This is a genomic window from Actibacterium ureilyticum (assembly GCF_002285435.1).
Lineage (GTDB): Bacteria > Pseudomonadota > Alphaproteobacteria > Rhodobacterales > Rhodobacteraceae > Actibacterium_C > Actibacterium_C ureilyticum.
The window spans coordinates 1-230,686 of record NZ_NSBT01000020.1 but is presented as its reverse complement, the minus strand read 5'-3'; the positions used below and the strand labels follow the sequence as shown (position 1 = coordinate 230,686).

Annotated in this window: 205 protein-coding genes, 1 tRNA gene and 4 pseudogenes (1 of these 210 cut by a window edge); 93 read left to right on the top strand and 117 right to left on the bottom strand. The window is 64.0% G+C overall.

Annotated elements, in window-relative coordinates:
* Positions 1 to 1,242, bottom strand: partial view of an FAD/NAD(P)-binding protein gene (locus tag CLM60_RS05780; protein WP_095588209.1) — the 5' portion only. The gene continues 390 nt to the left of window position 1, outside the view; only the first 1,242 of its 1,632 coding nucleotides appear in the window; its start codon is at positions 1,240 to 1,242; its stop codon lies beyond the left edge, outside the window.
* A 264-nt stretch (positions 1,243 to 1,506) separates the two neighbouring features.
* Between CLM60_RS05780 and CLM60_RS05775 the strand changes: the two genes are divergently transcribed.
* From CLM60_RS05775 to CLM60_RS05760, 4 genes are all read left to right on the top strand, one after another.
* Positions 1,507 to 2,319, top strand: coding sequence for an IclR family transcriptional regulator (locus CLM60_RS05775; RefSeq protein WP_095588208.1), 813 nt, complete (start codon positions 1,507 to 1,509; stop codon positions 2,317 to 2,319).
* Positions 2,320 to 2,342: 23 nt separating this feature from the next.
* Positions 2,343 to 3,653: a methanethiol oxidase gene (gene mtoX, locus CLM60_RS05770; RefSeq protein ID WP_095588207.1), complete on the top strand. Its 1,311-nt coding sequence runs from the start codon at positions 2,343 to 2,345 to the stop codon at positions 3,651 to 3,653.
* Positions 3,654 to 3,717: 64 nt separating this feature from the next.
* On the top strand, positions 3,718 to 4,419 hold the full coding sequence (locus CLM60_RS05765; RefSeq protein WP_095588206.1) for an SCO family protein: 702 nt from the start codon (positions 3,718 to 3,720) through the stop codon (positions 4,417 to 4,419).
* Entirely contained in the window at positions 4,416 to 5,612 is a 1,197-nt protein-coding gene (locus CLM60_RS05760) for a cytochrome-c peroxidase (RefSeq protein ID WP_095588205.1), read from the top strand. Before CLM60_RS05765 ends, CLM60_RS05760 begins: the two co-directional genes overlap by 4 nt.
* Before the next feature lie 2 nt (positions 5,613 to 5,614).
* Here CLM60_RS05760 and CLM60_RS05755 read toward each other — a convergent pair whose 3' ends face one another.
* The 6 genes from CLM60_RS05755 to CLM60_RS05730 all read right to left on the bottom strand — a co-directional run bounded on the left by CLM60_RS05755 (position 5,615) and on the right by CLM60_RS05730 (position 10,748).
* Entirely contained in the window at positions 5,615 to 6,574 is a 960-nt protein-coding gene (locus CLM60_RS05755) for an arginase family protein (protein WP_095588204.1), read from the bottom strand.
* Positions 6,571 to 7,383 carry an amino acid ABC transporter ATP-binding protein gene (locus CLM60_RS05750; RefSeq protein WP_095588203.1) on the bottom strand — a complete coding sequence of 271 codons (813 nt, stop codon included), beginning with the start codon at positions 7,381 to 7,383 and terminating at the stop codon, positions 6,571 to 6,573. The genes CLM60_RS05755 and CLM60_RS05750 overlap by 4 nt, the downstream gene beginning before the upstream one ends.
* Positions 7,380 to 8,093: an amino acid ABC transporter permease gene (locus CLM60_RS05745; protein ID WP_095588202.1), complete on the bottom strand. Its 714-nt coding sequence runs from the start codon at positions 8,091 to 8,093 to the stop codon at positions 7,380 to 7,382. Before CLM60_RS05745 ends, CLM60_RS05750 begins: the two co-directional genes overlap by 4 nt.
* 2 nt (positions 8,094 to 8,095) lie before the next feature.
* Complete coding sequence (locus CLM60_RS05740) at positions 8,096 to 8,758, bottom strand: amino acid ABC transporter permease (protein ID WP_095588201.1); 663 nt, start codon at positions 8,756 to 8,758, stop codon at positions 8,096 to 8,098.
* A 55-nt stretch (positions 8,759 to 8,813) separates the two neighbouring features.
* Positions 8,814 to 9,671, bottom strand: coding sequence for a transporter substrate-binding domain-containing protein (locus tag CLM60_RS05735; RefSeq protein WP_176473803.1), 858 nt, complete (start codon positions 9,669 to 9,671; stop codon positions 8,814 to 8,816).
* An 81-nt stretch (positions 9,672 to 9,752) separates the two neighbouring features.
* Entirely contained in the window at positions 9,753 to 10,748 is a 996-nt protein-coding gene (locus tag CLM60_RS05730) for an agmatinase (RefSeq protein WP_095588200.1), read from the bottom strand.
* A 175-nt stretch (positions 10,749 to 10,923) separates the two neighbouring features.
* On the opposite strand from CLM60_RS05730, the gene CLM60_RS05725 reads away from it, so the two are divergent.
* Positions 10,924 to 11,853: a LysR family transcriptional regulator gene (locus tag CLM60_RS05725; protein ID WP_095588199.1), complete on the top strand. Its 930-nt coding sequence runs from the start codon at positions 10,924 to 10,926 to the stop codon at positions 11,851 to 11,853.
* A gap of 39 nt (positions 11,854 to 11,892) precedes the next feature.
* On the opposite strand, the gene CLM60_RS05720 is transcribed toward CLM60_RS05725, so the two are convergent.
* The gene (locus CLM60_RS05720; protein WP_245848253.1) at positions 11,893 to 12,450 is read right to left on the bottom strand and encodes an NUDIX domain-containing protein; all 558 of its coding nucleotides are present in this window, start codon (positions 12,448 to 12,450) and stop codon (positions 11,893 to 11,895) included.
* A 558-nt stretch (positions 12,451 to 13,008) separates the two neighbouring features.
* On the opposite strand from CLM60_RS05720, the gene CLM60_RS05715 reads away from it, so the two are divergent.
* From CLM60_RS05715 to CLM60_RS05680, 8 genes are read left to right on the top strand one after another with little or no spacing between them, the layout of a single operon-like run.
* Positions 13,009 to 14,112 (top strand): alcohol dehydrogenase catalytic domain-containing protein, encoded by a 1,104-nt coding sequence (locus tag CLM60_RS05715; protein WP_095588198.1) that lies wholly within the window; start codon positions 13,009 to 13,011, stop codon positions 14,110 to 14,112.
* Positions 14,113 to 14,128: 16 nt separating this feature from the next.
* Complete coding sequence (locus tag CLM60_RS05710) at positions 14,129 to 15,334, top strand: MFS transporter (protein WP_095588197.1); 1,206 nt, start codon at positions 14,129 to 14,131, stop codon at positions 15,332 to 15,334.
* Positions 15,321 to 15,704 carry a cupin domain-containing protein gene (locus CLM60_RS05705; protein WP_095588196.1) on the top strand — a complete coding sequence of 128 codons (384 nt, stop codon included), beginning with the start codon at positions 15,321 to 15,323 and terminating at the stop codon, positions 15,702 to 15,704. Before CLM60_RS05710 ends, CLM60_RS05705 begins: the two co-directional genes overlap by 14 nt.
* A gap of 26 nt (positions 15,705 to 15,730) precedes the next feature.
* Entirely contained in the window at positions 15,731 to 16,918 is a 1,188-nt protein-coding gene (locus tag CLM60_RS05700; RefSeq protein ID WP_095588195.1) for a 3-dehydroquinate synthase family protein, read from the top strand.
* Positions 16,919 to 16,920: 2 nt separating this feature from the next.
* Positions 16,921 to 17,874, top strand: coding sequence for an ROK family protein (locus tag CLM60_RS05695; protein ID WP_095588194.1), 954 nt, complete (start codon positions 16,921 to 16,923; stop codon positions 17,872 to 17,874).
* Positions 17,875 to 17,883: 9 nt separating this feature from the next.
* Positions 17,884 to 19,089 (top strand): family 4 glycosyl hydrolase, encoded by a 1,206-nt coding sequence (locus tag CLM60_RS05690; RefSeq protein WP_095588193.1) that lies wholly within the window; start codon positions 17,884 to 17,886, stop codon positions 19,087 to 19,089.
* A gap of 27 nt (positions 19,090 to 19,116) precedes the next feature.
* On the top strand, positions 19,117 to 19,863 hold the full coding sequence (gene otsB / locus CLM60_RS05685; protein WP_176473802.1) for a trehalose-phosphatase: 747 nt from the start codon (positions 19,117 to 19,119) through the stop codon (positions 19,861 to 19,863).
* Entirely contained in the window at positions 19,860 to 21,260 is a 1,401-nt protein-coding gene (locus CLM60_RS05680) for an alpha,alpha-trehalose-phosphate synthase (UDP-forming) (RefSeq protein WP_095588191.1), read from the top strand. The genes otsB and CLM60_RS05680 overlap by 4 nt, the downstream gene beginning before the upstream one ends.
* A 202-nt stretch (positions 21,261 to 21,462) precedes the next feature.
* On the opposite strand, the gene CLM60_RS05675 is transcribed toward CLM60_RS05680, so the two are convergent.
* From CLM60_RS05675 to CLM60_RS05660, 4 genes are read right to left on the bottom strand one after another with little or no spacing between them, the layout of a single operon-like run.
* Positions 21,463 to 22,368: a glycosyltransferase gene (locus CLM60_RS05675; RefSeq protein WP_245848251.1), complete on the bottom strand. Its 906-nt coding sequence runs from the start codon at positions 22,366 to 22,368 to the stop codon at positions 21,463 to 21,465.
* Between the two features lie 59 nt (positions 22,369 to 22,427).
* Positions 22,428 to 23,429, bottom strand: coding sequence for a glycosyltransferase family 2 protein (locus CLM60_RS05670; protein ID WP_095588189.1), 1,002 nt, complete (start codon positions 23,427 to 23,429; stop codon positions 22,428 to 22,430).
* Positions 23,430 to 23,448: 19 nt separating this feature from the next.
* Positions 23,449 to 24,369: a glycosyltransferase family 2 protein gene (locus CLM60_RS05665; protein ID WP_095588188.1), complete on the bottom strand. Its 921-nt coding sequence runs from the start codon at positions 24,367 to 24,369 to the stop codon at positions 23,449 to 23,451.
* 3 nt (positions 24,370 to 24,372) lie between these two features.
* Entirely contained in the window at positions 24,373 to 25,608 is a 1,236-nt protein-coding gene (locus tag CLM60_RS05660) for an oligosaccharide flippase family protein (RefSeq protein ID WP_095588242.1), read from the bottom strand.
* Between the two features lie 244 nt (positions 25,609 to 25,852).
* Here CLM60_RS05660 and CLM60_RS05655 point away from each other — a divergent pair, with 244 nt between their 5' ends.
* Entirely contained in the window at positions 25,853 to 27,013 is a 1,161-nt protein-coding gene (locus tag CLM60_RS05655; RefSeq protein WP_245848250.1) for a polysaccharide biosynthesis/export family protein, read from the top strand.
* A 55-nt stretch (positions 27,014 to 27,068) separates the two neighbouring features.
* On the opposite strand, the gene CLM60_RS05650 is transcribed toward CLM60_RS05655, so the two are convergent.
* Complete coding sequence (locus tag CLM60_RS05650) at positions 27,069 to 28,460, bottom strand: sugar transferase (protein ID WP_095588186.1); 1,392 nt, start codon at positions 28,458 to 28,460, stop codon at positions 27,069 to 27,071.
* Positions 28,461 to 28,824: 364 nt separating this feature from the next.
* On the opposite strand from CLM60_RS05650, the gene CLM60_RS05645 reads away from it, so the two are divergent.
* The gene (locus tag CLM60_RS05645; RefSeq protein WP_095588185.1) at positions 28,825 to 30,261 is read left to right on the top strand and encodes a GumC family protein; all 1,437 of its coding nucleotides are present in this window, start codon (positions 28,825 to 28,827) and stop codon (positions 30,259 to 30,261) included.
* On the top strand, positions 30,258 to 31,592 hold the full coding sequence (locus CLM60_RS05640) for an O-antigen ligase domain-containing protein (protein ID WP_245848247.1): 1,335 nt from the start codon (positions 30,258 to 30,260) through the stop codon (positions 31,590 to 31,592). The genes CLM60_RS05645 and CLM60_RS05640 overlap by 4 nt, the downstream gene beginning before the upstream one ends.
* Here the strand turns inward: CLM60_RS05640 and CLM60_RS05635 are convergent.
* The 8 genes from CLM60_RS05635 to CLM60_RS05600 form a co-directional block, all read right to left on the bottom strand.
* Positions 31,548 to 32,483, bottom strand: coding sequence for a sugar-binding transcriptional regulator (locus CLM60_RS05635; RefSeq protein ID WP_095588184.1), 936 nt, complete (start codon positions 32,481 to 32,483; stop codon positions 31,548 to 31,550). The genes CLM60_RS05640 and CLM60_RS05635 overlap by 45 nt on opposite strands.
* A gap of 39 nt (positions 32,484 to 32,522) precedes the next feature.
* The gene (locus tag CLM60_RS05630; protein WP_095588183.1) at positions 32,523 to 33,527 is read right to left on the bottom strand and encodes a hypothetical protein; all 1,005 of its coding nucleotides are present in this window, start codon (positions 33,525 to 33,527) and stop codon (positions 32,523 to 32,525) included.
* Between the two features lie 3 nt (positions 33,528 to 33,530).
* Entirely contained in the window at positions 33,531 to 34,610 is a 1,080-nt protein-coding gene (locus CLM60_RS05625) for an ABC transporter ATP-binding protein (RefSeq protein WP_095588182.1), read from the bottom strand.
* A 9-nt stretch (positions 34,611 to 34,619) separates the two neighbouring features.
* Complete coding sequence (locus tag CLM60_RS05620) at positions 34,620 to 35,435, bottom strand: carbohydrate ABC transporter permease (RefSeq protein ID WP_095588181.1); 816 nt, start codon at positions 35,433 to 35,435, stop codon at positions 34,620 to 34,622.
* Positions 35,423 to 36,295 carry a carbohydrate ABC transporter permease gene (locus CLM60_RS05615; RefSeq protein ID WP_095588241.1) on the bottom strand — a complete coding sequence of 291 codons (873 nt, stop codon included), beginning with the start codon at positions 36,293 to 36,295 and terminating at the stop codon, positions 35,423 to 35,425. Before CLM60_RS05615 ends, CLM60_RS05620 begins: the two co-directional genes overlap by 13 nt.
* 67 nt (positions 36,296 to 36,362) lie before the next feature.
* Positions 36,363 to 37,634, bottom strand: coding sequence for an extracellular solute-binding protein (locus CLM60_RS05610; RefSeq protein ID WP_095588180.1), 1,272 nt, complete (start codon positions 37,632 to 37,634; stop codon positions 36,363 to 36,365).
* 21 nt (positions 37,635 to 37,655) lie between these two features.
* On the bottom strand, positions 37,656 to 39,155 hold the full coding sequence (locus CLM60_RS05605) for an FGGY-family carbohydrate kinase (protein WP_095588179.1): 1,500 nt from the start codon (positions 39,153 to 39,155) through the stop codon (positions 37,656 to 37,658).
* Complete coding sequence (locus CLM60_RS05600; protein ID WP_095588178.1) at positions 39,152 to 40,825, bottom strand: glycerol-3-phosphate dehydrogenase/oxidase; 1,674 nt, start codon at positions 40,823 to 40,825, stop codon at positions 39,152 to 39,154. The genes CLM60_RS05605 and CLM60_RS05600 overlap by 4 nt, the downstream gene beginning before the upstream one ends.
* 249 nt (positions 40,826 to 41,074) lie before the next feature.
* On the opposite strand from CLM60_RS05600, the gene CLM60_RS05595 reads away from it, so the two are divergent.
* The 5 genes from CLM60_RS05595 (at position 41,075) to CLM60_RS05575 (ending at position 44,459) form a co-directional block, all read left to right on the top strand.
* Entirely contained in the window at positions 41,075 to 41,395 is a 321-nt protein-coding gene (locus CLM60_RS05595; RefSeq protein WP_095588177.1) for a hypothetical protein, read from the top strand.
* Positions 41,396 to 41,489: 94 nt separating this feature from the next.
* Positions 41,490 to 41,921 carry a c-type cytochrome gene (locus tag CLM60_RS05590; protein WP_095588176.1) on the top strand — a complete coding sequence of 144 codons (432 nt, stop codon included), beginning with the start codon at positions 41,490 to 41,492 and terminating at the stop codon, positions 41,919 to 41,921.
* A gap of 11 nt (positions 41,922 to 41,932) precedes the next feature.
* Positions 41,933 to 42,274, top strand: a complete 342-nt coding sequence (locus tag CLM60_RS05585; RefSeq protein WP_095588175.1) for a copper resistance CopC family protein — start codon at positions 41,933 to 41,935, stop codon at positions 42,272 to 42,274.
* 2 nt (positions 42,275 to 42,276) lie between these two features.
* Positions 42,277 to 43,140 (top strand): copper resistance D family protein, encoded by an 864-nt coding sequence (locus CLM60_RS05580; RefSeq protein ID WP_095588174.1) that lies wholly within the window; start codon positions 42,277 to 42,279, stop codon positions 43,138 to 43,140.
* A gap of 8 nt (positions 43,141 to 43,148) precedes the next feature.
* Positions 43,149 to 44,459 carry a multicopper oxidase family protein gene (locus CLM60_RS05575; RefSeq protein WP_095588173.1) on the top strand — a complete coding sequence of 437 codons (1,311 nt, stop codon included), beginning with the start codon at positions 43,149 to 43,151 and terminating at the stop codon, positions 44,457 to 44,459.
* A 24-nt stretch (positions 44,460 to 44,483) separates the two neighbouring features.
* Here CLM60_RS05575 and CLM60_RS05570 read toward each other — a convergent pair whose 3' ends face one another.
* The 4 genes from CLM60_RS05570 to CLM60_RS20845 form a co-directional block, all read right to left on the bottom strand.
* Positions 44,484 to 44,822, bottom strand: a complete 339-nt coding sequence (locus CLM60_RS05570) for a copper-binding protein (protein WP_095588172.1) — start codon at positions 44,820 to 44,822, stop codon at positions 44,484 to 44,486.
* A 34-nt stretch (positions 44,823 to 44,856) separates the two neighbouring features.
* A complete protein-coding gene (locus tag CLM60_RS05565; RefSeq protein ID WP_095588171.1) occupies positions 44,857 to 48,039 on the bottom strand; it encodes an efflux RND transporter permease subunit in 3,183 nt (1,060 codons plus the stop codon).
* Positions 48,036 to 50,249, bottom strand: a complete 2,214-nt coding sequence (locus tag CLM60_RS05560; RefSeq protein WP_095588170.1) for an efflux RND transporter periplasmic adaptor subunit — start codon at positions 50,247 to 50,249, stop codon at positions 48,036 to 48,038. Before CLM60_RS05560 ends, CLM60_RS05565 begins: the two co-directional genes overlap by 4 nt.
* 114 nt (positions 50,250 to 50,363) lie before the next feature.
* A complete protein-coding gene (locus tag CLM60_RS20845; RefSeq protein WP_176473801.1) occupies positions 50,364 to 50,945 on the bottom strand; it encodes a hypothetical protein in 582 nt (193 codons plus the stop codon).
* Between the two features lie 46 nt (positions 50,946 to 50,991).
* Here CLM60_RS20845 and CLM60_RS05550 point away from each other — a divergent pair, with 46 nt between their 5' ends.
* A complete protein-coding gene (locus tag CLM60_RS05550) occupies positions 50,992 to 51,789 on the top strand; it encodes a carbon-nitrogen hydrolase family protein (RefSeq protein ID WP_176473800.1) in 798 nt (265 codons plus the stop codon).
* Here the strand turns inward: CLM60_RS05550 and CLM60_RS05545 are convergent.
* The 10 genes and pseudogenes from CLM60_RS05545 to CLM60_RS05505 form a co-directional block, all read right to left on the bottom strand.
* Positions 51,749 to 52,438, bottom strand: coding sequence for an aspartate/glutamate racemase family protein (locus CLM60_RS05545; protein ID WP_095588167.1), 690 nt, complete (start codon positions 52,436 to 52,438; stop codon positions 51,749 to 51,751). The genes CLM60_RS05550 and CLM60_RS05545 overlap by 41 nt on opposite strands.
* Before the next feature lie 2 nt (positions 52,439 to 52,440).
* On the bottom strand, positions 52,441 to 53,361 hold the full coding sequence (locus tag CLM60_RS05540) for a hypothetical protein (RefSeq protein ID WP_095588166.1): 921 nt from the start codon (positions 53,359 to 53,361) through the stop codon (positions 52,441 to 52,443).
* Positions 53,358 to 54,683: a TRAP transporter large permease gene (locus tag CLM60_RS05535; protein ID WP_245848261.1), complete on the bottom strand. Its 1,326-nt coding sequence runs from the start codon at positions 54,681 to 54,683 to the stop codon at positions 53,358 to 53,360. Before CLM60_RS05535 ends, CLM60_RS05540 begins: the two co-directional genes overlap by 4 nt.
* 144 nt (positions 54,684 to 54,827) lie before the next feature.
* Positions 54,828 to 55,265 (bottom strand): annotated as a pseudogene (locus CLM60_RS21170) (TRAP transporter small permease); the annotation flags it as partial.
* A 167-nt stretch (positions 55,266 to 55,432) separates the two neighbouring features.
* A complete protein-coding gene (locus CLM60_RS05530; RefSeq protein ID WP_342745105.1) occupies positions 55,433 to 56,524 on the bottom strand; it encodes a TRAP transporter substrate-binding protein in 1,092 nt (363 codons plus the stop codon).
* A 49-nt stretch (positions 56,525 to 56,573) separates the two neighbouring features.
* The gene (locus CLM60_RS05525; protein ID WP_095588163.1) at positions 56,574 to 58,217 is read right to left on the bottom strand and encodes a flavin monoamine oxidase family protein; all 1,644 of its coding nucleotides are present in this window, start codon (positions 58,215 to 58,217) and stop codon (positions 56,574 to 56,576) included.
* A 21-nt stretch (positions 58,218 to 58,238) separates the two neighbouring features.
* Positions 58,239 to 59,618 (bottom strand): hypothetical protein, encoded by a 1,380-nt coding sequence (locus CLM60_RS05520; protein ID WP_141246466.1) that lies wholly within the window; start codon positions 59,616 to 59,618, stop codon positions 58,239 to 58,241.
* Positions 59,619 to 59,629: 11 nt separating this feature from the next.
* Positions 59,630 to 60,862: a pyridoxal phosphate-dependent aminotransferase gene (locus CLM60_RS05515; protein ID WP_095588161.1), complete on the bottom strand. Its 1,233-nt coding sequence runs from the start codon at positions 60,860 to 60,862 to the stop codon at positions 59,630 to 59,632.
* A 7-nt stretch (positions 60,863 to 60,869) separates the two neighbouring features.
* Positions 60,870 to 61,865: a D-2-hydroxyacid dehydrogenase gene (locus CLM60_RS05510; protein WP_095588160.1), complete on the bottom strand. Its 996-nt coding sequence runs from the start codon at positions 61,863 to 61,865 to the stop codon at positions 60,870 to 60,872.
* An 86-nt stretch (positions 61,866 to 61,951) separates the two neighbouring features.
* Positions 61,952 to 63,232, bottom strand: coding sequence for an NAD(P)/FAD-dependent oxidoreductase (locus CLM60_RS05505; protein ID WP_095588159.1), 1,281 nt, complete (start codon positions 63,230 to 63,232; stop codon positions 61,952 to 61,954).
* A gap of 175 nt (positions 63,233 to 63,407) precedes the next feature.
* Between CLM60_RS05505 and CLM60_RS05500 the strand changes: the two genes are divergently transcribed.
* Both CLM60_RS05500 and CLM60_RS05495 read left to right on the top strand, forming a co-directional pair.
* Entirely contained in the window at positions 63,408 to 64,334 is a 927-nt protein-coding gene (locus CLM60_RS05500; protein ID WP_095588158.1) for a LysR substrate-binding domain-containing protein, read from the top strand.
* On the top strand, positions 64,303 to 64,725 hold the full coding sequence (locus CLM60_RS05495; protein WP_095588157.1) for a hypothetical protein: 423 nt from the start codon (positions 64,303 to 64,305) through the stop codon (positions 64,723 to 64,725). The genes CLM60_RS05500 and CLM60_RS05495 overlap by 32 nt, the downstream gene beginning before the upstream one ends.
* Here CLM60_RS05495 and CLM60_RS05490 read toward each other — a convergent pair.
* Genes CLM60_RS05490 through CLM60_RS05475 form a run of 4 tightly spaced genes read right to left on the bottom strand, consistent with a single transcriptional unit; the run spans position 64,666 to position 68,706 of the window.
* Positions 64,666 to 65,520, bottom strand: coding sequence for a sugar phosphate isomerase/epimerase family protein (locus CLM60_RS05490; RefSeq protein WP_095588156.1), 855 nt, complete (start codon positions 65,518 to 65,520; stop codon positions 64,666 to 64,668). The two genes, CLM60_RS05495 and CLM60_RS05490, sit on opposite strands and share 60 nt — an antisense overlap.
* 3 nt (positions 65,521 to 65,523) lie before the next feature.
* Entirely contained in the window at positions 65,524 to 66,141 is a 618-nt protein-coding gene (locus tag CLM60_RS05485) for an NIPSNAP family protein (RefSeq protein ID WP_095588155.1), read from the bottom strand.
* Positions 66,128 to 67,888 carry an FAD-dependent oxidoreductase gene (locus CLM60_RS05480; RefSeq protein WP_245848239.1) on the bottom strand — a complete coding sequence of 587 codons (1,761 nt, stop codon included), beginning with the start codon at positions 67,886 to 67,888 and terminating at the stop codon, positions 66,128 to 66,130. The genes CLM60_RS05485 and CLM60_RS05480 overlap by 14 nt, the downstream gene beginning before the upstream one ends.
* Complete coding sequence (locus tag CLM60_RS05475; RefSeq protein WP_095588153.1) at positions 67,885 to 68,706, bottom strand: IclR family transcriptional regulator; 822 nt, start codon at positions 68,704 to 68,706, stop codon at positions 67,885 to 67,887. The genes CLM60_RS05480 and CLM60_RS05475 overlap by 4 nt, the downstream gene beginning before the upstream one ends.
* Positions 68,707 to 68,865: 159 nt before the next feature.
* Between CLM60_RS05475 and CLM60_RS05470 the strand changes: the two genes are divergently transcribed.
* The 7 genes and pseudogenes from CLM60_RS05470 to CLM60_RS05445 all read left to right on the top strand — a co-directional run bounded on the left by CLM60_RS05470 (position 68,866) and on the right by CLM60_RS05445 (position 74,788).
* On the top strand, positions 68,866 to 70,572 hold the full coding sequence (locus CLM60_RS05470; protein WP_095588240.1) for an FAD-dependent oxidoreductase: 1,707 nt from the start codon (positions 68,866 to 68,868) through the stop codon (positions 70,570 to 70,572).
* On the top strand, positions 70,562 to 71,365 hold the full coding sequence (locus tag CLM60_RS05465; protein WP_095588152.1) for a shikimate dehydrogenase family protein: 804 nt from the start codon (positions 70,562 to 70,564) through the stop codon (positions 71,363 to 71,365). Before CLM60_RS05470 ends, CLM60_RS05465 begins: the two co-directional genes overlap by 11 nt.
* 70 nt (positions 71,366 to 71,435) lie before the next feature.
* Positions 71,436 to 71,723, top strand: a complete 288-nt coding sequence (locus CLM60_RS21375) for a hypothetical protein (RefSeq protein ID WP_342745104.1) — start codon at positions 71,436 to 71,438, stop codon at positions 71,721 to 71,723.
* Positions 71,724 to 71,759: 36 nt separating this feature from the next.
* A complete protein-coding gene (locus CLM60_RS05460; protein WP_342745103.1) occupies positions 71,760 to 72,434 on the top strand; it encodes a tripartite tricarboxylate transporter substrate binding protein in 675 nt (224 codons plus the stop codon).
* 89 nt (positions 72,435 to 72,523) lie between these two features.
* Positions 72,524 to 73,099: a tripartite tricarboxylate transporter TctB family protein gene (locus CLM60_RS05455; RefSeq protein ID WP_095588151.1), complete on the top strand. Its 576-nt coding sequence runs from the start codon at positions 72,524 to 72,526 to the stop codon at positions 73,097 to 73,099.
* Positions 73,096 to 74,154, top strand: a pseudogene (locus tag CLM60_RS05450) (tripartite tricarboxylate transporter permease); the annotation flags it as partial. The gene CLM60_RS05455 and the pseudogene CLM60_RS05450, both read left to right, overlap by 4 nt.
* A gap of 37 nt (positions 74,155 to 74,191) precedes the next feature.
* On the top strand, positions 74,192 to 74,788 hold the full coding sequence (locus tag CLM60_RS05445) for a LysR substrate-binding domain-containing protein (protein WP_245848259.1): 597 nt from the start codon (positions 74,192 to 74,194) through the stop codon (positions 74,786 to 74,788).
* A 269-nt stretch (positions 74,789 to 75,057) separates the two neighbouring features.
* On the opposite strand, the gene CLM60_RS05440 is transcribed toward CLM60_RS05445, so the two are convergent.
* Positions 75,058 to 75,133: transfer RNA gene (locus tag CLM60_RS05440), tRNA-Lys, on the bottom strand.
* A gap of 96 nt (positions 75,134 to 75,229) precedes the next feature.
* On the opposite strand from CLM60_RS05440, the gene dapF reads away from it, so the two are divergent.
* Genes dapF through CLM60_RS05415 form a run of 5 tightly spaced genes read left to right on the top strand, consistent with a single transcriptional unit; the run spans position 75,230 to position 78,865 of the window.
* Positions 75,230 to 76,048 carry a diaminopimelate epimerase gene (gene dapF / locus CLM60_RS05435; RefSeq protein WP_095588150.1) on the top strand — a complete coding sequence of 273 codons (819 nt, stop codon included), beginning with the start codon at positions 75,230 to 75,232 and terminating at the stop codon, positions 76,046 to 76,048.
* Positions 76,045 to 77,301, top strand: a complete 1,257-nt coding sequence (mtaB, locus tag CLM60_RS05430; protein WP_095588149.1) for a tRNA (N(6)-L-threonylcarbamoyladenosine(37)-C(2))-methylthiotransferase MtaB — start codon at positions 76,045 to 76,047, stop codon at positions 77,299 to 77,301. Before dapF ends, mtaB begins: the two co-directional genes overlap by 4 nt.
* Positions 77,302 to 77,316: 15 nt before the next feature.
* Entirely contained in the window at positions 77,317 to 77,925 is a 609-nt protein-coding gene (locus CLM60_RS05425; protein ID WP_095588148.1) for an FMN-binding negative transcriptional regulator, read from the top strand.
* Positions 77,926 to 77,978: 53 nt separating this feature from the next.
* On the top strand, positions 77,979 to 78,260 hold the full coding sequence (locus CLM60_RS05420; protein WP_095588147.1) for a hypothetical protein: 282 nt from the start codon (positions 77,979 to 77,981) through the stop codon (positions 78,258 to 78,260).
* Complete coding sequence (locus CLM60_RS05415) at positions 78,257 to 78,865, top strand: glutathione S-transferase (protein WP_095588146.1); 609 nt, start codon at positions 78,257 to 78,259, stop codon at positions 78,863 to 78,865. Before CLM60_RS05420 ends, CLM60_RS05415 begins: the two co-directional genes overlap by 4 nt.
* Here CLM60_RS05415 and CLM60_RS05410 read toward each other — a convergent pair whose 3' ends face one another.
* The gene (locus tag CLM60_RS05410; RefSeq protein WP_095588145.1) at positions 78,866 to 79,510 is read right to left on the bottom strand and encodes an outer membrane protein; all 645 of its coding nucleotides are present in this window, start codon (positions 79,508 to 79,510) and stop codon (positions 78,866 to 78,868) included.
* A 290-nt stretch (positions 79,511 to 79,800) separates the two neighbouring features.
* Here CLM60_RS05410 and petA point away from each other — a divergent pair, with 290 nt between their 5' ends.
* The 6 genes from petA (at position 79,801) to aroC (ending at position 86,137) form a co-directional block, all read left to right on the top strand.
* Positions 79,801 to 80,361: a ubiquinol-cytochrome c reductase iron-sulfur subunit gene (gene petA / locus CLM60_RS05405; RefSeq protein WP_095588144.1), complete on the top strand. Its 561-nt coding sequence runs from the start codon at positions 79,801 to 79,803 to the stop codon at positions 80,359 to 80,361.
* A gap of 11 nt (positions 80,362 to 80,372) precedes the next feature.
* Positions 80,373 to 81,701 carry a cytochrome b gene (locus CLM60_RS05400; protein ID WP_095588143.1) on the top strand — a complete coding sequence of 443 codons (1,329 nt, stop codon included), beginning with the start codon at positions 80,373 to 80,375 and terminating at the stop codon, positions 81,699 to 81,701.
* A 14-nt stretch (positions 81,702 to 81,715) separates the two neighbouring features.
* On the top strand, positions 81,716 to 82,510 hold the full coding sequence (locus CLM60_RS05395) for a cytochrome c1 (RefSeq protein ID WP_176473799.1): 795 nt from the start codon (positions 81,716 to 81,718) through the stop codon (positions 82,508 to 82,510).
* Between the two features lie 101 nt (positions 82,511 to 82,611).
* Positions 82,612 to 84,393 (top strand): SulP family inorganic anion transporter, encoded by a 1,782-nt coding sequence (locus CLM60_RS05390; RefSeq protein ID WP_425427205.1) that lies wholly within the window; start codon positions 82,612 to 82,614, stop codon positions 84,391 to 84,393.
* A 75-nt stretch (positions 84,394 to 84,468) separates the two neighbouring features.
* Positions 84,469 to 84,927 (top strand): c-type cytochrome, encoded by a 459-nt coding sequence (locus CLM60_RS05385; RefSeq protein ID WP_095588142.1) that lies wholly within the window; start codon positions 84,469 to 84,471, stop codon positions 84,925 to 84,927.
* A gap of 109 nt (positions 84,928 to 85,036) precedes the next feature.
* Positions 85,037 to 86,137 carry a chorismate synthase gene (gene aroC, locus CLM60_RS05380; protein WP_095588141.1) on the top strand — a complete coding sequence of 367 codons (1,101 nt, stop codon included), beginning with the start codon at positions 85,037 to 85,039 and terminating at the stop codon, positions 86,135 to 86,137.
* Here the strand turns inward: aroC and CLM60_RS05375 are convergent.
* The 5 genes from CLM60_RS05375 to CLM60_RS05355 form a co-directional block, all read right to left on the bottom strand.
* Positions 86,134 to 86,535 (bottom strand): thioredoxin family protein, encoded by a 402-nt coding sequence (locus CLM60_RS05375; RefSeq protein WP_095588140.1) that lies wholly within the window; start codon positions 86,533 to 86,535, stop codon positions 86,134 to 86,136. The two genes, aroC and CLM60_RS05375, sit on opposite strands and share 4 nt — an antisense overlap.
* A 17-nt stretch (positions 86,536 to 86,552) precedes the next feature.
* Positions 86,553 to 87,266, bottom strand: coding sequence for a cytochrome c biogenesis CcdA family protein (locus tag CLM60_RS05370; RefSeq protein ID WP_095588236.1), 714 nt, complete (start codon positions 87,264 to 87,266; stop codon positions 86,553 to 86,555).
* A 68-nt stretch (positions 87,267 to 87,334) separates the two neighbouring features.
* Positions 87,335 to 88,204, bottom strand: a complete 870-nt coding sequence (locus CLM60_RS05365; RefSeq protein WP_095588139.1) for a DMT family transporter — start codon at positions 88,202 to 88,204, stop codon at positions 87,335 to 87,337.
* Positions 88,205 to 88,352: 148 nt separating this feature from the next.
* Positions 88,353 to 88,640 (bottom strand): HU family DNA-binding protein, encoded by a 288-nt coding sequence (locus tag CLM60_RS05360; RefSeq protein ID WP_036561392.1) that lies wholly within the window; start codon positions 88,638 to 88,640, stop codon positions 88,353 to 88,355.
* Positions 88,641 to 88,770: 130 nt separating this feature from the next.
* Positions 88,771 to 90,255, bottom strand: a complete 1,485-nt coding sequence (locus CLM60_RS05355; RefSeq protein ID WP_095588138.1) for an AMP nucleosidase — start codon at positions 90,253 to 90,255, stop codon at positions 88,771 to 88,773.
* Positions 90,256 to 90,377: 122 nt separating this feature from the next.
* Between CLM60_RS05355 and CLM60_RS05350 the strand changes: the two genes are divergently transcribed.
* Positions 90,378 to 91,226: an SDR family oxidoreductase gene (locus tag CLM60_RS05350; protein WP_095588137.1), complete on the top strand. Its 849-nt coding sequence runs from the start codon at positions 90,378 to 90,380 to the stop codon at positions 91,224 to 91,226.
* Positions 91,227 to 91,285: 59 nt separating this feature from the next.
* Here the strand turns inward: CLM60_RS05350 and dxs are convergent, their stop codons facing one another.
* From dxs to CLM60_RS05320, 6 genes are read right to left on the bottom strand one after another with little or no spacing between them, the layout of a single operon-like run.
* Complete coding sequence (dxs, locus tag CLM60_RS05345; protein ID WP_095588136.1) at positions 91,286 to 93,214, bottom strand: 1-deoxy-D-xylulose-5-phosphate synthase; 1,929 nt, start codon at positions 93,212 to 93,214, stop codon at positions 91,286 to 91,288.
* 28 nt (positions 93,215 to 93,242) lie between these two features.
* Positions 93,243 to 94,151 (bottom strand): polyprenyl synthetase family protein, encoded by a 909-nt coding sequence (locus CLM60_RS05340; protein WP_176473798.1) that lies wholly within the window; start codon positions 94,149 to 94,151, stop codon positions 93,243 to 93,245.
* On the bottom strand, positions 94,151 to 94,393 hold the full coding sequence (locus CLM60_RS05335) for an exodeoxyribonuclease VII small subunit (protein WP_095588135.1): 243 nt from the start codon (positions 94,391 to 94,393) through the stop codon (positions 94,151 to 94,153). Before CLM60_RS05335 ends, CLM60_RS05340 begins: the two co-directional genes overlap by 1 nt.
* Positions 94,390 to 95,325, bottom strand: coding sequence for a histone deacetylase family protein (locus tag CLM60_RS05330; protein ID WP_095588134.1), 936 nt, complete (start codon positions 95,323 to 95,325; stop codon positions 94,390 to 94,392). The genes CLM60_RS05335 and CLM60_RS05330 overlap by 4 nt, the downstream gene beginning before the upstream one ends.
* Entirely contained in the window at positions 95,325 to 96,029 is a 705-nt protein-coding gene (locus CLM60_RS05325; RefSeq protein WP_095588133.1) for a response regulator, read from the bottom strand. The genes CLM60_RS05330 and CLM60_RS05325 overlap by 1 nt, the downstream gene beginning before the upstream one ends.
* Positions 96,026 to 96,538 (bottom strand): MarR family winged helix-turn-helix transcriptional regulator, encoded by a 513-nt coding sequence (locus CLM60_RS05320; RefSeq protein ID WP_095588234.1) that lies wholly within the window; start codon positions 96,536 to 96,538, stop codon positions 96,026 to 96,028. The genes CLM60_RS05325 and CLM60_RS05320 overlap by 4 nt, the downstream gene beginning before the upstream one ends.
* A gap of 172 nt (positions 96,539 to 96,710) precedes the next feature.
* On the opposite strand from CLM60_RS05320, the gene CLM60_RS05315 reads away from it, so the two are divergent.
* Positions 96,711 to 97,577 carry a branched-chain amino acid aminotransferase gene (locus CLM60_RS05315; protein WP_095588132.1) on the top strand — a complete coding sequence of 289 codons (867 nt, stop codon included), beginning with the start codon at positions 96,711 to 96,713 and terminating at the stop codon, positions 97,575 to 97,577.
* Between the two features lie 37 nt (positions 97,578 to 97,614).
* On the opposite strand, the gene cysG is transcribed toward CLM60_RS05315, so the two are convergent.
* From cysG to CLM60_RS05265, 10 genes are all read right to left on the bottom strand, one after another.
* Positions 97,615 to 98,997: a siroheme synthase CysG gene (gene cysG / locus CLM60_RS05310; RefSeq protein WP_095588131.1), complete on the bottom strand. Its 1,383-nt coding sequence runs from the start codon at positions 98,995 to 98,997 to the stop codon at positions 97,615 to 97,617.
* A gap of 10 nt (positions 98,998 to 99,007) precedes the next feature.
* Positions 99,008 to 101,677, bottom strand: coding sequence for a nitrate reductase (locus CLM60_RS05305; RefSeq protein ID WP_095588130.1), 2,670 nt, complete (start codon positions 101,675 to 101,677; stop codon positions 99,008 to 99,010).
* Positions 101,677 to 102,009: a nitrite reductase small subunit NirD gene (gene nirD, locus CLM60_RS05300; protein WP_095588129.1), complete on the bottom strand. Its 333-nt coding sequence runs from the start codon at positions 102,007 to 102,009 to the stop codon at positions 101,677 to 101,679. Before nirD ends, CLM60_RS05305 begins: the two co-directional genes overlap by 1 nt.
* Positions 102,006 to 104,450, bottom strand: coding sequence for a nitrite reductase large subunit NirB (nirB, locus tag CLM60_RS05295; protein ID WP_095588128.1), 2,445 nt, complete (start codon positions 104,448 to 104,450; stop codon positions 102,006 to 102,008). Before nirB ends, nirD begins: the two co-directional genes overlap by 4 nt.
* Before the next feature lie 14 nt (positions 104,451 to 104,464).
* On the bottom strand, positions 104,465 to 105,418 hold the full coding sequence (locus CLM60_RS05290) for a GAF domain-containing protein (RefSeq protein ID WP_095588127.1): 954 nt from the start codon (positions 105,416 to 105,418) through the stop codon (positions 104,465 to 104,467).
* Between the two features lie 45 nt (positions 105,419 to 105,463).
* Entirely contained in the window at positions 105,464 to 107,149 is a 1,686-nt protein-coding gene (locus CLM60_RS05285) for an ABC transporter ATP-binding protein (protein ID WP_095588126.1), read from the bottom strand.
* A 5-nt stretch (positions 107,150 to 107,154) separates the two neighbouring features.
* Positions 107,155 to 108,240, bottom strand: a complete 1,086-nt coding sequence (locus CLM60_RS05280; RefSeq protein ID WP_095588125.1) for an ABC transporter permease — start codon at positions 108,238 to 108,240, stop codon at positions 107,155 to 107,157.
* 89 nt (positions 108,241 to 108,329) lie between these two features.
* Positions 108,330 to 109,697, bottom strand: a complete 1,368-nt coding sequence (locus CLM60_RS05275; RefSeq protein WP_095588233.1) for a CmpA/NrtA family ABC transporter substrate-binding protein — start codon at positions 109,695 to 109,697, stop codon at positions 108,330 to 108,332.
* Between the two features lie 254 nt (positions 109,698 to 109,951).
* A complete protein-coding gene (locus tag CLM60_RS05270; protein WP_095588124.1) occupies positions 109,952 to 111,127 on the bottom strand; it encodes an ABC transporter substrate-binding protein in 1,176 nt (391 codons plus the stop codon).
* Positions 111,124 to 111,708 (bottom strand): ANTAR domain-containing response regulator, encoded by a 585-nt coding sequence (locus CLM60_RS05265; RefSeq protein WP_095588123.1) that lies wholly within the window; start codon positions 111,706 to 111,708, stop codon positions 111,124 to 111,126. The genes CLM60_RS05270 and CLM60_RS05265 overlap by 4 nt, the downstream gene beginning before the upstream one ends.
* 300 nt (positions 111,709 to 112,008) lie before the next feature.
* Between CLM60_RS05265 and rfbC the strand changes: the two genes are divergently transcribed.
* The 5 genes from rfbC to CLM60_RS05240 all read left to right on the top strand — a co-directional run bounded on the left by rfbC (position 112,009) and on the right by CLM60_RS05240 (position 116,263).
* Complete coding sequence (gene rfbC / locus CLM60_RS05260) at positions 112,009 to 112,569, top strand: dTDP-4-dehydrorhamnose 3,5-epimerase (protein WP_095588122.1); 561 nt, start codon at positions 112,009 to 112,011, stop codon at positions 112,567 to 112,569.
* The gene (rfbB, locus tag CLM60_RS05255) at positions 112,566 to 113,603 is read left to right on the top strand and encodes a dTDP-glucose 4,6-dehydratase (RefSeq protein ID WP_095588121.1); all 1,038 of its coding nucleotides are present in this window, start codon (positions 112,566 to 112,568) and stop codon (positions 113,601 to 113,603) included. The genes rfbC and rfbB overlap by 4 nt, the downstream gene beginning before the upstream one ends.
* Positions 113,600 to 114,454, top strand: coding sequence for a dTDP-4-dehydrorhamnose reductase (gene rfbD / locus CLM60_RS05250; RefSeq protein ID WP_095588120.1), 855 nt, complete (start codon positions 113,600 to 113,602; stop codon positions 114,452 to 114,454). Before rfbB ends, rfbD begins: the two co-directional genes overlap by 4 nt.
* Positions 114,451 to 115,326: a glucose-1-phosphate thymidylyltransferase RfbA gene (rfbA, locus tag CLM60_RS05245; RefSeq protein ID WP_095588119.1), complete on the top strand. Its 876-nt coding sequence runs from the start codon at positions 114,451 to 114,453 to the stop codon at positions 115,324 to 115,326. Before rfbD ends, rfbA begins: the two co-directional genes overlap by 4 nt.
* Before the next feature lie 64 nt (positions 115,327 to 115,390).
* Positions 115,391 to 116,263, top strand: a complete 873-nt coding sequence (locus CLM60_RS05240) for a hypothetical protein (RefSeq protein WP_095588118.1) — start codon at positions 115,391 to 115,393, stop codon at positions 116,261 to 116,263.
* Here CLM60_RS05240 and CLM60_RS21400 read toward each other — a convergent pair.
* Together CLM60_RS21400 and CLM60_RS21395 are read right to left on the bottom strand one after the other, a co-directional pair.
* A pseudogene (locus CLM60_RS21400) lies at positions 116,260 to 116,445 on the bottom strand (DapH/DapD/GlmU-related protein); the annotation flags it as partial. The gene CLM60_RS05240 and the pseudogene CLM60_RS21400 overlap by 4 nt on opposite strands.
* An 81-nt stretch (positions 116,446 to 116,526) precedes the next feature.
* Positions 116,527 to 116,742 (bottom strand): annotated as a pseudogene (locus CLM60_RS21395) (hypothetical protein); the annotation flags it as partial.
* Positions 116,743 to 117,412: 670 nt separating this feature from the next.
* Here CLM60_RS21395 and CLM60_RS05230 point away from each other — a divergent pair.
* Complete coding sequence (locus CLM60_RS05230) at positions 117,413 to 117,664, top strand: hypothetical protein (protein WP_095588116.1); 252 nt, start codon at positions 117,413 to 117,415, stop codon at positions 117,662 to 117,664.
* 22 nt (positions 117,665 to 117,686) lie between these two features.
* Here CLM60_RS05230 and CLM60_RS05225 read toward each other — a convergent pair whose 3' ends face one another.
* Together CLM60_RS05225 and CLM60_RS05220 are read right to left on the bottom strand one after the other, a co-directional pair.
* Complete coding sequence (locus CLM60_RS05225) at positions 117,687 to 118,421, bottom strand: sugar transferase (protein ID WP_176473797.1); 735 nt, start codon at positions 118,419 to 118,421, stop codon at positions 117,687 to 117,689.
* 193 nt (positions 118,422 to 118,614) lie between these two features.
* Positions 118,615 to 119,556, bottom strand: coding sequence for a glycosyltransferase family 2 protein (locus CLM60_RS05220; RefSeq protein WP_095588114.1), 942 nt, complete (start codon positions 119,554 to 119,556; stop codon positions 118,615 to 118,617).
* 60 nt (positions 119,557 to 119,616) lie between these two features.
* Here CLM60_RS05220 and CLM60_RS05215 point away from each other — a divergent pair, with 60 nt between their 5' ends.
* From CLM60_RS05215 to CLM60_RS05200, 4 genes are all read left to right on the top strand, one after another.
* On the top strand, positions 119,617 to 120,426 hold the full coding sequence (locus CLM60_RS05215; RefSeq protein ID WP_245848236.1) for a family 16 glycosylhydrolase: 810 nt from the start codon (positions 119,617 to 119,619) through the stop codon (positions 120,424 to 120,426).
* A gap of 1 nt (position 120,427) precedes the next feature.
* Complete coding sequence (locus CLM60_RS05210) at positions 120,428 to 121,405, top strand: glycosyltransferase family 2 protein (protein WP_095588112.1); 978 nt, start codon at positions 120,428 to 120,430, stop codon at positions 121,403 to 121,405.
* Positions 121,406 to 121,409: 4 nt separating this feature from the next.
* Entirely contained in the window at positions 121,410 to 122,561 is a 1,152-nt protein-coding gene (locus CLM60_RS05205; protein WP_095588111.1) for a glycosyltransferase family protein, read from the top strand.
* Between the two features lie 69 nt (positions 122,562 to 122,630).
* Positions 122,631 to 123,551: a sulfotransferase family protein gene (locus tag CLM60_RS05200; RefSeq protein WP_245848233.1), complete on the top strand. Its 921-nt coding sequence runs from the start codon at positions 122,631 to 122,633 to the stop codon at positions 123,549 to 123,551.
* A gap of 9 nt (positions 123,552 to 123,560) precedes the next feature.
* Here the strand turns inward: CLM60_RS05200 and CLM60_RS05195 are convergent, their stop codons facing one another.
* Together CLM60_RS05195 and CLM60_RS05190 are read right to left on the bottom strand one after the other, a co-directional pair.
* Positions 123,561 to 124,724, bottom strand: coding sequence for a glycosyltransferase family 4 protein (locus CLM60_RS05195; RefSeq protein WP_095588110.1), 1,164 nt, complete (start codon positions 124,722 to 124,724; stop codon positions 123,561 to 123,563).
* Complete coding sequence (locus CLM60_RS05190) at positions 124,725 to 125,429, bottom strand: class I SAM-dependent methyltransferase (RefSeq protein ID WP_095588109.1); 705 nt, start codon at positions 125,427 to 125,429, stop codon at positions 124,725 to 124,727.
* Positions 125,430 to 125,711: 282 nt separating this feature from the next.
* On the opposite strand from CLM60_RS05190, the gene CLM60_RS05185 reads away from it, so the two are divergent.
* The 3 genes from CLM60_RS05185 to CLM60_RS05175 all read left to right on the top strand — a co-directional run bounded on the left by CLM60_RS05185 (position 125,712) and on the right by CLM60_RS05175 (position 133,053).
* A complete protein-coding gene (locus CLM60_RS05185) occupies positions 125,712 to 127,130 on the top strand; it encodes an oligosaccharide flippase family protein (RefSeq protein ID WP_176473795.1) in 1,419 nt (472 codons plus the stop codon).
* A gap of 246 nt (positions 127,131 to 127,376) precedes the next feature.
* Entirely contained in the window at positions 127,377 to 131,762 is a 4,386-nt protein-coding gene (locus tag CLM60_RS05180; protein ID WP_095588107.1) for a family 16 glycosylhydrolase, read from the top strand.
* A 130-nt stretch (positions 131,763 to 131,892) separates the two neighbouring features.
* Complete coding sequence (locus CLM60_RS05175; RefSeq protein ID WP_176473793.1) at positions 131,893 to 133,053, top strand: glycosyltransferase family protein; 1,161 nt, start codon at positions 131,893 to 131,895, stop codon at positions 133,051 to 133,053.
* Between the two features lie 18 nt (positions 133,054 to 133,071).
* On the opposite strand, the gene CLM60_RS05170 is transcribed toward CLM60_RS05175, so the two are convergent.
* The 3 genes from CLM60_RS05170 to CLM60_RS05160 form a co-directional block, all read right to left on the bottom strand.
* Positions 133,072 to 134,235 (bottom strand): NAD-dependent epimerase/dehydratase family protein, encoded by a 1,164-nt coding sequence (locus tag CLM60_RS05170; protein WP_281256664.1) that lies wholly within the window; start codon positions 134,233 to 134,235, stop codon positions 133,072 to 133,074.
* Positions 134,236 to 134,404: 169 nt separating this feature from the next.
* Positions 134,405 to 135,931 (bottom strand): FAD-dependent oxidoreductase, encoded by a 1,527-nt coding sequence (locus tag CLM60_RS05165; RefSeq protein ID WP_095588104.1) that lies wholly within the window; start codon positions 135,929 to 135,931, stop codon positions 134,405 to 134,407.
* Between the two features lie 21 nt (positions 135,932 to 135,952).
* Positions 135,953 to 136,714, bottom strand: a complete 762-nt coding sequence (locus CLM60_RS05160) for a hypothetical protein (RefSeq protein ID WP_095588103.1) — start codon at positions 136,712 to 136,714, stop codon at positions 135,953 to 135,955.
* Positions 136,715 to 136,864: 150 nt separating this feature from the next.
* On the opposite strand from CLM60_RS05160, the gene CLM60_RS05155 reads away from it, so the two are divergent.
* The 5 genes from CLM60_RS05155 to CLM60_RS05140 all read left to right on the top strand — a co-directional run bounded on the left by CLM60_RS05155 (position 136,865) and on the right by CLM60_RS05140 (position 144,718).
* Entirely contained in the window at positions 136,865 to 138,115 is a 1,251-nt protein-coding gene (locus CLM60_RS05155) for an O-antigen ligase family protein (protein ID WP_176473792.1), read from the top strand.
* A 218-nt stretch (positions 138,116 to 138,333) separates the two neighbouring features.
* Positions 138,334 to 138,870, top strand: a complete 537-nt coding sequence (locus CLM60_RS20625) for a hypothetical protein (protein WP_141246465.1) — start codon at positions 138,334 to 138,336, stop codon at positions 138,868 to 138,870.
* Between the two features lie 54 nt (positions 138,871 to 138,924).
* A complete protein-coding gene (locus CLM60_RS05150; protein ID WP_095588101.1) occupies positions 138,925 to 142,623 on the top strand; it encodes a type I secretion C-terminal target domain-containing protein in 3,699 nt (1,232 codons plus the stop codon).
* 173 nt (positions 142,624 to 142,796) lie between these two features.
* Entirely contained in the window at positions 142,797 to 143,822 is a 1,026-nt protein-coding gene (locus CLM60_RS05145) for a glycosyltransferase family 2 protein (protein ID WP_245848230.1), read from the top strand.
* A complete protein-coding gene (locus CLM60_RS05140; protein WP_095588100.1) occupies positions 143,819 to 144,718 on the top strand; it encodes a glycosyltransferase family 2 protein in 900 nt (299 codons plus the stop codon). Before CLM60_RS05145 ends, CLM60_RS05140 begins: the two co-directional genes overlap by 4 nt.
* A 3-nt stretch (positions 144,719 to 144,721) precedes the next feature.
* Here the strand turns inward: CLM60_RS05140 and CLM60_RS05135 are convergent, their stop codons facing one another.
* The 5 genes from CLM60_RS05135 to CLM60_RS05115 form a co-directional block, all read right to left on the bottom strand.
* The gene (locus CLM60_RS05135; protein ID WP_095588099.1) at positions 144,722 to 147,007 is read right to left on the bottom strand and encodes a GumC family protein; all 2,286 of its coding nucleotides are present in this window, start codon (positions 147,005 to 147,007) and stop codon (positions 144,722 to 144,724) included.
* Positions 147,008 to 147,250: 243 nt separating this feature from the next.
* Positions 147,251 to 148,294 (bottom strand): acyltransferase family protein, encoded by a 1,044-nt coding sequence (locus CLM60_RS05130; protein WP_095588098.1) that lies wholly within the window; start codon positions 148,292 to 148,294, stop codon positions 147,251 to 147,253.
* The gene (locus CLM60_RS05125; protein WP_095588097.1) at positions 148,284 to 149,321 is read right to left on the bottom strand and encodes an NAD-dependent epimerase/dehydratase family protein; all 1,038 of its coding nucleotides are present in this window, start codon (positions 149,319 to 149,321) and stop codon (positions 148,284 to 148,286) included. Before CLM60_RS05125 ends, CLM60_RS05130 begins: the two co-directional genes overlap by 11 nt.
* A complete protein-coding gene (locus CLM60_RS05120) occupies positions 149,318 to 150,262 on the bottom strand; it encodes a glycosyl transferase family 2 (protein WP_095588096.1) in 945 nt (314 codons plus the stop codon). The genes CLM60_RS05125 and CLM60_RS05120 overlap by 4 nt, the downstream gene beginning before the upstream one ends.
* 107 nt (positions 150,263 to 150,369) lie before the next feature.
* Positions 150,370 to 151,272, bottom strand: coding sequence for a glycosyltransferase family 2 protein (locus CLM60_RS05115; RefSeq protein ID WP_245848227.1), 903 nt, complete (start codon positions 151,270 to 151,272; stop codon positions 150,370 to 150,372).
* Positions 151,273 to 151,560: 288 nt separating this feature from the next.
* Between CLM60_RS05115 and CLM60_RS05110 the strand changes: the two genes are divergently transcribed.
* On the top strand, positions 151,561 to 152,532 hold the full coding sequence (locus CLM60_RS05110) for a sulfotransferase family protein (protein ID WP_095588094.1): 972 nt from the start codon (positions 151,561 to 151,563) through the stop codon (positions 152,530 to 152,532).
* Between the two features lie 6 nt (positions 152,533 to 152,538).
* On the opposite strand, the gene CLM60_RS05105 is transcribed toward CLM60_RS05110, so the two are convergent.
* Positions 152,539 to 153,837, bottom strand: coding sequence for a polysaccharide biosynthesis/export family protein (locus tag CLM60_RS05105; protein ID WP_095588093.1), 1,299 nt, complete (start codon positions 153,835 to 153,837; stop codon positions 152,539 to 152,541).
* A 130-nt stretch (positions 153,838 to 153,967) separates the two neighbouring features.
* On the opposite strand from CLM60_RS05105, the gene CLM60_RS05100 reads away from it, so the two are divergent.
* Both CLM60_RS05100 and CLM60_RS05095 read left to right on the top strand, forming a co-directional pair.
* Positions 153,968 to 155,170, top strand: coding sequence for a glycosyltransferase family 2 protein (locus CLM60_RS05100; protein WP_095588092.1), 1,203 nt, complete (start codon positions 153,968 to 153,970; stop codon positions 155,168 to 155,170).
* A gap of 125 nt (positions 155,171 to 155,295) precedes the next feature.
* Complete coding sequence (locus tag CLM60_RS05095; protein ID WP_095588091.1) at positions 155,296 to 156,135, top strand: sulfotransferase family protein; 840 nt, start codon at positions 155,296 to 155,298, stop codon at positions 156,133 to 156,135.
* Between the two features lie 4 nt (positions 156,136 to 156,139).
* On the opposite strand, the gene CLM60_RS05090 is transcribed toward CLM60_RS05095, so the two are convergent.
* The 7 genes from CLM60_RS05090 to CLM60_RS05060 form a co-directional block, all read right to left on the bottom strand.
* Positions 156,140 to 157,285 (bottom strand): glycosyltransferase, encoded by a 1,146-nt coding sequence (locus CLM60_RS05090; RefSeq protein WP_095588090.1) that lies wholly within the window; start codon positions 157,283 to 157,285, stop codon positions 156,140 to 156,142.
* Positions 157,282 to 158,139 (bottom strand): sulfotransferase domain-containing protein, encoded by an 858-nt coding sequence (locus CLM60_RS05085; RefSeq protein ID WP_095588089.1) that lies wholly within the window; start codon positions 158,137 to 158,139, stop codon positions 157,282 to 157,284. Before CLM60_RS05085 ends, CLM60_RS05090 begins: the two co-directional genes overlap by 4 nt.
* Positions 158,140 to 158,310: 171 nt before the next feature.
* Positions 158,311 to 158,907 carry a helix-turn-helix transcriptional regulator gene (locus CLM60_RS05080; RefSeq protein WP_095588088.1) on the bottom strand — a complete coding sequence of 199 codons (597 nt, stop codon included), beginning with the start codon at positions 158,905 to 158,907 and terminating at the stop codon, positions 158,311 to 158,313.
* A gap of 194 nt (positions 158,908 to 159,101) precedes the next feature.
* Positions 159,102 to 160,172 carry an ABC transporter ATP-binding protein gene (locus CLM60_RS05075; RefSeq protein ID WP_095588087.1) on the bottom strand — a complete coding sequence of 357 codons (1,071 nt, stop codon included), beginning with the start codon at positions 160,170 to 160,172 and terminating at the stop codon, positions 159,102 to 159,104.
* 3 nt (positions 160,173 to 160,175) lie between these two features.
* Complete coding sequence (locus tag CLM60_RS05070; RefSeq protein ID WP_245848222.1) at positions 160,176 to 161,063, bottom strand: carbohydrate ABC transporter permease; 888 nt, start codon at positions 161,061 to 161,063, stop codon at positions 160,176 to 160,178.
* Positions 161,050 to 161,898, bottom strand: a complete 849-nt coding sequence (locus CLM60_RS05065) for a carbohydrate ABC transporter permease (protein WP_245848220.1) — start codon at positions 161,896 to 161,898, stop codon at positions 161,050 to 161,052. The genes CLM60_RS05070 and CLM60_RS05065 overlap by 14 nt, the downstream gene beginning before the upstream one ends.
* A 7-nt stretch (positions 161,899 to 161,905) precedes the next feature.
* Positions 161,906 to 163,102, bottom strand: a complete 1,197-nt coding sequence (locus tag CLM60_RS05060; protein WP_095588228.1) for an ABC transporter substrate-binding protein — start codon at positions 163,100 to 163,102, stop codon at positions 161,906 to 161,908.
* Between the two features lie 342 nt (positions 163,103 to 163,444).
* Between CLM60_RS05060 and CLM60_RS05055 the strand changes: the two genes are divergently transcribed.
* From CLM60_RS05055 to CLM60_RS05035, 5 genes are all read left to right on the top strand, one after another.
* Positions 163,445 to 164,803 carry an ABC transporter substrate-binding protein gene (locus tag CLM60_RS05055; protein ID WP_095588086.1) on the top strand — a complete coding sequence of 453 codons (1,359 nt, stop codon included), beginning with the start codon at positions 163,445 to 163,447 and terminating at the stop codon, positions 164,801 to 164,803.
* A gap of 109 nt (positions 164,804 to 164,912) precedes the next feature.
* Positions 164,913 to 166,109: a sugar ABC transporter permease gene (locus CLM60_RS05050; RefSeq protein WP_245848218.1), complete on the top strand. Its 1,197-nt coding sequence runs from the start codon at positions 164,913 to 164,915 to the stop codon at positions 166,107 to 166,109.
* Positions 166,106 to 167,326 (top strand): carbohydrate ABC transporter permease, encoded by a 1,221-nt coding sequence (locus CLM60_RS05045; RefSeq protein ID WP_095588084.1) that lies wholly within the window; start codon positions 166,106 to 166,108, stop codon positions 167,324 to 167,326. Before CLM60_RS05050 ends, CLM60_RS05045 begins: the two co-directional genes overlap by 4 nt.
* On the top strand, positions 167,323 to 168,579 hold the full coding sequence (locus CLM60_RS05040; RefSeq protein ID WP_095588083.1) for an MGH1-like glycoside hydrolase domain-containing protein: 1,257 nt from the start codon (positions 167,323 to 167,325) through the stop codon (positions 168,577 to 168,579). Before CLM60_RS05045 ends, CLM60_RS05040 begins: the two co-directional genes overlap by 4 nt.
* Complete coding sequence (locus CLM60_RS05035; protein ID WP_095588082.1) at positions 168,567 to 169,613, top strand: ABC transporter ATP-binding protein; 1,047 nt, start codon at positions 168,567 to 168,569, stop codon at positions 169,611 to 169,613. The genes CLM60_RS05040 and CLM60_RS05035 overlap by 13 nt, the downstream gene beginning before the upstream one ends.
* Before the next feature lie 21 nt (positions 169,614 to 169,634).
* Here the strand turns inward: CLM60_RS05035 and CLM60_RS05030 are convergent, their stop codons facing one another.
* Positions 169,635 to 172,646, bottom strand: coding sequence for a di-heme-cytochrome C peroxidase (locus tag CLM60_RS05030; RefSeq protein ID WP_095588081.1), 3,012 nt, complete (start codon positions 172,644 to 172,646; stop codon positions 169,635 to 169,637).
* Positions 172,647 to 172,869: 223 nt separating this feature from the next.
* On the opposite strand from CLM60_RS05030, the gene CLM60_RS05025 reads away from it, so the two are divergent.
* The 3 genes from CLM60_RS05025 (at position 172,870) to CLM60_RS05015 (ending at position 176,141) form a co-directional block, all read left to right on the top strand.
* Positions 172,870 to 173,886: an AraC family transcriptional regulator gene (locus CLM60_RS05025; protein WP_095588080.1), complete on the top strand. Its 1,017-nt coding sequence runs from the start codon at positions 172,870 to 172,872 to the stop codon at positions 173,884 to 173,886.
* A gap of 97 nt (positions 173,887 to 173,983) precedes the next feature.
* Positions 173,984 to 175,177, top strand: coding sequence for a methyl acetate hydrolase AcmB (gene acmB, locus CLM60_RS05020; protein ID WP_095588079.1), 1,194 nt, complete (start codon positions 173,984 to 173,986; stop codon positions 175,175 to 175,177).
* Positions 175,178 to 175,256: 79 nt separating this feature from the next.
* A complete protein-coding gene (locus CLM60_RS05015; protein ID WP_095588078.1) occupies positions 175,257 to 176,141 on the top strand; it encodes a helix-turn-helix domain-containing protein in 885 nt (294 codons plus the stop codon).
* A gap of 6 nt (positions 176,142 to 176,147) precedes the next feature.
* Here the strand turns inward: CLM60_RS05015 and CLM60_RS05010 are convergent, their stop codons facing one another.
* The 14 genes from CLM60_RS05010 to CLM60_RS04945 all read right to left on the bottom strand — a co-directional run bounded on the left by CLM60_RS05010 (position 176,148) and on the right by CLM60_RS04945 (position 191,238).
* The gene (locus CLM60_RS05010; protein WP_095588077.1) at positions 176,148 to 177,788 is read right to left on the bottom strand and encodes a flavin-containing monooxygenase; all 1,641 of its coding nucleotides are present in this window, start codon (positions 177,786 to 177,788) and stop codon (positions 176,148 to 176,150) included.
* A 135-nt stretch (positions 177,789 to 177,923) separates the two neighbouring features.
* Positions 177,924 to 178,979 (bottom strand): TAXI family TRAP transporter solute-binding subunit, encoded by a 1,056-nt coding sequence (locus CLM60_RS05005; RefSeq protein ID WP_245848217.1) that lies wholly within the window; start codon positions 178,977 to 178,979, stop codon positions 177,924 to 177,926.
* A gap of 35 nt (positions 178,980 to 179,014) precedes the next feature.
* On the bottom strand, positions 179,015 to 180,202 hold the full coding sequence (locus CLM60_RS05000) for a coiled-coil domain-containing protein (protein ID WP_095588076.1): 1,188 nt from the start codon (positions 180,200 to 180,202) through the stop codon (positions 179,015 to 179,017).
* Positions 180,203 to 180,471: 269 nt separating this feature from the next.
* A complete protein-coding gene (locus CLM60_RS04995) occupies positions 180,472 to 181,548 on the bottom strand; it encodes a DUF1513 domain-containing protein (protein ID WP_095588075.1) in 1,077 nt (358 codons plus the stop codon).
* Positions 181,548 to 182,540 (bottom strand): imelysin family protein, encoded by a 993-nt coding sequence (locus tag CLM60_RS04990; RefSeq protein ID WP_095588074.1) that lies wholly within the window; start codon positions 182,538 to 182,540, stop codon positions 181,548 to 181,550. Before CLM60_RS04990 ends, CLM60_RS04995 begins: the two co-directional genes overlap by 1 nt.
* Position 182,541: 1 nt before the next feature.
* Entirely contained in the window at positions 182,542 to 184,083 is a 1,542-nt protein-coding gene (locus CLM60_RS04985) for a di-heme oxidoreductase family protein (RefSeq protein WP_095588073.1), read from the bottom strand.
* The gene (gene bfr / locus CLM60_RS04980) at positions 184,043 to 184,528 is read right to left on the bottom strand and encodes a bacterioferritin (RefSeq protein WP_095588072.1); all 486 of its coding nucleotides are present in this window, start codon (positions 184,526 to 184,528) and stop codon (positions 184,043 to 184,045) included. Before bfr ends, CLM60_RS04985 begins: the two co-directional genes overlap by 41 nt.
* Positions 184,515 to 184,766, bottom strand: coding sequence for a (2Fe-2S)-binding protein (locus CLM60_RS04975; protein WP_095588071.1), 252 nt, complete (start codon positions 184,764 to 184,766; stop codon positions 184,515 to 184,517). Before CLM60_RS04975 ends, bfr begins: the two co-directional genes overlap by 14 nt.
* Before the next feature lie 20 nt (positions 184,767 to 184,786).
* Positions 184,787 to 186,058 (bottom strand): imelysin family protein, encoded by a 1,272-nt coding sequence (locus CLM60_RS04970; protein ID WP_095588070.1) that lies wholly within the window; start codon positions 186,056 to 186,058, stop codon positions 184,787 to 184,789.
* 77 nt (positions 186,059 to 186,135) lie between these two features.
* Positions 186,136 to 186,300, bottom strand: coding sequence for a hemin uptake protein HemP (gene hemP, locus CLM60_RS04965; protein ID WP_176473807.1), 165 nt, complete (start codon positions 186,298 to 186,300; stop codon positions 186,136 to 186,138).
* 266 nt (positions 186,301 to 186,566) lie between these two features.
* Positions 186,567 to 187,712 (bottom strand): iron-containing alcohol dehydrogenase, encoded by a 1,146-nt coding sequence (locus tag CLM60_RS04960; RefSeq protein WP_095588069.1) that lies wholly within the window; start codon positions 187,710 to 187,712, stop codon positions 186,567 to 186,569.
* Positions 187,709 to 189,088, bottom strand: coding sequence for an aldehyde dehydrogenase family protein (locus tag CLM60_RS04955; protein ID WP_095588068.1), 1,380 nt, complete (start codon positions 189,086 to 189,088; stop codon positions 187,709 to 187,711). The genes CLM60_RS04960 and CLM60_RS04955 overlap by 4 nt, the downstream gene beginning before the upstream one ends.
* The gene (locus tag CLM60_RS04950; protein WP_095588067.1) at positions 189,085 to 190,434 is read right to left on the bottom strand and encodes a glutamine synthetase family protein; all 1,350 of its coding nucleotides are present in this window, start codon (positions 190,432 to 190,434) and stop codon (positions 189,085 to 189,087) included. The genes CLM60_RS04955 and CLM60_RS04950 overlap by 4 nt, the downstream gene beginning before the upstream one ends.
* 30 nt (positions 190,435 to 190,464) lie before the next feature.
* Positions 190,465 to 191,238, bottom strand: coding sequence for an N-formylglutamate amidohydrolase (locus CLM60_RS04945; protein WP_095588066.1), 774 nt, complete (start codon positions 191,236 to 191,238; stop codon positions 190,465 to 190,467).
* A gap of 124 nt (positions 191,239 to 191,362) precedes the next feature.
* On the opposite strand from CLM60_RS04945, the gene CLM60_RS04940 reads away from it, so the two are divergent.
* Positions 191,363 to 192,217, top strand: coding sequence for a MurR/RpiR family transcriptional regulator (locus CLM60_RS04940; RefSeq protein WP_095588065.1), 855 nt, complete (start codon positions 191,363 to 191,365; stop codon positions 192,215 to 192,217).
* Between the two features lie 6 nt (positions 192,218 to 192,223).
* Here the strand turns inward: CLM60_RS04940 and CLM60_RS04935 are convergent, their stop codons facing one another.
* Entirely contained in the window at positions 192,224 to 193,048 is an 825-nt protein-coding gene (locus tag CLM60_RS04935) for a MurR/RpiR family transcriptional regulator (protein WP_245848215.1), read from the bottom strand.
* Between the two features lie 138 nt (positions 193,049 to 193,186).
* On the opposite strand from CLM60_RS04935, the gene CLM60_RS04930 reads away from it, so the two are divergent.
* From CLM60_RS04930 to CLM60_RS04910, 5 genes are all read left to right on the top strand, one after another.
* Complete coding sequence (locus tag CLM60_RS04930; protein WP_095588063.1) at positions 193,187 to 193,720, top strand: TRAP transporter small permease; 534 nt, start codon at positions 193,187 to 193,189, stop codon at positions 193,718 to 193,720.
* Positions 193,720 to 195,003, top strand: a complete 1,284-nt coding sequence (locus CLM60_RS04925) for a TRAP transporter large permease (protein WP_245848213.1) — start codon at positions 193,720 to 193,722, stop codon at positions 195,001 to 195,003. Before CLM60_RS04930 ends, CLM60_RS04925 begins: the two co-directional genes overlap by 1 nt.
* 39 nt (positions 195,004 to 195,042) lie before the next feature.
* Positions 195,043 to 196,080, top strand: a complete 1,038-nt coding sequence (locus CLM60_RS04920; protein ID WP_095588062.1) for a TRAP transporter substrate-binding protein — start codon at positions 195,043 to 195,045, stop codon at positions 196,078 to 196,080.
* A 72-nt stretch (positions 196,081 to 196,152) separates the two neighbouring features.
* On the top strand, positions 196,153 to 197,400 hold the full coding sequence (locus CLM60_RS04915) for a diaminopropionate ammonia-lyase (RefSeq protein ID WP_095588061.1): 1,248 nt from the start codon (positions 196,153 to 196,155) through the stop codon (positions 197,398 to 197,400).
* Between the two features lie 13 nt (positions 197,401 to 197,413).
* A complete protein-coding gene (locus tag CLM60_RS04910; protein ID WP_095588060.1) occupies positions 197,414 to 198,325 on the top strand; it encodes an N-carbamoyl-D-amino-acid hydrolase in 912 nt (303 codons plus the stop codon).
* Here CLM60_RS04910 and CLM60_RS04905 read toward each other — a convergent pair.
* From CLM60_RS04905 to CLM60_RS04890, 4 genes are all read right to left on the bottom strand, one after another.
* Complete coding sequence (locus CLM60_RS04905) at positions 198,322 to 199,287, bottom strand: endonuclease/exonuclease/phosphatase family protein (RefSeq protein WP_245848210.1); 966 nt, start codon at positions 199,285 to 199,287, stop codon at positions 198,322 to 198,324. The two genes, CLM60_RS04910 and CLM60_RS04905, sit on opposite strands and share 4 nt — an antisense overlap.
* A gap of 89 nt (positions 199,288 to 199,376) precedes the next feature.
* The gene (locus CLM60_RS04900; protein WP_245848208.1) at positions 199,377 to 200,186 is read right to left on the bottom strand and encodes a hypothetical protein; all 810 of its coding nucleotides are present in this window, start codon (positions 200,184 to 200,186) and stop codon (positions 199,377 to 199,379) included.
* Between the two features lie 281 nt (positions 200,187 to 200,467).
* Positions 200,468 to 201,073 (bottom strand): 3-isopropylmalate dehydratase small subunit, encoded by a 606-nt coding sequence (gene leuD, locus CLM60_RS04895; protein WP_095588058.1) that lies wholly within the window; start codon positions 201,071 to 201,073, stop codon positions 200,468 to 200,470.
* Between the two features lie 83 nt (positions 201,074 to 201,156).
* Positions 201,157 to 201,675, bottom strand: a complete 519-nt coding sequence (locus CLM60_RS04890) for a hypothetical protein (RefSeq protein WP_095588057.1) — start codon at positions 201,673 to 201,675, stop codon at positions 201,157 to 201,159.
* A gap of 154 nt (positions 201,676 to 201,829) precedes the next feature.
* Here CLM60_RS04890 and pncB point away from each other — a divergent pair, with 154 nt between their 5' ends.
* From pncB to CLM60_RS04870, 4 genes are all read left to right on the top strand, one after another.
* On the top strand, positions 201,830 to 203,122 hold the full coding sequence (pncB, locus tag CLM60_RS04885) for a nicotinate phosphoribosyltransferase (RefSeq protein ID WP_095588056.1): 1,293 nt from the start codon (positions 201,830 to 201,832) through the stop codon (positions 203,120 to 203,122).
* 291 nt (positions 203,123 to 203,413) lie between these two features.
* Positions 203,414 to 204,058, top strand: a complete 645-nt coding sequence (locus tag CLM60_RS04880) for an ATP-binding protein (protein WP_176473791.1) — start codon at positions 203,414 to 203,416, stop codon at positions 204,056 to 204,058.
* Entirely contained in the window at positions 204,052 to 204,339 is a 288-nt protein-coding gene (locus CLM60_RS04875; protein ID WP_141246463.1) for an STAS-like domain-containing protein, read from the top strand. The genes CLM60_RS04880 and CLM60_RS04875 overlap by 7 nt, the downstream gene beginning before the upstream one ends.
* A 170-nt stretch (positions 204,340 to 204,509) precedes the next feature.
* Positions 204,510 to 205,124, top strand: coding sequence for a pyridoxamine 5'-phosphate oxidase family protein (locus CLM60_RS04870; protein WP_095588055.1), 615 nt, complete (start codon positions 204,510 to 204,512; stop codon positions 205,122 to 205,124).
* Here the strand turns inward: CLM60_RS04870 and arfB are convergent.
* The 6 genes from arfB to CLM60_RS04840 form a co-directional block, all read right to left on the bottom strand.
* On the bottom strand, positions 205,121 to 205,543 hold the full coding sequence (gene arfB / locus CLM60_RS04865; protein ID WP_095588222.1) for an alternative ribosome rescue aminoacyl-tRNA hydrolase ArfB: 423 nt from the start codon (positions 205,541 to 205,543) through the stop codon (positions 205,121 to 205,123). The genes CLM60_RS04870 and arfB overlap by 4 nt on opposite strands.
* A 239-nt stretch (positions 205,544 to 205,782) precedes the next feature.
* A complete protein-coding gene (locus tag CLM60_RS04860; protein WP_095588054.1) occupies positions 205,783 to 206,406 on the bottom strand; it encodes a queuosine precursor transporter in 624 nt (207 codons plus the stop codon).
* A gap of 91 nt (positions 206,407 to 206,497) precedes the next feature.
* Positions 206,498 to 207,382, bottom strand: coding sequence for an esterase-like activity of phytase family protein (locus CLM60_RS04855; RefSeq protein ID WP_095588053.1), 885 nt, complete (start codon positions 207,380 to 207,382; stop codon positions 206,498 to 206,500).
* Positions 207,355 to 208,236, bottom strand: coding sequence for a penicillin-insensitive murein endopeptidase (mepA, locus tag CLM60_RS04850; RefSeq protein ID WP_095588052.1), 882 nt, complete (start codon positions 208,234 to 208,236; stop codon positions 207,355 to 207,357). Before mepA ends, CLM60_RS04855 begins: the two co-directional genes overlap by 28 nt.
* On the bottom strand, positions 208,212 to 209,672 hold the full coding sequence (locus tag CLM60_RS04845) for an MFS transporter (protein ID WP_342745102.1): 1,461 nt from the start codon (positions 209,670 to 209,672) through the stop codon (positions 208,212 to 208,214). Before CLM60_RS04845 ends, mepA begins: the two co-directional genes overlap by 25 nt.
* Complete coding sequence (locus CLM60_RS04840) at positions 209,641 to 210,171, bottom strand: acyl-CoA thioesterase (protein WP_095588221.1); 531 nt, start codon at positions 210,169 to 210,171, stop codon at positions 209,641 to 209,643. The genes CLM60_RS04845 and CLM60_RS04840 overlap by 32 nt, the downstream gene beginning before the upstream one ends.
* A 136-nt stretch (positions 210,172 to 210,307) precedes the next feature.
* Here CLM60_RS04840 and CLM60_RS04835 point away from each other — a divergent pair, with 136 nt between their 5' ends.
* Positions 210,308 to 210,595, top strand: a complete 288-nt coding sequence (locus CLM60_RS04835) for a YggT family protein (protein WP_095588050.1) — start codon at positions 210,308 to 210,310, stop codon at positions 210,593 to 210,595.
* A 67-nt stretch (positions 210,596 to 210,662) separates the two neighbouring features.
* A complete protein-coding gene (recQ, locus tag CLM60_RS04830; RefSeq protein ID WP_095588049.1) occupies positions 210,663 to 212,717 on the top strand; it encodes a DNA helicase RecQ in 2,055 nt (684 codons plus the stop codon).
* A 21-nt stretch (positions 212,718 to 212,738) separates the two neighbouring features.
* Here the strand turns inward: recQ and CLM60_RS04825 are convergent, their stop codons facing one another.
* Together CLM60_RS04825 and CLM60_RS04820 are read right to left on the bottom strand one after the other, a co-directional pair.
* Positions 212,739 to 215,291 carry a hybrid sensor histidine kinase/response regulator gene (locus CLM60_RS04825; protein ID WP_095588048.1) on the bottom strand — a complete coding sequence of 851 codons (2,553 nt, stop codon included), beginning with the start codon at positions 215,289 to 215,291 and terminating at the stop codon, positions 212,739 to 212,741.
* 87 nt (positions 215,292 to 215,378) lie between these two features.
* Complete coding sequence (locus CLM60_RS04820) at positions 215,379 to 216,557, bottom strand: acetyl-CoA C-acyltransferase family protein (protein ID WP_095588047.1); 1,179 nt, start codon at positions 216,555 to 216,557, stop codon at positions 215,379 to 215,381.
* A 138-nt stretch (positions 216,558 to 216,695) separates the two neighbouring features.
* On the opposite strand from CLM60_RS04820, the gene CLM60_RS04815 reads away from it, so the two are divergent.
* The 5 genes from CLM60_RS04815 (at position 216,696) to tdh (ending at position 222,357) form a co-directional block, all read left to right on the top strand.
* The gene (locus CLM60_RS04815; RefSeq protein ID WP_095588046.1) at positions 216,696 to 218,246 is read left to right on the top strand and encodes an FAD-dependent monooxygenase; all 1,551 of its coding nucleotides are present in this window, start codon (positions 216,696 to 216,698) and stop codon (positions 218,244 to 218,246) included.
* Positions 218,243 to 218,431 carry a DUF2783 domain-containing protein gene (locus CLM60_RS04810; RefSeq protein ID WP_095588045.1) on the top strand — a complete coding sequence of 63 codons (189 nt, stop codon included), beginning with the start codon at positions 218,243 to 218,245 and terminating at the stop codon, positions 218,429 to 218,431. The genes CLM60_RS04815 and CLM60_RS04810 overlap by 4 nt, the downstream gene beginning before the upstream one ends.
* A gap of 42 nt (positions 218,432 to 218,473) precedes the next feature.
* Entirely contained in the window at positions 218,474 to 220,054 is a 1,581-nt protein-coding gene (locus CLM60_RS04805) for a pentapeptide repeat-containing protein (RefSeq protein ID WP_095588044.1), read from the top strand.
* A gap of 78 nt (positions 220,055 to 220,132) precedes the next feature.
* On the top strand, positions 220,133 to 221,320 hold the full coding sequence (locus CLM60_RS04800; protein WP_095588043.1) for a glycine C-acetyltransferase: 1,188 nt from the start codon (positions 220,133 to 220,135) through the stop codon (positions 221,318 to 221,320).
* Positions 221,321 to 221,331: 11 nt separating this feature from the next.
* Complete coding sequence (gene tdh, locus CLM60_RS04795; RefSeq protein ID WP_176473806.1) at positions 221,332 to 222,357, top strand: L-threonine 3-dehydrogenase; 1,026 nt, start codon at positions 221,332 to 221,334, stop codon at positions 222,355 to 222,357.
* A 58-nt stretch (positions 222,358 to 222,415) separates the two neighbouring features.
* Here the strand turns inward: tdh and CLM60_RS04790 are convergent, their stop codons facing one another.
* The 3 genes from CLM60_RS04790 to CLM60_RS04780 form a co-directional block, all read right to left on the bottom strand.
* Positions 222,416 to 223,156, bottom strand: a complete 741-nt coding sequence (locus CLM60_RS04790; protein ID WP_095588041.1) for a metallophosphoesterase — start codon at positions 223,154 to 223,156, stop codon at positions 222,416 to 222,418.
* A 73-nt stretch (positions 223,157 to 223,229) separates the two neighbouring features.
* On the bottom strand, positions 223,230 to 224,825 hold the full coding sequence (gene serA / locus CLM60_RS04785) for a phosphoglycerate dehydrogenase (RefSeq protein ID WP_095588040.1): 1,596 nt from the start codon (positions 224,823 to 224,825) through the stop codon (positions 223,230 to 223,232).
* 63 nt (positions 224,826 to 224,888) lie between these two features.
* On the bottom strand, positions 224,889 to 226,031 hold the full coding sequence (locus CLM60_RS04780) for a phosphoserine transaminase (protein WP_095588039.1): 1,143 nt from the start codon (positions 226,029 to 226,031) through the stop codon (positions 224,889 to 224,891).
* A 157-nt stretch (positions 226,032 to 226,188) separates the two neighbouring features.
* On the opposite strand from CLM60_RS04780, the gene serB reads away from it, so the two are divergent.
* On the top strand, positions 226,189 to 227,064 hold the full coding sequence (gene serB / locus CLM60_RS04775) for a phosphoserine phosphatase SerB (RefSeq protein ID WP_095588038.1): 876 nt from the start codon (positions 226,189 to 226,191) through the stop codon (positions 227,062 to 227,064).
* A gap of 7 nt (positions 227,065 to 227,071) precedes the next feature.
* Here the strand turns inward: serB and CLM60_RS04770 are convergent, their stop codons facing one another.
* Positions 227,072 to 228,073, bottom strand: coding sequence for an asparaginase (locus CLM60_RS04770; protein WP_425427210.1), 1,002 nt, complete (start codon positions 228,071 to 228,073; stop codon positions 227,072 to 227,074).
* A 163-nt stretch (positions 228,074 to 228,236) separates the two neighbouring features.
* Between CLM60_RS04770 and CLM60_RS04765 the strand changes: the two genes are divergently transcribed.
* Together CLM60_RS04765 and rlmN are read left to right on the top strand one after the other, a co-directional pair.
* A complete protein-coding gene (locus tag CLM60_RS04765) occupies positions 228,237 to 228,767 on the top strand; it encodes an invasion associated locus B family protein (RefSeq protein ID WP_095588036.1) in 531 nt (176 codons plus the stop codon).
* Positions 228,768 to 228,874: 107 nt separating this feature from the next.
* Positions 228,875 to 230,056 (top strand): dual-specificity RNA methyltransferase RlmN, encoded by a 1,182-nt coding sequence (gene rlmN / locus CLM60_RS04760; protein WP_095588220.1) that lies wholly within the window; start codon positions 228,875 to 228,877, stop codon positions 230,054 to 230,056.
* Between the two features lie 115 nt (positions 230,057 to 230,171).
* Here rlmN and CLM60_RS04755 read toward each other — a convergent pair.
* Positions 230,172 to 230,686: VOC family protein (locus CLM60_RS04755; RefSeq protein ID WP_217983271.1), on the bottom strand; the 515-nt coding region annotated here is incomplete at its 5' end.

Genomic DNA, 230,686 nt, shown 5'->3' with positions numbered 1-230,686 from the left:
CGCCAGCAGATGCCGCAGCGACCCGACCGGCGCGCCATAGGAATAGCGTTTCAGCCCCTCGTCGAACGTCGCAAGCGCGCCAGCGGTTTCCGCGCCGGGGGCGTGGCTGTCGAAAACCGCGCGCAAGGTGGGCTGCCATTTCCGCCAAAGCTGCCCGATGACATAGCCCGCCGATGGCGGCGTCTGCCCCTCGGCCTCGGCCAGGTTGCCCTTGATCGCATCGACGGTCTCGCGGGTTTCCTGGCTGCCGTGATCGCTGCGTTCGGTGGCCAGCCACCCCGCGACCACGGCCTGATCCGCCGTGCCGCCCGTCGCGCCCAGGACCCGCAGGGTTGGCGCCACAAGCGCATCGGCCACGATCCGCAAGGCGGTTTCTGCGTCGGCTGACAGCGCGTCCTGCAGGGCGGCGCGGAAGGCGGCGGTTTCCGCCTCGGTCGGGTCGAACAGCGCATCGATCCGGGCATTGGCGGGTTTCGGCGCGGGGGCGTGACCGTCCAGCGAAAACGGCGCGATCAACCCCGGCTCGCGGCCCGATGGCACATAGCTGGTGCCGTCGAACCGCCCGCCCAAACCGATGGTCAGCATCCGCACGACATCCAGCGTCGACAGGCCCAGCCCCCGCACGGCGACAACCTGACCGGCCCAGCGCCCGGCCCGGTCAACCAGTGCCTTGCCGGGATAGGCCGGCATCAGGTCCAGACCCTGCGCGTTGGCGTGCGCCTGCCATTTCTGCATCTGCGGATCGTTTTCGGTCTGCGGCTGGCCCAGCGACAGCAACACATCGTCGAACGGCCCGAACGCGGCCTGATCCGCCCGCAGCCGCCATGCGCCGTCCACCTGCTGCGCCTGCGTGATCCGCAGCGGATGCAACGTGACGCTCAGCCCCTGCGGCAGGTTGTCCAGCAAGGCTTCCAGCCGGGCATGCAGATAGGCGCCCAGCCGCGCCCGGGGCGGAAACGCCTCGGCATCCGGGTAATCCGCCTGTGCCCAGGCGCCGAAATCCACAAAACCGGGAACCGGTGATGCGGGCAGGTCGATGCTGCGCAGCGGCAGGTTCAACAGGCATTCGGGCGGCTCGTCAGGGCTGAAATTCGGACCGGCCGCGGGCCAGGCCCAGGGGTCGAACACCGTGACATCGACCGCGACATCCGCGCCGTCCATATGGCGCGCCAAGGCTTCGAGCGCACCCAGACCACGCGGCCCGCATCCGACAATCGCAATCTTCCGACCTTTGGGCGCCATTCACATCCTCCTGCCAATCTATCCGCGTGCCGCGCGCTGCATATCGGACAGGAACATTGCTGCAATCGGCTTGCAAGGCATTCGAAAGTCCCGTGCGACGGGGAAAGGACACCGGGGCGCTTGTCGCCACAGCCGCGCCCGGATCCCGGGGGCCGGTGCAATGCCACGAATGCGCGCTTTCTGGGCAATACGACCAGATTTTAAGTGTTGCGTGAAAAGTGATTCTCGGATTACGGTCAAATATTCCGTATTTCGAGAAAGCCAATGCAGGAACGTCTGATCCAGTTGCTCGAAGCCATCGCCGGGGCCGCCCGGCCCGTGGGCGCGAACGAGCTGGCGCAGCTGACGAACCTGCCTACATCGACCGTCTATCGAAACCTGACATCGCTGCTGGATTGCGGGTTCATCGAGGATGTCGATGGCGGCAAGCGCTATATCCTTGGGATGCGCTTCGTGAAGATCGCGCTGACGGGCAAGGCGGATTCGCATGTCATCGCGGCGGTTGCGGGGATCATGCGCCGGCTGGTCAGCGATCTGGGCGAAACCGCCTTTCTGGCGCGGTTCCGGGGCGGGCGCGTGGACCTGATCGATACCGAAATCCCCAGCGATCCGTCGGTCCCCTATATCTATCCGGGGCTGGGGCCGCGCCCGGCGCATGCCTGCTCCTCGGCCAAGGCAATCGCGGCCTTCATCGCGCCCGAGCTGCGCGAAGAGCTGCTGGATGCCAGCCCGATGCGGTTCACCGACCGGACGATCATCGACCCCGACCTGATCCGCAAGGAGCTGAGCCAGGTGCAACGCTATGGCTATGCCACCTGCGAGGGCGAGATCGACGAGGGCGTGACCAGCGTGGCGGTGCCGGTGAATATCGACCGGCTGGGCGCGGTTTTCAGCATCGGGGTGGTCGGCCCGTCGAACCGGATCAAGCCCGCGATCCAGGGCCGCATCCTGCCGGTCCTGACCGAACAGGCCATCCGCGCCGCAGCCGCAATCCAGCATTGCACGGCGGTCGACGCCGAAAAGACCCATGCACAGACACTGGCATCGGCCAGGGAAGGAAGGCCACCAACACACTGAATTCATTCTAGGGAGGAATTGATATGAACAGACGAGAATTCGGCACGCTGACTGCGGCGGCCCTGGCGGTAGGAGGACCGTTCAAGGCATTCGCGGACGAGACATGCCAATCGCCCTATATGCCCAAGATTACCGGGCAGGAGGAGTTCGTCTATGTCTGGACGCTGGGCGTCGAGGGCATGGGCGATGAACAGGACAAGCTGGTCACGATCGACCTGCGCCCGGGATCGGACACGCGCGGGCAAGTCATAAACTCACTGTCGGTCGGTGGCCGGAACGAGGCGCATCACGGCGGCTTTTCCGCGGACCGGCGCTATTTCTGGACCGGGGGCCTGGATACCAACCGCATCTTCATCTTCGACGTGCACAGCGATCCGGCCAACCCCACCCTGCACAAGACCATCGACACCTTCGTCAAGGATTCCGGCGGTGTCGTCGGCCCGCATACATTCTTCGCGCTGCCCGGCAGCATGATGATCAGCGGACTGTCGAACGATGCCGATCATGGCGGGCGCACGGCGCTGGTGGAATACAACGATTCCGGCGATTACGTCGCGACCTATTGGATGCCCACGCAGGACGACATGCAGGGCGCGGCCGCCATCGGTGACGCGGTGGCCGATGGCTATGGCTATGACATCCGGGCGCTGATCCGCAAGAATGTGATGCTGACCTCGTCCTTCACGGGCTGGTCGAATTACATGATGGATTTCGGCCAGATGCTGCAGGATACCGAGGCGATGAAACGCTTCGGCAACACGGTGGTGCAATGGGACCTGCACACGCGCCAGCCGAAAAAGGTGTTCAACGTGCCGGGCGCGCCGCTGGAAATCCGCTTCCCCTGGGGGCCGAATGCCAACTGGGCCTATACCACCACCGCGCTGACCTCGCAGCTTTGGCTGATCTACGAGGATGAGGACGGCGAATGGCAGGCCAAGGCGGTGGCCGATATCGGCGATCCGGCGTCGATCCCGCTGCCGGTCGATATCTCCATCGCTGCCGATGACCAGACGCTTTGGATCAACTCGTTCATGGATGGCAAGACGCGGCTTTTCGATATCTCGGACCCGCACAATCCGCACCAGATCTATGAGAAGGTCATCGACCGACAGGTCAACATGGTCAGCCAAAGCTGGGACGGCAAGCGGGTCTATTTCTCAAGCTCGCTTCTGGCCAACTGGGACAAGAAGGGCGCCGATGATGTACAATATCTGCGCGCCTATAACTGGGACGGGACAGAGCTGGTCGAGGATTTCAACATCGACTTCTATGCGCTGAACCTGGGCCGCGCGCATATCATGCGTTTCGGCAGCGCGGCGCTTTACACGTCCTGAACGGGCCCATGCCCCCGGACCGGGCGACGGCCCGGGGGCGTTTCAAAACCATGGGGGGAAGATCATGCGTATCTTGCCTGTTATCGCCCTGTTGGCGGGGGTCGGGCTGTCCGGCGGGCTGGCTTGGGGCTTTCTGAAACCCGACCGCCCGGCGCCGTTTTCGTCTGTCATCCCCGCGCGGGCCGAGTTTCAGTTCGAACCGCCCGCGCCGGGCAGCTATCGGTTGAACCACATCAAGCCCGCGCCGGATGGCCGCGTGCTGGATACCGATGGCCATGCGCAAACCCTGGCCGATCTGACAAAGGGCAAGATCACGCTGGTCAGCTTCGTCTATCTGATGTGCGGCGACGTGAATGGCTGCCCGCTGGCCATGTCGACCCTGTTCGAACTGCACGATGCCAGCGCGCAATTGCCCGGGCTGAACCGTGATGTGCAGCTGATGACGATCAGCTTCGATCCCGAGCGCGACACGGTCGAGGCGATCCACGCCTTCGCCTATCCGATCCTGTCGGACACCGCCGCGCGCGATAAATTCGGCTGGCACGTGCTGACGACCGGCGGCATGGCCGACCTGCAACCCATCCTGGACGGCTATGGCCAGGTTATCGACCGAAGCACCGATCAGGACCAGATCAGCCACCTGCTGCGCCTGTACCTGGTCGACCGTTCTGGCCAGATCCGCAACGTCTATGGGCTGGGCACCATCGACCCGCGTCTGCTGATGACGGACATCGAAACCCTGCTGATGGAGGAGCGCCAGCCGTGATCCGCGCGCTTGCCCTGTCGCTGTCCGTGCTGGCGCTGGCCGTACAGGCCGCGCCCGAACAGATCGCCCCGGCGAATTGTGTGGTCGCCGAACAGGGCTGGGCCGAAGCCGCGTTGCAGCGCAGCCTGTCGGCGCCGCTGGGCCTGCCGCCGGTGCCGCACCCGGCTGACAACCCGCCCACACGCGCCAAGATCGAACTGGGCCGCAAGCTGTTCTTTGACCGGCGGCTGTCGATCAACAAGACCATGTCCTGCGCCATGTGCCACGTGCCCGAACAGGGATTCGCCAATTGGGAGCTTGCCACCGCTGTGGGCGTCGAGGGGCGCAGCGTCAACCGCAACGCCCCCACCCTGATCAATGTGGGCTACCTGTCGCCGCTTTTTCACGACGGGCGGGATGTTGCGCTGGAAACGCAATTCGTGTCCCCGATGACCGCCCGGAACGAGATGGCCAACCCCTCGATCGGGCATGTGGTCGCGTTGCTGGGGCGCCTGCCGGACTACCGCGACCTGTTTGCTGACGCCTTCGGTGCGGGGCCGTCGCTGGACCGGATCGGACAGGCGCTTGGCGCTTATCAGCGGACGCTGGTCGCTGGCGACAGCCCGTTCGACCGCTGGTATTTCGGCGGTGATGAGGCCGCGCTTGGGGCGGATGCGCAGCAGGGGTTTGCCCTGTTTACCGGCAAGGCGGGCTGTGCCGGCTGCCATACGCTGGGCGACCGCGACGCGCTTTTTACCGACCAGCTGTTCCACGACACCGGCTATGGCCGCCTGCGCGCGGCGCAGCGCGACAACCCGCCCGAAACCGTGCCGGTGCAGGTGGCCCCCGGCGTGGTGCATAACCTGGATTTCGCGCGCGTGCTGTCGGTCTCGGCCCGGCGCGATCCCGATCTGGGCCGCTATGCGGTGACCGAGGACCCCGCCGACCGCTGGACATTCCGCACCCCCGGCCTGCGCAACCTGGCGGTGACGCCGCCCTATATGCACGATGGCGGGTTTTCGACCCTGGCGCAGGTCATCGACTTCTACGACCGGGGCGGGCGGCCCCACCCGGCGCAGGACCCGGCGATCCGGCCGCTGGGGCTGGACGCCGGCGAAAAGCGCGCGCTGGAGGCGTTCCTGCTGAGCCTGACGTCAGACGGGCTGGGCTGCCTGGTCGGCGCGGCCCGCACCCAGCCGCCGGACAACCACTGACCTCAGGCCGCGTCGCTGCGCGCGGCCCACCAGGGCTGATTGCAGATATGCCCCAAAAAGCCGGTGACGATCAGCGCCCCCAGATACGAGGTCGCCCCGGTCCCGATATCCAGCGGCGGGTTCACCTCGACAAAGTCGAAGCCGACAATCCGGTGCCGTTGGGCCAGCGCCTTGAGGCTTTCCATCAGTTGCCGGAACGACAGCCCGTCGGGTTCGCCGGAAACACAGCCCGGCACGATCGACAGATCCAGCGCATCGACATCGATCGTGACATAGATATCCGACCCTTCGGGCAGCAGCGCGGCCAGCCCCGCCGGGCCCAGGCTGCGGGCCTCGGTCATGCAGATCACCCTGTGCCCCTTGGCGCGCAGCGTGTCGACATGGTCCTTGGTGGTGCGCAGGCCACGAATACCCACCTGCGTCAGCGACAGGCATGTGTCCATCTGCGTGATATAGCGGAATGCGTGGCTGTTGGTACGGTTGAGATCCTCGTCGATCTCGGCATAGTCCTGATGCGCGTCGAACTGGACCACATGTACCGGCCGGTCAAAGGCCGCAAAGACCGGATAGGTGATCGCATGATCGCCGCCCAGGATCACCGGGAACAGTCCGGCATCAAGCATCTCGCGCACCTTGGCGGTGATCAGCTCGAATGTCCGGGCCGGGTTGGCGGGGCGGATGTCGATATCGCCCAGATCGACGATATGGCCCTGTGCCAATTCGGTGCCCAGATAGGTTTCCTGAACATCGGGATCGTAAAGCGGCGCGTCCACCGGGATACGCAGCGAATGTTCTCGGATACCGCGCGGCCCGAAGCGCGAGCCCGGCAGGAACGGCGAGCCCTCGTCAAAGGGCACCCCAAGGACCCCGATGGTTGCGCTCCCGTAATCGGCCGGGTCGCTTGCGAAACGCTGGCGCAGGAAGGTCGGGATGCCGGTATAGCCGCGATTGACGATCTTCATCGCTGTCTCCTTTGGTGGGGGTTTCTGAAATCGGGATGAAACGCCTGCACGCGGTCGAAGAACTCGGCCACACGGGCGTTCTTTCGGCTGGAAATCACCGTGTTGGGATCGCCATCGGCCACGATCCGACCGTGATCCATGAACATCAACCGCGAGGCAACATCGCGCGCAAAGGCCAGCTCGTGTGTGACGACCATCATCGTCATGCCGCCATCCGCGAATTCCCGCAGCAGGCTCAGAACCTCGCCCACCAGTTCGGGATCCAGCGCCGATGTGGGCTCGTCGAACAGCATGATCTCGGGGTCCATGGCCAGTGCGCGGGCAATGGCCACGCGCTGTTTCTGACCGCCCGAGATCTCGCCCGGATAGCGGTCCGAAAGCTGCGCGATCTGCAACCGGTCCAGAAGCGCCTGCGCCTTGTCGCGGGCATCTTCGGGGCGCCGCCGGGCGACACGGATCTGCGGGCGGGTCACATTCTGTTCCACCGTCAGATGCGGCCACAGGTTCAGCGACTGATAGACCATCCCGATACGCGGTCTGATCCTGTCGATCTCGCGCCCGGACTGGCGCCGGACCAGCCCCTCGGGCGACAGGTCCTTGCCCAGATACCTGTCCCCGACCTTGACGAACCCGTCATCCGGCGGCTCCAGCCACAGCAGCGTGCGCAGCAATGTGGACTTGCCACAGCCCGACGGCCCGACCAGAGACACCACCTGTCCCTTGGGGATCGTGAAATAGACCTCGTCCAGCGCCCGGGTCTCGCCGAAGCGCCGGATCAGGTTGATCGCCTCCAACGCGGTCTGGGTCATGTCCGCCCCCCGTCCAGCAACAGGTACCTGGCAACCAGCGGGGTCATCAGGCGGTTGCGGTTGGCGCCCGCCAGCCGTCTTTCGAACAGGGCCGCGCCAAAGGCAAATGCCGCCGTGATCGCCCAATAGATCAGGGCAACCGTGATGAACACCTCGAACGGCGCAAAGGTCTCGCCCTGCACCACCAGCCCCGCAAAGGTCAGCTCGGCAACGGTGATCGTCGACAGGACCGAGCTTTCCTTGATCATGGTCATGGTGCAATTGACGACCGGCGGCACCATCGGGCCCAGGATCTGGGGAATGATGATATCGCGGGCCGCAGCCACCGGCGACATGCCGATCGCCCGGGCCGATTCCCACTGTCCCTTGGGCAGCGCCTTGACGCAGGCGCGGATGATCTCGGTGTAATAGGCGCCGGCAAACAGCGAAAGCGCGACCGTGCCGTTGACCAGCGCGGGCAGCCGCACCCCCATCGCCGGCAGGCCATAGTGGATCAGGAACAGCAGCACGATGAAGGGAGTGCCGCGCATCACCGCGACATAGGCCGCGGCCAGCCAGCGCAGTGGCGCGATGCTGGACAGGATCGCAACGGACGCGATCCCGCCGATTGTCATGCCGACCACAAAGGCAATCGCCGTGACCCGCAGGGTCATGAGCGCGCCTTCCAGGAACAGCGGCAGGTTTTCGGTAATGACGGTCGGATCAAGCATTCTCAGCGGCCTTCCCGCGCAAAGCGGCGTTCCAGAAGCAGCCCGCCAGCCGTCAGCGCAAGGTTGATGATCAGAAACATCGCGGCGGCGGCCAGAATGGGTTCGAACGGCCGGAACTTCGCCGCGCCGATCTGTTGGGACACCCGCAGCGCCTCGACCACGGTGATCACCGACAACAGCGCGGTGCCCTTCACGATGACCGTGCCCTCGTTGATCAGCATCGGGCTGATGCGCCGGAAAAGCTGTGGCAGGATGACCTTGCGCCAGATGACCCCGGGCGAAAGGCCCAGCGCGGTGGATGCCTCGATCTGGCCGCCGTCGATCTCGGGCAGCGAGCCGCGCATGATCTCGGATATGAAGAACGAGGAGTTCAGCGCAATCGCCGTGATCCCCGCAATCTCGGGCGGAAGCCGCAGGCCGGTCGCCGCAGGCAGACCGTAATAGATCAGGAAGATCTGGATCAGGATCGGCGTGCCCCGGATAAAGCTCAGGCATACCGCGATAAGCCCGTTCAGCGGCGCGATCTTCAACGAGCGTACAAGGGTCAGCGCCGTACCCCCGATCAGCGCCAGGCAAAAGGCCAGGATCGCGATCCGCAGGTTGACCATCGCCGCATCGGACACACGCGGCAGCGAGGACAGGACATAGTCGAAATCGAACTTCATGCTCTCTTCCAATGGGGGACGACAGCTCCGGCAACGGGACCGGAGCCGCTGGATGTCAGACGGCGCTTGGCGGCAGATATCCCGTGTCGGGGATTTCCATCTTGAAGCCGAACCACTTTTCCTGAAGCGCATAGAGCCGCCCGTCGTCGCGCATTTTCAGGATCACGGACGAGATGAAATCACGCAGATCGGCGTCTTCGGGGCGGGTCACCCATGCCTGGTATGTCCACTGAACGCCGGTTTCGATGGGCGCGGCGACCTCGAACACATCGGGATGCTCCTTGACCAGCACCGCCAGCGACGGCAGCGACTGGATCACCGCATCGATTTCCCCCGACGCCAGCGCCGTATAGCAATCGGTATAGGCGGTATAAAGCTTCAGCTCCTTGAAACCCGCGCCAGCCGATTTCAGCTTTTCATCGACCGCCTTCGCGATCGGCTCGGCCGAGGACGCCAACTGGGTGCCGACCAGCTTGCCCGCCAGGCCGTCTTCGGTCTCAACCGCTTCGCCCTTGCGGGTCATGATATAGGGCTGACCGTTCGCGATCGGCACGGTATAGGCGTATTTCTTGGCCCGCTCCTCGTTGATCGAGACCGTGGTGGCCACGAAATCGAAATTCCCGGCCAGCAGACCGGGCACGATGCCCTGCCACGGCAGGTCAAGCTGTTCCAGTTCGACATCAAGCTCTGCGATGACCACGTCGAGGATGTCCTTGCCGTAGCCCACGATCTGGCCGCTGTCGTCGACGAATTCAAAGGGCGGGAACGCGGCCTCGGTGCCGACGGTCACCTTGCCGGTTTCGCGGATCTTGGCCAGCGTGCCGCCGGACTGTGCCCGGGCAAGCGATGAAAGGGCGGTGCTGGCACCGGCTGCCATGGCCAGGGCCCCTAATTGGCGTCGGGTAAGTTTCATCTGGTTCTCCTTGTTGGATGTGGAAACCCCCGGACCTGCCCGTCTTGAAGCGGATTCGGTCCGGGAGGGGTGAAAGAAGCCTCAGGTCCGTTCGAAATAATCGGCCCGAACCGCGGCCCCGATCAGGTTGACCGCCAGCCGGCCGGCCAGGATCGACGTGATGTTGTTCAGGTCACGCGACGGGGTGATCTCGACGATATCCATCCCAAGAACGCGGCCCTTGGCGACAAGCCCGTGGATCAGTTTCCGGCATTGGTGGAATGTCAGCCCCCCCGGCGCCGGCCCCTCGACCCCCGGCGCTTCGGACGGGTCGATCCCGTCGGCGTCGATGGTGATGTAATACCGCCCGCCGGACGGGATCTTTTCCAGCACCGCCTCAACCCCCTGATCGTGCACTTCGAACGCAGGCACGATGGTGGCGCCGTATTCCAGCGCCGCCTCGTATTCCTCGGGGCGGCCACTGCCCTGGGCACGGATGCCGATCTGGAAGATATCCCCGAAATGGCCCATCTCGGACGCGCGGCGGATCGGGCTGGACAGACCGTCATGCACGCCGTTCACCTCGTCCCGCCAGTCGATATGCGCATCGATCTGGATCAGCGTGATCGGCCCCTGTTCGGGCGCGCAGTCCTCCAGCGCGCGGAAGATCGGGATCGGGATCCCATGATCGCCGCCAAAGGTGATCGGCATGGCACCGGCCCTGATGATCTTGCGCATCGCCGCTTCGGCCTTGCGATAATGATCCCCGCCCGGCACCGCCAGATCGAAGGGTACGTTGCCGACATCCACGGCCTTGATTGGGCGGTTGTCATAGATCGGGCCGCCGACATCGAAATCGTGACGCTCCAGATCCCGCGACACGCGATCCGTCATCCGGCGGATCGTGTCCGGCGCGGTCGACTGGTCATTGGCCAGGGCATCGGGGGTATAGGCGCTGCCGTTCGGGATACCCAGGAAAACGATATCCGCGTCCAGCGTGTCCAGATCGATACTGACCGGGGCATACAGAAAACTGCCATAGCTCGTGGCCGCTGGAAGCGTGAGTTGTTCATCCTCGATATTTGAGACCTCGTTCATACGATCGGTTCCTGCATTAGAATTCATCATGGTCGGGCTCTGGCGGCGCGTGATCGGTCATCTCGATACGCAGACCCCAGACAGCCTGCCGTGATCCCACGCTGCGTGTTTCCGCCGGTTTCAAAAAGAGCGAGATTTGCAACCGTGGTTGCGAAATCAACAACTTGGGGCATCAATGGGCGTGCGGCAGACGCGGCTGATCGGGAACCTGTCCGAGGCGGACCTGAAGAACATGCGGATTTTCCGGCGGGTTGCCGATGCGGGCGGCGTGACGGCCGCCGCCGACCTGAACGGGGCGGAAAAATCGACCTATAGCCGCGCGCTCAAGGCGCTCGAGGATCGTCTGGACGGCGCGTTGTGCGAACGTGGCCCGCACGGGTTCCACCTGACCGAATATGGGCGCCGGGTCTATTCGGCGGCGACCTCGCTCGAAGATGCGCTTGGCAATGTCCGGACCGAGATCAACGGCGCGCGCAAAAGCCTGACCGGTGCGCTCAGCCTGGGCGTTGCCGACAACATGCTGACCAACCCGGCAGCCAAGATTTCCGACGCGCTCGAGGCGTTCTTCCAGCGGGCGCCCGCGGTGTCGGTGTCACTGTCGATCTATCCGCCCGACCAGCTTGCACAGGTGCTTGCCGACCGCCGGGTCCACCTGGCCGTGATCGGCGCCAAGAACCTGGAACGCAGCATGACCGCAACCCCGTTGTTCGACGAGGAATACGCCCTTTATTGCTGTCCGCATCCCGGACAGCATCCGCCCCATATCGACACGCTCAGATCACGCGGCATCGGGGTGGTGCACCGCAATTTTTCGGGCCCCGGACCCAGCGAGGATTCCCTGCGGATCACTGCCGCCTGGAGCGTTCTGGCCAGCGGGATCGAGGCCGTCGCGACCTATATCAACACCGGCAGATGCGTGGGCTTTCTGCCACGCCACTATGTCGAAGGCATCCGCACCCGGCGCCCGTTCGTCGAGGTCCCCGGCAGCGAAAGCATGCGCCGACAGACCACATTCGTCGTCGCACAGGAAACCGCACGCACCAAATCGCATCCCATGATCCTGATGTCCGATATCCTGAAATCGGTGATGCGGGCGGAGGGGTGATTGGAATCTACGTCGTCCACCCGAGACGCGCCTCAAGGGCTAGGTTAGTTCACCGCCGGCACGCAGCGCCAAAAGGCCAAGCGCGGCAATGGTCGTCGCATCTTTGATCTGACCGTCCGATACCATATCGCAAATTTGCCCGAACGAAAAAGGCGCGGTTATCATGTCCTGCTCGGTGTCTTCGCGATCTGGTGCGCCCTCTTTCAGATCAGTCGCTAGAAACAGATGACACCCTTGGCTACAGAACCCATAGGCCCCATAGAGGTGCCCGATCCTGGTCAGGGTGGACGCGACCAGACCCGTTTCTTCTGTCAGCTCGGCTCGTGCCACGGTTTCGGCCCCGACGCCCGGTTTGGTTTCCCATGCGCCTTGTGGGAACTCCCAGAACCGCTGCCCGACGGGATAGCGGAACTGCTGAACCAGTTGGAAACGCCCATCCGCATGGCGCGGCGCGATCAGGGCATAATCTTCCTTGGCAACCACGCCATAGATACCGGGGCTTCCGTCCGGAAACCGCACGTTGTCCTCGCGGACTGTCATCCACCGGTTGCGATAGACGATTTGGCTATTCTCTTGCGTGATGCGGCCTTCTGACACCGTGATCTCCCGGAAACTACATGTTGCAAAGCTATGGTCGCACTACCGCATCAGGGCGATTCTGCTTGTGAATTTCTTACATTTTCTGCCGGTTTTACGAACAGGTCCTTTTCAGGCGCGAAAGACATTCTGGCGAAAACCTGACCTAGTTTCCTTTCCCACATGACAAACGAGCATGCCGCTGAATTCATGCTTGACCAATATCGTGGGCTGCGCGCAGGGGCGACTCCCAAGGCTATTTCCAAGAAAATAACAGACCTGGCAATTTATTGCGCATCTTTGCCAGGCCCGAAACAACCACAGAGAAAGTAAATGCCGGTCTGTTCCGGGTATATTTCGTGCCGCGGCACATTGCTTATGCAGGCAGAAATTGCGCGCAGAAAGATAACCCTGGGTTGATTTTTCCATTGGCCAATTTTGTCAGCGGTCGACACCATCATTGATGAAAGGCGCTCTGCGGTCGTTTCACCAGGCAGAAGACAAGGCCTGAAGCATATTAATATTCAAATACTTACGCAGATGCCTGCCGGTCAACGCACGTTCAACAGGTTGAGGTAAATGATGAATATTGCTGACAGTCAAATCTATCGCGGATCCAATCGCACCATGCGGGTGGTCGAATTAACGGCCCCCGGAATTCTAGCCGAAAACTTCGAGCCCATTCCTGAACCCCAGCTTGACGAGGTATTGCTGCGGACCCAGGCGATTTCGGTCTGTTCAACTGATGTGTCCTATTTTCACGGGTATCTGCACCCGGATCATTACCCGGTCATTCTGGGGCACGAATATGTGGGCGAGGTGGTCGCGGTCGGCCCCGACGCAGATCCGGACCTGATGGGCAAGCGCCTGTCCTATTTCGGTCAGACAGACTTCAAGGGGATGGCGGAGTACCGGGTTCTGCGCCCGCTATTCGCAGGCGAGACGAAATCCAGCACGTTCGAGACCAGCCGTGATTTCAAGGATGACCACTATGCCGCCGCGGTTGTGATCCCCGACGATGTCGACAGAACCGCCGCGCCATTGCTCGAGCCGATCACGGCGGTGCTGCGCGCGATCCTGAAACACCCGCCCAAGGTCGGCGACAACGCCCTTGTATTGGGGGGCGGCCCCTGCGGCGCAATCGCGGGTACGATCCTGAAAAAGGTCTTCGCCACGCGGACCGTCGGCTTGCTGGAACGCAATGCGGATCGCGCCGCCATGGCGCAGAGCCATTATGCAGACGTGGTCTATCGCGATGCCGAAGCGCTTGGCTCGGGCCGGGATCCCGGCCTGCGTTTCGACTATATCTTCGATGCCCTGCCACCGATTGTCGGCGGCGCCGAAGATGCCGACCCCCGGCGCGCGGCGTTCAAGTCGGCAACGCCCGAAGCCACCTATATCCTTTACGGCGCATCGATGGAGATGCAGAAATTCGACACCTGGCTGTTGTTGGCCAAGGGCATCAACGTCAAGGCTGGCGCCTTCGATGTGGATTACTATCCGATGAGCTACACCGCCAGCGTCCTGCGCTCGGCTCTGAACCTGCTGCAAAGCAAGATCATCGACCCCGAATGGATCATGTCCCGCCATATCCGCTTCGAAGATTTCGACGCGTTGGCCTGGACGTTCCAGAACCACGAAAAGAACCCGGATCTGAAGACAGTCATCACTTTTGACGCCTAGAAGCAGAGGTTCCAGGATGATTGTCTGCATCGGCATATTGTTTTTCATCTGGGGCGTGGTCGGCGTCATCATTGGCCCGCTGCTCCCCGAAACGACCAAAGCGTTTTCGCTTGGCTCGACACAGGCCGGGTTCATCTTCTTCACCTGGTCGGCGGGGTTCAGCCTGGGCTCGTTCGGGGCGCGCTCGCTTCTGGAACGGACGCGACCCGACCGGTTGCTGGGGCTTTTGAGCCTGGGCGCCGCCATCTGTTGCGGGTTTCTGTTCCTCAGCGGCTCGTTCCCGCAATACCTGTCCAGCTTCGCTTTATTGGGCCTAAGCGGCGGCGCGACGTTTACCGTGGCCCATACCCTGATCAGCTGGCATTTTCCCGCCCGGCGCGCCTCCGCGCTCAGCGCCCTGGACGTGGTCTTCAGCCTTGGCAATATGACCTCGCCGCTGCTTTTGGTTGCCCTCTTCTCAGCCGAGTTTTCGTGGCAAACGCCGTTCGTGATCGTTGCAATCGCCTTTTCAGCCGCAGCGACTGCGTTCTTCTTGCTGATGTGGTCGACCGGTGATGTCACGCCTCCGTCGGACACCACCCATACACAGACGCCGGCCGCGCCGCCAAACAAGATCCGAGCGTTGCTGCCGCTGATTATTCTTGGCATGTCCAGCTTTTTTCTGGGCACGGTGGAATGGGCACAGAACATCTGGTTCGTATCCTATGCCATCGAACTTGGCGTCAGCGAGGCGTTCGCGCGCATATCGCAATCGCTGTTTCTGTTCGGGATGGTCATGGCACGGCTGATCACGATCTTCGCGGGCAATTTGGTCCATCAGTCCGGCTTTCTGCGCATGCTGTTTGCGTCCACCATGGCGGGCAACCTGCTGATCGTCTTCGTGTCCACGCCCTGGGCTTTCATTCTGGGAAATGTCCTTATGGGCCTGGGCATCGGGGCGATGTTCCCGATCTTTCTGGCGCGTGCGATGGATATTGACCCGGCGCGCAGCGCCAATTTCTCGGCCATCATGATCATCTTTCTGGCGACCGGCGGTCAGGTTTCATCGGTGGTGATCGGGGCGATTTCAGATCTGTTCTCGATCCGGCAGACCTTTGTCCTCAGCACGTTCTTCTCGCTCGCGCTGGTCCTGTCCTTCGAACTCTATCGCTTCCTCACCCGGGCGCATCACTCTGCGCACCACCCGCAACCGGTCGGTACGGATAGCCATGCAGCAGAGTAGCGATCTTCTCTATCGGTTCGATCCGAGCCGGATGCCGCCGGGTGAAAGCCATGATGGCACGGGCGAGATCCTGGCAGATCGCGTACGCGCCCTACCCGCCGGATCGCATGTGAACCATGTCGACCTGGTCGTGGTCCGCCCCGGCGCCACAATCGGCCATCACCGCCACGGCCCGGACAACGAGGAATTCTATGTCGTGATCGTGGGCCGAGCCGAGATGTGGATCGAAGACCGAAAGCGGCCCGTGCACCCCGGCGATGTGATCCTGAACCCGCCGGGCGGTGCGCATGGGTTATTCAACCCGACCGACACCGATGTCTGGCTGGTGGTGATCGAGATACGCACGCCCAGTCCACCGCCAACCGCATAAAACATTGACCCGAAGGAGACTGACAAATGCCCGTTGCCAACCTTCATACCAACCCGCCCCCGCATCCCCTGAGCGGTTTTGAGATCACCCGTCTGGATACCGCCAAGGAAAACCAAACCCCGATCGTCTTTGCGTCGCTGAACGAACACATCTTGCGGCACTATGGCCCCGGCGTGGCCAGAGGCCGCGCGATTGCGATTGTCGATACCGCCTTCTGGGACAAGTGGGCGCGCCCCCTGACCACCGAGTTCGAGGCCGTCTATGAACAGGTGCACGTGTGCCCCATTGATGGCGGGGAAACCTGCAAGAATCTGGGTCAGCTCGACGCCGTTCTGTCGCTCTTCTGTGCGCTTGAACTCGACCGGCGGCAGGATTCACTTTTCGCAATTGGCGGCGGCACGGTGCTGGACCTGGTGGGGTTCGCGGCGTCGATCTATCGCCGGGGTGTGGCCGTCACCAAGATACCGACGACCCTGATGGCGCAGGTGGATGCCGCGATCGGGCTGAAGAACGCCATCATTTTCGAAGGTGCCAAGAACCTGGTCGGCAGCTTCTATCCGCCGCGCAGCGCCCTGATCGACGTGGGCTTTCTAAAAACCCTGCCGGATCGTCATTTCTCGAACGGAATTGCGGAGATCCTGAAAATCGCATTGGTTCTGGACCGGGACCTTTTCACCAGGATCGAAACCACGGTGGAACTGTCCAAGCACAGCAACAGCGACGCCAGCGAGGGGATCTTCGTGCGCGCGATCGAGCTGATGGTCGCAGAGCTGAATAAGAACCCCTATGAAAACACATTGCAGCGCGCGGTCGATTTCGGCCATTGGCTCAGCCCTTATATCGAGTTGAAAGACGGCGCCCTACTGCATGGCGAGGCCGTGGCCATCGACCTGGCCAACTCCCTGGCCATTTCGCATCGCAGGGGTCTGATCACCACGGCCGAACTGGATGCGGGCTTGCGACAACTGCTGCGCTTCGGCCTGCCCGTCTGTCACGATCTGATCACCCGCGAAACCGTGCACAAGGCCTTGCAGGGCACCGTCCAAAGCCGGGGGGGCAAACAGAACATCCCGCTTTGCACCGGGATCGGAACCCATGCTTTCTTTGACGATGTAACCGTTGACGAGGTTGTTGCCGCGAACCTTGAACTGACCAGACGCGCGGCGGCGGCGGCACCCGCCCGCAGTGGCGACCAGCAGGGCGAAGGGGGCTGATCATGACCGCATCCTTACCGATAAATCTGGGCGGCACATCGGTCAAATGGGGTATTCCCGTTCACCGGGCACCGGCGGATATGGACATCCGTTCCATGCGTTCACCGCGCTCCAGCGGCGAGTTTCAGGCGATGCTGCGCCACATAAAACAGGATTTCGGCACGACGCCCGACGCGGTTGCCATGGGCTTTCCCGGACCTGTCGGCGCGGATTGCGCCCTGACCCAGGCTTGCACACTTTGGCCGGACGAGGACCTGCGCGATTTCGATGTGATGCAAGAGATCCGCACTGTCTTCCCGCGGACCGATATTCATGTGATCAACGATGTCTCGGCCTATGGTTCGTTCCTGCTGGAGCGGGGGGAAACCGATTTCTGTGTCCTGAATATCGGGTCCGGCGTCGGGTCAAAGACTTATGCCAATGGCATTGAGATCAACGGACCGACGGCGCGTGGCGGCGAGATCGGCCATTGGCGCGATCCCGGCGTGCCTGCGGAACTGCGCTGTGACTGTGGCGAAACCGGACATATCGGGGCGATCTCGTCCGGGCGCGGCGTACAACGCTTTGCAGCTTGGCGCGCAAGGCGGGATGCAGAGGGGTTCGCGCATTCCGCACTGGGCCGGATCGCCGGTGCCCCGGCAGACATCACCACCCATGCCCTTGTCACTGCGATCAGGGGCGGCGATGCCTTTGCCCGCGACATATTATACGACGCGATGGCGCCTTTGGGCCGGGCGGCTGCGTTGCTGCACGTCGCCATCGGCTGCGAACGTTTCTATCTGGTCGGCGGATTCGCCGAGGCGCTGATGTCCGACTTGCCGCCCGCCTTGGCCGCAAGCGCGGCCGTGCATTGCTGGCAACAGCATTTCGACTGGACCAGCGCGTTCCGGGTGATCGAGGACGAAGTCCGAACATCGCTTCTGGGGCTTCAATACCACGCCAGGCGTGCAAGCTAGGGGGCGACGATGAAGCTGACGATCATCGGCGGCAGCAGCCCTTTCACCGTGAACATGTTCGCGAATGGGCGGGCAACTCGGTTCCTGCGCGGGTTCACGCAGATCACGCTTCAGGGGCGCAACGCCGAAAACCTGCGGCATGTACAGGCGGCAGTCGCGGCAGATTGCGCCACGGCGGGGATCAGGCTCCATACGGAAACGGATACCACGCGTGCGCTGATCGGCGCGGATGTGGTGTTGGTACAGGCCCGTTTCGGCGGCCTGGAACTGCGCGCCGAGATCGAACAGTGCTGCAAGGACCGTGGCCTTTTCGCAGACGAGACGTTGGGCATCGGCGGCCTTGTGACCGCGCTGCGCGTACAGGACCAGTGGCGCGCCTTGGCCGATTGCATCCACACCGCCTGTCCGTCGGCGATGATCGTGAACATGATCAACCCGCTGAGCCTGTCCTGCCAGATCCTGCATGGCGCGGGATTAAGAACCATTGGTCTGTGCGAGGGGCCGGTAACCACCGCGCGCTATCTTGCCTCCCAATTGACTGCACCCGACGAGGTGCTGGAATGGTCCTGCGCGGGTTTTAACCACCGGTCCTATATCCACGGGCTCAAAGTTGACGGCACGCCGCTGGGGTTTCGGCATCTGCGTCCGCTGCAAGTGCCCAAGAACGTGGGCGCGCCCGATCCCGAAAGCCGCGCCATCGTGTCGAAAGAGGTTGCGCAATGCCGAGATACGACCCGATGGCATTATGGGCGGGCGGGCACAGTTGCCGATATTCGTGCCAAGGCCTTGCGCGGGTTGGGAAATGGCGCGGCCGGCCTGCAGACCAGTCGCGCAACCCCCTGGTATGACGATGCGGTCCTGCCCTTTTTGGCGGCGTGGAGCGGACAGCAAGAGCTGCTGATGACGACGCTCAACACATTCGACCGCGGCCTGTTCCGCGAAACCCGGTTCGCTGTTCAGAAAACGGCGTTGGCGACAGTTGCGCAATCGGTTCCAGAACCGTCCGTCGCACGATGTATCGACCGGTTCGAAACGCACGAGAAGCTTTCGTTGGCCTGTTTGGCAAATCCGTCGGAACGCACGATAGACCAAGCCATTGCGTGCGATCCGCTGATACCCGACGCGCAAAAGGCCAACGCAGTGGGGGCCGTGCTGCAAATCGCCCGTATTTATCGCGGCAAGGAATACCGCAGGCGTTCAAAGATATCGGCTTAAGCCAGGTGCCGGAACATGGGGATCGCGATGACCAATGCCACGTATGACCATATCCGACTGGACCCGGACAAAAGCGCGCTTTTCCTGGATTTCGACGGAACGCTTGTGGACATCGCGCCCTCGCCATCGGCGATCCTTGTCCCGGCGGATCTTGTACAGATCCTGAACCGTTTGAACCGGCTGCTGTCGGGCGCGCTGGCGATTGTCACGGGGCGCAATGCCGATGATGTTCTGGGACAGATCGCCGGATTCGAGGGCGTTGTTTCCGGTTCTCACGGCGCCGAGCTGCGTTGGCCGGGCCAGGACATCGCGCTGACCGATACGCTGGATCGCGATAGTTTCGAACAGCTATCTAACCGGGTTCTTGAATTTCAGCGGGCACATCCCGCGCTGTTGGTCGAACAGAAACCGGCCAGCGTCACATTGCACTATCGCAACGCGGAAAAGCTGGAAGATACAGTCATCGCCTTTGCCAATGCGGTGGCCCGGGCATTTCCGGATTTCGAGGCAATGCGCGCCAAGAAATGTGTCGAGCTGAAGCTGCGCACCGTTAGCAAAGCGCAAGCCATCGCCGCGCTGATGCAAGCCGACCGTTTTCAGCGGCGACAGATCATATTCGCGGGCGACGACCTGACCGACGCGCGCGCCTTTCCGATGATCCGGGACAGGGGCGGCTGCGCGATCAGCGTGGGCACGATATTGGACGCGGCCAGCCATCACGCGGCCAGCCCCGCCGAATTTGTTTCATGGCTTAGAAAGCAGGTGATCACATGAACCGTCTTATCGTTATCTCGCACCGTGCGCCCGACCCGGCCGGGCTGAAGGATTCCGGAGGAATGGTCGTTGCGTTGAAAAATGCCATGCAGGTCCACAAGGGCATCTGGGTGGGCTGCGCGCCGACCACCCGGGAACCCGACCAACCCGATATCGCCCAACTGGATTTCTTCCACGGCGATGCCTTTGACATCGCCTATTACCACTTGTCCGAGGATGAACATGCCGGGTTCTATACGCGGTATTCAAACTCGGTGATCTGGCCCGCATTTCACGGCCGCCTGGACCTGATCGACCCCGAGGGGAACTCGTTCGCGACATACAACAACGTGGCACGCAAGATCGCCCAGGCACTGCGCCCGCATATTCGTCCCGATGATCTGATCTGGGTCCAGGATTATCAGCTGATCCCGGTGGCCGGTCATCTGCGCGCTTTGGGTGTGCGTAACAAGATGGGTTTTTTCTTGCATATCCCCTTCCCGGCGCGGGATGTGATCATGGCCATTCCGCACAGCCAGATCATGCTGCGCGGCTTTTGCGACTATGACCTGATCGGATTTCAATCCAAGCGCGATATCGAGAAGTTCTCGATCGCCTTGCGCAGCCTTCTGGATGTCACGCCCGACAGCAACAACAGGTTCCAACGCGGGGGACGCACCATCCAGATTGGGCATTTCCCAATTTCCATCGATGTCGAGGAATTCAGCCGGTTCGCACATCAGAATGGGAATCACTGTGTCGAAGGCGGCAGCAAAGGCATTATTGCGGTCGACAGGCTGGATTACTCGAAAGGTTTGCTGCAGCGTCTGCGCGGATTTCGTCAGTTCCTGGCTGACCACCCCGAGCATTACGGGCAGGTCACATTGACCCAGATCGCACAGCCGACACGAGAACACATCCCCGCCTATCGCAGTTTAAAAACCGAGGTGGAACAACTGGTCAGCGCGATAAACGGCCAATATGGCGGCGTTGAATGGGTGCCTGTCCACTACGTCAACAAGCGTGTGTCGCGAGAGCGCGTGGCAGGGTTGTTACGATCCGGCAAGGGGTGTCTTGTCACGCCGCTTGCCGATGGCATGAACCTGGTCGCCAAGGAATTCGTCGTAGCACAAGATCCTGCCGATCCGGGGGTTCTGATCCTGTCCATGTTCGCCGGCGCGTCAGAAGAGCTTTCGGCCGCTTTACTTGTGAACCCCTATGACACGGGGTCGATTGCAGCCGCGACGGAACGCGCCATTTCGATGCCCATCGAAGAGCGGCGCGCGCGGCATGCCGACCTTTTGAAAGCGGTGCAATCGAACTCGATTGGAGATTGGTCGCGGAATTATCTGGCCGCGCTTCAGGCGCAGGCGATCACAACCGCGCCCCAGCCGGTCGAATTCCGACCCAAGGACTGAGCCACATTTTCCAATCCGCTCTTCGAAAGGGACACTGGGGGCACCCTTTACTCAAGAAAACCGGTGCATCCATCGAGGCGAGAAATGCTGCAAATCCATCCGCCTGTCAAATCCGGTCCTGAGCAGTTTCAAGAGCGTGGCCGTCGCCACAAGCTGAACCGTGCTCCTTTCCCCGATTTTGCTTTGGAAGTTTGTGATCCGATCAGCAGAATTGGGTGCTCCAGGCGTCCAGAAATTCGGTTTCCAGCCGTTGAATGGCTTGCGGCATACGGCAACTGACAGCGTTGCGCGGCATCTGATCCAGAACATCCCGCCAACCTTCCTGGGTATCTGCTGGAACCTCGACGGCACCGCTGCTCAGATGATCCCGCAGACCATCCAGCCCGTTGACGAAAAGCGGGCGGCGCGCGGCCAGCGCCTCGATCGCGACCAACCCATAGGCCTCCCATCTGGAGGGCATCACAACGGCGTCGACCTTCCCCATCGCGGAAACCGGGTCTGGGCAGAACCCCATGAACCTGATACGCGGATCGCCGCCCGCCAAGCACTTTAGTGCCGCTCCTTCCGAGCCGGTGCCATAAAAGTGCAGCTCCAGATCCGTCCGCTCACATGCCCTGAAGGCCCTGATCATCACATCGAAACCCTTTTGCGGCTCTAACCGGCCGATCGCCCCGATCACGCGAATGGGCCCGTCGTTCACCGGCAAAGCCTGGAACGCGGAAAGATCGACGAATGACCGCACAAGGGTCAGTTTTTCGGGACGGATCGCGCCAATCCGCGCCAGCCAATCCTGCTGCGCCAGACTGACAGCCGCAACATTGTCAAACAGGCCATAGGAAAGGCGCAACAACCGATAGAACCGCTTCTTTGACGGCACGTTCAAGCGAACAAAATTCTCGGTATAGCTGTGCTCCACATGAACAATTCGCGCGCCTGGATTGCAGATCCTCAGCGCCGCCAGGCGCGGCAGGTTGCGCCAGCTGATCGACAGGTGCGAGACAATGACGTCGGCTTTCATCCGGGAAAACCCGGCGCTGCCGCCAGTGATCGCCTGCAGACGGTGATCGGCATGTTTGGCAAGCTCGGGCGAGGTGATGATGTGGTCCACAACGCGGGTCACCCCGCCCGCCGTTGTGTCGTCAATCAGATGCAGGAAAGCAGGCCGGCTCATGACGCCACCCGCGCGTTCTGCCGCCGGCTCGAGACAAGCGTCATCATCCCAAGCACGGGCTTCTCACCACACAGCCAAAGCACGTGCGCGGCGGCAAGCGTCACCGCGGACTTCAAGGGCTCTTCCCAAAGCGGACGATACGAACACGCCAACCACTCCTTCGAAAGTTTTCGGGCATGTGCTCCGTCAAGGTCAGCCACCGCGCGACGGCTGAGAAAGCGCAGCTGATATGCGCGCGCCGCCTGTGTGTGTGTGCGAAAGAAATCCGGCGCAAGCGGGGCCAGCTTTTCGACCATGCGCTCCCATGCGGCGAATTGCCGGTCGGTTGCCGATGACAGCCCCCCTGCATTGATGCGGTATTGCGTCAACAGGCCGGGAATACCCTCGAACCGCCAGCGGGTGGTCAGCGCGATCCGCAGCCAGCACTCGATATCCTCGGATTGGCGGAAACGCTCGTCAAAGTACCAGTCGCGCCCGTCCTCCTCTGGCGGGCGAAAAGCGATCTCGTCCAGCACATCACGCCGCAGCACCGCGGCAGAGCCATTCCCGACCGGGTTGCGTTTGAAGACATGCGCGGCATCGATGCCGGTCAGGCGCGGGCGCTGTGCCTGACCGGTCAGACAGCCATCGTCGTTGATGAAATCCGACCCCGAGAAACTGATGCCAACCGCCGGGTTTTCTCGCAGATGCCGGATATGTGCGGCCAGCTTACCCGGCAGCCACAGGTCATCGGCATCACAAAACCCGATAAAGTCGCCCCGCGCAGCAGCAATGCCGGTGTTGCGCGCCCCGGCCAGCCCCCGATTGGGCTGTGTGACCACACGGATATTGCCATCTTTCACAAAGCCTGCCGCGATCTCGAGCGTCCGGTCCGAAGATCCATCATTGACAATAATGACCTCGAAATCATCGAAAGTCTGCGCCTGCAAGGCGCTCAAGGTGTCTGCAAGCGTGCGTTCGACGTTGAAGGCGGGAACAATGATCGAAGCAGTGGGCATCACGGTTGTCCTTTCTCGTTCAGGCAAACAGGCGGCGGGTCAGGCGGGGCGGCATCGCCAATGCGCAAACCGCAGCGCACAGCGTGGGCAGCCCGCGCCGCAGGGGAAACACGAAGCCGCCCGGGCTGTGTAGAACACCCGCCAATGCGTATTTCAGCGCGGCGGTGCGACCCTGCCCCAAACGCAAAGCACGTCGGGCGAGGTAGCGTTTATAGGTGGCGTGCGCGACTGCGGAAGGGCGGATTCCCAAGCGCGCGGCAGACGCCAGCGCCTGACGGCGGCCATGCTCCATCGCATCAAGATCCGCCGACAGGCCATGGACGCTGAGGCGGTAATAGGTCTGCAATCGCGGCACACCGGCCACCCGCGCGCCCCCGGCCACCAGACGGATCAGCCAGTCGAGGTCCTCATTGTGTACCATCGTTTCATCGAACCCGCCCGACGCAACAAACAGGTCGCGACGCACCGCCATGTTGGACATGGTACAGACCGGGTTTTCCCCAAGCAGCGTCTGTACATCCAACAGGCCCTTTTCGACCGTGGATCGCACCGATGTATCACCGGGCCGGTCCGAGAAGAACCCGACCTCGCCAAACGCGCCATCGACATCCCCCTGGGCAAAGACCTGGGACAGCTCCGCCAGCTTCGAGGGCACCCACAAATCGTCCGCATCGCAAAAGGTAAGGAAATCGCCCCGTGCCTGTTTCATCGCACCATGGTTACGGGCCGCACTTGGCCCCTTTCGCGGGTGGGTGCAAAGCGTGATCCGGCTATCACGGGCCGCAACATCACGAATGCGCTGCTTGGTCCTGTCGGTCGAGCCATCATCAATACAGATCGCCTCCCAATCGGTGCAGGTTTGTGCCTGAAGACAGGACAGTGTGCTGTCGATCGTCCGCTCAGCGTTATAACAGGGAATGATGATGGAGAATGTCGGCATATTTCAAACCTCTCTGGGGGGCGCCTCGAAGGCCCGGAGCAGCAATGACAGCGAGGCCGCAACCATGATGACCGTGGCGACAACGGCATAGCCGGTGGCCAGGACGGTCAGACCATGCGGCGCCATCACCAGAGCATTGGCTGAAAGCGTAATCGTCAGCAGAAGGGTGACACGAAACTCCCAGCCGGCCTCGCCCGTTGCGCGCAAGAAACCCGCCGCTGCGGACCAAAGGGTCGTGGGTATTGCCACAAGGCAAAGGATCGAAACCACCTGGTCGACCCCGTGCCAGCCCGACCCGAACAGGATCGGAACATATACAGGGGCCAGAAGCGATTGCAGAAGCACAACCGGCGAGATCAGGCCAAGCGACAGCAGAACGCTCTGCCGCAGGGCAACAAGCTTGTCTTCGCTGGCACACAGATGCGGGAACAAAACGGTCGAAAACGCGGTCGAAAATGAACTTGCCAGCCCAAGTCCGGCGTTGAACGCCATGAAATACAGGCCAAGGGTTTCCGCGCCCATCAAAGCGCCGACAATCACCTTGTCGATTTGCATCCGCATCGCCTTGACCAGCTCGACCCCCAGCACCGCGCGTCCGAAGGTCACAAAGGGCCGGACCGGCGCGAACCCCTGGCGAAGGTCGCGCGCCCAGGGATGAAGCCGGCGCATCGCCACCAGCCAGAACGGCGCCATCAGCACCCGTGGCAGGATCAGTGCCAGCGGCGAGGCCCAGACGAGCACAAGCACCGCCGACATCAGGTTGGCACCCACCACCTGACCGCCAGCGATGGCAGCCGTCTGATGCAGCTTGCCCGCGCGCATGGCCAGCGCGCATTGAACCAACCCGGCGGGCATGAACAGATACTCTGCCGCCAGCAGCAGGATCAGAGCCAGCAGCATCAGATCGCCGCCCCACAGATAGATCCCCAGACCCACCAAGGCCTGAACGACGAAAAGTCCCAGACACCAGATCCAAAACAACTTGTGCGCGGTGGCACAGGTGGCGGCAAGCTGGTCTTCGCGGGCGGCAATGATCCGTTGGCCAATGCCGTTTTCAGTCAGTGATTTCAGGATGTCGGCCGCCGCCAAAGCCGCCGCCGCAACCCCGATCTGACCCAGATCAAGCGTGCGCGCCACAGCGACCACCACCAGCAGACGCGATGCCTTGCTGGCGGCTTCGGAGGCGCCATAGGCAATCAGGTTCCGGGCAAGGTGTGGCAGTTTGATCTCGAACGGCATCAGAAAGGTCCGCATTTGTTGGCTGAACGATTTCTAACGCGGAATGCGCGCCGCCGTCTTGGTCCAGCCCGGACAGTTGCCAAAGCGGAAGGACAGGCCCCTATCCGTTCGGATATACGCCCGGCCAAACACGGCACTCGCCAACTGACGCGTGATCGGCATACTATCGCTGCAACCGGAAATGTATCGAGTGAACCCGATGAGAAGGTTTCATGAAACAGGCGCTTCTTGGCTCGCACTTGCGATGCTTGCCAGCTGCGCGACCCTGGACACCCCAGAAAACCTGGAACCTGTCGCCTCTGGTCAGGGATATCAGGCCCAATACCGCGAGGTTGCGCGCAAGACATCTGCGCCCGCCTTCCTGTTGGCGGCCGAGATGAATGCCCGCAAATGTACAGCGCCGCTGGGGGGCAACAGTGGCAAGGGCGCCAATACGGTCGAGCCGCATCTGTCCGGTGCGCGACTGACGCGCAACGATCTCATCGACCTGCGCGTCGAAGAGGACGAGACCTTCAGCGGCGACTACGTGATCTCACGCGATGGGACGATCAACCTGCCCTTCCTGCCCCCGATCCGCGCTCAAGGACGTCTGGTCCGCGAGGTCGAGGCCGACATCGCCGCACAGCTTGTGTCACGGGATTTCTTTGTCGAGCGGCCCCGTGTTTCCCTGCGTGTTGCGGATTTCGCATCGGTTTCGGTCGGCGTCTCGGGCGCGGTTTTCGAACCGAAGGTCGTTGAAATCGGGGGCGTTCCGGGGGATCAGATCGACAGTCGCCGACAGGCGGCCTTGGGGGCATCGACCGAGGCACGCAACCTGTCCGCCGCCCTGCGGGCCGCAGGCGGTGTCCGGCCCGATGCGGATATCTCTGCCGTCAAGGTCCGACGCGGCGGGCGCGTTCACACGCTTGACATGCGCGGCGTTTTCGAAGGTCAGAACGCGGTCGACATCATGCTGTTGACCGGCGACGAGGTGTCCGTACAAAGCCGGGGCTGCTTTCAGGATGATCTGATGCGGCCCAGCCCGATCAGCCCGCCCGGCGTTTCGCTGTTCCTGTCAAACCTGACCCAACCGGCAGCGGGCAATGCCAGCGCGGCGGTCGGCCGCGAGGTGCGCGAGATCCCGTATGGCACACGCTATATGCAGGCGGTCATTGACACAAACTGTGTGGGCGGCGCACGGGCGACCAGCGCCGACCGCTCGGCGGTGCTGTTCTCGCGCAATCCGATAACCGGCGTTTCGGTCGTCATCGAGCGCGATATAGAGGAGCTTCTGCGCCGGGCCGACAGGGATGACTATGACCCCTATCTCCTACCGGGGGACTCGCTGGCCTGTTATGACAGCACGATTACCAATATCGGCGAGATCGGCCGCGTTCTTGGCCTGACCAGTGCCGCGATCCCCTGACGCGCCACGCGCTTCCGGGGATCTGTGATCTGCCCGACACCCAGCGCGCCGGGTATCAATAGGCGCCGCGCCCGGTCAGGACAGCGCCAAAAGTTCTCAGGATCAGCGCGAAGTCAAGCGCGACAGAGGCCCGGCGGGTATAGTCGAGATCCATCTCGACCATCTGGTCGAAACCGATATCGGCGCGACCCGACACCTGCCAGATACCGGTGATGCCAGGCTTCACGGCCAGCCGCCCGAATGCGCGAGCCGGATAATTCCGAACCTCGCTTGGCAGGGCCGGGCGCGGTCCGACGATGGACATCTCTCCCCGCAGCACGTTCAGGATCTGCGGCAACTCGTCGATCGACGCCCGGCGGATAAAACGGCCCACACGGGTGATGCGCGGGTCCTGCCGTGCCTTGAAACACACGCCGCTGCGATCCGATCTGCCCAACAGGGCCACGCGGCGTCCTTCGGCATCAGTGGTCATCGAACGGAACTTGAACATGGTGAAGGGCTTGCCATCCTTACCGACACGGGTCTGACGAAAGATCGCCGGGCCACGGCTGTCCAGCCGGATTGCCAGCGCGGTCAGTCCCATCGGCACCGCAAGCACTGCCAGCGCCGTACCGGCGACCAGAACGTCCAGCGCGCGCTTTTGGATCTTGGCCATCCCGCCCTTGCGCAACGCGGCAAGTCCCGCATGAGCCAGGAAAGTCACGTTGCCCCACAGATAGCGCTTGGCCATGCGGCGCGGCTCCATCGCCAGACGCCAGACCCATTCCATCTTGGCGCGGCGCACCGCTATTGGCGCACGCTGCACATTGCCTGCCAGAAAATCGAACAGCGCGCCTACTCCCAGTGTCAGGTCCGCGTTCAAGTCATCGGCGTTGCGATGGAGCCAAAGCTCTTGCATCGGCACCCCAAGGGCCACCAGAACGATGTCCGCGCCGCTTTGGTTGATTTCGTCGATCACCGCCTGCGTATCGGTGGATCCGCCGTATCCGTCACGCGTGCCCGCGATGCGCAAGCTGGGAATGTCCGACACCAATCGCTCTGCTGCGGCCTCTGCCGTGCCGGGGCGCCCGCCAAAGAGATATACCGACTTGCCCATCTTTGCGGCCTGCGCCAGCAGTTGCGGCACCAGATCCGTGCCGTTCAGATTTGCAGCCAGACGCTGGCCGGTCATCTTGCCTGCGATCTCGATGCCGACGCCATCCGGCAGCAGCATATCGGCAGCAGCGACGGCGCGGGCATATGCGGCATCGGCCCGCCGCATGTTGCAGCAATGGGCGTTCATGAAGAACACGCGCTTGCGTCCTGCGGTCAGCAATGAATTGATTGCACGCGCCGGACGGGCATCGGCCAAATCAAGGTCAAGCGCAGCCAGGTGACGTGTGGGAAGCGGACGGCTGGGAACTTTGACAGCCTGGCTGAAATCGGGGTCGAGATAGGCGTGTTTCATCGGGATAAGTCCTTGAGCTTGCTTCGGTTAAAATCAGGCTGTGGGACTTTGTGATTTCGCTCAATCGAGCGGACGGACAGCGCGCGGGGCCTTCGGATGAGGCCCTCGCCAAAGCGACAAGACATCCTATGCCGCCGGTGCGCGTACTATCCAAAAGGAATAAGCGGGGTATCGGATCGGGACCGGAAATTTACGCTGTGACCATCCGGCTGAGGGCAGAATCATAGCCCCGCGAAATCCGGGCCATCGCTCAACGGACTACACTTTTGCATAGGGCCTCTGTTCCGAAGAAGCTGCAGCCTCGCCATTGTCGGCGGGGCTATTTCCTGTCCGCGCGGGTATGAGAAAGACAAAGGAGACAGAGATGACCTTTGACGCCACCACAGAACCGCCCCGAAGCCCGGCCCGCCGTATTGGCCTTCGCCGGATCGTCATGGGCAGCCGTCTGAACGACTTTGGGCGCCTTCCGCGCTATTTCGCCAGCCTGATCCTTGGATCGGTTCTGATCTGGGCACCAATCAGCGGGTATCTGAAAACCGCGCCGCTCAGCTTCAAGTCGCACACATCACTGATCCTGCCCGGATCGGGTGCCTCTGCTTCGGTGAACCTCAATGGTATCGGACAGGCGTCCTCCTACGCCAATTCGGCCTTTGCCAGCAACGCGGTAAGCCCGACCGAAACCTACAAGCGGCTGTTGGGTGCCGATCGCATCCTGGAAGCGGCGGCGCGCTCTCTGAACCTTGACCGGCACCGCTTTGGCAAACCCCGCGTGAGCCTGGTCGATCAGACCGGGCTGATCCATGTCGAGGTAACTGGCGGGTCACCGGACGAGGCACGGCAAAGGGGCGAAGCGCTGATGACAGCCTTTTTCACTGAGCTCGATGCGCTCAGGTCAGATGAACAGACCACCCGCGAGGGCAGCGGGCTGGCCGCAATCGCGGAATATCGGCGTTCGGTCGCCGCCACACGGACCGAGATCGAGGCGCTGCAACGCGAAAGCGGGTTGTGGTCGGCAACCGATTACGATGCGATGACGGATGCCACCCGTGATCTGGTCAGCCGCGTGCAGGATCTGGCCGCGCAACTCAGCGAGACCACCGAAGAGGTCGCCGCGCTCGAAATCACATTGGGCATTCCCGCCGCCGCCGCTGCAGCAACTCTGAAATTGTACGCCGATGCCGAATTCATCAGCCTGACCCAAGAACTGGGTATACAGGCCGCCGCCTTGGCCGAAGCAAGGTCCAGCTTTGGCGAGGCACACCCCAAGGTCCGTCAGGCACGCCATGCCCATCAGGCCGCCATCGCCAGCGCGCGTATGCGCGCCGCGTCGGTCACAGGGCTTCGGCCGGATGCATTAAGCACGCTCGATCTGGCACCCGATGGTGCCCGCGCCGAGCTTCTGGCCCAGTTGGTCCGGCAGGACGCGGCGCGCGCCGGGGTGCAACGCCAGTACGAGACGATGCAGGCGCGCGCCGACGCCGAAACGTCAAAATTGCGACGGCTCGCCCCTCAGGCCGCACGGCTGGAAGATCTGCAGCGTGACTTTTCGGTGGCCGAGGCGGTCTTTGCCAGCGCCATCGCACGCAGCCAGTCGACCAAATCCGATGTCTATGCCTCGTACCCTTTGGTGCAGGTTCTGGAAAACCCGTCGCTGCCTGAAAAACCGTCTTCGCCCAACCGCAAGCTGGCCATTGCTGCCGGGGGCGCCGCGACTTTCATGTTGATCGTCAGCCTTCTTCTGGGTTGGGTCCGCTCGGCTCTGATTGGCCGGATCATCGCTGGGCGGGAACAGGTACGATGAAACCGCAGAACCCGGCCGAGCGGCTGTTGTATCGCGCAATGGTGCTGACCTGGCCCTTCTATGCCATCGGCGCACTTTATATCGTGGGACCCGTTCTGGCATGGACACTGGGAGGACTAGCTGCTCTGGCGCTCTATCTTGGCCCTGCGATGCGCTGTGATTTGCGCAACCAGGTTCCTGTACATCCGCTGGTGTGGCTTTGGATCGCCGGGATGACCGCGATGCTTGTCGCGCTTTGGGTCGGGCACCTGGATTGGGGGCTGGGGCTGAAGAAAACCATCAAATCGTCAATCGGCTGGGCCAAGGGCTGGGCTTTGCTGGCGCTCTTTCCGTTGATCGGTGCGGTGCTGCCGATCCGGCGCGAGGTGCTGGTGCGGGGACAGTGCGTCATCGGGCTTTGGACGCTGGTATTGGCGCCGATCCTGCTGGCCGCCCCTTATATTGGCCTGCCGGAGAGAATCTTCACCTCGCCGCTCAAGGTCGTTGGCGGACCCGGCCCCGAGTATTTCAGCGTCTATTTCTTCACTTGGGACCCCGCCAGCTGGACACCGCGTTGGCAGTTCTATGCGCCTTGGTCACCTTTTGCGGCCCTGTTGGGCGTGATCATGGTCCTGTTTGCGCTGGAAGAAAAAGACCGTCGCTGGATGGCGGCGGGCGTCATGGCGGGGGTGCTGATGATCCTGGCATCGAAATCGCGCATGGGTCTGGTGGGCCTTGCGGCCTGTACCGTGGCGCCCCGGCTGTTACCGCTGATCCTGCAAGGTTGGGCCTGGCGGCTTACTGCGGGCCTGACGGCCTCGCTTGCGGTCTTTGGAACAGCGATTTTGTCATTGGCACAGGACAGCGTGGCCGCGTTCAAGGGCGCGCGTGCCGACAGCACCCGGGTGCGCGCCACCCTGCAGCGCATCGCAGAGGAACGCTGGGTGAACGACGCTTACTGGTTTGGCCATGGCACCGTACAGCCCGGTTCGCATGCGGTCGAATATATGCCAATCGGCAGCCACCATACATGGTTCGGCCTGCTTTTCGTCAAAGGCCTGGTTGGATTTCTGGCACTGGCCATTCCGCTGTTGGTGCATATCGCAATTGTCCTGAGGGACGCCGCTACCCATTCGCGGGGCCGGCTGCCGCTGGGTGTCCTGATGACAATCGTCCTGCTGTCATTCGGCGAAAACATCGAGATCGAGGCCTATATGCTGTGGCCCGGCCTGGTTCTGCTGGGTGTTCATCTGCGCGAGCTGAACGCAGCCAAGGAACGGTCGACCGCATATGTGCCGGGATCCGCTTCAGATCAGCGCCTGGGCCAGATCGGCGTCCAGCACGACATGTGACGCGTAACCGCCGCGCAGCGCGGCGCGGGTGGGGTCGGCCTTGGCCGTGCCGCTGACCACCAGAAGACCGGACATGTCGCGCAGCAGCCCATGATCCGCGCCGATCATGCGGTCGTCGAGCGCGCCCAGAACCGGTGCGCCTTCGGCATCGATGAACCGGCCCGCGATGATGCCGACCGCGCCCTTTGCGACATAGGCCGCGATGTCATCCGGCGTGGCGATGTTGAACTGCACCACATGGGTGTCGGCCGTACAGGGGCTGAGCGAATAGATCGCCTTGCGGCAATCGTGCAGCCGCACAAGCTGTTCGGCGATGATGGGCTCGGCCCTGAGGCTGCGGGCCAGCCCCGCATCGGAACAGACCGCAGGGGCGTTCAGGTTGATGCACTGGCCCGACATCCGGCGCGCGATCTCGGTCGTGCAGCTTTCGCAGGTCGGCAACAGCGGATTGGCCAGCGATCCGATCAGCTGGCGCACCACCAGCCCGTCGACCGGCCACCACGGCATCCGTTCCGACACGAAGGACACGGTCTGCCCCCAGCTGACGCCCAGCGTATCGCCGGGCGCCACGAAATCCGGCAGGAAATGCGCCGCCGCCTCGCAGACCTGGTGCATGCTGTCCAGCGGCGTCTCGCCGTTCGGCACCACCAGCGCCGCGCGCAGGCCATAGGTCTCGCGCAGCCGGTCGGCCAGCGCGTTCACCCGGAAATGCTCGCCCGCGATCTTCACTCCGACGATCTGTCGTTCCCGCGCCAGCCGCAAATAGGTGATCACCGTGGGGCGCGACAGGCCCATCGCCTTGGCGATCTCGGCCTGGTTCAGGCCCTTGATATAGTAAAGCCAGGCCGCTTCGGCGACGGTTCTGTCCGACGGGTGGTTGGCGCGCACCATTGACCGGGCCTCCTGTGAAAACGGCGGGATTGCAGGGCGTTATACCCCAGCTTCGGCGGCGTCGAAACGCAGAACCTGGGACGTGATGCGCGAATCTTCGGACAGGCTGCGATCGGGGGTCAGCCCGGCCTGGCGCAGGTCGTCGTGATAGCCCGCGACCGCCTGGCTGGCCGTGGCCTTGCGATCCGCCACAAGCCGCATCCAGCGGATCAGCGTTGTCTGGCATTCCGCCTGATTGATCTTGCGCCCGAACAGCGCAAGCCGCGCGCCGTGGCGTTCGGATTGCGCGATCAGTTCGAACGTATCGCGATGCGTGGCCCCGGCCCCGCCCAGCACGCCCACAACCGTGGTGGGGTCGTGGCGGCAAAGCTCGGCCAGCGCCTCGGGGCCGTTATAGGCGACCTTGAGGAAGGCGGGCCGTTCGGCATGGGTCAGGCTGGCCATCAGACGAATGATATTGTCATTCACGAACGCGCCCAGATCGGCATCGGCCACGGCACCCGGGACGTTGGGATTGAACACCTCGAGGAAATGCTGCACCCCCGCCGCCTGCGCCTGGCGGCGAAACGCGGCATAGGCGTCCAGCGCGCGCAGATCGTGCTGGGTGTCGTTCACGAAGGTGATCGAATAAAGACACAGCTTGGCCGGCGCCATGTCCAGGTTCGCGCCGCGATAGGGATGGGACGGTGCCGTGTTATAGGCCGCGCCACGCACATTGCCCCAGACACAGGTGGTCTCGTTGGCGCGAAACGCGGGCTCGATGGCGGTTCCGGCAAAGACCCCCTCGTCGCGCAGCAGCTCGGCCGTGCCTGCGGCGGTCAGCATGATATCGACCACGTCCTGCGCGATGACCTTGCGAACCTGGTCAAGGAATTGCGGCCGGGTGCGCGGCCCCACCGGGCGGCCCTGCGCGTCGCGGTGCAGACCCAGGGCGGGCACGCCGCCGGTCACTTCGGTATCTTTGGCATCGGCGATCATATAGTCGCCGGTCCGATACGCCCCCGCGGCCAGGCGCGCGATCTTCTGTGCAAAACGTGTCGTCATGGTTCATACCCCTCTCAGGCTGCGACCCGTTTCGGGATCGAAGATGTGGATCTGGTCGGGGCGCAGCGCGAAATGCACGGTCTCGCCCGCGCGGACCTGCCGGAACTGCGGCGTGACAAAGGAAATCTCGGCCCCGTCGACCTGGGTGATCACCTGTCCTTCGGCGCCCATGTTTTCGACCAGAACCACGGTGCCGCCGATGGCGTTCGGTGCATCGGGCGCGGCCAGATCCATCGACGCGGGCCGCAGGCCCAGCTCGACCTTCTGGCCCGGGACCAGACCGGGGAACAGTTCGGGCGACAGCGACAGCGCGATGCTGCCGGCGCGGGCCACATGGCCGGCCTCGATCGTGGCGTCGATGAAATTCATCGCCGGCGTGCCGATGAAATCGGCGACGAAATGCGAGGCCGGACGCTCGAATATCTCGTCCGGCGTGCCCATCTGCTCGATCTCGCCATCGCGCATCAGAACGATCCGGTCGGCAATCGTCATCGCCTCGAGCTGGTCATGGGTGACGAAAATCGTCGTAGTTTTGAGTTGCAGGTGCATCTTGCGGATCTCGGTCCGCAGCTTCTCGCGCAGCTTGGCGTCCAGGTTCGAAAGCGGCTCGTCGAACAGAAATACCTTGGGCGTCTTGATCATCGCGCGCGCCATGGCGACGCGCTGTTGCTGCCCGCCCGACAGGTTCTTTGGCCGCCGGTCAAGATAGGGCGACAGCCCCAGCATATCGGCGACCTGTTCCAGCCGCGGCGCGATTTCGGACCGCGACACACCCTGTCGGCGCAACCCGAAGGTGATGTTGTCCGCCACGCTCATATGCGGATAAAGCGCATAGCTTTGAAACACCATCGCCACGCCCCGGTCGCCGGGGGGCATGTCGGTCACATCGGTTCCGCCGATCTCGATCCGGCCGCCGGTCACCTCTTCCAGCCCTGCGATCATGCGCAGCATGGTGGATTTGCCGCAGCCCGACGGGCCCAGAAAGACGACGAATTCATGGTCCGGGATGCTGAGGTCCAGCCCGTCGATCACCGGAAAGGCGCCATAGGATTTGACGATGTTGCTGCAGGTAATGTTGGCCATTGATCTGTCCTATTTCCGGCCGCTCTGGACCGACGTGTTGAGAAGGCCCATCAGCAGGCCGATAAAGACAAGCGGGGGGATCACAAGCACCACGGTCGCGGCGTTGATCACGCCCCAGGGGACCTCCTTGCCAAGCGACGTGATGGACGCGGCCACCACCGGAAGCGTGGCATTCTGCGCGGCCAGCGTCAGCGCCAGCAGCAGTTCGTTCCACACCAGCACGAAGGTGAACACGATGGCGCCGAACAGCGACGGCGCCGCCACCGGAAGAGAGAACCGCCAGAACACCTCGAACGGGGAACAGCCCTCCATCGCGGCGGCTTCCTCGATATCGCGCGGCACCCGTTCGAACGCCGGGACCGACAGCCAGATGACGGTGGAAATCGTGGTGATCAGATAGACCAGGATCAGCCCGAACAGCGTGTCATAGATCCCCAGATCCAGATAGATCACGATGAACGGGATCGCGATGGCCACCGGCGGCATGAACCGCAGCGACAGCACGAAGAACTGTACGTCATCGCCAAATCGCTGGGCGTGACGGGCCAGCGCGTGCGCCGCCGGAATGCCAAGCACCGCACCGATCAGCACCGAAACCGACACCACGACCCCCGAATGCAGCAGACCGTCACGGATCGTGGGGTTGCGCAGGATCGTCGCGAAGTTGTCCAGCGTCGGTTCGAACAGCAGTTTCGGTACCGGCGTGACGATGTCGCGCAACTCTTTGAACGCACCCAGAACGGTCCACAGGATCGGCCCCAGCGCGACCACGATCAAAAGCGCAAGCAGCCCGCGGGCCAGGGTGGCAGAGATTACGCGGCCCATTTTTTCCCCGCTTTCCAGATGACGGTAAAGGCGATGGTCGTGACGACCAGCAGCAGCAGCGACATGGCCGAGGCATAGGAAATCCGACCGCCCATGTTGATCCCCATCTGATAGGCGTACAGATCCAGCGTCTCGGTCGCCTTGCCCGGCCCGCCGCCGGTCATCACAAAGATCAGGTCGAACGACCGCAAGCTTTCCACCGCCTTCACCAGCGCCAGGCTGACCAGCGGCCCCTTGAGCATCGGCAAGGTGACATAGGCGTGGATTTCCCAGCGCCGCGCATTGTCCAGCATCGCGGCCTCGATCGGGTCGCGCGGCAGGGTTTCCATCAGCTTCAGCACGATGACCGTAAAGAACAGGCCCCATTGCCAGATATCGACCACGGCGACCGAAATCAGCGCCAGCGACGGGTCGGCCAGAAATTCGACCGGGCCGATCCCCACCAGCCCGCACAGGTAATTGATCACCCCCAGCGATGGCGAATACATGAACCGCCAGATGAACGCCGCCGCCACGCGCGGCAGCAGCACCGGCACCAGAAAGGCAAAGCAGATCACGTTGCGCCAAAGCGGCTTCTGCACGGTCTCGTAGATCAGCACCGACAACAGAACCGCCAGCCCCAGCGTACCGGTAACGGTGATCAGCTCCCACAGCGCCGAGATCTCGAGCGCGTTGAAGAACCGGCTGTCACGCAACAGGCGCAGAAAGTTATAGGCCCCCACGAATTCATATTCGGGGCTGCGAAGCGTCCGGTTCATCAGCGCGAACCAGATCGCCCCGGCGATCGACACCAGCGCCAGCGTGGCCAGGATCGAAATCGCGGGCACAAGGGCGAGCCGGACGAATATCTTGCGGGTCATGTCAAATCCTTGAAAGCTGCGCCGCACCGAACCGCCGCGCGGGGCGTTTTCGGTGCGGCGACTTCCGCTATTTCAGTTGGGCCAGGCTGTCTTCGGCAAAGAACGCGGCCTCGTCCAGCGCGCCCTGGATGTCGTCGCGCGTGCCGGAAAACACCTCTTCCAGCGCCAGGCCCAGGTTGTCGCCGATCTCGGGCCAGGCGGGGCTGGCCATGATCAACAGGCTGGTCTTCGGCCCGGTCTCCAGCAGCGCATCAATATATTCCTGCGGCACCAGCGCGGTGAACCCATCGCTTTGCAGGGTCGAAACCCGGCCGACATCCGAAGCGATGCCCGCCTCAATCCGCTTCTGTTCCATCTCTTTCGATGTGGCCCAGCCGACGAAATCGCCTGCGATGGCTTTCGTGCAATCTTCGGCCGCCCCGATTTTCGAGACCGCCCAACCATGCGCCCAGCCCGCCGAAGGCAGCGGCGCGGGCGGCGGGGCATAGCCGACCTTGCCGACGACGGACGACTTTTCAGGGTCTTCCATCCAGGGGCCGAACACGTCGCTTTCGATCAGGATGGCCACCTGGCCGCCGCGAAAGGCCTCGACCGAATCCGACCAGTTGAACGTGGCCACGCCCGGCGGAGCATAGTCCATCAGCTGGCTGTAAAGCGCGGTCGCCTCGACCCCTGCGTCGCTGTTGAACGCGGGTGCGTCACCGTCAAGCCATTCGCCGCCCTTGGCCCGGAAGAACGGCGTCCAGCGCCAGACATTCATCCCCGAGCCGCGCTGCCCACGCGCCGACCAGCCATGCGCGCCATTATCGGCACCATCGAGCGCCGCGATCGCGGCCACCATCTCGTCCAGCGTCTGTGGCACCGCGATACCCGCATCCTCCAGCAGGTCCTTGCGGTACATCATCACGTCGCCGCCCCCCACGAAGGGCGCAAAATACTGCGCGCCGTCCACCGTGGCCACGTTGCTTAGATCGGTACGGAAATCGGCGATGTCATAGGCTTCGGGCACCACATCGGCCAGCGGATAGACCCACCCCGCCGCGACATATTCGGCCAGGTTCGCCTCGTCGATATAGATCACCTGATAGGCGCCCGCGCCGGTCGACGCGTCCAGGCGCGACTTCGCGCGGCGCTCGTTCTCGCCCAGCATGGTGATCTTGACCTCGGTGTCCCATTTGTCGTTGAACTCGGCCAGATGGGCATCCAGCGCGGTGACGGCGGGCATGCCCTGGGCGATGACGTTCAACGTGTCCAGCGACCCCTTGCAGGCGTCCTGTGCATAAAGCGGCGACGCAAGTGCACAAATAGCACCGGTCAGGTAAAGTCTCTTGCGATCCATAGTTTCCTCCCTTGGATTGGTTCAGTCCCCGCGATCGGTTGCGGGCCGTGGCTCTGCCAGATCGGTCAACGCCGCATCAAGCGCGCGGAACCTGGCAAATCTTTCGTCGTAGAACGCCGCATGGGCCGGGTCGGGCGTGAACCGGCGGGCCACGCGGGTCATCTGCCCAACCGCCTGATGCAGGTCGGCATAGTCGCCCGCAGCCACGGCAGCACAGATCGCGGCGCCAAGCGCGCCAACCTCGGCTGCGTGCACGGCCTCGACCGGGCGCTGGCAGATATCGGCAAAGCTCTGGCACCAGACCGGCGATTTCGCGGCCCCGCCCGCCAGCCGGATCACCGGCGGAAAGTCCCGCCCCGCCAGCGCCACCGCGTCTTCGGCGTGCCGGCGCGCCTGAAAGGCGACACCTTCGAAGATCGCCCGCAGCATCGTCGACAGGTCGTCCGTCGCGCCCAGGTCGAAAAACCCGCCGCGCTTTGGCGCGGGCCCGAAAACATAGGGCAGGAATTGACAGCGTTGCGCCGCTATGGGCGCGTCGGCCACCAGCGCGTTGGCCTGGTCGAAATCCACGCGCCCGCCCAGCGCCTTGTCCAGATACCAGCTCAGGTTCGCCGCCGAACACGGGCTGCCCTCGGCCACAAGCCGGTTGTCCGCGCCGCCGTAAAGCATGTTCAGGATCGGATAGCTGTCGCCCGCGGTGCCCGTGGCCTCGATCGAGTTGATCGACCAGGTGCCGGCGATCATCGTGAAGACATCCGCGCCGAAGGCCCCGGCGCCCAGCGCGCAGGCCGCCACATCCATCATCGATCCCGCAACCGGCAACCCGGCGGGCAACCCCGTCAGCTCTGCGGCGCTGGCGCTGACCCGGCCCGCGACGCTGTCGCTGGGCACGATCGCAGGCAGCCTTTGGGCATGGGCGTCAAGATCCAGCATGGCCAGCGCTTCATGGGCATAGACACCCGCGTCCAGATCCATGAGACCGCCGCCGCTGGCATCGGTGGGATCGGTCAGCGCCGCGCCGGTCAGAAGGAACCGGATCGCATCCTTGCACGCCAGAACCCAGCGGGTACGTGCCATGACCTCGGGCTCGGCCCGGGCCAGATAGGCGAACATCATCACCGATTGCCCGCCCCACAACCGATGGCCGGTGATCCGCGACACGCGGTCGGCAATGCCGCTGCGCGTCAGATCGTCGACCAGCGGCTGCGCGCGATGGTCGACCGACACGATCCCGTTGCGGGTGCCCCGGCCGTCCGCATCAACCAAGAACAGACCGTTGCCGAACCCCGTGCAGGCCAGCGCAGCGATGTCATGATCCGCGCAATCGGCCACGATCTGGCGCAGCGCCGCGACGGTGCCCGCCCAGAACGGCGCCAGCGCGCGTTCGACCCGGCCATCGCCCAGATGCTGTGTTTCGACATTGGCGGCGCGGGCGGCCACCTGGTTGCCGCGCAGATCAAAGGCCACGACCTTGACCGCCGTGCCGCCCGCATCGATCGCAATGATCACCCGCTTGGTCATGCGGCCCCCTCAAGCGTGCTGGCGCGCAACCCGCCCAGACGCGGATCGCGCAGCGCGGCGTCGCATTCGGCACGGATCGCGGCCGCATCGCGCCCGGTTTCCGCCTGCAGGATCTGTGCGACATCCGCGACCGCACGCGGCGACAGCCCCGCCCCAAAGGTCAGCCGGGATCGCCGCAGCACGATATCTTCGACATGGAGCGCACCGCGACGCCGGATGGCGTGGATCACCTCGCCCCGGCTCAGATCCGGCGCATCCGCGATGGGCCGCGCGCCCGCGTCCATGCAAAATGGCGCCACATCCCGCGCCAGCGCGCCGAAGCGGTCGATCAGACGGTCTGCCAGGGCCGCGTCGATGCCTTGGGCGGTCAGCTCTGCGCGCGCAATCGCGCCCGCACCGGGATAGGTCCGGTCAACCGTCGACACCTGCCGCGCGACACCCAGCAGCGCCAGCGCACGATCCGCGGCCTCTTCGCCAAAGGCGCGAAAGGTCGTCCATTTCCCACCGACCAGCGACAGGACAGGCGCGTCCAGCCCGTCGAACCTGTCTTCCTCAAGCGCGTGATCGCGCGCCGCGCTGGTGGCCGAGCTGTCGCCCGGCCCGCGCCGCAACGGCCGAATCCCCGTGGTGACCGAAACGATATGCTGCCGCTTGACCGTGATATCGGTAAACAGCCCGTCAATCGCGGCCAGCAGATACGCGATTTCGTCACCGGAAACGGCCAGGTCGCCGGGCTCTGCGGTTTCGACCTCTGTCGTGCCGACCAGCACATTGCCGCCCACCGGCAGGGTGATGACCATCCGGCCCGTTCCGTCATCGAAATAGAACGCGCGCCCATCCATGCGCGCCAGAAGCTCCGGATGATCCAGCACCAGATGCGCGCCCTTGACCCCGCGCAGGTATTGCGTGCGCCCGCCCAGCTGCGCATTCACCGCGTCGATCCAGGCGCCCGTGGCATTGACGATCACCCGGGGGCGCAGGGTGAAGCTGGCGCCCGACACCGGATCGGTGAGCTCAAGGGCATCGCCCGCGCGTTGCCAGCGCACATGGTTCAGCGCAAAGACCTGCGGACCCTGGGCCAAAGCCTCGTCCAGCATTTCGAACACCAGCCCCTCGGGCTGCGTGATCTGCCCATCGTAATAGGACACGACCGCGCGCGTATCCGGACCCAGCCCTTTCGGAAAACCCGCCCGCCGCAGCACCGCGCGATGCGGCGGCAGCGGATGCGTGCGCCGGCCCAAGGCCTCATAGACGCGCAGCGCACCCTCCAGCGCGGCCAGCGACAGCGGCCCGCTGCGGCGCGAGATCCCCAGGAACCGGGCGACCGACCGACCAAACCCGGCCACCAGATGACGGATCGGCACGGTGATCTGCAACGGCTTCACGATATGCCCGGCATTCGCGATCAGGCGATTCCGCTCGCGCGCGGATTCCGCGACCAGCCGGAACTCGCGCCCTTCCAGATAGCGCAAGCCGCCATGCGCCATGCGGCTGGACGCGCTGCTCGCCCCGGCGCAGAAATCCCCGGTATCGATTAGCGCGCAGGACACGCCGTTCAACGCCAGTTCGCGCAAGGTCGCCACCCCGTTGACGCCACCGCCAAGGATCACGACATCGGGCTGCCCCGGCGCACCCGCCAAAGCGATGTTGTCCTCCCTGAAACGCGGCATGTGCCCCCCCCGCAATGCGTTTTGTTTGCCAGTCTTCCTTGCGCAGCAGATAAACAGCATGATTTACTTTTGTAAAGTATGTTTATCATTATTAAAATAAAGTCGTATCCGCATTCGCGCGGGGTGTCGTCAACAGCCGGACCAATGGTAAGCCGCACAGATGATCGTACGACCGCCCGCAGCGCCGTTGTCTTGCGGCGCAACCTGTTCTAGGCTTTGCGGGTGAAGGTTGTTCGCCGCATAGGTTCGATGCTGATGGTCGCGGTCCTGGCCCTTGTGCTTGGGCTTGGAACGGTGGCGCACACGATGCCGCCGGGCTGTTTCGGCGCCCCTTGCGACGACCACGCGACGGGGCCTGCGGCCCACCAGCACGCGGATGACACCACCCATCAGGGAACGGATGGCCCGTCACATGACGGCTGCAATCCCTTCATGTGTCATGTCATGGCGCTGGTCATCGCGCCGCATCACGTCGATCTGCGGCCATCCGGCATCGTGCTGGGCTGGCAGGTGGCGCATCTGTCGACCTCGCAACATCCAGACAGTCCCGACAGACCCCCCAACCGCTAGGCCGGACACCGGCGCCGTGCGCTTGCCGCACGACCGCCCGAACGGCTGCGCGCCCGGCGCGGCCATCCCTGCTACCCAAGGTTAGGACAGATCCATGACCCCCAAATTCCTGCTGCTTGGCGCGGGTGCGGTGGCGGCGATTGCCGCAATCGCCCTTTTGCGCCCCGCCCCGCCCGACGCCGCCCCGCCGCAAACCCCACCGGCGCCCGGCGCGATGGTGGCGGTCAGCCTGCCGCCGATCACCGGCGATGCCGCGATCGGCCAGCGCATCTTCGATACGGCCTGTGCCACCTGCCACGGCCCCAACGGGGCGGGCAACGAAGGCGCCGGGCCGCCGCTGATCCATGTTATCTATGAGCCCGGCCATCACGCGGACGAATCCTTTCAGCGCGCGGTTGCGATGGGGGTGCAAAGCCATCACTGGCGGTTTGGCGACATGCCCCCGGTCGGCGGGTTGACCCGTGGCGATGTGGCCATGGTGATTGCCTATATCCGCGCGATCCAGCGCGCCAACGGAATTGACTGAGGAACAAACCGATGAAGACATTTGCCATGATCGCCCTGCTAAGCGCGCTTGCCACTGGTGCATCCGCCCATTCGCGGGTCGACACCACCACCCCCGCCGATGGCGCGACGCTGGCCGCCGCCCCGGCAGAGATCGCCCTGAACTTCGCCGATGACATCCGGCTGACGCGGGTGGACCTGACCCATGCGGACCAATCGGCGGTGCAGCTGGATCTGGGGGCGCAAAAGGCATTCGGCCGCGCCTTTACCCTGCCGCTGGGGGTCGACGGGCCGGGCGCCTATCGCATCGAATGGCGCGGGCTGGGACAGGACGGCCACGCGATGCAGGGCGCGTTCAGCTTCACGGTGGAATGATCATGCCCGATCTCTGGGGCGTTGCCGCGATCCTGTCGAAGCTGCTGCTTTATGCGGGCGTCACCGGCGCGACGGGGCTGGTGATGATCCGCCTGACCTTTGCCGATCTTGTCCGGCCGCTGGCCCGCGCCATGCGGCGGCAGGCGCAGGCCCTGGCCGGGCTGGCGCTGGGGGCCGCGGCCTTGGGCTTCATGCTGCGCGGTGCGGCGCTGACCGGGGGCGCCGGCGGCATGACCGACCCCGAGATGCTGGGCCTGTTGTGGCAGACCCCGGTGGGCGACGCGCTGGCCCTGCGCGTTGCGGGCGCGGCCGTGATGATCGCCGGGCTGTGCCTGCCCCGCGCGGGGCAGTGGGTTGCGCTGGCCGGGGGGCTGCTGGCGCTGTGGTCCTTTACCCGGATCGGGCATATCCCCGAGCTGGATCAAAACGGCCTGCGCCTGTTGCTGCTGCTGCACCTGCTGGGGATCGCGTTCTGGATCGGGGCGCTTGGCCCGCTGCGCGCGCTGGCGCTGCGGGGCGCCGATCTGTCCCGCGCGGCAGAGCTGGGCCACCGGTTCGGGCGGGCGGCGGCGGTCATCGTGCCGGTGCTGATCATGGCCGGGGCGGTCATGGCCTGGCTGCTGCTGGGGGATCTGCGCGCGCTGGTGGCCACGGGGTATGGCCAGGCGCTGCTGAAGCTGGCGCTGGTCGGGGCGGTGCTGGGCCTGGCCGCCGCGAACAAGCTGCGCTTTGTTCCCGCGATGCAGGCCGGCGATGGCCGCGCCGCACGCCATCTGGCGCGCTCTATCGAGGTTGAAACCATCGTCATGGTGCTGGTGCTTGCGGCGACCGCAACGCTGACCAGCGTCATGACCCTGCCGAATTGAGGTATCCGATGCACAGACGAGATTTCCTGATCACCGCCGCCGCCGCCGCGCTGGCACCGCGCCTTGGCGCCGCGGCCACCCCGATCCAGCTGGTCGCGCAGCCCGTCCGCGCGCAGATCCTGCCAATGGACGAACCCGCGACCCCGATGCTGGGGTTCAACGGCACCACGCCCGGACCGCTACTGCGCGTGATGCAGGGGGCCGAGCTGGATCTGCGTTTCGCCAACCGGATCGACGACGGCTCAGCGGTGCATTGGCACGGGCTGCGGATCGACAACGCGATGGATGGCGTGCCGGGGCTGACCCAGGACATGGTCGCGCCGGGGGGCGACTTCACCTATCGCTTTCGCGCGCCCGATGCGGGGACCTTCTGGTACCACTCGCATAACCGGTCCTGGGAACAGGTGGCGCGCGGGCTTTACGGCCCGCTGATCGTCGACGAGCCGTCGCCGCCCGATGTGGATCACGATCTGGTCGTGATGATCGACGACTGGCGCCTGACCGAGGATGGCGCGCTGGCGGGCGGGTATGACAACATGCACGACCAGGCCCATCAGGGGCGGCTGGGCAATTTCGCCCGCGCGCTGATCACGCCCGAAACCCCCGTGCAGCAGGGCGACCGGCTGCGCCTGCGGCTGATCAATGTGGCCACCGACCGGGTGTTCCCGGTCGATCTGGACGGGATCGTGGGCCAGGTCGTCGCGCTGGATGGCATGCCGCTGGCCACGCCACAGGCGCCGACCGGGCTGGTTCTGGCCCCGGCGCAGCGGGTGGATATCATCGCCGATGTGACCGCGACCGACCGGGTGACCGTCACCTTCCCCACCCGCGACGGTCCGTACGAGCTGGGCGCGATTGCGGTCAGCGGCACCAACACCGCGCGGCAGCCGTCCGACATCCCGCTGCTGCCGCCCAACGATATCGCCACGCTCGACATGGACAGCGCGCTGTCCCTGACCCTGAGGATGGAGGGCGGTGCGATGAGCCCACGGATGATGTCACAATCGGGGATCTGGGCGTTCAACGGGCAATCGGGGATGACCGACACACCCTTTCACAGCTTCGAACGCGGCCAGACCGCGCGCATCCGGCTGGTGAACGACACGCGTTTTGCGCATGGCATCCACCTGCATGGCCACCATTTCGTCGAGCTTGACGCCGATGGCAGCCCGGGCGCGCTGCGCGACACGACGCTTGTCGATCCCGGCACCACGCGCGAGATCGCCTGCGTCTTCGACAACCCCGGCAAGTGGCTGCTCCATTGCCACATGCTGGGCCATCAGGCGGCGGGCATGAAAACCTGGGTCGCGGTCACCTGACGCGACCCGGGGGGGTTGCCGCAATCACTCCATCGGTTCAAGGCCGCTGATGGCGTACATGCCTTCGTGATCCTGACCCAGCATCATCAGAACCTTGTCGCCGGGTTCCAGCCCGTCGGGCAGGTTTGCGCCCGCCATCATTGGCAGGTCCATCGTCATCGCGGGCCAGCCGATTTCCTTGATCGGGCCATGGCTGACATTCAGGGTGCCGTCGCCGATGGCATTCAGCGTGGCTTCGGCATGGATCATGTCCTCGGCCATCGGCATGGCGGAATGGTCCATGTTGGAATGGTCCATCTGCGCCATCGCCGCGGGGGCCGCGCACAGCGCCATCAGGGTGGTGGTTGCAAGGATCTTACGCATTGGGGTGTCCTCCAGTTACATGCGTTGGGATGGGTTATTCGGCCGGGACGGGTGCCGCCCCGGCAGTCACACCGGTGTCGGACAGCGCGCGATTGGTGCGCGCCAGCGTGATCCGCTTCCAGATCACGAACAGCGCCGGAATGACGAACAGCGTCAGCAACGTGGCCGTTGCCATGCCGCCGATCATCGGGGCGGCGATGCGGCTCATGATCTCGGACCCGGTGGCGGTGCCGTACATGATGGGGATCAGCCCGGCAAAGATCGTGGCCACGGTCATCACCTTGGGCCTCACCCGCAACAGCGCGCCTTCGAAGACCGCCTGTTCGATATCGGCACGGGTCAGCGCATCGCCCCGCGCGGCCGCGTTCTTGACCCGCTTGGCCCAGGCCAGGTTCAGGTAAAGCAGCATGACGATCGCGGTTTCGACTGCCACACCGGCAAGCGCGATAAAGCCCACCAGAACGGCGACCGACAGATCGAAGCCCAGATACCAGATCAGCCAGACCCCGCCCGACAGCGCCACCGGCAGCGCAGCCAGGATCATCGCCACCTCGGTCATCCGGCGGAACGCCATGAACAGCATCAGCGTGATCGTCAGCAGCGTGGCCGGCGCCACCAGCACCAGCCGGTCGCGGACCCGTTCGATATATTCGTACTGGCCCGACCAGGCGATGGAATAGCCCGGCGGCAAGGTCAGTTCGCGCTGCACCGTGGCGCGGGCTTCGGCCACATAGCCACCCAGATCGCGCCCGGCGATGTCGATGAAGACAAACCCGGTGCGGCGGGCGTTCTCGGACCGGATCATGCCCGGCCCGTCGACCACCGAAATCTGCGTGACCGCCCCCAGCGGCACATGCGCGCCCGATGGCGTAACAACGGGCAGGTCGCGCAGCGCCTCGGGGCTGTTGCGCCAATCCTGCGGATAGCGCAGGTTGATCGGATAGCGTTCCAGCCCCTCGACGCTTTCGGAAACCTGCAGCCCGCCGATGGCGGTCTGGACCACCTGCTGGACATCCGCGACCGACAGGCCATAGCGCCCCGCCGCATTTCGATCCACGTCAACCTCGACAAAGCGCCCGCCAACGGGCCGCTCGGCATAGGCCGAGGCCGTGCCCGCGATCCCGCCGACGATGCTTTCGATCTGGACGCCGACTTCTTCGATCACCGACAGATCGGCGCCGGTGATCTTGACCCCGACCGGGGTCTTGATGCCGGTGGCCAGCATGTCGATGCGGTTCTTGATCGGCTGGATCCAGACATTGGTCACACCCGGCACCTGTACGATCCGGTCCAGTTCGTCGCGGATCTTTTCCATTGTCATGCCGGGGCGCCAGTCCCCTTCGGGTTTCAGCTGGATTGTGGTTTCGATCATGGTCAGCGGCGCGGGATCGGTCGCGGTGTCGGCCCGGCCCAGCTTGCCGTGCACGGTCTCGACCTCGGGGATCGTGCGGATCAGCCGGTCGGTCTGTTGCAGCACCTCGCGCGCCTTGCCGATCGACACGCCGGGATAAAGCGATGGCATGTACAGGAAGTCGCCCTCTTTCAGCTCGGGCATGAATTCCGTCCCGATCCGCTGCATCGGCCACCACATCGACCCGACCACGGCAATGGCCAGAAGCGACGTGGCCCACGGCCAGGCGACCGCCGCATCCAGAAACGGGCGATAGGCCCAGATGCACAGCCGGTTCAGCGGATTGCGGCTTTCGGCCAGGATGCGCCCGCGCACGAACCAGCCCATCAGCACCGGCACCAGCGTGATCGACAGGATACAGGCCGCCGCCATCGCATAGGTCTTGGTGAAGGCAAGCGGCTTGAACATCCGCCCCTCCTGGCTTTCCAGCACAAAGACGGGCAGGAAGCTGACCGCGATGATCGCCAGCGAATAGAACAGCGCGGGTCCGACCTCGGAACAGGTTTCGGCCACGATCCGCCAGCGGTTCTCGGGCGTCAGCTTCTCGTGCTCCAGCCGCCTGTGCATCGCTTCGATCATCACGATGGCCGCGTCGACCATGGCCCCGATGGCTATGGCGATACCGCCCAGCGACATGATGTTGGCATTCACCCCCTGCAACCGCATCACCACCAGCGCCGCCGCAATCCCCAGCGGCAGCGACAGCACGATCACCAGCGACGAGCGCATGTGCAGCAGGAACGCGCCGCAGACCAGCACGACGACGATGAATTCCTCGGTCAGCTTGTGCTTCAGGTTGTCGATCGCGCGTTCGATCACGCCTGACCGGTCATAGGTTGTCACGATCTCGACCCCTTCGGGCAGCGACGGGCGCAGCTCGTCCAGCCGGGCCTCGACCGCCTGGATCGTCGCCAGCGCATTGCCGCCCCAGCGCATGATCACCACGCCGCCGGTCGCGTCGCCCTGGCCGTCGAATTCGCCGACGCCGCGGCGCATCTCGGGACCCATGCGCAGCTCGGCCACGTCCCCCAGGGTCAGCGCCGCACCGCGGTCGTTGACCTTTAGCGGCGCATCGGCCAGGTCCTGCAGGCCGGTGACATAGCCGGTGGCGCGCACCATGTACTCGGCCTCGGCCATCTCGATCACGCTGCCGCCGGATTCGCGGTTCGCGGTCTGGATCGCATCGCGCACCTGGCTCAGCGTCAGGTCATAGGCCCGCAGCTTTTCGGGATCGATCACCACCTGATATTGCCGCACCATGCCGCCGATCGTTGCGACCTCGGACACGCCGTCGATGGTCTGCAGCTCGTATTTCAGGAACCAGTCCTGCAGGCTGCGCAGCTGGGCAATGTCGTGCCGGCCGCTGCGGTCGATCAGCGCATATTGATAGATCCAGCCGACGCCCGTTGCATCGGGACCCAGTTCCGGCGTTACCCCTTCGGGCAGGCGGGCGGCGATCTGGCCCAGATATTCCTGCACCCGCGAACGCGCCCAGTACAGATCGGTGCGGTCCTCGAACACGACATAGACATAGCTGTCGCCAAAGAACGAGAATCCGCGCACATCCACCGCCGCCGGGACCGCCAGCATGGCGGTGGCCAGGGGATAGGTGACCTGATCCTCGATCACCTGCGGGGCCTGGCCGGGATAGGGCGTGCGCACGATCACCTGAACCTCGGACAGGTCCGGGATAGCGTCGACCGGGGTGGTACGCAGCGCCCAGATGCCCGATGCCCCCAGCACGATGGCCAGCAGGATGACGATGAAGCGGTTCGCGATCGACCAGCGGATGACAGCCCCGATCATTGGCCCAGCTCCGCCGGGTTCACAGCCGCTTCGACACCGACCAGTTCCAGCGACATGTCCGCGCGCTGGATGAATTCAAGCGCGACCTCGCGGCCGACGGGCAGCGTCGCGGGGTCAAGCCCGGAGGTCAGCGGGAAATCCATCGTCATGCCCGGCATCCCAATGGCACGCATCGGGCCATGGGTGATGGTGGCCGATCCGGTTTGCGGATCGATGCTGTCGATGACACCCGACGCCGCGATCCGCCGCGCGTCTTCGGCGGGCGGGGTGAAAGACGCCAGGCTCAGGGTCATGTCCGCCCCCTGCTCAAAGGTCAGCGGCATGTCCGTGTCCAGCGGAAGGGTTGCGGGATCCAGCCCCGGCGCAAGCGCGAAATCCATCGTCATCGCGGGCATCCCGATGGCCTTGAGCGGGCCATGCGCGATGGTGGCCATGCCGGTTTCCGGCTTCAGCGCGGTGATCTTTCCCGTCGCCTCAATCAGGCGCGGCGCGGCGGGTGCGGCGGCGTCTGCGTTGTCGGTGGCGGGGTCGGTTCCCGCCGCGCGCACCGCCATGATGGCGAACATCCCGTCATCGTCGCGGGTCAGGTCGAATTCCACCGGAACGTCCAGCGGCACATCCCGCGCGTCGACGCCGATCAGCGTCATGTCCATGGTCATCGCACCCCAGCCCAGTTCCGGGATCGGTTCATGCGTCAGGGTCAGGCGCCCGTCGGCGGTGACGCCCTGTGCGACCCCCTGCCCTGTCGCGGCGACACCGTCATCGCCGGTCATCGCCCCGATCCACAGCTGGCCATCGGCACCCCGGTGCAGCATGACCGCCACCCCATCCCCGGGCGCAACATTGTTCAGCGCAACCGTGCGGGCCACGGTGAAACGGGTCTGCATCGCTGGCCAATCCAGATCGGCGACGGGCTCATGCGCGATCACCAAAGCGCTTGCATCGGGGTCGACCGAAACGACCTCGCCCCGGGCCTTGACCGGGGCAAGTTCGGTGGGCGCCATGCGCATCATGCCCGCGTTCAGCGTGCTTTCGCTGTCGATCAGGAACTGGGCCGAGGCGACGACCTCTTCCCCCGGCGACAGGCCCTGGATCACCTCGGTCCGGCCACCGGCCCCGAACCCGTCACGCAGACCCGTGGTCACCAGGCGCGGACGAAACTGTCCCTCGCCGGTCTTCAGCATGATCCGCTCGGCCCGGCCGGTGCGGATCACAGCCTCGGACGGGACGGTCACCGCCATTCGCGGATCGGACCCTTCCAGCGTGACCGAGCTGAACATGCCCGGGCGCAATTGCCCGTCGGCATTGTCGAATACCAGCCGCACCGGAAGCGTACGCGTCCGCATGTCAAGCTCGGGATAGATATAATCGATCCGCCCGGTGAAACGAACGCCCGGCAGATGTTCGAACCGGGCGGTTGCCTGCATGTCCGGGCTCAGGCGGCCCAGATCGCGTTCGAATACGTCTGCGATGACCCATATGCGGGCCGGGTCGGTCAGGGTCAGCGCGCGGATATCGGGCTTCAGGTACATGCCCTCGGCGGCTTCGAACGCCACCACGATCCCGTCCTGCGGGGCATAGACGGCAACGGTGCGCTCTGGCTGGCGGCTGCGGGCGATGCGTTCGATCTGGCGATCCTCCAGCCCGATGCTGCGCAGCCGGTTCTTGGCAATGTCGACGATACGCGTGCCAGGCTCGGATTCGAGCGCGCGCACCAGCTCGGCCGTTGCCGCGCCGACCTCGGGCGAGAACAGCTCGAACAGCAGATCGCCCTTGGCCACGCGGTCGCCCACGGCGCGCACCTCCAGCCGTTCGATCCACCCCTCGACCCGGGTGTGGATATGGGCGGTGCGGTGTTCGTTCCATTCGGCGAAACCGACGGTGCGGATCTGAGGCGCGATTTCTTCCAGGCTGGCCAGGGCGGTGCGCACGCCGATGGCGTTGATCTCGGCCGCGTCCAGCTGGACCTCGGCCGGGTCGCCGGCGGGTTCGCCCCCCTCATAGACCGGGATCAGATCCATCCCCATGGGTGATTTGCCCGGACCATCGCGGCGGAAATTCGGATCCATCGGCGCGACCCAGTACAGTATCCCGGGGCCATCGCCCCCCGCATCCGCCGTTTTCGTCAGGTGGAACCGTTCCAGCGCGACGCCGCCACCGATTCCCGCGCCCAGTGCCAGCAGGGCCAGGGCCAGATATCGTCCTTGCATGAAAACCTCATGTGCCTTTCGGAAGGTCGCAGCGCGACCGAACAGGCCCGGACCGCACGGGTCCCGGGGCCGCTTATCCTGTCAGGCGCGCCACCCTTGCGAGCGGCACCGCCATCAGGCCGTCAGGCGAGGAGGGTGTTCTATCGTCGCGTGCTGGCGCATGGGCGCGATCCGCGCGGCCGTAGGCGCAAGCGGCATGGCAATGACACGCAGCGCGCGGCGCATCACCACCGGATCAAGGCACGCGCCGCCACAGCAGATCTTGCTGCCGCAGCCGGAAAATTCATGCCCGTCATGGGGATTGTGACCTGCATCGTCCTGTTCCGCCGTCATCTGGCGATGCATCGCCGCATGGTCATTCCCCGACATGTGGTCGGCATGGGATGCGGCCGCGTCCATGCCCGGCGCGGGCGCAACCATGGCCTGAAGCGGCAGCGACTGCACCCCGATCACAAGGATCATCGCCAGCGCGAGGTTTCCTTGCCGGGCAAGCAACAGGAAAAACTGATGGGTCAGCCTTTTCATGCGCCCCAAAATGACGCAGCCGCGCAAAAATGCAACCGCCACGATCCCGCAGCGGCCTGTCGCACGATGACAATTGCGCGAGCGGCGCCATGGCTTCTTGGAACCACCCATATCTCTTGATGGACAGATCGGGCGCATACACTCAAACTGGAAGCCGCTGGTTACGCGCAATCCATACCGGTCCCGCAAACAGCCGGAAACGGCACAGGAGTTCCGATTGAAACTAGGCATTATTCAGCTCTCTGCCGCACGGGATACGCCCGAGCGCATTGTCGCCCTGATGGAGGCCGCCATTTCCGAAAGCACGGCACAGGATGTCGATCTGGTCGTTTTCCCCGAGCTTACACTGCCCGGCTACAACGTTCCCGAACGCCACCAGCGCGACGCACAATCAACAGATGGCCTCTGGATGACGCGCATCGCTGGCATGGCGCGGGAATATCGATGCGCCATTGCCTTGGGCTGGGCCGAGCGCGCTGATGACACAGTATATAATTCGGCCACTGTGGTCGCCCGCACAGGCGATGTCGTGGCGCATTACCGCAAGCGCCAACTGTTCGGTGCGATGGAACACGAGAGCTTTGCGCATGGCACAGCCCCTGCACCGATCTTTGAAATTGCCGGGCGCAAATGCGGCCTGTTAATTTGCTATGAGATCGAGTTCCCTGAATATGCCCGGGACCTTGCCCGCCGCGGTGCAGAGGTCGTGATCGTGCCGACCGCGAACCCAAAGGGGTACGAACATGTTCAGGACGTGCTGATCCCGGCGCGCGCCTGCGAAAACCGCCAGTTTGTGGCCTATGCCAATTACTGTGGCGAGCAGGCGGGATTGGAATTCTCGGGCCTGTCACTCGTCGCGGGACCCGACGGCAAGCCGCTGGCCCGGGCGGGTTGCGAGCCGACAGCGCTTTATGTCCAATTGCCAGAGCTCGCCGACTATCCGGCGCAATCCCTGTCGACGCAGCTGGCAGATCTCAGGCAACTTGCGGCACGATCAGACGTGCCGCATCTATGATGGAAAAAACCGGGCGTCCGGTCGCCTGTCGGATCGCCGCGGCATAGGGGGGCAGGTTCCCGCATTCCAGAACGATCGCCGCGATTTCGGGGCTGCCCCGGACCAGGTCAAGTGCCGCGCCAACAACCCCCGCCGCCATCTTTTCGTGATCGAATGTGTCGGGTTGCCGGTCTTTGGGGCTTAGAAACGTATCGGCGAACAAGGTGTGCCGCTCCAGCCCGCCGATGCGCACTTGGTCATAGGACACGCCGGCGGCGCGGATGGCGCCATATCCAAGGGATTGCGCCGATGCGGTCAGCACACCAATGGGCGCGTTGCCCATCATCTGGCGCACCATTGGCAACAGGCAAAGTCCCGACAGGCAGACCGGCACCGCCAACCCGCGGGCGATGTCTTTTTGAACCGATATCAGAAATCCGCAGGTCGAGGTCACAAGGCAGGCGCCATCCGCAACCAGATCCTCGGCCGACTGCCGGAACGCGGTGACCAGTTCCGGTGCGGGGCGCCCGCGCCGCACGATCTGTGGGCTGCCCGCCCCGGCGACAACCCGAATGCGCGCCGGGATGTGATAGCTTTCGGGATGCCCCGCGTCTCCCTTGATCCGGGGAAACTGTGTATCCAGGCTGAGAACTCCGATAAAGGGCGACATGGCTAGCGGCTCCTTTGAATGAAAGAGAAAAGCGCCGGCGTCGCATAGATCGGCGCCTGCATCAGCGCGACAAAAAGTGTAAGGTCGGGATCGAATGGAACCGAGGCCAGAAAAACGGAAAGATTGCGGTTCCCGAAGACATAGCCCAGCGTCGCCGATCGCAGCGGGGAGGTGAAGAAGCCCGCCGCCTGACGCACCAGAAGGTTGCCCAAAAGATTCAGGGTCAAGGCAAGGCACAGCAACGCAAGCGCAAGATGCGGAGCGGCGACAACCGCCGCCTTCGCGCCCGATATCAGCGGGAACAGAAAAGCGATCATGGCAAGCGCTGCCAAGCCGTTCAGCGTATCGACATGGCGCGCGACCCTCGCCGGGCCCAAGCCGATCTGAATCAGAACCCCAAGCGCAACGCCACCCAACAGCATGCCAAAGACGCGCAGCGCAATCGCGATGCCCGAAACATCAAGATCCAGCCCCGATAGGGACAGCGCCAGAGGCATCAGAACCGGCGCGCAGATTGTCCCCAAAACAGACACTCGCAAGGCCACCGCGTAGTCATAGCCAAGGATCAGGCATATATTGGGAGCCGAGCTTAACGGTGGGGCCGCAAAGAACGCTGCGACAAAGATCAGCTGATCGGATGTCGCGCCGAACAACTGCCCCACGGATACCGCGAAACGCGTGGCGACAACCTGTGCAAGGATAACCCACAGCAGCGCGAACACTGCCTGCCGCGTATTGAACAGGCTTTTCAGCCTGCGCCGGTCAATTGGCTGACGCGCAACCCCAAGTGCGGTCACCAGTATGACCAGGGGCGGCAGCAACGGCCGCAAAGTCTCGGCAGAGACCGGCAGGAACGGCACGGTCGCGAACCCAACCAGCAGGAGGGCCGAAGCATGCCGCCCCGCCCAGGCCACGAAGTTCATTGTGCTGCCTGGACCGTATCGGGCAGCCAGGTCACCAGCCCGGGGAAGATCACCAGAATTGCAACCATCAACACCATGATCAGAAACATCGGCAAGGCGGTACGCGCGATATATCCCATATCGTGGCGCGTCATGCCCTGAAGAACGAACAGGTTGAACCCGACCGGCGGCGTGATCTGGGCCATCTCGACGACAACCACGATAAAGATCCCAAACCACAACAGATCGATCCCCGCCGCACGGACCATCGGCTCGATGATCGCCATCGTCAGAACGACCGCCGAAATCCCGTCAAGGAACATGCCGATGATGATATAGAACACGGTGAGCGCGGCGATCAGCGCCACCGGCGAAAGCCCCAGATCCGCGATAAGCCCGGCAAGCGTCCGTGGAACACCGGTAAAGCCCATGGCAAGGGTCAGAAAGCTGGCCCCCATCAGGATCAGCGCAATCATGGCCGACGTGCGGGTCGCGCCGAACAGGCTGTCCAGAAAGGCGCGGCGGCTCAACGATCCCTGAAATCCCGCAAGCACCAGCGCACCGATCACCCCAAAGGCCGCCGCCTCGGTCGCGGTTGCCAGGCCCAGATACATCGACCCGATCACTATCAGGATCAGCACAATCACCGGGATCAACAGGACCGAGGCCCGCAGCCTGGCCGCAAGGGTCATGCGCGGTTCGGGCTGCGGGGCCTGATCCTTGCGCAGAACCGACCAGCCCGCGATATAGGCCATGAAAAGCCCCGCAAGAACCAGCCCCGGGATAACCCCGGCCATGAACAGGCTGGTGATGCTTTGCTGAACGGTCACCCCATACACGATCAGCGTCAGCGACGGCGGGATCATCAGCCCCAGCGTGGCCGCGCCGGCCAGGGTTCCGACAATCATGAACTCGGGATATCCGCGTTTGCGCAGCTCGGGAATCGACATCTTGCCGACCGTCGTCAGCGTCGCAGCGGAAGAGCCGGACACGGCGGCGAACACGGTGCAGCCCACCACATTGGTATGCAGCAGCCCCCCAGGAAACCGCGACAACCACGGCGCCAGACCTTTGAACATGTCCTCGGACAGGCGTGTACGATACAGAATCTCGCCCATCCAAATGAACAGCGGCAAAGAGGTCAGCGTCCAGCTGGACGCGGACGACCAGATCGTGATGCTCATGGAACTGCCGGGATTGCGGGACGTAAAACCGATCGTCCCCATATAGGCCACGCCGATCAGCGCCAGCCCCACCCAAAGCCCGGTTCCCAGCAGAAAGAACAGGACAAACAGGAAAACGCCGATCTTCAGGCCAACGGCATCGCGATCGAACCCGGTCATCAGATGGATCGCGGCATAGATCGCCAGTCCGCAGCCCGCTGCGAACAGCAACCGCCATTTCGGCGCGCTCAGGGCGTCGCGCAGGATCGGCTTGCGCGGCCCGTCGACGCCGTAGCTCTCGGAAAACAGAATCCCCGCCAGACTGTCGAGCAGCGCAATGGCAAACAGCACAGCGCCAACCGCCATGAAAATCTGCGGAATCCACAGCGGCGTTCCGTCCTGCCCTTGGGAAATATCGTTGATCTTGTGGCTTAGAATCGGTGTCTGGAACGCGTACCATGCAAGAAAAAGCGCCACGATGCTGCCCGCACTATAACACCAGATTTCCGCCGCACGCCGAAACCGCGTTGTGCGTTCAACCAGCATGCTAACCCGAATATGGTCGTTGTGCCGGAACGTATCGGCTAATGCCAGGAAGGAAGCCGCCGCCATAGCATAGCCCGCGTAGTTCGCCCCGCCCGGAAACAGAATGCCAAGCCAGCGGGTCACCATCTGCGCCACAACAAGACACAGGATCGCGACCAGTGAAAGCGCGGCACCGGCCCCGGAAAGCGCATAGAGACTGTCGATCAGGCGGCGCATGCGGGCCCCTCCTTGTCGGTTCGCATCACGATAGGATGTCGGGGAAATTGTCAGCGGTCAGTCGACGCGCGATGGCCGCGCGGATCGTCCCCCTTCGGTCGCACCATCTGTCGGTCGCCAAAGAAAGCGGCGATAGCACCCGCCCTTCAGGCGGGTGCTGGCCGTCCTTATTCAGCCTTATAGGCGTCGACAATGGCCTTGCCCTGATCGCCGGTCGTCTCGAGCCATTCGGCGGTCATCACTCCCCCGATCTCGACAAGCTTGGCGCTCACGGCCTCTGTCGGGGCACCCACTGTCATACCGTTGCCCGCAAGCGTGTCTATAAACCCGCCAGCGAGCGAGGCGGCTTTTTCCGTGCCACGGGTCTGGGCCTTTTGCGCTTCGTCCGTCACACAGGTTTGGACGTTTTCAGGGAGGCCATCGAAAGCATCTTTGTTCACGAAGACAGTGTTGCGCGGCAGCCATGCCTTCACATCATAGAAATTCGTCATGTCCTCCCAAACACTTTCATCGACCCCGGTGGACCCGGACGAGATCATCGACGACACAACGCCGGTGGCAAGCGCCTGTTTCAGATCGGCGGCTTCGATCTGGGTCGGCACCATGCCCGCCAGTTCCGCGACACGCGCGGTGATCGCATTATAGGCGCGGAATTTCACCCCTTTCATGTCGTCGGGACTGGCCACGGGTTTCGAAAAGTAAAGCCCCTGCGGCGGCCAAGGCACGGAATAGAGCAGCGTCAGGTTCTGATCCGCCAGAACGCCGGACAGCGTCGGTGCCGCCGCATCACGAAGCGTGTCGGACGCTTCGAACGAAGTGGCAAGGAACGGCACGGAATCATAGGCGAAAACCGCGTTCTCGTTCGCATGCGCCGACAGCAGACGCTCGCCGATCTGCGCTTCGCCCAGTTGCACCGCGCGTTTAATCTCTCCCCCTTTGAAAAGCGAACCACCGGCATGGATGACGATCTCGAGCTCGCCGCCAGAGCATGCCTTTACGGCATCGGCAAATTCCTGAGCATTCTCGGTATGATAGTTCGACGCCGGATAGGCCATCGGCATATCCCAGGTCTCTGCCGTGGCGGCGCCACAGATCAGCGTCGAGGCGGCAACAGCTGCGCTAAGCTTTGTTTTCATGATGGTCCTCTCTGTTTGATTTTCGGCATATCGTTGTTTGCTTGCCGACTTTTGGCTTCCCCATGGCGACACGTTGACAGATGAAACGCCGATTGAGAATGAACGGAATGCAGGGTTCGGCATGATTATTTGTCATGAGGGTTACACATTCCGCCCGATTTTCAATCATATCTCACTCAGGAAGCGGAACAGGCGCACGTTCGGGATACACATCGCCAGGGCCGGGATTCCCGGCCGCTGAGGCTCCGCCCAAATGGGCCATGATTCCCCAAACCGCGTTCAAAGCGGTCTGCACGGCCCCTTCCACCCAGGCTGGTGTCCAGCTGATGCCATCCCCCGCCAGGAAGATGCCCTTCTCGCGATCATTGAACCCCTGCTGCATGAAATGTCCGTAAATCCGGTGATTATAGCGATAGTGCCCGGGCAACGCGCCCTTGAACGCCCCCAGAAAGTTCTGGTCCGCCTCCCAGCTGACACAGATCGGCGCGCCCCTGATATGAGCGGCGATATCCACATCCGGATAGATTTTCCGCAGCGCGTTCAGGGCAAGCTCGACGCGCTTTTCATCGGACAGCGGCAGAACCTTCAGGGCATCTGTCATCCACGCATAGCTCAGGCAGATCACGCCCGGCTGATCATCGCCGTTGTCGAACAGATACGTGCCACGCGTCAGCCGGTCCGTCAGCGTCATCGACAGGGCCGGTCGATTGGTGCGCGAATCGATGTCTTTCCAGAAGGGCCGGTCGACCATCACGAATGTCTTCGACGATTGCATGTATCGCGTCCGGTCCAATGCCATCCAGATCTTCTGGTCGAACAGCTCCTCTTCGACGTCGATCGCCGTCGTCAACAGATGAGACTGACACGTCGCCAGCACCGCAGCATAGTCATCTTCGTTGCCCCACTGATCGCGCACCCGGATCAGGTCGCCGGCACGGGAAAGCGCCGTCGCCCGGCTGCGCGTTGCGCCCGCGTTCAGGGACTCCAGCGTGGTGCCCTCGGGCCAGTGGGTGCAGTTGACGGCCAGGCGCCACAGCTTGTGCAGGACCTGCTCGACCCCGCCCACCACAAACCTTTGGGCATCGTCCAGACCCAACAGGTTCACCCGCAGGATCTCTAGCATGGAATTGGGAAAATCACTGTCCCAGCCGCCAGTACCGAACCCCACCTGGCCGAAGATTTCGCGGTGATGGAAATCGAGGGCCTGAAACGCACGCGAATGAGCCACGAAGTCATAGAACGTGCGCTCGTCCCAGGTCGCGACCAATGGATCCCAAAGCGCCTTGATCCGCGCGACGTCCTTGTCGCGCACCGCCGCCTGTAACTCGGCGAAATCGGCCTGTTCAGCCAGGGCCTGATCGTAAGCCCGGGCAATGTCGCGATAGATGGGTGGCAAATCCTCTGGCGCACGCGCGAAATGGCTGCGTCCTTCCAGATCGATGACCGTCGAGCCCGCCGCCGGGGTCAGCGGGTTCGGAAACGGCTTTGTCTGGCATCCCGTCAGATCAAGATAGTGATAAAAGCCGCGCGACGAGATCGGAAAGCGCATGCCCCCCAGCTCTGCGACGATACCGTCACTGCCTTCGAAGGTCTGGGAACGCAGGCGCCCGCCAAACTGTGCGGATTCGTACAGGACAGGGCGCAGACCAAGCTTCATCAGCTCGAACCCCGCGATGACGCCTGCGGCGCCGGCCCCGATCACGGCGACCGGCGTGCCATGCATCGCTTTGGGCACGGCCCCTGTGCCCGCCGGATGACTGATCCACGCCTGATAGTCGAAGGGAAAATCGGGTCCGAATGCCGTAAGCTGTGTCATGAAGCCTCCTGAGATGAGAGCTTAACCGCCCCGTTGAAAGACGAAACCTATAAGCAGGGCGGCAAGAGCGAATATCACCCCTGCAAAGCGCAGGTTCCAAACATGCGCCACACGCGATGCCGGCACGTCGCAGTACCGCGCGACGATCAGGTTCATCGCGCTGATCGGATTGACACAGATCGCAAGCGCCCACCCGATACAAAGCGTGAGCCCCAGCGCCAGCGGATGCGATTGCCCCAGAGCCGTGGGTCCCAGCACCTGGGCGGTCAGAACCACCATGATGCTGTTGGGCAGATAAAGCGCGGCGGCCAGAGGAATTGCGAAAAGGCACAGAAGAAGGGTGGGCAAGCTGGCAAAACCGCCATTCGACAGCATCGGCCACAGCGGACTGGACTGAATGGCAAGCGAAAGCACCGCACCGATGATGTTGGCCGACAGGAATAACGCACTTTCCGACCGTAAATCCGCCAGACCGGCCAGAGCGCCCCTCAACCGATGGGCATAGCCCACCCCGCAGGCAGGTTCGAACGCCAGCCAGACCATCGCAAACACGGGCAGCACCACGATGGCCGACAGCGTAAAGCTTAGCGAAAGAACCCTGTGCAGCGAAATCGTAAGCACAAGCAAAAGCGCGCTGACCCCAAGCACTTTGAACAGCGCCGTTTGCGCGCGTAACTCGGCCCCACGCGGTGTGTTGTCGGACAGGCGGGCCTCTTTCGGCAATAAGGGCCACACGCCCGACAGAACCACGACAACCGTGGTGAATGCAAATGCGACGGCAACAAGCTGAAGCGGCTCGATCGCGGGCACACCGGCCGTGACGATGGCAAAGCCCAGCGACATGGGGGACCAGATCGTAACCAGAGCGGCGCCGCGCATCGCCGCGACGACCATCGCGCGCCGCGCCGGGTCATGACGCCCGTCAGGTCCGTCCGCTGGCTGCGTCACATCCCCGATCATCGCGATGATCCCAATATTGAAGACCAGCGCCATGAACTGCGCTCCTGCCAGAACCCCGCCATATCGGTATCCGGAACGGAAAGACAGAAGATGTTCCGCCGCTTGGCGGGTCACGACGGCGCGCTTCACAGGCTGGCGCAACAACCCCAGGACCATCATCAATCCCGCAAACCCGGTGCCCTGTACCAATGCGGTCATCAGGCGAAGCGCGACCTGGGGTGCTGCCAGCATTGCAAGGGCCGCGCAAATTGCGGCCAGACCGGCAAAGCGGCGCGCCAGCGGAATAAGCCGGGGCCATTGCAGCACGATCCAGATCACCGCCAATACGGCCGCCAGCGCGCTGAGCGTCGGATTGTCGAAAACCGCGCCCGCGATCAGCAGCAGTATAAGCGCAACCTGCAAAAGCACCCCGGGCGCCAGACCGCCAAGGGAGAGAGGCAATGCCCGGGGCCTCATGTAGGCCATTCAAGCATGTCACAGGCCTTGGCCAGTCGCGCCATCGCCGCGTCCAGCTCGGCCTGAGCGGTGGCATAGGACACACGGAAATAGGGCGACACTCCAAAGGCCGCACCGGGCACGACCGCCACATGTGCCGTTTCGAGCACCCAGGAACAGAAATCGCGATCCGTCCGCAGAACGGCGCCTTCGGGGGTACTGGCTCCCAAAATGGCCTCGCAGCTGGCAAAGGTATAGAACGCCCCCTCGGGCGTGCGGCACGAAAGCCCCGGGATCTTGTTGAGCGACGAGACGACGAAGTCGCGCCGGGTCTGAAAACAGGCGCGGCGCTCTGCCAGAATGTCCTGCGGTCCGGTCAGCGCCGCGACCGCCGCCGCCTGCGCGATGGAACAGGGGTTCGATGTCGACTGGCTTTGGACAACGGTCATCGCGGCAATCAACGCGGCCGGTCCGGCCCCGTATCCAATCCGCCAGCCGGTCATGGCATAGGCTTTCGACACCCCGTTCACGATCAGTGTGCGCTGGCGAATGTCGGGACAAAGCCCCGCCGGGCTTTCCGCCCGAAACCCGTCATAGACGATGTGTTCGTAAATCTCGTCCGACAGAAGCCAGATATCGGGATGGCGTTTCAGTACATCCAAGATCGCCAAAAGTTCTTCACGACCATAGGCCGCACCGGTCGGGTTTGACGGTGAATTCAGCATCAGCCACCGCGTGCGTGGCGTGATCGCGGCATCAAGCTGCTCGGGCGTGATCCTGAAACCATTCGAGGCGGTGCAGGCGACCGTCACCGGCACACCGCCGCAGATATCCACCATCGCGGAATAGGTCGTCCAATAAGGTGCCGGAATGACGACCTCGTCACCGGGGTTGAGGGTCGCCATGAAGGCGTTGAAAATGACCTGCTTTGCCCCGGCCGTTGCGATCACCTGATCCGGCGCGAAGTTCAGACCATTCTCGCGCCGGAATTTTTCGATGATCGCGGCCTTCATTTCGGCGGTGCCGGCCAGCGGGGTATAGGTCGTCTGTCCGTCAAGCGCCGCGCGGTGTGCTGCCTCGATCACGTGGGGTGGCGTTGGAAAATCCGGCTCTCCGGCGCCCAGAACGATGACGCGATGCCCCTGCTCTGCCAGCGCGGACGCGCGTGCCCCGATGGCCAGGATTTCCGAGACCTTCTGCGAGGCAAGCCGGTCCGCGCGGCGGAATTGGGTTTGTGACGGGTGCGACATGCGAACCTCAGACGATCTGATTCACAATGGTGCTCTCGCCCGCCCAAAGACGGTCGAGATTCCGGTTCAAAAGACTAAGCACATTGCGCTCGTACAGGCGCGTTTCACCCGCGGCATGCGGGGTCAGCACAACATTCTGCATCCTCCAGATCGGGCTGTCGGCGGGCAGCGGCTCGGTCGCGGTCACATCCAGGCCGGCACCTGCGATCCGGTTGTCGCGCAACGCCTGGACCAGAGCGCCTTCGTCCACGCAGGCGCCACGCGCCACGTTGATGAACAGCGCCGTCCTTTTCAATTGGGCCAGGGCTTTGGCATCGATGATGTTGCGTGTTTCGTCGGTCAGCGGACAACTCAGCACCAGCACGTCGGCGCGCGGCAGAACCGAATGAAGATCCTTGAACGAATGCACCTCGTCGGCCGCCCCCTTGCCCTTTGCCGGGTCTCGGCGGACACCGATCACGGTCATGTCGAACGCTTGGGCCAGCTTGGCGATCCGGTCGCCGATCCCGCCGGTGCCGACGATCACCATGGTTTTGCCGGGCAGTTCGTCCTCGCGCTGCATTGGATCGGTCTGCTCGGCCCGCCAGAACGCCGCATGCTGATTGTCGCGCGCGAAAGCCAGACGCCGTGTCAGCGACAGAAGCAACCCGATCGCGTGTTCGGACACGGCGTTCCTGTTCACGCCCTGCCCCGATGCCAGCCGGATACCGTGTCCTTGCAATGCGTTGGTGTCGTATTGGTTGGTACCCGAACTGACCGACTGAATATATCGAAGCTTCGGGGCATGTTTCAAAAGATCGTTCTTCCACAGGCCGGAAACGACCAGCACATCCGCCTCGGGCAGGGCACTTTCCAGATCGGCGTAGTTGCTGACTTGCATCGTGTTGATCCCGTGCGCCGTGGCGTCGAAGATCCGCTTCATGTCATAGGCGCCATGAGCAAAGAGGATCCTCAGATCATCCGCCGGTGGCAGTGCGGTTCCAATGGGGGTTTGATGCGTCATGTGCGGTCTCCGTCAAAAAGCATGGGGGATCGGACCACGCGCGGCGTGGCCAAGTGCGGCAAGGGTGGAAAATGGCGGCCCGGCTGTCAGCGAAAGCGGTCAGGCCGAAAGGGAGTGATGTCGAGCGGGGGCGGCCTTTCGGCAACAAGGTCGGCAATAAGTTCGGCCGTCATCGGTGCCGCGTTCAACCCGACATGGCCATGACCGAACGCGTAAAACACATGCGCGTTCTTTCGGGCGCGTCCGATGACAGGCAGCCCATCCGGGGTCGACGGGCGGTTGCCCTGCCAGCGGCGCGCCGCAATTCCTGCGCCTGTCACCGGAACGTCCGGAAAGCAAAAGCGCAGCTTTTCACCCAGCAGATCGGCGCGCTTCCAGTTCGGGGCCGCCTTTGCCGACGCGAATTCAACCTGGCCCGCGACGCGCAAACCGCCCGCTGTCTGGACAATGGCAACCTTCAGGTCCTGGGGCATGACCGGAATTTTCAGATCAAGCGGTGTGCCGGCAAATTCCACGTGATAGCCCCGCTCGGATTCAAGCGGAATTCGGTCGCCGAAGGGCCTGGAAAAAGCGGTGGAGTGTATCCCGGCGGCGACCACGACCGTATCACAGGCGACCGTTCCCGCATCCGTTTCCACGCCGACCACCGCATCGGCGGATGTGACGATGCGCCTGGCCCGCGCGTTCTGCCAAGAAGCCCCCTTGGACAGGCAATGGCGCGCGACCGCGTCCACATAGCCCCCCGGGTTCAGACAATGCTGTCCCTCGGTCAACAGGATCCCAAAGCCATAGCGCGCGGCCAGACCTGGTACCAGCGCGCGCAGCTCGGCGTCTTCGACCTCGCGGGTTTTGACACCGCACTGCGCCCGCAACTGCCAGGCGAGCCGATCAGCCGCGAATGCCTTTCTGTCCGAATAAAGATAAAGAAGCCCCGTGTCCTGGATCAGTTGCCGCACCCCCGCCCGCGCGGCCAGCTGGCTGTGACGGACCGGCGATTGAGACAGCAGCGAAGACAAGGCCCGCGCCGTTCTGGCAACGCGCGCCTTGCTTCGGCCCGCCATCAGAAACCGGACCAGCCACGGCATAAGACGCGGCAAGAACGCCCAGCGGATCGTCAGCGGGCCGCCCTGATCAAAAAGATAGCCGGGCACCTGACGCCAAAGGCCGGGCATCGACATCGGGATGACCGAAGCCGGGCTGATAAAGGCACCGTTGCCATAGCTCGCGGACTGCTCTCCGCCAAATGCGCCAGGTTCGATCAGTGTGACCTTGTGGCCCTGTCTCAACAGCGCCTCGGCGATGGCTACACCAATGATTCCCCCACCGATCACGGCGACCTGGCGGTCTTTCGTCGCAACATGGCGCATGATCTTACCTCATGGTTCAAAGCGCAGCCTTGGGTGAACACGCCCGGCGCGGCTCTGCAATTCCCTTGATCAACGGGAGTGTGTTGTTGATAAATTGGAGTTTGTCAGAGACCGCTGAACAGACGAACTGTCAAAAACCTCAGACCTGAATGACTTTTTATCATAGGCTCTCGCGATGCGACGCTTCACCCCTTCCCTCACGGCGCTGCTCGCATTCGAAGCCGCGGCCCGGCACATGAACTTTACCAAGGCGGCCGAGGATTTGTCCGTCACGCAAAGCGGGATCAGCCGTCAGATCAGCAATCTTGAAGCCCTGCTGGGGGTGAAACTGTTCGAACGCGTCGGCTCGCGGCTCATCCTGACTGAAATCGCCAAATCCTATCTCAACGAGATCTCAAGCGGGCTTGACCAGATCGAACAGGCATCCGTGAATTGCGTCAGGGGCCAGTCTTTGGAAGCCGCGCTGATGATCTGCGCCCATCCCACGCTGGCGTCCCGCTGGCTGACACCCCGGCTTCATGATTTCCTGAAGGACCGCCCCGAGACCATCCTCGACTTCGTCACCACGACCAAGAATATCGATTTCACCGAAACGCGGATCGACGCCGCCATCCTGCGCGGACGCGGCGCGTGGACGGCAACACGCTCGCAGGAGCTGTTTCGCGAAGAGCTTGTCGTTGTTGGCGCACCGCATGCATGGCAGGGCTATATCCCGGACCAGGAGCTGGATTTCGATACATTGCCCACGCTTCAGAATGCCAGCCGCCCCGATCTGTGGCTGACCTGGCTGCATGGCGCCGGGCTGGGGCACAAGGGCGCCATTCGCGGCCCAAGGTTCCCCCATAGCGAGCTGTTGATATCAGCCGCCAAAAGCGGGCTGGGGCTGGCGGTTGTTCCGCTGCTTTATGTCGAAACCGAACTTGCGAATAACGAACTGGTCCTTCCCTTTGGCGGTCCGGTGCCAACCGCGGACAGCTATTGGCTGGTACAACCCGAGCAGCGCGCTGAAATGCCCGCGGCACATGAATTCGCTTTGTGGGTCAAGGACCGGGCACGGCGCTTTCGCCTGAATGCTGCAAAGCTGCGAGGGGGCAATTCATGATTTTGCCGCCTTTCAGATCAAGCCCGGCATCCGCCATCTGCTCCTGTACCGGCTGATGCGGCAGTTTCCGCGCGATCCGGACGGGACCTTTGCCCTTGCCTATGTGCAGGAATGGCTGAACTGGGAAAACACCCTGCCGGTATCGCGCACGCTGCCATTGCGGCCTGGCCGCTTTGCCCAGACGCCGCTTTACGAGGTGCTGACGACCCCGCAATCGCGAGGCGCGGGGCAGCTTTGGCCCCAAGACATGAATCTGGCGATGCGGGCCGGGCGCGGGCGACGTTACTGTGCCACCAAGCTGACGGCGCGGCCATGCACGCGGGTTTTCTGCCTATTCGTCAACAATATGCCCAACCCGCGGGCCGCTGGCGTGCAGATCCGATCTGGATGAGCCAACGCGCTTTGCCTTGGTCAAAGCCTCGGCCGCGCGCTTCGAAGCGGGAACAACCGGGTTCCGGTGCAGCTGAGGCACCTCGACGCTGAGCACGATATCGTCCGGCAGCGCGGTCAGAAGTGCATCGAAATCGAAATCCCCGTCGCCGGGCATTTGCCGGTTCTCGCGCGCTGTCGCGATCAGGGCGTCATACCTTTGGTCGAACACACCCGGCGCGTCGCAAAGCTGTGCATAGTGGATCCATTCGTCCTGCAGCGCCGCAATATCCGCAAATGGGCTGTCGGATCGCTGCACATGCAGCGCATCCACCAGAACACCGGCGGCGGAATGGTTCACCGCAGCGACGATGCGTGCGGCATCACCGACAGTTGCCACATTGGTCCAGGGCATGAATTCGAGGTCGGCGGTCATGCCGTGGCCCTGTGCCAGTTCGCAAAACGCACCGTAATTGTCGATCATGCGGTTTTCGTCGGGGTCGTAACCGGCGGTAAGGATATTGGTCGCTCCCAGCCGCGCGCCGGTCTCAAGAAACGCCAGCGTGCCTTCGACGTCGAAATCAGGGGTGATCCTGATGATCTCGATATCGGCAAGCGTGACGCCGGTGTCACGTAGGGCGGCAAGGGTCGCGCGCTGCAGCGCCCGGTCGGTCAGGATCGGATAGGGGCCGTCCGTGCCCGACGGCAGCAGGCGCAGACCGACGCAATCGAAACCCGCCCTTGCCGCGACCTCCACCGCGCGGGGCGGTGGAAGCTCGGACACGGTCAGAAAGGCCAAGGAATACCGATACCCCATCGCTTAGCCAAGCGGTGAAAACGGCAGCGGAACGGCAAGGGTCGAGACCATGTCGGCCGAAAGCCATGCTGGCCCGCCCTTTGGCGGCCAGACACCATCGGCCACGGTCCTGGCCCGCAATTCGGCCCGGTGATTGGCGCTGTCATAAGGCCAGATCTGCGTGAAGCGGGTCAGGCCGTCCAGCGAATACATGGCGATGGAACAGGGTGAATATTCCTCGCGCGGGGGCAGCGCCTCGGCCCATTTCTCGATCGTGGGGGCCATGCCGTTCAGCTTGGGTCGATAAGTGCGGATTTCATAGACCTTGCCATATTCGCCGGGCGTCACCGGCAAAGAGAACTCCAGTGGAATATAGCTGTCGGCGGTCCAGCCGCGCAGATGCTCCATACAGCCGAACGGGTTGTCGGAAAGACGGGTGCGTTTGCGCTCGGCGATCAGTTCGTCGGCATCGGCGTATTGGCGCAGCAGGATGATATCATTCAACGTGCCGATATCGGGGGCCCAAGCGCCCAACAGGGTCCCCCGGGCCTGGGGTGCGGCAAGCCAGCTTTGCAGCGCGGGCGCGATCTTGGGCGTCGCGAAAAGCTCGGTGTTGAGCGTGGTGATGTCAAACAGTGGCATGAGGGCCTCCTTCGATGTTCGGGGATGTTGCGTCGGGGCCCATGCGCCCGGCGGCGGTATGGGCGGCGATGTAGCCAAAGGTCATGGCCGGGCCCAGCGTGATGCCGCCGCTTGGGTAATGCCCGGCAAAGATCGAGCTCATGTCATTGCCCGCCGCGAACAGTCCGGGGATAGGTGCCCGGCTGGCATCCAGCACACGGGCATATTCATCCGTGGCGAGGCCGGCGAATGTCCCCAAGCTGCCCGGCACGATCCGAACCGCGTGAAACGGCGCCGAGGTGAGCGGGCCAAGCGCCGGGTTCGGGCGGTGCTCGGGGTCGCCCTGAACCTTGTTGTAGCGCGACTCGCCACGCCCGAACTCGGGGTCCTTGCCCTGGATGGCATGTGCATTGAAACGGCTGACCGTCTGTTCCAGCGTGGCCGCGTCCAGCCCGCATTCCGTCGCCAGCGCGGCAAGGCTGCCCGCGGATTTGAGGTAGCCCTTGCGCTGATAGGGCCGCAGCGGGAAGGGAAAGCAGCGCGACCAGCCAAGACCCCAGCGCCGCTGCGCCTTGTGATCGGCGATCAGCCAGCAATGGATGTCCGACGTATCGGCCGAGACATCGAACAGTCTGCGCATGAACGCGTGATAGCTGTCGGCCTCGTTGGTGAAGCGTTCGCCGCGCCCGGTGACAGCGATGATGCCGGGTTTCGCGCGTTCGATCAGATGCGGAAAGTGCGCCATTGTGCCATCGCCCTGCGGAACCCTGGAAACCGGCGCCCAGGCGCCGCCATTGGCAAGGTCCGTCTCGACGCTCGCACCGGCGGCCTTGCCGATCTTCAGCCCGTCGCCGGTATTGCCCGAGGGCGCGGCAGAATAATGCGCCGTGCCGGTTTCGGGACCGAACAGATGCCGTTGAAGGGCGGCGTCATGGGGAAATCCACCGGCGGCCAGAACGACCCCGGCACGCGCGTTCAGCCGCGCCCCCGTTTCCAGGGTAACGCCGGTGATGCGGTCGCGTTCAATCGTCACCATGCGCACGGGACAGTCGGTGAACAGCGCCACGTCACGGTCAAGCGCCGCGCGCAGCAACCGCGCCACAAGGGCGTTGCCGTTGGCCAGCTGCATGCCGCGCCGGTGCGCCACAAGATCCCATGCGTGTTTTCCCAAACGGCTCAGCACATGCAGCCCCGACTGAACCCGGCGCGTTGCGTTGAAGAAATGGCGCAGGTCGGCGCCCGCGGCGATGCCAAGTCCGCCGATGGATATGACCCCAAGCGGCGGACGCAGTTTGGTGATCCAGCGGCCAAGCCCGCGCCCGTCATAAGGTGCGGCACAAAGCGAGCGCCCGCCGCCGACCGATCCGGGAAGATCGACGAAATCCGGCACCGCGTTGCCGTCGATCCATTCCAAAGCAGTCCGGTCACGGAAAAAGCGCACCATCTCGGGACCGGTCTTCAGAAACATGTCGATCCGCGGGTCCCGCGCCCGGTTGCCCATGACGCTTTCGAGATAGCGCAAAGGCGCCTCGACCGGCTCTTCGATCCCGGCCTCGATGGCCAGCGGATTGCGCGGGATCCACAGCCAGCCGCCGGACCAGGCGGTGGTCCCGCCCAGCACCGGCTCTTTTTCAAGCACCGCAACGCGCAGCCCCAGATGGGCCGCCGTCACCGCTGCCGACAGCCCACCGGCACCGGACCCCACAACGATCAAATCATAGCTGTCCCCGTCCTGCGGAGCAGCATCCGGCATGGTCGCGTGGGTCACGCCCCTTTCCGTCCTTCGCTGCGGTCGGCGTACCAGGCATTGAAGCTGCGTCCGGCATGGCTTGCCTGGGAGAGTTCAAGCGCCGCCTCCTGCAGGTCGGGCAGGCAGGCAAGCAGCCGCTCTGGTGTGGCGCGCGCCGAAGGCCCCGCAATCGAGACCGTGCCGATGGGCAGGTCGGTTTCGGGGTGACGGATCACCACGGCGATGGCCGCCATGCCCAGCATGAAGCTGTTGGCGTTCATGGCATAGCCTTTCTTGCGGACGCCGCTGATCACGGCAAGCAGATCGGTGATGGTTTGCGGGGCCGAAACGCCCGCGCCATCGGGCTTTTCCAACCCCTGCTTCACGACCGCCTCAACCGCGTCGTTATCGGCCATCGCGGCAAGCCAGGCCTGACCGCCCGAAGCGGTTGCCAGATGGACGATCTGGCCATGTTCGGCACCGGGATCATAGCGCAGACCAGAGGTCGCGCCCTGAGCCACCCCGACCCAGACCAGCTGCTGCCCATCCGAAAGCGCCATCCGGACCAGCTCGCCGGATTTGGCGGCAAGCGCGTCCAGAATGGGCTGGCTCAGGTCGGGTATGCCGGTGCGCGCAAGAAAGCTCAGACCAGCGGTCGCCAACTTCAGCGTCAGCCGATAGTCACCGTGATCCCGCGTCTGTTGGGCATAGCCCAGATTTTCCAGCTCTTTCAGCAGGCGATGCACACCAGAGACGGGCAGATCGAGGCCGCGCGCGATGTCCGAGATCTGAGCGCCTTCGGGAAATCTTGAAAGGTACGAAATAACCGACAAGCCCTTTTCCAGTGCACTGCTCATTGCGTGTCCTCCTGCATGCTTTCGCCAGACTATAGGTTGCAGAAATAAAAAATGGAAGAATTTTTAAAACTAGAAAGATTTTCTGTTTTATGAAAAGTTGGATGACAACGTGATTCGAAGTTCGGGGAGGAGTCTTTGGGCGCTGTGGCTTTTGAACAGATGTCTGCGCGCTATGACATCGTCGTCATGGGGGCGGGCGCGGCCGGTCTGTCGGCCGCGGTTTTCGGAGCCCTGACCGGCGCCAGGGTTCTACTGGTGGAGCGCACCGAATATGTCGGCGGCACCTCTGCCCTGTCCGGCGGCACGGTCTGGGCCCCCGGCACGGCCATCGGCAAAAGCGTCAACGCGGAAGACAGCCGCGTGGCTGTTGCGGCGTTTCTGGACAGCGTTGTCGGGAATCATGGCGATGCAGCCTTGCGTTCGGCCTTCCTGGATGCTGCGCCAGAGGTGATCGAGACCCTTGGCAAAATGACCCAGGTGGCCTTTCGCCCCTATCCCAAACACCCCGATTACGAATGGGATCACCCCAACCCGACCTTGAATGGCCGCGCGATCGAACCCGTTCCCTTCGACACCCGCGCGATGGGCAAACTGCGCGAACTCATCCGTCCGCCCATCCCCGAGTTCACGGTTCTGGGCGGCATGAATATCGACCGGGTGGATATCGGCCATTTGCTGAACCGCTATAAATCCTTTGGCTCTTTTGCGCATGTGGCGAAGATCGTCCTGCGCTATGCCCGCGACAGGGCGCTCTACGGGCGCCATACGCGGCTTGTGATGGGGGCGGCGCTTGTCGGGCGGCTGCTGGCCTCGGCAAATGATTGCGGGGTCGAGATCGTGCTGAACACCAGCGCGACCGGTATGGTTCCCAATGGCGACGGCGGCGTGGATCTGACCCTGGCCTGCGGCGGATCGACGAAGACCGTGCGCGGAAGCGGTGGCGTCATCCTGGCCTCCGGTGGATTTGGCCGCTCGGCAGAGCGCCGCGCGGCGCACCTGCCCGATGCCCTGCCAGCCGACAGCCCCTCGGCCCCCGGCCACACCGGCGAGATGCACGCGCTGGCCGACGCACTTGGCGCGGTCTATGGGCAGGGCAATGACCAGAACGCCTTCTGGGCGCCATGCTCGATCCGCACGCGTGGCGATGGCAGCAACGCGGTCTTTCCGCATTTCGTGCTGGACCGCGCGAAGCCCGGATCGGTCTGTGTCGACCGCCACGGCGCACGGTTCGTCAACGAGACCTGCTCTTATCACGCTTTCGGCAAGGCGATGCTGCAGGGGGGCGAGGCCACGCGGCATGCGTGGATCATCATGGATGCCCGGGCCATCGCGAAATACGGGCTTGGGATGGTGCGCCCGGGTGGCGACGACCTGCGACCCCATGTCAAGGATGGCTATCTGATCGCGGCGCGGTCGGTTGCGGAACTTGCCGCAAGAACCGGCACCGACCCGACGCTTTTGCAGGCCAGTCTGGACGAGATAAATGCAGCCGCGCAGGCGGGCCGGGACGACAGGTTCGGCCGGGGCAGCTCTGCCTATCAGCGCCATAATGGCGACGCCGCGGTCACGCCGAACCCGACATTAGGCACAATCGCCACACCCCCGTTTTACGCGGTTCGATTGCAGCCCGCGGACATCGGCACGGCCAAGGGGTTTGCCGCCACACCGAATGCAGAGCTGCTGCGGGCCGACGGCACGGTGATCGAGGGCGTCTATGCGGCGGGCAACGATCTGCACTCGATCATGGGCGGCACCTATCCCGGGCCGGGCATCACGCTGGGGCCAGCGCTGGTGTTCGGAGCCATCGCGGCACGCCACGCCGCAGCCCGCGCAAAAGACAACAAAGGACACTCTCATGCAGCTTAGCGGTGAAACCACGCTTTATCCCATCGTCGGGCATCCGATCGCACAGGTCCGTTCGCCGCGATTCCTGACCGAAATCTTCGACCGCCGCGGGATCAACGCCATTGTTCCGCCGGTGAACGTGCGGCCAGAGAACATCCACTCGACACTCGACGCGTTCCGCAAAATGGAAAATGTCGGCGGGATCGTGGTGACGCTGCCGCATAAGATCGACGCGCTGCAATCTTGCGACGTCGTATCAGAGCGCGCGAAATTCGTCGGCTCGGTCAATGTGATCCACAAGGACGCCGATGGCCGCTATATCGCCGATAACGTCGATGGCCTGGGCTATATGGACGGCGTCAAGGCGCTTGGCTTTGATGTCGCGGACAAGCGCGCCCTGCTGGTCGGCGTCGGCGGGGCGGGCAGCGCGGTTGCCTACGAGATTCTTGCGCGCGGGGCGGCGCATCTGAAAATCGCCGAGATCGACACCGCGCGCCGCGATGCGACGATTGCCGCGCTGGACGCCAGATATCCGGGCAAGGTCGGGATCGGTAGCGACGATCCGACCGGCGTCGATTTCATCGCGAATGTGACGCCCTGCGGCATGCGCGAAGGCGACCCCTTTCCAGCCGACCCCACGAAGATGAACGCCGATCAGTTCGTCGCGGATTCGATCACAAAACCCGCCGTGACACCGATGCTGCAGGCCGCGCGCAACCTTGGGTGCAGGACCATGGCCGGAGCAGGCATGTTCGATGCCGAAGCCGAAAGGCTTGTCGATTTTTTGCTGGGCGAGGGCTTGCCCGCACAGTGAGGATCGAAGCGGGCACCCGCTTCTTTGCAACCGGAGGAAACTCCACTGCCTGATTCAATGGGAGGAAACCATGAAAAAGACACTCATCGCACTGGCGCTCATGGCCAGCGGCGCGGCCACGCAGGCTGTTGCCGAATACCCCGAGAAGGAAATTCAGGGCATCATCCAGTGGGGGGCCGGCGGATCGACCGACACGGTCATGCGCTCTGTGACGCCGCATGCCGAGGCTGCATTGGGCGGCAAGATCGTTATGCAGAACATGACCGGTGCCGTGGGCGCGATTGCGTTGAACCACGTGGCGGGGGGCAAAGCCGATGGTTATACGCTGTTGATGGGCGCTGAAAACCCGCAGATGTAAAAGGTTCTGGGCCTGGGCGAGACCGACTACAACGATATGGTGCCGGTCCGGGTTCTGGCGCGTGGCGTGCCTGTCTTCGTGGCAGGTGCCGACGCGCCCTATGACACGATGAAAGAGTTCGTGGCCTTTGCCGAGGCCAACCCGGGCGAGGTACGCGTCGGTTCGACCGGGCCCGGCGGCCTAACCTCGATCGTGCTGGCGATGCTGACAAGCCAGGTCGATCTGGATTTGACCCGCGTGCCCTATGACGGTGACGGCCCTGCGCTTACCGCGTTGCAGGGCGGAGCGATCGACGTGATGCCGGTTGCGCTGGGTGCAGCGTTCGAAGGTGTGCGGGCCGGCCGCATGAAGGTCATCGGCCTGGTCGATGTCGTTGAAAATGATCTGGTGCCCGGCGTTTCGCCCATCACCGAAGCCTTTCCGGGGTTCGAAAGCTATCTGCCGTGGGGGCCGTTTTTTGGTGTCTTCGCGCCCGCTGGCACGCCCGACGATGTCGTGGCCAAGCTTTCTGCCGCCTTTGAAGCCGGTGCTCGGAACCCCGAGTTCGTCGAGCTGATGGAAGGCCGCGGTTTTTCGATTTCCAATATCGGCGGCGCCGAAGCGGTCGACTTCCTGACCAGTTACCGCTCGGTATCCAGCTGGCTTGTGCATGACGCGGGGTTCTCCAAGAAATCGCCCGAAGATTTCGGGATTTCGCGGCCGGGCCAATAGGCGCGCGTTGTAGGGGTTGAGAGAGGGGCGCCGCGCGCTGACACAGGGCGCGGCGCCGACCGCAGGGGCCAACAGGCCGGGGGGACGCCATGGATTACATTGACCCGGAACATCATGACGGGACATCGGATGCGACGCCCGGGGGCGAGCCGGACAAGCGCCGCCCGGGCGAGGCAGCGTTTGCGGCCGCCTTGGCCTGCGCAAGCGCGGTGCTTGTCTGGAGTGCTTTGGGGATCGAAAATCCCTTCGGCCCGAATGGGCTGTCCTCGCCACGCTCGATCCCGCTGGCAACGACGGGCGTCATGCTGGTCAGCGCCGCGCTGATCCTTGTGAAGACCCTGCGCCTGCCGCTTGACCGCGCCGAGACCCTCGTCCGCGACATCCTGCCGCCGGTCGTTCTGGTGTTCGCGCTGCTGCTTGTGGGCTATGGCATCGTGCTTCGCCCGCTTGGGTTCCTGCCGACATCGGCGCTGTTTCTGATCGCCGCACTCAAGATCCTTGCCCGGCGCAACTGGGGCTGGACGCTGGCCATATCGCTCGGCAGCCTTGTCGCGATCTGGCTGATCTTCCGCATCGTGTTCAGCGTGCTGATGCCCACGGGGTTGGTGCCCGAAGCCGAACTGATCCAGTTTTTCCGCAACCTGACCCCGGGGGGCGCGTCATGAGCATCGCGATGGATTTCCTTACCGTTTTCCTGCAGCCCCAGCTTTTGCTTCTGGTGGGGCTTGGCACATTCTCGGGGGTCTATGTCGGGGCGATCCCCGGCCTGTCGGTCACCATGGCGGTGTCGATCCTGATCTCGTTCACCTTCTCGTGGGAGGTCCAGCCCGCGATCGCGCTGATGATCGGGATCTATATGGGCGGGGTCTATGGCGGCTCGCGCACGGCGATCCTGCTGAATATACCCGGCGCACCATCGGCCATCGCAACTGCGCTTGACGGCTATCCCCTGGCCAAGCGCGGCGAAGCGGGCACGGCCATCGGGGTGACCACGGTCATGTCCTTCATCGGCGGGTTCATCGGGATCGGCGTGCTGGCGCTTGCCGCCCCGCTGGTGTCGGAATTCGCGCTCAGATTTCAGCCGCGCGACTACATGCTGCTTGCCATTCTCGGCATCCTGCTTGTCGGCTCGCTCAGCCAGGGTTCGCTTCTCAAGGGCATCTTTACCGGGGCGCTCGGCCTTGCCATCGGCGCGGTGGGCCGCGATCCACTGACCTTTGCCGAACGCTTCACCTTCGATGTGCAGCTGCTGGAGGGCGGGATCTCGTTCATTGCGGTGATGATCGGCATGTTCGGCGTGTCCGAGGCATTGTTGCAGCTTCACCACGTGAACAAGGATGCCATACGCCAGAAGATCAGCCGCGTTGTCCCATCGCTTGCCACGGTCCGCAAACACCTGCCACTGAGCCTGCAAACCTCGTCCATCGGCGTGGTCATCGGGGCCCTGCCCGGAACCGGAAGCGATATCGCGGCGCTCATGGCCTATGACCATGCCAAGCGCGTGACCAAGAACCCCGAACGCCCCTTTGGCGACGGCGCGATAGAGGGGTTGGTGGCGCCCGAAACCGCCAATAACGCGGCTGTGGGCGGGGCGTTCATTCCGATGATGACGCTGGGCATTCCCGGCGACGCGGTTACCGCCATCATGATCGGCGCGCTGTTCATCCACGGGCTCAACCCCGGCCCGATGCTGATGGTCGACCAGCCCGACATGTTCTGGTCGCGTTGCCGGTCGCGACCAGGGGGCCAGCGGCATCGTGCGGCTGTCCACACCAAGCAGCTTCGCAGACAAGATACTGCCCGAACTGCTGTCGCAATTCACGACCGAATACCCCGACATCAGGGTCGAGCTTCTGGTGTCCAATGTCGAAGCGAACATGACCTCTCGCGACGCCGATATCGCTCTGCGGGTAGCCCATGCGCCACCCGAGCATTTGTGGGGACGGAGGATTTCCAGCATTCAATGGGCGGTCTATGGTTCAAACGCGTATGTCGCGGCGTTCGGGCAGCCGGAAACACGCGAAGCGCTGCGATCACATCGTTTGATCAGTCCAGCCGGGAAACTGGCTGCTCATCCCGCCTACTCGGCCTTGTTCACGCTCGATCAGGCCCGGACCGACCTGCGCTGTGACGATCTAACCAGTATCGCGGGACTGGCGGCAGCCGGGCACGGGCTGGCCTTGTTGCCCGATGATCTGGCGCGCCCCGATCTGGTCCGGCTGCTCGGCTTGACCGATATTCCGCCCAACAGCCTTTGGGTTCTGACCCATCCGGACCTGAAATCCATCCCGCGCGTTTCGCTGCTGATGGGTTACCTGGCCAAAGCGGTGGCCGCGTCGCTACGCTCGGCCTGACCTTGCATGTTCTGCAAGAGTGGCCCTGGCGAGCAAATATCTTTGGATGAATGGCGTAGGTCTCTGCATCCACGTCCGCAATGAGCTTCGCACATGAAGCGCGCGCACTATCAAAAGACCCTGATCGTTCTGTGCCCCCGCTGCGCGGGGCGCTGCCGCTGGCCAAGTCATCCGAGCCAGACACCCCATCCGATATTCTGCATATTCCGGAAGATCACCACCCCACCGGGCGGGCACCACCTTCTCTGAGCTTTTCCGCCTGAGAAAAATGGTGAGCCGTGCAGGATTCGAACCTGCGACCCACTGATTAAAAGTCAGTTGCTCTACCAACTGAGCTAACGGCCCACTAGGCGGCCTATCTAGAAAGACGGGCGGGTGGGGTCAACCCGGAAATCACACATTCTCTGGAATATTTTTGCGCCACACTTTATATGCCCCCGCATGCAGGAAACGCGATCAGATCGCCTGCCCTTCATGAAGATGCATGGGCTTGGCAACGACTTTGTGGTGATTGACGAACGGCAGGGCCCAAGCGGCCTGACCGAAGATATCGTCGTGGCCATTGCCGACCGGCATCGGGGGATCGGGTTTGACCAGTTGGCGGTGATCCGGCCGGGTCATTTCACCAACGCCGAGCTGGTGTTTTATAACGCCGACGGCTCGACCTCGGCCGCGTGCGGAAATGCCACCCGCTGTATCGCGCGGTTCCTGATGGAGGAATCCGGCGACGCTCACCTGACGTTAAAAACCGAACGCGGGGTGCTGTTTGCGCGCGATGCGGGCAACGGGCTGACATCGGTGAACATGGGCAAGCCGCAGCTGGAATGGCAGGAGATTCCGCTGGCGCATGAGATGGAAACGTTGGAACTGCCGATTGACGGCGCCCCCACGGCCACTGGCATGGGCAACCCGCATTGCAGCTTCTTTGTCGACGATGCCGAGGCGGTCGATCTGGCAACCTTTGGCGCCACGCATGAGCATCACCCGCTTTACCCCCAGCGTACCAATGTGCAGGTGGCCCACCTGATCGGGCCGGATCACTTGCGGATGCGGGTGTGGGAGCGTGGGGTGGGCGTCACGCTGGCCTCGGGCTCGTCTTCCTGTGCGGTGGCCGTTGCCGCCGCGCGGCGGGGGCTGACCGGGCGCAAGGTCACGATCGAGCTGGACGGCGGCACGATCTGGATCGACTGGGCCGAAGATGGCGTCTGGATGACCGGGCCGACCGCGCATGTCGCCGACGGACACTGGAGGCTCAGATGAGCGCGCCCAAGTTCAGCACCCTTGGTTGCCGCCTGAACGCCTATGAGACCGAGGCGATGAAGGAACTGGCCGCACAGGCCGGGCTGCGCGATGCGCTGGTGGTGAACACCTGCGCCGTGACGTCCGAGGCCGTACGCAAGGCCAAGCAGGAGATTCGCCGCCTGCGCCGTGAAAACCCCGATGCGCCGCTGATCGTCACCGGCTGCGCTGCCCAGACCGAGCCGGAGACCTTTGCCGGGATGCCCGAGGTCACGCGCGTCATCGGCAATACCGAAAAGATGCAGCCCCAGACCTGGGCCAGCATGGTGCCCGACCTGATCGGCGAGACGGAAAAGGTCGCCGTAGACGACATCATGTCGGTCACCGAAACCGCCGGGCACCTGATCGATGGGTTCGGGACGCGCTCGCGCGCCTATGTCCAGGTGCAGAATGGCTGCGATCACCGCTGTACCTTCTGCATCATCCCCTATGGCCGGGGCAACTCGCGGTCGGTTCCCGCCGGGGTGGTGGTCGAACAGATCAAGCGGCTGGTGGATCGCGGCTATAACGAGGTCGTGCTGACCGGGGTCGATCTGACATCCTGGGGGGCCGATCTGCCCGCCGCGCCGAAGCTGGGCGATCTGGTGATGCGGATCCTGAAGCTGGTGCCCGACCTGCCGCGTTTGCGCATCAGCTCGATCGATTCGATCGAGGTGGACGAGAACCTGATGCTGGCCATCGCCAGCGAACCGCGGCTGATGCCGCATCTGCATCTGTCGCTGCAGCATGGCGACGACCTGATCCTGAAACGGATGAAGCGGCGGCATCTGCGCGACGACGCGATCCGCTTTGCGCAAGAGGCCCGCGCGCTGCGCCCCGACATCACGTTCGGCGCCGATATCATCGCCGGTTTCCCGACCGAGACCGAGGCGATGTTCGAAAACGCGCTGAAACTGGTCACCGAATGCGACCTGACCTGGCTGCATGTCTTTCCTTACAGCCCCCGGCCCGGCACGCCCGCCGCCCGGATGCCGCAGGTCGATGGGCGCGCGATAAAGGACCGCGCGGCGCGGCTGCGTGCGGCGGGGGCGGCACAGGTCACCCGGCATCTGGCGGCGCAGGTCGGCAAATCGCATCAGGTGCTGCTGGAAAATCCCCGCATGGGCCGGACCGAGCAATTCACCGAAGTTGCGTTCGACAGCGATCAGCCCGAAGGCGCGATTGTCACCGCGCGCATTACCGGTTCAAATGGCACCCAACTGACCGCCGCCTGACAGGAAACCGCCCCGATGCATCCGAACCCGGCCTTTCGCGGGACGCCCCGCGACGCAAACCTGGAATTCGCGCGCAAGCGCGGGTTCGGCACGCTGTGCGCCAATGCGGCCGACGGACCGATTCTGGCGCATGTGCCGTTCCTGTTGTCCGAAGACGGCGCGGCGCTGGAGCTGCATCTGGTGCGCTCCAATCCGCTGCTCAAGCTGCTGCCGGGGCCGGTCGTGATGGCCGTTTCGGGGCCGGATGGCTATGTGTCGCCCGATTGGTACGGGGTCGAGGATCAGGTACCGACCTGGAACTATGTCGCGGTGCATCTGCGCGGTACGCTGGAAACCCGCCCGGCTGGCGAGCTGCGCGACCTTCTGGACCGGCAATCGGTGCTGTTCGAGGATCGCCTGGCGCCGAAACCGCCCTGGACCACCGCCAAGATGACGCCCGAGATTCTGGACCGGATGATGCGGACCATTATCCCCTGCCGGATGCTGGTCACGGCGGTCGATGGCACGTGGAAACTGAACCAGAACAAGGATGACGCGGTGCGTCTGGCCGCTGCCGACCAGATTGACGAAAGCGATCTGTCGATTGGGGCAACGGCGCTGGCCGACCTGATGCGCCGGGTTTGATTGGACAGGGCGCGAATCGTGCCATAGGCTTTCGCCAACGAACGGAGGACGCCATGCCCCTGCCCCTTGCCCCGATTGCCGGTTTCGCGCTGCGCTATGGCGCCGTGGCGCTGGCCAGCTATGCGGTCACCCGCAAGATCGATCAGGGTTTTCGCGATCAACGCGCCGAGGATGCGCTGGACGACACGCCCGAGGGCGTGACCCTGCGCCAGGGCGACGATCAGGCAAACGCCACCGCCCGATTTCGCCGGGTGTTCCGGGTTGGCCCCACCGGCCCGGGGTTCGAGGTCGACGCAACCGCCCTTGGTCGCATCCGCATCAGGCGCACCGGATGAAGCTGTTCCATTCGCCCACATCGCCCTTTGTCCGCAAGGTGATGGTCGCACTGCACGAAACCGGCCAGATCGGCGATGTCGAACTGACCCCGATTGCGGCAACGCCGCTTGCGCCGTCCGCCGACGCCGTTGCGCATAACCCGCTGGGCAAGGTGCCCGCGCTGGTGCGTGACGATGGGCCGGCGATCTATGACAGCCGGGTGATTTGCCGGTTTCTGGACGACCGCGCCGGCGCCGGGCTTTACCCGTCATCGCGCCTGTGGGACGTGCTGACGATCGAGGCAACGGCCGACGGGATCATGGATGCCGCCGTCCTGATGACCTATGAGGCGCGATTGCGCCCCGAGGACAAGCAGATGCCCGAATGGGTCGACGGGCAGTGGGCCAAGGTATCCCGGGCGGTCGAGGCGATTTCGCAACGCTGGATCAGCCATCTATCAGGGCCGCTGGATATGGGTCAGATCGCCCTGGGCTGCGCGCTCTCGTATCTCGATTTCCGGCATGACGCGCGCAACTGGCGTCAGGGTCAGGACGCGCTGGCCCGCTGGCACGCGACATTTGCCGCGCGCGAATCGATGCAGGCGACAGTGCCGCCCGCGGCGTGATCAGAACTTGAACGTCAGGCCGATATTCAGCGCATTGGTGATGATGTCGGTTTCCAGCGTTCCGCCGCCATCCAGGTCGGCCTCGTTCTGGGAATAGGTGCCCTTGTATTCACCGAACACCGCCCAGCGGTCGTTCAGATCATAGCTGGCACCGGCGACAAGCTGCGCGGCGGGGCCGGTGAACTGATATTCGAATGTCCGGCTGTTGCCGATTTCCACATCCACATGCGGAATCGCCACGCCCAGACCCGCCCCGACATAGGGGGTGAAACGCTTCACCGCCTTGGGCCAGCGATAGAAGACATTCATCGTGATGATGTTCAAGCCATCGGTGAATTCCAGCCGGTCGAACCCGTTTTCACGGCGCGTATCGCCATCGGCATAGACCTTGGCGTGGTTGAAATCGAGCGCATAACCCAGATGCTCGGACTGCCACCATGTGGCGCGGAACCCGTAATAGGGCGGCGCCTCGAACGGTTTGCCGTCCCACCCGGCGTTGAAATCGAAATCCGACCCGTTGGCATCGCCCGACACGTCGCTGTGCGGGGCCGACTGGAAACCGGTATACAGGCTCACCTCCCACTCGGCGGCGGCGGGCATCGCCATCACCAATAGCGCAAGGACGGGGGCAAGCAGGCGTTTCATCGCGATCTCCGATCAGGTGCCTTGAGTCTTTCGACGTATGCATAATACGAATTAAAGACAGGTAAAAGAAGGGCATCGGCCCTTGCGGCCGTGATCAAGCCCTTGTGACTTTTTGGCCAATGCTTACAGATAGGGTGCCGGGGCGTGCGTTTCAACAACACCGGCGGGATGCGGTGGAATGTCCGCTGGACCCTGCGCGGGAACACCGCTATTTACGCGCGCGTGGGGCTGCTTATAAGCGGCCTGAAACTTATTGGGGCCACCGGTTGGCCCGGGAAAGGAGACTTCTCGTGTCCCACGCAGATGATCACGAAGGTACACGCCGCGATTTTCTATATTATGCGACCGCCGGTGCGGGTGCCGTGACCGCGGGCGCCGCTGTCTGGCCGCTGGTCAACCAGATGAACCCCAGCGCAGACGTTCTGGCCCTGTCCTCGATCGAGGTCGATGTGGCCGATGTCGCCGTTGGTACGCAGCTGACCGTCATGTTCCAGGGTAAGCCCGTGTTCATTCGCCGGCGCACCGAGGAAGAGATCGCCGAGGCCCGCGAAGTCACGATGGACGAACTGATCGATCCGGTCGCCCGGAACGAGAACCTGGGCGAGGTCGACGCCGCGGATGAAAACCGCGCGCTGGACGAAACCGGTGAATGGCTGGTGATGATGGGCGTCTGCACCCACCTGGGCTGTGTGCCCCTGGGCGATGGCGCGGGCGATTTCCACGGCTGGTTCTGCCCCTGCCACGGGTCGCACTATGATACGTCGGGCCGCATCCGCAAGGGCCCCGCGCCCGAGAACCTGCCGGTTCCGCTGGCACAGTTCACCGACGAAACAACAATTCAACTCGGGTAAGGGGCGCGCGCATGTCCGGAATTCCTCACGACCATTACGAGCCCAAGTCGGGCGCCGAAAAGTGGGTTCACTCACGGCTGCCGATTGTCGGCTTGCTGTATGACACATTGATGATCCCCACGCCGAAGAACCTGAACTGGATGTGGATCTGGGGCATTGTCCTGGTGTTCTGCCTGGTTCTTCAAATCGTTACCGGCATCGTTCTGGTGATGCACTATACACCGCATGTCGACATGGCCTTTGCGTCGATCGAACACATCATGCGGGATGTGAACGCGGGCCATATGATCCGCTATGTCCACATGAACGGCGCCTCGCTGTTCTTCGTTGCCGTTTACCTGCACATCTTCCGCGGCCTGTTCTATGGCTCCTATAAGGCCCCGCGCGAGATCACATGGATCATCGGCATGCTGATCTATCTGGCGATGATGGGCACGGCCTTCATGGGCTATGTTCTGCCTTGGGGTCAGATGTCGTTCCACGGTACCGCCGTGATCACCGGCCTGTTCGGCGCCATCCCCTTCGTGGGCGAGGCGATCCAGACCTGGCTTCTGGGTGCCGGCGCCGTGGGCCAGCCCGCGCTGAACCGGTTCTTCAGCCTGCACTATCTGCTGCCCTTTATCATTGCCGGGCTGGTCATCGTGCATGTCTGGGCCTTCCACCACACCGGCAACAACAACCCCACCGGGGTCGAGGTGCGGCGCGGCTCCAAGGCCGAGGCCGACAAGGACACCCTGCCGTTCTGGCCCTATTTCGTGATCAAGGACCTTTACGCGCTGGCCGTCGTGCTGGTGGTGTTCTTCGCAATCGTGGGCTTCATGCCGAACTATCTGGGCCACCCCGACAACTATGTCGAGGCGACCGCCCTGGCGACCCCGGCCCACATCGTGCCGGAATGGTACTTCCTGCCGTTCTACGCGATCCTGCGCGCCTTTACCGCCGATGTATGGGCGGTGCAGTTCGCCAGCTTCATCACCGGTGGCATCATCGACGCGAAGTTCTTCGGCGTTCTGGCCATGTTCGGCGCGATCGCCGTCATGGCGCTGGCGCCGTGGCTGGACACCAGCTCGGTCCGGTCGGGCCGCTATCGCCCGATGTTCAAGTGGTGGTTCCGCCTGCTGCTGATCGACTTCATGGTGCTGATGTGGTGTGGCGCGATGCCGGCCGAGCCGCCCTATTCGACGATCTCGCTGATCGGGGCGACCTACTGGTTCGCGTATTTCCTGGTGATCCTGCCGCTTCTGGGCGTGCTGGAAAAACCGGAAACCCCGGTGGCCACCATCGAAGACGACTTCAACGACCACTATGGCAAGGCGGCCGACGCCACGCCGGCCGAGTGAGAGGGAAAAGACCAATGATCAAGAAGATCGCAACCTCCGCGCTTGTGGCGCTGAGCCTTGCCTCGGGCGCAGCTTTGGCTGCCGGTGGCGAAGAGCAGCATATCGAAGACTTCTCGTTCAGCTTCGAGGGGCCGTTCGGCAAGTTCGACCAGAACCAGCTGCAACGCGGCCTGAAAGTCTATACCGAGGTCTGCTCGGCCTGCCACGGTCTGCGCTATGTCTCGTATCGCAACCTGGGCGACGAAGGCGGCCCGCACCTGCCCGAAGAGCAGGTCAAGGCCTATGCCGCCCAGTTCGAGGTCTATGACGCGCAGATCGACGATTTCCGCACCGCGACCACGGCCGACAAGTTCGGCCAGTCCAGCCTGGAAAACGCGCCCGACCTGTCGCTGATGGCCAAGGCACGCGCGGGCTTCCACGGCCCCGCCGGTCTGGGCATCAACCAGATCGTCAAGGGCATGGGCGGCGCGGAATATATCGCGTCGCTGCTGACCAGCTATACCGGCGAGGAAAAGGAACAGGCCGGCACCATCTTCTATGAGAACACCGCCTTCCCCGGCGGTTGGATCGCGATGGCGCCGCCGCTGGCCGGTGAGGATGTCGAATTCGACGACGGCCACGCCAACGACCTGCACCACGAGGCCGAGGACGTTTCGGCCTTCCTGATGTGGGCGGCGGAACCCAAGATGATGGCCCGCAAACAGGCCGGTCTGACCGGCGTGCTGTTCCTGATCCTGGTGTCGGTGCTGCTGTACCTGACCAACAAGAAGATCTGGAAGCCGATCAAGGGCGGCGCCAAAAAGGCCTGAGCCCGGCATAACGCATGATTGGAAACGCGCCCTTCGGGGCGCGTTTTCTTTTGCCCGGACCTTGAGATCGCCGGGAAAAGGCATTACTCATATATGCGTTTATGAATATGAAGGCGCCCGCCTTGAAAACCACACTTCGCAAACTGGCCGAACGTCATATGCCGATCCTGCAATGGGGCCGGGCCTATGACCGCGAAACACTGACCAGCGACCTGATCGCCGCGGTCATCGTCACGATCATGCTGATCCCGCAATCGCTGGCCTATGCCCTGCTTGCGGGCCTGCCGCCCGAGATGGGGCTTTACGCGTCGATCCTGCCGCTGGTGGCTTATGCGCTGTTCGGCACCTCGCGCGCGCTGGCCGTGGGGCCGGTCGCGGTGGTGTCGCTGATGACCGGCGCCGCCATCGGCAACCTGGCCCTGCCCGGCACCGCCGAATACGCCACGGCCGCGATTGCGCTGGCCTTCATGTCGGGCGTTGTCCTGATCGCGATGGGGCTGTTCCGGCTGGGGTTTCTGGCCAATTTCCTGAGCCATCCGGTCATCGCGGGCTTCATCACCGCCAGCGGCATCCTGATCGCCACCAGCCAGATGAAACACATTCTGGGCATCCCGCTTCAGGGCCACACCCTGATCGAGATGCTGGCCGCTTTGTGGGAGAACATCGGACAAACCAGCATCTGGACCGCCGCGATCGGGGCCGGGGCCATCGCGTTCCTGTTCTGGGCGCGCAAGGGGCTGAAGCCCCTGCTGCTGCACATCGGTATTCCCAAGCGCGCCGCCGATATCCTGACCAAGGCCGGTCCGGTCGCGGCCATCGTCGTCACCACGACCCTGACCTGGGGTCTGGGCCTGGCGGAGCGTGGCGTCGCCATCGTGGGCGAGATCCCACAAGGCCTGCCGCCGCTGACCGTGCCGTCCTTCGACCTGGATATCTGGACCAGCCTGATGGGGTCGGCGGTGCTGATCTCGATCATCGGCTTCGTCGAATCCGTGTCGGTCGCGCAGACCTTTGCCGCCAAGAAACGCCAGCGCATCGTTCCCGACCAGGAACTTTACGGTCTTGGCGCGTCGAACATCGCGGCGTCGTTCAGCGGCGGCTATCCGGTCACGGGCGGCTTTTCGCGGTCGGTGGTGAATTTCGACGCGGGCGCGGAAACCCCCGCCGCCGGCGCGTTTACCGCCGTGGGCATCACGCTAGCCGCGCTTGCGCTGACGCCGCTGCTGTTCTTCCTGCCCAAGGCGACCCTGGCCGCGACCATCATCGTCGCGGTGCTGAGCCTGGTCGACTTCTCGATCCTGCGGCACACCTGGGAATACTCCAAGGCCGACTTCGCCGCCGTCACCGCGACGATCCTGCTGACCCTTGGCTTCGGTGTCGAAACCGGCGTGTCGGCCGGGGTGATCCTGTCGATCGTGCTGTTCCTCTATCGCACCTCGCGCCCCCATATCGCCGAGGTCGGGCTGGTGCCCGGCACCGAGCATTTCCGCAATATCCTGCGCCACAAGGTCGAAACCGATGCGCGCATCCTGACCATCCGCGTGGACGAGAACCTGTATTTCGCCAATGCGCGCTACCTGGAGGACTACCTCTATGACCGCGTCGTGGGCGATTGCGATCTGAAACATGTCATCCTGCAATGTTCGGCGGTCAATTTCATCGACAGTTCGGCGCTGGAATCGCTGTCGGCCATCGATCACCGGCTGTCCGATATGGGGCTGAAACTGCATCTCAGCGAAGTCAAGGGCCCGGTTTCCGACCGTCTGGCCGGCACGCATTTCCTCAAGAATCTCTCTGGCAAGGTTTTCCTGTCACAATATCAGGCGGTTAACGAACTGACCCGTGTCAAGGAAGAAGCTGGAAAAACCGCGGCATGCGCCTAATTGCCAACTTACAAGCCAGATGCGCCTTGTTAGATTGCGCGCGTCTATGACGGTTTTCGAACTGAGGAGAAAATGATGAACCTGAAGATGGCCATTGCATGCCTAGCCATTGTTGGCGCGACCCACGCCAACGCTGAAAGCCACGCTGCCGAAGAAGGCGCGATGGCCGAGGTCGTCACCACCGGTGACGCCGCCAAGGGCGAAAAGGTCTTCCGCAAATGCGTGTCCTGCCACGTTGTCGTGAACGAAGCCGGTGAAACCCTGGCCGGGAAAAAGGCAAAGACCGGCCCGAACCTCTATGGCATCGCGGGCGGCAAGTTCGGCGAGGTCGAGGATTTCAAATTCGGTGACGCCGCCCTGGCGGCCGCGGGCACGGTGATGGACGAAGAGGCCTTCGTGGCCTATGTCGCCGACCCGACCGGCTGGCTGCGCGAAGTGACCGGCGACAGCGGCGCGCGGTCGAAGATGTCGTTCAAGCTGAAGAAGGAAGACGACGCCAAAGACGTCTTCGCCTATCTGGCCAGCCTGAAATAAACGACGATCCGACACTGGATTGCCGGGCCGCGGGGAAACCTGCGGCCCTTTCCGTGTGGGCTTGCAGCAGCGCGGCGCGCCCTGTATCCCCGCCCCAAAGGAGCGCAGCATGAGCATCAACAGTTTCGGCCACCTGTTCCGCGTCACCACCTGGGGCGAAAGCCACGGGCCCGCCCTGGGCGCCACGGTGGACGGCTGCCCCCCGGGCGTGCCGCTGGATGCGGCCGACCTGCAGGTGTGGCTGGACCGGCGCAAACCGGGCCAGAACAAGTTCACGACCCAGCGCCGTGAACCCGATGCAGTCAAGATCCTGTCTGGCGTGTTTCAGGGGCAGTCGACCGGCACCCCGATCCAGCTGATGATCGAAAACACCGACCAGCGATCCAAGGATTACGGCGACATTGCCGAGAAATTCCGCCCCGGCCATGCCGACATCACCTATTGGCAGAAATACGGCATCCGCGACTATCGCGGCGGAGGCCGGTCATCGGCCCGTGAAACGGCGGCCCGTGTGGCTGCCGGTGGCGTGGCGCGCGCCGCGCTGGCCAGCCTGCTGCCCGATCTGCAGATCACCGGTTACATGGTGCAGATGGGCGAACACGGCATCGACCGCACGCGGTTCGACTGGGACCAGATCGGCCAGAACCCGTTCTGGACCCCGGATGCGCAAGCCGCCGAAACCTGGGCCGATTACCTGGACGGGCTGCGAAAATCCGGCAGTTCGGTCGGCGCGATGATCGAGGTTGTGGCGCGTGGCCTGCCCGCCGGGCTGGGCGCGCCGGTCTATGGCAAGCTGGACACAGATCTGGCCGCCGCGATGATGAGCATCAACGCCGTCAAGGGCGTCGAGATCGGCGAGGGGATGGCCGCCGCCATGCTGACGGGCGAGGCCAATGCGGACGAGATTTCGATGGGACCGGATGGCCCTGAATACAGCTCGAACCATGCGGGCGGTATCCTGGGCGGGATTTCCACCGGGCAGGATGTGGTGGTGCGCTTTGCGGTGAAACCCACCAGCTCGATCCTGACCCCACGCAAGACGATCACCAAATCCGGCGAACCGGCCGAGATCGTGACCAAGGGCCGGCACGACCCCTGTGTGGGCATCCGTGCCGTCCCGGTGGGCGAGGCGATGATGGCCTGTGTTCTGCTGGACCACGTGCTGTTGCACCGTGGTCAGGTCGGCGAAAATCGCGGACAGATCGGTTAAGCGGTGGCCGCGCCCAGCGCGGTATCCATCAGCGCCTTGATCGTATCCTTGCCGGTGCCCGCAACGATGCGGCCCAGCTCCTGATCGCCTTTCAGCACGACCAGCGTCGACCGGCGCGGGATCTTCAGCGCCTTGGACAGGTCCGACCGGCCGTATTTGTCCCAATCGACATTTATGAAGCTGATCGCCTGCTCATAGGCGGGGTTTTCGGCCTTCAGCGCCTTGATGACGCGTTCCTGCGCGGCGCATGTGGTGCACCAATCGGCCTTGAAATCCAGAAACACGGTCTTGCCCGCGGCCAGTTCCGACTGGACCAGACCGGGCGTGTAATCGGCCCCGGCCAGCGCCGCGGACGGCAGAAGGGCGGCGGTTGCGAACAGAAAATCACGGCGATTCATGGGATGGCTCCTTACGCTCAAAGGGAAACGGACAGATCGATCAGCCAAGCCGGCAGCGCGCCGACGGCCCAGGCCTCGATCAGGTGATGCAGCCGGAACAGGATCCCCAGCCCGACCGCGATGAAAACGGTGCCCATGATCGGGCGGGATTTTTCGGCCAGCGCACGCATCATGGCCTGGCGCCGCTGGATAACCGACCGCGCGCCATAGCCCAGCGCCAGGATGATGGTCGACACGCCCAATGCGAAACTGACCATGATCGCACCGGCCCAGGCCAGGCTTTCGCCCTGGCTGGCCAGCGATATCGCACCGCCCAGCGTGGGGCCGATACAGGGGCTCCAGACCGCGCCCAGCAACAGACCCGTCAGGAACTGACCCTGCAGCCCGGACCGTCCGATATCGTCGATGGCGGTATCGGCGCGGGTCGAAACCCCCGCCGTCGCGCCCGCGAATACCTGCGAGAATCGCGGCACCAGCAGAACCGCGCCGAAGACCAGCATCAGCACCGCACCGGCATCGGCGACGACCGCCTCGTCCAGTCCCAGCGCATAGCCCAGCGTCGATACGCCCAGCCCCAACGCCACGAAGGCAAGGCTCATCCCCCCGGCAACCGCAACCGGCCCCAGCGGGCTGGCCTGCAACGCGGTGGCCAGCACGATCGGCAGGATCGGCAGCACACACGGGTTGATCAGCGTCAGCAAACCGGCGGCATATCCAAACAGCAATTCCATGCCATCAATCTGCAAGCCGCCGCTTGTGATGTCATCTGACGTTTGCCTGACGCGCCCTCACATCCCCGTCAGCGCGCGGGTTGCTTGGACAGCTGCACCATCAGGATCGCAACGGTGATGACCGCGACCCCCAACAGGTCCAGCGGCCGCAACCGTTCCCCCAGCAGCACCGCCGCGATGGCGACACCGAAGAACGGGTTCAGGAAATGGAAAGTCGCGGCCCGCACCGCCCCGATCCGGCGCACAAGGTTGAACCAGATCAGCGTCGCCAACAGGCCGGGGATCAGCGTGGTATAGGCAAACGCCGCAAGCAGGGTATAGCTGGGCGTAAAGTCGGGCGTTTCCAGCAGCAGCCCCGCCACGGCTAGGCACGCCGCCCCCACCAGCATTTGCAACCCCACGACCATTTCGACATTCCCGCCCGAACTGGCCCCGCGCACCGATAGCGTCGCAAGGCTGAGCGCCAGCACCCCGATCAGGCACAGCCCCACGCCCATGGGATCGACCCCGCCGCTCAGCCGCGATCCCATGATCAACAGCACGCCGCCCAGCCCCGCGAACAGGCCGACAACCCCAAGGGGCCGCAAACGCTCGCCAAAGAAGGCCCAGCCGAACAGCCCCACCAGCAGCGGCATGGACGAGGCGATGATGGCGGCCAAAGATGCCTCGATCGTCTGCATCGCGACAAAGAACAGCCCCAGATACAGCGCGTTCTGGCAGATCCCGAAAATCACCGTCGCGCGCAGCTGCGGGCGCGACAACCGCCAGCTTTGCCCCATGACCCGCGCCATCACGACCGCCAATGTCCCCGAGATCAGGAACCGCAGGCTGGATGCCAGAAGCGGCGGCGCGTCCGCCACGATAATCCGGGCCGAGCTGAAGGCCGACGACCAGATCAGCGCAAACACAAGCCCCATCAAGATTGCGCGGAAATCCATAAGTCGCTCTTTTTTCAATGCCCGATATTGGCCGCGACGATGGCGGGAAAACCCGGCAAGGACAAGCACCGCTTTTGCCCCGGGGAACCGCGCGCAAAAGAAAAGGGTCGCCGAGGCGACCCTTGAACTCTGCCAAAGCCGTTGGGCCTTAGCCGTTGACGCTGTCTTTCAGCGCCTTGGCGATGGTCATTTTCACGACCTTGTCCGCCTCTTTCTTGATCTGTTCGCCGGTGGCAGGGTTGCGCACCATGCGCTCGGGGCGCTCGCGGCAATAGATCTTGCCGACACCCGGCAGGGTCACGGCACCACCGCCGGAAACTTCTTTGGTGATAACACCGGTAATCGCGTCAAGCGCGGCCGATGCGGTTTTCTTGTCCGCACCCATTTCCTCCGCCAGGGCGGTCACGAGCTGGGTTTTGGTCATCGGTTTTGCCATGTATGGTCTCCTCGTACGCGCCCTCTTTGGGGCTCATTTGCGCAATTTAACTGTATATTGGGTCAGGACACAACGATTAGTGGGTGTTTTGGGCTTATTTTACTGCATTTTTGCACCAGTTTACCCAACGTCAAAGGAAGGCGGTCTCTTCAAATGACCGCAATTTCCGGCTGTGGATGCGTTCCAGCGGCATTTCGCGCAGATGTTCCATGGCGCGAATCCCGATCAGCAGATGCCGCGCGACCTGGGTTTTATAGAAATCCGTGGCCATTCCGGGCAGTTTCAGCTCGCCATGCAGGGGTTTGTCGGACACACACAGCAGCGTGCCATAGGGCACCCGGAACCGGAAACCATTGGCCGCAATCGTCGCGCTTTCCATGTCCAGCGCGATGGCGCGGGACTGGCTCAGCCGCTGGACCGGGCCGGACTGGTCGCGCAGTTCCCAGTTGCGGTTGTCGATGGTGGCAACGGTGCCTGTGCGCATGATCCGTTTCAGGTCGTACCCCTGAAGCTCGGTGATCTGGGCCACCGCCTGTTCCAGCGCGATCTGGATCTCGGCCAGTGCCGGGATCGGCACCCAGACCGGCAGATCGTCGTCCAGCACGTGATCCTCGCGCAGATAGCCGTGGGCCAGCACGAAATCGCCCAGGCTTTGCGTGTTGCGCAAACCCGCGCAGTGGCCGACCATCAGCCAGGCATGCGGGCGCAGCACGGCGATGTGGTCGGTCGCGGTCTTGGCGTTCGACGGCCCCACCCCGATATTCACCAGCGTGATCCCGCCCCCGTCGGCGCGTTTCAGGTGATAGGTCGGCATTTGCGGCATCTTGGACGGCACGGGCAGGTGCAGGGTCGGATCGGTAATCTCGACATTGCCGGGCCCCACTAGCGCGGTATAGCCGCTTTCGGGGTCGTTCAGGGCCGCGCGGGCATAGGCCTCGAACTCCTCGACATAGAACTGATAGTTGGTGAACAGAACGTGGTTCTGAAAATGCTCGGCCGCCGTGGCGGTATAATGCTGCAGCCGCGCCAGCGAATAGTCGATCCGCTGCGCCGTGAACGGGGCCAGTGGCGCGGCCCCGTCGGAGAACGTCACACCATAGCCATTGACGATCTCGTCATTGGTGTTCGACAGGTTCGGCACATCGAACACGTCGCGCAGCGGGAATTGGAGCACCCCATCCTGCGGCACGGTCACGCTGTCATCCCCCGCCACCGCGAAATGCACCGGGATCGGCGTGGTCGACGGCCCGACGATGACCGGCACGCCGTGGTTTTCGATCAGCAGGCCGATCTGCTGGCGCAGATAGTGCCGGAACAGGTCCGGCCGGGTGATCGTGGTGGCATAGGTGCCCGGTTCGGCCACATGGCCAAAGCTGAGCCGGCTGTCGATATGGGCAAAGCTGGTCGTGGTGATCCGCACCTCGGGGTAGAAGGCGCGAAACCGTGCGCGGCGTTCGGCACCGGCGAGCGTTTCGTCGAAGCGGTCGCGCAGAAACCCGGTGGCCCGACTATAATGATCCATCAGCGCCTCGACCGCCGCATCAGCATCGGCAAAGGGCTGCGCCGGGGGCACATCGGCGGTTTCAATCGGCAGGCTGGAGCCATCATATGTCATGCGCGCCTCCTTTCATGCGGGCGGGATCGGCCGCTGGGCACACTTGTCACCTTTTTGCCAACGGGCGCAAGCCCTGCGCGCCGCCACTTGCGCCCCGTGGCCCGGCGCGCGAATAGTTGCGCATGACACAGACACTGCTTTCGCTGGGCCACGGGTTCAGCGCCCGCGCCCTGACCCGAATATTGCCGCCCGGCTGGCGGGTGATCGGCACCACCCGCGATCCCGGAAAGGCCGAGGCGCTAAGGGCCGAAGGGGTCGAGCCGGTGATCTGGCCGGACACGGACCTGACCCCGCTGATCGCCCAGGCCACGCATCTGCTGACCTCGGTCGCGCCGGGGCCGGCGGGCGACGCGGTGCTGAACGACTATGCCGACGTGTTGCGCGGGGCGCGGCACCTGAAATGGGTTGGGTATCTGTCGACCACCGGTGTCTATGGCGATCATGGCGGCGACTGGGTGGATGAAAGCAGCCCCCTGACACCGGCCACAAGACGCGGCATCGCGCGCGTTCAGGCCGAGGCCGAATGGGCCGAGCTGGGCCTGCCGCTGCATATCTTTCGGCTGGCCGGCATCTATGGCCCCGGGCGCGGGCCCTTTGCCAAGGTGCGCAACGGCACCGCCCGGCGGATCATCAAGCCCGGTCAGGTGTTCAGCCGCACCCATGTCGACGACATCGCGCAGGTTCTGCTGGCCTCGATCAACCGGCCCAATCCCGGCGCGGCCTATAATGTCTGTGACGACGACCCCGCCCCGCCGCAGGACGTGATTGCCCATGCCGCCGAGTTGCTGGGCCTGCCGGTGCCGCCCGCGATCCCGTTCGATCAGGCCGAGATGACGCCGATGGCGCGCAGCTTCTATGCCGAAAGCAAGAAGGTGCGGAACGACCGGATCAAGGACGAGCTGGGCGTGGTGTTGAAATATCCCGACTATCGGTCGGGCTTGGCGGCGCTGCTGGCGGCAGAGGACCGTTAAGGGGGCGCGGCCTGCGCCCGCGCGCCTTCGGCGAGAGTATTTTCACCAAGAAGAAGGGATCAGGCGCGCCGGGACCCGACCTGACCGATGCCCAGAACGTCGAGCACCTTGGCCTCGATCTCGGGCGCGTTCATGCCTGCGACGGCATACATCTGTTCCGGGCTGGCCTGATCAATGAAGATGTCGGGCAGCACCATCGAGCGGTATTTGAGGCCGGTATCGAACACGCCCTCTTCCGCCAGAAGCTGGGCCACATGAGAGCCGAAACCGCCCACGGCGCCTTCTTCGATCGTGATCAGTGCCTCGTGGTTTGCGGCGAGGTCCAGGATCAGGTCGCGGTCCAGCGGCTTGGCAAAGCGGGCGTCGGCGATGGTGGGGGTGATGCCGCGCGCCGACAGGCCCTCGGCCGCCTTTTGCACCTCGGCCAGGCGGGTACCGAACGACAGGAGCGCGACGCGCGCGCCCGTCTGGATGATGCGACCCTTGCCGATTTCCAGCACCGTGCCGATCTCGGGCATCTCGACGCCCACGCCTTCGCCCCGGGGATAGCGGAAGGCGATGGGGCCATCGTCATGCGCCACAGCGGTGGCGACCATGTGGACCAACTCGGCCTCGTCCGCCGCAGCCATCACGACGAACCCAGGCAGGTTGGCCAGATAGGCCACATCGAAGCTGCCCGCATGGGTCGCGCCATCGGCGCCGACAAGCCCCGCGCGGTCGATGGCGAAGCGCACCGGCAGGCGCTGGATCGCCACGTCATGCACCACCTGATCGTAGCCGCGTTGCAGAAACGTTGAATACATCGCGCAAAACGGTTTCATCCCGCCCGCCGCCAGCCCGGCGCAGAAGGTCACGCCATGCTGTTCGGCGATGCCCACGTCAAAGCACCGGCTGGGATAGCGTTCGGCGAACAGGTCCAGCCCCGTGCCATCGGGCATGGCCGCCGTGACCGCGACGATCTTGTCATCCTGTGCCGCGTGTTTCAGCAGCGATTGCGCGAAGACCTTGGTATAGCTGGGCGCATTCGACGGCGCCTTTTTCTGCTTGCCGGTGACCACGTCGAACTTGGCCGTGGCGTGCCCCTTGTCGGGGCGGCTTTCGGCGTGGTGGTAGCCCTTGCCCTTTTTGGTGATCGCGTGGATCAGAATCGGCCCGGTCGCGCGGTCGCGCACCGTGCGCAGAACCGACAGAAGCTGGTCCATGTCATGCCCGTCGATGGGGCCGACATAGGAAAAGCCAAGCTCTTCGAACAGGGTGCCGCCAACGGTCATGTGTTTCAGCATGTCCTTGGCGCGGCGGGCGCCCTCCTGGAAAGGCGGCGGCAGCAGGCTGACCGCGCCCTTGGCGGCGGCCTTGAATTCCTGGAACGGGGCGCCGGCATAGAGCCGCGACAGATAGGACGACATCGCGCCCACCGGCGGGGCGATGGACATCTCGTTATCGTTCAGGATGACGATCATCCGCTTGCCCAGATGGCCCGCGTTGTTCATCGCCTCGAACGCCATGCCGGCGGACATCGAGCCATCGCCGATCACCGCGATCACATCGCCGATCCCATGCGCGGGCGCGCCGCCCAGGTCGCGCGCGACGGCAAAGCCCAGCGCGGCGGAAATCGAGGTCGAGCTGTGCGCGGCACCGAACGGGTCATAGGGGGATTCCGAGCGTTTGGTGAACCCGCTCAGGCCACCCTCTTGCCGCAGGGTGCGGATGCGGTCGCGCCGCCCGGTCAGGATCTTGTGCGGATAGCATTGGTGGCTGACATCCCAGATCAGCCGATCCTTGGGTGTATCGAACACCGCGTGCAGCGCGACGGTCATCTCGACCACGCCCAGCCCCGCGCCCAGATGCCCGCCGGTCTGGGACACCGCCGAGATCGTCTCGGCCCGCAATTCGTCGGCCAGCTGCGACAGCTGCGCATCGCTCAGACGTTTCAGGTCGGCCGGGACACTCACCTGGTCCAGCAGCGGGGTATCGGGTCTGTCGCTCATCCTATCCGTCCCCTCCTTCGGGTCGGCATCAGTTCTCGCGCGAGATAACGAAGCGGGCGGCATCCCGCAAGCATTCCGCGTCATCGCCATATACAGATAGCGCCTCGCAGGCCTCGTGCACGAGGTTCGCAGCGCGGCGTTTCGCCTCGTCCAGACCCAGCAGCGAGACGAACGTGGCCTTGCCCGCATCGGCATCCTTGCCCACGGCCTTGCCGGTCTTGGCGGCGTCGCCTTCGACATCCAGAACGTCATCGGCGATCTGAAACGCCAGGCCCAGGCAATCGCCATAGGTTTCCAGCGCCTGCGCGTCAGCGCCCGCGATATGGGCACCCGCCGTGGCCGACCATGTGATCAGCGCGCCGGTCTTGCCGGCCTGAAGCCGGGTGATCTGATCCAGCGTCAGGGGCGTGTCAGCGGTTTCGGCCGCGATATCCATCGCCTGCCCGCCGACCATGCCGCGAATGCCCGCGGCATCGGCCAGGCTGCCGAACAGCAGGACCTTGCTGTCCGCCGAACAGTCGGTGAAGAATAGCGATTGAAAGGCCAGCGATTGCAAGGCGTCACCGGCCAGCACGGCGGTGGTCTCGTCCCATTTGCGGTGCACGGTCGGCTTGCCACGCCGCAGGTCGTCGTCATCCATGCAGGGCAGGTCGTCATGCACCAGCGAATACGCGTGGATCGCCTCAATCGCCGCGGCGGCGGGGGCGGATGCGGTGCGGTCGATCCCGAACAGCCGCGCGCTTTCCAGTACCAGAAAGGCCCGCAACCCCTTGCCCCCATCCAGGGCATAGCGCATGGCCTGCGCCACATCGCCGTCCTGCCCCGCCAGCAGCATGTGCAACTGCGCCAGCGACAGCGTGCGCGCCCGATCCAGCGCCGCGTCCAGGGGCAGCGCGGCGATGTCGGGGGCCTGGGTGACGATGATCGGGTCCGGCATCACATGCCTTCGACAGGGGTCGTCCCGGTGGGGTTGCCATTGGCGTCCAGCGTGATCGCGGCGACCTTTTCCTCGGCCTCTTTCAGCTTGGTCTCGCAGCGCGCCTTCAGCTCGGCCCCGCGTTCATAAAGCCCGATCGATTCCTCCAGCGGCACATCGCCCCGTTCCAGCCGGTTCACGACGCCTTCCAGCGCCTGCAACGCCTCTTCGAAACTCATCTCGGCCACGGGTTTGTCGCTCACGATCCCTGCTCCATCAAAACCTGAACATGGGCCGCGACGCTCGCGGCCAGCGCCTGCAGATCATATCCGCCTTCCAGAGTCGAGACCACCCGCCCCCCGGCATGACGCGCCGCAACCTCACAGAGCCGCTCGGTGACCCAGACGAAATCCTCGACGCTCCAGTTCAACTGCGCCAGCGGATCGGCCATATGCGCGTCGAACCCGGCCGAGATCAGGACAAGCTCCGGCGCGAATTCGTCCAGCGCGGGCAGGATCTGACCCTGATATTCCTTGCGCATCAGCGACCCGCCCGACATCGGCGGCAGCGGCACGTTCAGGATATTCTCATGCGCGCCGCGTTCATGCGCCGCCCCGGTGCCGGGATAAAGCGGCATCTGGTGGCTCGAGGCGAACAGCACCCGCCCCTCGTCCCACATCAGATCCTGGGTGCCATTGCCGTGATGCACATCGAAATCGACGATCGCGACGCGGTTCAGCCCGTGGTGGTCCAGCGCGTGTTTCGCCGCAATCGCGACATTGCCGAACAGGCAGAAGCCCATCGCGGTTTCGGTTTCCGCGTGGTGCCCGGGCGGGCGGCAGGACACGAACGCGTTCTGCACCTGTCCGCCGATCACCTGATCCACCGCCAACAGGTTGCCGCCCACCCCGCGCCGCGCGGCGGCCAGCGAGCCCGGCGCCAGATGCGTATCGCCATTGAGCGACGACCACCCCGTCACCGGCAGCGCATTGCTGATCCGGTCGATATAGGTCTGCGGGTGACAGCGCAGGATATCGGCGTCCTCGGCCAGTGGGGCGGCAAGATATGTCAGCCCGTCGAATTCCGACCCGGCCAGCCGTTCGTTGATTGCATGCAGCCGCGCCACCTGTTCGGGATGGCCCGGCGGCGTGACATGGTCCAGGCAATCGGGATGGGTGATGAAGGCCGTGGCCATCAGTCCGGCGCCAGCATGTAACCCGCCCCGCGCACGGTTTGCAGGTATCGGGGCTGTTTGGGGTTCACCTCGATCTTGCGGCGCAGGCGCGTGATCTGGACATCGACCGCGCGTTCCTGCGCCTGACCGCGGTCGCGGCCCAGATCCTCGACCAGCTTGGCGCGGCTCAGCGGCTCGCCAATGGCGGTGCAAAAGATCTTCATCAATTGGCTTTCGGTGGCGGTCAGGCGGATCAGATCCTCGCCATTCCACAGCTCGCCCCGTTCGGTGTCATAGCGCACCGGCCCCATCTGCAACAGCTTGGGCGCGGCGGCCTGCGCGGGTTCGGCGGGCACACGGCGCAGGATCGCGTTGATCCGCAGCAACAGCTCTTTCGGCTCGAAGGGCTTGGCCAGATAATCGTCGGCCCCGGCCTCCAGCCCGTCGATGCGCTCCTGGGTTTCGGCCTTGGCCGTCAACAGCAGGATCGGCGTCTGAAGGCTTTCGCGCAGCGACCGGGTCAGGCTGACGCCATCCTCGCCCGGCATCATCACGTCCAGCACGATCAGATCGAAATCCAGCCCGCCCAGCAGCCGCCGGGCATGGGCGGCATCGCGCGCGGCGCTGACCCAGAAACCGTGCCGCACCAGAAACTTCTGCAACAGCTCGCGGATGCGCTCGTCATCATCCACGATCAGCAGGTGCGCGTCGTTCACATCGCTCATCTTTCGCCCTCCCTGACCTGATTGTAATGGCGCCGCATTTCGGGGTCCATCATTGCCTCGAGCACCTGACGAAATCCCGCAACGGCTTCGGGGCCGACCTGACGATAGGCGGCCCGCATCCGCGCCCGCTGCGCGGTGGACAGCTCTTGCTCCAGCGCGGTGCCTGCCTCGGTCAGGTACAGGTGCCGCTCGCGCTTGTCGCGGGTGCCCACACGGCTTTCGACCAGCCCATCCTCGATCAGCGCGCGCAGCACGCGGTTCAGCGATTGCTTGGTCACGCCCAGCACCGACAGCAGGTTGTTGACCGTTGTGCCGGGGCTGCGGTTGATGAAGTGGATCGCCCGGTGATGCGCCCGGCCATAGGCGTGGTTTTCCAGGATCCGGTCGGGATCGGCGGTGAACCCGCGATAGGCAAAGAACATCGCCTCGATCCCCTTGCGCAGCTGGTCATCGGTCAGAAACAGCAGGCTTTCGCCACTGGGCGTGGCGGGTTTCGTGCCGTTGCTCATCATCGCCCCCGGTTCACTTCTTTTGTTACAGCATCCGATTTTATGTCAGTCTTGTTGACTTTCCAAGAATCAATTGTTAGCGAATTCCCGGTTTTGCGAAATTATGTGTCCGGTGCGGACCTATTTCGGCAACTTATGAAAATTGACGCCGCAGCTAGAAGAGGAAAAGACAATGGCTGGTTATGATGACCGCGACGGCAAGATCTGGATGGATGGCAAGCTGATCGACTGGCGCGCGGCGAACGTACACATTCTGACCCATGCCTTGCACTATGCCTCGTCCGTGTTCGAAGGCGAGCGCGCCTATAACGGCAAGATCTTCAAAAGCCGGGAACATTCCGAACGACTGCATTTCTCGGCCGGCGAACTGGATTTCCAGATCCCCTTTACCGTCGACGAGATCGAGGCCGCCAAGCAGGAGGTCCTGACCGCGAACGGGCTGACCGATGCCTATGTGCGCGCGGTCGCCTGGCGCGGCGCGGGCGAGGATATGGGGGTCGCATCCGCCCGCAACCCGGTTCACCTGGCCATCGCGGCCTGGGAATGGGGCGCCTATTACGGCGATGCCAAGATGAAGGGCGCCAAGCTGGACATTTCGAAATGGAAACGTCCCAGCCCCGAAACCATCCCCGTGCATGCCAAGGCGGCGGGTCTTTACATGATCTGCACCACGTCGAAACACGCGGCCGAGGCCAAGGGCTGTTCGGACGCCCTGTTCATGGATTATCGCGGCTATGTGGCCGAGGCGACGGGCGCCAACATCTTCTTCGTCAAGGATGGCGAGGTGCACACCCCCGACCCCGATTGCTTCCTGAACGGGCTGACCCGCCAGACCGTCATCGGCATGCTGCGTGACCGTCAGGTCAAGGTGCACGAGCGCCACATCATGCCCGAAGAGATGGAAGGGTTCGAACAATGCTGGCTGACCGGCACCGCGGCCGAGGTCACGCCCGTGGGCCAGATCGGCGACTATAATTTCGAGGTCGGCGCGCTGACGCGCGAGATCGCCGGAAGCTATGAAAAGCTGGTGCGTTCCTGAGCATCACAGCGGCGGCCTTCGGGCCGCCGCTTTCGTTTCAGGCCCGCTTCAACTGCACCGGCGCGGCCTGCGCCTTGGGCCGCCGCACGATCAGGATTGACGGGCTGCCGATCCCCTCGCGCTCCACATGTTCGGCCAGATCGGCCAGCGACGTGCGGCTGATCCGTTCATCGGCGTGGCTGGCGCGCGACACGATCTCGACCCCGCTATCGGGGGCCAGGCCACTGTCCATCAAGTTGTCCTGCAACGCGCGCGCCTTGTGCACCGCCATGTACAGCACCAGCGTGGTGCCCGGATGCATCAGCGTGCCCCAGGACGGCGCAGCATCACCGGGGCGACAGGTGCCGGTGGCCAGGATGACATGGTCGGTCTCGCCCCGCTCGCTCAGCGACCGGCCCAGGCTGGCCGCCGCCGCGCTGGCGGCTGTGACGCCGGGCACGATTTCCACCGGGATACCGGCGGCGCGGGCGGCGTCCATTTCCTCGGTCGCGCGGCCAAAGATCGAAGGGTCGCCGGATTTCAGCCGCACGACGTTCTGGCCGCGCTGTGCCGCCGACACGATCAGCGCGTTGATCCGATCCTGTGGCCAATCGCTGGCGCCCACCGTCTTGCCCACAAAGACACGTTCGGCATCCCGCCGCGCCAGTTCCAGCACATCGGGATCGACCAGCCGGTCGTAAAAGATCACATCCGCTTCCTGCAGCCGCTCGACCGCGCGCAGGGTCAGCAGATCGCGCGCGCCGGGGCCCGCGCCGATCAGCGCGATGCGCCCCAGATCGTCGGCGCTTTCGCCGCCCTCGGCGATGCGCGCCTTCAGCGCCTGTGCCGCGCTGCGCTCATTGCCGCTGCGAAATTCCTGCCATTCCGGCCCGCCGAAGACCGACCGCCAGAACGCCCGCCGCCGTGCCATCGGCACCCGTGCGGCCACCGCCCCGCGCAACCGCCCCGCCAGCGCGGCGAACGCGCCCAGCCGGGGGTCAAGCTGCTGTTCGATATCGGTCTTGATCCGCCGCGCCAGAACCGGCGCCGTACCTTCGGTCCCAATGGCCACGACCACCGGATCGCGATCGACGATGGAGGGCGTGGTGATATCGCACAGCTCGGGCCGGTCGACGACATTGACCATCGCGCCGCCCGCCTTGGCCAGCGCGTGCAGGCTGAAATCGACCGCCGGGCAGCCCGTGGCGATGAACCCCATCGCACAGCCCGCGAAACTGTCGGGCGTGATCGGGCCGGATCGCCAATCGGCCCGCCCCTCGGCCACCAGCGCGGACAGCTCTTCGTCCAGCGCGGGCGCCAGCAGCACGATCCGCGCGTCGGTCTTCAGCATCAGCCGCGCCTTTTGCGCCGCCTGTTCGCCCCCGCCCGCGATGACCACATGGCGGTCGGTGGTCTTGACGAACATCGGAAAGCTTTTCATCGCCCCGCCCCTATTCTGCGGCCTGCGGGACATGCATACCCGCCAGGATGGTTGCCAGTTCGGGCCGGCACGAGCCGCAATTGGTACCCGCCTGGATGGCTTCGCCGATCTGTTCAACGGTCGTCAGGTGCCGTTCGGCAATCGCGGCGATGATGGTGTTGATCCCGATGTCGAAACAGGCGCAAACCGTCGCGCCCGGGTCGGGCTGGTCGGCGCCGGGGCGCCCGGCCAGAACGCCCGCACCCGCCGCGCCCAGTGCCGAACAGGCGTATTTCCGGGCCACCTGCACCGGCTCTTTGTCGGTAAAGAGCGCGGCGGTCAGCACCCCGTCGCGAAAGAGCGCAACCCGCGCCAATCCCCGCGTTGCGTCCTCGACCACCACTGCCTCGCCGTCGGTCTGGCCGAACAGGGCGCGGGCAAACGCCTCCCAATCGGCGGGACGGTCGAAATCGGCCAGTTCGGCGCGCCAGCCTTCGTTGCTGGGGATCATCGCCCAATAGGCCGCATCCGGCGCCATCCGGTCAGCCGAAACGGCGAACCCGTACCAGGCGGGTTTTGCCGGGGCGACCGACACAACCGAGGCCTTGCCCTCGGGCTGGCCCGAGACCGGATCGGTTTCGGCCCGGATCACCGTGCCGATCCGCGCCGAAGACGCGAATTCCGAGGTCCAGTGCATCGGCGCAAAGACCGATCCGCGCCGCACCCGGTCGGTGATCAGCGCCCGCAGCAGAACCGCGCCGTACGGGCTTTCGACCCGGACGATATCGGCCGGCTCAATGCCCGTGCCTTGGGCGTCCAGCGGGTGGATCTCAAGGAACGGTTCGGCCAGGTGCTGGCTCAGGCGCGCGGATTTCGCCGTGCGCGTCATCGTGTGCCACTGATCGCGAATGCGCCCGGTGTTCAGCCGGAACGGAAATTCAGCCGTGGGGCTGGCCACCGGCGCGCGGTGGGTCAGCGCCAGCATCCGCCCCTTGCGGTCGGGGGTGAAAAAACCGCCCTCGGCAAAGAACCGGTCACCGGCCTGCCCCTGCTTCGGGACGGGCCAATAGGTGGGCTGCAACGCGTCATAGGCCTGCTGGTCCAGATCCGACAGGCCCGAGATATCGAAATCGCGCCCGAACTGGCCCGCAATGCCAGAGAGCGCGGCATATTCGCGAAAGATCTCGGACGGGCTTTGATAATCGAACGCCTGTGCCCAGCCCATGCGGCGGCCCACATCGGCGATGATGTTCCAGTCGTGCCGCGCCGCACCGGGAATCGGCATCACCCCGCGCTGGCGGCTGATGCAGCGTTCGGAATTGGTGACGGTGCCGTCCTTTTCGGCCCAGCCGGTGGCGGGCAGGATCACATCGGCCAGCCGCGCGGTATCGGTCGTGGCGTACATGTCCGACACCACCACGAAATCACAGGCCGCGATGGCGTCGCGCACGCTGTTGGCCTCGGGGAGGGACACGGCGGGGTTGGTGCACATGACCCACAGCGCCTTGATCTTGCCCTCGCCCGCGGCGCGGAACATGTCCACGGCCTTCAGCCCGGCATTGGTCGGCATCTCGGGCGCGGACCAGAATTCCTGAACCGCCGCGCGATGGTCGGCGTTTTCGATATCCAGGTGACAGGCCAGCATGTTGGCCAGCCCGCCAACCTCGCGCCCGCCCATGGCGTTGGGTTGTCCGGTGACGGAAAACGGACCCATCCCGGGGCGACCAACCCGTCCGGTCGCCAGGTGGCAATTGATGATTGCGTTGACCTTGTCGCTGCCGCTGGTCGACTGATTCACGCCCTGGCTGAAGACGGTCACGACCTTTTCGGTACCGATCCAGCTGTCCACGAATTCCGCGATCTCATCGGGATGCAGGCCGGTGACCGAAACATCGCCCCCTGCCGCCGCCGCGATGGCCGCGTCAAAGCCCGACACATGCCGGGCGACGTAATCGGCGTCCACCACATCCCGGCGCACGATTTGCGCCAGCAGGTGATTGAACAGCGCCACATCGCTGCCCGGTTCGACCGACAGGTGCAGGTCCGCCAGATCCGACGTGGCCGTGCGGCGCGGGTCGATATTGACCACGCGCAGCCCCGGCCGGGCCTTTTTCGCCGCCGCCAGCCGCTGGTACAGGACCGGGTGGCACCAGGCCAGGTTGCTGCCGACCAGCACGACCGTGTCAGCCTCTTCCAGGTCGGTATAGCGGCCTGGCACCGTGTCGGTGCCAAAGGCGCGCTTGTGCCCGGCCACGGTCGAGGCCATGCAAAGCCGCGAGTTGGTGTCGATATTGGCCGAGCCGATGAAACCCTTCATCAGCTTGTTGGCGACATAGTAATCCTCGGTCAGCAACTGGCCCGAGACATAGAAGGCCACGCTGTCGGGCCCGTGTTCGGCAATCGTGGCCTTGAACCGTTCGGCCACCAGATCCAGCGCGCTGTCCCAGCTTGCCGCAGCCCCATCCACGACCGGGTGCAACAGCCGGCCATCCAGATCGACGGTCTCGCCCAGCGCCGAGCCTTTGGAGCAGAGCCGCCCGTAATTGGCCGGATGGGTCTGGTCGCCGCGCACCTGCAATCCGCCCGCACCGTCAGGGCTCAGCTTGACGCCGCAGCCGACACCGCAATAAGGGCAGGTCGAGCAGACCACCGGGGCCTGCGCCGATCCCTTCTGCGCCAGAGGCAGCTCGGACCCGTCCATCACGCGGCAGCCGGTTTTGAAAGCTGCGCGCTATCAAGCAGGATACGCCCGGCTTCGACCTTGGTGCCGAAGGTGGCGATCTGCCCCTCGTCGGCGCCCTGTGCCTGTCCGGTGTTCAGATCGAACACCCAGTTGTGCAGCGGACAGGTCACCTTCTGGCCATGCACGATGCCTTCGGACAGCGGGCCGCCCTTGTGCGGGCAGCGGTCCGATGTCGCAAAAACCTCGGCCTCGGCGGTGCGGAACACCGCGACACAGCCCAGCGCCGTCTTGACGACCCGCGCGCCGCGCACGGGGATGTCGTCGATGCTTCCGATATCGATCCAGCTCATTCCGCGGCCTCCAGTGTCAGGTCTGCAAGGGGTTGATAGCTTTCGGCACGTTCGCGGGCGTGTTCGGCCCACGGGTCGGTGCGATAGACCGATTGCGAGATCTCGAACCGTTCGACCAGCGCCTTACGGTTTTCCAGATCGTCGACCACCTGTTCCTTGACCCAGTCGAGCCCGACCTTGGCGACCCATTTATAACCCCGGTCCAGATATTTGGCGTTCTCGCGATAGATCTGGACAAAGGCGGTGGTGACCGCGATCGCCTCTTCCTCGGTCGTGACCTTGGCCAGAAGCTCGGTTTCCTTCACGTCCATACCGGCGGCGCCGGCCACGCTGACCTCGTACCCGCTGTCGACACAGACGATGCCCACATCCTTGCAGGTGGCTTCGGCACAGTTGCGGGGGCAACCCGACACGCCAAGCTTGACCTTGTGCGGCGTCCACGACCCCCACAGCAGCTTTTCCAGCTTGATGCCAAGCCCGGTGCTGTCCTGGGTGCCGAAGCGGCAGTGATCCTTGCCCACACAGGTTTTCACCGTGCGCAGACCCTTGGAATAGGCATGGCCCGACACCATTCCCGCCTGGTTCAGGTCGTACCACATCGCGGGCAGGTCTTCCTTCTTGACCCCCAGCAGGTCGATCCGCTGACCGCCCGTCACCTTGACCGTCGGCACGTTGTACTTGTCGGCGGCATCGGCAATCGCGCGCAGCTCGTCCGGTGTGGTGATCCCGCCCCACATCCGCGGCACGACGCTATAGGTGCCGTCCTTCTGGATATTGGCGTGGTTGCGTTCGTTCACGAAGCGCGACTGGGGATCGTCGCGGTATTCCAGCGGCCAGTCGGCCAGCAGATAGAAGTTGATCGCGGGCCGGCAGACATGGCAGCCATTGGGCGTTTTCCAGCCCAGTTCCTGCCAGACGGCGGGTTGCGATTTCAGCTCCTGGCTCTTGATCAAACGGCGCACATCCTCGTGGCTGAGATCGGTGCAGCCACAGACCGATTGCGCGGCGGGAATGACGAAATCATCGCCCAGCGTGACGCCCAGAACCTGTTCCACCAGCCCGGTGCAGGTCCCGCAGGACGCGCTGGCCTTGGTGGTCGCGCGGATCGCCGCCAGATCGGTCGCGCCCGCGTTGATCGCGGCCACGATGTCACCCTTGCATACGCCGTTGCAGCCGCAGATCTCTGCGTCATCCGGTAAGGCTGCAACGGCCGCCATAGGGTCCAGCGGCTCTCCTCCCTGATAGGCGGGGCCGAAGATCAGCGTCTCGCGCATGTCCGAGATATCTTCGCCATCCTTGATCAGACCGAAGAACCAGTTGCTGTCGGCGGTGTCGCCATACATCACCGCGCCGATCAGCTTGTCGTCCGCGATCACCAGACGCTTGTAGACGCCGCGCGCGGGGTCGCGGAACACGATGTCCTCGCGGCCGTCGCCATCGGCGAAGTCACCGGCGCTGAACAGGTCGCAACCGGTGACCTTCAGCTTGGTCGACACCTCGCGCTGCACGAACCGGGCGTCATCGCCCAGCAGCGTCTTGGCCACGACCTTGGCCTGGTCGTAAAGCGGCGCCACCAGACCGAAGATCGCGCCGTCATGTTCGACGCATTCGCCCACGGCCAGGATATCCGGGTCCGAGGTCACCATGTGATCGTCAACGTGGATCCCACGGCCGGTGGCCAGCCCGTTCTCGGCCGCCAGGGCGACATTCGGGCGAATGCCCACCGCCATCACCAGCAGGTCACAGGGCAGCTCGGTTCCGTCATCCAGCATCAGCGCGGCGACCTTGCCATCCTTGCCGACGATCTCCTTGGAATTGGCGCTGCACATCACCTTGATGCCGCGATCGACCAGCGCCTTGCGCAGCAGGTAACCGGCGGCCTCGTCCAGCTGACGTTCCATCAGGTGGCCCATGATATGCACCACGGTCACATCGACCCCGCGCAGCTTCAGCCCTGCAGCGGCTTCCAGACCCAGCAGGCCGCCACCGATCACAACCGCCTTGGCGTCGGATTTCTCGCCCAGCGCGATCATCTTGTTGGTGTCTTCCAGATCGCGATAGGCGATCACACCGTCCAGGTCATGCCCCGGCAGCGGGATGATGAACGGGTTCGAGCCGGTGCCGATCAGCAGCTTGTCATAGGGCAGGACATCGCCGTTTTCGGCGGTCACGGTCTTGGCGGCCTTGTCGATCGCAACGACCTTTTCGCCAAAGCGGCAGGTCACGCCGTTTTCCTCGTACCATTCGGCGGTATGGGTCACGATCTCGTCAAAGGTTTTCTCGCCCGACAGGACCGGCGACAGCATGATCCGGTTATAGTTGCCACGCGGTTCGGCGTTGAACAGGGTGACGTCCCAGCCATCGGGTTGCGCGGCCAGCAATTCCTCGAGCGCGCGGCCCGAAGCCATACCCGCACCGATGATGATCAGTTTCTGAGTCACAGTCTTCGCTCCTCTTACAGGTACCAGGCGACGATGTGGGACAGCGCCCCGTCGCGGTGGATCGGCAAGCCGACAAAGGATTGGTATCCGGCGGGCAATCCGGCCCCGCCCCGGCTGACCACCGGCAGGCCCGAGCCCAGGACCTGGCCCACGGGGCCTTTCCAGGCGGTTGCGGTCGGGGCCTCGTCATTGACGCCATCGCCATCGTCCCGCCACAGCGGGCCTTCGCGTTCGCAGATGCCATCGACCAGCGCCGCCTGCCCGCTGGACCCCATCCGCGACTTGCGGGCGTCCCAGATCTCGAACCGGCGGGCGATGGGGGTGCCCAGCGCCGACAGCAGCGTCAGGATATAAGGGCTTTCGCCGGGCACCGGCACGTCGATGCCGATCCCCGTGGTCAGCCCCGCCTTGCCCGCAGCCGAGGCGCGCACGAATTTGTAACCCGAGCCCAGATCGCGCATCAGGATTGGCGCTTTCGCCGCCCAGACACCACCCGGCAGCCCCTGGCCGCGCGGGAAATGGGTGTGTTTCGACACGAATTCGAATTCCTTCGCCGCGCCGTAATACCCTTCGTTCAGCTTCAGCATCCCGCCGGAATCGGTCGTCCAGACCTCGATCGCGCCGGTGCGGGTGTCATCGTCACCGCACAGCACGACCAGAACCGCCTTGAGCGTGTCCTCGTCAAAGATCGGAACCGCCACGGCCGAGGTCAGCCCGGCCTCTCTGGCGGCTTCGATGCGCTTGAAATACGAGCCGTCGAATTCGGTCAGAACCACCGGGCGACATTCGGCCCAGGCCTTGCCCGGCAGGCCCTCGCCCTTGCCGAAGCTGCTCTGGCGCGAGGCTTCCTCGAACGCGGTCAGGCCGTTGTAATCGCCAACCGACAAGACAAGCCGATCACCCTCAGGCACCCAAACCTCGGCAACCTGTATGAACGTGTCCGTCGCTACTGTCGTCAATGTGTCCATCTCAAAGGTCTCCTTGTGACCAGGGACAAACCGGGCGCACCCGGCCTATTCCGCCGCGATGGCCGAAGCCGCCGGTTTCTTCGGCTTTGCGCCGTGCTCGTATTCCTCGAGGAAATCGAGCACCTGTTGGCGGTAGCGATAGTAATCGGGGTGCTCCAACAGCGCCTTGCGGGTGCGCGGGCGCGGCAGGTCGACATCGACGATCTTGCCGATCGTGGCCTGCGGGCCGTTGGTCATCATGACCACGCGGTCTGCCAGAAGGATCGCCTCGTCCACATCATGGGTCACGCAGATCGCGGTCACCTTGGTGCGGTCCCAGACCTCCATCAGGACCTCTTGCAGCTCCCACCGGGTCAGGCTGTCCAGCATCCCGAACGGTTCATCCAGCAGCAAAAGCTTGGGGCTCAGGGCAAAAGCCCGCGCGATCCCCACACGCTGTTTCATGCCGTTGGACAGATCGCTGGCCTGCTTGTCCATGCTGTCGCCCAGGCCCACCCGTTCCAGATAGTATTCGACGACATCCTGACGCTCGGCCTGGGACGCGCGGGGATAGACCTTGTCGACCCCCACGGCCACGTTTTCCTTGGCGGTCAGCCACGGGAACAGGTTGGGCGACTGAAACACCACCGCGCGTTCGGGATCGGCATCCAGCACGGCGCGGCCGTCCAGATTGATGACCCCCTTGGAAATCGGGTTCAGCCCCGCCGCCATGGTCAGAACCGTGGATTTGCCACAGCCCGAATGCCCGATCAGCGAGATGAATTCGCCCTTGTTCAGCTTCAGGTCGAAATCCTCGACCACGGTCAGCGGACCCTTGGGCGTCGGATAGATCTTGTGCAGGCGCGAAAACTCCAGGTACTTGTCCGTCCGCGTGCTGTCGCCGGCCTGTGCGTCGACCTGCGCCTTGGGGATGTTGTGGATCGCGGTGACATCGGGCAGCACGCGCGTGCCTTCGACCTTGGCCTCGATCCCGACATCCATCAGGTAATTGGTCACGTCCGCACGCAGGCGCTTGAAGCCTTCGTGGTGGTTCATCTCGGTGCGTTCGCGCGGGCGCGGGATCGACACCTTGAATTCTTCGCCCAGCGTCCCGTCGGGGTTCAGCGCGATGATCCGGTCGGCCAGGATGATCGCCTCGTCCACGTCATTGGTGATCAGGACACAGGTCTTCTTGTCGGCCTCCCAGATATGTTCGATCTCGTCGGCCAGATTGGCACGGGTCAGCGCATCCAGCGCCGAAAGCGGCTCGTCCAGCAACAGAACCTCGGGGTTCATCGCCAGCGCACGCGCCACGTTCACCCGTTGCCGCATCCCGCCCGACAGCTCCGCCGGACGGCGGCCCGTGGCATGGCCCAGGCCCACCATCTTGACGTAGTGCGAAACCTTTTCGGCGCGCTCGGCCTTGGACAGGCCCGGGAACATCGTGTCGACCGCCAGACCGACATTGCCGTTCACCGTCAGCCACGGCATCAGCGAATAGTTCTGAAAGATCACCCCGCGTTCCGGGCCGGGGCCGGTGATCGGCTGGCCCTTGAAGGTGACGCTGCCCTTGCTGGGCAGTTCCAGCCCCGCCATCAGGTTGATCAGCGTCGTCTTGCCGGTGCCCGAGAAGCCCAGAAGGACAAGGAACTCGCCCTCCTGCACTTCAAGGTTGATGTCCTTCAGAACATCGGTCTGGTGGATGCCTTCACCGAAGCTTTTGGTGACGTTCTTGAACTCCAGGACTGACATGGCGCTCACCGTGTGCTCGAGAAGGTGAAGAGCGACTGGATGGCGAACATCAGGCGGTCCAGCAGGAAGCCGATGATCCCGATGGTAAAGACCGCCACCATGATCTTGGCCAGCGACTGGCTGGAGCCGTTCTGGAACTCATCCCACACGAACTTGCCCAGGCCGGGGTTCTGCGCCAGCATTTCGGCGGCGATCAGCACCATCCAGCCCACACCAAGCGACAGGCGCAGACCGGTGAAGATCAGCGGCAGCGCGGACGGCAGGACCAGCTTGGTGATCTTGGTCCAGGTGTTCATCTTCAGAACCTTGGACACGTTCACCAGATCCTTGTCGATGCTGCTGACACCCAGCGCGGTGTTGATCAGCGTGGGCCACAGCGAACACAGCGTCACCGTGATGGCCGAGTTCAGGAAAGATTTCGAAAACAGCCCGTCATTGGTCACATAGACGGCCGAAACCACCATGGTCACGATCGGCAGCCAGGCCAGCGGCGAGACCGGCTTGAAGATCTGGATCAGCGGGTTCATCGCGGCATTCGCCGTGGGCGACAGGCCGCCCAGAATTCCCAGCGGGATCGCGATGGCCGATCCGATCAGAAAGCCGAAGAACACGGTTTTGATCGAGGTCCAGATCTGATCGTAATAGGTCGGCTTGCCGGTATAGGTGCGTTCCTTGACCTTGTCGGCATTGCCGGCCTCGATCAGCTTGGCGTTGCGGGCGTCCTGCCGCTCGTAGAAGGCGACCTCTTTGTCGCGCTCGCGGATATGGTCGGCATGCAGGTTTCCGACCTGCTCCCAGACCTGGGTCGGCCCGGGGATCGCCCCCAGCGAGGTCTGGACCGTCGGCGCCAGCGTGGCCCAGACGAACAGGAACCCCGCAATCGCCAGCAGCGGCACACCAAGCAGGCGCCAGATCTCTTTCATCTGTGCTTGCGGGTTGTCACCGGCGACGGCTTTCAGGATCGGCGTCATCCAGCTCAGGCCAAGAACCTGGAACCAGGCGTCTGCCTTGTTGATGCGGGTGAAAAGACGGGCGCGGCGGGCTTCCTTGTCCGCGTCGGCTTTCAGGGTATCCGGGTCGATGGCTGTCATAACAAGCTGTCCTGTGGATATGAGGGGAGCGGCCCCTCCCCCGGGATGCGTGCGAAAGACATCACGGGAAAGGGGGACATCCTCGGGCGTTAACCCTGGATTTCGTTACCGACGACCTTCTGGTCGCCCTTCAGGCCGATCGGCAGGCTTTCCAGATAGGCGTTGGGCGTCTTGCCGTCATAGGCGATGCCGTCGATGATATCCTCGGCTGGGGTCGGCGCCTTGTAGCCGTCGCTGTCCCAGGGGAAGTCGGCCTCGTTCGCCAGGCCTTCGTCGACCAGGTGACGGGCGGCTTCCAGATAGATTTCCGGCTTATAGACCGACTTGGCGACCTCGTCATACCAGCTGTCGGGCTTGGCTTCTGCGATCTGGCCCCAGCGGCGCATCTGGGTCAGGTACCAGACGGCGTCGGAATAGAACGGATAGGTCGCGTTATAGCGGAAGAACACGTTGAAATCGGGCACTTCACGCTTGTCGCCCTTTTCGTATTCGAACGTGCCGGTCATCGAGTTCGCGATTACTTCGTAATCGGCACCCACATATTCCGAACGGCTCAGGATCTCGACCGCTTCGGGGCGGTTGGCGTTCTCGTTCTCGTCCAGCCACATCGCGGCGCGGATCAGTGCCTTGGTGATGGCGATGGTTGTGTTGGGGTTTTCTTCCTGGAACTTCGCGCTCAGGCCGAACACCTTTTCGGGGTTGTTCTTCCACAGCTCATAATCGGTGATGACCGGAACGCCGATGCCCTTGAACACCGCCTGCTGGTTCCACGGCTCGCCCACGCAATAGCCATAGATCGTGCCGGCTTCCATCGTGGCGGGCATCTGCGGCGGCGGGGTCACCGACAGCAGAACATCGGCACCGATCTGGCCGGTGATGTTTTCGGGGCTGTAAAAGCCCGGCTCCAGCCCACCGGCGGCCAGCCAGTAACGCAGTTCATAGTTGTGGGTCGACACGGGGAAGACCATGCCCATGTTGAACGGCTTGCCCTCGGCGGCATAGGCTTCGACCACCGGCTTCAGCGAGGCGGCGGAAATCGGGTGCTGCGGGCGGCCATCGTCCATCAGCGGCACGTGGGGCTTCATCTGCTCCCAGATCTCGTTCGACACGGTGATGCCGTTGCCGTTCAGGTCCATCGAGAAAGGGGTGATGATGTGGGCTTCGGTGCCGAAACCGATGGTGGCGGCCAGCGGCTGGCCGGCCAGCATATGCGCGCCATCCAGCTGGCCGTCGATCACGCCGTCCAGCAGAACCTTCCAGTTCGCCTGTGCTTCCAGCGTGACGAACAGGCCTTCGTCCTCGAAATAGCCATTCTCATAGGCCACGGCCAGCGGTGCCATGTCGGTCAGCTTGATGAAGCCAAAGGTCAGCTCGTCTTTTTCAACGTCGAGAAGCTCGGCGGCGACAGGCGATGCCAGCAGGGTGGTTGCAGCGAACAATGCAGTCAGAGATTTCATTCCATCTTCCTTTGTCTCTGGCCCGAAGGGCTGGATAAAAACAAAAAAGCCGCCGACCATATCTGCTTTCGCAGTCGGTCGAGCGGCTATGCTCGGATCCCCGCATCATGGGGGAGAGATGTCGTAGGGACGCCATTGCCCCTGATTTGTCTTGATTAGCCGCCCTACGATGATTGGAACAAGCGCGAACGCTAAACACGTACCGGATTCATCCTCCGTCGCCGCGACGCAGCATGTCAGTGTTCATTTTTTAGTCAAAAAATCTCGGATGGGTCAAAAATCGCGCCGTCGAAAAACGCGTCGGGACCCAGAATCAGCCCGCCCCGATCCGACGCGACAGGGGTCGGAACCTGCAAAGAGCCCTCGATCTTCTCTGACGCGCCGGGCTGATCGGCGCCCATCGGCCCCAGCACCTCGCGGTAGATATCGCTGCGAAAAACCGGTGCGGCCTTGGCGATCGCCTCTTGTGGGTCGATGCCGTAACGCCGCGCCAGACGATAGGCGATCCAGGCAGCCTGGGACCGCCAGGGGAAGGTCGCGGCGCCGGCGTGGAATTCCAGCATCTGCGGCACTTTCCGGATCTCGCCGCGCGGGTTGAACAGGATCCGACCGCTCAGCGCGCGCTCGATCATCTCGACCGGGACGCCCAGATATTCCGGCCAGCTCAGAATCTCGGCCACGGTGGATTGCTTGTCCTTGCGGCTGAGCCACAGCGCCGCCTTCCAGACCGACCGCAGCAGCCGCGCGGTCAGATCAGGGTTGGCCGTGACCCAGTCACTGCGCGCGGCCAGAACCTTTTCCGGCGCGAATTGCCAGATCGCGGCGCCGGGCAACAACAGCTCGCCATCGCCATTCTCGACCGTCTTCGATCCCCAGGGCTCGCCGACGCAGAACGCGTCGATCTCGTCCGCGGCAATCGCATCGGCCATCAGGGGCGGCGGAACGGTCCGGATCTGAACCTGACCGTCGGTCGTGTCGCGATAGGACGACAGCCAGTAATCCAGCAGCTCGGCATGCATCGAAAACGGGAACGGCACGCCCACCCGCAGCGGCCCCGACAACGCGCTGAGCGCCCGCCCCGCGGCATCGGCATCCTGGAAATCCGGAACGTATCCGGCATCGCGCAATCGTTGCGCCACCGCCGTCGATACACCGATCACGTTGCCATTGACCGACAGAACCGACAGCGCATCCAGCCCCACCGATACGCCGCCCAGCCCCAACGCCATCGCCACCGGCACGGGCGACAGCATCTGCGCGGCATCGGACTCGCCCATCACCAGCCGGTCGCGCAACAGCGACCAGGACGGCGCGCGTTGCAGCCGCAGGTCCAGCCCCTCTTCCTCGGCAAAGCCCAGCTCGTGCGCAACGATGATCGGCGCGGCATCGACCAGCGGCATGAAGCCGACAGACAGGGGGCGTGTGCTCATGACAGCAGCTCCGATGCGGTCACCAGGGCCTGCGCGACCTCGGCCAGCTTGCGGCCCTGGCTCATCGCGGTCTTGCGGATCAGCGCATAGGCCTCGTCCTCGTCGATCCCGCGCGCGCGCATCAGGATCCCCTTGGCCCGGTCGATGATCTTGCGTTCCTCAAGCGCGCGCTTCGTCGCCGCCAGTTCGGTGCGCATGCGCTGGAACATGTGGAACCGGGCGATGGCGGCATCCATCACCGGCTTGACCCGCGTGGCCTGCAACCCGTCCACGACATAGGCCGACACGCCGGCCTCGATCGCGGCATGGGCCAGGCCATCATCGCTGCGGTCGACGAAAAGCGCCACCGGGCGCTCCAGCGGGCTGGACGCGAGCGTCAGTTCCTCGAGCATGTCGCGCGACGGGTTGGCGATGTCGATCAGCACGATATCGGGGTCGATCTCGGCGATGCTGCGGGCCAGTCCCGTGGTTTCCGACAGGACCTGGATCTTGTGCGGCCCGGTTTCCAGCAAGGTGTCGACAATGGCATGCGCCCGCACCTTGTCCTGCTCGACGATGATGATCGACAGCGAATCCGCCACGCGCCCTTGCCCCGGTTTAAATCCCCCGCACCCTCCTATGCAGCGGGATCGGGATTTGCAGCGGCAGCACCGCGTAAAACTGCATCAAACCGGCAAGATGACATATTTTTCGCACAATAATTACGCACAAAGCCATATAATCACGCAAAGTCAGGCTTTCGATCCCAACGCTTGGCCCGCAATCGACCGCTGCCGGTCCCAACGGCTGTGCGAAATGCTGCAACTGCAAGATCGGCCATGGTGACAGCCCGGTTCTGAATTGCTATGGACGCAACAGGGGCGCAATGCGAGGTGAGATCGTTGCAAGTAGAAGACACGCCGCTTCTGGATCTCAAGGTCCTGATTCCCAAGCGTTTCGGCGACCATCGCGGGTTTTTCTCGGAAAGCTGGAACCGCAATGCGATGGAGGCCGCAGGCATCCACGCCGATTTCGTTCAGGACAACCATTCGCTGTCGTCTCAGGTCGGCACGGTGCGCGGGTTGCACTTCCAGACCCCGCCGCATGCCCAAGGCAAGCTGGTGCGCTGCGGGCGCGGGGCGCTGTTCGACGTGGCGGTCGATGCGCGCAAGGGCTCGCCCAGCTATGGCCAATGGTTCGGGATCGAGCTGAGCTTTGAAAACGGCAAGCAGCTTTGGATCCCCGCCGGGTTCCTGCACGGGTTCATCACCCGCGAACCGGACACCGAGATCGTTTACAAATGCACCGATTACTATGCCCCCGACTGCGATGGCGCGGTGCGCTGGGACAGTTGCGGCATCGATTGGGGCGCTGCGGGCGATGTGATCCTGTCCGACAAGGACGCCAAGGCCCAGAGCTTCGATGATTTCGACAGCCCCTTTGAGTGGGAGGGCACGGCATGAAGATCCTTGTGACCGGCGGCGCGGGCTTTATCGGGTCGGCCGTGGTGCGGCTGGCGGTGACGCGCGGGCGCCAGGTGGTGAATGTCGATGCGCTGACCTATGCCGCCTGTCTGGACAATGTGGCGCCGGTGTCGGGCAGCCCCGATTATGCGTTCGAACATGCCGATATCCGTGACCGGGGCGCGCTGGACCGGATCTTTGCCACGCACAAGCCCGATCTGGTGATGCATCTGGCCGCCGAAAGCCATGTGGACCGGTCCATCGACGGGCCCGGCGCATTCATCGAAACCAATGTCACCGGCACCTATAACATGCTGGAGGCCGCGCGCGCGTACTGGACGGCCCAAGGCAAGCCCGACACGTTCCGGTTCCACCATATCTCGACCGACGAGGTTTATGGCAGCCTGGGCGAAACCGGCATGTTCACCGAAGACACGCCCTATGATCCGCGCTCGCCCTATTCCGCGTCCAAGGCCGCCAGCGACCATCTGGTCCGCGCCTGGGGCGAGACCTATGGCCTGCCGATCCTGGTGACGAACTGTTCGAACAATTACGGCCCCTATCATTTCCCCGAAAAGCTGATCCCGGTGGTCATTCTCAAGGCGCTGGCCGGGGCGCCGATCCCGGTCTATGGCGACGGGTCGAACATTCGCGACTGGCTGTATGTCGAGGATCACGCCGACGCGCTTCTGACGGTGGTCGAAAAGGGCCAGATCGGGCGGACCTATAATATCGGCGGCGAGAACGAGGCGAAGAATATCGACCTGGTGCGCACGATCTGCGCCATTCTGGACGACCTGCGGCCGGGCGCGGCGCCTTATGCCGATCAGATCACCTTTGTCACCGACCGTCCGGGGCATGACCAGCGCTATGCCATCGACCCCACGCGCATTCGGCAGGAACTGGGCTGGCGCCCGTCCGTCACGGTCGAGGAAGGCCTGCGCAAAACCGTCGACTGGTATCTGGCGAACGAAGCCTGGTGGCGCCCGCTGCTGGAACGCGACGGGGTCGGCAAACGGCTGGGGGTGGCATGACCCTGTTGGTCTTTGGCAAGACAGGCCAGGTCGCGCAGGAACTGCAACGCCTTGCGCCCGAGGCCTGTTTCCTGGGCCGGGCAGAGGCCGACCTGTCAGACCCCGCCGCCTGTGCCGCCGCGATCGGCCTGCATGACCCGACCGCGGTGATCAACGCCGCCGCCTATACCGCCGTCGACCGCGCCGAGCAGGAAGAGGCGCTGGCCACCACCATCAACGGCGCGGCCCCCGGTGCGATGGCACGCGCCTGTGCCGCGCAGGACATTCCGTTCCTGCACGTGTCGACCGATTACGTCTTTGACGGTCAGGGCAGCGCGCCCTGGAAGCCGGGCGATCCCACCGGACCGCTGGGCGCCTATGGCCGCAGCAAGCTGAGCGGCGAACAGGCCGTCATCGCGGCGGGCGGGGCTCATGCGATCCTGCGGACCAGCTGGGTCGTGTCGGCCCATGGCAGCAATTTCGTCAAGACCATGCTGCGCCTGTCGGAAACCCGCGATGCGCTGACCGTGGTCGCCGACCAGGTGGGCGGCCCCACCCCGGCGGCCGCGATTGCCGATGCGCTGCTGCGGATGGCGGCACAGATGATTTCGGGCGACGGGCCCAGCGGGGTTTACCATTTTTCCGGCGCGCCCGATGTCAGCTGGGCCGATTTCGCGCGCGAGATCTTTGCGCAGGCGGGCCGCGATGTGGCCGTGACCGACATTCCCACATCGGCCTATCCCACCCCGGCCACGCGCCCGCCCAATTCGCGAATGGATTGCGACGATCTGCTGCGCGACTATGGCATCGCCCGTCCCGACTGGCGTGTCGGCCTGACCGAGATACTGACAGAACTGGATCAACTGGCATGACGGAACGCAAGGGCATCATTCTGGCGGGCGGATCGGGCACGCGGCTTTACCCCATCACCATGGGCGTGTCGAAGCAGCTGATGCCGATCTATGACAAGCCGATGATCTATTACCCGATCACCGTGCTGATGCTGTCGGGCATCCGCGAGATCGCGATCATCACCACGCCCGAGGATCAGTCCCAGTTCCAGCGCCTGCTGGGGGATGGCACGCAATGGGGGATCGAGTTCACCTGGATCGTGCAGCCCTCGCCCGACGGGCTGGCGCAGGCTTATATCCTGGCCGAGGATTTTCTGGACGGCGCGCCCTCGGCGATGGTGCTGGGCGACAACATCTTCTTCGGCCACGGGCTGCCGGTGCTGTTGCAGCGCGCCGATGCGAAACCTCAGGGCGGCACGGTCTTCGGCTATCACGTGGCCGATCCCGAACGCTATGGCGTGGTTGCCTTCAACGACAGGAACGAGGCTACGTCGATCATCGAAAAGCCCGAGGTGCCGCCGTCGAACTATGCGGTCACGGGGCTGTACTTTCTGGACGGCAAGGCGCCCGAGCGTGCCCGCCAGGTGCAGCCATCGGCACGGGGCGAGCTGGAAATCACGACCCTTCTGGAGATGTACCTGCACGAAGGCAGCCTGTCGGTCGAACGCATGGGGCGCGGCTTTGCCTGGCTGGATACCGGCACCCATGCCAGCCTGCTGGATGCGGGCAATTTCGTGCGCACACTGGAAACCCGGCAAGGGATGCAATCGGGCTGCCCGGAAGAGATCGCCTTTGAAATGGGCTGGATCGACGCCGACCAGCTGCGCGCCCGGGCCGAGCTGTTCCGCAAGAACCGCTATGGCCAATACCTGACCGGATTGCTGCGCGAATAAGCCAGCCCCCGAGACTCTGCCCGCCCGTCGGTATAGGATGCGGATCAGGGAACGGGGGCGGACCATGCCGAACACACTGGCCCATCTGGGGGTGAATGCCCTGGCCACGCGCGGGCTGTTGCGCGGTGCGGATCTGAAATGGATCTGGGCCGGGTGCGTGTTGCCCGACCTGCCCTGGATCGGGCAGCGGCTGGCACGGGCTGTGACGCCCGACACCTGGGCCATCGACATCCGCGCCTATGCCATCGCGCAAAGCAGCCTGTTCATCACGTTGGCTCTGGCTGTGTCGCTGGCGCTGCTGTCGCGCGCGCCCTGGCGCACGTTCCAGATCCTGGCGCTTGGGGCGTTGCTGCACCTGTTTCTGGACGCCACGCAAACGAAATGGGCCAATGGCGTGGTCCTGTTCGCGCCGTTCGACTGGCACCTGCTGAACCTGGGCTGGTACTGGCCCGAGGATGCGATGACATGGGCGCTTTCGGGTCTGGGCGCGGTCTATGCCATCCGCGCCTTTATCCGCGAGCGGCCTGTGTCTGCGCCCCGCCCCGCGCGCCCGGGTTCGGCGGCGCTGGTGCTGCTGGCCTATCTGGCGCTGCCGCTTGGGTTCATGCCAGCGGTCGAGCGGGCCGATCTGCATTTCGTCAGGACGCTGGCCCATCCGGAAACCCGGACTGGACAGTTGATCGAAATCGACCGGAACACGCTTGCAGCGGACGAACACCTGAGCGCCTGGACGGGGGAACGATTGCGCCTGTCCGGCACGCTGCCTGCGGGACCGGCCACAGTATCGGTCCGCGGGCGGTTCACCAGCCCCGACCAGATCGCGGTCTCCAGCTATCACGAACACCCACCCGGCCTGCGCGATTACCTCAGCTATGTCGGGCTGCTGATCGTGGCGGGGTGGTGGCTCTGGGCGCTTTGGCGTGGGGCGATCCGCTAGCTGCGCATCGCGATCTGCCGCGCGGGCACGCCCGCAACGATGGCGTTTGGGGCCACGTCGCCTGTCACCACGGCCCCGGCCCCCACAATGGCCCCGTCGCCGATGGTCACGCCATCCAGCACCCGCACGCCGGCGCCGATCCAGACGTCATTGCCGACGACCACAGGCCCCTTGCTTTCCAAGCCCTGCGACACCATCGGCCCGGCGCCCAGCGCGGTCTTGTACCGCCCGCCCCCGAAATAGCACTGTCCCGCGACGATACAGTGATCGCCCAGTGTGATACCCGACACGGCCGAGAAATTGCACTGGCTGCCGATGGAACAATCCGCCCCGATCCGCAGGTGGTTCTGCTTCACCACCAACAGCGTGTCGCGGGCGATCAGGGTCCGTGCGCCGATGACGAAATCGTCGGGGCTGGCCGCGCCACGGGCATCCAGCCCGCAGCCGTCGTCAATCGTCACATGGTCGTCCAGCCGCATCCGCACCGGACAACGCATCGAGATATTGCGCCCAAAGTTCAAACCCCGCCCGGCACGGCCCAGCAGCCCCGGCAGCAGCGCCTTGCGCAGGGCAAAGCCCAACGCCCCCGGCACCGGCGCTGCCAGCAGCATCGCCAACTCGTATCGCAGGAGGGATCCCAATCCGTCGCGTCCGACAAAGAAGGTCTGATATTTCTGCAACGCCGATCCCCCGCCGGTCAGGGCGTCGACGACGCGATCCTTGTCAGGATTGGAAGGTTGGTCTGTCATGGCTGCACCCGCATGGTTTCGATCCCGGCCCTCTGCATCTTATGGCAAGGCTGCGTGCGTCGCGACAGTCGCCCGGGCCAGCCGCCGCCGAAAATTACGCGCCCGCGCGCCGCAAATCACACAACCCTGCGCAGAAAACCCAAGGTGAACGAGTCGCGGGCCGGTTAAATCTTTTAAAACCCGTACCGCAGCGGAATTGGCGCCGGACGTAGCGTCACAAGGACGAATCAACCTAAATTCTCCTTATTTGCGCCATGTTCGAACGCAATCATTCACCTGTCGTTAATCATTGGCGAAGTATTGCTATAAAGCGAAACTCGCAATGTACGTTTGGAAACGCTTGCGCTAAAGTACAAAGCCGCTAAGCTTAACTAAACCCAAGGTTGAAAGGCTGCGATAGATGATCAAAGACGTATCACTGGCTTATGTGGCGACCTTCGTCGCGTCGCTTGCGGGATATGCAATGATCGGTGGGTCTTTTTGGGTATGGTGCGTCATCGCATGGTTGGTCGGTGCCCCGGTCGCAATCCTGGCGCTTTGGGCCAAGATGAAAATCGGCGAGATGCAGGAACTGGATCGCGCGCCGACTTTCGAATTGCAGGCTTGGAATGGCTTCGGTGTGATCCAACCGTCCGGAGACCGGAACCGCTGATCCGCGGCCCCGGTCGTCAGGATCAATAAGCGCCGGGCGCACGCCCTTTCAGGAACATCACCGCGGTGCTGGCAACGATCTGCAGGTCACGCTTCAGCGACCAGTTCTCGATGTAATCGACATCCTGCTTCACCCGGTTCTCGTAAGTCTCGTCCGAGCGATTGCCGATCTGCCATGGCCCGGTCAGACCCGGACGCACCGACAGGTACAGCTTGCGGGCGGCACCGTAGAAGGCCAGTTCCTCGTCCACGATCGGACGCGGGCCCACCAGGCTCATGTCGCCACGCAGCACGTTGATGATCTGCGGCAGTTCATCCAGGCTGGTCTTGCGCAGGAACTTCCCGATCACCGGAACGATGCGCGGATCGTTCTTCAGCTTGCGGTGCATTTCCCATTCGCGACGGGCGTCGCTGTCGTTTTCCAGGATCTCCTGCAGCACCACATCGGCATTCTTCACCATGGTGCGGAACTTCAGGCATTTGAACTTCTTGCCGTTCCGGCCGACACGCTCATGCGCGAAGAACACGCTGGGCCCGTCGAACATCAGGATAATCGCCGAAACCAAAGCCAGCAGCGGCAAGAACATAACGAACATGAACGAAGCAACCGCGATGTCGAAGGCACGCTTGGTAAAGGCAGCGTGCGACGCTTCGGATTTCTCAGAAAAATTGGACTCACGAACACCGATAATGGTGTGTGACGTATCAGACATGAAAACACTCCTTCCCCAGAGCACCTGTACAACCATCGACGCCATAAAATTTGCGTCGACACTCTAAACTCAGACTTCCTAACCTTACCCGTGTTCTACGCTAACTGATTCTTAAGAAACAAGCCAGCCACCCCACTTTTTTGCCACATTTTCGGCACAATGCAACTGCAGCGTCGGATCTTTATGCGATTTAGCAACCATCAAGACGAAACCGCAACATTGTTGCGTAAGCGAGTCCTTAAAATAAGCGTGAACGCAGGGCTGCGGCCAATTGACCCGCCAATCGGCGGATCGCGCGGGGCCTGTTTGCAAGTGCAGAAACCACGCCGCCGAATTGTTTGTGCTTCAACGCTGTGATGGCGATTTCGGCCGTGGCCAGATCCGCGATCCGGTCGGAACGCCGCTGAAGAAGCCGCCTTTGGTCGCTTGTCAACCGTGTCTCATGCGCCTGCAGAAACGCGGCATCCGCCACGGCCAGCGCGCGCGCGTGTTCGGGGTTCAGGCGGTTCGACACCGACCCGCTGCGCGACGTATAGAAATAGCCGACCTCTGGCGTGATCCACATGACCGCGCCGGCCACAAGACCCGCGATGATCAGGTGGAAATCCTCGCCATTGCGCAGCCCCTCGTCATAGCGCAGCCCGTGCGCCTGTGCGAAATCGCGCCGGATCAAGGGCTTGAGATACCCCAGGCTGGGCCGCCCCGGCGTCGCCTGGTTATAGCTCAGATAGCGCGTCAGATCGCACGCGCCCACCGTTTCGAAATCCGGCCCGTGCAGGAACGGGTGCGGCGCGGTCGGCTGGCCGCTTTCATCGACGGTCTGCAGATTGTCACACACGATGTCGGCGTTCTGCACCCGGGCAAGGTCGATCATGTGGCGCAGACGACCCGGCGCCATCCGGTCATCGGCATCCAGAACCGCCAGCCATTCGCCCGTTGCCAGATCCATCGCGGCATTGCGCGCCGCCGACGGCCCGCCATTGCGCGGCAAGCTGACCGCGACCACCCGCGAATCCGCCGCCGCCAGCGCCGCCGCCACCCGCGCGGTCCCATCGGTCGAGGCATCGTCAGCGATCACAACCTGCACGGAAACATCCGTTTGTGCCAAAGCGCTTTGCACACTGGCCGCCAGTGTCTCTTCGGCACACCAGGCGGCGATCAAAACAGTTGCTTCCACCATGTCAGATACATACAACTTTCGTGTCAGAGTAATTTTTGTTGAAGATCAATGAGTAGCACCGTGACCCAGCGCTTTTTGTCATACTACGCCAAACTTTTCACCAGCTTTTTCTGTGCCGCGACGATCCTTGTCGGGATCGGCCCCGTGCGGGCGCAGGACAACGATACCGGCTTCATCTGGTTTGCCGGCATCACCGAAGAAGACGGGTTCCGACCGGGGGACTGGTTCACCTCGAATTTCACCGTCAAACGGCCCAGTTTCCGCACCGACTGGCGGCGCGAGAATATCGAGGTCAACGAGGCTGGCGAAATGGTGCTTCGCCTGCACCCGACCAAGCCGGGGTTCGAAAAGGACTTCGCCGGGGCCGAGCTGCAGCGCAAGAAGAAGACCCATTATGGCCGGTACGAGGTCGTGATGACCGCCGCCAGGGGAGAGGGCGTCATTTCCGCGTTTTTCACCTATACCGGGGCGCATTTCAATGATCCCCATGACGAGATCGACTTTGAATTCCTGGGCCGCGACACCACCAAGGTCTGGGTCACGCGGTTCGCCAGCGGCAAGCGGCTGCCGGGGCAATGGCTTGAACTGGGGTTCGACGCCGCCGAGGCGCCGCATCTTTATGCCTTTGAATGGCTCGAGGATGAGATCGTCTGGTATGCCGACGGGCGCGAGCTGCTGCGCATCAGCGCCGCGGACACCGCGCTGCCCGTGACGCCGGGCCGGGTCTATATCAGCATCTGGGGCGGCGGCGAGGATCAGAAAAACTGGTCCGGCATCGCGCCCGACGACACCGTTGCCGTGGCAAAATACAACTGTATGTCCTATCGTCCCGTCGGTGGCAGCAACCGCCAGTGCTCTGACGGATACTAAGATGAACGACGCCTCGACCGCCCATCCCGCGCCCCGCGTCACGGTGGTGATCGCCGCGTGGAAGGCCGCGTCGACGCTGGACCGTGCCATCGAAAGCGCGCTGGCACAGACCATCCCGGTCGAGGTGATCGTGGTCGACGATGCGTCGCCGGATTCGACCGCCGCCGTGGCCGACAGCCACGCACGGCGCGACCGGCGCGTCACACTGTTGCGGCAAATCCAGAATCAGGGCCCGGCGACCGCGCGCAACCGCGCCATCGCCGAAAGCCACGCCCCCTGGATCGCGGTTCTGGATTCCGATGACTTCATGGACCCCGAACGGCTGGAACGGCTGGTCGAGATTGCCGAGGCCGAGGGGCTGGATTTCCTGGCCGACGACCTGTTCAAGGTGTCCGAAGACGACCTGTCCGGCCCGCGCACCCGGCTGTGGTCGGCCGAGGATTTCAAACCCTTCAAGGTCGATGCCGAAACCTTCATACGCGGCAACCTGTCCACCAGCCATGGTGGGCGGCGCGAGATGGGATTTGTCAAACCCCTGATGCGGCGCGCTTTTCTGGATCGGCACCGATTGACCTATGCCGATATGCGGCTGGGCGAGGATTACGATCTGTATGCCCGCGCGCTGATTCTGGGCGCGCGGTTTCGCATGATCAACCCCCGCGGCTATGTCGCGGTGGTGCGTCCCGGTTCCTTGTCCGGTCAGCACGCCACGGACGCGCATCGCGCGTTGATCGAGGCCGACCTGCGCATGCTGGACATGCCCGAGGCCGACAGCGCCACCCGCGCCGCCCTGCGCGCGCATCTGATCGAAGAGCGCAAGAAATGGGCCTGGCGCCGGCTGATCGACGCGGTCAAGGCGCGCGATCCCGGCGCGGCTCTGTCCTGTTTCGCCGCTCCGCCCGCCGTGATCCTGGACCTGATCGGGCGGCTGGCCGAACAGGTCTGGCTGCGCGGGGCCAGACGGCTGAAGCGGGGCTAGGCGCGTGTCGCAGGATTTCGACATTCTGGTGGTGGCCGATTGCCGGTTCTCGGGGGGAACGACCGCCGCGCTGGTCAATGATGTGCAGGCCTTCTCGCGCATGGGGGCTCGTGTCGGGCTGTTCTTCGTGCGCTCGGCCTATCTGGATGACAGCCGCGACCCGGCCAACCCAAAGGCGCTGGCGCTGCTGGATCTGCCCGGTGTGACCGCCCTGCGCGACGGCGTGTCGGCGCGGGCGCCGGTGGCGTTCCTGCACCATCCGCTGGTCTTCTTTCGCGGGATCGAGGAGCGCGCGAACCTGACCGCCGACCGCAGCGTGGTCGTGGCCCATCACACGCCGTTCCGCGCCGATGGCTCGCTGGAATACGATCCGGTGATGACCGCCCGCCGGGTGCGGCAATCGCTGGGCCTGTCGCCCTGGTTCGCCCCGGTTTCGGGCGTGATCCGCAGCCAGCTGGAAAGCTTCGCGCCGCTGATCCGGCTGACGACCGAGGATTGGCCGAATGTCTTTGACACCGATGCCTGGCAAAGCAAACGCCCGATCCTGACCGGACCCAAGCTGGTGATCGGGCGGCATGGCCGGGCGGATGGGCTGAAATGGCCCGCCACGGCGGAACAGATCAACGCCGCCCTGCCCGCTGGTCCCGATATAACCGTGCGCGTTCTGGGCTGTCCGCAGGATGACCTGCGCCAGCGCGGCGCCGATCTGTCTGGATGGGAGATCCTGGAATTCGGGGCCGAGGATCCGGTGGATTTCCTGAACTCGCTGGATGTCTTCACCTATCACTATCATCCCAATTGGGTCGAGGCCTTCGGGCGCACAATTGCCGAGGCCGCGCTGTGCGGGCGCCCCTGCCTGCTAGAGCCACGGCTGCGCGCAACCTTCGGCGATATCGCGCAATATTGCACGGCGATGGAGGTGCCCGATGCCCTGGCCCGTCTGCGCGCCGATCCCGATGCGACGCGGGCCATGGCCGCCCATGGCCAAAGCCGCGCCCGCGACATGTATGCCCAGCAATCCGTCGCGGGGCGGCTGGAACGGCTGACATCCGACACGGGCATCACCCGCCGCCAATCGCCACAGGCACCGCCCCTGACCGTGCTGCGCAAGCTGGCCGGGCTCTATCGTCGGCGCAGCCAGGGCGCGGATGGCTGAACCTTCGTCCCACTCGCGCCAGAATCATGCGTCACACTTCCCCACATATCACCCGCTGAGGTCCCGCAGATGGCCATGCCAGACATCAAGAAACGCGCCCAATCCGCCCTGACCCAGGGCATGGTCCGCCTGTCCCGGGGCCGCGCGCCGCATACCGGCGAACGCCCGGTTTTCATCATCGGGTCGGGCCGGTCGGGCAACACGCTGGTGCGGCGGACGCTGATGGCGTCAGGGCAGATCTATATCCCGCCCGAAACCTATGTGCTGGGCGAGATCATCGAAAACTGGACGCGCAGCGCGACCCTGCCCTGGCGCGAGCGGGTCTGGCTGTTCTGCGCCTATTTCGAGAAACACCCGCATTTCGGCACGTTCGGCATCGAAAACCTGAACACCTTTGCCGGGGACGCCGCGACCTGGCCGAAACAGGATCAGACCCTGCGCCATGTGATCGACGGGTTTTACCGCTTCATGGCACAGGAACACGGCTATGGCGCCCGGCGCTGGGGCGAGAAATCGCCCTGGAACACCTTTCACCTGCCGGCGATTTCGGCGTTCTTTTCCGATGCGCAATTCCTGTGGCTGGTCCGGGACGGGCGCGATGCGGCGCTGTCCTATCACGAGGCACGGCTCTACAGCACATTTGCCGACGCCGCCCGCCGCTGGACCCGCGCGAACGAGGCCTGTCTGGCGCTGTCGGAAACCCGCTGCGACCTGCGCCGGGTCGATTACGAGGCGCTGGTCAGCGACCCGGAAACCGTGTTTGCCCGGCTGTTTGACTGGCTGGGCCTGGATTTCGACCCCGGCATGCTGAATGCCGAAGCCGGGCATATGGGCGATGTCGAGGCGCTGGCCCACCACAAGAATGTGCGCAAGCCGATCTCGGCCAGCTCGATCGGGCGCTGGAAATCCCGGCTGTCACCCGACGATCTGACCGCTGCAGGGCCAGAGTTTCACGCCATGCTGGCCAAGCTGGGCTATGACACGGACTGACCGCGCGGGTCAGTAATTGCGGATAATCGGAATGACCCGATCCTGCATGAAGGCGCTGAATTTCCGGTGATACGCCTCGGGGCTGAATTCCTCGCGCACACGGATGCGCGCGGCTTCGGCCAGCCGGTCCCGCAGCGCCGGATCGGCCAGCAGCGCCCGGATGCCGCGCGCCATATCCTCGGCCTCGGGCGCGACCAGCATTGAAATCTCGTCATCCAAAACCTGGGTATGCGTGGGCAGCCGCGTGGCCAGCAACGGACGCCCGGAATCGAGGTAGGAATAGACCTTCATCGGGGTGTTGCGCCCCTGGGTCCGGGGTGACGAAACGATGGTCGCCTGTGCCATGTACTGGCCGATCTGTTCCACGGGGCGCGGCCCCAGCAGCGACACACGGTCCGCTACGCCCAGCTTGTCGGCCATCGCGCGGTATTCGGCCACATGCGCGTCCGATCCGCCGATGATCACCAGATGCCCTGGCGTGCCATCGGAAATCGCGCGCGCAAACCCTTCGATCAGCAGGTCGATCCCCTGATAGCTTTCCAGATTGCCGATATACATCAGAACCGGATCGTCAAATTGGCAATCGGCCGGTGCCTCGGTCGGTTGGCTGTCATCGACCAGCGTCACATCCTCAAGCGTCTGCACCGGCAGGTTGGGGGCGTACCCCTCGACCAGATCCTGCAACGCCTTGCAGCAGGTGATCGCGGCGATGGAACCACGCGCGGCGCGGCCCTCGGCCCCCTCCAGCAGCCGCATGATCCAACGTGGCAGCTTGAACTTGTCGTTCATCTGTTCGGGGATCGAGCTGTCGACATCATAGATGTACGGCACGCGAATGAACGGCTTCAGCGCCAGCGCGATGAACGCGGCCTCCTCAACCGCGATGACAAGGTCATAGTCCTTTTTCCACAGCCGCCGCGCCGCCATCGGCAACATCACCGCATCGGCCAGAACCTTTTTCAGCGAAAACCCCGGTCCCATATTCGACAGCCCCGGCAGCGCAGGCACGCGAATCAGGCGGACATTGTCGATCTGGATATCCTCGCCCTCGGGATAGACGATCGCGTCGCACAGGTTGCCCTGATCGGACAGGCTTTGCAGCAGCGCGCGCACCGCGATGGGCGTGCCACGCTGGATGAAGAACGGCTGGGGCGCCAGGACAAGGATCCGCATCTACCCCTCCTGCCTTGTGGCGCGCAGGATGACGGGATTGCCGAAACGCGGCGCAAGCGGCCGCGCCAGCCCCTCCAGCGCGCCCGAGATCCCTGGCGATTTCAGCTTGCGGTGCACCACCATCGGCACCACGAACTGGCCGATCTGGCCATCCACCGCAAAGCCGTTTTCGGCAAAACAGGCCACCACATCGGCCCGCGCCTGCGAGGCGAATTCGCGGGTGTTCCCCTCGAACTTCTTCTTCAGCGCAAACAGCGCCGAGGAAAACGCGTTCGCGCCGGAATCCACCGCGAAATCAATGATCACCGCCTTGTCGGCGACCCGGCACAGCTGCGCCACAAAGGCGCGCCAGTCGATCACATGCGCCATCATGCGCACGGCGACGGCCACATCGACGCTGCGGTCCGGCAGCGGCGGGGTATTGATATCGCCCACCAGCAGGTTCGCGTCGGGCTGCAACCGGCGCAGACGGTCGCCCGCGCCATCGGTGCTGACCAGCGCCATGACCTGGTGCCCGGCGGCCATCAGCGGCGGTGTGACCTGCGCATGACCGCCGCCCACATCCAGCACGCTGGCATCGGGCCAGGGGGCCATCAGATCGGCAATCGCCTTGCGCTGCACGTCCAGCATCCACGCGCCGGTCGCACCGGCAAAACGCCGGGCGTAATCATCTGTCGACGAGGCAATGTCGGGTTGAGCTTCCATAACCGTTTTATCCAATCAACGCCCGCGTGCGGACCATGCTGCAACTGCAAAATATATTGACTGTACCCCTATCAAATCCTACCGGTAATCCTCAAGACGCATGATCGCAGCGCCGGGAGCCGCGGGCGGAAACGCCATCGCCCAACCCGTCACAGGGGCATAGTCATGCGGGCATTCGCCGATTTGCAACATTTATCTGGTACGTCGTGATTACTGTCCTTCAAGAACCGCAAGCGCCCGGCCCGACCGGCCCTGACCGGCCCCATGGGATGCCCCCCCGACATGGCTAGGAAGTTCGTCTTCGGCGTTGCCGCCCTGACCGGGGCACGGGTGTTTCTGGCGCTGTCGCAGGTTGTGGCCCTGCCGATCATCGCGCGCTATCTGACGGTCGAAGATTTCGGCGCCGTCGCCCTGGCGATGACCATCGTCATCTTCAGCCAGATCCTGTCCGATGCCGGGTTCGGGCGGTCGCTGATCCGGTCCGAACAGGCCGACCACCTGGAATGGAGCTCGGTCTTCTGGATGCTGACCGGGGTCGGCGCCGGGCTGTTTGTGCTGCTGCAGGGGATCGCGCCGCTTTGGGCTGGGATCTTCGATCTGCCGCAGTTGCACGGGTTCGTGGCGGCGCTGGCCGTGGTGCCGTTCTTTTCCGCGGTGGCGGCGGTGCCCAACGCCAAGCTGGAACGCGACGACCGGTTTCCGGTCCTGGCGATCACGCGCGCGGCGGCGGCGGCTTCGGGGATCGTGACCGCGATCTGGATGGCGGTCGAGGGCTATGGCCCCTGGGCGCTGATCGGACAGCAGATCGTTCTGGCCTTCGTGATGTCGGTGACGGGCTTTGTCGCCAGCGGCTTTCGCCCCGCCCTGGCGTTTTCCAGCGAAGGCCTGAAAAAGCACGTCCAGTTCGCCCGCGACAATGTCGGCGTCTCGTTCATCTTTACCGGCCAGCGTCAGGCGGCGCCGATCCTGATCAAGCTGTTCCTGGGCGCCGCGCCGGTGGGCCTGTTCGCCATGAGCCAGCGCATCCTGAACCTGCCGCAGACCGGCCTGTCGGGCCCGATGGCGCAGGTGGCGTATGTGCGCATGTCCCGGGCACAGGGCGATCCCGCGCGCGTCGGCGCATTATATGTCGCGGCGATCCGGTTCCTGTCATTCATGATCATTCCCGGCATGGCGGTGCTGGCGGCCTCGGGGCACTGGTTCTTTCCGCTGGCGCTGTCGGATCGCTGGGCCGAGGTCGCGACGATCTTCGCACTGGCCGCGCCGGGCTTCGCGCTCGAGGCGAGCATCGCATCGGCGGGGGTCGTCTTTCAGGCCGTCGGCAAGACCGCGCTGCGCCTGCGCATGGCGACCGAGCGGGCGATCCTACGGACCCTTGCGCTGGCCGTGGCGATCCCCTTTGGCATCGAATACGCGGCCCTTGCGATCACCATCTTCACCCTGCTTTACACGCCGCGGCTGTGGTCCTTTGTCAATCGCATCGCGCCCTTCGACCGCCGCGCCGCGCTGAACGCACTGATTCTGCCCACATTCTTCGGCGCGATGGCCTGGGCGGGGCTGGCGCTGGCCGAACACATGTGGACGCTTGGCACGGTGCAGCGGCTGCTGCTGTCCGGCGGCGCGCTGTTGGCCGGATGGGGCGGTTGCGCAGCGATCAATTGGCAGCGCATGCGCACAGATTTGAAGCTTTTCAGAACCTAGAATTGCATCGCAGCATGAACAATCAACCAGAGGTTAGAAAATTGTTCGCCCAGAACGAAATTAACCCAAATTTTACGGGCCTCTGAAGCGTCAGTACTTCAATTGCGTCGAAATTTTGATTAGATTGAGGCACGACGCAATTGAAACGCAGCGCGGCGGACCCGGGAAGGCCATCGCGCTTGATTATCAGGGTAACGGGGAGGCTCCTCCCCATTTAACGCTTATACGCACGAGCGAGGTGTTTTCGTGTTTCAAGACAATTTCGACACATTTGATACAAATTTTTGGTACGTTTCCGATTTCACGGTCGCCGCGAACTGGAACCAAACCGCCTGGGAAGCCGATTACGTGGTGCCCACCCTGGGCGAAGTGACCCTGAACCTCGATGGGGCCGACCGGGACGGCAAACCCTTCACCGGCGCCGAGATCCAGTCCGATGATTTCTATGGCTATGGCTCGTACGAGGTCACGATGCAGGCCGCCGCGGGCTCTGGTGCCGTATCGTCGTTCTTCCTGTTCAGCAGCGAATTCTTCGGCGCCGACAAGCACAACGAGATCGATTTCGAATTCCTTGGCAACGACACGACCAAGGTGAACATCAACTACTATTACGGCAACGAAAAGCTGGGCGACAATGGCAGCGTTCAGATCGACCTGGGCTTCGACGCCGCCGCGGGGATGCACGATTACCGCATCGACTGGCAGCCCGACGCGATCCGCTGGTTCGTCGATGGCGTCCTGATCTATGAGGTGCGCGAGGACACCGCGCCGCTGCCGATCCCGGACGAGGACATGAAGGTCTATATGAACCTGTGGACGGGCGACGACCGGCTGGACCACTGGCATGGCGCCGCCGATCCGGCGCTGGATACCGAGGCCGTCTATTCCGCCGTCAGCTTCGAGGCGAACGAGCCGACCGCCCCCGTGGGCCAGACCGGCGCGGTGGATTTCTCGGACCAGTCGGACGCGATGGTCATCAACCTGCAGGAAGGCACCTATGCCAAGGCGGCCAAGATCCTGCCGCTGGGCGACTCGCTGACCGTGGGCTATGTCGACACGACCGATCCCAACCAGGTGGTCGAGGATCTGGACGGCTATCGCGGCGATCTGTTGCAGATGATCCTGAGCGATGGCGGCTGGATCGACTATGTCGGCAGCGCCAATAACGGCCCGGCGGACCAGCTGGACACCGACCATGCGGCCGTGGGCGGCATCAGCCTGACCAAGATGACCGGAAGCGGCACGGCGGGGGCTGCGGATATCTCGGACGCGCTGGCGGCCTATGCCCCCGACATCATGCTTTTGATGGCGGGCACGAACGATTTCGGCGGCAGCGAAAGCAAGTTCACCAACCGGTTCAACACCTATATGAACAAGCTGGGCCGGGCGGTCGATCAGTTCTTTGAACAGCCCAACAGCGATCAGAAATACCTTGTGATCTCGACCCTGGCGCCGTGGAACTTCTCGTATCTGAACGCGACCTATACCAGCTTTATCAACGAAGGTTACAGCGTCGTTAATGGCGAGCTGGTGGCGGGCGATGCCGGCAACGGCACCTATAACGAGGGGATCATCGCCCGCGTGCAGGCCTGGCAACAGGACCACCCGACGCTGCTGTTGTTCGAAAACCCGGTCGATGAAACGGGCCTCAGCCCCGATGGCATCCACTGGTACGATTCCGCCTATAACCTCTATGCGTCGGAAATGTACGCCTTCCTGCAGGCCGAGATCGGCTTCGACGGCGGCACGATCGGCGGAACCGAGGAATACCTGCCCGCCGGTCTGAACAGCGTCGTCGGCAGCACCGCTGGCGACCGGATCATCGGCAGCGATGCGGATGACATGATCGACGGCAATGGCGGGCGCGACCTGCTGGAGGGCGGCGCCGGGGCGGATACGTTCCTGTATACCCAGACCGCGCTGGACGGCACGACCGACGTGATCGCGGATTTCTCGGTCGCCGAGGGCGACAAGATCAATCTGGGCCAGATCGCGTTGGCCTTCGGCTGGACCGTGGCCGAGCTTCAGGCGGCCCTGACGCTGACCGACACGCCGCTTGGCGTTCAGTTCACCCTGGCCACGCCGACCGGCGACGTCACCTTCCTGGAGGTGCGCGGCGTCACGGCAGCCGATATCGCGGCGCAGATTATCTATACCCCGCTGAACACCGCCGATGACGACCAGAACCTGTCGCTGTCCGCGCCGGATCTGTTCATCGACATCAACGAACAGACCGCTGTCGAACTGGTGGTCAGCGGGCTGGACGCGGATGCAACCGCCGTCCTGACGCTTAGCGACGGGACAACCGACCTGACGCTGAACATCAGCGGCGACGGCACGTTCACCTTCGACCTGAGCGGCCTGAATGACGGGGCGATCAGCACCAGCATCACCGCGACCGATGCCGCAGGCGCAACCATCACCCTGCCCGGACCGGAGCTGAGCCTGTCGTCGATGCCGCCCCCGCCCAGCGCGGACGAGGATGGCAACATGGCCCTGGCCGTGCCCGACACCCTGATCGAGCCGGGCGAAGAGACCGCCGTTCAGGTCGTTCTGACCGGTCTGGACGCGGACGCGACCGCAATCGTTTCGCTTTCGGATGGTGTCACGACCCTGACGGCGCCGCTGGCTGCCGATGGCACGGCGACATTCGATGTCTCGACCCTGAATGACGGGCCGCTGGCCACCTCGGTCACCGCGACGGATGTGAACGGCCATACCAGCACCGTCAACGGCCCCGGTCTGACACTGGCTATCGCGCCCGACAGCTCGGCGGACGAGGATGGCAACCTGGCGCTGGCCGCGCCCGATCTGTCGATCGACGAGACCGAAACCGGCAACGTGGTGATCAACGTCACCGGGATCGATGCCGATGCGACCGCCGTAGTGTCGATCACCGATGGGGTCACGACGCTGACCTCGGCCGTGCTGACCGCCGATGGCAGTGTCAGCTTCGATGTCTCGGGGCTGAATGACGGCACGCTCAGCACGTCCGTTACCGCCACCGATGGCGCGGCGAACACCGCGACCGTTGCGGGCCCGAACCTGACGCTGGATACCACCACACCGCCGCCGCCGCCGACCTCCAGCGACGTGATCTATGGCACCGAAGGCCGCGACACGATCTATGCGCAGACCAACAACCCGACCGAGATTTACGGGCTGGGCGATGATGACCGGATCTATGGCGCCGGGGGCAATGACCTGCTGGATGGCGGGGCGGGGCAGGACCGGCTTTACGGCTATGGCGGCGCGGATATCTTCAAGTTCGGCGTCGACGGGCTGGATGGCAATCGCGACCGGATCTATGACTTCTCGATCGCCGAGGGGGACAAGATCGACCTGTCGGAAATCGCCGCCTTCTACGGCTGGTCGGAAACCGACCTGGCCAACCAGATCAGCCTGTCGGATTCGTCGAACGGGCTGAAGGTCTATCTGAACGCGCCCGAGGGCACCTATAACCTGATCTTCATCGATGGCATCCTGGCCGCGGATTTCCTGGCGGCCAATTCCATCCTGGCCACACCTGCGGGTTCGGCCGATGACGATGGCAACATGGCGCTCAGCACGCCCGACACGGTGATCGAACCGGGCGAGGAAACCAGCGTCACGGTCACCCTGGCCGGGCTGGATGCCGACGCGACGGCGGATGTGACCGTATCGGATGGCAGCAATTCGCTGACCGTGTCCCTGTCGGCCGATGGCAATGCGGTGTTCGATCTGTCGGGCTTTGCCGATGGGCCGATCACCACATCGGTCACCGCGACCGACAGCGAAGGCAACATCGCCACCGTCAGCGGCCCGTCGATCACGCTGGACATCGCGCCCGACACCTCGGCGGACGAGGACGGCAACCTGGCCCTGGCCGCGACCGACAACTATGTCGACGGCACAGAGCTGACTAATGTCGTCTATACCGTCGGCGGGATCGATGCCGATGCGACCGCCGTGATCACGGTGACCGACGGGATCACCACCCTGACATCCGGGACACTGACCGCCGATGGCAGCGCGTCCTTCGATTTCAGCGTGTTCGCCGATGGCGCGATCACCAGCTCTGTCACCGCAACCGATGGCACGGGCAACACCGCCACCGTCGCGGGCACGGTCGTGACCCTGGACAGCAGCGCGGTTCCGCCCGAAGACGCCCTGATCGGGACCGAAGGCGCCGACACCCTGAAGGACGGCGGTGGCGCCTATACCATCTATGGCCTGGGCGGCAATGACCGCCTGATCGGCAACGGTGGCAATGACACGATCTTCGGCGGTGATGGCGATGACTTCATCCGCGGCGACAATGGCGATGACGTTCTGGATGGCGGCGCCGGTGCCGACTATCTGCGCGGCAGCGCGGGGGCGGATACCTTCGTCTTCGGCGTTGACGGGCTGGATGGCGAAACCGACACGATCAATTCCTTCTCGTCGGCCGAAGGCGACCTGATCGACCTGTCGGGCATCGTCGCCCATTACGGCTGGACCCAGGCCGAGGCTGAAAGCCACGTCGCGTTCAGCGCCGCATCGGGCGATGTCAACGTGACCCTCGACACCCCGGATCTGGGGGTTCTGACCCTGGCCGAGGTCGAGGATATTGCGCTGTCCGACATTTCCTATAGCGATTTCATCTTCGTCTGATCGCTGAATGATCAACACCCCGCGCACCTGATCCGCGCGGGGTGTTTGCGCTTGCGGCACGGTCAGAACCGGATATCCTGCGACAAGCTGTGCGGGGGCTCGGTTTTTGATTGATTGTTTGATGCCTGACGTGTCGCAAACGAATGAACTTCGCCCGCTCAAGGGAATTTATATCGGCGTAGACGCCACCAATCCCACGCTGATCCTGCGCATCCGCTCGTTCCTGCGGGCCGGGGTAACGCTCAAGGCCTTTACCTTCCGGCGGCAGAAATTCAACACCGGCTATACCCCGGAATGGGACAATGTCCATCTGGGCATGACGACCGACCGGAACTATTTCGCGCGCCTGCCGGTGCTGCTGTCGGCCGCGCGGACCCTGCTGCGCCACAAGAAGGATTTCCGCGAGGCGGATTTCATCTATGCCCGCAACATGGATCTGGTGTTCCTGGGCCTGCTGGCCAAGAAGCTGAGCGGCAGCAAGGCCAAGCTGGTCTATGAGGTCGAGGACGTGCAGGAAGTGTTTTTCAAGCAGACCCTGGCCGGGCGCATCTTCCGCTGGCTCGAGGCACGGGCGCTGAACCAGATTGATCTGCTTGTGCCGCTGTCGCCGGGCTTCATGCGCGGTTACTTCGAGCCGGTCCAGAACTATGACGGGCCGCATTACGTGCTGGAAAACAAGATCCAGCTGGGCGACCGTCCCGACACCCGGACCGAGGCCGGGCAGGTCTGGAACGGCATCCGCGACCGCTGGGTGATCGGCTGGTTCGGTACCCTGCGCTGCCCCAAAAGCATGGCGCTGCTGGAACAGATCGCCGAACGGCTGGGCGACAAGGTCGAGATCTATACACGCGGCTATCCGACCGAAACCGGGCTGGACGCGTATATGGAGATCGTGAACCGCCACCCCAACTGGGTCTATGACGGCGAATACACGATCCCCGACGATCTGGAACAGATGTATGGCCGCGTGCATTTTTCGTGGTGCATCGATTATCTGGACGAATTCGGAAACTCGCCCCTGCTGCTGGCCTGCCGGATGTATCAGGGCGGGTTCTATGGCGCGGTGCCGCTGGCCGTGGAAGGCTGGGAAATGGATCGCTGGCTGCAACGGGCGGGCATCGGGCACGCATTTCCCAGCCCGGTGGCCGACCCGATCTGCGACTTTCTGGAAACGCTCGACTGGGACGATTACGTCGCCGAACGCGCCCGGATCGAGGAAAACAGGAACGCGCTGTTTCTGGAAGACGGCAGCGACACCCGCGCGCTGCTGGATCTGATCCGGTCGCTTTAGACCGGATCAGCCATTGCCTCAGGCGACGACGGACCGTTCGGTGCTGCTGCGTTCCGGGGACAGGTGACAGGTGATCAGACGATCCTTGTCACAGGCCTGGATCAGCTCGTATTCGCCAGCCAGCTTGGTATCGAAGGTCGCCGTTTCGACCCCCAACCGCCCCAGCGTGGAATGGTCGACCTCGAACTCGTTGCGGACCGGTTCCTTGCGCGGGTTGTCCAGAAACACCACCCGCCCCCCGGTCAGCCCGGCAACCTGACCGGCCAGATCCGCGACGCTTTTGGTTTCGGCGATCTGGTTGATGATCCGCACACGCGCGCCACGCGGCGGCGGGGTCTGGATCGCGGTCTCGATACACCGGACCGTGTCGCACAGATGGATATAGGCGCGCGTCTGCTCGCCCGTGCCATAGACGGTCAGGGGATGCCCGACCGAGGCCTGCACCAGAAAGCGGTTCACCACGGTGCCATAGATCGTGTCGTAATCGAACCGGTTCACCAGCCGCGGGTCCAGCGCCGTATCAGGTGTCTGGGTGCCCCAGACGATGCCCTGATGCAGGTCGGTGATCCGGATGCTCTCTTGCTGGGCATAGAATGCGAACAGCAGCTGATCCTGCGCCTTGGACATGTGATAGACCGAATCCGGCCGCCCCGGATACAGGATCTCTCGGTCCGCATCATGGCCCAGCCCGTCGTGCAGCGTCGCGCGGACATACCCTTCGGGCAGCTGCATCCCGGCGCTGGAATAGCCATAGACGCCGATCGATCCCAGATGCACCAGATGCGCGTCCAGCCCAAGATGCACCATCGCGGCCAGCACATTATGTGTCGCGCTGATGTTGTTGGTCACCGTGTAACAGCGCGCCGCCGCCGACATCATCGAATACGGGGCCGAGCGCTGTTCGCCGAAATGGACGATGGCGTCTGGGCGGATCTCGTCCAGCACCGCGCACAGCTTGTCGAAGTCCCGCGCCAGATCCAGAAGATGCACACCGATGCGGTGCCCGGTCAGGTCCTGCCAGACGGACACGCGTTCATCCAGCGGTGTGATCGCGGTCAGCGACCGTGTGCCCAGCGAAGCATCGATACCGCGCCGCGACAGGTTGTCTATGATTGTCACGCTGTGGCCTGCGCGTGACAGATGAAGTGCCGTTGGCCAACCACAGAAACCGTCACCCCCCAGGACGACAATTCTGGCCTGCGTCTTGATTTTATCTATCTCTTCAATCCCGCTTAAAACTCGTTAACACGCAAACACACCCGCGCCCCCGGGACAGAGTATTCGCCAGCCGACATTGACCTGGCAAGCGAAATTCCGCCGAATGGGCGTTACTCACAGGGATAATAACACATTATTCATATTTGTGCTGACGGAGTGTGCGCAGAACCCCCTGAACCTGCGATTCCCGCGCCGTTTCGTCCCAGGACAGGCAGTGCGCCATGGCGCTGGCCGCCGCGTCGATGCGCGCCCTGCCCTCTGTTCCGCGCAGCAATCCGCGCTCGGCCAGCAGGCTGCGGCGGAACAGCAGATCCTCCAACGTGCAGGCCATGTCATCCGTGACGGCCCGTGCGACCTGCGGCGCGGCGGGCTGGTCGGGGTCATAGCCGGGCGCGCCGATGGGCAACGCCGCGTCGAAGCTTTGGCTGGCAACGGCGGGGCGGTCCAGTTGCTGCATTGCCAGATCGACCGCGCGTTCGGCGATCAGCCGTGCGGTCGTGTATTTGACACCGACCGAGCTGATCAGCCCGGCGGGGCCGCCATGACGGGCATGGTCGATCAACGTGCCGCGCGTCTGCCGCTGCACCGCCTTGGCCGCGTCGTCGATATCGGCCGGGATCAGCCCGCTGTAGCAGAATGCGACATCCTCTGGACCAAGGTTCAGTGACGGCGCCGCGAAATTGATCTCGTCCAGGAACGCCTGCACCTGCGCCGGATCGGGCATATGCCCATCCGTGCCGGGCACATAAGGGGATTCATGCGTGCCGATGATCGTGCGTCCCTGCCAGGGGGTCAGGAAATACATCCGCCCGCCCCGGTCGACCACCGCGTCCGACCGGCTGCGGCTGATGATGCCAATGCCACGCGCGCAAAGCTTTCGGTCGATCACCAGGTTCATCGCCCGCGCGAATTTCGGGAACACCTGCTGCGCCGCGCCATCGGGCAGCACATGCGCCGCGAACCCCGCCGCCGCGCCACCGGTGCAGGACAACGTCACCTTTGCCCGAACCTCGGCCGTGCCGCCGCTGATCCGGTCGCTCAGCCGCGCGCCGATCACCCGCCCCTGATGCAGGATCGGTTCCTCGGCCAGGACATGGTTGGCCGCGTCGGCCCCCGCATCGGTCGCGGCGCGCAACGCTGCCAGAAGCAGCCGATTGCCATCCTGGATCTGACCGTCACGCCAGACGCCCCCGCCGGTCAGGTCCGCCGGGGCCAGATCCTGCATCAGTGCGCGCGCCTTTCGCGGGCCGACCGCATGGGCCAGCCCGTAATGCGGCCCCCGCAATCCGGCCGAGGCCAGATTATACAGCTGCGCCGCGATACCAAAAGCAATCGGCCCCTTGATGCCATAGCCCTGCATCGGAATCGCAAAGTCCAGCGGCGTGACCACATCCGCACCGGCACGCTGCCAGAACGCCCGTTCGCGCGCCGAGGCACGCAGCCGCGCGAAATCCAGATGCTGTACATAGCGGATACCGCCATGCATCAGCTTCAGCGAGTTGTACGAGGTCTGACCGCCCCAATCGCCGCCATCGACAATGGCCGTGCGCAATCCGCGCAGCGCTGCATCCCGCGCCGCCATCACGCCATAGATGCCCCCGCCCACGACCAGAAGGTCATAAGGCTTCTGCGACAGCTCGCTCAGTGTTGCCCGCTTCATCCGCCTGCCCCTTGCCGCTGTTCACTTCATCCGGAGCTGTATCTGCTGGCGCAGAAAGGACAGGCTGCCGGTGCGCGTCCCGAACATCGCGGGCTGCGCGGTCAGGCCGACCAGACGCGCGGCGATATCCTGTGCCGGGGCACTGTCGCTGATCGCACCGCTCAGCGTGAAACCGAACCGCCCCGGATCGCGGTCGCCGCCCGGCACCGGCAATGGGTCGCTGCCCGGCAACACCGCCAGCCCCGCCGCGCGCGCGCGCGCAAACAGCGGCGGCTCGTGCCAGAAACCCGGGCGGCCCGCATTGTCGCCCAGATGCACGCCCGGCGGCACGCCCCGGTCCAGCAGGTCGGCCAGGATCTGTCCCCGCCGCCCGATCCATTTGCCCACACCCCACGGCAGGATCGCCGGTCGCCCCGCCTCGGCCAGCCGGGCCATGATCTCGTCCAGCGTCAGGCCATCGGGCCACCGATCCGTGGTGCAGACGGTCAGAACCTCGATCCCCTCGGCCGACACCAGTTGATACCCGGCGATCACCCACAGCACCGCATCCTTCCCCCGCAGGCACAGCGCCGCCGGATCGTCGGCAAAGGTCTGCACCTGCCAGCCCGCCGGCAGCCCCTGCGCGTCGCGCAACGCGGCAAACGCATGGTCGCGCGCCGTTTCCGTCAGAAGAAGGCAACCCCGCCGCCCGGGGAAGTTCCGCGATGCGGCGTCCAGAAAGGTCGAAAGATCGAAATCGGGATAAATATGTACATGGCCATCGATCAGAACCGGCTCGGTCATGGCTGGTCTCCTGCTAATGAGGCCTCTATATACGGGGCATTATCGAATTGCGACGGCGCGCAGGGTCACATCGGGAAAGAAAACCCGTGTGATGCAGTTTGAGGTCATTTAAGGTTTTGATATCCTGCCATGGGGCAGATGGAACAAGCGATGAGCAGCACGAGCGATATCCATATTGCCCGTCGACCGGATCAAGATCTGCGATTGACGATCACGCCCATCATGCGCGAATTCATCCTGTTCGCGATGTGGGTCGGCGTGACCTTCGTGCAATTCCCGGGCGATCAGCTGATCCTGTATCCGCTGGCGCTGTATTTCGCGGTGGCGATCTTTCGCGACCGGGTGAAGCTCGCGCCGCTTTTCCTGCGGGGCTGGCCATTGTTTCTGTTTCCGTTGTGGTGCTTCACGTCGATGCTCTGGGCCGTCGATCCGGCGGCGGTGCTGAAACACGCGATCTATCTGACGCTGACGATGATGATCTGCTTTCTGGTGGCCACACGGCTGACCCCGCGCCAGATCATCCTGGCCGTGCTGGTCGCAACGGGCTTTGTCGGGCTGATCAACTTGTACTACCTTCTTGCGACCGAAAACACGCGTATTGGCTTGTTTCCGCAGAAAAACCCGATGGGCATTTCCATGGCCATCCTCTGGACCGTATCCACCGCAGTGCTGCTCGATCGACGCTGCCTGCTTCGGGTGCGGAGTGCCGCCCTTTTTCTGGCGATCTGTGCCTTTTTCATGGTCCTGCGCAGCCAATCGGCCACCGCCATGCTTCTATGCCTGGCAACGGGTAGCCTGAATTTCTTTGGCGCGCTGCTGTTGCGCGGGCATTTTCTGGAACCGCAGCGACTTGCCGCCGCCTTTGCTTTGCTGGGGATGGTTACCATGGCGGGCGCGATGATCCTGCCCACCTATCAGGAAAACCCGGTCGAACAGGTGCTGCGCGCCTTCAACAAGGACACCACCCTGACCGGGCGCACGGTGTTGTGGGACTATGCCCGGCAAGAAATTGAGGATCGCCCCCTGCTGGGTGTCGGCGCACACGGGTTCTGGAGATACTCCGAGTCCCCCCTGGTTCGACGTATTTACGAAGAATACCACAAAAGCCCTGGCAACACTTTCAACTTTCACAACAGCTATTTTGAAATTGCAGTACACCAAGGATTGGTCGGATTGAGCTTGGCCGTGTTTTCAATGCTTTGGGCAATGGGCTGGATCCTGCGCGGGGTGTTCGTTCTGGGAGGGCTGCCGCATGTCTTTTTCTTCACCCAGAGCCTTGCGGTGATGGTCCGGACATTTACCGAATCCGATTTCTATCGGCCATTCGTCCTGTTCCATATGCTGTTCTGGATTGGCGCGCTTTGCGCCATCACCCGGCTGCGGTCAGATTCGCGCAACTGATTCCCTGCGCAATGGACAAATCCGCTGCTCTCTTTTGAATTGTTCGCCTTTTACGGGAAATTTACCGCGATTTCGCGGAATCAAGGCAATTTCATGTCCGGATTTCCGGTCAAACAGGCCACAAAGCGGATTCGAACCACGAGTCAGCCATTCTTTCGCCCCGAATGAAACCGACAGTCAATGGCGGGGTGGAGAGAAATACTTGGACTGTTAGTGCCTTGAAAATGCTTGGATCTGCTCTGCCCCTACAGCGTTTCTGCAACGCAGAATCGCGCAGCCGCCGCAAAATCGCGGCATCTGCACAGCTTTGCTGCAGCGCAACAAAAGCATGCCCTGATTTCCAGCACCACGATGCTGACTTCTTCGTCATTGAGCGGGAAGCTGCACGCAGGGATGCGGGACTCGGCTCTTTCCTGCCGATTTTTGTAAAAGTTAACCATTTGCGTTTTGTCCGTTTCAAAGCGCCGTTAACAAAAAGATGTCAGAATGTTTCAGGCGTGATCGGTAACGGTCAGGGACAAAATGCCCGGCCAATCGCGCATTCGGAGGATTTTGACATTGCGGGCGACAATATCCGGCCCGAAACGACGAGTGAGAACGAAAACAACAAACGCGGATCCACTGGATTTGCACCCCGGTACGATAGTTCAGGCGCGCCTCTCTGTTCGAGCAGATCGCCTTTCATGACGAGTTACAGACACCACCGGACACGTTCCGCCAGGGATATGGACACCCTGTGCGGTCAACATGTCTGACCGATGATGACGGCCGAATAGGCATAGCGAATTAAGCTTGGGGAACGACCGAAGATGGATATGACTTCCGACGATATGACGGGCACGACCATGCACGAGCATTCGGGCATGATCGACGATCTGTTCATGCCGCATATGGCAACGCACAAGGCGGTGAATAACGGCGACTGGTCCGATCCCAACACCTGGGAAGGCGGCAAGGTTCCCGACGAGGGGGCCGATGTCTATATCCCCGCCGGTGTGACCGTCACCTATGACGTTTACAGCGACACCGAACTGGATTTCGTCCGCGTCGACGGCACCCTGACATGGGAGCGCGAGGCCGACACCAAGATGGTGGTCGACACGATCCTGACTGCGGAAGGATCCAACCTGGAAATCGGTTCGATGCACGGCGAAGGTGGATCGGACGAGGCGACCCCCATTGGCGCCGATTACACCGCCGAGATCGTTTTTGTCGACGGTGCCATCGACACCAGCCACGACCCAGAGCTTCTGACCCGTGGCATCGTCGCATGGGGTCATGTCGACATCATGGGCGCCGAAAAGGAACCCTATCTGGTGATCGAAGACGGCGCGACCAAAGGGTCGAAGTCGATCACCGTCGAAGGTGACCTGGACAACTGGGAAATCGGCGACACGATCGTTCTGATCGGCACCGAAAACGCCAGCGTCGACGCCAACGGCCAGATGAAAAGCCAGGACGAAGAGCGCACGATCGTCGCCATCGAAGGCGACAAGATCATCTTCGACAAGGCGCTTGAATACGACCACACCACCCCGGCGGGGTACGACGACATCGACACCTATGTCGCCAATTCCAGCCGCAACGTGGTCTTCAGCTCGGAAAATCCCGACGGTGTGCGCGGCCACCTGATGATGATGAACGGCGAGGTCGACCACGGCGAATTCGCGAACTCGGTCCTGAATGCCGAATTCGACGACATGGGCCGTACCGACAAGAACGCGGAAGAGGTCGGCAGCAATGTCGAGGGTCGCTATCCGATCCACCTGCACCATACCGGTGACGGCGACGCAGCCCTGTCAATGATTTCCGGCAACGCGGTCAATGGCGGCCCGGGCTGGGGCATCGTCCAGCACAATTCCAACGCGATGATCATGGACAACTTCGTCCAGGATATCGTCGGCGCGGGCATCGTGTCGGAGCTGGGCAACGAACAGGGCGCCTGGGTCGGTAACCTGGTCACCCACACGCTGGGCCACGAGGACGGCGTCGATGCCGGCTTCGGCTCGGAAGGCATCGCCTATGAGAACCAGTCGCGGGTCATCATCCAGTATGACAACATCGCGGCGAACTCGAAAATCGGCTGGAACTGGGAAGGCAACGAGATTTTCGACGAGCCTTCGACCGTCGATGGCGCCCACCGCAAGATGTTCGAGCGCTATAACATCCAGTACGACCCCTCGCCCTTTGACGAGGCGATCGACCACGAAGAACCGGCGATCAACCATTTCGAAGGCAATGAATCCATTGCCAACGGCACCGCCTTCCTGGTGTTCCACCGCCAGTATTCCGATGACACCGACACGATGAGCGTGATCAAGGACTTCACGATCTGGGGCGGTGGCAGCGGCGTCAGCCTGAAAAACTATGCGTCGAACTATCTGTTCATGGACTCGACCTGGATCGGCACCGGAACCGCGATGCGGATCGAGCGCAAGACATCGTCGGTCGTTCTGAACGACGTGGAAATCGACGGGTTCGACACCGGCTGGCGCGCGCTGGGCGTGAACCACGAATCCTCGTTGATCGACGTGACATTCACCGATGTCAAAAACGAATTCGTGCTGAATGACCTTCTGGCGAATGTGGACTCCGCCTCGCTGAAGAACGAGCTGATCAAGTATTACGATCTCTATCACGATATCGACTATACCAACCCGATGCCCCAGATCATCGACAGCTCGACCCTGACACCGGTCGACGAGGTCGTGTTCATCCCCGATGCGGATGCCGATCTGACGCTGGGCCCGGGCGATTACAGCCTGAACATCACCGGCATCACGATCGACAGCGTCGGCGTGCGCAACTTCAACGAATACGTGATCGCGAAAACCCCCAAGGGCACCGGCACCAGCAAGGATTTCGAAGGCGTCTCGGTCAAGTTCGGCAATGGCGACAAGACCATGACGCTGGAGCAGTTCCTGGAAATCCACGGAACGCTGGAAAAGGCCGACGGCACCTGGGTCGTCCCGGTGGTGAACTGGATCACGGACCGTCTGACGGGCGACCAGCACCCGGTGATCATCGAAATCGACGTGTCAGCCTTCGATGAAAGCTTCCTGAAGCAGTACGAGCTGACCGACTGGACCGAGCCCCAGATCAACAACCCCGATTTCGACTTCGGCTTCGACGCGACGACGGGCGAGCCCACAAGCGACAACAGCGGCGGTTCGGGTGACCATTCGCACGGCAATGGCGGCGATCCGGTCGATGAAACACCGGTTGACGAGACGCCGGTGGATGAAACCCCGGTCGATGAGACACCCGTTGATGAAACGCCGGTGGATGAGACCCCGGTCGACGAGACACCGGTGGACGAGACCCCCGTCGATGAAACACCGGTCGATGAAACGCCCGTAGACGAAACGCCGGACGAACCGACCGACAATGGCGACTATATCATCGCCGAGGGCACGAGCGGCGGCGACAAGCTGGTCGGATCGTCCGAGGATGACGCGTTCTACGGTCTGGCCGGCGCGGACACGATCCGCGGTCGGGCCGGCGATGACCGCCTGGACGGCGGCGCGGGCAAAGACGTTCTGAAAGGCGATGCCGGGGCGGATACCTTCGTGATCAGCGTGATCGACGGCAATGTCGACAACATCGCCGATTTCGACCCGTCCGAGGGCGACATCCTGGACCTGAGCGAGATCATCAGCGCCGAGGCCTTCACCGCGGGCAGCAACCTCAGCGATTTCGTCCAGCTGGAATCGACCAACAAGCGGTCCTTCCTGTCGGTCGATGTCGATGGCCAAGGTGACAATTTCGTGCGCATCGCGGTTCTGCCCGGTGTTTCGGATCTGGACCTGGACGCGCTCTATAAATCCGGCCAGCTGCTGATCGGCGGCGAGGTTGACGGCACCACGAGCGACGAAACCGACAGCACCCCCGACACCGGGACGGGTGGCGGTGACACTGTCAACCAGGACGTCCAGTCCGACGGTGACAGCGCCGAGCCGAACGTGTTCGATGGCACCAATGCGGCGGAAACCATGAACGGCACCGATGCGGCCGATACCATGGTGGCCTTTGCTGGCGATGACATGCTCTATGGTTACGGTGGCAACGATCACCTGCAGGGCCGTTCGGGCGACGACATCGTCAGCGGCGGGGCCGGCGACGACCGTCTGCTGGGCAACGGTGGCAATGACGAAATCGACGGCGGCAGCGGCGACGACCGCATCGTCGGCGGCCGGGGCGAGGATCTGTTGACCGGTGGCGATGGCGAGGACAGCTTCGAATTCCGCGCCAGCGCGATCGGCCACGGCGTCGATACGGTCACCGATTTCTCGGCCAGCCTGGGCGACGAGCTGAGCTTCCGCAAAGTGTTCGACGGCGCCACCGAAGACAACCTGTCGGAATACGTCAAGGTCACGCAACAGGGCGACTCGACCCTGATTTCCGTGAATGTCGACGGCAAGGGCAACGACTATATCGATACCGTCCTGCTGGAAGACACCTCGATCACACTGGATCAACTGCTGGACGCGGACGCGATCAGCTACTGATGCACCTCTGACCCGAACTCTGACCACCGCCTGTCCAGCAGGCGGTGGTTTTTTCTTGGGCGCGGGGGATGGTAACGGGGACACACCGCCCGACGGTTATGTCGCCCTTGATATACGGCCCGCGCCGATCCCGCTAAGGTGACGGCGGATTGACGAAAACCGGATTGATTCCAGTGCGTTCTGAACGATTGCCCTCTTCCGGCACAACCGCCGGCATCGCGCCCGAACAGGTGCTGGTGGCCGTACCCGCCCTGAACGAGGCCGGCGCGATTGAAGCCTGCCTGCAATCGCTGATCGGGGACGACCCCTGGATGGGCCAGGTGCGCGTGGTGGTGGCCGATGGCGGCAGCCACGACGCAACCCGCCAGATCGTGACCGACCTGCGCGCGCGCTATCCCAACCTGATGCTGATCGACAACCCCCTGCGCCTGCAATCGGCGGGCATCAACCGCGTGGTCGACAGCGCGTCCACGCCCGCGCATCAGATCCTGGTGCGCTGCGATGCGCATGCGCTCTATCCGCCGGGCTATGTGCAGAACGTCGCGAACGCGTTGATCGCGCGCCCGGATGCGGCCTCGCTCGCCACGCCGATGGACGCGCGCGGCGCCGGTTGTTTCCAGCGCGCGGCGGCCTGGGTTGTGGACACGCCGCTGGGTTCAGGCGGATCGGCGCACCGGGGCGGTCAGAAATCCCATTGGGTCGATCATGGGCACCATGCCGGGTTTCGCCTGGACTGGTATCGGCGCATCGGTGGCTATGACGAAAGTTTCAGCCATAATGAGGATGCCGAATACGATCACCGTCTGGGCCTGGCGGGCGGGCGGGTCTGGCTGGAATCGGATATCCGGCTGGATTACACCATGCGCCCCACCCTGCGCGCGCTGGCGCGGCAATACCTGAACTATGGCCGGGGCCGCGCGCGCAACGTGGCCAAGCACCGGATGCGTCCGCGCCTGCGGCAGCTGATCCCGGCCATCAACTTCGCGGTTCTGGCGCTGGCGATCCCACTGGCGCTGGTCTGGCCCTGGGCGCTGGTGGCACCGCTGGGCTATATCGCGGTGCTGGCGCTGGTATCGGGATTGGCCGTGCGGCGGATCGGTCCATGTGGCCTGTGGGCGGGTCCGGCCCTGGCCGCGATGCACAACGCCTGGGGTTTCGGTTTCCTCCAGACGATGCTCAAACAGATGGTGACACGATGACCGACCGGCCCGCCCGTCATATCGATGTTCTGATGTGCACCTTTCGCCGTGTCGAGGTCACGCAATCCCTAACATCGCTGGACCAACAGATCCTGCCCGAGGGCGTGACGATGCGTGTCATCGTGGCCGACAATGACGACACCCCCAGCGCGAAACAGCGGGTCGAGTCGCACCAGATGTCCTGTCCGGTGCACTATGTACATGCGCCCGCACGCAATATCTCGATCGCGCGCAATGCCTGTTTGGATCACGCCACCGGGGACTGGGTGGCCTTTATCGACGATGACGAGATGGCCGCGCCGGACTGGCTGGCGACCCTGCTGCGGACTGCCGAAAGCAGCGGCGCGGACGGCGTCTTTGGCCCGGCGATCGCAGAATACGGACCCGACGCGCCCGACTGGATGCGCCAACAGGACCATCATTCCAACATCCCCGAACGCCGGGGCGGCGTAGTCCAGACCGGCCACACCTGCAACGCGATGCTGCGCTGGGGCGATGTGCCGTGGCGCGATGCGCGGTTCGATCTGGCGCGGGGGCAATCGGGGGGCGAGGATACCGAATTCTTCTTTCGGCTGGGCCAGATGGGCGCCCGGTTCGAGCTGGAAATGAACGCCATCGTGACCGAACCCGTCGCGCCCAAGCGTCTGACGCTGGGGTGGCTGCTGCGGCGCAAGTTCCGCATGGGCCAAAGCTATGCCGCATCGGCGCCGGGTCGGTCCGACCGGATCAGGCTGTTTCTGAGCGCGGCGGGCAAGGCGGCGATCTGCGGCCTGGCGACGGCGGCTTTCGCCCTCAGCCCGCCCAAGCGCCGGTTCTGGGCGCTGCGCGGGGCGCTGCATCTGGGGGTCTGTGCGGGCTGCCTGTCGCTCAGGCAGCCGCAGATCTATGGCCAGTAAGGCTCAGACCTTCTTCTTGGGATTGTTGTAGTAGTCATAGGTGGGGATCTGGCGCGCATCGGCCAGTGTCAGCACCGCGCAGGTGGGCGTGATCCCGACCTCTTCCAGCGCCGACATGCACTGGCCGATCTTGTCGCTGGGCGTGCTGCGCCAGCGCACGGCCAGAACGACCTCGTCCGCCTGTTTGACCAAGGCCAGCGCATCCGACACCGGCAACAGCGGCGCGGTATCCAGGATCACCAGGTCGAACTGATTTTCCAGCTGCTTGATGATCGACGTCATGTTGCGCGAATAAAGCAGGCTGGCAGGGTCCGACGCGCCGGGTTTGGACGTGATGACATGCGCCCCCGTCAGCGGATCGCGGCGCAGCACATCCTGCAACGTGGCGTTTTCGAACAGCAGATCGAACAGGTCCGGCTTGGGCGGTACCGCCAGGAATTCGGCCAGGCCCCCCTTGCGCATGTCGGTATCGACCACGACACAGGACATGCCCATCTGCACCACCGATTTCGCCAGCAACAGGCTGGTCGATGTCTTGCCCTCGGACGGGACGGACGAAATCACCGCGATCGTGTGCCCCTTGTTCGACGGCTTCAGGATCAGATAGTTCCGCAGCGTGCGCACCGCCTCCATCAGATGAGAGCCGGGATGCGCCGACACGAATTTCAGCGGGTTGTCACGGCGCAGATTGGCCCGCGCCATCGGCAGAGAGGCCACAACCGGCACACCACCCAGAACCCGCCGCAATTGCTCGGGCGTCGACACCGTCTTGTCCAGGAAGCTGCGCAGGAACACGATGCACAGGCCCAGGAACCCGCCACCCACGATGCCCAGCGCGACCGACAGCTTCTTGCGCGGCGCGGCGGGCGATTTGGGCGGGCTGGCATAGGTCACGACCCGCGCGTCCGCTTCCAGCAGCGAATTGACATCGCTGGTCTCGGTCACGGTCTTCAGGATGTTCTCATACGCCGCGCGGCGCACTTCGGCCTCGCGCTCCAGCTGCGACAGGTCGATCTGCTGTTTCTGCAGCTTCAGATAGCGCTGCTCCATCGACAGCAACTGTTCGCGCAGGCTGCTTTCGCGGGCGCGCGCCACGGCGGTCTGGTTCAGCAGATCGCCGCGCAGGCGCGAGATCTCGCGTTCGATCGTGCCCTGGGTCAGTGTGATCTGTTCGCGCATCGAAATCGTGCGCGGGCTGGTTTCGCCAAACCGTTCGCGCACCTCGACCTCGCGCTGTTTCAGCGACGAAAGCTCGTTTTGGAGCTTCTGGATCAGGTCGGATTCCAGAACACCGGCGGCGGCCGACACGCCGTTTTCGGCGACCATGGCATCGATCTGGTTCAGCTCGGCCTTCAGCTCGGCATGTTCGGCGCTGGCATTGACCAGGCGGCTGGACAGCTCGCGGATCTGTTGTTCCAGCCGCTCGGACCCGCCCGATTCCGCGTCCAGCATCCGGTTGCGGAAATCGATGGCCTTCTGCTCGGATGCCTCAAGCTGCTTGCGCATCTCGTCGATGCGGGCGTTCAGGCCTTCGGTCAGGCGGTCGCTGGCGGCCAGTTTCTGTTCCAGCTGGAACGAGATATATTCATCGGCCACCGTATTGGCCACGGCGGCGGCGATCTTGGGGTTGGTCGAGATATAGCTGACATTCACCAGAAAGCTGCTGCCGACCTGGCGCGCGCGCAGGGCGCCGCCCAGCTGGCCCACATAATCGGCCTGTTCACCCAGGCTGACCGCCTCGGCCGAGGCGGCGACATCGATGGGCGAAACCGTTCCATCCCCCGCCGACGGGGTCGCGACGACCGGGTCGGGCGACCCGCCCAGGATCGCCTTGACGATGTTCTTCATCCCCGTCACCGCCTTGCTCAGCAGGGACGGTTCGGGCGCGGGCGGGCGCAGATCGGCGTTGAATTCCGGCAGGGTTTCCAGCTTCAGCGTTTCGGCCACGCGGCTTAGAACCCGGCCCGACTGCATCACCGCGATTTCGCTGGCGATCTTCTGGTTGTCCAGGTTCAGCCCCTGAAACAGGTTGCCCAGCGTGTCATCCGCGACGTTCTGCTGATCCAGAACGATCTGTGCCGTGGCGAAATAGGTCGGCGTGATCCGCAGGACCGAGATCGTTGCGAACAGCGCACCCGCAAAGACACAGGCCGCGATGATCCATAATCCGCGGCGCAGAATGCGCAGGATCTCGTTGAGATTCAGAACAAGATCGCCGCCGGCATCTTGCCCACGATGACCTCTGTCGGAATTCACCGGGCGGAACACCCCACCTGAATGTTCTTTCATTCTGCTACCCTGGTCCCTTGGGGACCACTATTCGTTTCTTGAACTCGTAATTCTGTGTAGCCCGGCCGCCCCATCCGAACCACTCTAACGCAAGCTTTTTAGCACCTTTGCATGTGCTTTCGTATCGTTATCTTCACAAATCACGCAATGCAGCGGATTTTTCTGCAGTTGCGAAACACGGTCAGATGCACTTTCCCCGATCTGAGGACAAAGCGCCCAAGAGCTGTCATTTGTTCACAAGACTCACTCTGCGGTGACATGCGGATGCGGGCGCGCCCGTTGCGACAACAGCCGCAAAACCGGCTTTTCGATCAGCAGATGGATGATCACACCGGCCAGCACGCCGCAGCATACCGTGACCAGGAACACCGCCGGAACCGGCAGCAGACCGGGCAAACCGGCCTTGCGGATGGCCAGCGCGGCGAACCCCATCGCGGGCAGATGCGCCAGATAGATCGAATAGGACGCATCGCCCAGAAAGACCGTCCAGCGCCACGGGCGCAGCACCCCGGCGGCCAGCCCCGCGACCGCGAGCGCGGCAAAAAGCCCGAACGCCACGGTCCGCCAGGAATGCGCCCAGCCGACCACGCGATAGACATCCGTTAGCCCCACCAGCAAGAACCCCGCCACGCCCACGGCCAGCGCCGCCCAGGCCTGTTGCGGCGTCAATCGGGGGAACAAGGCCGCCGCGCCGATCCCGAACAGAAAGAGCAGGTTGTAGTACGAAAACACGAACGACAGCGGATGCGTTTCGAACGGCCAGACGGTGCCAATCGCGCTGAGCGTCATCCAGATCGCGAACACGGCCAGCCCCAGCCGCCCGCCAAGGATCATCAGCGTGAACATCAGGTAAAAGAACATCTCGTATTCCAGCGTCCAGGCCACCCGCATGATCGGATCGCCCGCCGTCGGGATCAGCAGAAACGATGTCACCAGCGCCAGCGGGTCGCGGGCGTTTTCCGGGCCCCGGCCGGGAAAGGCGAAATACATGCACACCAACCCGCCCAGAATGATCCAATAGATCGGATAGATCCGGATCAGACGCTTGCGGATGAACCGCCCCGCCCGCACCGGCACGCCGATATCGCCGCGATGGACAAAGAACATGATGAAGCCCGACAGGACAAAAAAGAACTCCACCCCCGCAAAGCCCATGCCGAAGCCGCGCCAGACCCCGTCGATGGTGCCGCGATAAATGCTGTCGGGCACGGTGAAGACATGGGCGTGGAACAGCACGACCATGATCGCGGCCACCGCGCGGCCGGTTTGAAGCGCGTCAAGTTTCATGGATCTTCCGTGTCGTATCCTGTGCGGCCGCGCGGTCGGGCATCAGGCCCCGCGCGCGGAAATCGGCGATGATATCGGCGATCTCGCCGGGGAAATCCTGTGCCGGTTGATAATTCAGAAGCCGCTGCGCCTTCGATATGTCAAACGCCCGGTGTTTCAGAAAGAACGACACCCGGCGGGGAAACAGCGGCGGCTCAATCCCCAGCGGCAGGCAGATCGCTTCGCACAACCGCGCGGCCAGCATCATCGGCCCCACTGGCAGGTGCAGCCAGGGTTTGCGCACGCCCAGTTGCCGCGCGATCTCGTCCGCGCTGTCCTTCAACGTGCGGTATTCGCGGCCCGCGATCAGGAACGCCTCGGCATTCACCTCGTCATGGATCATGGCCAGGCGGAACGCCTCGGCCAGATCGCGCACGTCCAGCCAGTGGCAGAACGCCTGCCCCTTGCCGATATAGAAAAACCGCCCCTTTGCGATCATCCGGAACATCTTGCCGATGCGCTCGTCACCCGGGCCATAGATCATCGCCGGGCGCAGCACCGCGCCGCGAATGCGGCCCTCGGCGAAATAGCGCATGGCGATCTTCTCGCCCTCGAGCTTCGATTCCTGATAGACATCGGTGGGATTGAACGGCGCGTTTTCATCCGCGGGCGGGTTTTCGATATGGCTGTGGACGCCATTGGTCGAACACAGCACCAAACGCGGCACGCCCTCGGCAATCGCGGCTTCCAGCATGTTCTCGACACCCTTGGCGTTGATGTCGAAAAACAGCTGATCGCCCCCGCCCGCCTGCCGGAACAGCGCGGCAATGTGATAGACGCCCGCCACCCCTTTGGCGGCTGCACGCAGGCTGTCCGGCTGCGTCAGATCGGCGATCACGACCTCTTCTGCGATGGTTTCCAGATCGGCCACCTGCGCGGGGTTGCGCACCATCGCGCGCACCCGAACACCATGCCGTGCCAGATGTTCCACCAGATGACGCCCGACGAACCCGCCGGCCCCCGTCACCAGAAAGATCGGGTCGCTCATTCCTCGGGGTCCTTGCGGATCACCGATTGGACCATGTACTGCTTCATCCGCCGGTTATTGGCGAAGATGATGATCTCGCCCACCAGCCCCAGCGCGATGATCTGCACGCCCAGAACGACCATCAGGACCGAGAAGATCAGCGCAGGCCGATCCGCCAGCGCGGTATCCCCAAAGAGCCGCCCGATGATCAGCACCGCGGTCGCCAGCGCCCCCACCAGGAAGATCGGCAAACCGATGGAGCCGAAGAACCGCAGCGGACGGCGCAGGAATTTCAGCACCACGTAAAGCGCGACCGCATCGAACAGCGCGCGCACATGGCCCAGCGGCTTGAACACGAACCGGGTTCCGGCGGCGGCCTGAGCATCGACCGGATCGACCACGGTTTCCACCACGCTATAGCCGCGCTCGGCGGCGATGGTGGGAATGAAATGCTGACGCACGCCAAAGCTGGCGACATCGTCCAGAACCTCGCGCCGGATCAGGCGGGCGCGGCAGAACACATCCTTGTGGACATGGCCGAACAGGGTTTTCAGCGTGCCCTGCAGCACCTTGGTCCGCAGCCCCTGTGCCGCGGTGTCGACCCGGTCGCTGCGGGTGGCGACAACCATGTCGTGATCGCCAAGCGCGTCCAGCATGTTGGCAATCGAACCTTCGGCAATTTCGGGCCAGCCGGCCAGCGTCAGCACCAGATCGCCGTTCACGCGCTTGGCCGCCGCCGCAAGGGCCGCGTCATCGCTGCCCCAGGGGCGCTTGGCCAGAAAGACCAGCTGCGGCCAGTCGGCCTTAAGACCGTCCATCAGACCGGTCAGCGTGTCATCGCGCGCGTCGGTCACGGCGATCAGCTCGTATTCCATGTTCAGCGCATCCAGCGCCCGGCGATAACCGCCCAGCAAGGCGGTCGGATCCTGATTCTGTTCGATGACGACAATGGCTGAGAGCATCTGTTTTTCTGTAGCTTTGTCCGCTGGCATATCAAATTTGGCCATATTCATTTTGAAAACCCTTACCACAAATAGATTTGTTTAAAATCAGATAATTGCACCACCCATCACGCATCGCGATGGTTCTCGTGAAAGGCCAGCGCCGCGACCATGCCCAAAAGCAGCATGAAAACCGACATCGCCCCCAGAAGCCCGGCGATGGTCATGGCGACCACCTGGTAATCTTCGCCCCGCAGCCAGATGCCCGCGATCACCGCCACAAGCGCCGAGATCAGCGCGATCCGCCCGAACGCGGCCAGGGGACGGTCGGCGAAATGCAGCAGCCCCTTGATCACGATCAGGTCCAGCAGAACCTTGAACACCCGCGACAGACCGTATTTGGATTCGCCGAATTGCCGCGCGTGGTGACGCACGCCGACCTGCGCCACACGGGTGCCCAGCGGGATCGCCATCGCCGGGATGAACCGGTGCATGTCGGAATAAAGCGGCACGCGCTTGATCACCTCGGCCCGGTATACCTTCAGCGAACAGCCATTGTCGCGGATCGGCAGGCCGGTCACCTTGCCGATCAGCCAGTTCGCCATCTTTGACGGGATCTTGCGTGAAACGAGCTTGTCCTGGCGTTTCATCCGCCAGCCGACCACCAGATCGTAACCGGTTTCCAGCTTTTCCAGCATCATCGGCACATCGGCGGGATCGTTTTGCAGATCGCCGTCCATCGTCACCAGATATTTGCCGCGCGCATGTTCGATCCCGGCCGCCATCGCGGCGGTCTGACCGAAATTGCGCTGAAAGCAGACAATCGACAGGCGCGGATCCTGCGCCGCCATCTTTTTCAGCCGCGGCACCGATTCGTCCTTGCTGCCGTCATCGACGAACAGCATCTCATAGCTTCGACCGATGGGATCCAGCGCCCCCGTAATCGCCCGATACATCGGACCGACGCTGTCTTCCTCGTTATAAACCGGGACGATCACCGAAATCTCGGGCGTCGCGGTTTCCTGACCCATTCCCGTTTTCAACATACTTACAAAAACCCCGTACCCAGCAATCGGGCATCCATAACAAACAATCAATGCTGCACCATAGCAAAGAATCGCCGACAGCTACAGGACTCACTGTACTTGATGCGATTTCATGCAATGTTTGCTGACAATTTGACCGGTTGCGGGTTTCTGTTTCAGAATGGACCCGAGTCTATTTCTGACCAATCAACCAGAGTATAGACTGAGGGTATCGGCCATTTTGGGCCTCAATTGCTTTAGAAGTGAAAACATTAACGTGAAAAGTGAAAATTTATGTATCAGACGGATAACATCAGCGCGCAGGGTCACCGCTATCCGGATTTCGTGATCGGGGGCGCCCCGAAATGCGGCACCACATCGCTGCATATGCTGCTGGGGCAGCATGACGATATCGGGCTTCCCGATAACGAGATCCTGTTTCACGACGCCGACGACCCGATCGTGCACAGCGATTTCTTCCGGTTTCGCGACAAATCCATCGACTGGTTCGATCCCACGCCCGCGAATACCACCGCGCTGGACTGGTACGCGTCGCGCTTCACCCCGTTCCATGGCTGCAAGCTGATCGGAGAGGATTCGCCCACCTATCTGTTTTCCGAGGTCGCGGCCCGCCGGATCCGGCAGCTGATGCCGGATGTGCGGCTGATCTTCACCCTGCGCAACCCGGTCAAACGCGCCTATTCGCAATACTGGCATCTGGTGCGCAGCGGGCGGGCGACCGAAAGCTTTGAAAAGACCATCGTGCGCAATCCGTCGATCCTGTTGGGGTCAACCTATACCCCGCATCTGAAACGCTATTTCGACCTGTTCGGCCCCGATCAGGTGCGCGTGGTCCTGTTCGAGGATTTCACCGCCGCGCCGCAGGAAACCCTGGACACGCTGACCGATTACCTGGGGGTGGACCGGTTCCAAATCGACCCCGAAAAGCTGTGGCAGAACCGGACGACCTATCCGGTGGTGACATCCGGGCAGCTGGCCCTGAACCAGGTGGGCCGGCACATCGTGGCCACCCGCTATCGCAAGCATATGGGCGGCCCGATGACGCGCTGGGACAAGATGCTGAAAAAGCTGCATTATCGCTGGTTCGAATATATCAATCCGATCCTGCTGAAATCCAGCAAGGCACCGAAGATAGAGTCCGAGACGCTGAACTATCTGCAAAGCCATCTGTCGGCGCGCAATGCCGGTCTTTCGGACCTACTGGACCGCGACGTGACCACCCATTGGGATGGCGTCACGGTCTGAGCGGCCTTACTGCGTCGCGGTTTCGGACCCCGACGCGGCAAGCGCCTCGGGCTGGACCCAATCCACCTGCAACAGGTCCAGCGGCATCAGCAGCGTGTCCTGATCGGCGGGGATGCGCGTCAGCTCGCCATCGACCTCGCGCGATATCGAATATTGCGGCACCAGCGTCAGCGGCTCTTCCGATGTTTGCAGAACCGCCTCGGCCCCGGTTTCCAGCACGATCTGCTGGGTGGTGGCGATGCGCACCTCAAGCCGGGCGATCTCGGCCTGGACCTGCTGCACCTCGTCCAGAACATTGGTCGCGCGGCGGTCGCGCAGATCGGCAATGCGGCGTTCGGTTTCTGCGATCTCCTGCCGGGCGCGGAACACCTGGGTTTCGGCATCGAGCTGCCGCGCCTCCAGGTCGATCAGCGCGCGCTGCATCGCAATCAGGTTCGGCGACCGCGCCAAACCGCGCTCCAGCAGGGTTTCCATGTTCCCCACCGATTCGCGCATCATCGCCACCTGTTGGTTCAGGCCGCCACGCTTGCCCTCCAGCGCGCCGATCTCGGTTTCCAGCAGACGCATGCTTTCCAGCAGCGATTCATGTTCACGCTCCAGCGCCTCCTGCCGGGCGGCGAAAAGCTGTTTCTCGCGCGCGACCAGATCGGCCATCGCCGCATCGCCATCGGGATGGATCACACCTTCGGGCGCGTTGAAATCGTCGCGGCTTTCGGATTCCGCCAGCAACCGGGCCTCCTGCACCTTGCGCCGCGCCAGATCCAGCCGCAGCTCGCGCAAGGTCCCGCCCGCGCGGATCGCCTCGCGGCCCGCACCGGTGCCGTCATCCTCGCGCGAGCGGAAGAAGCCGCTGGCAATCGCAATCGCCTGTCCCACCCGCAGGCCGGGACGATAGGCATATTCCCCCGGCCGCTGCACGTCGCCCAGCACATAGACCGGGCGATACTGCGCCACCGAAACCGTGGTGCTGGGGGGTTCTTCGATCCCGATCATGCGTTGCAGATCGAACGAGATCGCATCGGCCAACTCGGCGGGGGTCAGGCCATCGGCATCGACCACGCCCAGAACCGGCAGCATCAGCGTGCCATCCTGCGAAATCGTATACTCGCCGCTCAACGCCACCATCTCGGTAAAGGTCAGGCTGGTGGAATCCCAGGCCACGACCTTGACCGCGACCCGGTCCAGGCTGCCCAGCCGGTAATCGGCCACCTTGCCGGACTCTTGTGCCAGTGCCGCAGGCAGGGTTCCCCCCACCATCGCGAACGCCATCAGCGTACCAAGGAACCATTTACGCGCTTTGTGCATGAATTTCACGTCTCCGCGGCTGGGGCACGACACCTGTCGGCCCGAGAGCCTGCATTGAAAAGGTTTTCGTTTGCATTTCTTCAAACCTAGTTGCTAGGTGCAGTCAAGCAAAGCGCGTTTCAGGCAAGTGATGACAAGTTCGATTTCCGTTATTGTACCAACTTTTAACCGGGCGCAGTTTCTGCCCGACGCTTTGTCCTCGCTCTTGGCACAATCCCGCCCGGTTGCGGAAATCATCGTCTGGGACGACGGGTCGACCGACGACACCGAAACCGTGGTTCAGGGCATCACCGGGCCGATCCGCTATTTCCAGGCGGAAAACGGTGGCAAGTCACGGGCGCTGAACGCCGCGATAGAGCAGGCGCAGGGCGACTATATCTGGATCTGCGACGACGATGACATCGCCCTTCCGGATGCGGCGAAAACGCTGGGCGGGCTGCTGGACAGCACCCCCGCGGCGGGTGTCGCGGGCGGCAGCTATCGCCGGTTCCGCACCGATCCCGACACCGGCGCGCGGATCGAAACCGGGCCGGGCTATTGGCCCGACCTGTCGACCGGATCGCCGCTGCGGCATCTGCTCGAGGACATCTTTATCTTTCAGAATGCCACGATGGTCCGACGCGCCTGTTACGACGCCGTGGGTCCGTTTCGCGAGGATCTGCCGCGCTCGATCGACTATGACATGATCGTGCGGCTGGCGGCGCGGTTTCCCGTCGCCCTGACCGAGGACGCGCTGTTCCTGCAACGCAAGCATGACGGTGTACGCGGCCCGGCGGGGGCACAGCATGCGGCGGCGAAATCCGACGATGTCTGGAAACAGGCCGACCGCGCGGTGTTTGCCCCGTTCCGCGATGCGATCCCGCTGTCGCTTTACCGGGCCATGTTCGACGCGGATGCGCCGCTGGCCGAACGCGCGGCGCTGTTGCAGCGCGCCAATGTCTATGCCCGGCGCACCGATTGGGACGCCGCGCTGGACGATTTCCGGGCCGCCGTTCAGGCCTGCCCCGATCTGCCGCTGTCGGACACCGAACTGGCCATCTGTCGCCGGGCGATGGCGGGCAAACATGGCTGCGCCGAGGCATACGAGCCGGATATGCGCCGCAAGCTGGCCGCGCTGCCGCAACAGGGTCCCGCCGGGGCGGATGTGACCCGCGCGCTGGCCCGCGGCACCGCCTGGCGGTTCAAGGTCGCGCTGCGTGAACGAAAGCTGGCCCAGGCCGCCCGGATCGCCCGGTTCTGCGCCGCCCTGTCGCGGTCGCGCCCGGCGGGCGACACCGCGCGCCCGACCGTCACGGAACGCGATCTGCTGCCCGAACAGGCATATGCCTATTAACCCCGGCGATCCGCCGCCAATGGCTGGCGCCCCGGCCCGGCGGCGCATCGGCTTGTTTCAATCGACCCCAGATGCGCTAGAGTGGGCGCCAGGACAGGGCACAGAGTTTCATTACCGTTAAGCTTATGATTTCAGACCGTAATATCCCCGACTTCGCAGTGATCGGCGCAATGAAGGCCGGCACGACGACGCTCTATCACTATCTGCTGGCGCATCCCGATGTGGGCATGTCGCGGATGAAGGAAACCGATTACTTCATCGACTCCGCCAACCACAGCCTGGGCCGCAAATGGTATCTGAGCCAGTTCGAGCCGGGGAAAAAGATCTATGGCGAGGTTTCGCCGAACTACACCAAGCACGATATCTTCCCCCGCGTGCCACAGAACCTGGCCGCGTCCTCGCCCGATGCGCGGCTGATCTTTCTGGCACGGGACCCGGTGGCGCGGTTCGCCTCGCATTACGTGCATGCGTGGCAGCTGGGGCATATGGATGTCGCGCCCGAAGAGATCCTGGACACCAAAAACGGCCAGCACATGCTGGAAACCAGCCGCTATGCCGCGCAGATGGATACCTATCTGCAAGTGTTCGACCGCGCGCAGATCCTGATGCTGGATTTCGACCAGCTGCGCACCGAACCGCAGGCGGTGATGGATCAGGTCTGTGCCCATATCGGGGTCGACAGCATCCCGGTCGCGGATATCGGCGCCCAGAACGATGCGGGGTCCATCGCACGGATGCCGCGCGGGGTTCAGCGGTTGTGGCGGTCGAAAGCGGGGCGGATGCTGGATCCGCTGATCTCGCGCGAGATGCGGGATTTCGGCCGCCGGATGCTGGCCCGCGGCAAGGCGCGGGTGCCGCCGAAACTGAACGACGACATACTGGCACAGGCCGGTGCCGCGCTGCGCGCCGATGCCGACCGGTTCCGCGAAATGTCGGGCCTGCCCTTCGATCAGTGGCCGGTGTGAGCCGCTAGACCTCGTCCACGATCATCGGCGCGCGAATGGCGGCGCGCACCTCGTCGGGGGTCAGGCGAAACGCGTGTTCCGGCATACCCAGCAATGACAGGCGCATCTGTTCGACCTGTTCACGTGTCAGACCCCGCAGCAGCGCGATCAGATCCTCGGCGGTGGGCGCGTCGATGGTCCAGCCCAGCCCGGCGGCCACCCGGTCGCCGGTCTCGCACCCCGCCACGGCGATGGACGGGCAGCCAAAGAAGCTGGCCTCGTAAATCCGGTTGGGCAAGAGCCAGGTCGAATTCGTGCCCCATTGCCACAGGTCCTGCGACCAGACCATATCACAGCGCGTATAGATCGGCGCCAGACCGTCGGGATAGTCATAGGGGCCCAGGTAATCCATGTTGGAACGCGCCGCGACCCGGTCGTGGAAATCGGGCAGCGCGTGGTCATGCACCACCCCGTGCAGTTCGACCCGCAGCCGGTCGCCCAGCGCATCGGCCGCCGCGCATAACAGATCCAGGCTTCGCGGACAGCGCAGCGTGCCGACCCAGCCCAGCGTCAGCGGCGCCTCAGCGGGGATGTCGCGCGGCTGGGGCGCGGGGCGCGTCAGGTTGTCATCATCGATCCACAGCTTGTTTTCCAACAGCGTGACCGGCCCCGCCCACCCCTGAACCGGTTCGAAATACTGCGACACGAAAGCGGGCGAGGATACGATGATCGACGCCGTATGCGCCAGCAACCGACGTTCCAGCCAGCGAAAGATCCGCCCCTTGATCCCGGGATTGGTCATCAGCCCGTGAATATCCAGGCATTCATAGATCACCGGCGGCTTTTCCCCCGGCGTCAGCCAGCGCGCCGCCACGGCGATGGCCAGCATGTCCAGATTGCGCGCCACGATCACATCGGCGCCGCGCAGCACATCACGGTGGCGCGCGACCTTCAGCACCGAGCCAAGGATCGCCTTGATCCGCCGCAGGATGCTTTCATTGGCCACGTCATACAGGTGGATGTTGGGCCAGAAGGGCGTGAAATCGGAATTCATGTTGTCACGGCGCATGGTGAAACCCTGCACCGCGAACCCGCTGGACAGATAGCTTCGGATCCGGCGGATCTGGGCGGCCTCGGCTGCGTCGAACCCGAAGACGATCAGCCGGGTCATGCGCGGCCCCAATCGTCCCATGGCAGGGGTTGATCGGGCAGCAGCGCCCGCAGCGTCGCCATCTCGGGGGCGAAACGGTCGACCAGTTCGGCGCGGGTTTCGGGCCGCATCTTGGGGATCTCGTCCCGCACCTCGACCTTGTTGTATTTCAGCAGCGCCGCGACCGGCGGGCTGGCCTTGACCTTCATCAGCGGCTCTTCCAGACCCTGACGCCTGAGCCAGTCGCCGCCCGCGCGCAGCGTGCTGCGCAGCGCGGGATGCTTGGCGCGGTCGCTTTCATTGCGACGTTCCGAGAACACACCGCTGACGAAATCGCTGTCGACCCCGATGAAGCGGAACACATCCGCCGCCGCCGCTGCGGGATCATTCGAAATATCTTCGGCAAACATCACCTTGATCTGATCGCGCGGAAAGGCATCGAACCAGCGCGACAGATGCGTGCCATAACGCCCCTGTTCCAGATAGGTCGGGTTGTTCTGCACCCCTTCCTCGAACGGGCAGGCGGGGATGTGGCCCTTGACCACCTCGTGCAGGTGGTTGGAATAGGCGCGCTCCACCGGGTTGCGCAGCAACGCCAGCACCTTCATCCCCGGGTGATAGGCCACGGCCCGCTCCGGCGAACGCGGATCATAGAAATACGAGGGCGAGCTTTCGAAGCGCACCGCCTTGTCGGCAAAGGCGCTGAAATGCCCCTCGTACCACTTGTAACCACGATCGAAATAATAGCTGAAAAAATCGACTTCCTTCGGATCGGACACACCGACATCGGGGTGTGCGCCCAAAATGGCGTGGATCCAGGACGATGCGCATTTCTGCGCCCCAATTCCTATGACTTCTGGTTTCACTCGAACCATCCAAAATAATCAGAACGACGCCCAAACTTATTCAGCATGGATTTCGCCAAAGCAACCGGCAAAGGAAATCCCGGCGAATTCAAGCGCTTTCGCGGGATGACTGTATCGGCTGCGCCGCAGACTCGGGCAGCACTGATCGCATCCTGGCCAGTTTCGCCACACCGGGTCCAGTCACAGTTTCTCAATCGCCCACATTGCGGCCTGAGTCCGGTTTTTGGCGCCGATTTTGCGAAAACAGGCCCGCAGATGCACTTTGACCGTGGCCTCGCAGATGCCCAGATCATTGGCGATATCCTTGTTCGAGCCTCCCTCGCACAGATGTCTGAGAATCATCCGCTCGCGCTTGGACAGGTTCGATGGCGCGTCGGACGACCGGCGGTCGCGCCCGTTCGCGGCGGTTTCGGGATAGACCAGCCGATAGCCGTCGCGCACCACCGCCAGCGCGCCGATCAGCGTGTCGGCCGATTGCCCCTCGGGGACGACCGCGTCGACCTGCGCCGCGAATTCCCCCCGGATCGCATCGGTCAGCCGCACCGCCGTCAGCAGCACGATCTTGACCGCCGCGAACTTGGCCCGCAGGTTCTGGATTTCCCATCGCACGCGGCGCCCGGTATCGGTGACATGCATCAGCACCACCGTGCCATCGGTCATGGATTGGATCTCGGCGGCGACATCATGCACCGATACGGTTCTGAAAACCCGTTCACTGCACAAATGCAACAGCTTGTCGCGCAGCACCGCATCGCGGCTGACAATCGCTATAGGCATCTGAAAAGCTTCCCTCAAAAAGCATCGCAACAAAAAATGCACACCCCAAAACACAAGCCGAAAAGCAGACCATGGACCCTGAAATACGGTCCCGTACCCAAATATCGCCGCAAATCCGACGCGGGAATCCTAGCCCATAAGGCGCAGTTTTCAAAGGGTGCAGCGCCGTCGCGGGTCAACCTGTCCGTGTCGGATCACATCCGCCGCCCGGTTTGCGCATCGAAAAGCAGCGCCTGCGCGGGATCGGGGCTCAGGTAAACGGTGGCGCCCGGCGCCGGGATGTCACGGCCCGAAAGCGCCCGCACCACCAGCCGCTGCGCGGCGGCCGTCACATGCAGATAGGTATCGGCGCCCAGCGGCTCGACCCGGTCGACTTGGGCGCGGATCGCACCCGGGCGCGGCTGCGTGTCGGTCACGAAATGCTCGGGGCGCAGGCCCAGCTGAACCTGCCCCGGCGCGCGCGGCGGGCCATCCAGCCCGATCCGCCCCAGATCGGTGGCAACCGCCCAGCCGTCATCGTCGCGCAGCACCTGGCCGGGCACCAGGTTGATCCCCGGCGCACCGATGAACTGTGCCACGAACAGCGTATCGGGCTGGCGATAGATCCGCTCTGGCGTGTCCACCTGCACGATCCGGCCGCCCTGCATCACCGCGATCCGGTCGGCAAGGCCCAGCGCCTCGACCTGGTCATGGGTGACATGGATCATCGTGCGGCCCGTCGCATCGTGCAGGCGCCGGATCTCGGCCCGCAGATCATTGCGCAGCCGGGCATCCAGATTGGACAGCGGCTCGTCCAGCAGCAGCAGCCCGGCATCCCGCACCAGCGCCCGCCCGATAGCGACGCGCTGACGCTGCCCACCCGACAGCGCCGACGGTTTGCGCGCCATCACCCCGTCCAGTTGCAGCATCGCGGCCACCCGGTCCACCCGCGCGGCGATCTCGGCCCGGGGCAGGCCCGCGTTCTTCAGCGCAAAGCGCAGGTTGCCGCGCACGCTCATCTGCGGATAAAGCGCATAGGACTGGAACACCATGCCGATGCCGCGCCTGCCGGGATCGACCCCGGCCATGTCGCGCCCGTCGATCAGCACCTGACCGCCGGAAATCCCCGTCAGCCCGGCGATGGCCTGCAACAGGGTGGATTTGCCGCATCCCGACGGCCCAAGCAGCACCAGAAGCTCGCCCTGTTCGACGGTCAGGTTCAGATCGTCCAGCACCCGCTCGGGGCCGATGGACAGCGACAGGTTGCGCAGCGTGACCTTGCCCATGCCCTAGCCCCGCACCGCGCCGGACAACAGCCCGCGCAGGAAAAGCCGCCCCGCCACGACATAGACCATCAGCGGCACCAGACCGGTCAGCAACGTCGCGGCCATGTCGACATTGTAAAGCCGCACCCCCTGCGTGGCGTTCACGATATTGTTCAGCTGCACCGTCATCGGATAGGTTTCGGGCCGGGCAAAGACGATCCCGAAAAGAAAGTCGTTCCAGATCCCCGTCACCTGCAACATCAGCGCGACCGCGCAGACAGGCGCCGACAGCGGCATCAGCACCCGCAGGAACACACCCCAGAATCCCGCGCCGTCGATCCGGGCGGCATGGATCAGGTCAGGCGGCAACCCGGCGAAAAAGTTTCGGAACAGCAGCGTCAGGATCGGCAGCCCCAGAAGCACATGCACCAGCACCAGCCCCGTCAGATCGCCATAGATCCCCAAGCCCCGCAGCAGCATCACCATCGGATAAAGCAGCACCTGATAGGGGATGAAGGCGCCGAAGATCAGCACCGCGAACAGAACCTGGCTGCCGCGCATCCGCCAAAAGGCCAGCACGTAGCCGTTCAGCGACGCGATCGCGACCGACAACAGCACCGACGGCACCAGGATCCGGACCGAATTCCAGAACCCCGGCGCAAGCCCGTCGCAGCTAAGCCCGGTGCAGGCCGTGGACCAGGCCGCCGCCCAGGGCGCCAGCGTCGGCGCCGCAGGCAGCGCCAGAAGGTGACCGGCGCGGATCTCGGCCATCGGTTTCAGCGCCGTCACGACCATCACGTAAAGCGGCAGCAGGTAAAACAGGCACACCACCGCCAGCGTGACATGGACCACGACCCGGCCCAGACGCCACCCCCGCCCGGCGTGGCTTTCGGGGTGTTCAACGATGATCACGCCGCCGCCCCATCCACCAGACCGCGACCGCCCAGCACAGCATCACGACCAGAACCAGCGTCAGCATCATGGTCGACGCGGCAAAGCCCTGACCCAGGTTCTGATTTTCGAACATCATGTCATAGACATATTTGGCCGGCACCTCGGTCGACAGGCCCGGGCCGCCCCCGGTCAGCGCCACCACCAGGTCGAACAGCTTGATCGCCGATGCCAGAACCAGCACGGTCGCCGTCGCCAGCACACCGCGCAGCATTGGAAACACGATGAACAGATAGGTTTTCCAGACCGCGATGCCGTCCAGCCGTGCCGCCTTCCAGATATCGTCATCGATGGCGCGCAGACCCGACAGGATCAGGACCGCGACGATCCCCGACCCCTGCCAAAGCCCCGCCATCACGACGCCATGGATCGCCAGATCGGGATCCGACAGCAGCGCCAGCCCCGGCAGGCCAAAGGTCGGGTTCAGCATCCATTGCCAGGCCAGCCCCGTCACCACGAAGGACAGCGCATAGGGGTAAAGCAGGACCGCGCGGAAAAGCCCCTCGGCCCGGATGCGGCGGTCCAGCAGCACCGCCAGCCCAGCCCCGATGCCCAGCGCGCCAGACAGCAGCCCCACGGCATATATCGCCAGATTACCGACCGAGATCAGCCAGCGCTCTGATGTCCAAAGCCGTTCGTACTGGGCCAGCCCGACCCAAGGCCCGTTTGGCAAAAGCCGCGACCCGGTCAGCGAATGCGCCACGGTCCAAAGCGGAAACAGGACGAAGATCAGCAACGCCACAAGCGCCATCGCCGCCATGACGCCCATCGCCCAGGGCGCCGCGCGTCCGGGCATGGGCCGGCTATCTTGCCCGGGCGATAAGATCGGCATAGCGGTCCTGAACCTCGGCGGCGGTCATGTCGGGCGATGCCCAGAACCGCGCCATCAGATCGTCGATCTGTGCCACGGTATCGGGCGGCAGGACGATCTCGGTGCTGGGCAGGACCTGGCCCTGCGACAGGATCGCCAGCCCCTTGCGCATGCAGCTGTTGGCAGTGTCCAGATCGACATCGCCCCGCACCGGCAACGCGCCCTTGGCGGTGTTGAACGCCACCTGAACCTTGGGCGACATCATGACCGAGGCCAGCTTCAGCTGCGCGGCGGTCACGTCGGGATCGTCCTGTTTCGGGAAATAGAACGCATCGCCCCCAGTCGATATCACCGGGGTCATGCCCAAACCGGGCAGGCATTCGTAATCCTTCCCCGCCACCAGCCCGGCGGCGGCGAATTCGCCCTGCGCCCAGTCGCCCATGATCTGCCCGCCCGCCCGGCCGTCGATCACCATGCCGGTGGCCTGGTTCCAGTCGGACGCGTGCGATCCGCGCGACATTGCGCGCGCGGTCTCGGCGGCCTGGAACACAGCGGCATAGTCCGCCCCCCGCGCCACGGCCGCATCCCGGTCGACATTCACCGCGCGCCAGGCGTCGGGCCCCGCGATGGCCACGGCCAGAACCTGGGTGATCGCGTTCGATGCCTCCCAGTCCTGCGGGCCGATCGCCAACGGCACGATCCCCGCGCGACGCAATGCCGGGGCGGCAGCGACAAACCCCGCCCAGTCCTGCGGGACCTCAAGCCCCGCCTTGTGAAACGCGTCCGTCGACAGCCACAGCCATTGCCAGGAATGGATGTTCACCGGCACGCAATAGATCCGCCCGTTAACGGTACAGGCCTGAAGCAGATCGGGCGGATGTACGACGGCGTGCCAGTTTTCGGCCTGCGCCAGTTCGGTCAGGTCCAGCATCAGCCCGGCCTCGACCAGTTCGCGCGCCTGTTGCCCGTGGTTGAATTGCGTGGCGCCCATCGGGTCGCCGCCCAGCAACCGGCTGATGACCGCCGGGCGCGCCTGGGTGCCGCCGCCCCCGGCAATTGCACCATCGACCCAGCGGTGCCCGGTGGCGTTGAACGCATCGGCCAGCACCTGCACCGCTGCGGCCTCGCCGCCCGATGTCCACCAATGCACGACCTCAAGATCGGCCGCCTGCGCGCCGCCCGCAAGCATCGCGGCCACGGCCGTCCCGGACAGGAACCGGCGCCAGGGCCGTCGTGCGGATGTGGTTTTGCATCTGTTGGAAATCGCCCGGGCGGGGCGTGTCGGCGGGGCCTGTCGAATGTCGCGCATCGCTGTTGTTTTCGGTCCCTGTGATCCGTTCGCTGGATCCGGTGCGATCACCGGTATCGGCCCGATGGTGCGGTCTGGCGGCACCGATTGCAAGACAGAGTTGTGCGGCTGGCGCCCACGCACGCCCATCGCGCGAACCGGGCCACGGTGGTAATGTGGCGGGACATGCGGTACCAATTTTTGAATGATCGGTAAGAATCAAATTTGATTGGGAGTGAATATATGTCGGCCAAATCGCGAAATTACCTGTGGCGCTGCGCAGCCCCGACCGCGCTGGGGCTTGTCCTGAGCACCCAGGCCGCCCTTGCGGATATCCGTTTCTGGACCATCGAAGAACAACCCGAACGCCTGGCCAAGCAACAAGAGATGGCCAGCGCGTTCGAGGCCGAAACCGGTATCGGGGTCGAGGTGATACCGGTGACCGAAACCGATATGGGCACCCGGGCCACCGCCGCCTTTGCCGCGGGCGACCTGCCCGATGTGATCTATCACACGCTGCAATACGCCCTGCCCTGGGTCGACGCCGGGATCCTGGATGCCGAAGCCGCGACCGAGGTGATCGAGGCGCTGGACACCGGCACCTTTGCCCCCGGCGCGCTGAACATGGCGCGCACCGACGATGGCTGGGCCAGCGTTCCGTCCGATGGCTGGACCCAGATGATCGTCTATCGCAAGGACCTGTTCGACGCCGCAGGTCTGGCCGCCCCCACCACGTTCGACGCCGTCACCGCCGCAATCGGGGCGCTGCACAACCCGCCCGAGATGTTCGGCTTCGTCGCCGCCACCAAGGTGGACGAGAATTTCATGAGCCAGGTTCTGGAACATGTCTTCCTGGCCAATGGCGCCACCCCGGTCGGGCCCGATGGCTTTGCCGGTTTCGACCCCGCGAAGACGGTCGAGGTGCTGGATTTCTACAAGACGCTGGCCGATGCCTCGCCCGAGGGCGAGCTGTATTGGGACCAGTCGCGCAGCCTGTATTTCGCGGGCAATGCGGCGATGATCATCTGGTCGCCCTTCATCCTGGACGAACTGGCCGGCCTGCGCGACAGCGCGCCGCCCACCATCACCGACGACCCGACCTCGGCCGAGCTGGCGTCGAAAACCGGGATCGTGACCAATTTCGCCGGCCCGTCGAACCCCGATGGCGCGGCCTGGGGCGATATCCGCTATTTCGGGATCACGGCGGATGCCGATTTCGACGAGGCGCAGCAATTCGTGAAATATTCGATGGACAATGGCTATGCCCAGACGCTGTCCATCGCGCCCGAGGGCAAGTTCCCGGTGCGCCGCGGCACGCCCGACAACCCCACCGCTTTCGTCGATGCGTGGTCGAAGCTGGATGTCGGGGTCGACCGCCGCGCACCGCTGAGCGCGCTTTATGACGCGGCGATGATCGACGAGATCGTCGGCGGCCTGGACGTGGCGCAACGCTGGGGCGTGAACGAGGGCCAACTGGCGCTGGCATCGAAGATCATCAACAGCCAGGCGATCAACCGCATCGTCCGCGAGGTCATCGATGGCGACCTTTCGTCGGCCGACGCGGTGGCCAAGATGAACCAGGAACTGGCCGCAATCGAATAAGCCCGACCAACGGGCGGCCCATCGCGCCGGCCGCCCGCCAGGACCGGAGGACAGCACCATCACCGACCAGAGCAAACCGGTATCGGGACCCCCGAAAACCACCGGCCCGTTGCTGAAGCGCGAGGCGCGGCTGGCCTGGGGCCTGTTGCTGCCGACGCTTGCCATCGTGTCGGCGGTGGTGGCGCTGCCGCTGCTGGCGATCTTCTGGATCAGCTTCAAGCCCATCGGGCTGGCGGATCTGCGCCCGCCCGCGCCGGTGGTGCGCGAGGCGCTCCGTGGATCGGATGACAAGCTGCGGCTGGAATTCCGCGTCCGCAATTCGTCGCAGACCGAACCGATATCCGGCGTGACGCTGTCCGACCGGCTGCCCGATGGGCTGCGCGTGGTCACGGCCGATCCGCGCTGTGTCTTCGACGGCGCGGATTTCACCTGTGACCTGGGCGACCTGCAAGGTGGCGCGCGCGACCGGGTCGAGCTGTTCGTGACGATTGAAGGCGATGCCGATGCGGCCGAAAACGCCGCCGAGGAAAGCGCCCCGATCGTTACCGGACAAAGCAACAGCATCCTGACGAATTTCGAATTCACCCTGGACAATTTCAGGCGCATCTTCAGCGGGGACGAGTTCTGGGGCGTCTTCGGGGTGACGGTGTTCTATACCGTCTTCGGCACATTGGGCGCGCTGATCTTCGGCCTGTTCGCCGCGCTGCTGCTGAACAAGGAATTCCGCGGCCAGGGGATCTTGCGGGGGTTGTACCTGTTCCCCTATGTCGCGCCGGTCATCGCGGTGGCCTTTGCCTGGATCATCCTGTTCGATCCGTTCTCGGGCTCGGCCAATGCGCTGCTGCTGCAGATGGGCATCACCGGCTCGGCGATCAATTTCTTCGGCGAACGCCCGCTGGCGCTGATCATGGTCACCGTGTTCGAGATCTGGCGCTATTTCCCACTGTCGTTCCTGTTCATCCTGGCCCGGATGCAAAGCATCGACACCGATATATACGAGGCTGCCGACATGGACGGTGCCTCGCCCTTTCAGAAATTCTGGTATCTCAGCCTGCCGCAGCTTCTGGGGATTCTCAGCGTGCTGTTCCTGTTGCGGTTCATCTGGACGTTCAACAAGTTCGACGACATCTTCCTGCTGACCGGCGGCAATGCCGGGACGCGCACCCTGACGGTCAATGTCTATGAACAGGCCTTCGCGATTTCGAATATCGGCGCGGGCGCGGCGGTGGCGGTGGTGGTGTTCTGCTGCCTGGTGGTGTTTTCGGTCTTTTTCTTCCGATTTGTCAGCCGGGAAGAGGGGCTATGAACCTGCTGCGTCACGGATATGTCACCGGCCCCGTTCTGGGGGCGCTCTGGCTGGTTGTTCTGGCCTTCACGCTGGCGGTGCTGATGTCCTTTACAACCGGCGATCCGTTCCGCCCGGCGCTGCTGATATCGGTGCTGGCCGGGGCGGTGATCGGCGGCGGGGTCGCGGCGATGCGCCCGGGGCCAAGGGGGGCCGCGTTGGCCGCCGGGGCGGCCCTGGCGGCCCTGTCGCTGCCGGGTCTGGCGCCCATCGCCGCCGGTGACGGCGCCGGGGCGGTCTGGCGGATTGCCGGGAACGCGGTGCTTGGGGCGGGCTTTGGCGGGTCGATCCAGATGATCCTGCACGCCCTGCCCGGTGCGGGCGCGCTGACACGGCACGAATTCGAGGATGCCGTGATCCGGTTCCTGACCGGTTTCGGCTATATCTTCTTCACCGCGATTGTCGCCATCCCGTTCTATGTGATGGTCATGACCAGCCTGAAGAACCAGTCCGAGCTGATCCAGAACCCGCTGGATTTCTCGATCGACCTGTCCCGGGGCTGGGGTCTGCTGCGCAGCTATGTCGAGCTGTTCGCCGATTTCAACTTCGGCAGCTATCTGTGGACCTCGTTCTATGTCTCGGTCCTGACCGTGCTGCTGACGCTGGCGTTCTCGATCCCCGGCGCCTATGCGGTGGCGCGGCTGCGCTTCCGGGGGCGGGCTGTGTTCTCGCGGTCGATCCTGCTGATCTATATGGTGCCGATGATTGTGCTGGCGCTGCCGATCTATATCGCGTTCTCGATGACCGGGCTGCGCAACACGATCTTCGGGATCGTCCTGATCTATCCGGTGACCACCATCCCCGTCGCGCTTTACATGCTGCAAGGGTATTTCCGCGGATTGCCGGCCGAGGTCGAAGAGGCCGGGTTGATGGACGGGCTGTCGCGGCTGGCGGTGATCTGGAAGATCACCCTGCCGCTGTCGCTGCCCGCGCTGGCCAGCGTGTCGCTTTATGTCTTCATGATCGCGTGGAACGAATTCCTGTTGGCCTTCATGCTGCTGGACGACCCGTCGAAATTCACCCTGACGCGCGGCATCGCCTCTCTCAACTCGTCCGAGATCCCGCGCCAGCACCTGATGGCCGGGGCGGTGGTGGCAACGGTGCCGATCATGGCGCTGTTTCTGGGGCTGGAACGGTTCATGACCAAGGGCCTGACCGCCGGGAGCGTGAAGGGATGAGCCCCCGCGACGACGAGGCCCGCGCGATCCTGAAGGCGAACGACCGGGGCGGCTATACCGTGCCGACGGCGGGGCTTTACCCCTATCAGTGGAACTGGGACAGCGTCTTTGCCGCCATCGGCTTTGCCACCCATGACATGGACCGCGCCTGGACGGAAATCGAAACGCTGCTGGCGGGCCAGTGGCCCAATGGCATGGTGCCGCATATCCTGTTCCACCGGGTCGATCCCGGCTATTTCCCCGGCCCCGATATCTGGCGGGGGGTGGGGCCGGTGCCGTCCTCGGGGATATCGCAGCCGCCCATCGCGGCGACCTTCGTGCGCTGGCTGCTTGCGATGGACCCAAGCCATGGCGACCGGGCGCGGCGGCTGATCCCGAAGCTGATCGACTGGCACCGCTGGTTCATGACCTGGCGCAACGCGGGCGGCGCCATTTTCGTCACCCACCCCTGGGAAACCGGCCGCGACAATTGCCCCGACTGGGACGCGCCGCTGGCCGCCATCGAACCGGCGGGGATCAACGCATATGACCGCCGCGACACGACCCATGTACAGGCCGGGGAACGCCCGCGCCGCTGGGATTATGACCGCTATCTGCACCTGGTGAAGCTGGGCGCCGATTGCGGCTGGGACGACGCGCATTTGCAGCAGGTCGCGCCGTTCCGCGTGGCCGATCCCACGATGACCTTCACCCTGCTGCGCGCCACCCGCGACCTGCGCGCGCTGGCCGCCGGGTTCGGCCAGCCGACATCCCGGCTGGACCGCTGGATTGACGAGATCACGCGCGGTGCGGAACAGCTGTGGAATGCCGGGGCGGGCACCTATGATTGCGTCGATCTGCGCACGGGCACGCATACCGGCGTGGTGACGAACGCGTCCTTCCTGAGCTGGTATGCCGGGATCGGCGGCGACCGGATGCTGCCGCAATTCGACCGGATCGCGGGACTGACCCGCCATGCCGTCCCGTCGACCGACCCCGCGCATCCCGCCTATGAACCCAAACGCTATTGGCGCGGGCCGGTCTGGGCGATGATGAACATGTTGATCGCGCGCGGCCTGTCCGAAAGCGGCCACCCGAACCGGGCCGAGGCGCTGCGCATCAACACCCGCGACATGATCGCGGAAAACGGCTTTGCCGAATATTTCGATCCCCGCGACGGCGCCCCGGCGGGCGGGCGCAATTTCACCTGGACCGCCGCGATCTGGCTGGCCTGGGCGTCGGACAGCGCAAGGAGGGCAGAATGGGCAGCATAACCCTGGACAAGGTCGAAAAATGGTTCGGCACCCTGCAGGTGATCAAGGGCATCGACCTGGAAATCGAGGATGGCGAATTCGTGGTCTTTGTCGGCCCCTCGGGCTGTGGCAAATCCACCCTGCTGCGGATGATCGGCGGGCTTGAAGAGATCAGCCGTGGCAGGCTTCTGATCGACGGCGCCGACAAGACCGCCGAGCCGCCGTCGAAACGCGGGCTGACGATGGTGTTCCAGTCCTATGCGCTTTATCCGCACATGTCGGTGGCCGAAAACATGGGATTTTCGCTGAAGACCGCCGGCGCCCCCAAGGCCGAGATCGACGCCAAGGTGCACGAGGCCGCCCGCGTGCTGAAGCTGGAACCCTATCTGGATCGCCGGCCCAAGGCGCTTTCGGGTGGGCAGCGGCAGCGTGTGGCCATCGGCCGGTCCATCGTGCGCGACCCCACCGCGTTCCTGTTCGACGAGCCGCTGTCGAACCTTGACGCCGCGCTGCGGGTCGAAATGCGCTATGAGATCGCCAAGCTGCACCAAACGCTGAAGCGGACGATGATCTATGTGACTCATGACCAGGTCGAGGCGATGACGCTTGCCGACCGGATCGTGGTGCTGGAATTCGGCGTGATCGCCCAGGTGGGCACCCCGCGCGAATTGTACGAACGGCCCGCGAACCTGTTCGTGGCGCAGTTCATCGGCTCGCCCAAGATGAACGTGATGGACTGCCAGACCGACGGCGGCCGGTTCACGCTGGCGGGCGGGCGCGGCGGCGCCTATGCCGGGGAACGCCCCGCCGTCAGGCTGGGCATCCGCCCCGAACATATCGGCATCGGCGCCCCGGGCGACGGCATCGCCGACGGCACGGTCGATGTGCTGGAATACCTTGGCGCCGATACGTTCCTGATCGTCGATTGCGGGCCTTTGGGCCGGATCACCGTGCGCGCGGACGGCGATACGCCGGTCCGCGAAGGCGCGCGGATCGGCCTGATCGCCCCGCCCGAGCGGCTGCATTTCTTCGACAGCGACGACAAGGCGATCTGACCGCCGCGCCCCCCCCGCGCGCTAGCGGTCCATGGGAAAACGCGCGGGGTCCTTCAGGTATTCGATGATCGCCAGCTTCTGTTCGTGGGTGAACGGCGTTTCCCAGAAGAAATGCCCGCCATTGCCATTGCCGGGCACGCGGGTATCGAACCGGAACGCGCCGTCCTGCTCGGTGCTGACAAACCCCAGACGCCCGGCATCCAGGGTGCGGTCGCCGATGAAAAAGACCGCCTCGCGCTCGGCCGGGGGCGAGATCACCTGATAGACCGTGCGCACCGACCCGTTATGCAGGTAAGGCCCCGTAGCCCAGACCCCGATCAGCGGCCCGGCCTTCAACGCCCCGCCGCCAAACGGCGGGGCATAGCCGCAGGGCGCAGGCACCGCGTCCGCCGGGCGGTTGCGGGTGCAATCGGGGTGATCGGCGGGCCGCAAACGCCGGGCGCCCCCCGGTCCGCCGGTGGCCAGCGCCTTGTCCACCACCCCTGTGACAACCGCCTGCAACAGCCCCGCCGCCGGCAGCACGGGGGGCAGACCCGCAAGCTCGGCCAGTGGGCCGCTTACCGCCCAGCGCCCGGTGAAGGCGCGGGTATAGGCGGCGTCGGTCTGCGCCACGGCCGACGGGATCGCGCCCACCTTGATGAACGCGGCGCCGGTCAGGTTGTCCGTGGCGGGCGTCATCCGGAAGGGTGGCGCGTTGTGGCATCCCTCGCACCCGGCGGCGAACAGATCGCGGCCCTGTAACGCCAGATCCGCGTCGATGGGGCCCAGCAGATCCTCGGGCCAGGGGGGCGGCGCCAGATCGGAGATCCATGTCTCGTAAAGCTCCAGCGCGGCCCTGTCGGCCGAGGAATCGAACAGCGCCTCGGGGTCCAGCCGGACGGTGCCGAACACCCCCAGCGCCTGTCCCACGTTGCGTGCGAACGGATCGGCGACGGCCAGGTTCCACTGTACGAACTCCAGCCGGTCGGCCAGCCACAGCGGCGGATAGCTGGTCGGCGCACGCGGGGTCGCCAGGTTCGCGGCGATGCCCAGATCCTTGACCGCGATCGCATTGACGATCTGGGTCAGCGCATCCACCCGCCCCGGCCCCGACGGATGCGCCGGGCTGCGCTGCGCCATCTGTCCCGAAAACGCGCTGGCAAAGGCCAGAAAGCGGGGCACGAAATCATCCGGCGCCCCCAGGCCCGCGGGATCGATCGTGCCCAGGGTCTGCATGAACCGCGCCAGCCGCGGCGCGGGCTGCGGTCCGGCGGGATCGTCAAACCGCAACTGGCCCGTGGCGCGCACCGCCTGGGCCAGATCGGTGGCGAAACGGTCGAAATCGAAGCTGGCCGGCGCCCCATCCACCCGCAGCCGCTGCCCGCCCGCGATCACCTCGCCGGTATGGCAGGCCGCGCAGTTCAGCCCGATCTGTTCGCCCGCGCCGTTATCCGTCACCGCCAGCCCGACCGGCAGCCCATGGGGGTTCGCCTGATCGGCGGGCGACGGCAACAGCCCGTAGCGCGCCAGGTTTTCGGGCGCGGCAAAGCGCCCATCGCCCGCCGGATCGTCCAGCGCCAGAAACCACGACAGCGGCATGATCGCGCCGCCCTGGCTGGTGTGATAGAACATGCGGCGGATCTGATCCGGCCAGCCCTGATCCATGACCTGCGCCCTGTCGCTGGCCATGCAGGGGCGGTCGGTCCGCGCCCAGTCACCGGTGTTCAGACATGCCACCACTTCGGCGGTTTCGCGCGCGGTGCGGCGGGTCACGGTGGCATGGGCACGGCCGGACGTGGGCGGAAAGCCCGGAAACCAGCCAAAGGCACGGATGTTCCACCGGTCGAACCGGTCGCCCATCCCATCGGGGCTGCGCGGCAGATCATCGGCCACGATCCCTTCGGCCCCGGCGATCTGCGCGGCCATCGCACCGGGATCGGGCGCGGCATCCAGCGCGCGCCGGGTCTCGGTATGGCAACTGACGCAATCGGTGTTGAAGAAATGCGCGCGCTCGGGATCGGCGATGACAGAGGCGACCTGCGCGGCGCTTTCGGGGCTGTTGGCCCCCGCACCGAACAGGGTGCTGGTCGCCACGCCCGCCGCGCCATCGGGCTGCGGCAGGTTCAGCCCGGGCAGCAGGAAATTCGCCAGACAATCGACCGGCTGACCGTTCCGCGTCAGGCCCGGCGGCACCACCGCGCCATTCTGCGGGTCGTCCAGAAAGCTGAGCATCTGCTGGAAATTCGGGATCGCACCTGTCTGTGCGGGCTGGGCGATGGCGGGGCCGGGAATGGGACGGAACCCGTCGCCGTCGCGTTGCAGCGCCAGGAACACCCAAGGCTCGGGCGCATCAGGCGGCAGCCCCGCCACCGACAGCGCCGACAGGCGGCCAGCGTCCAGATGCGTGTCCAGAAACGCCGCCAGCCGGATGATCAACAGCTCTGCCGCGGCCGGATCGGCGAACGCCGGATGCACCCCCAAGGGCGCGCCATCCGTCTGCACGCCCAGCGCGGCCAGATCGCGTTTCAGCGCCGACAGATCGTCCAATGCCGCCTGAAACGCATCGATGTCGCCCTGGTCCGGCAGCACGCGAAAGGCACATCCGCTGGCCTGCTGTTTCGCGCCCGACACCGGCTGGGCAAAGTCATAGACCAGATGCACCGCCTCGTCCCGGACTGGCGCGGGGTCCTGAAAATTCACCGGCTGCACCACCAGCCGGATCTGCAGATTGCGGCCAAACGGGGCAAAGGCATGGCCCAGCCCCGGCGCGCCCGGATCGATCCGGATCGACGCCACATGCCATTGCGCGCGGCGGTCGGTTAGCAAAGCGGTATCGATCTGCGCCACCGCCGTGGGCAGATCGTTGACCGCCGCAACAGCCGCACCAGCGGCGGTGGCCAGCGCGTCGGGCAGGATCGATTGCGGCACCGGCAAGCGCGGATCGCTGGCGCGCGCGGGTGCCTCGAGCAGGATGGAAACATCGTTGGCGGAAAAAGGTTCGGCGCGCGCAGCGCACGCGAACAGGATGAAGAACGCCGTGAAAATACGTCCCATGACAACCTCTTTAAACAATAAATTTCAGGCGCCTGAATACGGGTGGCGCGGAACCATTAGACCACGAATCGGCCCCCGCTGGCTAGGCACCGGGGTATCGCGGGCATCCGCAACATCCACGCCCCACAGGGATCCGCCACCAAAGTCTTAGACAACAGGGCCGCATCGCGACCGATTTCGTGCTAGGCTGACACCGTTTCCACATCGCGAGGAGGAGCGCGAGATGCTGGAAGAGGCACTTGTCCTGGATTCTCTGGGGCTTCCCATTCGTCATGACAGGCGGACCCATTCGACCGATTGGGACGAGGTGCAGGAATTCTGCAAATCCGTCTATATGCCCTATCGGGTGCGTCCGCTGGAACGGCTGTCGCGCCCCGATGCGACGATGATCTCGGCCAAGGCCGGGCGGGTCACGATGACGCGGTTTTCCTATGGAACCGGCATCTATCTGGACCGCTTCGACCCCGAGGCCGGCAATATCCTGGTGCTGAACACGCTGCGCGGCGCGCTCAGCCACCAAAGCCACGATGCGCCCGCCACGACCCGGGCCGGGGAAAGCTTCGTGGTGGATTGTTCGCGCACCGATTACTGGCTTCAGGGCGACCCCGACCACATGCAGTTCAACCTGACCATCCCCCATCAGGTGATGGAGGAAACGGCCCAGCGCTGGTTCGGCTTCGTGCCCGACGACACGCTCTGGACCAGCCGGATCAAGTTCGGCGGGCCGCAATCGGCCTGGCTGCGGTTGCTGGACTATGCCGCGCGGACGCTCAACGGCCCCGGCCCGGTGCCCGCGGACGGCGCGCTGGGGCGGCACCTGGAAGAGATCATCTGCCTGGAGCTCCTGCGCCAATGGGCCGCCGGGGCGGGTGTGGTGCTGGACCAGGGCGCCCGTTGCGCCGCGCCGCGCTATGTCCGGCAGGCCGAGGAGATCATGGAGGCCGAGGCCCGCGCCGCCCCCACCATCGGCGACATCGCCCAGCGTGTCGGCGTGTCGGCGCGCACCCTGTCGGGCGGGTTTCGGCGGTTTCGCGGGATCTCGCCCCGGGGTTTCCTGATCGCGCGGCGGCTGGACGGGCTGCACCACGACTTGCGCACCGCACCGGCGCATCGCACCGTATCGGACATCGCCGCCGATTGGGGCTTTGCCAATTTCGGCGCGCTGGCCGGGCGGTATCGCGAACGGTTCGGCGAATTGCCCTCGCATACCCGCGCGCGGGCCCGGCCGGGCGGCGACTGAGTTTCCTTCCGGTTTCGGACAGCGGCTGCCGTTTGCGAACAGTGCGCCCCGGCGACGCGCTCTAGGCTGAAGTCCGCGAATGCCAAGGGAGGAAGACATGAGCAATCTGAAAGCGGCCTGCGATGCCGTTCTGAACACAGCCGTCAGCGGCCCGGACCGGGTCCCGGGCGTGGTCGCGATGGTCACCGACCGCGACGGCGACATCTATTCCGGCGCGGCGGGCGACCGGCGCCTGGGCGATGGCGCGATGAGCGCGGATACCGTTTTCGCGATCTTCTCGACCACCAAGGCCATTGCGGGCACAACCGCGCTGCAATGTGTCGAAGAGGGGCTTCTGGATCTGGACGCACCGGCGCGGGATTATGCCCCCGCCATCGGCGCGCTGCAGGTGATCGACGGGTTCGACGACGCCGGGCAGCCCAAGCTGCGGCCGCCGAAAACCGACATCACAACGCGCCAGCTGATGCTGCACACCGCCGGGTTCGGCTATGATTTCTTCAACGAAACCTACAACCGCCTGGCCGAGGAACACGGCCAGCCGTCGGTGGTCAGCGCCAGCCGCGCGTGCATCGAAACGCCGCTGCTGTTTGATCCCGGCACCCGTTGGGAATACGGCACCAATATCGACTGGGTCGGCCAGGTGGTCGAGGGCATTCGCGGCAAGCGGCTGGGCCAGGTCATGCGCGAGCAGGTGTTCGACCCGCTGGGCATGGACGAGATCGCCTTTACCCGCACCGACGCGATGAAGACCCGCACCGCCACGATCCACGCCCGGGGCGCGGACGGGTCGCTGACCCCGATGGACGATTTCGCCCTGCCCGATGCGCCCGAGGTCGATATGGGCGGGCACGGGCTTTATGGCACGGTGCCGGAATACATGAAGTTCATCCGCATGTGGCTGAACGACGGTGCGGGGCCGCATGGGCGGGTTCTGAAGCCTGAAACCGTGGACTGGGCCGTGCGCGGGGCGCTGGTCCCGCCGCAGAAGGTGACGATGCTGCCCGGCGTGATCCCCAGCCTGTCCAACGACGCCGAATTCTTCCCCGGCCTGGCCAAGGACTGGTCCTATACCTTCATGGTCAATGTCGAGACCGCGCCGACGGGCCGCCCGGCGGGGGCGATCGGATGGGCGGGGCTGGCCAACAGCTTTTACTGGATCGACCGTAAGAACGGCTTTGGCGGCTATTGGGCGACACAGATCCTGCCCTTTGGCGATCCGGTCTCGTTCCCGGCCTATCTGGATTTCGAAACCGCCGTCTATCAGGCGATGGAAGCGGCCAAAGCGGCCTGAGATCACCGCCTTTCGACGACAATCGGCGCGGGGGGCGGGCATCGCTTCCCGCGTCGCGCGTTCAAGGAGGAGGCGCGCGATGCAAGATCTGATCGACTATGCCGAACTGCCCGACTGGGTGCCGGGCCGGGTGCTGCTGGCCAGCGACGGGTTGGGATGGAAAAACGTCGCCCTGCGATCCTATCACTATGAAGGTCAGGACGTGATCGTTCCGGCGATGCAGGATTTCATGCTGGTGGGCTATCGCACCGGCGTCACCCCGATGCAGCGCCGGTTCGACGGGCGCTGGACCCGCGAGACGCTGGGGCCCGGCGCGGCGTCGCTGCTGACCCGGGCCCAGCGCGCCTATTGGAACTGGCACAAACCCATCGACGTGACCCATGTCTATCTGTCGGGGCAACTGGTGTCCCAGGTCGCGAGCGAGGTGATGGATTGCGCCGTGACGCAGGTGACGCTGAACGACGTGCTGCGCACCGACGATCCGGTGATGACCCACGCGCTTCAGGCCATCGCCGGCGAGGCCCGCGCCAAAGGCCTGGGCGGGGCGCTTTATGTCGATGCCGTCGCGCGCGGGTTGATCGTGCACCTTTTGCGCCGCTATGCCGCGATCCGCATCCCCCCGCCCGGTTGCGCGGGCGGGCTGACACCGGCCCAGCAACGCCGGATCGTGGATTTCATCGACACCCATCTTGGCACGGCGCTGGACCTGAAGGCGCTGGCCGACGCGCTGGACATGGCACCCTGCCGCTTTGCCCGCGAATTCCGCCGCAGCTTTGGCAAGCCGCCCTATGCGTTTGTCACCGCGCAACGCCTGGCGCGGGCTCGGCACATGCTGGCCACCGGATCGGAACCGATCAAAGCCATCGCGGTCGATTGCGGCTTTGCCGACCAGGCGCATCTGACGCGCATGTTCGCGGCCGCGTTCGGGCAAACGCCCGCCGTCTTTCGGCGGCGGGCGCAGTAACCGGCCCTAGCCGGCGGTGGTGGTTTCGGCCTCGGCCCCGGCGCGTGACATCGCAAACCCGGGATAGCCGTTATCGGCGATCTCCTGGCACTTGGCGCGATAGGTCCCGACGCCGCCGGTATAGGACAGGACCCGCCGCGGTTTGCCCGGCACGTTCGACCCGGTATACCAGCTGTTGGTCCGGGCGATCAGCGTGGCGTTCGCGGTCTCGTCATGGTGGCGGACCCAGTCATCCTCGCCCTCGGCGGTGGGTTCGATCACCGAAACGCCCCGGTCGCGCATCGCCTTGATGCAATCGGTGATCCATTCGGTCTGTTGCTGCAGACAGGTGGTCATGTTGCACAGCGCGGCCGAGGGCGCCAGCGGCGCGCCGGTCATGAACAGGTTCGGGAACCCGTATTTTTGAATGCCCAGCGTGGTGCGGATATCCTTGCTCCACTCGTCACGCAGACGCATGCCATAGCGCCCGGTGATGTCGATCCGCGCCAGCGCCCCCGACCCGGCATCGAACCCGACCGCCATGATGATGACATCCAGCGGATGAACGGTGCCGTCCTCCAGCCGGATCCCCTCGGGGACAATTTCGGCAATCGGGTTGTCGCGGACATTCACCGCCTCGACATTGTCCTGCAGATAAACCTCCAGGTAGTCGGTCTCGAGCGGGACGCGATGGGTGCCGAAACCGTAATCGCCCGGCTTGGGCACCAGGATGTCGATCAGCGCCGGGTCCTTCAGCCGCGCGGTCATCTTCTCGCGGACGAACTGGCTGATTTCGGCGCTGACCTCTTCGTCAAAGAACATCTCGGCGAACGAGGCGAGCCACAGCTTCAACGAACCGTCTGCGTGGATCTCTTCCAGCACATCGCGCCGCTGATCGGGGGTCAGATCGGCCCACTTATGTTCGAAATCATATTCGAACCCCGTAAAGGTGGCGGGCAGGTTTCCCTTCAGCTCGTCAAATCGGGATTTGTACCATTGCGCCTCTTGCGGCCCGTATTTGGGGTTCTTCATCGGCAGCACATATTGCGGCGTCCGGACAAAGACCGTCATGTGCTCGACCACCGGCGCGATGGTCTGGATCACCTGAATCCCCGTCGCCCCGATGCCGATCACGCCCACCCGCTTGCCTTCCAGGTCGATGCCTTCCTTGGGATAGCGCCCGGTATGCACGATGGTCCCGTGGAAGCTGTCCTGACCGGGAAAGCGGTTTTCCAGCGGCGCCGACAACATGCCCGTGCAGCCGATCAGGAACTGCGTGTCATAGCTTTCGCCTGTATCGGTCTGGACCTGCCAGCGCCCGGTGGCGGCGTCGTAATCGGCGCTTGTGACCTTGCTGGAAAAGGTGAAATCCTTGCGCAGGTCCAGCCGCTCGGCGACATAGTGCATCCAGCGCTCGATCTCGGGCTGGCCGGGAAAGCGTTCGCTCCAGGTCCAGTCCTTGTACAGATCCTCGTCGAACAGATACTGATAGATATAGCTTTCGGAATCGAATTTCGCCCCCGGATAGCGGTTCCAGTACCACGTCCCCCCGACATCGGATCCGGCCTCGACGCCATGCACGTCGAACCCTGCCTGCCGCAGCTGGTAAAGCTGATACAGCCCGGCAACACCCGCACCGATCACCAATGCGTCAATCTTCTGGGTCATCTGTTCCTCCCTTGATCAAATAGCCCGGTCACCCGCCGCAAAGCGCGCACGGATGACTTGCAAATCTAGGGAAAGACCGGGCGCGGGTATTGAAGGTTCCGAACCCGTTTTTGAACGAAACCCGCGTCCGGGCCGCTAGCAGCCGCCCAGCGCCTCGCAGATCCGCGAGCGATAGATCTGGTTCGCCACGCTGGTGTCGGCCCCGGCGGGCTGGGGCGCGGCCATCGAACAATCCAGTGTGTAATCGGCGGCCAGCCCCTCGTTGACGCAGGCGCCGATCTCCCACCCCGGGGGGATATCGTTGGGGTCGACCTGTGCCCATTTCGGGTGGCCGCTTTCGCGCAGGCTGTCGAACCGGGTCAGGATCAGATGCACCACATCCGACACCGCCTTGCAGCTTTCGCGGTGATAGAAATTGCGCCCCTTGGCGTATTCATAGGTCATCAGCACCGCCTTGACCGCGACCAGATCCACCGCCTGTTCCTGGAACGGATAGGTGCCCGCCGCGATCCGGGCGGGGGCATAGACCGCGTTCAGAACCGGATCGGTCAGTGGCACCAGATGGAACCGCGCCGCGTCGATGGCAGGATCGGCAAAGATCCGGGCGGGCGCCCCCGCCACGTAAAAGAACCCGTCGATGCTGCCCGCCAGCAGACGTTCCAGCGCGGCATCCGGCCCGATGGTCAGACGCTCGACCGTGTCCAGCCCCGCCAGGTCCAGCACCAGCGACGCGGTCAGGAACGTGCCGCTATCGGCCACCCCGATGGCAATATTCTTGCCCGCCAGATCCTGCAGCGACGTGATATCGCGCCGCGCCAGCAGGTGGACCTCTTCGTTGTAAAGCGGAAAGGCGATGCGTACCCCGGCAATGGCCCGCGCGATGCTGGGATCGTCGGCGGCATAGGTGCGCAGATATTCCAGCACATCGCTTTGCACGATCCCGAACTGGGTAAACCGCCGCTGCCGCACGCCCAGGAAATTCTCGAGCGACCCGGCGCTTTCGCGCACATTCAGCGTCACGCCACAGCTGGCGGCCACATCCGCGATATTGCGCCCGAATTGGATATAGGTGCCCGTCGGCCCGCCGGTCAGCATGTTCTTTTCGAACTCTTGCGCGGCGGCGGGAAGCGCCAGCATCACGAACACCCACAACATGGCGGCACGGCGGAAAAGACGCAGGCATTCGGTCATCGTTCAAGGGCTCCATGCTTGGCCCCGCGCATCGATCAGCACGCGCCAAGGCTGCGGATCAAGGACACAAGGGTCTGGCGATTGATTTGTCCAAAGACGGTCTGCAAGGCATCGGCGGCGCATTGGTTGTCGGCCAGCAATTGCTGCAGCCTGCCGATCTGCGCCCCGGTCGCCGCCTGCAAACCCGGCGCCGCATTCACCGCGCGCGCCACGCTGGCGGGCGAGGGCGGCGGGCGATCGGCCCGGGGGCGCGGGGCCACGGCTGCTGCGGGCGCAGGCGGGTCGGCATCCAAGGTGTCGTATTTCACCTCGACCGCATTCGACAGGCGCATCAGCTCGGCCTCCAGCGCGTCAAGCTCGTCCGCCGCGGCGATGCGCCGGGCCTCTATCGCGTCCGCATCGGCGCGGGCCTGGGCGACAAGCGCCTCGGCCTCGGCCCGGGCGGCGGTCAGGATATCGCGCGCCTCGGCCTGCGCGGCGGCGATGCTGTCCTGCAACCCGGCCAGTTGGGTCTGCGCGGTCTGCTCGACCTCCGCGCGGGCGGCAGTGTCGCGTTCGGCCTCGGCCTGCAAGGCGGCGCGCTGCTGGGTCAGATCATCGACCTGCTGTTGCAGCCGCGCCAGATCGGATTGCGCCGCCACGACACTGTCGCGCGTGACCTGATGATCGGCGTTCAGCGCCTCTGCCGCGGTCAGCGCAGCGGCCAGTTCGGCATTGCGGGCCTCGAGCGCGCCCCTGTCGTCATCGCTTTCGGCCAGGACCTGTTCGGCCTGCGCGACCTGGGCCTGCAACGCATCGCGCTGGGTGGTCAGGCCGTCGATCTGGTCCGTCAACGCCTGCGCCGACTGTTCCAGTGCCACCAGCTCTTCGGTGCCCAGCATCAGCTTTTCCTGCAACATCCCGACCTCGCCCAGAAGCCGGTTCAGCTCGACCCGTGTTGCTTCGCTTTGTTCGTAAAGCGCGTTGCGCTCTTCACGGCCCAGATCCAGCGCCTGCTGCATGCGCGCCAGTATCTGCCATTCTTCCTCTTCCAACTCGCGAATACGGGCGGTCACCTCGCGCAGGGCCTCTTGCGCGGCGTCCATCTCGGACTGCTCGGCGTCCGGTTCAAGCTCCAGTTGTTGTGACAGGAAGGTGTCGGTGGTGAAGTCTTCGGGATCCAGCGCGTCTTCGGGCCGTTCTGTCTGGGCGCGTGCCGGTGCGATGAACAGCAGCGCGAACAATACGAGACTCGTAATCGAGGAACGCAACATCCCCCAAACCCCCGAAAATTTCTTCAAAACAATACCGATAGGGTACGCCCAGAACGGGTTTCGGTCAACTTTCGGCGAATTTCAGCGCATGGCCGGGACCGCTGACGGCGGTGTCATGACGGCTTCACAGGCCCGTGAAAATGGCCCAAACCCATGATTTCAGCACATCCCTGGGGAAAAACGATGCACAACCAGAGCGTGTCAATCCGGGGGCGCGAAAGCCGTAAAAAGGCGGCCGTTCAGATCAGAATCAGGTGGTTGTCCCAGCGAATCGCGTGGGTTTCCTGTGGCGTTTCGCGGCCTGCGGCAAAGCCCGCCACCTGACCGATTCCACTGGTCAGCTCGAACCCCGCACCATTGGGGGCCAGTCCGCAGACATCCTCGATCTCGACCGTGCCCAGCGGCGTTTCAGCCCGCAGGTCGAAGATCTGGCAAAGCCCCCCGCGCGGCGAGGTGATCGCAACCTGCGCCCCGTCGCCCGAGATCGCCACGCTGCCCGCATAGCCCGCCATGCGGGTGTGCGCATCGTCCCCGGCGCGCAGCAACGCGACGGTCCTGTCCCGCCGGCACAGCCCCAACAGCGGCGGATGCGCACCCAGATCCCCCTGCCACTGCATAGCAAAGGCCACCGTGCCGTCAGGGGCCACCGCCAGATGCCGGATCGAATTCTTGTGCAGCTCTGGCTCCAGCGTGATCGCCTGGCGCAGGCCGCCATCGACGCCCAGAAACGCCAGGCTGGGGCGCATCGTGGGGATGTTCAGCTTTGTGCGCCCGCTGTCGGGATGGGTTTCAATCCCGCCATTGGCCACGACCAGCGTTTCGCCATCCGGCATCAGCTTGATATCATGCGGGCCCACGCCGCCCGATGCGAATTCGCCCAGACGGCGATAGCCGCCGCGCGCGTCCCAGATGCCGATGACGCCTTGCGCGGCCTCGAAATCATTCTCGGCGGTGTAAAGCAGCGCGCCATCGGCCGAAAACGCCCCATGGCCATAGAAATGACGGCCATCCGGCGCGGTCAGCGTCGCCTTTTGCTGGCCTGTGACGCAGTCGATCACCAGCGCAAAGGTGCCCGGACGGCGGGCAAAAGCCACCGCCTCGGCCCGGTCGGGATGGGCAGCGGCGGCGTGGCCACGGGCGGGCAGCGGAAGTTCGAACAGAACCCGCCCCCGCGCGCTGAGACCACACAGCACATAGGCGCCCGAGGGTTTCAGACCCGCCGACAGAAAGGCCGGGCTGCCGGCCTCGGCCCATGTGGTGCGGGGGCACAGACCCGCGGCGACGATACCGGCCAGAAAGGAACGTCGATCCGCCATCAGTCGCCGTCCAGCGAATTGAAACCGGCGGCAAATCCCAGCCGCGGCCCCAGATCGGTCGACAGAATCTCGCGGATATGATCGATCGTCTGTTGCAAGACCTCGACCCGCAACCGGCCCTGTGGGTCGGCCACACCGGCCAGAACCGGATCGTCCAGATCCTGTGCCATGACAAGCGCGCGGTCGAAAGCGGCGTCCAGCACCTGGTCGTTGTCCGACAGCAGCGCGGCCAGTTCGCGTGTGGCCTGAAGCGACAGGATCACGTGACGCTGCGAGCGGCCCGACCGGCGTGCCTCGGCCCGGTTCGGGCGGGGGCGGTCGAACGTGCCCATCGGTCGGCCCAGCCGCGTATCGGCGGTGAATTCCAGCGCCGTCGACAGCGCGGTGAAGAATTGCTGTGCGACCTCGGTCTGGGAGCGATAGGTGTCATTGCCGGGCGCGGTCATCAGCGCGCCATAGCCGCCCTCCCAATCCTGCAGGATCGCGGCCGTGTTGGCGGCGATATCGGCGGTCACAGCCTGGATCAGGCTGCACAGATAGACCGGATCGTCACCGGCATTGAACTGTGGGTCATACAGCAGGAATTCCAGCGCATAGAACCCGCGCGCCGCGATCGACACGGTCTTGAACCCGGCGGGCGTGTCGACGATGGGGTCGTGATCGCCGATCAGCTTGCCCAGCGCCTTGGGCGTGGAGCCGCGCGAATCCGGCCAGAAGGCCAGCGCAAAGGCGCGGTCGCCGGCCTCGGACGGGCCAAAGCGCAGATGGCTGACCCCGATCCAGGCATCGAAAGCCGCGCCATAGGCATCGCGCAGCGCCGGGTTCTGCGGGGCGCAATCGGCTTGCGCCGCATCGGCCAACGCGCGCGACTGTTCCGCCAGCGCGCGGTAATGCGGCAGCACATGCCCGGTGACGATCCGGGTCGCGTCGGGCATCTGCGCACCCGCCGCCGATGCCCAGATCAGTGTCAGGGCCATGATCAGAAATCGCATCTTACAAGCTCTCCAGAAAACGCAGCAGCGCGTTGCGGTCTTCGGGCGGCATTTCGACCACCGCGTCGCGATGCGGCTGGGCCTCGCCGCCATGCCACAGGATCGCTTCGAGGATCGAGCGCGCCCGCCCGTCATGCAGGAAATAGGTGTGGCCCGAAACCTGTTCCGTCAAGCCGATCCCCCACAGCGGCGGGGTGCGCCATTCGGTGCCGGTCGCGCGCGCCTCGGGGCGGTTGTCGGCCAGCCCGGGCCCCATGTCATGCAGCAGCATGTCGGTATAGGGCCAGATCAGCTGAAAGCTCTGCTCTGGCTGGTCGTTCAGCCGGTGGGTCACGAATTTCGGATTGTGGCAGGATGTGCAGCCGGTGGTATAGAACACCTCTTTGCCGTGCAGAACCTGCGCGTCGTCCACGTCGCGGCGGGCCGGTACGCCCAGGTTGCGGCTGTAGAAGGTCACCAGATCCAGCCCTTCGGCGTCGATCTCGAACGTGCGGTCATCGCCATCGCCATGCGGCGCGGCGCGGCAGGCGGCTTCGGACGCGGTGCACTCGCCCCAGCCATTCGGGAAATAGGGGTTCGAGATCCCGATATCCCCGGAAAACGCGCCCGCCGATTGGTGGCGCACCGTGGGCGATCCGGCCTTCAGACCGAACCGGCCCAGCATCGGCTGATCGAATTCGACCGACCAGACCACGTTGGGACGGCCCGAAATCCCGTCGCCATCGGCATCGTCGGGATCGGCCAGCGCCAGGATATCGGCGGCCGGTACCGCCTCGAGCAGGCCCAGCCCGATCATCTGCGGCGCGATCCGGGGGCTGAGCATCGCATCGGGATGCAGCGGGCCATAGCCCAGATCGGCGGCGGTATAGGTGGGCGCGCGCAGATGCGCGACCTGCCCGCCCGACAGCGGCACCGCGACCTCGTCATAATCGATCTGAAGCCGGTATTCCGCCGGATGACCGGCCAGGCTGAAATCCTGCAGCTGCTTGCCATAGGTCGGGTCGGGCAGCGTTGCCAGATACCCCTCGATCTCGGCAATGCCATCGTCGGGACCGCCGGGGATCGACACCCGCATGAACATCGAAATCGCGTTGTCATCGGCGCTTTCGGGCGGGTGGCCGCGGCCGTCCTTGATGTGGCAGCGCTGACAGGACCGCGCATTGTAAAGCGGCCCCAGCCCGTCCGAGGCCAGCGTGGATGACGGCGACGACACCCACAGCTTGCGGAACAGCCCGTTGCCGACCTTGAAGTCCAGCTCGTCCTGAAAGGTGATGTTGCCCGATGGCTGCGAAAACGCGTTGGCATCCGGTGTGACCCGCACCGTCGCCGCGCCAGCAGACATCTCTTCGAATTTCTGCGGCGCATCGAAACTGTCGGCCAGGGCGGTCACCGCCGCGATACGGGCGGCTTCCGCGTCTGTGCGTGGCACGATGTTCAGATGTGGTTCTTCCAGAGGCGCAGCGATCGCCGTGGTTCCGGCCACCAGGGCCAGCAGTCCGAGGTTACTCGGCCTCGTCCATTTTCGAAGCGTTAAGCTGCGCATAGTTCTCTGCACCCACACGATCGTGCAAATCAAGTTGTGTCTCGAGGAAGTCGATATGGCCTTCTTCGTCGGTCAGAAGCTCGTCGAACAGATCCTTCGTGACGTGGTCACCGACCTCGTTACAGTATTCCCGTGCCTCTTTATACAAGGCGCGCGCTTCCTGCTCTGCGGCCAAATCGCACTCCAGCGTTTCGCGCGGGGTCTGGCCGATCCGCAGCGGGTCCAGCTTCTGCAGGTTGGGATGGCCTTCCAGGAAGATGATCCGTTCCATCAGCTTGTCCGCGTGGTTCATCTCTTCGATGCTTTCCTCGCGGCTTTTCTTGGCCATGTGGCCCAGGCCCCAGTCTTCCTGAAGCTTGAAGTGCAGCCAGTACTGGCTGATCGCGGTCAGTTCACTGCGCAACGCCCGGTTGAGGTAATCGATGACTTTGCTATCGCCTTGCATTTCTGTTTTCCTGTGTAGCTCCGCGCAGATTGCGGAGGTGCATGGGCACTTCGAGGCTGGGGTTCTGACGCATGGTTCCAAGAAACAGCGGCACACAACCGCCGCAATCGGCGGTTTTTCCCAACGCCCGATAGATCTTACCGGGCGTGATAAGGGTATCAGGGTCCGCTGCCCGCATCCAGTCAATAGCGGAATGGATATCCTGATCGGTGATATTCTGACAGTGACAGACGATCATGGCAGCGAACCCTTGGTTGTTTACTGGAAGACGGCGTCGGGATTATCCAGGCTGTCGGACCCTTCGAAGGCGATGGCATCGACGCCCAGTGCGGACACCACACGTTCGATGCTGCGGGTCTGATCGATCAGCCCGTTCACACCGCCCATGACCAGCGCCTCGCCACCGGCATTGCCGCGTTCCAGCATCATGTCATAGCTGAACCCGGCTTCGGCCGCGGTCTTGATCCGGCCCAGCGCCATCATGGTGGTGGACAGCTTGCCGGTCATCTCGGCGTCCAGCGCGGCGTCTTTGGCCGCGACCAGATCCGACAGCGACGGCCCCGAAACCAGCGACCCGTCGACCCGGACATATTCGCCCAGATACACGTTCTGGATGCCCAGCCCGTCATAGTAATGGCTGTTATGGGTGTTGTCCGAGAAACAGTCATGCTCTTCCTCGGGGTCGTTCAGCATCAGGCCCAGGCGCATCCGTTCGCCCGCCTGCTCGCCATAGGACAAAGAGCCCATGCCGGTCAGGATCGCCACGATACCCGCGTTCTCGTCGGCCATCACCTCGGCACGCGCATCGCCGCCGTCCTGCCATTGGGCGGTCATGAATCCCAGATCCGACACCAGCAGATCGGCCGCCGCCTTCAGATAGGCGCCGCGCCGGTCGCAATTGCCCCCGGTGCAAGCCTCGCCCTGGGCATAATCGGTCCAGGACCGGCTGCCGGCCCCGGCGCCGTGACCGTTCAGGTCCTGACCCCACAGCAGGAATTCGATGGCGTGATAGCCGGTCGCGACATTCGCCTCGACCCCGTCGGCCTCTTGCAGGGTCTCTTCCAGAAGGGCGGGCGTGATCTCGGTCGCGTCGACCTCGGCGCCTGACAGGGTAAAGGTCGGGTGCGCGATCACGTTCAGAACCGCCGCCGCGTTTTCATCGGTCGCCCCGCCATAGCTGGCATCGACGTAATCAATCAGCCCCTCGTCCAGCGGCCAGGCGTTCACCTTGCCTTCCCAATCGTCGACGATGGCGTTGCCGAACCGGTACACCTCGGTCTGCTGATAGGGCACGCGCGCCGCCAGCCAGGCCGATTTCGCCGCCGCCAGCGCCTGGGCCGACGGGGTTGCAACCAGCGCGTCGACCGCCGCCTGCAGGCGCTGCGCGGTGATCAGGCTGTCTTCGTATTTCGCCGCGGCAATATCGGCATAGGTCTCAAGGACCGCCGCCTTGCTGACATCGTCCTGGGCCATGGCTGCGGTGCCGAGACAAAAGGCCACAGCACTCGTGGCAAGGGTCCGGTATTTCATCGCGTCGTTCTTCCTTTTGCGTGATGGTGTGTCGGTGTCGCGGTCCCGCGTGCGGGCGCGATATGTCTGGGCCGGGCTCACTTCGTCAGGATCAGCTTGCCCGCGCGGGTGATCCGCAGGGTGTACAGCTGATCCTGAAGCCGGATCCGCGCCAGATCGCCGCCTTCGGTCAGCGCGGTGGCGTCATGCACCGGCAGGCCCTCGCCGCATCTGATCCCGACCGAGGTCTCGTTGCTCAACATCATGGTCCGCTCCTTCATCCCGTTTGGATCGTTCGATCCGCCACGTGACTCCGGACGCAGGTCTTCTGCCCACGCCCTTTGCAGGTCTGGGTCGTGGCTTGCCCGGGATTCGGTGGCTACTTTCGGATATAGTTGAGTGAATTGATCGGTTAAGTCAATCCGACAATTTTTGTCTGGTACTGATTTATCCGCCCAATCGCGCCACCGCTACGAATTGACGCGGCGGTGGCGGGTGGTGGCCCCGGCCAGGCGGCCGGGGCGAAGGCTTACAAAACGGCTTCGTACAGCGCGCGCAGATTCTCGGCCGTCAGCTCGACCGGGTTGCCGCCGCAGCTGGGATCCTTCAGCGCGCCTGCGACCAGCTTGTCGATATCGGGGTCGGTCACACCCAGCCCGCTCAGCCGTTTCGGGATGCCCAGCCCATCGTTGAACCCGCCGACGAAATCGCAGAACCCGTCGAACCCGCCCGAAATCCCCAGATAACCCGCTGCGCGGTCGAACCGGTCGCGGATCGCCGGGGCGTTCAGCTTCAGCACCGCGGGCATGCAAACCGCGTTCGTCGTGCCGTGATGGGTGTGATGGATCGCGCCGATGGGGTGGCTCAGCGAGTGGATCGCGCCCAGCCCCTTCTGGAACGCGGTCGCGCCCATCAACGCGGCCGACATCATCTGGGCCCGCGCCTCGATATCCGACCCATCGGCATAAGCGCGCGGCAAATAGTCGATCACCAGCCGCATCCCTTCCAGCGCGATGCCCTGGCTCATCGGGTGATAGAACGGGCTGGAAAACGCCTCGACGCAATGGGCAAAGGCATCCAGCCCCGTGCCTGCCGTGATCGCGGGCGGCATGCCCACGGTCAGGTCCGGGTCACAGATCACCACCGCAGGCAGCACCTTGGGATGAAAGATGATCTTCTTTTCCTGCGTGACCGAATTGGTCAGAACGGCGGCGCGACCGACCTCGGACCCGGTTCCGGCGGTGGTCGGCACCGCCACGATGGGGGCGATGGCATCGGCATCGGCACGGGTCCACCAATCGCCGATATCCTCGAAATCCCAGACCGGCCGCGTCTGTCCGACCATAAAGGCCACCATCTTCGCCAGATCCAGACCCGAGCCCCCGCCAAAGGCGATCACCCCGTCATGCCCGCCAGCCTTGTAGGCGGCGATCCCGGCTTCCAGGTTGATCTCGGTCGGGTTCGGATCGACATCGCAAAAGATCGCCCGCCCCAGCCCGGCGCCGTCGATCACCGCCAGCGCGGTTTCCGTCACCGGCAACGGTGCCAGCCCCCGGTCGGTGATCAGCAGCGGCTTGGAAATCCCCGCCTGCGCACAGGCCTGGGCCAGTTCGGCAATGCGCCCGGCGCCGAACTTGATCGCGGTCGGATAGGACCAGTTTCCAACGAGTGTCATGAGGTAACCTTTTTCAGATGATAGGATTTGGGCCGCGTCAGGTTCTGATAGCCGATGACAGACAAGCCGCCGCCGCGCCCGGTATTCTTGCACCCGGTCCAGCACAGCCCCGGGTCCAGGTAATCGGCCCGGTTCATGAAGACGGTGCCGGTCTCGATCCGGTCGCCCACGGCGATGGCGCGGTCGATGTCGCGGGTCCACAGGCTGGCGGTCAAGCCGAATTCGCTGTCATTCATCAGCGCGATGGCCTCGTCATCGTCCTTGACCGGCATGATGCCCACGACGGGGCCGAAGCTTTCGTCGCGCATCACGCGCATGTCATGCGTGACCCCTGTCAGGATCTGCGGCGACAGATAGGCGCCGCCGTCATCCTCGGCGAAGGTGTCGATATGGGCCGTGGCGCCCATCGCCAGCGCCTCGTCGATCTGGGCGCGCACCTCGGCCGCGAAACGCACATGCGCCATCGGGCCCAGCGTGGTTTCGGGGTCCAGCGGATTGCCCAGCTTGTAGCCTTTGACGATCGCGACCGCTTTCGCGACGAAATCGTCGAACAGGCTTTCATGCACATAGATCCGTTCGATCCCGCAGCAGCACTGGCCCGAGTTGAACATCGCCCCGTCGATCAGCGTTTCGACCGCCGCGTCCAGATCGGCATCCTCCATCACATAGCCGGGATCCTTGCCGCCCAGCTCGGTCCCAACGCCGGTGAAAGTGCCCGCCGCCGCGCGCTCCATCGCGGCCCCGCCGCCGACCGAGCCGGTGAAGTTGACGAAGTCGAACGCGTTTTCCGCAATCAGGTCGGTGGTGGTGCCGTGATCCAGGAACAGGTTCTGGAACACATCCGCCGGCACGCCCGCCGAATGGAACGCATCGGCCATCCGTTCCCCCACCAGCAGCGTCTGGGTCGCGTGTTTCAGCACCACGGTGTTGCCCGCGATCAGCGCCGGGGCCACCGTGTTGATCGCCGTCATATAGGGGTAATTCCACGGCGCCACGACCAGCACCACGCCATGCGGCACCCGCTTGATCATGCGTTTGAATGTCGCGTCCTCGCCCACCTCGATGGGGGCCAGGGCGTCTTCGGCGATGGCGGCCATGTGGCTGGCGCGTTCGTTGAAACCGCCAAATTCCCCGCCATAGCGCACCGGGCGGCCCATCATCTGGGCCAGTTCCGGCACGATTTCATCGTTCAGCGCCCCCACGGCGGCCACCCCGGCCATGACCAGCGCGATGCGGTCGGCCAGCGGGCGCGCGGCCCAGTCCGCCTGGGCGGTGCGGGCCGCCGCGATGCGGTCGCGGGCGGCGGGGATGTCCAAAGCCGCGCGTTCGGCAAAGACCGACCCGTCAATGGGCGAGATACAGCGCAACAGGCTCATGCTTTTTCAAATCCTCTGGCAATTTCATAGTCGGTGACGACACGGTTGAACTCTTCGATTTCCCATTCCGCCGCGCGGGCGTAGTGGGCGACGGCCTCGGCCCCGAAAGCTTCTGTCAGCATCTCGGACCCCAGAAGCGCCGCGCGCGCGTCGCGCAGGGTGCGCGGCACATGGCGGTCGGCGTCGTCGGCATAGGCGTCGCCGGAAAACGGCGCGGGCAGCGGCAGCTTTTCGGCGATCCCCTGAAGCCCTGCCGCCAGCATCGCCGCCGTCGCCAGATAGGGGTTCATGTCCGCCCCCGGCAGGCGACATTCGATCCGCACGGCCCGGGTACCATCGCCACACAGCCGGAACGCCGCCGTGCGGTTGTCGACCGACCAGACGATCTGCGTGGGCGCAAAGGTGCCCTTGGCGAACCGCTTGTAGCTGTTGATATAGGGCGCCAGGAAATAGGTGTATTCGGCCGCGTATTTCAGCAGCCCGGCGATGTAGTGGTCCATCAGCGCCGATTTCCCCAGCGGCCGGTCGGGGTCAAAAAAGGCATTCGCGCCGTCCTGCCACAGCGACTGGTGCACATGGGCGGCGCTGCCCACGCGGGACTGGTGCCATTTCGGCAGGAAGCTGGCCGCGACCCCGTGCTGATGCGCGATTTCCTTGATCCCGTGCTTGGCCAGCGTGTGGTGATCGGCGGTGGCCAGCGCATCGGCATATTTGATGTTCAGCTCTTCCTGACCGGCCTCGGCCTCGCCCTTCGACCCTTCGACCGGCACCCCCATCTTGCGCAGATGGTTGCGGATCGGGCGCATCACGTATTCCTCTTTCGAGGTCTGAAGGATGTGATAATCCTCGTTATAGTTCGAGATCGGCTTCAGATCGAAACCGCCACGCGCGATCTCGTCATGGGTGCCCTGAAACAGAAAGAACTCCAATTCGGTCGCGGTCACCGGGGTCAGCCCCATCGCCTGCGCACGCGCGATCTGTGCCTTCAGCAACTGGCGCGGGGCAAAGGGGATCGGGTCGTGGCTGTGATGGTCCAGGATATCGCACAGGCACATCGCCGTGCCCTCCAGCCACGGGACCGGGCGCAGGGTGCTCAGGTCGGGCTTCATCACATAGTCGCCATAGCCCCGCTCCCAACTGGTCGAGGCATAGCCATCGGGCGTCGCCATCTCCAGATCCGTGGCCAACAGGTAGTTGCAGCAATGCGTCTCGCCCTCGGCCACCTCCAGGAACGCCTCGGCATGGAAGCGTTTGCCCATCAGCCGGCCCTGCATGTCGATGATACAGGCCAGAACCGTGTCGACCGCGCCCTTGGCGATCTGCGCTTTCAACTCGTCATATGTCATGGGCACCTCTTGGGTTGTGAGCGGCCTGTGTCATCGTTGCGCCCCGGCGGGCGCGGCAATCGCGGCCAGCGCCTGTGACAGCGTATCGGCCAGATGCGCCGCCATCGCTTCGGCGCTTTCGGGTGTGTCGATCAGGTCGTTCCGAATTTCGATCATCGTGGTGGGCAGACCCGCCGCCCCGGCATGGCGGGCCAGCGAATAGGTCACCCCATCGGTCGCATCATAGGGCGCGTTCAGCTCCGCGCGATAGCGGCCCCGCGCGGCCTCGATCCGCTGCGCGGCAATGCTGAGCGCGGGGTCCGCATCATGCAGAAAGCCGATTTCGACCGCCCGGCGCTGCCCGTGATAGACCGGCGTGAAACTGTGAACGGTGATCAGGGCAACCGGCCCGCCGGTTCGGGCCGCCTGGGCCGCGATCAGCCCCTGAACCGCGCCATGAAACACGTCATGGATCAGTGTCTGCCGCTGCAACCGCGCCGCCGCATCCAGATCGGCATTGCCGGGCACCGCGAACACCTCGCTTCGGGGCAGGATACAGTCGGGCGCGGTGGGCGGGCGGTTGCAATCATACAAAAGCCGCGACACCCCGCCCGCGACCAGCGGCGCATCCAGCGCATCGGCCAGGCCCCGCGCCACATCCAGCGCACCAATGTCCCAGGCCGCATGCGACACCGCCGCATCCGCGATGAGTCCCAGACCGCCGAACGCTTCGGGGATCGCCGCGCTGGCATGTTCACAGACCAGCACCACCGGCGCGTCCCCGCCGGTGCGGTAGAATACCACCGGTGACCAGGCCTGTGTCATCCCCACCCTTTCCTTCGTCCTGCACCGAAGATTGCAGAGCCACGGCGCGGGTCAAGAATTTTCTGTACTTTCTTCTACACAGCTGCGGTACAGTGTAGAAAATGTAAGCAAGGCAGGGCCAGCCATGCGTGTCCGCGACCGTGTCGACAAACACAAAGCCGATTTCACCCCAGCCGAGCGCCGGATCGTGCCGTTCCTGAAAGACGACGCGCGCGCGATCGAGCTGCAATCGATCACCAAGCTGGCCGATGCCGCCAACGTGTCGACCCCCACCGTGATCCGTCTGGCGCGCAAGCTGGGGTTCGACGGCTTTGCCGACCTGCAAACCGCCATCCGCGCCGAACTGGCCGAGCGCATCAAGCAACCTCTGGCCAAGCTCGAGGCCGAACTGCCCGACGATCAAAGCGGCCATATTGTCACCCGTTTTGCCGAAAAAGCGGTGCAGAACATCAACCAGACCATCGGCCAGCTGGATTTCGCGGCTTTCGACGCGGCGGCGAAGCTGCTGGGCGATCCCGACCGCGCGCTGCATCTGATCGGCGGGCGGATCACCGGGCCGCTGGCGCAATACCTGGCCCATCACCTGCAAATCATCCGCCCCCGGGTCCAGCTTGTCAGCAGCTCGCAGAACCTGTGGCCGCAGACCGTGCTGGACATGGACCGCAACGCCGTCCTGATCATTTTCGACATTCGGCGCTACGAAAAGCAGATGGCGCATCTGGCCGCGCTGGCGGCCGAGCGCGGGGCGCGGATCGTGCTGTTCACCGATCAATGGGGCTCGCCCATCGAACGCATCGCCGATCACTGTTTCCGCGCCATGGTCGAGGCACCCTCGAGCTGGGATTCGACCATGGCGCTGAATTTCCTGGTCGAGTCGCTGATCGCCGAGATCCAGAAACGCAACGCCGATGACAGCGCCCGCCGCATCCGCGAGATGGAAAAGATGATCGGCGCCACGGGTCTGTTCGGGCGCAGCTGAACGGCTCTATTCCAGCTCGTCCATCGCATCGCGCAGGTTCTCGACCCGCTCCAGGTATTTCTGACCCCGGTCGCCCAGGGCGCGGTGGGCCTCGATCGTCAACAGGCGCAGGACCGACATCGCCCCGGCATAGGAATCGGCGAATTGCGGTGTGTCGACCACGCAATCCAGCGTCCATGTCGCGCGGGCCGGGGCGGCGCGGATGGTCTGATCGGCCAGCAGGACGATCTGCGCGCCCTGCGCGGCGACCGCATCCACGGTCTGAACGAAATCGCGCGGACGCCGGCGCAGCCCGACGATGATCGCCAGATCGCCGGGTTCCAGCGCCGAAACCCCTTCGGCCCGGGTCTGGCCGGGCAACAGCATCGGCGCCACACCCGCCCGCATCTGCGCCAGCTGCGCGGTGATGTATTGCGCCAGGAAATGGCTGTTGCGAAAGCCCAGCGTGCGGATGCGCGGTGCCTTGGCGATGGCGGCGCCGATCTCGCGCAGCGCCAACGGGTTCAGCCGCGACAGGGTGGCGTCGATCGACTGCGCCTCTTGCGCGGCCAGAACGGATATGGGATCGGCCCGGTCCGCCCCGCCCGCGCCGGTATAAAGCGGCGAGCCGGTGGCGCGCATCCGCCGGGCCTCTTGCCGCGCCTCGTCGAAATTGGCATAGCCCAGCCGGCGAAAGAACCGGCTGACCGTGGCATTCGACACGCCCGCCTGCTCCGCCAGTTCCGAGGCCGCGAACACCGCCAGTTCCGCCGGGCTGTCCAGAATCGCATCCGCGACCCGGCGCTCGCCATCGGACAGGCCCGCATAGGCCTTGTGAATGCGCCTTGTCATGGCGACACGGCCCGTTTCTGCTGCTTTTTGTGGCATTTCGCGCCTGCGCCTCGTGAAATTATATTTTCATCTTACCGTATCATACGAAAATTGAATTTCATACATGCAACACCTCCTCGGAACCGGAAGATCCGCACCGTGACGGCGATTGCAGACAAGGCCAAAAGATGGAGCCAGCGCGTCAACTGGCTGGTCGAGCGCGTCTGTGTGCTGCTTCTGGCGGTGCTGGTGCTGGATGTGTGGCTGGGCGTTCTGGTGCGCTATGTCATCCCGCTGCCGCTGACATTTACCGAGGAACTGGCGCGGTACCTGATGATCTGGATGGCGCTGCTGGCGGTGTCGTCGGGGATCGCGCATCGCGAGCATATCGGGGTGGACTTCGTATTCTCGCGCCTGCCGGGTCCGGTGCGGCGCTGGCTGGCGGTGGCGTTCGACGTGATCGCCTTCGCCTTCTTCTTTGCGCTCTTCTTCTATGGGATCGGCTTCGCAGCCAAAGGCTTTTCGCGCCTGACGATGATCTATGCCATGCCCAAGGGCTATCCGTTCATGGGCGTGCCACTGGCCGCCGCGATGGCCTGTGTGCAGCTGTTCCTGATCGGGCTGCATGATTTCTTTGCCGAACGCGCCCCGGCCCGCACCGGGGCCACCATCGCGAAACCGGGGGACGATTGATGGGCGCACTGTTGGTGGCGATCGCGTTTTTCGGGCTGATGGCCCTGGGCATGCCGGTGGGGTTCGCCATTGGCGTTGCGGGCGTGGTCGGCATTCTGGATATGGGGCCGCGCTTCATGCAGATGGCGCCGGACCGGGTGTTTGCCGGGCTGGACCTGTTCCCGTTCCTGGCCATGCCGTTCTTCATCCTGGCGGGCGAGATCATGAACCGCTCCGGCATCACCCAGGGTCTGGTGAAGCTGGCCGATGCGCTGGTGGGCTGGATGCGGGGCGGCATGGCCCATTCCAACATGGTGGCCAGCGTCATGTTCGCGGGCATCACCGGGTCGGCCACCGCCGATGCGGCGGCGTTCGGCAACACGCTGGTCCCGGCGATGCAAAAGGCGGGCTATTCCCGCCCCTATGCCGCCGCCGTCACCGCCGCCGGGTCGATCATCGGCCCGACCATCCCGCCATCGACGCTGGCGATCATCTATGGCTCGATCATGGGTGTCTCTATCGCGGGGCTTTTCGCGGCGGGTATCCTGCCGGGGCTGCTGATCTGCGGCCTGTGCATGGGGGTGATCGCCCTGACCGCACGGCGCAAGAACCTGCCGAAGGGCCAGGGGCGCCCGTCGCTCTGCACCGTTTGGGCCGCGCTGCGCGAGGGGTTTCTGGCCGCGCTGCTGCCGGTGTTCATCCTGGGCTCGATCCTGGGCGGCATCGCCACCCCGACCGAGGCCGCGGCCATCGCGGTTGCCTATGCGCTGTTCGTGGGCGGGGTGATCTATCGCGCACTCAGCTGGCGTGACCTGTACCAAATCGCGGTGCGCACGACGCGCATCACCGGGGTCATCTTCCTGATCATCGCCTCGGCCTCGATCCTGGGCTGGTGGATGACGTTCAACCGCATCCCGCAGGCCATTGCCACCGGGTTGCTGTCGGTGTCGGACAACCCGCAGGTGATCATCGGCCTGATCCTGATCCTGCTGCTGCTGATCGGGCTGGTCATGGACATCAATGCCACGCTGATCATCCTGGCCCCGGTGCTGGCGCCGCTGACCGTGCAGATCGGGATGGAGCCGGTGCACGCGGGCATCATGATCATCCTTGCACTGAACATCTCGCTGATGACGCCACCGGTGGGCGCCTGTCTGTTCGTCCTGGCCTCGGTCACCGGCGAAAAGGTCGAGGCGATCACGCGCGAGCTCTGGCCCTTTATCCTGGCCGAGGTCGGCGTGCTGATCATCATCGCCTTCTGGTCCGATCTGACGCTTTTCATACCAAGATTGCTGGGGCTTTGATCCTGGCACACCCATAAATCCAACAGGAGAGGAAATATCATGTCATTGATAAGGAAAGCATCTTTTGCCATCGCCGGGATCTGCCTGGCCGTTCAGGCACAGGCCGCCGATATCACCATCCGGCTGGCCCACCTGAACCCCGAAGACCCGTTCGCCAGCCATTCCGGCGCCATGTCGGCGGTGTTCAAATCGCTGGTCGAATCCAACTCGAACGGCCGGATCGAGGTGCAGCTTTTCCCCAATGGCCAGCTTGGCAAGGATAACGAGGTGATCGACCAGGTTCGTTCGGGCCTGGTGGAAAGCACGATCTCTTCCTCGGGCGGGATGGCGCAGCATTATCCGCTGGTCGGGGTCTTCGACATCCCCTTCGCCTTCCCCAATATCGGCGTCGCGTCAAAGGTCATCACCGATGACAGCACCTTCGGCGAGACATTCATTGCCGATCTTGAGGACAAGACCGGGCTGGAGGTTCTGGGCCTGCTGGATTCGGGTGGCTTCTTTGCCTTTACCTCGGGCAAGGCGCCCATCACCTCGGTCGCGGATATGGACGGTCAGCGCATCCGCACCATGACCCTGCCCACGCACGAGGCGATGATTTCGTCGCTGGGCGGCCAGCCGACCCCCCTTCCCTGGGCCGAGGTCTATACCGCGCTGCAAACCGGCGTGGCCGATGGTCAGATGAACCCGGTGCCGATCATCGCGTTTGCCAAGTTCGACGAGGTGCAGAAATACCTGTCGATCACCAACCACCTGATCACGCCCTATATCTGGACCATGAACGCCGATTTCCTGGCCGGTCTGAGCGACGAGGATCAGTACCTGGTCAAATGGGCCGCTGACGTGGCCACCGATGCGGGCCGGTCGATGAGCCGTGTCATCGAAGCGTCGGACAAGGGGCTGCCGGCGCTGGCGGCCAAGATGGATGTGAACGTCGTCACCGCCGAGGAACAGGCCAAGTTCGCCCAGGCCGCACAACCCGCCGTGCGCGCGCTGATCGCCGAAAAGTTCGGCGACGAAGGCACCGCGATGCTGGATGCGATGCTGGCATCGATCGACGAAGAAAAGACCGATTTCTGATATCAAAGGCCCGGACGCGTTCGTCGTGTCCGGGCCAACGCCCCTGAACGGGGCATCACTTTCGAGGACACAATGACCAGCCAGATCATCCGCGCATCGGGCACAGATTCGACGGACAATTACGCGCTTTGCCCAAACCCGAGGGCCGCGAAAACCAACCCGTGGACGGGCGCGCAGGATGCGATCCTGAACGACGCCAACCTGGCACTGGCCAGCGGCACGATCTCGGGCTGGCCGGGCTATGCCCCCACACCGTTGCATGACCTGCCCGCATTGGCGGCAGAACTGGGCCTGGCCACGCTGCGCTACAAGGACGAGGGCGGGCGGTTCGGGATGGGCAGTTTCAAGGCGCTTGGCGGCGCCTATGCGGTGGCGCGGCTGCTGCAGGCCGAATTCAGCCGGGAACTGGGCCGCCCCGTCACGATGGACGAGGTGACGGGCAAGGCGCATCCCGACCTGGCCGCAGAAATCACCGTCTGTTGCGCGACCGATGGCAATCACGGCCGGTCCGTCGCCTGGGGCGCGCAGACCTTCGGCTGCAACTGCGTGATCTTCATCCACGCCACCGTGTCCGACAGCCGCAAAGAGGCCATCGCCGCCTTTGGCGCCGAGGTGCGGCGATGCGACGGGAACTATGACGACAGCGTGCGCGCGGCACAGGAAACCGCCGACCGCGAAGGATGGTTCGTGGTCTCGGACACCTCCTACGCGGGGTATATGGACATCCCCAAGGACGTGATGCAGGGCTATGAGCTGATGGCGGCCGAGGCTTTCGATCAGATCGACCAGCCGCCCACCCATATCTTTCTGCAGACCGGCGTCGGCGGCATGGCCGCGGCGGTCACGGCGCTGGCGGTGCGCCGCTGGGGTGCGAAGCGGCCAGCCATCGTGCTGTGCGATCCCGACCAGTCGGCCTGTTATCTGGCCTCGTTCCGGGCGGGCATCCCGACGGCCGTCGAAGGCGATCTGGACACGCTGATGGCCGGGCTGGCCTGTGGCGAGGTGTCGGAGCTGGCTTGGACCATCCTGCGCGATCATGCCGACGCGGTTGTCGCGCTCAGCGATGCATCCGCCGTGGCCGCGATGCGGCGGCTGGCCCGCCCCACCGGACAGGACCCCGCCATTGTCGCCGGGGAATCGGCGGTCGCGGGGCTGGCGGGGGTCACCGCGCTGATGCGGGATGCCGATGCGTGCGCCCTGCTGGGTCTGGGCCCCGACGCGCGGATCCTGCTGTTCGGGACCGAGGGCGACACCGATGCCGCCCTTTATACCGAACTGGTCGGCATGACGGCGGCTCAGGTCCGCGCCAGCAACACATGACAGGACAAGAAGCATGAGCAGGCAATTCATCGTCGCGGGCGCGCAACTGGGCCCCATCGCGCGGGACGAACCGCGCGCCTCGGCCGTGGGGCGCATGTGCGCTCTGATGCGCCAGGCGAAAAACCGGGGTGCGGCGCTGGTCGTCTTTCCGGAGCTGGCGCTGACCACGTTCTTTCCCCGCTGGTACATGACCGATGCGGCCGAAATCGACCGCTGGTTCGAATCCCAGATGCCCAATGCCGATACCGCCCCGCTGTTCGACCTGGCGCGCGAGCTGAGGATCGGCTTTCACCTGGGCTACGCCGAACGCACGCCCGAGGGGCAGCATTTCAACACCGCGATCATCGTCTCGGACACGGGCCAGATCGTGGGCAAGTACCGCAAGATCCACCTGCCCGGTCATTCCCAGGATGAACCTTGGCGCCCGTTCCAGCATCTGGAGAAACGCTATTTCGAAAAGGGCGATCTGGGCTTTCCGGTATTCGATCATCGCGGCGGCAAGCTGGGCATGTGCATCTGCAACGACCGGCGCTGGCCCGAAACCTGGCGTGTTCTGGGGCTGGGCGGGGCCGAGCTGGTGATGCTGGGCTATAACACGCCGCTGCATTACCCCCCGGCGCCCGAACATGACCACCTGCAATATTTCCATAACGAGCTGTCGATCCAGGCGGGCTGCTATCAGAACGGTCTGTGGGCCGTCGCCGTCGCCAAGGCCGGGATGGAAGAGGGCAGCGAACTGATCGGCGGCAGCGTCATCGTCGCCCCCACGGGCGAGGTCGTGGCCCGCGCCGCGACCAATGGCGACGAGCTGATCACCGCCGCCGTCGATCTGGACCGCTGTCAGGAGATTCGGCGCAACATCTTCAACTTCGCCCTGCACCGCGAGCCGCAGGACTATGCCCCGATCACCGCGCCCAAGGGTTAGGGCAGCGCGATATCGACCCAGACCAGCCGGTGGCGCGAGGCATGGCTGGCCGCACTCTCGCCCTCGGGCCAGACCACACCGGCATCCAGCACCCGCAGATCGGCCGAGGGCAGGACATAGTCCACCCGCAGATTGCCGGGCTGACCATCGGGCCAGTCGACCGTGTCGCGTTCCGGCGGGCCGCGATGATCGGCATCGGCATGCGCGCGCCCACCCGCGCTTTCGGGGCGCGGGTCCTGCAACCGGGGGTCGGCCAGCAGCGCCCGGATCGCCGGTTTGCGCCCGTCGCCATCGACCGGGTCCAGATTGGCATCGCCCATGATGACAAAGGCACCGTCGGGCGGATCCGCCCCCGGAATCGCCCCGTCCAGAAACAGCGACCACAACCCGATTTCGGCGGCATTGCGCAGGCCGTTGCGATCCTCGGGACCATCAAAGACCGGCGGCGTGGCGTGAAAGGTCATCACCGTCAGGCGCGTGTCGCCGACCCGGACCGGCACCGCCCAATGCCCAACCGATGACAGCCGCTGGATCGCGTAAACCGCCTGGGACGGGAAAAGCGCGCCATCGCGTTCCGGCAACACCGCGCCCGGCAGATCCGCCCACAACAGGTCGCTGAAATCCTGAACCCCGTCGCGGTCGATCGGGTGGCGCGACAGGATCGCCATCCCCTCAGCCCCCGGGAACCGCCCGAACCCCTGGGCGTCGCGCCAGCCATCGGTCCGGCCGTCGCCGTCGTGATCCAGACCCGTGCGCATCCCGCTGTTGGGACGCAGCGCCAACAGATGCGGATAGCTCAGCCCCGCCTCGGCCAAGGCGCCCGCCAGCGCCTTGAGCGCCGCGCGGTCGTGATCCCAATCGACACCCTGCAGCGCCAGAATATCGGGCCGCGCGCCGGCGATCACATCGACCACCGCCAGGATCTGGGGATCGTCGCCCTTGCGGATATCGCGCAACAGCACACCCGGCCCCTTGCGGGACAATTCGGAGTTAAAGGTCGCAACCCGCAACGTGTCGGCCTGTGCCGCCGTGGCGGCGCAAACGGTCAGGATCAGGCTGGCAGCAGATCCGATTCGTGTTGTGGTGCGGCGCGGCGGCGTTGCTCGCGGATCATGTCGGCGATCCGGGCAATCGCGATCCCGCGCATGAAAAGACTTGCCGGAAGAAGCGCCCATGCCGTCACCGTCCAGATCATGGTTTGCGGATTGTTCAGTGTGACCGGTTCGAACACGACGGTCGCGGCGCGGACGACGGCGGGGATGAGGAACGGCAGCAGGAACCCCAGCGCCACGTTCAACCGTGCATCCCGCGACAGCCGGTCGACCACGTCGCCGCCAGCGGTGGGATCGAATGTGGGCAGGTTGACCCAGACATTGAACGACCCGTTGCGCACCGGCCAGTGATTGACCCGGATATGCACCGCAAAGATCGCAAGCGACAGCAACGAGATGAAATAGCTCATGCCCGCAGCGGTACGCACCATGACGACCTGTTGCATGGTCGTCTGGTCCGACAGCATCAGGACGACCAGACGCACCGGGCTATAGGGGAAATCGATCGCCTCGCCCAGGATCGCGCCGACGGTCTGGATGAACAATGCGGTCGCGCTCAGCTCGCTCTGGCCACGGGTGATGATCGTCAGCAGGAACACGGTGATGAACATCGCCCCGAACCGGATCCGGTTGAAGGGCGGCGCATCGCGGAATTCGACCAGGCCGGGATAGGTCGCGGAATATTCGAAAATGGTCAGCGCCGCGGCAAAGATCGCGACAAGAGCGACGATCTGCGTCGAGTCAGCTGAAACGCCCGGCAACAGCAAAGACGGCGTTGCAACCAGCAACACCACCAACACCGCGCGCACGAATGCGCCTATCACCTGAGCGATCACTGCCCTCAATCTCCCAACTGGTCGAACACGGTAAACAACCGTGCCCTCGTCCCACCGGGTACCTGCTCTTTTTGGCAAGCTGCCATTTTTGAGTAACCTTTGCCCGTGAAGCCAAAATCCGGCAAGACGCAAGGTAAAACAAACGCCTCCATTGGGGCATTTTCGTGGAAAAACTGTCGCGACAATGCATCATTAGACGATCAAAAAAGGGCTGCCCTATGGGGCAGCCCAACATGTTGTGGATTTGGAAACAATTACACCCACGGGCGTGCGGCGCTTGCCTCATTCTCGAACGAGTCGATGGCAGCGGCCTTTTCCAGGGTCAGGCCGATATCGTCCAACCCGTTCAAAAGGCAGTGCTTTCTGAACGGATCGACCTCGAAGCTGAAGACCTCGCCATCCGATGTGGTGATCGACTGATCCTCAAGGTCCACGGTCATACGGGCGTTCTGGCCCTTTTCCGCGTCCTTCATCAGGATATCGACCTGCTCTTGCGGCAGCACGATCGGCAGGATGCCGTTCTTGAAACAGTTGTTGAAGAAGATGTCGGCAAAGCTGGGCGCGATCACGCAGCGAATCCCGAAATCCTTGATCGCCCAGGGGGCGTGCTCGCGGCTGGACCCGCAACCGAAATTGTCGCCCGCGACCAGGATCTCGGCCGCGCGATAGGCCGGCTGGTTCAGGACGAAATCGGGGATCTCTTTACCGTCGGAGTCATAGCGCATCTCGTCGAACAGGTTCACACCCAGACCCGAGCGCTTGATCGTTTTCAGAAACTGTTTGGGAATGATCATGTCGGTGTCGACATTGATCAGCGGCAGCGGCGCCGCCACACCGGTGATTTTTGTGAACTTGTCCATGCCAGTCTCCTTTCAGACAAGGGCATTAATCACGCCCCGCCGTTGGAAACAAGCCTTCTGCGGTGGATTTCGGCCACCGGACCTCAGATCTGATAGACCGCGAACACCACAAGACCCAGCGCCGCGATGGGCATCAGACGGCGCAGCGGGGCGGTCAACCGGGTCAATCCCCAGGCCGCGAGCGCGGCCACACCCTGCGGCGGCTCCCAGGTCATCGGCTCGGCCGTATCGATATGTTCCAGGAAATCGTTCATGTCGAAAGCGCCGAAATCCTCGCCGCTCAGGTCATGACTGCCCAGGTTCACCGTCAGCGCATTGATCACGTAAAGGCGGGCATCCTCGTCGGTTTCGGGATAGAACCCATCGGGCGCGCCGCTGGCAAAAGTCGTCAGGCCAAAGCCCGAATCCAGAAAATACTGCCGCACCTTCTCGGACGCACCGGCCAGCGCCTCTGCCGTTTCCCGGTTCCGGAACAAGGCGATCTTGTTTCCGGCATTGGTGTGGGCCACGCCCACGTCGTTCAGAACCCCCTGTGTGGTGGCACTGTCTTTGCCACCCTCACCGCCCAGCGCGAACATATCGAAATCATATTTCAAAGACATCGCACAAACCCATTCCGTACTTCCCATTGTTTCTGAACTAGAATCGAAATGAGGACTCTCTGTGGCAAAACCATGCATCGATCTGGGCAGCGCCACACTCTTGCCAAGCTCGGCACCGCTTGGTCTAACCGGGGCAACCGCTGCGGAGGGGATCATGGTCGACATCGCGACACGCGTTTACAATCACAAATGGAAAATCGACCCGATCGTGCGGTCGCTGATCGACACGGATTTCTATAAGTTGTTGATGTGTCAGTCTGTTTTCCGCAACCGCGCCGACACAAACGTCACCTTCAGCCTGATCAACCGGACCAAATCCATCCGCTTGGCCGACCTGATCGACCAGGGCGAGCTGCGCGAGCAGCTGGACCATATCCGCACCCTGCGCCTGACCCGTGGCGAAAGCACCTGGCTGCGCGGCAACACCTTTTACGGCAAGCGGCAGATGTTCCGGTCCGATTTCATGGAGTGGTTCGAATCCCTGCAACTGCCGCCCTACCACCTGGAAAAACGCGACGGCCAGTACGAGCTGACCTTCGAAGGCAAATGGCCCGAGGTCATGCTGTGGGAGATCCCGGCGCTGGCCGTGCTGATGGAGCTGCGAAGCCGCGCCGTCATGGGCCCGATGGGCAAGTTCGAGCTTCAGGTGCTTTATGCCCGCGCCATGACCAAGCTGTGGGAAAAGGTCGAACGCCTGCGCGCCTATCCCGATCTGCGCATTGCCGATTTCGGCACCCGCCGGCGCCATTCCTTTCTGTGGCAGGACTGGTGCGTTCAGGCCATGACCGAGGGGCTGGGCCGGTCCTTTGTCGGCACCTCGAACTGCCGGATCGCCAAGAGCCGCGACCTCGAGGCGATCGGGACCAACGCCCACGAACTGCCCATGGTCTATGCCGCGCTGGCCCGCGACGACACCGAACTGGCCCGCGCCCCCTATGACGTGCTGTCGGACTGGCATGACGAGCATTCCGGCAACCTGCGCATAATCCTGCCCGACACCTATGGCACCAAGGGGTTCCTGAACCGCGCGCCCGACTGGCTGACGAAATGGACGGGGATTCGCATCGACAGCGGCGACCCCGCCGCCGGGGCCGAAACCGCCATCGACTGGTGGACATCCCGCGGCGAGGACCCGCGCGAGAAGCTGGTGATCTTTTCCGACGGGCTGGACGAGCAGAAGATCATCGAGCTTTACACCCAATTCGCCGGCCGCGTGAAACCCAGCTTCGGCTGGGGCACATTGCTGACCAACGACTTCCGCGGCCTGGTCCCCGACGACGCCCTGGCGCCGTTCTCACTGGTCTGCAAAGCCATCAGCGCCGACGGCCAACCCACGGTGAAGCTTTCGGACAACCCGAACAAGGCGATGGGCCCGGCGGACGAAGTCGCCCGTTATAAGCGTGTGTTCGGGGTCGGGGAGCAGGAGGCAATGGAGGTTGTGGTTTAGGGTCATTTCTCCCTATGGTGGAGTGCCGACCACCTTTGGAAGAACGACATCATGGTTTGTAGGGTTATTCTGCCGCGCCAGTTCAGAGCACCCGAACTCTTTCCCCAGGTGCAGCGAGAGTTTGGAAGACTTGAACGAATACCTAATCATGTTCAATTCGACTTTAGTCAGCTGCAGTTTGCGAGGCCATCCGGCGTTGTTTTTCTTAGCAATCTTACCCGCTATCTGAGACGCAATGGTTGCAGAGTGACCTACTGCGGCCTAGATCCAAGCCGCGATCCGATAGCATACATGGATGACTCGTTGTTCTTCGAGCAGCACTGCGGTCGCCGGCTTTTAGACAGTTCTCAACCAAGACCCACTACCAGGCCTCTGATGGAAATCAGACATACTGAAGTACACGGTTGGATCGGTTTTCAGTTAATCCCTTGGCTCTCGGCCAGTTCTGGCGTTCCAGAAACGGAGTTAGCGGAGTTTCGTACATGCATGTCTGAACTATTTAACAACATCCAAGACCATACCGAGTATGATGTCGGGAGCGTATTTGCTCAATGGTATCCGCAAGAACACAAACTTGAGATCGTCGTGGCAGATTTTGGTTCTGGGATACCGCGAACAGTTAGGACAGTTGAAGCAATTGATAGCGACGCCAACGCGATCTTAAGATCTTTCGATGAAGGATTTTCTGCAAAAAGCAGGCCCACAAACAGAGGAGCCGGACTACATTACTTGCGTCAAAATGTGCTCGACAACCTTGGTGGAAACCTACGAGTGCATTCTGGGAGCGGTGTAGTTCGTTTCGAAAAGAATGGAAATTCTCACCAAGTTAAACTATGTGAAGGTAGTGGATTTTGCCCCGGGACTATGGTTGAACTCGAGATCCGCACGGATCGTATAGAGTTTGATGAAGTCAACGATGGAAGCTTCGAATGGTAGTTGTGGTTAAAGATTTGGTCAGCTCTTGCGACACCAACTATGACGGTATGGTGGTCCACAAGCATGTTTTGTCAGCGCTTCATGGCACCGACTCTGTCGTCGTAGACTTCAGCGGCATCCCGAACGTAACCTCTTCCTTTGTAAACTGCGCGTTTGTAGCGTTACTTCAGGACTTTGACTTCGCACAAATTCGATCGCGCCTGCATCTTCAGAATGTTAACAGACAGATTGGGAATCTGGTCAGAGACCGGATGAAAAAGGAAGCGGCAACAGTAGCCTGAGTGGAGTGAGTTTCTATCACATGCCAATCTAAAGGAGCCGTTGAATTTTCCTACGCCTCTGGCGCTCGACGCAGCTCCGAACCAACCGTCCAACCCACCCCCCTTTGGTCCACCTTCCCCACCCCGCGCAACCCGGGCATCATCCCATCGACATTCCGGGGAGGGTCGAGATGGAAAACTACGCCGAGTTGATGTTTCAGGGCCGTGTGGCCGAGTTGCAGAAGGCCGATGGCGGCTATGACAGGTATCGCGCGACCTATGCGCGGCGGACGAAATCGGGGTTGGGGCCGGACGAGGTGGGCTTCATCCAGTCGCGTGAGAGCTTTTATATCGCCAGCGTCACGCCCGATGGCTGGCCCTATGTCCAGCATCGTGGCGGGCCGGCGGGGTTTCTGGCGGCCATCGGCCCTGCGCGCATTGCCTGTCTGGATTATGTCGGTAACCGGCAGTTCATCACCATGGGTCATGTCGCGCAGGACCCGCGGGTGTCGCTGTTCCTGATGGATTACATGAACCGCGCCCGGCTGAAAATTCAGGGCCGCGCCAGCCTGTTGCCGCTGGATCAGGCCGAGCCTGAGGTGCTGGCGAAATTCCAGCCCCAGGGCACCCCGGCAGAGCGGCTACTGGTTGTCGATGTGGTGGCGCTGGACTGGAACTGTCCGAAATACATCCCGCCCTTGGTGCCGGTGCAGGTCGCGAATGACGCCACCGATGCCTATACCGCCGAGCTGCGCGCCGAGAACGAGGCGCTCAAGGCCGAGCTGGCGGCGTTGAAGGCGCGTTAATCGCCCCGCCCGACGCTGCCGCGCATCTTCTTCACCTCGCCCCGGACCTTCTTGGCCTTGATCCGGCGCTCGACCGACCCCTTGGTTGGGCGCGTCTTGATCCGGCGCTTGGGCACCACGGTTGCCTTCTGGATCAGCTCGGCCAGGCGTTCGCGGGCGATCTCGCGGTTGCGGGCCTGATGGCGGGTGGTGTCGACCTGAATCACCACCGCCCCGTCCTTGGTCCAGCGCCGCCCGGCCAGCCGCTGCAATCGGCGCTTCACGGGCTCGGGCAAGTTGGGGGACCGCGCGGCCTCGAACCGCAGTTCGACCGCTGAACTGACCTTGTTCACGTTCTGCCCGCCGGGGCCCGACGCGCGCATGAATTGCTCGGTCAGTTCCCAGTCTTCGATGGTGATTTCGTCGGTCACATGCAGCATGGCGTCATCTTGAACGAAAAGGGCTGTCCAGATCAGACAGCCCTTCGAGATCTTTGGGAGATGGTCGGTTAGAGCCACGCCCAATCAGAAGTGTTCGGTCTTTCGGTTTGCCTTCAGACCACGGCCCCTCTGACTGTCCTGATCCCTCTCTCCAACATCACTCTAGACACTGGACCACCTCCTTTCTGCTGTTGCCGTTATCCACAGCCTGCCACAGATATGGTGTGTGTCAAATCTTTTTACGCAAGTTCTGCGATCAAACGCCTAGTAATCAGGCGAAATGGGACGAGCGCGATCAAAGCAAGGGCGAGTTTCACACACCAATCCGCCACGGCCAGCGAAATCCACAGCGGCACCACCGGACCGGCCCCGAGAAGCGGCAGCGCCTCTTGCGCCCAGCCGGTATCGTTGGCGGGTTCGATGAAGCTCAGCATCGACGAAAACGCGATGGTGAAGAACAGCGCGGTGTCCACGGCGGACCCCACAAGCGTCGAGGCCAGCGGCGCTTTCCACCACGCCCCGCCGCGCAGCCGGTCGAAGATCGCCACATCCATCAGCTGTGCCGTCAGGAACGCCAGGCCAGAGCCCAACGCGATGCGCAGCGTCACCAGCGGACCGAATTCGCCGATGATCTGCGTGCCGATGAACGAACAGATCAGACCGACAACGAACCCCGCAAACACCACCCGCCGCGCGGCCGCCGCGCCATAGACACGGTTCATCACGTCGGTGACCAGAAAGGCCAGCGGATAGGTGAACGCGCCCCAGGTCAGCCATTGGCCGAACAGGAACTGCACCAGGATGTTCGAGGCCACGACAATGGCGGCCATGGCAAGAATGCCGGGAAGGTGGATGCGGGTCATGTGCGTGATCCGTTTTGACAAGGTCGCGGAAACTTGGCCCGCCATCTGCGGCGGACGCGGCTGAATACCGGGCGGGGGCGGTAAAATCAAGTCAGTCGGTCAGGATGTATTCCACCATCTGCCCCCGCTGAAAGGGCAGGAAATTGTCATCGGCCACCATCGTCAGCCGGATCTTGCCCGCATCATCGCGCCAGACCGACAGCCCCTCCAGATTGCCATGACGGCCGACCGGGGTCTGAAACAGGCTCTGTTCCGCCTGAATCCGGCCGTTTTGCATGGTGAAGCGCCGGACGCGGGTGGCAAAGCCGATGGGCGCGCGGAAAAGACGCTCCAACAGGTAAAGATGCCCGTCGGGGCCGAAATCCGCGCCCACGGGCTGAAACCCGCCGCGCCGGGGCAACAGGGCGACCACATTCCACGTCGCCCCGTCCAGACGATACAGCGGAATCGCCCAGTCGCGCCGCCCGCTGTGTTCGGGCAGGGTATAAAGCGCACCGTCGGGGGCAATCGCCAGCGCCTCAAGCGCGCCATTGCCGGGCATCTGCGCGAAATCGGGATGGCGCGGCATGTTGCGCGGCCGGGCGGATATGGATGGATAGGCCCAGACGCGCTGATATGCCTCGAACGACACGAACAGCCCCCCGGTGGGGGACTGGGCCAGCCCCTCGGCATCGGCGGCGCCCTTGGGCAGCGGGCCGGGCTTCGAGCCGCGCATTTCGGTGATCTGGATATCCGACACGCCCACCAGCATTCCATCCGTGCGCCGCAACCGCCCGGTCACGAACCGCGCCCGGTCCGTGATCGCGATGAAGCTGCTGCCATCGTCGCTGATTTCCAGCCCCGAAAGACCGCCGAAATCGGGATCGTCCGATTGCAGGGACAGGACCGCAGCCAGCCGCGCCCCTGCCGGGGCCGTGGCCGTGTTGCATCCCGTCAGCCCCGCCGCAATCAGCGCGAGGACAAGACGCGCGCGCATTGGCCGGGCAGATCCTGCATCGTGTATTCGCGGGCGCCGCGCTTCTTCGGCGGCGGGTTCTTGGGCGCCGGCTGCGGCTTCAGCGCGTCGGTCACCCACCAGTTCAGACTGGCATCACACCCATCGCCGCCATTGGACAGCTCGGCCACGGACGGGCGCTGGGTCTGACAGGCGCGCGATCCCGCGGGGCATTTCAGCCGCACGTGGAAATGATAGTGATGCCCCCAAAGCGGCCGCACCTTTTGCAGCCATTTGCGGTCGCTTTTGCGGGCGGTCTTGCACATCTCGATCTTGGCGGGCGCGGTGACGAAGATCCGGTCGACGCGCGGGTCGCGCGCCGCGGCCTCGATCACCTTGGCATGGGTGCGGGTCCAGTTGCCGTTTACCCGACGCTGGTCCTTGCTGCGGATCGAGATCGAGCTGAGGTTCTCACGCTCGGTCCGCGACAGGTTCAGGCGCTTGGGCGGCAGCATCCAGATATCGGCATCCAGCCCGATCTGGTGCGACTGGTGGCCGCTGGTCATCGGGCCGCCGCGCGGCTGGCTGATATCCCCGATATAAAGCCCCTTCCACCCCAGTTGCACCGCCGACCGGCTGAGATCCTGCAGGAAATCGACCATCTCGGGGTGGCCCCAGTTGCGGTTCCGGCTCAGCCGCATGGCCTGCCAGGTGGGGCCACTTTCGGGCAGCTGCGCCAGTCCCGCGCCGCAGCCCTTGGCATAGCTGCCGATCGCGGCCGGGTTCTGACCCGATGCGTTGCGTTTCGCGCCGAACAGCTGGTTTGCCAGCGGCTCGGCCATTGCGGCGCCGGACAGTCCGAGAATGACGGTCAGGGCGATGAGGATACGGTCCATGTCTCTGCTCGTTCACCTTCTGGTTTTACCCAGCGTAACAAAAACAGCCCCAAAAGAAAGAGCGCGATCAGCGGCGTGATCCCCAATGGCTGACTGCCGGTCAGATCGGTGACGACGCCGATGGACAGCGGCGCGATAAAGGACGTGGCCTTGCCCGCCAGCGCATACAGGCCAAACGCCTCGGTCATGTGGCCGGGGCGGGCCTGGCGCACCATCATCGTGCGGCTGGCCGATTGCAGTGCCCCGCCCGCGGCCCCGATCCCGGCACCAAGGATATAGAACGTAAGATCCGGCAGGCTGCTGTCCGCCGCCACCGGCAGACCGAACACCGATTGACGCGAGACAAAGGCAACAGCGATGGCAATGGCGGTCAGCGTCAGGACGCAGGTGACGATGACCGGTTTCGGCCCGAAACGATCATCGGCCTTGCCGCCCAGCCAGGCAAAGATCGCCCCGGTCACGGCGGCCAGGATGCCGAACTTGCCCACATCGGTAATTTCCCACTTCAGAACCCCCGCCGCATAGATGCCCCCGAACACATACATGCCGTTCAGCGCGTCGCGATAGAACATCGACGATCCCAGATAGGCAAACAGGCTGGGCGTATCGGGCAGATGCCGCAGGGTCTGACGCAGTTCGGGCAGGGCCGACGCGATGGCCTGTCTGTTGCTCAGCGTACCGGCACGCCGTGGCTCGCGCACCCACAGGAAAAACGGGATCATGAATACGGCATACCAGACCGCCGTGAACGGCCCCACCGCCCGCGTGCCCTCGCGCAGTTCGGGGTCCAGCCCCAGAATGGGCGACAGGCCGACCATTGTCTTGCCGGTTTCGGGGCTGGCCTGAAACAGCGTCAGCATCAGGATCAGCGCCAGCACCCCGCCGACATAGCCCCAGGCCCAGCCGGTGCCCGAAATCCCGCCGATTTCCTCGCGGCTGCCCAGATCGGGCAGCATCGAGTTGGTGAAGATCGTCGCAAATTCCATCCCGATCAGGCCGATGGCAAAGGACATCAGGATCAGGGTCAGGTTGAAATCGCCCGGCACCGCCCACCAAAGCCCCCAGGCCCCGGCGAAATAAAGCAGCGAAAAGACCCAGATGAACCGCATTCGCCCACCGGCGCGGTCGGCAATTGCCCCCAGCACCGGGGCACAGACCGCAATCAGCAGCCCCGCCGCCCCCACGCCATAGCCCCAGGCCGCCTGTGCGGCGCTGCCATCGCCCAGCAATTCCTTGACATAAGGCGCGAAAATAAAGGTCAGCAGCAGCGTGTTATAGGGCTGGCTGGCCCAATCGAACGCAAACCACCCCCAGATCCGCTTGCGCATCGAAATCTCTGCCATGAAACGCCCCCGACTGCCTTGGCGCGATAAGAACGGCAAACGGCGCGTGGCGCAAGCGCGCTTAGATCTGCGGCGGCCAGGGGCGGGTGGCATCCGCCGCGATCCAGGCCTGTACCCAGTCGGGCAGCGGGCGCGCCTCGAACGGCCGGTCCAGGGCGGCAAGCACAGTGTCGGGCGCGACGATCCCGTTCCGGTCCGTCACCGCCGAACGGTACAGCGCGTGGTTGGCGCATTCGCCCTGTCGCCACATCGACTGTTCCAGATAGATGAACTTGTCGTCCCAGCCCACGCAGCGGCTGCGCATCTCGACCCGGTCAAAGGTCCGGACGCGGCGGCGATACCGCACGCTGACCCCCGCCATCGTCAGACCCCACCCCTTGCGCCGCAGCACGTCGATCAACCCCACGCGCGAGGCCAGCGGGATACGCCCCAGATCATACAGCGTCAGGGTGCGGCCGTTGTTCAGCTCCATCCACAGGTCGATGTCCCAGGGCCAGCAGATATGGTGCGACACATGCGTGTCAAAGATCCCCAGCGGCGTTTCGCCACGGACCATGATCAGGCCTTTGACCATGCGGATGAACGGGTACATGTCGGTCTCTCCTTCGCGGCTCAGCTTCACCGGCATGACCCGCGCGTCAATGTTGCCGTTGCGTTAGGCGGTTGTCTTGCGCGCCCGCAGCGCTTACCTGTCGGGTTCAGACCGCCGCAACAAGGACGCAACGCCCATGACCTCGCTTTTCCAGATCCTGCTTCTGATCCTGGATATCGTCTGGTTCGTGATCATCATCCAGATCATCATGAGCTGGCTGATCAACTTTCAGGTGCTGAACCTGCGGCAACCGCTGGTCTATCAGATCTGGGACGGTCTGAACCGGATCCTGGAACCGATCTATCGCCCGATCCGCAACATGCTGCCCAATACCGGCGGGCTGGATCTGGCGCCGCTGATCGTGTTGGTCGGGATCTATGCGCTGCGGATCATCATCGGCAACAACATGTACGCCTTCGGTTAACGCTTGTTCGTCGATTCGGTCTGTGGGATTGTCCTGAAAAACCAATATCGGGCAAACCACAGGGCGTATGGAACAGGCGCAGGCGCTTTTATCCTCAGTCTTCGGATTCAGTGAATTCCGGCCGGGTCAGGCCGACATCGTGGCCGCCGTTCTGGGCGGGCAGAACACGCTGGCGATCATGCCCACGGGCGGCGGCAAATCCTTGTGTTTCCAGCTGCCCGCGCTTTGCCGCGACGGGGTGACGGTCGTCGTTTCGCCGCTGATCGCCCTGATGCGCGATCAGGTCCGGTCGCTGCAACAGGCGGGCGTTTGTGCCGGCGCCCTGACCTCGGCCAATTCCGAGGCCGAGACCGAAGCCGTCCACGAAGCCCTGCGCGAGGGGCGGCTGAAGCTGCTTTACCTGGCACCCGAACGGCTGGCTTCGGCTGGAACAGTCTCTTTCCTGCGCCGGATCAACACCACCCTGATCGCCGTGGACGAGGCGCATTGCGTCAGCCAGTGGGGCCATGATTTCCGCCCCGATTACCTTCGGATCGGGGCGCTGCGGCAGGCGCTGAATGTGCCGCTGGCGGCCTTTACCGCCACCGCCGATGCCGAAACCCGCGACGAAATCGTCACGCGCCTGTTCGACGGGCAGCCGCCGCAGACCTTTCTGCACGGGTTCGACCGGCCCAATATCCATCTGGCCTTTGCCGCCAAGGACGGGCCGCGCCGCCAGATCCTGGATTTCGCCGCCGCGCGCACGGGCCAGTCTGGCATCGTCTATTGCGGCACCCGCGCCAAGACCGAAACCCTGACCGCCGCCTTGTCCGAGGCCGGCCACGCCGCCGTCGCCTATCACGGCGGGATGGAACCCGACCTGCGCCGACAGGTCGAGGCGCGTTTTCAGCAGGAAGAGGGTCTGATTGTCGTGGCCACCGTGGCTTTTGGCATGGGCGTGGACAAACCCGATATCCGCTGGGTCGCCCATGCCGACCTGCCCAAGTCGATCGAGGCCTATTACCAGGAAATCGGCCGCGCGGGCCGCGATGGCGCCCCCGCCGAAACCCTGACCCTGTTCGGGCCCGAGGATATCCGCCTGCGCCGGTCGCAGATCGACGAAGGCCTGGCCCCGCCCGAGCATAAATCCGGCGATCACGCGCGTCTGAACGCCCTGCTGGGTCTGGCCGAGGCGCTGGATTGCCGGCGCAAGACCCTGCTGGCCTATTTCGGCGAAACGCTGGACAGCTGCGGCAACTGCGACCTGTGCGAAAGCCCGCCCGAAACCTTTGACGCCACCCAATCGGTGCGCAAGGCGCTGTCGGCGATCCTGCGGACGGGTGAATATTTCGGCACCGGCCACCTGATCGATATCCTGACCGGCAATGCCACCGACAAGGTGCAGGCCCGCGGGCACGATGCCTTGCCGACCTTCGGCGTGGGCCGCGAATTCAACCGCCCTGCCTGGCAAGGCGTGTTCCGCCAGATGATGGGGCACGATCTGGTGCGCCCCGATCCCGAACGCCACGGCGCGCTGCGCCTGACCGAAAAGGCGCGCCCGATCCTGCGGGACGAGGAAACGATCACCTTCCGCCAGGACACGCTGCGCAAGGCCGCGCGCCGCCCCGTCGCGCATGCGCTGGTCTCGGACGAGGATGCCCCGCTTATGTCGGCGCTCAAGGCCCGCCGCCGTGGCTTTGCCGAAGAGGCATCGCTGCCCGCCTATATGATCTTCAATGACCGCACGCTGATCGAAATGGCCCAGACCCGGCCGCAAACGCTGGATGACATGGCGCGGATCGGCGGCGTGGGTGCGAAAAAGCTGGAACGCTATGGCGCCGCGTTTCTTGCGGTTATCACCGGGGCGGATGCCACGCCCGTCCACCCCGCGCGGCGCAAGCTGGCGGGCCGGGCCAGCGGATCGGTGTTCGATCAGTTGCAACAGGCCCAGGCCGATCTGGCGCGCGGCGATGACGGCACCGGAAAATACCTGAGCTGCACCGCTTCGACCTTGCGTCATGTGGCCGAACGGCGCCCCCGGTCGCAGGACGAGCTGGAACGCCTGCCCGGCATGGGGCCGCAGAAATGCGAACGCTTCGGCGCGGCCTTTTTGCGGGTGCTGGCCCAGGCCGACGCGGGCTGATCAGGCACTGTTGCGCCGGATTCAGGCCGATTTCGCCTGTGCGGGCATCGGCGTCACGGGCACGAAATCGCGGATCGCGGCCACGATTTCATCCCGGCGCAGCGGTTTCGTCAGATAACGGTCCAGCCCTGCGGCCAGGATCTCTTCGGCGTCACCGGTCAGAGCATGCGCGGTCAGCGCCACGATCGGCACCGGGGGCAGATCCGATTGCGCCTCCAGCCTGCGGATCTGGCGCGTGGCCTCTTTCCCGTCCATCCCGGGCATCGAGATATCCATGAAGATCAGATCCGGTCGCTTGGCGCGAAACGCATCGACGGCAAGCGTCCCATCCTCGGCAAAGCGCAGATCGGCGCGCAGATCCTGCAGCATCTTGCCCACCACCAGCCGGTTGGTGCGGTTGTCCTCGGCAATCAGGATATCCAGCCTGCGCCCCGGATCGGGCATGCCAGAGCTGTCTTCGGGGATGGCATCATGGCCGGGTTTTGCCGGAACGCCGCTGACCAAAGCCTCGATCGCGGTATAAAGCTGCCGCCGCAGCACCGGCTTTTTCAACGCGATATCCACCGGCCCGCCCGCGGCCGCATCGGATTGCGCCGGGGGCGACGAGCTGAGCATCAGGATCGGGATATCGGCCTGACGCGCGCGGATCTCTCGCGCGAAGGTCAGCCCGTCCTTTCCCGGCATCTTGTGGTCGGTGATGATCAGATCCGGCCGTTCCGCGGTATCGAAACCGCGCAGCGCGGCATCGGCGCCGTTATACAGATCAACGCGAATGCCAAGGGGCGACAATTGCCGGTCCAGAATGGTGCGGTTGACGGCATGGTCATCCACCACCATCACCCGCCCGGGCAGGTGCACGATCCCCGTATCCTGCGGCGCGGCCTTTTCGGTGACGGGCAGACACAGGCTGATCCCGAAACAGGCCCCCTGGCCCACATCGGATTCCAGCCAGACATCCCCACCCATCATGGTCACCAGACGCTTGGTGATCGCCAGGCCAAGGCCGGTGCCCTGGAATTTGCGGTTCTGCTGATCCTCGACCTGGTTGAACTCGCCGAAGATGTGATTCTGCATCTCGGGCGCGATGCCGATCCCCGTATCCTCGACCGTCAGGTGAACCTTTTGCTGCCCCTGATCGTCGGTCTCGTATCCCACGACGCGAACCAGCACGTGCCCCTCATCAGTGAACTTGACCGCGTTGCCGATCAGATTGGTCAGGATCTGCCGGATACGGCCTCGATCGCCGCAGAACTGGGTCGGCAGGAACATGTCATAGTCGATATAGATATCCAGCGACTTGTCCTGCGCGGTGGCCTGCAACAGCATCACGACCTCGTGGATCGTCCGCTCAAGGTCGAAGGGTTCGGGATGCAGGACCATTCTCCTGGCCTCGATCTTGGAATAGTCGAGCACATCGTTCAGCAGCGCCAAAAGCCCCTCGCCCGAGTTGCGGATGGTTTCGGCATAAAGCCTTTGCTCCACGCTCAGGCCCGTATCGCACAACAGTTCGGCCATCCCCACCACGCCGTTCATCGGCGTGCGCAGCTCGTGGCTCATATTCGCCAGAAAGGCCGATTTCGCACGGTTGGCGGTTTCGGCGGATTGGCGGGCCTTTTCCAGCGCAAGCTGCGCCTTTTTCTGTTCGGTGATATCCACGCGCAGCCCCACCAGACCGCCATCGGGCGTACGTTTTTCCAGCACCCGCAGCCAGCGGCCGTCCGAAAGCTGCTGTTCGATGGGCCCCGCCGTGCGCCGGTGCAATACCATCCGATTGGCCAGCCAGTCCTCCTCGCGGCCAATGGCCTCGACATACTGGCCGCGATCCAGACCATAGCGCAGGATCTCTTCGAACGTGGTGCCCGGCTTCATCGCCGGTGCGCTGTCGGCGTAAAGCTTGCGATAGTTTTCGTTGCACATGACCATGCGGTCATCGTGGTCATACAGCACGAACCCATCGGGCACCGCCTCGACCGCGGCCCACATGCGCATCATCTCAGTGATGTTCAGGTTCAGCGACACGATATCCCCGGCCGGGGTCCGGCGGTCGATCAGCTTGACATATTGCCCGTTCCACAGCTGGATCACGCGATCGGGGATCGGGTTCTGCCGCCAGCGCGACAGCATGTCGTCGATCCAGTCCTCGGGGCATGTCTCGCCGATATCGACGATCCCCTCCTGGACGATCAGCCGGGCGATATCGCTGTAATCCACACCGACCTTGACCGCATCCAGACCGTCAAAGATCGACAGATAGGCCCGGTTCGCCGCCACCATGCGGTTCGAGGAATCGAACACCGCAAACCCGTCGCGGATGGTTTCCACCGAATCCCACAGCCGCCGCTCGGCCATCGCGCAGGCCTGGCTCACCTGCTCCAGCTCGGTGATGAAACGGTCGTTCTGGCCGCGCAGCCGGTCGGCCTGGCATTTCGTCTCGACGATCTCGGCGCTCAGATCCTGGGCGTGCTGCGCCAATCGGCGGTTTGCTTCGGTCAGCTCGCGCTTTTTCTGGCCCAGCAATTTCTCTGCTGCCAGCCGCGCGCGGCGTTCTTGCGCCAATTGTTGCTCTAGGTTCATCGGTATTCCCGGCCCGGACAGTTTGACCTATCCATGCCGGGCCAAGATGAATAACCCCTTAACCGCCGGAAAGACCGGCCCGCCGGGTCAGCCCAGCCGTTCGACCGCCATCGCGATCCCCTGGCCGCCGCCGATGCACATGGTGATCAGACCAAGGCGGCCGCCGATGCGTTCCAGCTCGTAAAGCGTCTTGACCACAAGGATCGCACCGGTCGCCCCCACCGGGTGGCCCAGCGCGATGGCACCGCCATTGGGATTGACCCTGTTCGGGTCCAGCCCCAGCCCCCGGTTGACCGCGATGGCTTGGGCGGCAAAGGCCTCGTTGCTTTCGATCACGTCAAAATCCGACAGCGACAGCCCAGTGCGCTTGACCAGCGATTCGACCGCCGGGATGGGCCCGATGCCCATCACTTCGGGCCGGACACCGGCATGGGCATAACCCACGATCCGGGCCATCGGCGCCAGCCCCGCCCGCGCGGCCGCATCGGCGGTGCCCAGCACCAGCGCGGCCGCACCGTCATTGATGCCCGAGGCGTTTCCGGCTGTAACAGAGCCTTCTTTACGGAATGCCGCGCGCAGCCCGGCCAGCGCCTCGGCCGTGGTGGGTTTGGGGTGTTCGTCGGTGTCAAAGGCGACGGTTTCGCGCTTGCGGCGCACCTCGACCGGGACGATCTGCGACGCGAACCGCCCCTCGGCAATCGCCTTGGCGGCGCGGGTCTGGCTTTCCAGCGCAAAGGCATCCTGGTCGGCGCGGCTGATGGCGTTCTCATCGGCCACGTTCTCGGCGGTGACGCCCATATGGCCGGTGCCGAACGGACAGGTCAGCGCGCCGATCATCATGTCGACCGCACCGGCATCGCCCATCTTCTGGCCCCAGCGGGCCGCGGGCAGGATATGCGGCGAACGGCTCATGCATTCCGCGCCACCAGCCAGCCCGAATTCGGCATCGCCCAGCATCAGCGACTGCGTCACCGACACCACCGCCTGCAGGCCCGAACCACACAGGCGGTTGACGTTCATCGCGGGCGTCTGGTCGGGGATCCCCGCTTCGATCGCCGCCACCCGCGACAGATACATGTCCCGGGGTTCGGTGTTGATGATGTGGCCAAAGGCGACATGACCGATCTGCGCGGGTTCGACCCCGGCGCGGTCCAGCGCGGCCTTGCCGGCGATGGTGCCCAGCGTAATCGGCGGTGTGCCCGCCAGGGATCCGCCAAAGGTTCCGATGGCTGTGCGTGCCGCACCCAGAATGACGATATCGGTCATGAAAAATTCTCCCACCCGGGCAGATGCCCACTTTCGCCCCCATAGGGACGCTGCGCATCCCGGGCGTCAAGGGGTCAGATCAAAGAACGTGCGGGCACGAATCGCTACAACATCCGCACTCATTTCGGGAGGAGCGGAATGCCATTCGATTACAAGCCCTTTCCATTCGTGCCCCCGCCAGGGCTCAACGCGACCGAGCCGCAGCATCAGGTCATCATCGTCGGCGCCGGGCCGGTGGGGCTGGCCACGGGGCTGTTGCTGGCGCAGGCGGGGATCAAGGCTGTCATCCTCGAGGCGAACAATGTCGTTGCCATGGGGTCGCGCGCGCTGTGCTGGTCCAAGCGCAGCCTGGAGATCTTTGCCCGGCTGGGCATCGCCGAAAAGGTGCTGGCCAAGGGGGTGTTCTGGGAAACCGCCCGCACGCGGCGCGGTACGGACGAGTTGTTCACGACCGACCTGAACCCCGATCCGGGGCAACGCATGCCGGCTTTCGTGAACCTGCAGCAATATCACGTCGAAACGCTTCTGATCGACAGGATCCGGGCCGAGCCCGCGATCGACCTGCGGTTCAGCAACCGTGTCGAAGCGGTCGAACAGGATGACGCGGGCGTCCATGTCTATGTCACCACGCCCGATGGCGATTACGGGCTGCGGGCGGATTACCTGATCGCCTGTGACAGCGCGCGGTCGGCGATCCGCACCAAGCTGGGGCTGGATATGGTCGGCACCGCGTTCGAGGATCAGTTCCTGGTCGCCGATGTGGAAACCGATCACGATCTGCCCTCGGGGCGGATGTTCTGGTTCGACGCGCCCTTCAACCCGGGGCGCACCAGCCTGCTGCATCGCCAGCCCGACGGGTTGTGGCGGGTCGAGCTTCAGATCCCCCCCGATGCCAACCCCGAGGAAGAGGCGCTTCCAGAGCAAATCCTGCCGAAATTGTCACTGATTTTTCCCAAATCCGAGCTGCGACTGGATTGGGTCAGCCTCTATCGTTTTCAATGCCGGCGGCTGCCGCAATTCCGTCAGGGCCGGGTGTTTTTTGCCGGCGACAGCGCGCATGTCATGCCGCCCTTCGGCGCGCGGGCGGGGAATGGCGGGTTGCAGGACGCGGTGAACCTGTCCTGGCGGCTGGCCAGCACGATCCAAGGTCAGGGATCGGCGCAATTGCTGGACGGTTATGACCGCGAACGCGGCCAGGCCACCGACGAGAACCTGCGTCAGGCCCAGGCGACGGCCCGTTTCATGGCGCCGGGAAGCGCCGTCGAACGGGCGTTTCGCGATGGTCTGCTGGCGATGTCGCGCAACACGGGCTTTGCGCGCGATTGGGTGAATACCGGCCGTCTGGCGACACCGGGCATCTATCCCAGCGCGGGGCCGGACGATTCCGCGCTGCCCGCCCATACCCGCCCCGGCGCCGTGGCCGAGGACGCCCCGCACGGCCATGGCTGGCTGCTGGATGCGTTGGGCGGCGAGCTGCGCCTGATCGCGATCAACAGCCCCGTGCCGGACGTGCCCCTGCCCTGTATCGAGGCCGACCCGAACCCGACCGTCCGGAAACACTATCTGGGCGACGCGGCGCGGGCGCTTTACCTGATCCGGCCCGATCAGGTGATCGCCGCGCGCTGGGTCGACCCGACCCCCGAAGCCATCACAGACGCCGTCACCGAATTGTGGGAGGGACGCATATGACCCTAAAAACAGAGCCTAACCTGCCTGAACATGACGTATTCTATGCCCGTCTGATGGCCGCCCATGACGGGCTGAGCACCGGTGAAAGCCTGACGCTGAACGCGCGGCTGGTGCTGCTTCTGGCCAACCATATCGGCGATATGTCGGTGCTGGAGGACGCCATCGCCACCGCCCAACAGGCCTGAACCGTCTTGCCGCCGCGCCACCGCGCGTGGCAGGGTCCGGGCATGACGCATTTCGACGATCTCGCGCCCTTTTCCCCGGCGGAACAGAAACTGATTTCAGAATGCGCCACGCCCGAACGCATCAGCTTTGGCGATGGCACCACGCCCGGCGATACGGGCGGCGATCCATCGACCGGCCTGCGCGCGGTGGTGCTGCGGCATATCCTGCTGGGACACCCGGGCGCGCCGGTGCTGCATGACAAGGGCCTGCGCCTGCGCGGGGCGCGGATCGACGGCGCGCTGGATCTGCAGGGCTGCGATTGCGCCCGCGACATCACGCTGTCGCATTGCCGTCTGGACGCCACCCTGAACCTGGTGAATGCCAGCCTGCGCGGTCTGCACCTGAGCGGGGGCGTGCTGGCAGGGATCAGCGCCGACAACGCGCGGTTTTCCGGCAGCGTTTATCTGCGCGACGACATCCTAGTCACGGGCGAGATCGCGCTGGCCGGGGCGCGGATCGGCGGCGACCTGCAGATCTGCGGGGCCGAGATCCGCTCGCCCCTGCAAGACGCGATCTTCGCGCCCTCGCTTCGGGTCGAAGGCTCGGTTTTCCTGGGCAACTATCCCTATGCCAGCGGCGAGACGTATCTGAAGACCGAAGGCATGATCTTCCTGTCCTCGGCCCGGGTGGAACATGACGTGTTCCTCAGCAACCTGTCCGTGGCCACGACAGATACCGCCGCCAATGGCGCCGTCTTCGGCGCGACCGAGGAACACGGCCGTGGCATGGCGCTGTCACTGGCACGCGCGCGGATCGGCGGGCTGCTTTACATGCACGCGCTGGACATCCGGGGCGGCATCGTCAACCTGGCGGGCGCGTCGGTCGAACGGCTGACGGACGAACCCGCAGGCGACGGCGCGCGGTTCCCGATCCGGCTGGATGGGTTCACCTATGCCGATTTCTCGCGCCATGCCGATACGACGATCAAGGCGCGCCTGAACTGGCTGGAGCGCCGCCCCGATGACACGCCCTTCACCGCCCAACCGTACGAGCATCTGGCGCGCGTCCTGAACCGTTTGGGCCAGCGCGACGATGCGCTGACCGTGCTGCTGCGCAAGGAACAGCGCCTCAGGGCCGAGGATCGCCGCATCCTGCTGAAAGCGCATGGCCAAAGCGGGGCCTGGGCCGCGAAATGGGTGGGCGATGCGGTGCTGCGCTGGACCGTGGGCTATGGCTATCGCCCGTCGCGGTCGGTCGTGATCGCGGCGGTGCTGATCCTGGGGCTGGGCGTGTTCTTCCAGCGCTGCTGGGAGGCCGGGGACATGACCCCGAACGCCGCGCCCATCCTGACATCGGCGCCCTGGATCGCCGCCACCGAAAGCCACCCGAAAAATCCCGGCGCGTTCTGGTCCCAACCCGGACAGGCCGGGCAGGATTGGGAAACCTTCCACGGCATCGCCTATGCCGCCGATCTGGTCATTCCCATCGTGTCGCTGGGACAGGAAAGCGCCTGGGCACCGTCCACATCCCGCAGCCCTCTGGGCCGGGTCGGCTGGTGGCTCCGCTGGTTCGCCAAGGCCATCGGCTGGGTCGTCACGGCACTGGGCGCGGCGGCCATCACCGGGGTGATCCGGCGCGACTGACGACGGTTCCCTTGTCGGAATTGATTCGCCGCACCCCGCCCGCCACGGCATAGTCAGGGCAGAAAGCGGAGGTTGCCCATGCCCACCCCATTCCTGACCCGCATCCACGACACCCTGGCCGAGATCGAGGCGCAGGGGCTGATGAAACACGAACGTCAGATCACCTCGCCCCAGTCGGGCCGGGTGCAGGTTGGCGGGCGTCAGGTCATCAACCTGTGCGCCAACAACTATCTGGGTCTGGCCGACCACCCCGCCCTGATCGCGGCGGCGAAACAGGCGATGGACGATCACGGGTTCGGCATGGCCTCGGTCCGGTTCATCTGCGGCACACAGGATCTGCACCGCGCGCTGGAACAGCGGCTGGCGGGGTTCCTGGGCACCGATGACGCGATCCTGTTCGCGGCCTGTTTCGACGCGAATGGGGCCTTGTTCGAGCCGCTTTTGGGACCCGAGGACGCGGTGATATCCGACGCGCTGAACCATGCGTCGATCATCGACGGCATCCGGCTGTGCAAGGCGAAACGCTATCGCTATGCCAATTCGGACATGGACGCGTTGGAGGATCAGCTGAAAGCCGCCCGCGCCGATGGCGCGCGCGACATCCTGATCGCCACCGATGGTGTGTTCAGCATGGATGGCTATCTGGCCAAGCTGCCCGAGATCACCGCGCTGGCCCGGCAATACGGCGCGCTGGTGATGGTCGACGATTGCCATGCGACCGGTTTCATGGGGCCAAAGGGCGCCGGCACGCCCGCCCATCACGAGGTCAAGGTCGACATCCTGACCGGCACGCTGGGCAAGGCGCTGGGGGGCGCGATCGGCGGCTATATCGCCGGGCCGCAGCCGGTGGTGGACCTGCTGCGCCAGCGCGCGCGGCCCTATCTGTTTTCCAATGCGCTGCCGCCACCGGTCACCGCCGCCGGGATCACCGCCATCGAGCTGGTCGAGCAGGGCGACGATCTGCGCACGCAACTGTTCGACAACACCGCCTATTGGCGCGCGGGGCTGGAAAAGCTGGGCTTTGACCTGTTGCCCGGGGCACATCCCATCGTGCCGGTGATGCTGGGCGACGCAAAGCTCAGCCAGCAGATGGCGGCGCGGCTGGACGCGCTGGGCGTTTTCGTCGCCGGGTTCTTCTTTCCCGTGGTGCCCAAGGGCCAGGCGCGCATCCGCACGCAGATGAGCGCCGCACTGACACGTGACGATCTGGACGCCGCGCTGACGGCGTTCGGTCAGGCCGGGCGCGACACGGGGGTGCTGTCATGAGCAGCAACCAGATGAAGGCGCTGGTCAAGGCCCGGCCCGAGCCGGGTCTGTGGATGGACCGCGCGCCGGTGCCGGAAATCGGCCCCGACGACGTGCTGATCCGCATCCGCAAAACCGGCATCTGCGGTACCGACATCCACATCTGGAACTGGGACGAGTGGGCCCGGAAAACAGTGCCTGTTCCACTGATAACCGGCCATGAATTCGCCGGTGAGATCGTCGAGATCGGCCGCGATGTCGAAGGTCTGGAAATCGGCCAGCGCTGTTCCGGCGAGGGGCATCTGATCGGCCATCACTCGCGCCAGAGCCGCGCGGGCAAGTTCCACCTGGACCCCGAAACGCGTGGGATCGGGGTGAATGAACAGGGCGCGTTTGCCGAATACCTGCGCCTGCCTGCGTTCAACGTGGTCCCCCTGCCCGATGAGATCGACGACGAGATCGGCGCGATCCTGGATCCGCTGGGAAATGCGGTCCACACCGCGTTAAGCTTCGATCTGGTGGGCGAGGATGTGTTGATCACCGGCGCGGGCCCCATTGGCATCATGGCCGCCGCCGTGGCCCGGCATGTGGGCGCCCGCCATGTGGCGATCACCGATGTGAACCCCGAGCGGCTGGCGCTGGCGGGCCGGGTGGCTGACGTGCGCCCGGTGAATGTGCTGGAGGAGGATTTGGCCGGAATCGTCACTGAAATGGGCATGAACCAGGGGTTCGATGTGGGCATGGAAATGTCGGGCAACCAGGCGGCGCTGGATCAGATGGTCGCGGCGATGGTCATGGGCGGGCGCATCGCCATGCTGGGCATTCCGCCCGGAAAATCGCCCGTGGACTGGAGTCGGATCGTGTTCAAGGCGCTGACGATCAAGGGCGTCTATGGCCGAGAGATTTTCGAGACCTGGTACAAGATGATCGCCATGTTGCAGAACGGGTTGGATGTGCGCGGGGTGATCACGCACCGGTTTGCGGTCGATGATTTTCAGATCGGGTTCGACGTGATGCGCAGCGGGGCCAGCGGCAAGGTGGTGCTGGACTGGTCCTGACGCGGCGTGGGTGGCCCGCGCCGGGGGCTGCGCGCCCCCGGACCCCCGCGAGGTATTTTCACCAAGATGAAGGGGGCAGCGGTTTACGTCCGGTGGGGGTCAGCTGGGCGACCTCGTGCCCCTCGATCACCGCGACCGACAGCGCACGGCCGTAAGCCGCGCCGGTGTCCAGGTTCAGCCGGTTGCCATAATGGGTCACCCTGTCGACCGGTGTGTGGCCATGTACGATCAGCGCGCCGTGGTCATCAGCCGCATCGTGAAACTCGCGGCGGATCCAGACCAGGTCATCCTCGACCTGATCCGGCAGCGGCACACCGGGGCGGATACCGGCGTGGCAGAAATAGACCGCGCCCGCATGGTGATGGTTCGGCAGGGCCTGCAGAAAGGCGCGGTGTGCGGGCGGCACCAGCGCGGTTGCGTCCGCATGAATATCCCGTTCGTTCCGGTCAAGCGACACGTCCACACCGTAGGAGGCCAGAGTCTCGCGTCCGCCGATGATGTCCTGCAGCCAGTGCAGGTCGTCGCGCAGCGGGTCGGGCTGTTCCGGGCTGCGCAGGTAGTGTTCCATCATCCGGTCGTGGTTGCCCTTGAGGCAGATCCAGGGCTGGCCGGCCGCGATCCCGTCGATCAGGAAATCCAGAACGCCGCGCACATCGGGGCCGCGATCTGCGAAATCGCCCAGATGCACCACGGGCGCGGCGGGGTCGCCGGTGGCAAGGCGGTCGGCCGCGATCAGGTCATGCACGCCGTGCAGCTTGTCGAGATGGCCGTGAATATCGCCGATGGCATAGAACCGCATCAAGGGCCCCCCTGGAATGACACAACCCGCCACAAACTGCGGCGGGTTGGAAATTTGGCAAGCTGTTTCACGCTCAGGCGGCGTCGAATTCCAGCGGGCGGATCGACTGGAACAGCCCGGTGTCGTGCAGCTGTTTCAGCACCGCATCCGGCACCGGCGCATCGACATAGAGAACCGCGATGGCGTCGCCGCCGGCCTCTTTCCGGCCGAGGGTAAAGTTGGCGATGTTCACGCCGCCCTCGCCCATGGTGCGGCCCAGCGTCCCGATGATGCCCGGCACGTCCTGATTGGTGGTGTAGAGCATGTGATTGCCGATCTCGGCGTCGATATTGATGCCCTTGATCTGGATGAAGCGCGGCTTGCCGTCGCTGAAGACGGTGCCCGCGATCGAACGCTCGCGCTTGTCGGTCACCACGGTCAGCTTGATATAGGCATCGAAGACGCCCGATTTGCCCTGGGTGGTGCGGCTGATCTGGATGCCCTTGTCGGCGGCGGCCACGGGGGCGGAAACCAGGTTCACATCCGGGTTGGCGGGCTTCATCACGCCGGCAATCGCGGCGCAGTTCAGCGCATCCAGGTTCATGTCGGCCACGTGACCGTCATAAAGGATGTTGATCGCCTTGATCGGCTCGTCCGTCATCTGGCCGATAAAGGCGCCCAGATGCTCGGCCAGCTTGATCCAGGGGCCCATGATCTTGGCTTCCTCGGCGGTGACCGACGGCATGTTCAGCGCGTTGGTCACGGCCCCGGTCAGCAGGTAATCGGCCATCTGTTCGGCCACCTGCAGCGCCACGTTTTCCTGTGCCTCGGTCGTGGCGGCGCCCAGATGCGGGGTGCAGACGACATTCGGCAGGCCGAAAAGCGGGTTCTCGGTCGCGGGTTCCTCGCTGAACACGTCAAAGGCCGCACCGGCGACATGGCCGGATTTGATCAGGTCTGCCAGCGCCTCTTCATCGACCAGACCGCCGCGGGCACAGTTGATGATGCGCACGCCCTTCTTGGTCTTTTCCAGGTTCTCGCGGCTCAGGATATTGCGGGTGCTGTCGATCAGCGGCACGTGCAGGGTGATGAAATCCGACCGTTTCAGCAGCTCTTCCAGCTCGACCTTCTCGACCTGCATCTGCTCGGCCTTTTCCTCGGACAGGAAGGGGTCGAAAGCGATGACCTTCATCTTCAGCCCACGGGCGCGGTCGCAGACGATGCCGCCGATATTGCCGGCGCCGATCACGCCCAGGGTCTTGCCGGTCAGCTCGACCCCCATGAATTTGGATTTCTCCCACTTGCCGGCATGGGTCGATGCGCTGGCCTCGGGGATCTGGCGGGCCACGGCGAACATCATCGCGATGGCGTGTTCGGCGGTGGTGATCATGTTGCCGAAGGGCGTGTTCATGACGATCACGCCCTTTTTCGACGCCGCGACCTTGTCGACATTGTCGGTGCCGATCCCGGCACGACCGACGACTTTCAGGTTGGTGGCGGCTTCCAGGACCTTTTCGGTCACCTTGGTGGCCGAGCGGATCGCCAGACCGTCATATTTGCCGATGACTTCCAGCAGCTTGTCCTTGTCCTTGCCGATGGACGGATCGAAATCGACCTCGATCCCGCGATCCCGGAAGATCTGAACGGCGGTTTCGGACAGTTTGTCGGATACGAGTACTTTGGGGGCCATTGGGCGCTCCATCTTTCGCGAAATTTGGGGAATCGCGGGGTGGGATTCACCCCGCGCGATATCTTACTGAGCGGCGATCTCGGCCTCGAAGGCCCATTCCAGCCACGGCATCAGCGCCTGCAGGTCGGCGGTTTCGACCGTGCCGCCGCACCAGATCCGCAGACCGGCAGGTGCATCACGATAGGCACCGATATCCAGTGCGACGCCCTCGGCCTCCAGCCGCTTGGCGACGGCCTTGGCAAAGGCGGCGCCGTCCTGGATGCGATCGTCGGTGAATTTCAGGCAGACGCTGGTGTTCGACGCGGTCGCCGGATCGGTCGCCAGATTGGCGATCCAGTCATGGCTGGCGACGAAATCGGCGATCACGCCCGTATTGGCATCGGCGCGCGCGATCAGGCCCTTCAGCCCGCCCACGGATTTCGCCCAGTTCAGCGCGACCAGATAATCCTCGACCGCCAGCATCGACGGGGTGTTGATCGTGGCGCCGGTGAAGATACCGTCGATCAGCTTGCCACCCTTGGTCAGGCGGAAGATTTTCGGCAGCGGCCAGGCGGGGGTATAGCTTTCCAGCCGTTCCACCGCGCGCGGGGACAGGATCAGCATGCCGTGGGCCGCTTCGCCACCCAGAACCTTTTGCCAGCTGAAGGTGGTCACATCCAGCTTGTCCCAGGGCAGGTCCATCGCAAACGCGGCGCTGGTTGCGTCACAGATGGTCAGACCGGCGCGGTCGGCGGCGATCCAGTCGCCATTCGGCACGCGCACACCGCTGGTGGTCCCGTTCCATGTGAACACCACGTCATTGTCAAAATCGACCGATGCCAGATCGACGATCTCGCCATAGTCGGCGGTCTTGACCTCGGCCTCGATCTTCAGCTGCTTGACCACATCGGTGACCCAGCCCGCGCCGAAGCTTTCCCAGGCCAGCATCTCGACCTTGCGTGCGCCCAGCAGGTTCCACATGGCCATTTCGACGGCACCGGTATCCGATGCCGGAACGATGCCGATCTTGTAATCGGCGGGCACGCCCAGAATCTCGCGCGTGATCTCGATCGCGTCTTTCAGCTTGGCCTTGCCGATGGCGGCACGGTGGCTGCGGCCCAGGGCGGCATCCGAAAGTGCGTCGAGTGTGAATACGGGGGGTTTGGCACAGGGGCCGGAAGAAAAACGCGGGTTGGCCGGCCGCGTAGCCGGAGCGTCAAAAGCCATCTCTGGTATCCTTACAGATATATGCCCCTCGTTGGGGAGGGGTGTCCCGCCGCCGGACATAGGGCCGTTTCGGGACTGGCGCAATAGGGAAAACCGCGCTATTGCGCCGCCTGATCGTTAAAAAGCGACACGCCTGTTCACTATCGGAAACTGCCCCATGTACGCTGTCACCCTGCTGTCCAATCCCGCCGATCCCACGCTGACCCCCGCCACGGTCGAGGCGCTGCGCAATGCCTGGGGTGGGGGCGATGCGCAATGGCTGGACCCCGACATTGCGGCCGAATTCATGGTGGCCGAAGTGCCTGGCAACCGCTGGGACGCCTGGGACAGCCTGCAAGGGATGGGCATCGACCTGGTGGTGCAGCCCGCCGAAGGGCGCCGCAAGAAGATGCTGCTGGCCGATATGGACAGCACCATGATCCAGCAGGAATGCATCGACGAGCTGGCCGTGGTCGCGGGCATCGGTGAACGCGTGGCGGAAATCACCGCCCGCGCGATGAATGGCGAGCTGGATTTCGAAGGCGCGCTGCGCGAACGGGTGGGGCTGCTGAAGGGGCTCGATTCCGGCGTGATAGAGACTGTTTTGGCCCAGCGCATCAGCTTCATGCCCGGCGGCAAGGTGCTGCTGGCCACGATGAAGGCCAACGGCGCCTATGCGGCGCTGGTATCGGGGGGGTTCACCGCCTTTACCGCCCATGTGGCGGCCACGCTGGGCTTTGATGAAAACCGCGCCAACACGCTGAACATCGCGGATGGCAAGCTGACCGGCACAGTCGCCGAACCCATCCTGGGGCGCGAGGCCAAGGTGCAGGCGCTGAAGGACATCACCGCGAAACTGGGCATCGCCCATGACGATGTGATGGCTGTGGGCGACGGGGCCAATGACCTGGGGATGCTGGGGCTGGCGGGTGCGGGCGTGGCGCTGCACGCCAAGCCCAGCGTCGCGGCGCAATGCGATATCCGCATCAACCACGGCGATCTGACCGCGCTGCTGTATATCCAGGGCTACGCGCGGCCCGATTTCGCGGAATAGGCGGGGCTCAGCCCGCCAAACCCGCCACCGGGCGAATATGCCCCGTAAGCATGCCGCGCCGGTTCGGGATCGGCGCGTTCATACGCCGCTGCACCGCGGGATGATCGGCCGGCAACACGCCCAGCCGCACCAGCAACGCCGCCATCGCGCATTCGCTGGCGCGCGTGGCGCCATCGGCGATCTTCAGCGCGACACCCAGTCTCTGTTTCGGCAGAATCGCAACGAAAACCCCCTCGGCCCCGGTTTTGATCGCGACCGGCTCGGACGTGGCCCGCATCAACTCGGTACAGGCGCGGCCCTCGCCCGCGACCAGCCAGGGATGGGCGATCATCGCCTGTGTCAGCCGCCCGGCGGCGCCGTCGCGCGCGTGGCTGCTTTCGGGATCGGCGGCGGCGAAAAACGCCATCGCCCGCGCAAGCCCATGCAGCGTGGTGCCGAAGTTCGGGGCCGAACAACCGTCAATGCCGAAACCGGGGCTTTTCGTCTCTGTCACGGCCTCAAACGCCTCCAGCACCCGCGTCTGCACGGGGTGATCCGGGTCCACATATTCCGGCCCGGCCTTAAGGTGCTGCGTCAGGGTCAGAAAGCCCGCGTGTTTGCCCGAACAATTGTTGTGCCACTGGCAGGGCGACCCGCCCGCGCGGATCATGTCATGCTTGATCTCGCGGTCGCGCGGGGCCTCGGGGCCGCAGCGCAGATCGCTGTCGCCCAGCCCCAGTTCGGCCAGCCACGCGGAGACCACATCGGTGTGCCCCGGCGCCCCCTGGTGCGAGGCACAGGCGAGCGCCAGATGCGCCTGCGACAGCCCCGCCGCATCCGCGGCCCCGCTTTCGACCAGCGGCAGCGCCTGCAACATCTTGGCCGACGAGCGCGGCAAAATCACCGCTTCGGGATCGCCCCAGGCCGCGACAATCCCGCCCGTCGCGTCACAGATAACCGCGTGTCCCTGGTGGATCGATTCCAGAAACGGCCCACGCCAGACTTCGACAAGGTTCGCCGGATTCATGATTTTCCCCTGTTTGCTGCGCGAATTTGTGCCAACAGGGCTTTCACCCCCCCGGACATTTACGTTAATCTTGCTGTATCGAGTTGAAATTTCGCGCGCCACAGGAAAAGGTCCGAAAAACGGACGAGGGCGCCCAGAGGCAAGACGGCTGGAGGCTGTACACGACATGACACGCTGGATGAAATACGCGGTCGCAAGCGCGATCCTGGCGACCGCCCCGGTCGCGGCAAACGCCCAGGAAACCGAAAACCGCGTTGCTGTGAAAACCGATTGGTCGGTCTATGTCGAGGACAACCCGACCGAATGCTGGGCCGTTTCGGCCCCGCGCGAGACGGTGAACACCGACGCGGATGGCAATATCAAGGCCGTGCGCCGCGGTGACATCTATATGCTGGTCTTCTATCGCCCGTCCGAAAGCATCACGGGCCAGATCCAGTTCGCGGGTGGCTATCCCTTTGCGCCCGGCTCGACCGTCAGTGTCCAGATCGGCGACAGCAAGTTCGACCTGTTCACCGAAGGCGAAAGCGCCTGGCCCGCCACCGCCGCCGAAGATGGCAAGATCATCGCCGCGATGAAACGCGGGGCCGATGCCGTCGTCACGGGCCGGTCGGCGCGCGGGACGGTTACCAAGGACACGTTCTCGTTGCTGGGGTTCACCGCCGCGGTGGACGAGGCGCAGAGCCGCTGCGCCAACTGATCACGCGCATGCCGCGCCCCTGAAAAACAGCCGTGCCGCGTGTACGGCTGTTTATTTGTGTCCGCGAATCCTATATCTGGACCGATCACCTTACTGGAGACGCGCGCATGTCGGCCTCGGCCCCGATCACTCAGGATGTTCTGACCATCCCCCGCAAGCTGCCCGATGGCGGCAAGGTCAACCTTGTCGGTCTGACCCGGGACCAGCTGCGCGCGGCGCTGATCGCCGCCGGCACGCCGGAAAAACAGGCCAAGATGCGGCTGAACCAGATCTGGCAGTGGATCTATCAGAAGGGCGTGCGCGATTTCGCCGAGATGACCAACCTGTCCAAGGATTACCGCGCGCTGCTGGCCAAGAACTTCGATGTCGCGATCCCCGAGATCGTCAGCAAGAATGTCAGTGCCGACGGTACCCGCAAATACCTGGTGCGGATCGCCGGCGGGCACGAGGTCGAGGTGGTCTATATCCCCGAAACCGATCGCGGCACGCTGTGCATCAGCTCCCAGGTGGGCTGCACCCTGACCTGTTCCTTCTGCCACACCGGCACACAGAAGCTGGTGCGCAACCTGACCGCGGGCGAGATCATCGGCCAGGTCATGCTGGCGCGTGACGATCTGGACGATTGGACCCGCCAGGGCGAGGGGATGGGCGAACGCCCGCGCCTGGTGTCGAACATCGTGCTGATGGGCATGGGCGAGCCGCTTTACAATTTCGACGCCGTGCGCGACGCGATGAAGATCTCGATGGATGGCGAAGGCATCAGCCTGTCCCGCCGCCGCATCACCCTGTCGACCAGCGGTGTGGTCCCGGAAATCGCCAAGACCGCCGAAGAGATCGGCTGCATGCTGGCGGTCAGCTTCCACGCCACCACGGATGAGGTCCGCGACAAGCTGGTGCCGATCAACAAGAAATGGAACATCGCCGCGTTGCTGGACGCGCTGCGCGCCTATCCCAAGCTGTCGAATTCCGAACGCATCACCTTTGAATACGTGATGCTGAAGGATGTGAACGACAGCGACGACGACGCGCGCCGCCTGGTCCGTCTGATCGCGGGCATCCCGGCCAAGATCAACCTGATCCCCTTCAACGAATGGCCCGGCGCCCCCTATCAGCGGTCCGACTGGGACCGGATCGAAGGCTTCGCCGACATCATCTACAAGGCAGGCTATGCCAGCCCCATCCGCACCCCCCGGGGCGAGGATATCATGGCCGCCTGCGGCCAGCTGAAATCCGCCACCGAACGCGCCCGCAAAAGCCGCGCGGAAATCCAGAAGGATGCGGGGTTGTGATAGGCAGGTTGGTCCGCTGTGCGGACTAAGCGCCAATTCGCTGCGGTTGCGCCAATGGCGGCTTGGCGATACCCCGACGGGCGAACTTTGCGCTCTCCGAGGCTTCTTCGCGTACCTATTCCAGGTTTTCCCGAATAAGATCAAATCCGTTTCCGAACGGATCAGCACAATTTGCAAGGTCTGCGACCTCTGAGTAGGTTTTCTTTTCAACCGAGCCGCCGTACTTTTCAACTTCTGCACAAACCGGATCAATGTCATCTACTATGAAGTCAAGATGAACCGGTGTCCAATGACGCTGGTAGTGACGTTTTTCATCGGCTGCGCCGATGGTGCCTGCGGCTTTCTCTTGGATGTGGAGATCGAGCGTTCCAACGGAGATAACCTGCCAATCATCCGAGTACTTTTTCTTAAATTTGCAGCCCAATGCCTCAACATAAAACTTCAAGGCTGTGGACATGTCAGATACATCAATGCTGATAGTTGCTTTGCGAGCCAAAACGGTACCTCCAAAAGAGCAATTTGTTCCATTTTTGTTCTCCCTGTGCCTGCCAGTTTTAGTTTTGCAAGTCAACCGCGCTGTGCACGATAGCCGACATTCAGTAGGCATGCAGAAACCGTGAGTTTGGGCTC

Bases quoted from the DNA above. Each gene is read 5' to 3' on its own strand.
- CLM60_RS05775 (WP_095588208.1), top strand. From the start codon at position 1,507: ATGCAGGAACGTCTGATCCAGTTGCTCGAAGCCATCGCCGGGGCCGCC.
- mtoX (WP_095588207.1), top strand. From the start codon at position 2,343: ATGAACAGACGAGAATTCGGCACGCTGACTGCGGCGGCCCTGGCGGTA.
- CLM60_RS05765 (WP_095588206.1), top strand. From the start codon at position 3,718: ATGCGTATCTTGCCTGTTATCGCCCTGTTGGCGGGGGTCGGGCTGTCC.
- CLM60_RS05755 (WP_095588204.1), bottom strand. From the start codon at position 6,574: ATGAAGATCGTCAATCGCGGCTATACCGGCATCCCGACCTTCCTGCGC.
- CLM60_RS05750 (WP_095588203.1), bottom strand. From the start codon at position 7,383: ATGACCCAGACCGCGTTGGAGGCGATCAACCTGATCCGGCGCTTCGGC.
- CLM60_RS05745 (WP_095588202.1), bottom strand. From the start codon at position 8,093: ATGCTTGATCCGACCGTCATTACCGAAAACCTGCCGCTGTTCCTGGAA.
- CLM60_RS05740 (WP_095588201.1), bottom strand. From the start codon at position 8,758: ATGAAGTTCGATTTCGACTATGTCCTGTCCTCGCTGCCGCGTGTGTCC.
- CLM60_RS05735 (WP_176473803.1), bottom strand. From the start codon at position 9,671: ATGAAACTTACCCGACGCCAATTAGGGGCCCTGGCCATGGCAGCCGGT.
- CLM60_RS05730 (WP_095588200.1), bottom strand. From the start codon at position 10,748: ATGAACGAGGTCTCAAATATCGAGGATGAACAACTCACGCTTCCAGCG.
- CLM60_RS05725 (WP_095588199.1), top strand. From the start codon at position 10,924: ATGGGCGTGCGGCAGACGCGGCTGATCGGGAACCTGTCCGAGGCGGAC.
- CLM60_RS05715 (WP_095588198.1), top strand. From the start codon at position 13,009: ATGATGAATATTGCTGACAGTCAAATCTATCGCGGATCCAATCGCACC.
- CLM60_RS05710 (WP_095588197.1), top strand. From the start codon at position 14,129: ATGATTGTCTGCATCGGCATATTGTTTTTCATCTGGGGCGTGGTCGGC.
- CLM60_RS05705 (WP_095588196.1), top strand. From the start codon at position 15,321: ATGCAGCAGAGTAGCGATCTTCTCTATCGGTTCGATCCGAGCCGGATG.
- CLM60_RS05700 (WP_095588195.1), top strand. From the start codon at position 15,731: ATGCCCGTTGCCAACCTTCATACCAACCCGCCCCCGCATCCCCTGAGC.
- CLM60_RS05695 (WP_095588194.1), top strand. From the start codon at position 16,921: ATGACCGCATCCTTACCGATAAATCTGGGCGGCACATCGGTCAAATGG.
- CLM60_RS05690 (WP_095588193.1), top strand. From the start codon at position 17,884: ATGAAGCTGACGATCATCGGCGGCAGCAGCCCTTTCACCGTGAACATG.
- otsB (WP_176473802.1), top strand. From the start codon at position 19,117: ATGACCAATGCCACGTATGACCATATCCGACTGGACCCGGACAAAAGC.
- CLM60_RS05680 (WP_095588191.1), top strand. From the start codon at position 19,860: ATGAACCGTCTTATCGTTATCTCGCACCGTGCGCCCGACCCGGCCGGG.
- CLM60_RS05670 (WP_095588189.1), bottom strand. From the start codon at position 23,429: ATGCCCACTGCTTCGATCATTGTTCCCGCCTTCAACGTCGAACGCACG.
- CLM60_RS05665 (WP_095588188.1), bottom strand. From the start codon at position 24,369: ATGCCGACATTCTCCATCATCATTCCCTGTTATAACGCTGAGCGGACG.
- CLM60_RS05660 (WP_095588242.1), bottom strand. From the start codon at position 25,608: ATGCCGTTCGAGATCAAACTGCCACACCTTGCCCGGAACCTGATTGCC.
- CLM60_RS05655 (WP_245848250.1), top strand. From the start codon at position 25,853: ATGCTTGCCAGCTGCGCGACCCTGGACACCCCAGAAAACCTGGAACCT.
- CLM60_RS05650 (WP_095588186.1), bottom strand. From the start codon at position 28,460: ATGAAACACGCCTATCTCGACCCCGATTTCAGCCAGGCTGTCAAAGTT.
- CLM60_RS05645 (WP_095588185.1), top strand. From the start codon at position 28,825: ATGACCTTTGACGCCACCACAGAACCGCCCCGAAGCCCGGCCCGCCGT.
- CLM60_RS05640 (WP_245848247.1), top strand. From the start codon at position 30,258: ATGAAACCGCAGAACCCGGCCGAGCGGCTGTTGTATCGCGCAATGGTG.
- CLM60_RS05635 (WP_095588184.1), bottom strand. From the start codon at position 32,483: ATGGTGCGCGCCAACCACCCGTCGGACAGAACCGTCGCCGAAGCGGCC.
- CLM60_RS05630 (WP_095588183.1), bottom strand. From the start codon at position 33,527: ATGACGACACGTTTTGCACAGAAGATCGCGCGCCTGGCCGCGGGGGCG.
- CLM60_RS05625 (WP_095588182.1), bottom strand. From the start codon at position 34,610: ATGGCCAACATTACCTGCAGCAACATCGTCAAATCCTATGGCGCCTTT.
- CLM60_RS05620 (WP_095588181.1), bottom strand. From the start codon at position 35,435: ATGGGCCGCGTAATCTCTGCCACCCTGGCCCGCGGGCTGCTTGCGCTT.
- CLM60_RS05615 (WP_095588241.1), bottom strand. From the start codon at position 36,295: ATGACCCGCAAGATATTCGTCCGGCTCGCCCTTGTGCCCGCGATTTCG.
- CLM60_RS05610 (WP_095588180.1), bottom strand. From the start codon at position 37,634: ATGGATCGCAAGAGACTTTACCTGACCGGTGCTATTTGTGCACTTGCG.
- CLM60_RS05605 (WP_095588179.1), bottom strand. From the start codon at position 39,155: ATGACCAAGCGGGTGATCATTGCGATCGATGCGGGCGGCACGGCGGTC.
- CLM60_RS05600 (WP_095588178.1), bottom strand. From the start codon at position 40,825: ATGCCGCGTTTCAGGGAGGACAACATCGCTTTGGCGGGTGCGCCGGGG.
- CLM60_RS05595 (WP_095588177.1), top strand. From the start codon at position 41,075: ATGCTGATGGTCGCGGTCCTGGCCCTTGTGCTTGGGCTTGGAACGGTG.
- CLM60_RS05590 (WP_095588176.1), top strand. From the start codon at position 41,490: ATGACCCCCAAATTCCTGCTGCTTGGCGCGGGTGCGGTGGCGGCGATT.
- CLM60_RS05585 (WP_095588175.1), top strand. From the start codon at position 41,933: ATGAAGACATTTGCCATGATCGCCCTGCTAAGCGCGCTTGCCACTGGT.
- CLM60_RS05580 (WP_095588174.1), top strand. From the start codon at position 42,277: ATGCCCGATCTCTGGGGCGTTGCCGCGATCCTGTCGAAGCTGCTGCTT.
- CLM60_RS05575 (WP_095588173.1), top strand. From the start codon at position 43,149: ATGCACAGACGAGATTTCCTGATCACCGCCGCCGCCGCCGCGCTGGCA.
- CLM60_RS05570 (WP_095588172.1), bottom strand. From the start codon at position 44,822: ATGCGTAAGATCCTTGCAACCACCACCCTGATGGCGCTGTGCGCGGCC.
- CLM60_RS05565 (WP_095588171.1), bottom strand. From the start codon at position 48,039: ATGATCGGGGCTGTCATCCGCTGGTCGATCGCGAACCGCTTCATCGTC.
- CLM60_RS05560 (WP_095588170.1), bottom strand. From the start codon at position 50,249: ATGCAAGGACGATATCTGGCCCTGGCCCTGCTGGCACTGGGCGCGGGA.
- CLM60_RS05545 (WP_095588167.1), bottom strand. From the start codon at position 52,438: ATGTCGCCCTTTATCGGAGTTCTCAGCCTGGATACACAGTTTCCCCGG.
- CLM60_RS05540 (WP_095588166.1), bottom strand. From the start codon at position 53,361: ATGAACTTCGTGGCCTGGGCGGGGCGGCATGCTTCGGCCCTCCTGCTG.
- CLM60_RS05535 (WP_245848261.1), bottom strand. From the start codon at position 54,683: ATGACCGGGTTCGATCGCGATGCCGTTGGCCTGAAGATCGGCGTTTTC.
- CLM60_RS05530 (WP_342745105.1), bottom strand. From the start codon at position 56,524: ATGCCGAACCCTGCATTCCGTTCATTCTCAATCGGCGTTTCATCTGTC.
- CLM60_RS05525 (WP_095588163.1), bottom strand. From the start codon at position 58,217: ATGACACAGCTTACGGCATTCGGACCCGATTTTCCCTTCGACTATCAG.
- CLM60_RS05515 (WP_095588161.1), bottom strand. From the start codon at position 60,862: ATGTCGCACCCGTCACAAACCCAATTCCGCCGCGCGGACCGGCTTGCC.
- CLM60_RS05510 (WP_095588160.1), bottom strand. From the start codon at position 61,865: ATGACGCATCAAACCCCCATTGGAACCGCACTGCCACCGGCGGATGAT.
- CLM60_RS05505 (WP_095588159.1), bottom strand. From the start codon at position 63,232: ATGCGCCATGTTGCGACGAAAGACCGCCAGGTCGCCGTGATCGGTGGG.
- CLM60_RS05500 (WP_095588158.1), top strand. From the start codon at position 63,408: ATGCGACGCTTCACCCCTTCCCTCACGGCGCTGCTCGCATTCGAAGCC.
- CLM60_RS05495 (WP_095588157.1), top strand. From the start codon at position 64,303: ATGCTGCAAAGCTGCGAGGGGGCAATTCATGATTTTGCCGCCTTTCAG.
- CLM60_RS05490 (WP_095588156.1), bottom strand. From the start codon at position 65,520: ATGGGGTATCGGTATTCCTTGGCCTTTCTGACCGTGTCCGAGCTTCCA.
- CLM60_RS05485 (WP_095588155.1), bottom strand. From the start codon at position 66,141: ATGCCACTGTTTGACATCACCACGCTCAACACCGAGCTTTTCGCGACG.
- CLM60_RS05475 (WP_095588153.1), bottom strand. From the start codon at position 68,706: ATGAGCAGTGCACTGGAAAAGGGCTTGTCGGTTATTTCGTACCTTTCA.
- CLM60_RS05470 (WP_095588240.1), top strand. From the start codon at position 68,866: ATGTCTGCGCGCTATGACATCGTCGTCATGGGGGCGGGCGCGGCCGGT.
- CLM60_RS05465 (WP_095588152.1), top strand. From the start codon at position 70,562: ATGCAGCTTAGCGGTGAAACCACGCTTTATCCCATCGTCGGGCATCCG.
- CLM60_RS21375 (WP_342745104.1), top strand. From the start codon at position 71,436: ATGAAAAAGACACTCATCGCACTGGCGCTCATGGCCAGCGGCGCGGCC.
- CLM60_RS05460 (WP_342745103.1), top strand. From the start codon at position 71,760: ATGGTGCCGGTCCGGGTTCTGGCGCGTGGCGTGCCTGTCTTCGTGGCA.
- CLM60_RS05455 (WP_095588151.1), top strand. From the start codon at position 72,524: ATGGATTACATTGACCCGGAACATCATGACGGGACATCGGATGCGACG.
- dapF (WP_095588150.1), top strand. From the start codon at position 75,230: ATGCAGGAAACGCGATCAGATCGCCTGCCCTTCATGAAGATGCATGGG.
- mtaB (WP_095588149.1), top strand. From the start codon at position 76,045: ATGAGCGCGCCCAAGTTCAGCACCCTTGGTTGCCGCCTGAACGCCTAT.
- CLM60_RS05425 (WP_095588148.1), top strand. From the start codon at position 77,317: ATGCATCCGAACCCGGCCTTTCGCGGGACGCCCCGCGACGCAAACCTG.
- CLM60_RS05420 (WP_095588147.1), top strand. From the start codon at position 77,979: ATGCCCCTGCCCCTTGCCCCGATTGCCGGTTTCGCGCTGCGCTATGGC.
- CLM60_RS05415 (WP_095588146.1), top strand. From the start codon at position 78,257: ATGAAGCTGTTCCATTCGCCCACATCGCCCTTTGTCCGCAAGGTGATG.
- CLM60_RS05410 (WP_095588145.1), bottom strand. From the start codon at position 79,510: ATGAAACGCCTGCTTGCCCCCGTCCTTGCGCTATTGGTGATGGCGATG.
- CLM60_RS05400 (WP_095588143.1), top strand. From the start codon at position 80,373: ATGTCCGGAATTCCTCACGACCATTACGAGCCCAAGTCGGGCGCCGAA.
- CLM60_RS05395 (WP_176473799.1), top strand. From the start codon at position 81,716: ATGATCAAGAAGATCGCAACCTCCGCGCTTGTGGCGCTGAGCCTTGCC.
- CLM60_RS05390 (WP_425427205.1), top strand. From the start codon at position 82,612: ATGAATATGAAGGCGCCCGCCTTGAAAACCACACTTCGCAAACTGGCC.
- CLM60_RS05385 (WP_095588142.1), top strand. From the start codon at position 84,469: ATGAACCTGAAGATGGCCATTGCATGCCTAGCCATTGTTGGCGCGACC.
- aroC (WP_095588141.1), top strand. From the start codon at position 85,037: ATGAGCATCAACAGTTTCGGCCACCTGTTCCGCGTCACCACCTGGGGC.
- CLM60_RS05375 (WP_095588140.1), bottom strand. From the start codon at position 86,535: ATGAATCGCCGTGATTTTCTGTTCGCAACCGCCGCCCTTCTGCCGTCC.
- CLM60_RS05370 (WP_095588236.1), bottom strand. From the start codon at position 87,266: ATGGAATTGCTGTTTGGATATGCCGCCGGTTTGCTGACGCTGATCAAC.
- CLM60_RS05365 (WP_095588139.1), bottom strand. From the start codon at position 88,204: ATGGATTTCCGCGCAATCTTGATGGGGCTTGTGTTTGCGCTGATCTGG.
- CLM60_RS05360 (WP_036561392.1), bottom strand. From the start codon at position 88,640: ATGGCAAAACCGATGACCAAAACCCAGCTCGTGACCGCCCTGGCGGAG.
- CLM60_RS05355 (WP_095588138.1), bottom strand. From the start codon at position 90,255: ATGACATATGATGGCTCCAGCCTGCCGATTGAAACCGCCGATGTGCCC.
- CLM60_RS05350 (WP_095588137.1), top strand. From the start codon at position 90,378: ATGACACAGACACTGCTTTCGCTGGGCCACGGGTTCAGCGCCCGCGCC.
- dxs (WP_095588136.1), bottom strand. From the start codon at position 93,214: ATGAGCGACAGACCCGATACCCCGCTGCTGGACCAGGTGAGTGTCCCG.
- CLM60_RS05340 (WP_176473798.1), bottom strand. From the start codon at position 94,151: ATGCCGGACCCGATCATCGTCACCCAGGCCCCCGACATCGCCGCGCTG.
- CLM60_RS05330 (WP_095588134.1), bottom strand. From the start codon at position 95,325: ATGGCCACGGCCTTCATCACCCATCCCGATTGCCTGGACCATGTCACG.
- CLM60_RS05325 (WP_095588133.1), bottom strand. From the start codon at position 96,029: ATGAGCGATGTGAACGACGCGCACCTGCTGATCGTGGATGATGACGAG.
- CLM60_RS05320 (WP_095588234.1), bottom strand. From the start codon at position 96,538: ATGAGCAACGGCACGAAACCCGCCACGCCCAGTGGCGAAAGCCTGCTG.
- CLM60_RS05315 (WP_095588132.1), top strand. From the start codon at position 96,711: ATGGCTGGTTATGATGACCGCGACGGCAAGATCTGGATGGATGGCAAG.
- cysG (WP_095588131.1), bottom strand. From the start codon at position 98,997: ATGAAAAGCTTTCCGATGTTCGTCAAGACCACCGACCGCCATGTGGTC.
- CLM60_RS05305 (WP_095588130.1), bottom strand. From the start codon at position 101,677: ATGGACGGGTCCGAGCTGCCTCTGGCGCAGAAGGGATCGGCGCAGGCC.
- nirD (WP_095588129.1), bottom strand. From the start codon at position 102,009: ATGAGCTGGATCGATATCGGAAGCATCGACGACATCCCCGTGCGCGGC.
- CLM60_RS05290 (WP_095588127.1), bottom strand. From the start codon at position 105,418: ATGGACACATTGACGACAGTAGCGACGGACACGTTCATACAGGTTGCC.
- CLM60_RS05285 (WP_095588126.1), bottom strand. From the start codon at position 107,149: ATGTCAGTCCTGGAGTTCAAGAACGTCACCAAAAGCTTCGGTGAAGGC.
- CLM60_RS05280 (WP_095588125.1), bottom strand. From the start codon at position 108,240: ATGACAGCCATCGACCCGGATACCCTGAAAGCCGACGCGGACAAGGAA.
- CLM60_RS05275 (WP_095588233.1), bottom strand. From the start codon at position 109,697: ATGAAATCTCTGACTGCATTGTTCGCTGCAACCACCCTGCTGGCATCG.
- CLM60_RS05270 (WP_095588124.1), bottom strand. From the start codon at position 111,127: ATGAGCACACGCCCCCTGTCTGTCGGCTTCATGCCGCTGGTCGATGCC.
- rfbB (WP_095588121.1), top strand. From the start codon at position 112,566: ATGAAGATCCTTGTGACCGGCGGCGCGGGCTTTATCGGGTCGGCCGTG.
- rfbD (WP_095588120.1), top strand. From the start codon at position 113,600: ATGACCCTGTTGGTCTTTGGCAAGACAGGCCAGGTCGCGCAGGAACTG.
- rfbA (WP_095588119.1), top strand. From the start codon at position 114,451: ATGACGGAACGCAAGGGCATCATTCTGGCGGGCGGATCGGGCACGCGG.
- CLM60_RS05240 (WP_095588118.1), top strand. From the start codon at position 115,391: ATGCCGAACACACTGGCCCATCTGGGGGTGAATGCCCTGGCCACGCGC.
- CLM60_RS05230 (WP_095588116.1), top strand. From the start codon at position 117,413: ATGATCAAAGACGTATCACTGGCTTATGTGGCGACCTTCGTCGCGTCG.
- CLM60_RS05225 (WP_176473797.1), bottom strand. From the start codon at position 118,421: ATGGCGTCGATGGTTGTACAGGTGCTCTGGGGAAGGAGTGTTTTCATG.
- CLM60_RS05220 (WP_095588114.1), bottom strand. From the start codon at position 119,556: ATGGTGGAAGCAACTGTTTTGATCGCCGCCTGGTGTGCCGAAGAGACA.
- CLM60_RS05210 (WP_095588112.1), top strand. From the start codon at position 120,428: ATGAACGACGCCTCGACCGCCCATCCCGCGCCCCGCGTCACGGTGGTG.
- CLM60_RS05200 (WP_245848233.1), top strand. From the start codon at position 122,631: ATGGCCATGCCAGACATCAAGAAACGCGCCCAATCCGCCCTGACCCAG.
- CLM60_RS05195 (WP_095588110.1), bottom strand. From the start codon at position 124,724: ATGCGGATCCTTGTCCTGGCGCCCCAGCCGTTCTTCATCCAGCGTGGC.
- CLM60_RS05190 (WP_095588109.1), bottom strand. From the start codon at position 125,429: ATGGAAGCTCAACCCGACATTGCCTCGTCGACAGATGATTACGCCCGG.
- CLM60_RS05185 (WP_176473795.1), top strand. From the start codon at position 125,712: ATGGCTAGGAAGTTCGTCTTCGGCGTTGCCGCCCTGACCGGGGCACGG.
- CLM60_RS05165 (WP_095588104.1), bottom strand. From the start codon at position 135,931: ATGAAGCGGGCAACACTGAGCGAGCTGTCGCAGAAGCCTTATGACCTT.
- CLM60_RS05160 (WP_095588103.1), bottom strand. From the start codon at position 136,714: ATGACCGAGCCGGTTCTGATCGATGGCCATGTACATATTTATCCCGAT.
- CLM60_RS05155 (WP_176473792.1), top strand. From the start codon at position 136,865: ATGAGCAGCACGAGCGATATCCATATTGCCCGTCGACCGGATCAAGAT.
- CLM60_RS05150 (WP_095588101.1), top strand. From the start codon at position 138,925: ATGGATATGACTTCCGACGATATGACGGGCACGACCATGCACGAGCAT.
- CLM60_RS05140 (WP_095588100.1), top strand. From the start codon at position 143,819: ATGACCGACCGGCCCGCCCGTCATATCGATGTTCTGATGTGCACCTTT.
- CLM60_RS05135 (WP_095588099.1), bottom strand. From the start codon at position 147,007: ATGAAAGAACATTCAGGTGGGGTGTTCCGCCCGGTGAATTCCGACAGA.
- CLM60_RS05130 (WP_095588098.1), bottom strand. From the start codon at position 148,294: ATGAAACTTGACGCGCTTCAAACCGGCCGCGCGGTGGCCGCGATCATG.
- CLM60_RS05125 (WP_095588097.1), bottom strand. From the start codon at position 149,321: ATGAGCGACCCGATCTTTCTGGTGACGGGGGCCGGCGGGTTCGTCGGG.
- CLM60_RS05120 (WP_095588096.1), bottom strand. From the start codon at position 150,262: ATGCTCTCAGCCATTGTCGTCATCGAACAGAATCAGGATCCGACCGCC.
- CLM60_RS05115 (WP_245848227.1), bottom strand. From the start codon at position 151,272: ATGGGTCAGGAAACCGCGACGCCCGAGATTTCGGTGATCGTCCCGGTT.
- CLM60_RS05110 (WP_095588094.1), top strand. From the start codon at position 151,561: ATGTATCAGACGGATAACATCAGCGCGCAGGGTCACCGCTATCCGGAT.
- CLM60_RS05105 (WP_095588093.1), bottom strand. From the start codon at position 153,837: ATGCACAAAGCGCGTAAATGGTTCCTTGGTACGCTGATGGCGTTCGCG.
- CLM60_RS05100 (WP_095588092.1), top strand. From the start codon at position 153,968: ATGACAAGTTCGATTTCCGTTATTGTACCAACTTTTAACCGGGCGCAG.
- CLM60_RS05095 (WP_095588091.1), top strand. From the start codon at position 155,296: ATGATTTCAGACCGTAATATCCCCGACTTCGCAGTGATCGGCGCAATG.
- CLM60_RS05090 (WP_095588090.1), bottom strand. From the start codon at position 157,285: ATGACCCGGCTGATCGTCTTCGGGTTCGACGCAGCCGAGGCCGCCCAG.
- CLM60_RS05085 (WP_095588089.1), bottom strand. From the start codon at position 158,139: ATGGTTCGAGTGAAACCAGAAGTCATAGGAATTGGGGCGCAGAAATGC.
- CLM60_RS05080 (WP_095588088.1), bottom strand. From the start codon at position 158,907: ATGCCTATAGCGATTGTCAGCCGCGATGCGGTGCTGCGCGACAAGCTG.
- CLM60_RS05075 (WP_095588087.1), bottom strand. From the start codon at position 160,172: ATGGGCAAGGTCACGCTGCGCAACCTGTCGCTGTCCATCGGCCCCGAG.
- CLM60_RS05065 (WP_245848220.1), bottom strand. From the start codon at position 161,898: ATGCCCGGACGCGCGGCGCCCTGGGCGATGGGCGTCATGGCGGCGATG.
- CLM60_RS05060 (WP_095588228.1), bottom strand. From the start codon at position 163,102: ATGCTTGCGGGCGGCGCGCAGGCGGCCGATCTTGAGGTCGTGCATTGG.
- CLM60_RS05055 (WP_095588086.1), top strand. From the start codon at position 163,445: ATGTCGGCCAAATCGCGAAATTACCTGTGGCGCTGCGCAGCCCCGACC.
- CLM60_RS05045 (WP_095588084.1), top strand. From the start codon at position 166,106: ATGAACCTGCTGCGTCACGGATATGTCACCGGCCCCGTTCTGGGGGCG.
- CLM60_RS05040 (WP_095588083.1), top strand. From the start codon at position 167,323: ATGAGCCCCCGCGACGACGAGGCCCGCGCGATCCTGAAGGCGAACGAC.
- CLM60_RS05035 (WP_095588082.1), top strand. From the start codon at position 168,567: ATGGGCAGCATAACCCTGGACAAGGTCGAAAAATGGTTCGGCACCCTG.
- CLM60_RS05030 (WP_095588081.1), bottom strand. From the start codon at position 172,646: ATGGGACGTATTTTCACGGCGTTCTTCATCCTGTTCGCGTGCGCTGCG.
- CLM60_RS05025 (WP_095588080.1), top strand. From the start codon at position 172,870: ATGCTGGAAGAGGCACTTGTCCTGGATTCTCTGGGGCTTCCCATTCGT.
- acmB (WP_095588079.1), top strand. From the start codon at position 173,984: ATGAGCAATCTGAAAGCGGCCTGCGATGCCGTTCTGAACACAGCCGTC.
- CLM60_RS05015 (WP_095588078.1), top strand. From the start codon at position 175,257: ATGCAAGATCTGATCGACTATGCCGAACTGCCCGACTGGGTGCCGGGC.
- CLM60_RS05010 (WP_095588077.1), bottom strand. From the start codon at position 177,788: ATGACCCAGAAGATTGACGCATTGGTGATCGGTGCGGGTGTTGCCGGG.
- CLM60_RS05005 (WP_245848217.1), bottom strand. From the start codon at position 178,979: ATGACCGAATGCCTGCGTCTTTTCCGCCGTGCCGCCATGTTGTGGGTG.
- CLM60_RS04995 (WP_095588075.1), bottom strand. From the start codon at position 181,548: ATGGCGGATCGACGTTCCTTTCTGGCCGGTATCGTCGCCGCGGGTCTG.
- CLM60_RS04990 (WP_095588074.1), bottom strand. From the start codon at position 182,540: ATGCGATTTCTGATCATGGCCCTGACACTGATCTGGGCATCGGCGGCG.
- CLM60_RS04985 (WP_095588073.1), bottom strand. From the start codon at position 184,083: ATGCGCAGCTTAACGCTTCGAAAATGGACGAGGCCGAGTAACCTCGGA.
- bfr (WP_095588072.1), bottom strand. From the start codon at position 184,528: ATGCAAGGCGATAGCAAAGTCATCGATTACCTCAACCGGGCGTTGCGC.
- CLM60_RS04975 (WP_095588071.1), bottom strand. From the start codon at position 184,766: ATGATCGTCTGTCACTGTCAGAATATCACCGATCAGGATATCCATTCC.
- CLM60_RS04970 (WP_095588070.1), bottom strand. From the start codon at position 186,058: ATGAAATACCGGACCCTTGCCACGAGTGCTGTGGCCTTTTGTCTCGGC.
- hemP (WP_176473807.1), bottom strand. From the start codon at position 186,300: ATGTTGAGCAACGAGACCTCGGTCGGGATCAGATGCGGCGAGGGCCTG.
- CLM60_RS04960 (WP_095588069.1), bottom strand. From the start codon at position 187,712: ATGACACTCGTTGGAAACTGGTCCTATCCGACCGCGATCAAGTTCGGC.
- CLM60_RS04955 (WP_095588068.1), bottom strand. From the start codon at position 189,088: ATGAGCCTGTTGCGCTGTATCTCGCCCATTGACGGGTCGGTCTTTGCC.
- CLM60_RS04950 (WP_095588067.1), bottom strand. From the start codon at position 190,434: ATGACATATGACGAGTTGAAAGCGCAGATCGCCAAGGGCGCGGTCGAC.
- CLM60_RS04945 (WP_095588066.1), bottom strand. From the start codon at position 191,238: ATGACACAGGCCTGGTCACCGGTGGTATTCTACCGCACCGGCGGGGAC.
- CLM60_RS04940 (WP_095588065.1), top strand. From the start codon at position 191,363: ATGCGTGTCCGCGACCGTGTCGACAAACACAAAGCCGATTTCACCCCA.
- CLM60_RS04935 (WP_245848215.1), bottom strand. From the start codon at position 193,048: ATGACAAGGCGCATTCACAAGGCCTATGCGGGCCTGTCCGATGGCGAG.
- CLM60_RS04925 (WP_245848213.1), top strand. From the start codon at position 193,720: ATGGGCGCACTGTTGGTGGCGATCGCGTTTTTCGGGCTGATGGCCCTG.
- CLM60_RS04920 (WP_095588062.1), top strand. From the start codon at position 195,043: ATGTCATTGATAAGGAAAGCATCTTTTGCCATCGCCGGGATCTGCCTG.
- CLM60_RS04915 (WP_095588061.1), top strand. From the start codon at position 196,153: ATGACCAGCCAGATCATCCGCGCATCGGGCACAGATTCGACGGACAAT.
- CLM60_RS04910 (WP_095588060.1), top strand. From the start codon at position 197,414: ATGAGCAGGCAATTCATCGTCGCGGGCGCGCAACTGGGCCCCATCGCG.
- leuD (WP_095588058.1), bottom strand. From the start codon at position 201,073: ATGGACAAGTTCACAAAAATCACCGGTGTGGCGGCGCCGCTGCCGCTG.
- CLM60_RS04890 (WP_095588057.1), bottom strand. From the start codon at position 201,675: ATGTCTTTGAAATATGATTTCGATATGTTCGCGCTGGGCGGTGAGGGT.
- pncB (WP_095588056.1), top strand. From the start codon at position 201,830: ATGGTCGACATCGCGACACGCGTTTACAATCACAAATGGAAAATCGAC.
- CLM60_RS04880 (WP_176473791.1), top strand. From the start codon at position 203,414: ATGGATGACTCGTTGTTCTTCGAGCAGCACTGCGGTCGCCGGCTTTTA.
- CLM60_RS04875 (WP_141246463.1), top strand. From the start codon at position 204,052: ATGGTAGTTGTGGTTAAAGATTTGGTCAGCTCTTGCGACACCAACTAT.
- CLM60_RS04870 (WP_095588055.1), top strand. From the start codon at position 204,510: ATGGAAAACTACGCCGAGTTGATGTTTCAGGGCCGTGTGGCCGAGTTG.
- arfB (WP_095588222.1), bottom strand. From the start codon at position 205,543: ATGCTGCATGTGACCGACGAAATCACCATCGAAGACTGGGAACTGACC.
- CLM60_RS04860 (WP_095588054.1), bottom strand. From the start codon at position 206,406: ATGACCCGCATCCACCTTCCCGGCATTCTTGCCATGGCCGCCATTGTC.
- CLM60_RS04855 (WP_095588053.1), bottom strand. From the start codon at position 207,382: ATGCGCGCGCGTCTTGTCCTCGCGCTGATTGCGGCGGGGCTGACGGGA.
- mepA (WP_095588052.1), bottom strand. From the start codon at position 208,236: ATGGACCGTATCCTCATCGCCCTGACCGTCATTCTCGGACTGTCCGGC.
- CLM60_RS04845 (WP_342745102.1), bottom strand. From the start codon at position 209,672: ATGCCACCCGCCCCTGGCCGCCGCAGATCTAAGCGCGCTTGCGCCACG.
- CLM60_RS04840 (WP_095588221.1), bottom strand. From the start codon at position 210,171: ATGTACCCGTTCATCCGCATGGTCAAAGGCCTGATCATGGTCCGTGGC.
- CLM60_RS04835 (WP_095588050.1), top strand. From the start codon at position 210,308: ATGACCTCGCTTTTCCAGATCCTGCTTCTGATCCTGGATATCGTCTGG.
- recQ (WP_095588049.1), top strand. From the start codon at position 210,663: ATGGAACAGGCGCAGGCGCTTTTATCCTCAGTCTTCGGATTCAGTGAA.
- CLM60_RS04825 (WP_095588048.1), bottom strand. From the start codon at position 215,291: ATGAACCTAGAGCAACAATTGGCGCAAGAACGCCGCGCGCGGCTGGCA.
- CLM60_RS04820 (WP_095588047.1), bottom strand. From the start codon at position 216,557: ATGACCGATATCGTCATTCTGGGTGCGGCACGCACAGCCATCGGAACC.
- CLM60_RS04815 (WP_095588046.1), top strand. From the start codon at position 216,696: ATGCCATTCGATTACAAGCCCTTTCCATTCGTGCCCCCGCCAGGGCTC.
- CLM60_RS04810 (WP_095588045.1), top strand. From the start codon at position 218,243: ATGACCCTAAAAACAGAGCCTAACCTGCCTGAACATGACGTATTCTAT.
- CLM60_RS04805 (WP_095588044.1), top strand. From the start codon at position 218,474: ATGACGCATTTCGACGATCTCGCGCCCTTTTCCCCGGCGGAACAGAAA.
- CLM60_RS04800 (WP_095588043.1), top strand. From the start codon at position 220,133: ATGCCCACCCCATTCCTGACCCGCATCCACGACACCCTGGCCGAGATC.
- tdh (WP_176473806.1), top strand. From the start codon at position 221,332: ATGAAGGCGCTGGTCAAGGCCCGGCCCGAGCCGGGTCTGTGGATGGAC.
- CLM60_RS04790 (WP_095588041.1), bottom strand. From the start codon at position 223,156: ATGCGGTTCTATGCCATCGGCGATATTCACGGCCATCTCGACAAGCTG.
- serA (WP_095588040.1), bottom strand. From the start codon at position 224,825: ATGGCCCCCAAAGTACTCGTATCCGACAAACTGTCCGAAACCGCCGTT.
- CLM60_RS04780 (WP_095588039.1), bottom strand. From the start codon at position 226,031: ATGGCTTTTGACGCTCCGGCTACGCGGCCGGCCAACCCGCGTTTTTCT.
- serB (WP_095588038.1), top strand. From the start codon at position 226,189: ATGTACGCTGTCACCCTGCTGTCCAATCCCGCCGATCCCACGCTGACC.
- CLM60_RS04765 (WP_095588036.1), top strand. From the start codon at position 228,237: ATGACACGCTGGATGAAATACGCGGTCGCAAGCGCGATCCTGGCGACC.
- rlmN (WP_095588220.1), top strand. From the start codon at position 228,875: ATGTCGGCCTCGGCCCCGATCACTCAGGATGTTCTGACCATCCCCCGC.